Source organism: Microbacterium sp. bgisy207, assembly GCF_057706855.1.
Window position 1 is genome coordinate 1 of record NZ_JBYIPB010000005.1, and the last position, 224767, is coordinate 224767.

A 224767-nucleotide genomic window follows, 5' to 3' on the forward strand; every position below is an offset into this window, starting at 1 on the left:
AAGAGTCGTCGACCATAACGGTCCCCCCATCACCGCGGAATCACGCGCCAGAACCGCTATCGCATCCACTCTTTTCTGCCGCTAACCCCTTGGCCCAGGAGGCCTGGGCGAGGTCGTGCAGGCGGCCAGGCGGTGCTCCGATGGTGCTGGCGTGGTAGATCGTCTGGACGGTGAAGAGGTCTCCGAGCGGGTCTTCGAGGTCGTGATCGATGATCTCGTCATGGTCGATGAAGATGTGCTTGAAGATGGCCTGGTTGAGGCGGCGGCGGACTTCGTCGCTGGCGTTCATGTACAGCTCGTAGGGGTCTTCGAGCAGGCGCAGGTTGGTCTCGATGAACTCGACCGCGTCCTTGAGCGTGTCGACGGTGGCCTGGAGCTGGGCGGTGAGGCGTTCGCGTTCAGCGCCGATCTCGCGGAGCTTGGCGCGGATCTTCTCCTTCGGGATGGTGTCGTCGACGACCAGCTCCAGGAGGTTGCTTTCCTGGGCGTCCAGGCGCTCCAGCTGCCCTTCGAGCTGTTCCTTCAGGGCGCGTTGTGAGGCTTCTTGCTCGGCGAGGGCGTCGTCGAGGGTCTTGCGCATGGCCTGGAGGAAGTCGGGGCTGAACTGGACGGTGCGGTAGTGCTCCTCGACGGCGCGTTCGATGCGGTGGACGTTGGAGTACTTGGCGTCGCAGAACCCGTCCTGGGTGCCGCGGCAGAAGAAGTACAAGTACTCCTCGCCGCTGCGGGAGATGGTGCGGCGCACGATCATGCGGCGGATGGACCTGTCGCGTCGCCAGCAGGCGCCGCACCACAGGGTGCCCTTGAGGTAGTGGTGCACCACGCGGCGGCGTTCGCCTGCCCTGCCCCGCGAGGCGAGGAGGTCTTGCACCTGGTCGAACAGCTCCCGGTCGATGAGCGGCTCGTGCCGGCCGGGGTATTCCTCGCCTTTGTACGTGACGATGCCGACGTAGTACGGGTCTTGGAGCATCTGGTGGATCTTGGAGACGGAGATCGGGCCGGCGGGGCGGCGCTGGGTGGGGCGGGTGCGCAGTCCTCGGTCGGTGAGTTCGTTCTGGATGTCTTCGAGGGTCGCCTCGCCTGCGGCGTACATCTCGAATGCGAGCCGGACGAGTGGCGCACGCTCGTCGTCGATGGCGACAGCGCGGATCTCGCGGCCGTCGATGCGGTCGATGGTGTTGATGTACCCGATGGGTGCTTTGCCGAGCGTGCCGCCCTTCTTGGCCTTCTCGCCCATCTTGTAGGCGATGTCGGCTCCCTCTTCGGCGGAGCGGAACTCGCTGAACGCGGCGAGGATGCCGTGCATGAGCTGCCCGACCGGGGTCTCGTCGATGGACTCGGTGGCGGAGATGAGGGTGACTCCGCGCTTCTTGAGTTCGGCACCGACGATGGCATCGTCGAAGCGGTTCCTGGCCATGCGTGAGAGCTTGTAGATGATGACGTAGTCGACGTCCCGCTCGGTGCGGATGCGCTCCAGCATCTGCTGGAACGCCAGTCGCTTGGTCATCTCCCGGGCGGAGCGGCCAGGCTCGATGTACTCGTCGATGATGGTGATTCCGAGCTGGTCGGCCTTGCGGTAGCAGGCCTTGCGCTGCGCTGGAAGGGAGATACCTTCCGGGTCGTAGTCGGTGTTGACCTGGCTCGGAGTGGAGACGCGCAGATAGATCACTGCCCGTTTGCCAGTTGGGATGTCGTCCACGGGCTGCCCGGTGCCGACGTCGATCGTCTCGAAGCTGAGCTGGTCGGGATGCGGGATGGGTGGGGTCTCGTCGTAGAGCGTCATGGACGCGGCTCCTTCTTCTCGGGCATGAGCGGTGTGGCGGGCAGCAGAGACAGCGGGAACGATGCCTTGCGGAGCTTGTTCATGAGAGCAGCGTTGCAGGCTTGACGTATGACTCCCTGCCGATTCGCTGACGTGAAAATGCGCTCGCTTTGATGGATATTCGGCAGGACGGTTTGACGGCAGTAATTGACGGCAACGGAACCCAATGTGAGGCAACGTGAACGTGTGCGAAGTGCTGTGATAACAGGGGTAGGCATGTCCACCAAAGTGGTACAAATCTGGCTTTTAAGCAGGGTGTCGTGGGTTCGAGCCCCACTGGGCCCTCCAAGAAATTCCGCCGTATCGACCCCTGTGATCGGCGGTTTTTCTTTGCTTGCGCATCTTCGCTTTCAAGAGGATGAAGCTCCAGCGTCACCTGCTCCAGCACCGCAGCAACCTGGTGCCGCTGTCGTCGACGACGAGCATGTCGGAGCGACAGTGCGGGCGATGCGTCGTGTTCAGCGCACGGGGTCTGGGAGATCATCGAAGAAGCCACGCACCCGGCAGGTGCAGAAGCAGGAGACGTACATGAGATACAAGGTCGTGGTGACACGCGTGCAGGTCGCCGAGCGGTGGGTGCGTGCCACGGACGAAGAGGACGCGGCGAAGAAGGTGCAGGAAGAGTTCAACCGCCCGTACGGGTACTTCGGCTCCTGGAAAGACGTGGCATCGGAAGTCGAGGTGGTCGAAGCTGAGCAGACGACAGTGATCCGACCGAACCTGCTCTCGGAGTCCGGGCCGATGCTACTGTCTCTCAAGGACGCGGGCAAGGCGCTGGGGATTCCCTACTCGGCTGTCTACGAGCTGACGAACCGTGGGGATATTGAGCACACGAAGATCGGCAGTCGGAAGTACATCGCACGTGATTCTTTGATGGCGTTCATCAAGGAGAACACGCACCGGGGGTACTCCGGCTGAGGCCGCCGGATGGGGCTCCTACGGGCGCTTTGGGGTCGCTACTGCCGGACTGGGCTTGGCCCGGGGGAGGACGGTATGTTCCTCGTCCCTGCCCTCCCGGAAAGGAGCCTCCGCTATGCCGAAACGCCTCCACTACCTCCGCCTTGCCGACTATGGCAAGAACTCCATTGCGGCGAGTACCGCCATCTTCGATAACGACCCGAGTATCTCGACTCGGGTCGTTTCTGTTGGTGGGCACACCTCGTCATGCACCTTCATCTCGGACTTCTGCATCGACCTGGCGCACCCGATTCGGGTCATCGGCCCGATTCGGGTCATCGGGTCGACGTCGCATGCCCGGTCACTGCATGCCGAGTTCACCATCTTCGAGGGACAGACCCGGGTGGCTTGCTGGTACAAGCCCGTCGTGAAGCGACTGTTCTGGATGGGGTATCCGCTGGAGGTGCACTCGTGGCTGACGCCGGAACTGGAGGAGCGGATCGAGCTGAGCCGGCGCTTCGACCCGGGCACGCTGCCGAAGACGGTGGCGCTGGAACCGAACTACATCGCGACGTCTGCCTACTGATGAACGGCGAGCCCTATCCATCCTGGGACGAGAAGCTGAACCGGGCGCTGCAGTCGTGGCGTGACAGCGCAGCCCATCAGGCTCGTCGTCCGATGTTCGCGGAGACCGTCCGTGTGACGACTGCCGCCGTGATCCGTACGTCATCATCGCCCAACTGGAAGACGACTCCACGGCGCATCGCTGGCCACACTGGATGCAGCACACACTCCGGGAACACCTGATCGACGTGCGCGGTGAGCTCTCCGAAGCACTCGCCCTCCGGCCCTACGCCGGAGCGACGATCGCCGCGTACCTCGACGGTGCCGGGCTCCGGCCGCGTCATACGTGGGATCAGACGACGCGGCAGGCTGTGCAGATCGTGACTGACCAGGCAGCGCTCGTCGACCTGTGGCTGAGGTACCGGATGGCAACGCTGGCGCCGTGGCCTATGCGGGTGCGGCGAGCGGTGCTCGGGGTCTGAGGACCGAGAAGGCCTTCCCTGCGACACACCCTAACTTCATGTGTCTGTTCTTTTACTCAGTCTGCTACGGTGAGGTGTCGGCTCAGCCGCGAGAAGGGACTCCTGATGGCAATCCACACCCCGAAGACCCGCGAGGCATTGGCAGGCCTGCTCGCGCCCATGCGGCTCGAGGCGACTGTGTTCGAGCGTGCGGTGTCTGTCGCGGCGGCGGAGAGCCGCACCTTCAGCCCGGCTGCACCGAAGTCTGCTCCCGAGTTCACGCGCTGGGCGCGCACCATCGAAACGGTGCACGAGGGGCTGATGCTCCTGCAGCTTGGGTGGCGGCGGTTCGACCCCGAGAATCTTCCCTACTTCCTGCAACCTGAGCTCAACCTCGGGCTCATCGTCAGCAGCGGCAACGCCTTTACTGGCGTCACCTACGGTAGCCCGACCACCAAGAACCCCAAGGGATCCGCTTTCGCCCGCCGTGTGGACGAGAACGGCGCGGTCGCGATGTTTGGCCAGCCGACCGACGAGGGTGAAGTTGACGTCGACGACGTCCGTATCCTCCTTTACGACGAGCGCGACGGCCTCGTGCACCTGGAGCTGTCGCGGCCTGTTGGACGGCTCGGCAGTTTCGTGAACAGCTGGTCGGAACGGATCATCTTCCCTGCCTTCGACCTGGCGCTTGGTGCATTCAGCTTCGAAGAGGGCAACGACGAGGACGACTTCTCGTTCAAGATCGCCCGACGCTAAGACGAAGGGTTTGACCCGATGAGCAATACCTTCGTTCCCGCGCGCGTGGAGATGGCGCGCGCCATTCGACAGGTGACGGCCACCGCTCTCGCGGCTGAGGTCGGGGTCACCGCGCCGTGGATCTCTCAGACGGAGAACCTGAAACGAACTCCTAGCCCTGAGCTGATCCGCGAGTTCGCGCGGGCCCTGGACTTCCCAGTCGATTTCTTCTACCGCCCCGTCACTGCGCTGCCGCCCACGGACGCCTTCCACTTCCGGGCTACGTCTCGGCTGGCGAAGAAGGATGAGCAGACCGCGCGGTCGCTCTCTGCGCTAGCCATCGAACTCTCGGACTGGATCGAAGCGACCTACCAAGCCCCCGCTCCGGCGGTGCCGGAGCTCCAGGATCTGCTCGATGCTGACGAGGTGCTCCCAGCCGAGCAGGCCGCGGAGGCACTGCGCGGTGCATGGGGGCTTGGCGCGGCGCCGATCAAGAACCTGCTGCAGCTTCTCGAGTCCAAGGGTGCCAAGGTCTACTCAGCCGGCGGGCCGCTTCAGGCGGTCGATGCGTTCTCGTTCCGGCACAGGGCGACGCCGGTGATTTTCCTCAACGTGCATAAGTCTGCCGAGCGCCTGCGCTTCGACCTCGCCCACGAGTTGGGGCACCTGGTCATGCACGGTGGTTCACTACACGTTGAGCCTGGCAAGGAGAAGGAGCAGGCCGCAAACGACTTCGCTTCAGCCTTCCTGATGCCGCGCGCTGACGTCCTCGGCTCGATTAGGGGCAACCTCATGCTCGAAGACATCCTGGTACTCAAGCGGCGGTGGCGCGTCAGCGCGATGGCGCTCAACCTGCGTGCACACAGGCTGGGTGTGATCTCGGACTGGACCTACAGCACGTTGGCGAGACAGCTCTCTAGCGCGGGCTTCCGGCGCGGCGAGCCGGGCTCAGACCTGCTCGCGGAAAGCTCCAGCCTGCTCACACAAGTGATGACAGACATGCGCTCTCAGGGTAAGAGCTTCATTGATATCGCGCGCGCACTCGACGTGCGTGGTCAAGACGTTCGCGACCTCATGCTTGGTCTAGTCACCTTTGCTATCGAAGGCGAAGCGCAGCTGCGAACTCCGAGCCGAGCCAACCTTCGAGTGGTGTAAGTCGATCTTCACGAAAAGTCCTGATCGTGAGATAATCAGGACAGATCGCAACGTTCGGTCGAGCCGGTCAGGCTCCCCGTCGCGAGACCCCTCTCGGCACCGCCTCCGGCGCGGCACCCTAGCAGTGTCAGTGGTCGTCGGTAGCGTAGGACACGCCCCGAGAGCACAACTTAAGACGCGCCTCAGCGCGGAGGAGAACCAGCACAGCATGACAACGTTCAGCACCAGGTGGTCGCACGGCCCCAGCAGCACAACGTGTAACCGTGACGCCCATCGCCAGGAGGTCGCCCGATGACCCCGTCGGTGCCGGACGAGACCCGGGACGCTCACGAAGAGTTGCTCGCCCAGCTCCGCGACCTGGTGCCCAGTGCCTTCCTCGATGGGGAACTTGATCGTAATGCGTTGCTCGGGGCGCTTGGCCTTGACGGCGAGGTCAAGCCTGCCTTCTCCTTCAGCTGGCCTGGTATCGAGCGAGCACGCCAGGACGCGCGCGTCCCGACCACGGCAACGCTCGTTCCCGATGAGGATGCCTCCGTGCACTGGCCGGATGCTCGTGACGTCCTGATCGAGGGCGACAACCTGCAGGTGCTCAAGCTCCTGAAGAATGGCTACTCACGCGCCGTCAAGCTGATCTACATCGACCCGCCTTACAACACGGGAGACACGTTCACCTACAACGACGACTTCGCGGTGCCCGAGCGGCAGTACCTCGAGGAGACCGGCCAGGTCGACGACCAGGGCAACGCCACGACCAGCCGGATCGAGACCGGCGGCCGCAAGCATGCGCCGTGGCTGACCATGATGTTCCCGCGCCTCGCGCTGGCTCGTCACCTGTTGCGCCGTGACGGTGTGATCCTCGTTTCCATTGACGACAACGAGGTGCACCACCTGCGGCTTCTACTCGACGCGGTGTTCGGCGCAGAGAACTTCGTCGGCAGTTTCGTGTGGAACGGCGGTCGCAAGAACGACGCTCGGCAGATTTCGGTTGGTCACGACTACGTGGTGGCCTATGCACGCGACCACGCTTATCTGCGTGAACAGGACGCACGCTGGCGTGAACGGAAGGCCGGACTGGACGAGATCTACGCCAAGGTCGAAGAGCTTCGTGGTAGTCATGGAAAGGACTTCTCTGCAATCCATAGTGGATTGCTCGCCTGGTTCCGTGCACTCCCGGACGAGCATGCTTCCAAGGCGCACGAGCACTTCAACTACGTCGACGAGCGAGGGGTCTATTTCCCCGATAACTTGCGTAGTCCCAACCCGCGCCCCAATCTCGTCTACGACTTCAAGGGCTACAAGCCTCATCAGAACGGTTGGGCCTACAGCCGCGAACGCATGGAGCAGCTTGATGCTGACGGCCGCATCTACTACCCGGAGAGCGTCGACCAACGCCTGAAGATCAAGTCATATCTGCACGAGCACGAGGAGTGGGCGCCGGGGTCTGTTTTCTACAAGGATCGCCGGGCAGCCTCGAAGGCGCTCGACAGTCTCATGGGCGCCACCGTCTTCGATTACCCGAAAGACACAGAGATACTGGCCCGCCTCTTCCACGCCATCACTGACGACGGCGACCTGATCCTCGACTTCTTCGCAGGCTCTGGCTCGACCGGCCAGGCGGTGTGGGAGCAGAACCCGAGGGATGGCAAGACGCGGCACTGGATTCTGGTGCAGGTGCCGGAGAAGCCTGATGCGTCCGAGGAGTCGGGTAAGAACGCGCTCGCCGCCGGGTACGAGACGATCTTCGAGGTGACGGCCGAGCGACTGCGTCGTGCGGCGGCTTCCCTGCAACAGGAGACGCTCGATGCTCCCCAGCTCGGCTTCCGGATCTTCCGCACGCGTCCGACGAACCTCGTCATCGAGAAGCCGCTCTTCGCGCTGCCGGAGATGACCGGGCAGAGCTACCTGACGCAGGTGCTCGACCACACGGCGGGCGCTCCGGTGGTTGATGGTGCGAAGCCGCTCGACGTGGCATGGGAGGTGGCGCTCAAGGCCACGGGTACGAAGCTCGATGCGCGCGTGACGACGCACGAAGTTGACGGTGTGACGGTCTACGAGTTCACTCCCGCCGACGGCAAGAGCACGTCGGGTCGCCTCTTGATCTCGCTCGACGCGTTCTCGCTGGCGACGGCCGATGCGCTGGGCCTGAGTGATGACGACACCCTGATTCTTCGTGGCGACCAGGTCGAGGACTCGGTGACGCTGACATTGGCGCCGCGGTTGCAGTCAAAGCTGATTCTTCTGGAGCGGGTGCCTCGTGAAGTTTCGCTTTGACGATCAGCCGCACCAGTCGGCCGCCGTTTCTGCGGTGGTCGACCTGTTTGAGGGTGCCCTGGTGCCGCCGCGCTATGCGCTTGCTGGGCAGGCGCCTGGCGCGGAGGGTCACGCGGGCTTCACGCTGGAACACTCCGTTCTTACCGACAACCTGAGGACGATCACCTCCCGCGAGGCTGTCGAACCGCAGACGCAGCTGGAGCTGCTTGCGGAGACAGATCTCGAGGGCACCGACCGCGAGTTCCCGAACTTCTCCGTCGAGATGGAGACCGGCACGGGCAAGACGTATGTCTATATCTCGACTGCGCTGCGTCTGGCGGAGCTGTATGGGCTGCGGAAGTTCGTGATCCTGGTTCACTCGATCGCGATCCGTGCGGGTGTGGTCAAGACGTTCGAGCAGACCGAAGAGCACTTCCGGCTGAAGTACCCCGGCGTCCCGTACAAGTGGGGTGTGCTGGGCGAGAACTCGGCGCTGAACGACTTCACCGAGCCGTCGGGCACGGTGCAGTTCCTGGTCGCCAGCGTGCAGGCGCTCGACAAGCCGGACACGAACACGCTCTACGCCAGTGCGGAGCAGCCCCAGCTGTGGGGTGACTCGCTCAGCGGCGTGCAGCAGATCGCCAAGGCCCGCCCGGTCGTCCTGATCGATGAGCCGCAGAACATGGCGACGCCGCTGCGCCGACAGGCGATTGCCACCCTGAACCCGCTGGTTGCGCTGCGCTACAGCGCAACCCACAAGGAGCCGTTCAACCTCGTGCATCGGCTTGGCCCGAAGCAGGCCGCCGAGGCGGGCCTGGTCAAGCGGGTGTCAGTCAAGGGCATCGTCGCGGGCGAGGACGGCAAGCCCTACGTCCGTCTCGACAAGCTTCGGAGCGTCCGCAAGCGCCTGATGGCAGAGGCCGTAATCGACAAGGCCGGTGGTAAGCGGGTGCCGGTGGTGCTGCAGAACGGCACCGATCTGTTCGAGGAGTCCGGCAGTCTGCCGCAGTACCGCGGCCTGGTTGTCGACAGCATCGAGCGCAAGCCAGACCGGGTGATCTTCGAGAACGGCCTCGTCGTGCAGGCGGGAACCGAGACCGGCGTCGATGCCGAGGCTGTCTGGCGTGACCAGATCCGCCACACCATTCGAACGCACCTGGCCCGTCAGGGGCAGATCGACTCGATGAACCGTGGCGTCAAGGTGCTGTCACTGTTCTTCGTCGAACGTGTGGCCGACTATGCCGGTGACGAGGCGGTACTACCTGCGATGTTCGACGAGCTGTACCGCGAGGAGTGGCTGCGCGCCGGCTATCCCGAGAGCGACATGCCCGACCCGGCTGAACTGCGGGTCGCATACTTCCCGTCGACCAAGACGGGAATCCTGAAGGACACGTCTGGTCGAGCGTCGGATGCCGAGCTGGAGGCGCGGGCGTACCAGGAGATCATCGCCAACAAGGAACTCATTCTCGATCGCGCCAACCCGCGCGCGTTCATCTTCTCTCACTCTGCGCTCAAGGAGGGCTGGGACAACCCGAACGTCTTCCAGGTCGGCTTCCTGCGACACACCCGCTCGGAGTTGGAGCGTCGCCAGCAGATCGGCCGTGGTCTGCGTTTGCCGGTTGACCAGAACGGTCACCGTGTCATGGACCCGGCGATCAACCGGCTGACCCTCATCGTGGACGAGTCGTTCACGGAGTTCCGCGACGGTCTGAATGCCGAGTACATCGCTTCTGGCGGTGGCTCCGGCGAGGCTGGCCCCGAGGTCGACAATGCCGACAACGAGGTCATCGTCCGCCGACGCCCTGCCCTGTTCGAGAGCCCCGAGTTCGCCGAGCTGTGGAAGCGCATCCGCTACAAGGCGCGCTACCGCGTCACCGTTGAGCCGGAAGCGCTCTGCATCGTGGTTGCGGCGTCCGAGCACCTGGCCGACCTGGAGTTCATCGAGCGCCGCGCCAACGTCGTGCAGTCCGCCGATCTCGTCTACGACGACGAGGGGCACGTCATCACAGCAGATTCTGCGGTGGCCGAGTCGCGCGGCGAACGCATCGTCGTCGTGGGCCAGCGGCTGCCTGACATCGTGCAGCTCATCGAGGATCAGCTCCAGTACGGCAAGTTCCCCCTCCAGCTCACCCGACCGACCCTGGCCGGGATCGTGCGCGAGATCCTGAACTATCCCGACCGCGACTACGCCCGGCACGTCCTCGACGATCCTGACCGCTGGGCGCGGATCGTGGCAAACGCCATCCGCATCGAAACGATCGAGCAGATGGTTCGCGGTATCAGCTACGAACCCATCGACGAAACCGACTGGTGGGACGCGGAGGTCGTCTTCCTCGAAGTCGAATCCAAGAACCCGCCGCAGCCTCTGCCCGGCAACCCCGATCCGAAGAACGGCGTCATCGCTGCGCCCGAGGGCGGCGTGAACCTTTACGACCACGTCGACTACGACAGCCACGTCGAGCGCGCCTTCGCCGCCCAGCTCGAGAATAACCGCGAGCGCGTCAAGCTGTTTACGAAGCTGCCGCGCCGCTTCCGCGTGCGCACGCCGGTCGGTGAATACTCGCCGGACTGGGCCATCGTCTACGACGAGAACGGCACCCAGCGGCTCTACCTCATCCGCGAGACCAAGGACACCCGCAACCTCGACGACCTTGACTGGGACGAGGCCATGCGCATCCGCTTCGCGGAGCACCACTTCGAAGCCGCACCAATCGGGCCGGTCGACTACAACTACACGACCGACACGCACGGGCTGCTGATCGGCGAAGTTGTGAACGGCGCCGATGGAGGTGCAGTATGACCTCCTCCTACCCGCTCTGGTCAGATGAGCCCGCCACCCAGGATCTGCTGGCCTTTCGTGCTGTGGCGGAGACGGCCGCAGACGCCATCTTCGACGATGGGCTCGACCCGGTGGCAATCGGGCTGTCTGGTGCTTGGGGCAGCGGAAAGACCAGCGTCCTTGAACTGATCAAGTCCGAGATCACGGAGCGCTCCAAGAGCGGCGACCGCAAGGTGCTCGTCATCTCGACGCAGCCGTGGCTCTACGACCCGGCGGTTGGCCCGAAGGAGAGCCTCATCGCTGAGGTGCTCGGCGCACTCAGCAAGGAGTTCAAAGAGTCAGACCCGGTTGGCAAGGCTGGCCTCGAAGCCTTCAAGAAGCTCGTTCGCAAGGTGAACTGGTCGAAGGCGGTCAAGATGGCCGCGAAGACCGCCATCACCATGCAGCTGCCAAACATCGATGACGTCTTCGGGCTGGTGAGCGACGAGCCTGACAGCCTCGACGGCGAGAAAGGCATGACCGCCTTCCGCGAAGAGTTCGAGACGTTGTTGGCTGATCCCGCGCTGGCCCACCTGTCGCGTGTGGTGGTGCTCGTCGACGATCTCGACCGCTGCCTGCCGGACACTGTGGTCGAGACCCTTGAAGCGATCAGGCTGTTCCTTTCGGCCAAGCGCATGTCCTTCGTCATCGCGGCCGATGAGGATCGCGTCGCCGAGGCGATCCAGCAGAAGCTCAAGACTGCGGCTCCGAAAAACGAGGATGAGGATCCGGCCAAGCTCTATCTGCACAAGATCGTCCAGACGACCATCCCTCTTCCCGCGCTGAGCCGATTCGACACCGAGGCGTATCTTTTCCTCCTTCTCGCGAAGGCCGAGCTGAGCGAAGACGAGGCGGCATATGCGTCCTTCGTCACGAAGTGCGACGAGCTGCGCATAGGCGGCGGCAGCCTCGACGACCTGGAGGTCGAGGATGGCAGTGTGCTGGCGGAGCACCTTGTCACGGCCACACGCCTGACGCCAATCCTCTATGAGAAGTTCCACGGCAATCCGCGCCGCATCAAGAGGTTCCTCAACGACCTGAATGTACGCCAGGCCGTTGCCCGGCGTCGTGGATTCGAGCTGGAGCCGGATGAGGTTGCCAAGCTCATGGTGCTGGAGCGCATCCTCACCGATGACTTTGAAACCGTGCTCGGCTGGCTCGCGTCGAACCAGCTGCGCGACAAGCTTGACGCGCTCGACGTTGCTGCGAACGGTCGCGCAGAGACGATTGAGGAACCGGCGTCTGAAACCTCCGAGGAAGAGACGCCGAAGGAGCGCGGCGCCAGAAAGAAGCCTGCCGTTGCCGAGCCGGAGCCAGAGCCCGCTCGTGATGACGACTTCAGCGACACTCTCCGCCGCTGGGCGAAACTCCCGCCCGTACTTGATGCATCCGCCATCTCCGGGTACCTATACCTTGCTGCCTCATTCGCCAAGATCGAGGTCATCGACACCGGCCTACCCGAGCGTCTCCGCGACCTCGCGGTTGCCCTGACCTCAAGCCTCAAGCTCGACCGTGCAGGCGTCACCGACGAAACCTTGAAGCTGCTTCCAGAGGGCGACGCCCAGATCCTGGTCGGCCATCTCGGACGCCGAACTCGCGATCAGCCCGCTCTGCAGAAGTTCACCGTCGAGAGCCTGCTTCGCCTCGCGGCGCAGCAGCCCAGTACCCAGCCGAGTGTTGTGGAGGCGCTGAAGAGTCTTCCCGCCGCCCACGTCGAACCGGCAACGATCATCAAGCTTCGACCGCTGGATCAGGCGGTCTATCGGCCGGTGCTTGATACCTGGCGGGACGGGTCAGACGACCAGCAACTCCAGCAATCTGTGGGCATCGTCGAGACGGCGTGGAGCGGCAATGGGAACTAGCGGCTCATTCGGCGGCAGCGGTGGCAAGGACGCAGGCGACCTGCGCGACAACATTGCGGCGTGGCTTGATGCCGCAGGTGGGCCAGGCGCCGCCGATGGTGCTGACACGAGCGGCGCGGACGGAGCCGACCACGCTTCTGATCCGCCGCGTCCCGGAACGCCGGCGCAACCGCGTGTAGACCTCGGGCCGGCGCTTCGCGTCCTGCTCAACTCGCGCGGACGCGGTGGGCGCAGCGACGGCCCAGGTGGCGGCGGCGGGGGCGGTGCCCGAGGCGGAGGGGGTGGCCGTTCATCGGGTGGCGCCACCCGCTCTGTCGGTCGGGTATCTCGGGCAGCTGGGCGAGCTGGGCGGCTTGCGCTTGCCTACTCGTCTGGCAACCGGGAGGCCCTGCGTGAGGCTGGTCTCAACTACGACGAGCTGCAGTCGCTCGGTAACCCTGTCGCTATCGGGCTCAAGATCATCGAGGCGACCTTTGAGTCCCAGGCCGACAGCACAGTTGCGGATGCTGAGGAACGCGACATCGTCGCGACCGTTGTCGAGTGGATCTTGGAGCAGCCTGCGGATCATCCGCCGACGCCGGAGGATGTCGTCAGGAAGTCGATCGAGACAACGATCGCGGAGACCGCGTTGACCGAGGTGTCAGCGACGATCTACGCCAAGGACGCCAGCTTCGAGAAGCGCCGTAGCCTGGAGCGCCAAATCCGTGATGTGGCAGCGGAGTACGCGGCGCAGGCAACCCTGAACCCGGCAGGCGCGACCGAGCAGCAAATGGCGCAGGCTATCCAGAATGGCATCCGCGACATCGGGCAGATCTTCGGAGTCACGTCATGACCCGGCTGCTGCTCACACTCTCCGAGGCAGCTGCTGATGCCGGCCTTGAGGAAGGCGGCTTCGACGAGGTTTTCCTCTGGACGCGCAACGGCCGCACCACCTTCACTGGCGGTGTCGATCCCCACCTGGCCGGCCTCGGCGTGGTGAACCCACGAAACGTCGACCTCGTCCGGATTGCGCTCGGTGTTCTTGCCGCTGATCGATCAGTGCACCGTGAGGCCGGAGGCTCGAGCTGGAACGCACGGGACTTCGCCCTCACCGTTGAGGTGACCGATCCTGAAATCTGGGCGCCGTATGCTGAGCAGCTGTCCCGCACGGTCGGCTTCCTCTCGGGTGACAGCTGGGCATTCAGTTTCACTCAGGCTCCTTTGGCTGAGGCGACCGGGCTGCCGATCGAGGAGCAGCACCATGACCGGACGGTGCTTCTGAGCGGGGGCGCTGACTCGGCCGCTGGCGCACTGTTGTCCGCAGTTGAGCTGGGCGGGAACCATTCCCAGTCGCTGGTGTCTCAGTACAGCTCGACCGCGATCTCCCCGGTGCAACAGGGCATCGTCAGCGCGATTAGCGAGCTGGTACCCGGCATCCGGCAGGTGCATCATCAGTTCCACCTCCATCGTGGATCGAGGCGCCTTGACGGCTCATCGTTCCGCAGCGAGACATCGACGCGCTCGCGCTCACTGCTCTTCCTTGCGCTCGGGCTTGCCGTCGCTGAGCGCGCTGGCTCGACGCTCTGGATTGCCGAGAACGGCTTTGCCTCGCTCAACCCGCCGCTCGGCCCCGATCGCCGTGGCAGCCTGTCGACGCACACCACCCATCCGCGCTTCTTGCGCGAACTGTCTGCGCTGATGCGGAGCGTGGGCGGTCATGGCCTTATCGAGAACCCCTTCGAGACGCTCACGAAGGGCGAGATGTTCCGCCGTGTGGCAGATGCCGTTGGCATCGACGCCGCCTCGGCCTACCTCAGCAGCACAAACTCCTGTTCGCACACCGATGGGCGCTACAGCGGAGCGCCAGCTGGTTCCTCCTGCGGTGTCTGCTTCGGCTGCCTCGTCCGCCGAGCAGCTTTCACCGCCGCCGGCATTCCAGACGCCACGACCTATCTCTCCGAAGATGCGAGTGGCAGGTACGGCACGTTCGTCCGGCAGAAGTCGATCGTTGAGCCGCTCCGCGACTTCGTCGACCGAGGCATCCGGCCACGCGACGTGATGGCGATGTCACTGCCGGAGGGATACGCCGCGCAGGACGCGCTCGCGCTGTCCCGGCGGGGAGTTGAGGAACTGCGGGGGCTCTTCTGATGGCACCCCAGCTTCCCCCGCTCGACCTGCATGCGCATATCAACCCGAAGACTCGCCCCGCCGACCTCGAGCGGCTCGGCGCAGTCGTGTTCGCGGCGACTCGATCGTTGGACGAGTACGAGTCCGTCAGAGCTCGTCGCGATCATGTCACAATCTGGGGCGTCGGCTGTCATCCAGGCGTCGCGCAGGCGCAGCAGGACTTCGACGCAACGAGGTTTAGCTCATTGCTCGCGTCGACCGCCTTCGTGAGTGAGATCGGGTTGGACGGGCGCTCAAAGGTGCCAATTGCGGATCAGGAGCAGGTGTTCGCCTCGGTGCTTAGCGCGCTTCAGAGGACCCCCCGCGTCGCCTCTATCCACAGTTCAGGTACGTCGGGCCGCGTTCTGGGCGCGCTGGAGCGCACGCCGATCAAGGGTGCTGTGCTCCACTGGTGGCGCGGCAACGAGGCCGAGACGTTGCGGGCGATCGAACTCGACTGCTGGTTCTCGATCAACGCCGCAGGGATGAAGTACCCGGCTGACGTCTCGCTGATCCCGCTCGAGCGGATTCTTACCGAGACCGACCATCCGTCCGGTGATCGCACATCCACTTCGCCGCGACAGCCGGGTTCCGTCGACGACGTCGAACAGGCGCTGTCGCGGATCTACAGTCTCGATGTCCAAGCTGTCCGCGGGCAGGTCTGGGCGAACCTGATCCGCCTTGTGGGTGAGACGAACGTTGACGGCCTTCTCCCTGCCGCTGTTCGGCGGATGATCGCCTTCGCGCGTGCGCACGGAGCGCCGCGATGAAACCAGCCAAGGAGACCTCAGCAGTCAAGCTGCCGTTTGAGACCGGCGAGTACCTCATCACCTGGCAGGTGCCCGACCGTAGAGGTGGCCACCTGGCGATCCCGGGACTCCTGACCGTCGAGCAGGGGAAGTACCCAACCGGGATCCTTTACGGCGATCTGCCGATCGAGTGGGTGTCCGAAGGAGCTACAGGAGTCGCCTCGTTCCCACAGCGCCACGCCTTCGACCTCCTCACAGGCCGACTCTCAAGCGGGGCCTATGTGGCCCTGATGAACGGTGAACTCAGCTACAGCTTCCCCGGAAATGGGCGAGCCGTGGGAGCCTTCGCAGCACTGTCACTTGACGCATTCGACACGGCGGAACACCGGAAGTATGCCTCCATCGAGCTCCAGATCGAGGGGCTGGAATCGGTCGCGGGGGTCGCACCGATCTCGCGCGTCAAGATGCCGATGAAGGCTGGCGACGAGCCAGTCTGGGAAGCCACCGTCGACAAGGATGCCAAGTTCACCTGGAGCGTCGGCGGCCAGTCGATGACTTTCAGCTACGACTACAGCGTGCGGGCGCTCGACGGCTACGAATTCAGGATGGCCTTCGGCCCAGTCCTACGCCTCAACTCAGACGAGCCAATGACAGCTGTCGATTGGTGGCTTGAGTGGGTGCGCCCTCTCCGCCAGCTCATCTCGCTCCTGACGGGTGCTCCCCGTGAGCTTCGGTACCTTCTCGCGGTGGTCGATGAGGCCGCCCCGCGCTCGCACCGCGACCAGGTGTTCGGCTGGGACATCACCCACCTGCCCGTCAACTCAACCCGCGCTGCGGTCGAGGAGATTCGTTCGGCGGTCAACCTTGCGAACGACGACCTGAGCTTGCTCGACCTACTGCATGCCTGGCAACGACAGATCACGGCTAGGCATCCCCTCTTTGAGACCTACGGTGCAATGGCAACGGCTGCTGACCAACATCCCCGCTCGAGGTTCCTACTTCTGCTCCAAGCGTTGGAGGGGTCATACGGCTTCGAGAACCGCGCCAAGCATGATGCGGACAAAGAGAAGTACGGCCTCAAGCGGGAGAGCATACTTGCGCGTGCCCAGCAGCTTCTCGAGAAGGCCGACTTCACATTTATCAACAAGAACCTCCGTCGGGAGGCTCAGCAGGGCCTCGACTCGGCGCTCGCAGATCTGCTGAAGCGACTGCCGGACGAGGTCTCGGAGGAACTCACGAAGACCGAACTGATCAAGGCCGTTCGCAAGGCATACATCGGAAAAGGAACGCTCCCGCTTCAGACCGCTCTCACGAGAGCCCGAAACACCCTGTCGCACGGCTCAGGCTCATTCGAACCCCGGCACCTTGCGATCGTGGCCGACGTCCTCGAACGGGCGGTGCGTTCTGAGGCCATCCGATTGCTTGGTGCTCCGCTCGGCGCGCAGGAGCGTGCATCCAAGAAAGAGGGATCGTTGAGTTCATGATGGCGACTTCTTATCGCGTGATTCGACCCGCGGTTGGATTCGTGTCCGCCGGCGAAGGTAGGAACATACGCGCGGTGCTAAACAGTGTGACTGATCCGAACGTGGCGGATGCCCCCGATGACGAGGAGGCCGCGGCATGAGGGTCAGACAGCTTGAGATCGAGAACTTCCGCGGTATCACAGAGGGCCGGGTGGTCTTCCAACAGCACACTCTGCTGGTCGGCGGGAACAACATCGGCAAGTCCACGGTGTGCGAAGCGCTGGAGGTGGTCCTGGGGCCAGAGCGCCTCCATCGCAGACCGGTCATCGACGAGCACGACTTCTCCCACGGTGACTACCTCGGCGATGAGGGCGGCCCACGTGAGATTCGCGTGCGCGCAGTGCTCACTGACCTCTCGGACGAGCAGCTGCGCCGGTTCTTCCAGCACGTTCGACGCTGGGACGACGAGGCGCTCTCGTTCATCGATGAAGAACCCGACAGCCTCCAATCTGCCGACGGCGATGGAATCGTCTGGGCACTCCCCGTCATCTTCATCGGGCGCTATGACCGTGAAGAGGACGACTTCATCGGGGACACTTTCTTCGACCACCCGCTACCCGGGTTCGACGAGCTCGACGAAGATGAGCGCGCATCACTCGGAGCGGGCCGTGCACAGTTCAGCCGTGCGCACAAGCGGCTCTGCGGCTTCATCTTCTTGCGAGCGCTGCGCACGGGATCTCGTGCGCTCAGCCTGCAGCGCGGTTCGCTGCTCGACACCATTCTCCGACTCGGCGGTGAGAGCGCAGCGGAGATGTGGCGGGACGCGCTTGGCGCGCTGCAAGACCTCGATCCGGCTATCGGAGAGATCGAACAGCTCAAGGTCATCCGAGAGAACATCCGCACGCGCCTCGGTAAGTTCGTCAACCTGGCTCCAGGTGAGGACTCTGCCGCGTTCTTCGCCTCAGATCTGACGCGCGAGCATCTGCGCGAGGTCGTGCGGCTCTTCGTTGCGACGCAACCGAGCAACCACTCAGTACCGTTCGCCAAGCAGGGCACCGGCTCGATCAACCTGCTGGTCTTTGCGTTGCTGACGATTATCGCGGATCTCAAGGAAGACCAGTCGGTCATCTTCGTGATGGAGGAGCCGGAGATCGCGCTTCCTCCACACACCCAGCGGCGCGTGACGAAGTACGTGGTGCAACAGATGGGACAGTCGATCGTTACGTCTCACTCGCCCTACGTCATCGAGCAATTCGACCCGGAGAACGTGGTCATCCTCTCGCGTGACGGAGACACCGTCTCCGGCGAGCCAATCGATACCGCGAGCGTCAAGCCGAAGACCTACCGCACGCAGCGCCGCCAGTTTGCCGAAGCGATACTGAGCCGTGCCGTCTTTGTCCTCGAGGGACAGACGGAGATGGTCACCGTGCACGCCGTCTCCGCGGCGCTCGAACGCTTCCGAGACGACTACTCGCACGTCGACCTCACCGGAGTCACCCTCTTCAACGCAGGTAATGACCGCGAAGTCCCGCGCTACGCCCCGATCTTCAAGGCGCTCGGCAAGCGGGTTTACGGCATGCGCGACAAGCTGAACGCCCCGGATGCAGCGGACGCGACGGAGAACATCAAGTCGTTCGACGAGTTCTGGGAATCACCGGAGACCGGCATCGAGCAGATCCTCGTGAAGCAGGTTCCGACGCGAGTGCTGCGAAGCTTCCTTGACGAAGTCGTGCGGCGCGACGACTACCCGTCAAGCCACCCATACGTGGCTGACCAGGTTGCTGACGGCGACTTGGCCGAGTTGGCAGCGAAGGTGCTGAAGGCTCGCAAGGGCGATGCGTTCGGCTTCGGGTACACCGGAACGCTCATCGAGCAGTGCGAGACCGAGGCCGAACTGCCGGCCTTCATCCGTGATGCGCTCCTCATCATCAACGAGCAGCTCCAGGACCAGCCTGAGTTGATACTGGATGACGACACTTCTGCGCCGACGGCCGACGCCGCGGAGCCCGAGGAATAGGCACCGTGGAGGTGCAGCTCTCCAAGACCGCCCAGGAAGCGCTGGATCGCGACTGCCCTGTCCTGGTACTCGGCGGCCCCGGCTCCGGCAAGACCACGCTGTCGCTGCTGAAAGCCCAGGAGATGATTCCCGCCCTAGAACCTGGCCAAGAGATCCTGTTCCTCAGTTTCTCTCGCGCAGCCGTCCGCCAGGTCGAGATCCGCTGCCGTGACATCTTGCGCTCGGACGAGCGGCGGCAGATCGCCGTGCGCACCTACCATGCGTTCGCCATGGACATTCTTCGAGCGCACGGTCGCATGCTTACCGGGAGCGTTCCGCGCATTGTCTATCCCGGCGAGGAGAACCTCGCCAAGGCTGCCTTCGATGGTGACTGGGGCGCTGAGGCCGAACGTCTTGCGCGCGATGACGGCCGCTTCACATTCGGACAGTTCGCAGCCGCTGCCGCCCAACTCGTTGCTGGCAGCGCGTCGATTGCATCGCTGCTCGCCAACAAGTACCCCGTGATCATCCTGGACGAGTTCCAGGACACCGATGACGCGCAGTGGGCGCTGGTCAAGGCGCTGTCGACGCGGTCGAAGACCGTGTTTATGGCCGACCCTGATCAGCGGATCTTCGACTATGACGCTCGCGTGGATCCGGAGCGCCTCAATCACCTGCGCACCCACCTCAGCCCGGCCGAGTTCGATCTCAGCGGGGAGAACCATCGAAGCCCCGACGCCGGCATCCTGCAGTACGCCAACGCCGTCCTGACGAACCGGCCTCTGCCTGAGACCAAGGATGTGATCACGCGCGCCTACTGGCCGAACGCGTTCGATAGCACCGTCCACGCCGAGGTAGTCTGGATGCTCGGCTCGCTCCGCAAGGCGGGGGTCGCTCACCCGTCCGTAGTGGTACTCGCCAGAACGAACGCGCTCGTCGGAAAGCTGTCGACGGTCCTGGGGCAAGAGCACAACTTCAACGGCCAGACGATCAAACCCGTCGAGCACGATGTGCTGTGGGACGCCGACCTCACGGCAGCAGCTGCTTTGGTAGTAGCTTCGATTCTGGAATGGCCGGGCTGCCCCAAGGAAACGGCGCTCGGCCAGACCTTCGACCGCATCGCCGACTATTTCGATGCGAAGAACGCTGCCAGTGCGAGCAACGCCGCCCGGCAGACCAGCGAGCGATACCGTACCGCCGCAGACCGAGCGCGCAGAGGTGAGACGCAGCGGCTGGCCAGCGCCAAGGGTCTCACCGCCTCCTACGACAACGGTCTGGTGCTTCAGGGTGATCCTGCAAGGGACTGGCTACACGCGCGTGATCTGCTGGCGGCCGGGAACGACTTGTCGGATCTACTAGCCAACGCCAAGTTCGTCCGGCTCTTCCGAGCAACCGACGAGATCGGAAGCCGCCTCGCCTCAGCTTGGGATCTTCGCGGTAGCTACGGCCGCGCCATCGACCTGGTTCGCCGCGCGCTCGAGGCGGGCAGGCTTCAGTCCGATCAGCGCGACCCACGCGGCTGCGTCCTCATGACCATCCACAAGGCCAAGGGCAAAGAGTTCGACGGCGTCCTGCTCGTTGAAGGGCAATACCAGGGCAGCTTCTTCCGCGACACCGACACCGAGGCGCAGCGCGCCGCATCGCGACGCCTGCTGCGGGTCGGCATCACACGTGCGCGGCACCAAGTGGCGATCATTCGACCGCGGGGCGCTCCAGATCTCGTAACACCAGCGAGTTCGTCGTTCTCAAACTGAGGACGCACAATCGCCGCGCTTTCCAACCTAAGAATGTCGGTGGCCACCACTACCGTGAGTAGCCCAACACGAAGTGAGGCGCTGCTGATGACATCCCACGCGTATACGTTCCCCGTCGCGATCTCGCGGCTCAGCGAGGGGGAGACCTCTCGCGAGCCGCAGAACCTGCGTGCGATTCAGTGGCTCGCGGATCAACCCGTCATCCTGTCGTTGTCGTGACGCCGCAGAAGCAGGTGCACAGCGACATCCTGAAGCGGCTGGTGGTGGCATCGGGAGTCACTCATCTTTCATGGAGGGGCTTCTCGACGGGGTCGCTCGCGGGCCGCCGTGTGCTCTACGCCTGGCCGAATCGGAAGCACCTGAATGGCCTGTGGGGCGTTGACGCTGACGCGCTCGCGATCATCGAGTGGAATGAGGACGAGACGGCGGAGTGGATCGAAGACGCCAACCCTGTCCAACTGTTTCATGGGCGCACCGTCGAGCCTCAGCCTGTCGAGGAGCCAGCAGATCGGCAGGAACCGTTGCCGAACGGGGTGGATGGGATTCTCGAGTACATCGCGGCGATGGCGGCTGGCTACTCGTCGGGTTTGAAGTGGAATGAAGAAGACAAACTCAAAGCAGACATGATGAACAGGCCGGAGCGCTGGGTGCCGATCACCGTCGAACAGGTGCGCGCCAAGTGCCGGGCACTCGGCATGCGGCCGGACGACGTTGACACGGTCGCGGGGTTCCTGCAGCGACGGAAGGAAGGCCTCCGCTTCAACGTACAGAGCTCGTACCGCACGTTCCGTTTCAACTGATCTGAGCCGCCCGGCTACTCGTCAACGACGACGCCTTCGGTCTTGCTTTCAAAGTCAATGATCATCGGCCAGAACTGCTTGAAGAAGGCGACCCCGGACGGGCGCGGCGCGGTTGTCCCATCGGGCGGCAACGTCACCGCCGACCGATACCCCAGGGGACGGCCACCGATGACGTGCTCTGGCAGCCGTCCAACGACGAGCGTGGGGTACGGGGCGACGCCCTCCGGGAGGTTCTCGCCATAGTGTTCGCGGGCAGCAATGTGGAACATCGCGGCGTACACATTCGCCATCATCCAGGTCTCGGTCAGCACTACGGGAAGGTCGACCCGGAGGGAGACTGCTTCTAGGCCCTGTCGCAACTCTTTGGGCGGTCGGCTGAGATACGTGAGCATCGGGCGGTCGAAGAGCGGAATCGACTTGCCTTCTCCGAAGGCGCTGGTGGGGATCGTCCCGTCCTCGTTCGGTGGCGTCGTGATCAACTCGATTCGCACGTCTCCGCGTGCCGACGTCGCCAGGCCGTGCTTGAGCTTGTTGTGTGCTGCGTTGATGGAAAGCTCATCGCTTGTCAGCAACCACACGGCGTGATTCGCCCATGCCACCGCCGTCTCAGCAGCCCCCATAACCGGCCCCTCAACGACAGTGCCAGGCGGGAAGAGCAGCTGGAGGAATCGGTGTGGGTCTGCGTCAAGCGCCGTCTTGTTGGCTTCGATGACCTTGATCATGGGAGTTGGGCTGTCGGCGATGGCCAGCCAGGTGGACTTCGCATCGCCATCCCGCGGCGCCGCGGCGACTCGTGCATAGATGAAACGGGTCAGGGCTTCGGCAGCCTGATGGCGAAGAGACAACGCATCGATCGCGACCTGGACGCTGCGGTGCTGAGCATCGAACTTGAGCGCCGAATCTGCGCTGTCAAGACCAAGTGTCTTGAAGAACTCCGGTTCGTTCTCGGGGCTCGCCTCGTAGCTCGATCGAGCGGTTTCGAGCAGCATCGAGACCCGCGACGAGAAATGGCTGAGCGGATTGGAGAGGAAGAACTCGTCGTCGAGGATCTTCGCCTGCTCATCGGTCAGCGTGGTGCCCTGCGCCCGGATTGGAAGATGCATGCTCCTAGTCTGCCGAGGTAACCGGAAAGCGCCCAGCGATGTCGCCCGCTTGCGTCACCAGTTGCGCTGCGGATTCCGCTGTCTCCATTCCCGCCGCTCGTCGAAGCTCAGATCGGGGCAGTCGCCCTGGGGAAGACGGATGCGGCGGAGCGGGTCGGATTCCTCGAGGTGCGCCTCTGGCCAGCCGAGGGAGTCCGCGAGGACTATCGCGACAAGAGCGTTCCGCTCCTGGAGCGCATGCATTCGCAATGGCGCGCCGCATCATGGCGAAGGAGGGCTTCGCGCCCGCTGAGCCTTCCGGCGAGGAGTAGGTGCTGTTCATCACCGACAGCGCAGCACCCGCCTGATCGTCGACTCGCTCACGCCGTACATCTCCATGAGCTTGCGACGTGTCGTCCCGTTGGCGAACAGGCGCCGTGCCTCGGTCTTCTGCTCGTCGCTGAGGGCAGCGCGCTTCGACTTGGAGGTGAGGTCGAACCCTGCGCGACGGAGCGTGTCGCGGACTGTGTTGCGGCGCAGGTTGTACTGCTTGGCAAGCTCGTACGTGGACGCCCCGGCCTCGTAGTCCTCGATCAGGAGCTTGACGACCGACCTGTGGAGGGCGTTCTTCTGGGGGACCGTGCGGTCGTTGACCTCTCGTGTCGACTCGCGTGCCGTGGCCAGGAGCTCGGCCAGTTCCGCGGCTTTCCGGGCTTGTTGGCAGTAGTTTCGCAGGAGCCCGACAAAAAGCCCTGGTGGGAGGCAACTTTCACCAGGGCTTCGTCGTTTCTGAGGGTGGTCACTGCCTGGTCCACTCGTTCGAGCTGCTCGGTCCGTCCACCGCGCAAGTGGACCAATCTCGTTCGGCGTTGCTGCCCGCGAAGTGCACCAAAAGGTGCCCGTCGAGTGGGCCAGAATCCGCGCAGGGCGATGCTCCGACCCCATCTGGAGAGGTCGGAGCTGGGGTCTGAGTGTCGCGCGTCGGACTTTGTGGCAGGACGATTGATTGAGTTCTGAGCGGAGAGTTTGACCATGGGTAGACCACCAGTGATCCCGGTGGAGAAGAAGACGAGGATCGTGCTGAGCGTCCTCGCCGGCGAGATGACCATCGCCGAGGCGGCTCGGCGTGAGAAGGTCAGCGAGCAGTCGATCGGTCGGTGGGAGGCGGACTTCCTTGAGGCAGGAAAGACCGGCCTGGCGGCAGGCAAGTCCGGGCCGTCGACGCGGGAGCAGCAGCTCGAGGCGGAGGTCGCGGATCTGACCCAGGCGCTGGGTGAGGCGGCGGTCGAGATCCGCGTGTGGAAGAAGTCTGCGGAGGGCCGGTTGGGCCCTTCGAAGACCTCGAGGTGATCCGCATCGAGGCGGGCGTGTCGACGTCGAGGTTCTGCAGGCTGATCGACATGCCCGAACGGACCTGGCGGCGCTGGCAGGCCAAGGCACGCCAGGAGCAGCCACCGAAGGGTCCGTGGCCGCAACCGGCGCGGGACGCCGCCCGCCCTCTGGTGACCAAGCACGCTCTGGCGAAGCCGGCGTGGGGGCATCGGAAGATTTGGGCGCTGACCCGGCACGACGGCCATGTGGTGTCGCAGGCGACCGTGCTGCGGTTGCTGCGTGACGACGGGCTGATCCTGCCGTCGGAGTATCAGAAGCAGCGGCGCGAGCTGGCGAAGGATCGGAAGGCGGCGTTTGCGAAGAACCCGACGGGTCCGAACCAGGTCTGGCAGTTGGACTTCAGCGAGTTCGAGACCGCCCAGGGCGGGACCTGGCGGATCGCGGGGTGCCGGGACTGGTACTCGAAGGTCGAGCACCCGTTCCACGTGTCGCCGACCGCGAACCAGTACGACGCGATCGCGGCTATCGAGCTCGCTCTGGCCGACTATGAGGCGATGTTCGGGCACCCGCTCGTCGACGAATGCGAGGTCGACCCTCAGACGGGTGAGGTGCTGCCGGTGGTGACGATCGTCACCGATAACGGCGGCCCGTTCCGGTCGCTGAACTTCGAGCTGTTCATCATGCGACACCCCGAGCTGCGACACGTCCGCACCCGGGTCAAGAGCCCTGGGCAGAACGGGTCACGCGAACGCGGGTTCGGGACGCTGAAGTATGAGCGGCTGTTCCTCGACGAGATCCCCGACGCGTTGACCCTGATCGAGCGCGCCGAGGACTACCGGGTCGAGTACAACACCGAGCGGCCTCACGAGGCGATCGCCTGGAACCGGCCGATGGAGGTGCACCTGGGCCTGGCCGACCCCACCATCCCCACCTTCGAAAGAGAAGAAATCCTGCCAACTACTTGCCGCGGGACACTTTTGATGCTGCCGAGATAGATCTCGACAGTTAGGTGCGACAGCGATGCACGATGCATGGTTCTCGGCGCGGAGATTCTTCTGCGCGAGCGGGAATAAATCTGCGTGCTCGTGCGTCACCCAGAGTAAAATTGAGTCGAGGTGACTCAATACACGAGAGGAGAGTGATGATGCTGTTCGATACGTTCAAGGAACTGGACCGGATCAGCTCGGCGTTCTTCTCCGGGTTCCCGGAGTCTGCGCTGAGTTCCGCGCCGATCAACCTCTACCGGGAGGATGATCGTTATGTAGTGGAGGCCGATCTTCCGGGGTTCGACCCGTCGTCGATCGACGTCTCCGCTGAGGCGGGGCTGTTGACCATCCGCGCGGACCGCGATACCTCACGGGAGGACCGCGGCGAGCGCTGGCTGGTCCGCGAGCGCAGTTCCGCGCGCGTGGTTCGGCAGCTTGCACTGAGCGACGAGGTGGATCTGGATGCGATCGCGGCCGACTATCGAGATGGCGTTCTGAAGATCACGCTGCCGGTGAGAGCCGATGCGCTCCCGCGCAAGGTCGCTGTCGCCGTCGAAGGATCCTCGTCCTCTACCCCGCACGCGATCGGGGCGGGCGTGGCCGAGAAGGAGGTCGCGGACCCAAAAGCCCGACCCGCGCATTCGGTCGACTCCTGACCCGGTGGCTGCCCGGGGCCCGGAAGGGCCCCGGGCTCCGGATGCGCGGGAACGTTCCCGTTCACGTCGTCCGTTCTCGGAGAACGGGGGTTGCGTGATGGACGCCTTCGATCTGTTGGACTCGGCGACGAGCATCGAGACCGCCCCCGTCGTAGAGCCTGCGGACGATCTGGCTGCGGTTCGCGAACTCTATCGGAGCGCGCCTCCGATGGACGGATCCCGGGTGACGACGGGTCTGGAGCCGGGGACGCCGGCGCCGGATTTCGCGCTCCCGGCCGCGGACGGCACGATCGTGCGGCTCTCGGAGCTGCGCGGGTCTCCGGTGGCGCTGGTGTTTTATCCGTTGGACTGGAGTCCGGGATGCAGTGTGCAACTGGAGCTGTACCAACAGGAGTATGACGAGTTCGCATCCCGCGGCATCCGCCTGCTGGGCATCTCGGTCGACTCGATCTACAGTCATGGCGCGTGGGCTGCGGTGCGCGGCATCCGCTACCCGCTGCTGAGCGACTTCCAGCCACGGGGTGAGACGGCCCGCGCGTACAACGTGTGGCGGAACGCCGACGGGCACAGCGAACGCGCCGTCTACTTGGTCGACGCCGACGGGATCATCCGCTGGGCTCACGTGTCCGAGCGGCTGAAGGAGCTGCCGGACTTCGACGCGCTCGTTGACGCCCTCGACCTCGTCGCGGTCGAGGAGCACAACGACGACAACGAGCGCAACAACGACGACAAGGAGGTGCAGTGATGACGATCTGGGATGTCACGCCCACCCGCCCTCGGCGCGCGCCCCGCACGCGAACGGTGCCGGTGGCGATCTACGGCAACCGCTGGTGCGGGATCACGCAGCTGATCCGCCGGGCGCTGGATCGGGCAGGTGTCGGATACGATTACGTCGACCTCGACGACCATCCCTCCGTGCAAGCACGCCTGGAGGCGCTAACGGGCGGACGGCTGCGCACTCCGGTCGTGCACATCGACGGGGAGTGGCTCATGGAGCCCAGCCTCCGCCAGGTGCAGGCCGTCCTCGCGCGGCACGGGGTGTGGCTGTGAGCGTCGTGACGTGCCCGGGGTGCGCGGCGAAGAACCGCGTGCCCCAGGCGCGTCCGGGCAGGGTGCGCTGCGCCAAATGCCACACCGACCTGCCCTGGCTCGTGGACGCCGACGATGACTCGTTTGACACGGTGGTCGGGGAGGCGACACTCCCCGTGCTGGTGGACGTGTGGGCGCCCTGGTGCGGCCCGTGCCGGCAGATCTCGCCGGTCGTGGACCAGCTCTCCCGCGACCTCGCCGGACGCCTCAAGGTCGCCAAGGTCAACGCGGACACTTCGCCACGCATCTCCCAACGCCACGCCGTCTCCTCGATCCCCACCCTTCTGGTCTACCGCGACGGGAAAGAAGTAGACCGCATGGTCGGCGCCGTTCCCGCGCCGCAGCTGCGCGCCTGGGTCGAACGTTCCCTCAACACCTGACAGAACCCAATAGGCGATGGCACCCGCACGGCGGAACGCATGGCTCAGAGCCCAGTGCCGACGTCCAGCAGGAAGTTGAGCCAGGCCACGCCGGCCCCGGCCAGCATCGCAGCGCCGACCGCGGCGAACAGTCAGGTGCGGGCTTTGGTCACGGCTTGGTGACTGCCACAGGATGATGCGACCGCCCACGCGATGGCGCAGACGATGAGCATGAGCACAGCGGTGACGAGGACAGCCATGAGCAGCGCGCCGACGATCTCGTGGAGCCGGGCAGCACCCCCGACGCCACCGAGGTCGGGGAACACGTCCATCAGAGTGTGTCCGATTAATGGTGGATCTGGCCGAGCGCATGGTTAGTTGATTCGGCCTTCGAATGCGATCGCGAACGCGTTCAGTGCCGGCTTCCACCTCGTCGCCCAGCGTGCCCTGCCCCTGCCGGTGGGGTCAAGCGAGCGGGTCACGAGGTAGAGGCACTTCAGCGCCGCAGCGTCGTTGGGGAAGTGCCCGCGCGCCCTCACGGCGCGGCGGTAGCGCGCGTTGAGCGACTCGATCGCGTTTGTCGAGCAGATCACGCGGCGGATCTCGACGTCCCAGTCCAGGAACGGCACGAACTCGGACCACGCGTTCTGCCAGAGCTTCGTGATCGCTGGATACTGCCCGCCCCACTTCGCGTCGAACTCCTCGAACCGCTCGACCGCGGCCGATTCGGTCGGGGCGGTATAGACGGGTCGGAGGTCCTTGCCCATCTCTTCCCAGTAGTGCCGGACGCGAACCGGAACGTGTTACGGATCAGGTGGATGATGCAGGTCCGCACCGTCGCGAGCGGCCACGCCGTATCGATCGACTCTGGCAGGCCCTTGAGGCCGTCGCAGACGACGATGCACACGTCCTCGACGCCGCGGTTCTTGGCCACTCGGTCATCTCCTCGATGACCTTGTCGGTGATCCGGCTGATCGTGTCCTTGGACACCGAGGCTCCGTAGACTTCGTCGAAGTGCGCGGCGACCTCCCCGGTCGTCAGCCCACGCGCGGCGAGCGAGAGCACGATCTCGTCGACCCCGGTCAACCGCCGCTGCCGCTTCTTGACGATCTTCGGGTCGAACGACCCGTCCCGGTCCCGAGGAACCTCGATCTGCACGGGACCGACCTCGGTCAGCACGGTCTTCGACCTCGTCCCGTTGCGCGCATTCTCGCTGGTCGACACAGCGTGCTTCTCATAGCCGAGGTGCTCGGTCATCTCCGCCTCGAGCGCCGTCTCCGGCACCCGCTTCGTCAGTCCGTTCAGCAACCCGTCCGGGCCGCCGAGGTCGACGCCCCGTTCCTACGCTTGCTTCAGCAGCTGCTCCGCGAGCTGCTGCTCGTCGATGATCTCCCCCCGTCACAGGATCGATCATCTCGATGACATCGGTCATCACCCTTCCTTTCGGTCAGGCCCGACCAGATCCACCGCTAGTCAGACAGTCCCGTCATGTCCTGTCGCTCCGCCTCCTGGGTTCCGATGCGTCGGCGGTTCCGGTCATTGTTCGAATCTCCGCGGTTCCCTCGGCAAGCATGCGGTAGATGCGCTCGTATCCCGCGGCCATCACGGGGAGGTCGAAGCGTTGCTCGGCATCGTTCCGGCACATATGCGGGTCGATCTCCGAGGCGCGCTGGACCGCCTCGACGAGCTGGTCGGCAGCGTCGGCGATGAAACCGTTCTCCCCATGTCGCACGATCTCGGGGACGCTTCCCCGGCGCGTGGCGATCACGGGCGTGCCGCAGGCGAGCGCTTCAGCCATCACCATCCCGAAGGGCTCCTCCCACTGGATCGGGAACAGCAGGCACGCGGCGTTCGCGAACAGTTCGCGTTTGAGGTGCGTATCGGCCTCGCCGATGTATTCGGCGTCGTGGGAGAGCAGGGGGCGGACTTCTCGGTCGAAGTACGCCTTCTCCGAGGGTTCGGTGAGCTTTCCGGCGAGGATGATCTTCCGCCCTGCGCGACGGGCGGTCTCGATGGCGACGTGCGCTCCCTTGTCGGGGCTGAACCGACCCAGCCAGAGCACCGTGTCCGACTTCTGCTCTCGGAAGGGGAAGGCCGCGACATCGATGGCGTTGTGGACGGTGCCCACCCAGTTCAGCTCTGGTGCCTGTCGTCGCTGGGCGTCGGAGATCGCGATGATGCCCACCGTCGATCCGAGGCGACGGTGGTAATCACCGTTCTCACCGGCGACCGGACCATGCATGGTCACGACGGTGGGCTGTCGTCGGTGCCGCGCGAGCAGCGGGCCGGCCGCGGAATGATCGTGGACTATGTCCACGTCGAGTTCGTCCATGATCCGTCCTACTTCGGCGGCGAGCACGAGCTCGGGCATCACGCTCGATCCGAGCAGATGCGACGGAGGCGTGTCGTACACGGGTCTGAAGTCCTGTGCGCGCGTTCCGGACCTGCCGGACCCGACGAGGGTGACCTCGTGCCCGCGGTCGACCAATTGGTCGACCAGTCCGGCCACGACAGTCTCGGTGCCTCCGTATCCCGCGGGGGGAAGCTCGAACCATGGCGGCGCGATCATGCCGATCTTGAGCGGTTGCCCGCCCTCGTGCGGTGTCGCGGTGTCTTGCCGTTCGACGATGAGTGACATGAGTTACTCCCAAGAGTGTTTGTTCCCGGAATCACATCTCCCTTCCCCATCGAAGAGTTGCTCGCACTATAGGTCCATGTAACTTACCGTTACAAGTATAGGTATGGTGGTCTCGAGCGAGAGTTCGAGTGAGGAAGGAGCGCGAAGTGGCTTCCGAAGCAGACCTGGAAGCGCGAGGCCTGGTCGGTGATGATCAGCCCGGACCCCACGGGATCGGAGCGGTTCCGCAGCTCCAGGGCTCCGTGACGTTGGTGGAAGGCTCCTCGTTCTGCGTGTCGCAGCCCAACGGGGATATCGTCCCCCACCGCAGCGACGGGCTGTTCGTGATGGACACCAGAGTGCTCTCGCGGTGGCAGTTGCGTATCGACGGGCATGAGGTCGAGCCGCTCACCGTGCTGCCTGCTGAGCCTTTCGAGTGCCGTTTCGTGGGTCGTATCCCCACCCGACCGGGACAGGTCGAGCCCACGGTGATCGTCGAGCGCCATCGGATGGTCGGGCAGGGCATGCGGGAGGACATCGTGGTGTCCAACTTCGGGGCCGAGTCTGCAGGACTCGACATCGTTCTGCATCTCGATGCCGATTTCGCCGACCTCTTCGAGGTGAAGGAGGCGAGACCCGTGCGCGCTCTCGGAGTCTCGTCGACGGCGAGCTCTGATTCGGTCTCCTTCCTTGTGTCCGCGTCGTCAGGAGAGGAGCGCGGGGTGCGCGTGTACGCGCCGGGAGCGCAGGCCGTTCCAGGGGTCCTCACCTTCCGCACGGTGGTGCCTGCTCATGGACAGTGGCAGACCAGTGTCGAGGTTCTTCCGATCGTCGCAGGCGACGAACTGGCGGCGTCTTTCCCCCTTGATCGGCCGCTGGCCCATACCGAGCCTGCGCGGCGGATGCAGGGATGGCACGAGGCGGCACCGGTCATCGAGGTCGGCAACACCGTGCTCGCCCAGGCTCTTTCGACCAGCGAACGTGATCTCGGTGCCTTGCGGATCGTGGACCCCGAGCATCCCGAGGACCAGGTGGTCGCGGCGGGCGCGCCGTGGTTCATGGCCCTCTTCGGGCGTGACGCTCTGATCACCAGCTGGATGATGCTTCCCTACGCTCCCGGATTGGCGCTCGGGACCGCCCGAACGCTTGCGCGGCTACAGGGGACGAGGGAGCTGGCGATGGCTGAGGAGCAGCCGGGCAAGATTCTCCACGAAGTCCGGCGCGGCGCGGATCTCTCCCTCACCCTGGGGGGCGAAAGCGTGTACTACGGCTCGGTGGATTCGACGCCGCTGTTCGTGATGCTGGTGGGCCGGGCACTGAGGTGGGGGGTCCCGGTGGAAGAGCTGGCCGAGCTCAAGCCTGCCGTGGACGCTGCGGTGCACTGGATCCGCACCTACGGCGACAGCGATGGAGACGGGTTCGTGGAGTACAAGCGGAGCACCGACCGCGGGCTCCTGAACCAGGGATGGAAAGACAGCGGAGACTCGATCGCCCATGCCGATGGTTCCGTCGCGGAAGCGCCGATCGCGCTCGCGGAGGTGCAGGGGTACTGCTATGCAGCCTATCTCGCGGCTGCGGAGATCGAGGATGCTCTCGGTTCTGCGGCCGAGGCGCAACGTCTCCGCGAAGACGCGGAGAGGCTGCGACTTCGTTTCCACGACGCATTCTGGATGCCGGAGGAGGGTTTCTATGCCCTCGCGCTCGACGCGAAGAAGCGGCCCGTCACGGTGATCTCCTCCAACATCGGGCATTGCCTATGGACAGGCATCGTGAACGACGACGTCGCGGACGCCGTCATCGACCGGCTGGTCGCGCCGGACATGTTCACCGGCTTCGGCATTCGCACGCTCTCGGACCGTTCCGCCCGATACAACCCGGCGAGCTACCACAACGGCTCCGTGTGGCCGCACGACTCCGTCATCGCCGCTGCGGGGATGATCAGGTACAGGCGCGAAGATGCGGCGATCCGCGTGCTGTCCGGTCTTCTCGACGCTCTCGAGGCGTTCGGTGGCCGTCTTCCCGAGCTGTTCTGCGGGTTCGACCGTCGCGACAAGCCGGTGCCGGTTCCGTATCCCACATCTTGTTCACCGCAGGCATGGTCGGCGGCCACACCCTTCGAGTTGCTCAGGATCGCACTCGCGTTGGACGCCGACGAGCGTGGCGCGCTTGTGACGGTGGCGCCAGTTCCTGCGATGATCGGACAGGTGCAGATCCGCGGTTTGCCACTCGGTTCCGGGAGGGTCGACGTGGAGGCCGACCAGCATCACGCTCGTGTGATTCGAAACTGAGCGGCCGGACCCAGCCGCCGTCCGCGTGTTCAAAGATGCGTCCGTGAGATGCGCGATGGAGAAGAAGGAATGAGAGATGGCGGAGGTAAAGAGCAGCGAAGCGATGCCGCCCCTGTACCAGGACGACGCCCCCATTTACACGATCAGCCAGGTGGCTACCCTGCTCGGCATGCAGCAGGCTGCGCTTCGTCGACTGGACGACGAGGACATCGTGTCCCCAGAGCGCTCCGATGGTGGTCAACGGCGCTACTCGCGTAACGAGGTCGAGAGGCTTCGCGAGGTCCAGGACCTCACCGACGCCGGGGTCACGCTTCCTGGCGTCAGAGAGGTTCTCGCCCTCCGGCGAAGGGTCGAGGCCCTCGAGCACGAGATCAGCGAGTTGCGGTCGCGACCGACGGCCTGACGCCGACTCAGTCGGAAGATTGGGCCGGCCGACGATCTCTTGACTCGTCTCTAGAGCTCCCGCTGATCCTCATCGTCGAGGGGAGTCTCGATCCGTTGCTCCCATGCGTCAATCGGGTCGGCGTCTTCCGGCAGCGGCACCGAGGTCGCGACCCGGTCGTCCGCCGCGTCGGGGCCCGCATCTATGTCCTGCTCCAGTGCATCCTCGAGGGGAACCTCAGGATCCTCACCCGGTTGCTTCGTCATCCCCAGCTCCTCCTTATCCTCATCGCCTCATTCGCTGAACCTCAGATGCCTCGCCTGCTCGAAGTCGCCCACCGCGCTGCTGCGATGACTTCCGGAGCACGAGGTGGGACCTCGCGGCACCGGTGCGCAGCCGAGGGCAAGATCAACGCTTGCGTGCTGCACATACTGAGCCTGAAAACCTTCACCTAGAGTAGCAGGTTACTCGCAGATCGAGTTGAAGGATAGACAGAGTCAAGTTAAACTTGACACGTAGCGACGCAAGTTTAATGAGCCGGGGAGGTTGATGTCCAATGCGTCGTTGGAACGGACTCAAGACAGCTGTCCTGTTGGGTGCGCTGTCCGCGTTGATGCTCGTAGCAGGGTATGCGATCGCTGGCGGCTCGGGCCTCGCGGTCGCGGCGCTCTTGTCGCTGGCGATGAACGGTGCCGCCTACTTCTGGTCGGATCGTCTCGCGCTGCGCGCGATGGGAGCGCGTCGCGTGGGTGAGTGGGAGGCGCCCACTCTCATTGCGACGGTGCGGGAGCTGTCGGATGCTGCGGGCGTGCCGATGCCGAAGGTGTATATCAGCCCGTTGCCGCAGCCGAACGCGTTTGCCACGGGTCGTGACCCACGTCATGCGGCGGTATGCGTCACCGAGGGAATCCTGCGGCTGCTGACATGGCGTGAGCTTCGTGCCGTCCTCGCGCACGAGATGTCCCATGTGGTCAATCGAGACATCCTCGTCTCGAGCGTGGCCGCCGGTCTCGCGGGCGTGATCACGTCGCTGGCCAACTTTGCGTTCTTCCTGCCGGTGGGCGGCGACGATGAGGGTGCCCCGAACCCGCTGGCGACGCTCGTCATGCTCGTTCTCGCGCCGGTCGCGGCCGCACTTATTCAACTCGCGATCAGCCGTACTCGCGAGTTCGAGGCCGACGCTGACGGTGCCGAGCTCGCCGACGATCCGCTCGCGTTGGCGGCGGCGTTGCAGAAGATCGAGGCAGGCGTGCACAGCGCGCCGCTGGTGAGCACGCCTGCGACCACCGCGAACGCCCACTTGATGATCGCGAACCCGCTCGCCGACGACGGGCTCGGTGGATTGTTCCGGACGCATCCGCCGACGTCTCAACGTGTGCGGCGACTGCTCGAACTCGCCGACGAACGCCGAGATCACCGACGCCCGGCGTCGATTCGCTGAGTATGGCGCACCACCGATAACCGCACCTTCGAAAGGAGAAACTCTGATGACCGAGGACAACGCAACCACGCCCGCTCGTGCACTCCTCGCCCGTTACGAGGATTATCAGGCCGCGCAGGCCGCCGTGGACAAGCTCGCCGATGCCGACTTCCCCGTTGAGCACGTCTCGATCGTCGGCTGGAATGTCCGGATCGAAGAGCAGGTGACCGGGCGCATGACGTTCGCTCGCGCCGCCGGCTACGGCGCGGCGAGCGGGGCATGGTTCGGCTTGCTGATCGGACTCGTACTGTCCCTGTTCACGCCAGGGATTCTCTGGCTCTGGACGGCACTGTGGGCAGTCGGCCTCGGTGCGCTCTGGGGAGCGATCTTCGGTCTCGCAGGGCACGGCATCTGGAGGGGCGGCCGCGACTTCTCATCCGTACAGCAACTCGCCGCTGAACACTGGGACGTCATGACCAGCCCGAACCATCTCGAACAGGCCCGGACGTTGCTCGCCGAAGCCCAGCCGCAACAGTAACCAAGCCAACTCGTCAGCCACTCAACCCCGTACGCGCGCAACCCGCGCGTCCAAGCGAACGGCTCTCGCTCGTCGCCGTGCGCGTCAACTGCCGCAAGCTGCGGCTGGGCGCCGTCGACCTCTTGGCGTCGTCCGCTCATCCAGCCGAGCTGATGCTTCTGCGACGCAGCCAAGGGGGACACCCTCCTGCAGAAACCGGACGGCTGTTCACAGCGAATCCTGGTGGTTCGGATTGCGCCCTAGCGGGGACGTCGCGTGGCGAGGAGCACCGGCGGCGGTGTTCCTACAGAGAGGAAAGAGTCTTGTCGGAAGTACCCGGGACCCGATGGTGGCGCTCGAGAACCTCAATGATCTTGCGGTCTCCTGCCGCGACTCTGGTCGCTGTTGTGGTGGCCATCGTGATCGCAATCGCTGTCGCGCTAGGTCAAGCCCCAGGGAGTGGTGTAGTTCGGGTTCCTTCGATCTGTTGATGGTTCAGGCGGTGAGCTCGAGGGTGCTGTCGGTGTTCACCTCCTCCGTGCCGGTGTTGTCGACGAGGGCGAGTCGGGACTTCGCGAGGATCTCGAGCCCGAGGTAGCGGCGGCCTTCGGCCCATTCGTCGGTGATCTCGGTGAGGACGGCGCCGACGAGGCGGATGATCGCGTCGCGGTTGGGGAAGATGCCGACGGAGTCGGTGCGGCGACGGATCTCCCGGTTCAATCTCTCGTTGGGGTTGTTGGACCAGATCTGCTGCCAGAGCCCTTCGGGGAACCCGGTGAACGCGAGGATGTCAGCTCGTGCGGTGTCGAGGTGCTCGTGCGCGTCGGGGAGTTTCCCGTTGACGTAGTCCAGGAGCCGGTCGAACTGGGCGTTCACGGCGGCAGCGTCGGGTTGGTCGTAGACGGAGTGAAGCATCGCTTTCACCGCCGGCCACATAGTCTTCGGTGTCACGCTCATCAGGTTGGCCGCGTAATGGGTGCGGCAGCGTTGCCAGACCGCGCCGGGCAGATTCGCCGCGATCGCCTCCACCAGGCCTGCGTGGGCGTCGGAGGTGACCAGGCGAACGCCGCCCAGGCCGCGGGCGACGAGGTCGGCGAAGGACGAGTTCCAGGCCGCCCCGGTCTCGGACGTCGCGACGCGGAGCCCGAGGACTTCGCGGCGCCCGTCGGCGTTGACGCCGGTCGCGACGAGCACGACGGCGTTGATCACCCGACCGCCTTCACGGACTTTCATGGTGAGCGCGTCGGCGGCGACGAACGTGAACGGGCCCGAATCCCCCAGGGGTCGGTGCCGGAACTGGGCGACGTGCTCGTCGAGGTCCGCGGCCATCCGTGAGACCTGCGACTTCGACAGGTTGTGGATCCCAAGGGTCTTCACAAGCTTGTCCATCCGGCGGGTCGAGACGCCAGCGAGGTAGCAGTCCGCGACGACCGTGATCAGCGCCGACTCGGCGCGTTTGCGGCGTTCGAGGAGCCATTCGGGGAAGTACGTGCCGGAGCGCAGCTTGGGGATCGCGACGTCGATCGTCCCAACCCGGGTGTCGAGGTCGCGGTGCCGGTAGCCGTTGCGCTGCGCCGCCCGGTCGGTGGAGCGTTGGCCCCATTCCGCGCCGACGACGGCGTCCGCGTCGGCGGACAGCAGCGCGTTGATCGTTGTCTGCAGCAACCTGCGCATCAGATCGGGAGACGCGTCGCCCAGCGCTTCCTGAAGCAGGCCAGCGGGGTCGACAATATGAGGTGCGGTCATCGTGAAGATGCCTTTCGAGTGGGATGTGAGAGTTTTTCTCGAAGGGAACTACACGGTGACCGCACCCATCTCTACGACGAGACCGGCCACCGCGAACTACACCAACTTCGGCGCTTGTGGGGGTCTTCGTCAGCGCCGACGATGGATGCATGGCCACGACGCGCACGCTCACCCGACGAAACGCGGGATGGATCGCGCTTGCTGTCGCCGGTGTCCTCGTCGCGGCGGCGCTCGTCATCGCATCGATCGTCGCGTCGGGGCGGGGCGAACCGCTCGCGGCAGCGCCGACGCCCACGCCTACGCCCACAGTCGAACCCGAGCCGACGCCGACACCCACCCTGGTCGGACCCGCCGCGGACACGACCGACTACGACCTCGCCGGACTCCCTGAGGTCACCGTCTTCGCTATCGTTCCCGAGCTGCCCGTCGACGACGATCCGTTCGGAGAGCTGACCGGGGTCGCCGCTCGAGCGGCGGGCGCCGCGGTCCCCGTTTTCGCCGAGCCCGGTGGCGCTCCGGTGGCGTCGCTTCCGCGCGATTACTACTACGACGGCACCGTGGTGCCGGTGATCGAGCAGTACGACGCATGGGCGAAGGTCATGCTCGTGGGCCGCCAGGCCTATCCCTCCGGGGGGAACTCCGGGCAACTCACCGGATGGCTCCGAACGCAGGACGTCGAGTTCACGGCGCAAGAGGCGGTCGTCGAGGTCTCCCTCGGCGACCGAACCATCGACATCGTTCGTGGCGCGGACCGGCAGCGCGTCGCCAGCGACTTCGGGTCCGGCGTCGAGGCGACGCCGACGCCCCTCGGTCGTTCGTTCATCATGACGGTGCGCACCGAGCCGACCTTCGCGTACACGAGGGGCAATCCGATCACCTACCTCTCGGTGCATAGTCCGACTCTCGACGGGTTCGACGGCGGCGATGTCGCCGTCACCGCCTTCCACTATCACGACACCCGTTCCGGTCGAGTGTCGAACGGATGCCTGCGCGTCGATGAAGCGGCAGCCCACGCGCTCGCTGCGCTCCCACTGGGGACTCCGGTCATCATCCGCGAATGACGCTCGCGCGGATGCCGCGGAGGTGGTCAGCGGCGCGGTGGGCGGTCTTCGCGCTTAGCCGAGTTGCCGAATCGGTCGGGCTTCAACTCGATCAGCTTGCCGCTGATGCGGGTGTTCTCGAGTCGCCTCAACGTGTTACGCGAGAGATCCGCGGGCAGCTCGACGAGCGAGAAGTCGGGGCGGATCTGGATCGCGCCGAAATCCTCGCGGCGAAGGCCCCCCTCGTTGGCGAGGGCTCCGACGATCTGGCGCGGCTCAACCTTCTGGCGCCGGCCGACCGAGATCCGGTAGGTCGTTCGCGGTCCGCCTCCGCTGCGGGGGCCGCGATCGGAGCGTTCGTTGCGGTCGCGTCCACCACGCCCGGGTCGGTCCTGCGAGCCACGGGCGAACCGCGGCTCGCGTGCTGCATCCGGTTCGAGAAGCAGGGGAGTATCGCCCTGCGCGACGATCGCGAGCGCTGCAGCGACATCCGCCTCGGGCACGTCGTGGTGCTCGACATAGTGGGCGATGATGTCGCGGAAGATGCCGATCTGCGCCGGATCCGCGAGCGCTGCCGTGATCGCGTCGTCGAAGCGTGTGAGCCGGGTCGCGTTGACGTCCTCGACGCTCGGCAGCTTCATTTCGGTCAAGGGCTGGCGCGTGGCCCTCTCGATCGAGGTCAGCATGCGCCGCTCGCGCGGGGTGACGAAGCTGATCGCCGCTCCCGCGCGTCCGGCTCGTCCCGTGCGGCCCACGCGGTGGACGTAGGACTCGGTGTCGATCGGTAGGTCGTAATTGACGACGTGGCTGATGCGGTCAACGTCGAGGCCGCGGGCTGCGACATCCGTGGCGACCAGGATGTCGAGCTTGCCGCTCTTGAGCTGGTTGACCGTCCTCTCGCGCTGCGCCTGCGCGACGTCACCGCTGATCGCTGCAGCCGTGTATCCGCGGGCGCGCAGCTTTTCGGCGAGGGTCTCGGTCTCGTTCTTCGTGCGCGTGAAGACGATCATGCCCTCGAAGTTCTCGACCTCGAGTATGCGGGTGAGCGCATCGACCTTCTGCGGGTACGACACCAGCAGGTACCGCTGCGTGATGTTGGCCGACGTGGTGGTCTTGGTCTTGACCGTGATCTCTTCGGGGTCGCTCAGGTACTGCGCCGAGATGCGGCGGATCTGCGCCGGCATCGTCGCCGAGAACAGGGCGACCTGCTTGGTCGGGGGGGGGGGGGGTGTCGGCGAGAATCGTCTCGACATCCTCGGCGAAGCCCATCTTGAGCATTTCGTCGGCCTCGTCGAGCACGAGGTACTTCAGCTCCGATAGGTCGAGCGTGCCCTTATCGAGGTGGTCCATGATGCGGCCCGGCGTTCCCACGACGATGTGTACGCCTCGGCGCAGCGCCGAGAGCTGCTGCCCGTACCCCTGGCCGCCGTAGACGGGCAGGACGTGGACGCCGCGCAGGTGCGAGGCGTACTTCTCGAACGCCTCGCACACCTGCAGGGCGAGTTCGCGGGTGGGTGCGAGCACGAGGGCCTGCGGGGTCTTCTGCGACAGGTCCAGCCGCGAGAGGATCGGCAGCGCGAACGCGGCGGTCTTTCCGGTCCCCGTCTGGGCAAGTCCGACGACGTCGCGGCCCGCCAGCAGTGTGGGGATGGTCGCGGCTTGGATGGCGGACGGCGTCTCGTAGCCGACATCCTTGAGCGCCTTCATGACCGCGTCGTCGAGACCGAGGTCGGAGAAGGCGGGCTCAGCGCGGGGAGGCGCTGCCTCGTCGGTCACGTGCTCGGAGGAGGAGGCCATGGGTGTGACGCTAGTCGCTCGGCGGTGTCAGCGCGATTCGGCCTCAGCGGTGCAGGTGCGCCCGCTGGCCCTCACGGTCGAAGACCATCAGGAGCTCTGCAGGCGCGTCGATCGCGCTGATCGCGTGGGGGGTCATGGTCGAGAACTCGGCAGCCTCACCCTGCGCGACCTCGATGCGTCGCTCGCCGAGCTGCAGCAGCACGCGGCCCTCGAGGACGAGGAACCAGTCGAAGCCAGGATGCACGCGTGTCGCCGGCACCTCGGGCTCGGGCTCGAGCCGCATCTTCATCGCCATCGTGCGGCCATCGATGCGATTGAGGGCCCACGTCGTCCGTGCGCCGAAGCTGCGCTGGGTCGGTCGGATGACGACATCATCGTCGTCTTCGGCGTGGAACAGATCGTCGAGGCTGATCTGCAGCGCCTCCGCGAGTGGCACAAGGACATCGATGCTGAGCGCCCGTTTGCCGGTCTCGATGCGGCTGATCGTCGATGCGCTGAGATTGCTCCGCTCGGCGACCTCATCGAGCGAATACCCGAGAGTCGTCCGGACGCTGCGCAGCCGCATCCGTGCGAGCGCTTCCACATCGCTGATTGCCATGGATCCAGCATCCGTCGCTCTTGCAGATTGCGCAAGATGGCATCCGGTTATAGCAGGCGGTCGTACGCTCGTCGCATGGTCACCGACACCCCTCGCGCACACGCCGCCGTCCCTCACGCACACACCGCCGCCCCCGCCATGACGCGTCGCTGCGACGTCGCCGTCGTCGGCGGGTCTGCCGCAGGGCTGGCAGGTGCCTTACAGCTGGCGCGGCAGCGCCGCTCGGTGATCGTCGTCGATGACGGCACGCCACGGAACGCTCCTGCCGACCACATGCACGGCTACCTCGGCCGCGAGAGCGCTCCGCCCGCCGAGTTGCGCGCGATCGGCCGTGAGGAAGTGCGCTCCTACGGCGGGGAGGTTCTGTCGGGTCGCGTCGTCGATGTCTCCCGCGAAGGCGACCTGTTCCGTGTCGAGCTCTCGGGTGGGAGCGCGCTGCTCGCACGGCGGGTCCTCGTGGCATCCGGGCTCACCGACGAGCTACCCGAGATCGACGGCCTTCGCGAACGCTGGGGCCGTTCGGTCATCCACTGCCCGTTCTGCCACGGCTGGGAGGTGCGCGACCAGCGTGTCGTGCAGATCGTGACCGACCCCCTGAACCTGCACCCGACAGCCCTCATGAGGCACCTCACCGACCGTCTGTCGGTCGTGCTCCACGAGGGCGTCGATGCCCACGACACCGCTGTCCGGGCGCTCGAGGCGTCCGGTGTGCCCGTGCATGCGGCGGCGGTCGATCGCGTCACGGATGCCGACGGTGCTCTCCGCATCGAGCTGGAGGGCGGCGCGCACCTGGCTGCGGATGCCGTGCTCGTCGGCGCGCGATTCCGAGCGCGCGTCGAGGCGCTCGCCGGACTGGGCCTTGTCGCGACTCCTCACCCCAGCGGCTGGGGTGAGGTGCTCACGGCGGATGCCACGGGTCGCACCGTGGTCGAGGGCGTGTTCGCGGCGGGAAACGTCGTCGATCCGGCCCTTCAGGTGCTCCACGCCGCCGCGAACGGCAGCATGGTCGGCGCGCAGATCGCCTTCAGCCTCGCTCACGAGGATCTTGCGGCAGGTTCCCGTCCCTCGGGCGTGGAGGCCGAGTGGGATGACCGCTATGGCGAAGGGCAGATCTGGAGCGGCAACCCGAACGGCACTCTGGTCGCGGAGGTCTCGACGCTCGCTCCCGGCCGGGCGCTGGATGTCGGCGCGGGGGAGGGGGCAGATGCTCTCTGGCTCGCCGAAAACGGATGGCAGGTCACGGCATCCGATGTCTCGTCGCGCGCGCTCGATCGGATCCGGCAGGAGGCGCGGCGCCGCGGTCTGGACGTACGCACGCGGCACGTCGACGCCAATAGCGTCCACCCGTACGCAGGGGAGACCTTCGATCTCGTCTCGCTACAGTACGGCTCGTTCACGCGCACGCCGGATGGCCGCGGCGTGCGGAGCCTGCTCGAGGCGGTCGCTCCGGGCGGCACCCTCCTGGTCGTCTCGCACGACACGGCGTGGGCTCGCGATGCGGGTGATCCTGCCGAACACACCCGGATGTTCGACCCGGATGCTTACGTCGGCGTCACCGAGATCCTGGCGGCACTGGCCACGGACGAGAGCTGGCGCATCGAGGTGCACGAGAAGCGGCAGCGTCCGGCGGGGGCAGCCAGCAGTCACCATGTGGAGGATGTCGTGCTGCGGGCCGTCCGCCTCGAGGGGTGATCTGGACCTCGGGGGAACCGGTGGATATGGGGTGGGCTCGGTGGCGCGTGGCTACGGACGCGGCGTCCAGATCTCGGCCGGACCGATCGCTTCGGCGATGCGACGGCTAAGCGCGCCGAGGCTGTCGGCCTCCGCGGTCGTCAGCGGCGCGAAGACCAGTTCGCGGATGAGGGCGTGGTGGCCCGGCATCGCTGACTGCACGAGGTCGTGGCCGGCATCGCTCAGGATGCCGAGGGTGAACCGCCCGTCCGTGGCGTCCGTTTCGCGAGAGACGAGTCCGGCGCGCTCGAGCCGAGTGAAGGCGCGGGACAGGCGGGAGAGCGTGCAGTTCGCATAGCCCGCGAGGGTGCTCAGGCGCAGGGTGCGCTCGGGCGCCGTATCGAGGGCGAACAGCACGCCGTACTCGAAGTGGGTCAGTCCGCAACTTTCCTGGAGTTGCGCATCGAGCGCACGGGGCAGGCGTTCGAGGACTGTGGCAAGCGACGCCCACGTCGCGAGCTGCTCCTGACTCAATCGCATGGGACAAGCCTAGTGCGATTGACTTGCTCAGGAAAGTCATGGCGCCTAGCATTGACTTTCCTGAGCAAGTTATCGACTCGTGTCCGACCGGATCGCGCGTCAGAACGGAGCATCCATGGATCTGCAACTCGGCGGCATGACGGCGTTCGTCAGCGGCTCGACGGGAGGGATCGGATATGCGATCGCCGATGCCCTCGCCGCCGAGGGAGTCGACGTCGTCGTGAACGGCCGCAGCGCCTCGGGCGTGGACGAGGCGGTCGGCAGGCTTCGTCACCGGCATCCGGCCGTCGAGGCGTCGGGGATCGTCGCGGACGTCGCCGACGCGAGCGCTGTGAGTGACCTCATCGAACAGCTCGGCCAGGTCGACGTCCTGATCAACAACGTCGGACTCTTCGGGCTCGATGCCTTCGAGAGCATCGATGATGCACAGTGGCAGCGCTACTTCGACGTCAACGTCATGAGCGGCGTACGGCTCTCTCGCGCGCTTCTGCCCGGGATGCTCGAGCGCGGCTGGGGTCGCATCGTGTTCATCAGCAGCGAGTCGGGAGTGTCGGTGCCCGCCGACATGGTGCACTACGGCGTCACGAAGGCAGCGATGATCGCCCTGGGCAACGGCCTCGCCAAGCGCACCCGCGGCACCGGGGTCACCGTGAACACGGTGCTCGGTGGTCCGACCTACTCGGATGGCGTCGCTCGCGCGATCGACGAGATCGCCCGTTCTCAAGGTGCGCCGGTCGATGTCGTGAAGGATGCCGTCATCGGCCAGAACCGGACTACGCTGCTCGAGCGGTTCATCGACCCGTCCGAGGTCGCCGCGCTCGTGGCATACCTGGCAAGTCCGCGCGCGTCGGCGACCAACGGTGCGGCGCTCCGGGCAGACGGGGGAGTGCTCACGACGACGCTGTAGGTCACGCTCCGGCCTACGGTGGACGTATGGGAGATTCCGCCGGCGCCGGCCGCTGGATCCTGATCCGACGGAGTGCCTGCGCCGGGTCGCTGGCCGTGCTGGTGATCGCCGGCCTCGCGGTCCACACGATGCTGCCGGACACCGCGGCGACCGACATCGCGGGGGACGCGCTCTACGCGGCGGCGGTGTACGCGTTCGTTGCCGGGATCGCCGTGCGGCAGTCCCCGCTCGTTGTCGGAGCCATCGCCGTGACCTGGTGCGTGGGCATCGAACTGTTCCAGCTCACGGGCCTGCCGCTCGCCGCCGGCGCGGCGTTCCCGCCCGCCATGCTCGTCCTCGGGACCGTCTTCGACCCTCGAGACCTTGTCGTGTACGTGGTGACGATCGTCGCCGTGACCGCGACGGATGCGGGGATCGGACGCCTCCGGGACAAAGGGCACTGACGCTTCCCAGCCGCCGCCGCTAGCGTGGTGTGGATCTGGGTCTGGGGTGAGCGAGGTGTGGGAGCGATTGCGCGTACGGAGTTTCGTCGCGATCTGGTGGCGTGCTGTCACTGACGGCGCGTTCTTCAACCGGTGGAGCACGTTCCTCTCGTTCATCCTCGCCGTCATCGTGGGCGTTCCGACGATCCACGGCGCCTCGGTCGAAGGCTACCTGCAGGGCATGGTCGTCGGCGCCGTCGGATGGATTGCGCTGGTGATCCTCGCGATGCCGGCGGTCTTCGCGGAGCGGCGACTGAGGTCGCGACCCGCTCGCGGCGTCATCGTGCTCGCGACGCTGCTGACCCTCTGCACGCTCCGGACACCGCTCAACGACGCGATCAGTCGCTGGCTCTGGGATGTCAGCACGACCGGTGCTTTCGGGCCGCGCGCGGTCACCAACATCGTCTCCGGGCTCGCGATGTTCTCCCTCGTGGGCATTGCGCTGTCCGAGTATGGCCGTCGTCGCGCCATTGTGACGCGGCTCGAGAGTGCGCTCGCGCCGATGCGGGCCCGGCTCCAGCGTGCCCATGAGGAGGCGGCGGAGGTGGATGCCGTGCTGGCGGCGACGGCGCAGCGCCTTCGGGCTTCCCGCAACGTCATGCTCGCCCGCCCCATCGATTTCGAGATCGTGCGCGCCTACGCCGAACAAGTGCGCCGCGAAAGCCACCTCCTTGAGGCGCGCGCTGACGAGGCTGACGCGTCAGCGCCCGCATCCGAGCCGGTCGTCAGGCCCGCCGAACCGCGCCGAACCGTCTCGGAGCGCCTCATGCGGCCGCCGCCCCTGGTGATCGCCGCCGTGTACGGCATCGCGACCCTTCCGTTCTCCCTGTTCAACGGCGGGATCTGGGTCGCGGTCGTGGGCTTTGTCGGACTCGTGGTCATCGACCTTGCGGCGGGTTTCGTGACGGGCCGCGTGCTCCCCAAGCCGGGCGCCGGTTCGCGACCTGCGCTCTTTCTGCTCGTGTGGATGCTGGCAGGCGTCGCGGTCGCCGCAATGTCGCTGGCTCTGCTGCCGCACATCGGCATGATCGGACTCGTCGGGATCGTGGTGATCCCGGGGCTTGCGATCGTCGTCTCGGTCTGCGTGGATGCCCTGCGTTCCGCCCACCTGGCCGCCCTGCGCTCGCAGCAGATGCTCGCCACCGCGGCGCGGGATGTCGCTCTCGAGAGTGCACGCGCATCCGATCCGCTGCGCCACGCGGTCGGCATCCTGCACGGCGGAGTCCAGGGCCAGTGCGTCATCCTCGCCGCGCAGGCCGACGAACGTCAGCCCACCGTGAGGGAGGTGGCGCAGTTCCGGGAGAGAACCGACGACGCGTTCGATCGGATGCAGGGGCCGGTGAGTGAGATCGAGGTCGGGCGTGGATCCCGCCATGGTCCACTCGGTTCCCTCGGCCGGGTGATCTCGGCGTGGCGAGCCGTGCTCGACATCTTCTACATCGCGTCGGACGATGCGCGCGCGGCGCTGCGAGATCGAGACACCGACCAGCGGGCGGCCGAGGTGGTCACCGAGGCCTTCGTGAACGCCGTCAAGCATTCGGGGGCTGGCGAGGCGACAGTCACGCTCGCCATCGCGGACACCGGTCGAGTGTGCGTGCGGGTCTCGTCACCGGGCACCCTCCCGCCACTGGAGCACCGAGCATCCGGAATCGGCACCCGGAGCGCAGACACCCGCATCTTCCAGTCCGACGCAGACGTCGTGCTCGAATCCCTCCTGCCCCCGAGCGCGGATGAGTCGGCTGCTACTCCCGCGGCAGGCCGCGAAGCCACCTCCTGAGCATGTCCGTCGACGCCGTGCGCAGGCGCTCGCCGTAGCGAGCCGCGTCGCCTCGGATGGTGCGCGGATCGACGCCGTGTGATGCCAGTTCGACGGCGTGTCCGATGAGCCACTCCTCGATGCGCGCGGGGTCGGCCTCGGGGTGGAACTGCAGGGCGAGGACGTGGTCGCCGACCGTGAACGCCTGAGCGCCGCAGTGTTCGGTCTGCGCGAGGCTCACGCACTCGTCGGGGAGCTCGAAGACGTCGCTGTGCCAGTGCAGCACCGGAACCCCGTCGAGTGCCGACAGAACGCTGGACCGCCCGGCGGCAGTGAGGCTGAGCGGCGCGAAGCCGAACTCCGGTGCGGCACCGGGGTGGACGCGCGCACCGAGGACGGTCGCGATCATCTGCGCGCCCAGGCAGATGCCCAGTGTCGGTGCCCCGACGCTCATCCACGACGCGATCGAGCGCATCTGGTCGTCGAGAAACGGGTAGGCGTCACGATCGTGCACGCCGATCGGTCCGCCGAGGATCACGAGGAGGTCGGCCCCGGCGAAAGCGCCCGCGTCGAGCGCGTCGACTCCGGCACGCAGATAGCGAAGCTCGAACCCGTGACCCTCAAGGACCTCGCCCCAGGTCCCCGCGTCCTCGAACGCCACATGTCGCAGCACAACCGCGACGGCGCGGTCGGACGCGTTGGTGTCCGCCTGGCGGTCCTGAGTCTCGGTTCGGTTCACTTGCGCTCCTCCCTGACGCTGGAGACATCCAATCGAGCGGCGCGAACCCGGGAAAGATCCAATGCGGAGCCGCTGGCATCGACCGCGCCGAAGGGAACATTGTGTAACAATTTCAGGATGTCGGGAGTGATTGCGGTGCTGCTTGCAGCACTCTGCTTCGCGACGACCGGCACGGCTCAGGCGCTCGCAGACGTGGACGCGTCGCCGCTGTCGATCGGTGCCGCACGCATCCTGCTCGGCGGCGGGATCCTCGGCGCGGTCGCACTGGCGACACGATCCCGGATGCCGCGCGCACCACGTCTCGGTGCTGCGGCGACGTACCGCGCCCCCGCGTGGATCATCGTCGCTGTCGGCGTCATGGGCGTCCTCGCCTACCAACCGGCCTTCTTCGCCGGCACCCGCCTGAACGGCGTGGCCGTCGGCACCGTCATCGCGCTCGGATCCGCGCCGATTGTCACGGGCGTCCTCGACGCGCTCATCCGTCGGCGGATGCCGACCGTGCGCTGGGCGGTGGCGACCGCGATCGCGCTCGTCGGCGTCGTGCTCGTCTCAGGACTGGTCGGTGGAGGCGCCGCGACGGGAGTCGGCCTGTCGGCATCCTCGCGTCACTGGGCGCGGGTGCCTCCTACGCGCTCTACGCGCTCGCGAGCAAGCTCCTGCTCGACCGCGGATGGAGTTTCCAGGCGGCGATGGGAGTCCTGTTCGGCCTGGCTGCCGTGGCGAGTGCGCCGCTGCTGGTCGCGACCGGCCCCGGCTGGATCGTGACTCCGGAAGGCCTTGCCCTCGCGCTCTGGCTCGGTGTCGTCACCACCACGGTGGCCTACCTCCTGTTCGGATGGGGTCTGCGGCGGCTCGCCCCGACGACGGTCGCCACCCTCACGCTCGCCGAGCCGCTCGGCGCGACGCTGCTGGGCGTGTGGGTGCTGCATGAGCAGCTCACGGCGGTTTCGGCCGCCGGACTCGCGGTGCTGGCAGCGGGGCTGATCGTGCTCTCGCTCCCGGCCGTCCGGAAGGAGAAGACGGATGTCGCCCCGCCGCCGTGATCGGGACCCGGGTCCCACCCAGGCCGCCGCCCTCGCCGAGGCACTGCGTGTGCGCATCCTCTCCGGCGACATCGCCCTCGGTGCCCCGCTCCGCGAGGAGGGTCTGGCCACGCGCCACCACGCGTCCCGGCACACGGTTCGGACGGCGCTGCAGACTCTCGCTGCCGAGCGTCTGGTCACGATCGCCCCATACCGGGGTGCGCGCGTGGCCCATCTCGACGACGATGCCGTCGGCGCACTGCAGGAGCTACGCGGGGCGCTCGAGGCCGAGGCGGTGCGGCAGGTGACGGCGCGTCATGGAACCCCGTGGCCGGACGCGGTCACTCGTCCGGTTCGCGACGCGATCGCCCGTCTCGCGCTCGCCGAGGCATCCGGCGACTGGCTGGCCACGACACGGGCACACGCCGAGGTGCACCGCGTCATCGTCGAGGCGGCGGCGAGCCCTCGGATCTCGCAGGCGCACCGGCAGCTCGAGTCGGAGATCCTGTTGTTGCTCACGCACGTGAGGCCGGACTATCCGGCCGGCTCGCTGGCACACGAACACACGGCGTACCTCGACGAGGTGCAGCGTTCGGGGGGAGAGGCCGTGCGCGCTCACCTGGCCAACTCCGCCGATCTCATCCGCGCTGCTCGCGCAGCCTCGTCATGACGCGGCTGCGGTGGCGGCCCGTCACCAGGCCGGCTCCGCGGCCCCGTAGGGGAGAAGGGGAGCACTCTCGAGCGGCGCGCCATTCCACACCGGTGCCGGTGCGGCACACCGGACCGACCCGCCGCCGGCGAGGGGGATCTGGACGGTGCGATCGCGCCACGACTCGTCGGGCGTGACCGGCGGGGCCTCGGATGCCGGCGGTCGCGGCGCATCCAGGAGAGACTGCGCGACCCGCGCGAGCGACACGGCGACGTGAGATGCGGCGCCCGACAGATGCCGTGTCTCGAGCGCGTTCATGACCGCTGCCGCCAGCAGATACCCGGCAGTGTGGTCGAGGGCCTGGGCGGGGAGGGCGCCGGGCGCGGCATCCGTCCCGTGCAGTGCCGCGATCCCCGAGACCGCCTGCACGATGCTGTCGAAACCGCGTCGCTGCTCCCAGGGGCCGGGGCCCCAGGCGTCCACGGTCGCCGTGATCAGGTGCGGCCATCGCGCCCGGGCCGTCGTCGGGTCGAGCCCGAACCGCGCCACGGCGCCGGGGCGATACCCCGTGACGAGCACATCGGCGTGTGCAAGCAGGGTATCGAGCGCGGATCGGGATGCCGGGTTCGAGAGATCCAGAAGCACCGAGCGCTTGCCCTGACCGGTGTCGAGGAACTGCCAGTCGATCTCGGGCAAGCGAGGACTGTCGATCCGCAGCACATCGGCGCCGAACAGCGCGAGCGTGCGCGTGGCGACCGGCCCGGCGATCACCCGCGTGAGGTCGACGACGCGAACCCCGCTGAGCGGACGCGGTGGTGTCGAGTCCGGCAGCGGTGCAGCAGCGAGCGGCGAGGCAGCGGCCTCCCACACGTCGCGGCGCACGAGGGGCAACGTGCGCGCCGCGAGCGCGTGCGGGTGCGTTCGCCATTCGCTCTCGGTGCGGACCTTACCGACGATCGCGCCCTCCGCCGCGGCGCGGTCTTCCCCCTGCGCGGCGGTTGACGTCCGGAGGGCGGCGGCGATCTCGTCCCGGCCGGCGTCGTCGCCGAGGCCCAGCATCCGTCGCAGTGCTGCGCCGTGGTGCGGGTAGTTGCCGTGGGTCCTGACCCATCCGTCGGCGGTCTCGAAGAAGCCGGATGCGGGAGCCCACGCATCCGGCTTCGCCCCGCTCCAGGTGAAGACCTGCTCGCTGCGGTAGGCCGCCGTGATGCGCGGCCCGTCGAGCACGACGGGCGCGAGCTCGCCCGGTTCGGGCGCACGGCCCACGGAGCGGGCGTGTGCGAGGGACGCCGCGGCAAGCGACGCGGCCCCGATCGCGGCCGTGGCAAGCTCGGCCACCGGAAGCGCAGAGGGCAGCGTCACCGCACCGGAAGGGGGTGTCACCGCCGAAGCGAGCTCGGCGCGGCCAGTGGCTGCCGTGATCAGTTCGATCGTGAGGGCACCGGGAGGGGTCGACGTCATCGCTGTCCCGTGACCTCGTGCACAAAGGCGCGGAGCATCTCCCGACCCTCGGGCCACGGCCCATGCCCACTGAGGACGTTGATGTGCCCGGCATCGCCGATGTCGATCCGGCGTGCCCCCCAGCGCCGGCAGATCTCCGGGGCGCGGTGTGCGGCGCAGTAGGGGTCTGTCGTGCTCGTGACGGCGACGGTCGGCGTGGGCACGGGGCCCAGAGCGGCGGTCACGGTCGCGAAACGGAGCACCTCGGAGGGAAATGAGGGGGCATCCGGGTCGGGCGGAGCGACCAGGAACACTCCCCGCACCAGGTCGGGAGAGCGCGCGGCGAACGCCAGCGCCGTCAGGCACCCCAAGCTGTGCGCCACGAGGAACGCCGGCTCACCCGCCGTCGCCGCTGCCGCCCCGACGGCGCGGTCCCAGTCATCGAAGACGGGTTCATCCCAGGATGTCGGCGCGCTACGAACCCAGGACGGATGCTCCGCCTGCCAGATCGACTGCCAGTGGCCGGGCGAAGACCCGCCCAGGCCCGGGACCACGACGACCGCGGCATCCAGCATCGCTCTCCTCCTGTTCCCGCGGCCGTGCGCGCAGTCCGGTGTGCTGCCATCCAATCGGCGCCGTGACGTGTCGAGAAGAGCCAATGCGCGACGTGTGGCCTCGCGTCCCTGTGGCGGAGCGCCGGTCAGCGCGCGTAGCGTTCGACGAACGTGCGCAGCATCCGGCTGGGATGCAGCACCTGGCGCCGGCGGACGGCCGCGAGCGGAATGTGTACCTCGCTCGGCGCGAAGTACCCGAAGTCGGCGTAGGCATGGATCCGTGACGTGATGCCGTTGACATCGAGCTCGGGGTGGAACTGGGTCGCGTAGATGTTCTCTCGCACGCGGAACATCTGCACGGGGCACGTCGCCGACGACGCCAACAACGTCGCCGAGGAAGGAAGCGCGCGGACGGCCTCCTTGTGCCCGACGAAGGCATCGAACGTCGGCGGCATGTCTGCCAGGAGCGGATCGCCGATCCCGTCATCCGTCAGCGACACCTCGACGACACCGACCGCTTCCCCGTAGGTGCGGTCGATCACGGCGCCCTGGTGCGCACCGACCGTGCCCACCCCGTAACAGGCACCCAGGAAGGGGAAGTCGCGCGCGACCACCTGGTCGAGCAGTGCGTCGAACTCTGACTCCACGCGCCGCTGGACGGTCGACTTCTGCTCGGGCGGATCCGAGGCGTTGAACGGTCCGCCGCCGACGAAGATGCCCGAAAGATCATCGAGGTCGAGGTGCGGCATGGGTCCTGCTTCGAGCCGGACGCGCCGCAGCTCTGACTCCGCCAGACCGGTGTAGCGCAGGAAGAGCTCGTACTCCTCATCGGCTGGACCGTTCTCGGCCCGGGTCGCGAGCAGGACGAACGGCTTCATCCGCTCAGCATATGGCCGCACGAACGCGGCGGATCGGTTGCGTGGCTTGACGGCTGGGCCCCACCCCGCGTAGGCGCTTTTCGTGACGAGTGTGTAAACCTCGCATGGCGATCGGTGGATGAGGATGATTCATCCCGCCGGACTCGATATCTTCGTGTCGTGCCCGACACAGAGAAGTCCACCGCGCCGCTGCGCCCCACCCACCCCCTCGCGCTTGCTCCCGTCATGGCGCCACCGGCGTCGGTGGACGGGTTCGTCAAGCAGTTCCTCGCGAACCTCAACTTCGACCAGGGGGTCTCGCTGTCGGCATCCGACACGAACGACCAGTACCTCGCGCTCGCGGGGACTGTGCGCGACTACCTCATGGCGCGCTGGCTCGAGGACCAGACCCGGCAGCGCGAGCAGCAGGCGAAGACCGTCTGCTACCTGTCTGCGGAGTACCTGCTCGGCAAGCAGCTCGACAACAACCTGCTCGCCGCGCGCCTGACCGACATCGCGACCGAGGCGCTCGCCCAGTGCGGCATCTCGATGGACGATATGCGAGAGGTCGAGGTCGAGCCCGGACTCGGAAACGGCGGTCTCGGCCGGCTGGCTGCCTGCTTCATCGACTCGCTCGCCACGATGAGCGTCCCCAACATCGGATACGGCATCCGGTACGAGTACGGGATCTTCCGGCAGACCTTCGTCGACGGGCATCAGGTGGAGCAGCCGGATGCCTGGCTGCGCATGGGCTCGCCGTGGGAGTTCCCGCACCCGGAGGCGGCGCAGACGATCTCGTTCGGCGGACGGACCGAGACGTATGACGACAACGGCGTGACCCGGACCCGGTGGATCCCGGACTGGAACGTTCTTGCCGTGCCGTACGTGATGATGGTGCCCGGCTACCACAACGGACGCGTCAACACGCTGCGACTGTGGCGGGCCGTGGCGACCAACGCGTTCGACCTGCGCATCTTCAACTCGGGCGACTACGAAGAGTCGGTGCGGGCGCAGACGTACGCCGAGAACATCTCCAAGGTGCTCTATCCCGAGGACTCCACGCCCCAGGGCAAAGAGCTGCGCCTGCAGCAGCAGTACTTCTTCGTGGCCGCATCGATCAAGGATTTCCTCGACAACGTCCTGCCCGAAGGGTTCGAGTTGCGAGGCCTTCCCGATCGGGTGATCTTCCAGCTCAACGACACCCACCCGGTCATCGGCGTCCCCGAGCTCATGCGCGTGCTCGTCGACGAGCGGGGGATGGACTGGGACGAGGCCTGGTCGATCACGAAGCAGTGCTTCGCCTACACCTGCCACACCTTGCTGCCCGAAGCGCTCGAGGTCTGGCCGGTGGACCTGCTCGGCAGGCTCCTGCCGCGGCACCTGGAGATCATCTACCGCATCAACGACGAGTTCCTCGAGGAGGTTCGGGAGCGGTTCGGCGACGACATGATGCGCATCCGCAACATGTCGATCATCGGCGAGCACCCGTATCGCTCGGTGCGGATGGCCTACCTCGCCACCGTCGCCGGGGCCAAGGTCAACGGCGTCGCCGAACTGCACTCGCAGCTTCTGCGCGACAAGGTGCTGCACGAGTTCGCCGAGATGTACCCCGACAAGTTCACGAACGTCACGAACGGTGTCACGCCGCGACGCTTCATCCGTCTTGCCAACCCCGCCCTGGCAGAGCTCATCACCGAGGCGCTCGGCGCGGGATGGACCGTCGACCTCGAGCGACTGCGCGGACTGGAGGCGCTCGCCGAGGACCCCGAGTTCCGTGAGCGCTTCGCTGCGGTCAAGGCGGCCAACAAACGTCACCTCAGCGACGTGCTGGCACGGCGCGACGGCGTGGAGATCGATGACAGTCACCTGCTGGATGTCATGGTCAAGCGGCTCCACGAGTACAAGCGGCAGACCCTCAAGGTGCTGCACATCGTCACCGAGTACGAGAGCATCATCTCGGGTCGGGTAGCCGCCGCCGACATCCAGCCGCGGACCTTCATCTTCGGAGCCAAGGCCGCCCCCGGATACGCGATGGCCAAGCGCATCATCCACCTCATCAACTCGGTCGCGTCCGTCGTGAACAGCGACCCCCGCGTCGAGGGGCGCCTGAAGGTCGTGTTCCCGCCGAACTACAACGTGACCCTCGCCGAGAGCATCATCCCCGCCGCCGACCTGTCGGAGCAGATCTCGCTCGCCGGCAAGGAAGCCTCCGGTACCGGGAACATGAAGCTGGCCCTCAACGGCGCGCTGACGATCGGCACGGATGACGGCGCCAACGTCGAGATCCGCCAGCTCGTCGGCGACGACAACTTCTTCCTCTTCGGCATGACCGAGCCCGAGGTCGAGGCGCTCTGGGCCAAGGGATACAAGCCGGCGGACTTCTACCAGGCAGACCCGCAGCTGCGGGCGGCGATGGACCTCATCGCCTCGGGGGAGTTCTCGGGCGGCGACCGCTCGGTCTTCGAGCCGATCGTGTCGAATCTGCTCTACGACGACCGATTCATGGTGCTCGCCGACTACGCCTCGTACATCGAGGCGCAGGCGCGCGTGGACCTCGCGTACGCCGATCAGGATGCCTGGACGCGCTCGGCGATCCTCAATATCGCCCGCTGCGGCTTCTTCTCCTCCGACCGGTCGATGCGCGACTACCTCGATCGCATCTGGCACGCGCGTCCGTTGCTCTGACGCGAAGCATCCGTCGCGTGGTCAGTCGTGCGGCCACGCGGCGAGGGCGTCGTCGATGAGCGCTGCCGTCGCGTCCGAGACGGGTTCGATGAGTTCGAGCACGGGCGCTCGGCGTCTTGCTCCCCGGGGCGCGGAGAAGCGCCACGTGCCGACGACCAGCCCGTCGACGAGAACCGCGGGACGGAACACGCCGTTCCCGCCGGGAACGAGGGCGTCGAGCATCGCTCCCGAGGCGACGAGAGAGCGGTCCGCGTAGCCGAGGATCCATTCGTCGAAGGCGGGAACGAGGGTCACCCGCTCCGCGGAGCCGGTCGGGCTCGCGTCCGCGACGGCGTCCGCCGGCGAGCTCAGATACACGGATCTCTCACCGAGGTGCGCCTGCTCGATCGCATCGACGGATGCCGCGACGGCGCGCAGGGTCGTCTTGGGGAGTTTGGTCCACCACGCGAGGTCGTCGAGGGTGACCGGCGCCCTCGCGGCGACATAACCGGCGACGATGCGCCGGAGAGCGGCATCCGTGTCGGTCTCGCGCGGTGTCGCGGTGAGGGTGAGGAACTGCTCGGACCCGTCGGGAGCGAAGGCTCCCCAGTGCGCCACCCCGCTGACGCACAGATGGACGAGCAGGTGGTAGCCTCGACCACCCTTCGTCGAGATCCCGGCATCTTCCCACGTGGCCAGGATGTCGGCACGACGTTGCGGAGCGTGCTCGAGCGCCGCGACGGCGACCTCGTGCGCGCGCGCGACCGTGGCATCGTCCAGCTCGAGTTGCTCCCGGCGCCGCGCCATGGACTGCAGAGTTCTCGTGCCGGTGAGGGCGAGGAGCGACGCCAGGTGCTCGGGGGTCGTCGCGAACAGCGTGCCGCGCATGGGCCACGACCGCACGAGGACACCGCTGTCGAACGCTGCGCGCACCTCGCCGACCGTCGTTCCCGGAGCCGAGCGTAGGGCGATCGCACGCAGGACTGCCGGAAGATCCTGGCCTTGGAGGGCGACCGCGCGGTCCACCACCTCCCGTGGCGAGAGGGGCGAGCCTCCGAGCAGCTGGGCCCGGTGGCGCATCCCGCGCGCCTGGTCGGGGGAGAGGGACGCCGTCATGTCGATCACCGTAGTACCAGCCACCCCCAACTCCGGCGAGCCGCGTTTGCGGGCGTGCGACCTGGCGGACTGTCGCATCGGTCGCGCGCTGGATTCGGTGCGGATGGCAGGGATTCGAATGTCGGAACCCCCTCGTAGTGTCGCGGTATGGGATCAGTTGGCATGGGCGAGTCGGGGCAGTGGCCCGGGGTGCCGGATGCTGACGCCTTCCTCGACGACCATGATGTGCGGGAGTGGGATGGCGGGGTGGGGTGGGTTCCGCCGCGACCGGATGCTGTGGGTCTGGTGGTGGAGGTCGCTGATCTGGAGGCGGTGTTCGCTGCGCAGCGGTTCGCGCGCGTTGACGCGCTCCGGGTGGAAGCCCTTGATGACGTGACCCGGTATGGGGGTGGGTCGCGGGAGTTGGTGATGCGGTCGTTGCGGTTGGAGTTGGCGGCTGCGTTGCGGGTGACGGAGACCGCGGCGGGGATGATGCTTGCCCGCGCCGAGTCCCTGGTGCACTCGTATCCGACCGTGCTGGAGTCTCTCTCGCGCGCGAACGTGACGGTGCGGCACGTCGAGATCCTCGTCGATGATCTGGATGTGCTGGACCCGGGGGTCGCGGCGGGCCTGGTGGGGCGGGCGTTGGGGTTGGCGGAGACGCTGCCGGTGGGGTCGTTCCGGCGGGCGTTGCGCCGCCTTATCGACCGGGAGATGGCCCCGACGTTGGCTGAGCGGCATGGGTCGGCGGTGCGGGAGCGTCGGGTGGTGATCGAGCAGGTCGGGGACGGGATGTCGTGGTTGCACGCATTGATCCCGTCGGTGGAAGCTCACGCGATCCACGGCCGGATCACGCAGATCGCGACGGTGATTCGTGACCGGGACCGTGGCGCGACCCGCGGCGGGGAGCGGGGGGACGGTTCGGAGCGGAGTCTGGATGAGATCCGTGCTGACGTGTTCTGCGATCTGTTGATCGACGGGACCGTGGCCGAGCACCCCGAGCAGGCGCGGGGGATCCGCGCCACCGTTGTCGTGACCGTTCCTGCACTGGCCCTCCTCGGGGCGGACGGTGTGACAGACCCGGCGGAGGTGGAGGGGGTTGGTCCGATCCCGATCGAGCGCGCCCGGGAGCTGGCCGGTGACGCATCAGGGTGGATGCGGGTGCTCACACACCCCGACACCGGCGCCGTCATCAGCGTGGGGCGGACGAGGTATCGGCCGCCACCGGAGCTTGCGAAGCTCGTGAAGTGGCGGGCTGACCGGTGCATGGGACCGGGGTGCGGGATGCCGGCGTCGCGGTGTCAGATCGACCATACGGTCGCGTGGGAACACGGTGGTGAGACATCCGTGGCGAACACGGCCCCGCTCTGTCAGGGCCACCATACGGTGAAGCATCACGGCGGGTGGCAGATCACCCACCTCGGTGACGGGTCCCTGGAATGGGTATCCCCGCACGGGCGCCGGTATGTCGTCGCCCCCGAACGGCGCCTCCCCACCTTCCACCCCACTGCCGCCTAGCCGCGACGGCGCCGCCTGAACCCACCCCACGGCCGTCTGGCTTACTGCTGGCCCCCTGGGTGTGGCCGGTCCGTGTTTCTCATGGGTTCCTCACGGGTTCCCTGCCCATTCGGTCGCCAGGCGACTAGCGTGGACGGATGAGCGCGACCGAATCAGCCCGTGGCAGCGATGTGATCCGTCAGATCCTCGTGATCGCGGCCTTCGTCTTCATGATCATCGGCGATGCTGTCGGTCTCGGCGCCTTCGGTGGGACGCCGATCCAGGAGGCGCAGGGCGGGTCGTTCTCGCCGGACGCGTCCTACCTCACTCCCGCGACCGAAGCATTCGCGATCTGGACGCCGATCTACCTGGGACTCGCGATCTACGTCGTCTGGCAGGCGCTCCCGTCGCAGCGGACGCGCACGCGACAGCGCAGCCTCGGCTGGCTCATCGCCCTCACGATGGTGCTCAACGGTCTCTGGCTCGTCACCGTGCAGTTCCTCTCGGTGTGGGCGACCGTGGCGTGCATCGTTCTGCTGCTCGCAGCCCTCGTCGTCACCTACCTTCGCGCGGTCCGCACCCACCTGCCCTCCGATGGCGCAGTTGACGGCATCCTCATCGACGGAGTCACGGGGCTGCACCTCGGCTGGGTCGCTCTCGCCACCGTCGCCAACGTCGCCGCCGCGTTGACGGCGACGGTCCCCGCCGACTGGGAGGGTGCGGCATCCGTGCTCGGCGTGATCGTGCTGGTCGTCGTCGCCGTTGTCGCGCTCGGCGTGTCGGCAGCCGGAGGGTGGCGGATCGCGCCCGTGCTCTCGATCGCGTGGGGACTGGCGTGGCTGGCCGTCGCGCGCCTGACCGGTGACCTCGTGGACGTCCCTATCGGCATCGCGGCGATCGTCGTCGCCGCCGTCGTCCTGATCATCCCGGCCGTTGCCCGACTCCTGCGAGAGCGCACCCTCGCCGACTGACCTGCCGAAACCTGGTCGCCGCGTTCGGGTAACCGCGACCTGGCACACTGAACGACATGACTTCTGGCGGCGTCGGGCGCGTAACGGTTCTGAGTATCGGCGAGGTGCGGCTGCGGCCGCACAACATCGCAGGCAGCGGAACGCCCATGTTGTGGTGGACGTTCACCTCACGGCGGTGGACAGAGCCGCTGCCCGTCAACGTCGTCCTCATCGAGCACGACCAGGGGTGGGTGCTCTGGGACACCGGTCAGGCGCCCGAGTCCGCCGACGCACCGCGCACGTACTTCCCGCGCGGATTCGTCGGCGCGGTCTATGCACGACAGGTGGACTCCACGCTGACCCCGGGCCAGGGGCTCGGTGAACAGCTCGAACTCGCCGGCGTTCCCCTCGAGCGGCTTGCCCTCGCTGCCGTCTCCCACCTGCACTACGACCACGCCGGTAACGTCGGTGAGCTCGCGGCTGCCGGCATCCCGGTGCTCGTCAGCGAGGCCGAGCACGCGCTTCTCACCGGCCGCTCGCCCCATATGCACGGCGTCCTCGCTGAGCACCTTCTCGCTGCGGGCGTCCGGTGGCGGCCCGTCAGCTTCGCCCCCTCGGACGACCCTGCGCTGACGGATTTCGACGGCGCGTACGACATCTTCGGAGACGGTGCTCTCACGCTCCTGCCGACCCCGGGTCACACGACCGGTTCGATGAGTCTGCTCGTGCGCCGGGGAGGGGGCCGCGACCCGCTGCTACTTGTCGGGGACGCGACCTACGACCCGAGCCTCATCGACCGCGGGGTCGTTCCGGATGTCGGTGACAGAAAGCGGCAGCGCGAGACGCTGCGGCGCGTCGTGGCGCTGCGAGACAGGCTTCCGGGGCTTCGCGTGATCGCCGGACACGACCCCCGCGCGGCGGAATCCGCCGCCTGACGACGCGCCCGCGGCTCAGCGCAGCATCGCTCGTAGCTCCGATTCGACGGATGCCGGACGCGACGGGTCGATCGTCGTCCCATGTTCGTAGGCATCCACGACCCGCGGATCCACATAGCTGCTGCGGGCGATGGCAGGGGTGTTGCCGAGAACGAAAGCGGCATCCCGCATCGCTGCTGCGATGATGCGCGCCCGCCGCGATGCGCTCGTCACCGGACCCGCCTTCGCAAGGCTCAGGGCGGCAGCGGCCGTACCGTGCAGAGTACGGAAGTCCTTTGCCGTGAAGTCGCCGCCCGTTCGTCGTCGGATGTCGGCGTTGATGTCGTCCGGATGCAGGGGATGCACCTCGCCGTCACCGTCCCGCCAGGCCAGGAGCCGCGCCCGGCCGCCGCGGCGCTTGAGCGCCCGGACGACCGCGGCCAGGTCGGGGTCGGTCAGCTCGGACTCCCACGGCTGCCCACTCTTGCCGGGAAAGCGCAGCTCGACCCGCTCACCATCGTGCACGCTCGCGTGCGCGCACAGGAGTGTGCACAGTCCGAAGCTGCCGTGCACGTCCGCGTAGCGCTCCGACCCGACCCGCAGACTCCCGGTGTCGAGCATGCGGAACGCAGTAGCAAGCACGCGGGACTTGCCCAGACCCTCCGTTCGCAGATCGAGCGTGACGCCGCGCCGCGCCGCGGGGAGCGTCTGGGCGAGGTCCAGCATCCGTTCGAATTTGACGCGGTCCTGACGTTTTCGCCACGCCTCGTGATACAGGTATTGGCGTCGCCCGGCATCGTCGACTCCCGTGGCCTGGATGTGCCCGTGCGGATGGGGCGAGATCCAGACGTCGTTCCACGCGGGCGGGACCGCAAGCGCCGAGATCCGCTCGCGCGTCTGTTCGTCCGAGATCGCGGCGCCCGATTCATCGAGGTACGCGAATCCTCGTCCGCGGCGCACGCGGCGAAGTCCGGGCTCGAAGGTGCGACTGCGACGCAAGCGGGGCATGTCCTCACGCTACGCGGCCGCCAAGGGCACAGGGCGCACAGGTGTGCCCGAGTGGGGCGACGGATGCTGTCAACCCCCTCAGCGGCGCCGTGCGGCATCCGTATCGTCGGCCCCGACCGATCGCCGACCCGGCGACCGGCGCACGGTGACCACGAAGGAGACCGTCATGACAAGCACGATGACCGCTGACATCGAAGTGGACGCCCCGATCCGCGCCGTCTACGACCAGTGGACCCAGTTCGAGGACTTCCCGCAGTTCATGGGGTCGGTGAACTCCATCACCCAGACCACCGACGACCTCACGCACTGGACCGTGAGCATCGGCGGCGTCGAGCGCGAGTTCGACGCCGAGATCGTGGACCAGGTGCCCGATGACCACGTCGAGTGGGCCAGCACGGGGGAGCGGGTGCACACCGGGCGTGTGGCCTTCACGCCGGTGACCGACGACCGGACCCGGGTGGAGCTGCGGATGGAGTGGGAGCCCGAGACCTTCGTCGAGAAGGCGGGCGCGGGACTAAACCTCGACGAAGCCGCGGCCCGCATGGACCTCGAGCGCTTCAAGTCGTTCATCGAAGAGCGCGGTCGCGAGACGGGCGGCTGGCGCGGCGAGATCCACAACGGATGACGACCCCCTCGTTCCCGCGGGCGTGCAGACCGCCCGCGGGAACGAGCACGGGCTCAGCGCCCGCGACGAACCGCCGCGCGACGGGCGTTGACGATCCCGTACGCGAGCGTGCCGATGATCGCGAGGAGGAACACCGCCGAGGCGATCACGTTGGCCTGCGGGGGAATGCCCCGCTGGGCGGCGACGTAGATGTAGACCGGGAAGGTCTGCACCGAGCCCGACGTGAAATACGTGATGATGAAGTCGTCGAAGCTCAGGCTGAACGACAGCAGAGCCGCCGCGATGATCCCGGGCAACAGCAACGGGAACGTCACCCGCCAGAACACCTGCCGCGGTGAGCCGTACAGGTCGCGGCCTGCCTCTTCCATCGACGGATCCAGCGAGAGTGCGCGGGCGCGCACCGTGACCACGACGAAGCTCAGGCAGAACATCGTGTGCGCGAGGATGATCGTCACGATCCCCTTCGCGACACCCATCGTCAAGAACTGCGCGGCAAGACCCGCGCCGATGACGACCTCGGGTGTGGCCATCGGCAGGAACAGCAGCAGGCTGATCGGCCCCCGTGCGCGGAAGCGGTAGCGCACCAGAGCGAGCGCGATCATCGTGCCGAGGGTCGTGGCGATGATCGTCGCCACGACACCGACGAGGATGCTGTTGCCGAAGGCGACACAGACCTCGGGCTGTTCGCACACCGTGAGCCAGTTCTCGATCGTGAACCCGTTCCACGTGATGTTGGTGCGGGTCGTCTCGTTGAACGAGAACAGGAACGTGTAGGCGATCGGGATGAGCAGCACCACGAACGCGGCGATGACATAGAGGCCGAGGATGCGGGACCTGACCGTCCATTGTGTCTTCACAGGAGGTCATCCGTTCCCGTGCGCCGCACGTAGCTGCCGACGATGATGAGGATGACGGCCATGAGCAGGATGCTGAGGGCCGCCGCCTGCGGATAGTTCACCGTGATGAGGAACTTCGACTGGATGACGTTTCCGATCATCGTCGTCGACGGGCTTCCGAGGAAGGCCTGGCTGGCGTTGACGTAGTCACCGGATGCGGGAATGAACGTGAGGAGCGTGCCCGACACGACCCCGGGAAGTGACAGAGGGAAGGTCACCCGCCAGAACGTCTGCCCGGGCGTCGCGTAGAGGTCGGAGCTCGCTTCGAGAAGCCGAGTGTCGAGCCGGTCCAGGGAGGCGAACAACGGAAGCGTCATGAACGGGATGAAGTTGTAGGTGAGACCGAACACGACCGCGAAGCCGGTTCCCGTGATGTGATCCTGCGGGCCGAAGATCCCGATCGCTTGCAGGAACCCGACCACGGGCCCCTCGTCGGCGAAGAGCGCCTTCCACGCGAGAGTCCGCAGGAGGAACGAGATGAAGAACGGCGCGATGACGAGCACCAGCAGCAGGTTGCGGATGAGCGGCCGGTCGCGCAGCACAACCCCGATGAAGTATGCGATCGGGTAACTGATGAGCAGCGCGAACAGGGTGGCCAGCAGCGCGTACCAGAAGGAGCGCAGGAACTGCGGCCAGTACTCCGCGATGACGTCGACGTAGTTCTGCCAGTTGAAGGCGTAGTAGAACGCGCCGTACTGGGAGGTGTCGTTGACGCCGAACGAGGTCATCAGCAACGACACGAACGGGACGACGAAGAACAGCGTGAGGTAGGCCAGTCCCGGCAGCAGAAGCGCGAAGGCCACCCATCCGGCGCGCCGCTGCGGCGACGCCTTCTTAGTATCGGCGACAGCCAGCGCCGACATCGCCATGGCTAGGAGTCCTCGCTGTCGGCGATGGCTTCGGCGGCACCCGCCTGAGCATCGGCATCCAGCCCGAACGTGTGCTCGGGCCGCCAGCGAACCCAGACCTCGCTGCCCACCGAGAAGACCGAGCCGAACACCATGTTCTGCTCGAACACCCCGACCGGTCCGATCCCCGGAATCTCGACGGTGTACTGCGTGCTCACACCGGTGAAGGACAGGTCGGTGATGCGGCCGGGACCGAGGATGTTGTCGTCCGTGGTCGGCTGCTCGGCGACGAGCATCAGCTTCTCGGGACGGACCCCCACCGTAATCGCTCCCGACGTCGCGACGGCTCGATCGATCGGCATCCGTACGGTGCCGCCGGTTGCCAGGCGCGCGACGAGGTTTCCGCCGGCCGTGGAATCCACCGTCGCGGGAATGAGGTTGGACTGGCCGAGGAAGCTCGCGACGAAGCCGGTGCGCGGCAGTTCGTAGAGTTCCTGGGGTGCGCCCATCTGTTCGATGCGGCCGTGGTTCATGACGGCGACCGTGTCGGCCATCGTCATGGCTTCCTCCTGGTCGTGCGTCACGTGCAGGAAGGTGATTCCCACCTCGTCCTGGATCGTCTTGAGCTCACCCTGCATCTGCCGGCGAAGCTTCAGGTCCAGTGCGCCGAGGGGTTCGTCGAGCAGCAACAGAGCGGGACGGTTCACGACAGCTCGCGCGAGGGCGACACGCTGCTGCTGGCCTCCGGACAGCTGCGACGGCTTACGCCCGGCGACGTGGTCGAGTTCGACGAGCTTCAACGCGTCCAGCGCCCTGCTTGCCGCATCCGCCACCTTCCGCCGCCGCAGACCGAACTCGACGTTCTCCTGCACGGTCATGTGGGGGAACAGCGCGTAGCTCTGGAACACCGTGTTGACGGGCCGCTTGTGCGGCGGAACCGTCGTGACGTCCTTGCCACCGATCGAGATCGAACCCGCCGTGGGCCGCTCGAGGCCCGCGACGATCCGCAGGGTCGTCGTCTTGCCGCAGCCCGAAGGGCCCAGGAGCGCGAAGAACGATCCCGCGGGGATCACCAGATCCAGGTCGTGCAGAGCGGTGAAGCCCGGGAAGGTCTTGCGGATGCCGCGAAGCTCGAGGTCAGCGCCGGCCTCGGGTGTCGATGGTGCCATGCCGGATCAGGCGCCGAGTCCGACGGCTTCGAACTCGGCGTTGTACTTCTCCTGCTCCTGGTTGCTGAGCGCGCGGAAGATGTACGCGTTGGCGAGTGTCTCCTCGTCGGGGAAGATCAGCTGGTTCTCGACCATCTCGGGGTCGATCTCGGCCATTGCTTCCTGAGCGCCGACCACGGGGGTGATGTAGTTGACCCACGCGGCGACTTCGGCAGCCACCTCGGGCTGGTAGTAGTAGTCGATGAGCGACTCGACGTTGGCCTTCTGCTGCGAGCCGATCGGAATCATGAAGTTGTCGCTCCACAGCGTCCCGCCCGAGTCGGGGAGGGCGAAGCCGAACTTGTCGTAGCCGACCTCGGCGTTGATCGCGGTGATGTCGCCCGACCAGACGATCGCCGCCAGCGTGTCCTCGTTGATGAGGTCGTCGGCGTACGAGTTGCCCTTGATGTTGCGGATCTGACCGTCCGAGACCTGCTTGGCGAAGACGTCGATCGCATTCTGGAATTCGGTGTCGCCCCAGGAGTCGGACGAGATGTCCACGCCCTGGCTGAGCATGATGAGTCCGATCGTGTCGCGCATCTCGCTGAGGACGCCGACGCGGCCCTTCAGGTCGGGGTTCCACAGATCCTCGACGGAGGCCAGCCCCTGGGGGAGCTTCTCCGTGTTCCACGCGATACCCGCGAAGCCCGACTGCCAGGGCACGGAGTTCGCCCGGCCCGGGTCGAAGCTCGGGTTCATCAGGCTCGGGTTGAGGTTCGCGTAGACGTTGGGCATGTTCGCCTTATCGAACGCCTGCGTGTACCCGGATGCGATCCAGATGTTCGCCATCCAGTCCGTGAGGCAGACCGTGTCTGCCCCGATTCCCTGACCGAGGGCGAGCTGGTCGCGCACCTTCGCGAAGTAGGTGTTGTTGTCGTCGATCGCGACGTCGTAGTTGACCGTCAGGCCGGTCTGCTCCTCGAAGGCCTGCAGTGTGGGGTGGTTGCCCTCGTCGTCTTCGTCGAGGTAGAACGACCAGTTGGCCCACGTCAGGGTCTTCACGCTCGAGGACAGGTCTTCGGGAGCGGTCAGCGCTGATCCGCTCGTGGACCCGGAACCCCCCACGCGGCCGGTGCACGCGGCGAGGAACCCCATGAGGGAGAGGGCGCCGGCCCCCGCGAGCACGCCGCGCCGTGAGATCTGCGCTGCTCGTGCCTGCGAGATGAGCGCTCGGATCATGGGATCGGAGGGGAGTTGACGGTCGGGCATGGTCGGTCTCCTCAATCAGCTGAATGCGTGCTGTGCACGGATTGTCAGTGATCGTGCCATGACCGCACGGGAGGCGGCAAGCGTCATCCGCGGTCCGAAACAAACTTGATACAGGAATCTGTCGTTTGAGGAAACGCGGGCGACGGTTTCACGCACGACTGCTGCGGATTCCGGCGTCGCCGAAATCCGCAGCAGGTGAATCCGCTATAGCAGGGTCGCGGCGCGCGTGAGAACGTCGCGCAGGATCTGCTCGAGCTCGTCGAACTCGGACGGACCGATCGTCAGCGGCGGCGCGAGCTGGATGACGGGGTCGCCGCGGTCGTCGGCGCGGCAGTACAGCCCCGCGTCGTACAGGGCGCCCGAGAGGAACCCGCGCAGGAGTCGTTCGGACTCGTCGTCGTTGAAGGTCTCGCGGGTGGCCTTGTCTTTCACGAGCTCGATACCGAAGAAGTATCCGTCGCCGCGCACGTCTCCGACGATGGGCAGATCCAGCAGCTTCTCGAGGGCAGCGCGGAACAGCGGGGAGTTCTCGCGGACGCGTTCGTTGAGTCCTTCCTCGTCGAAGATCGCGAGGTTCTCGAGGGCCACCGCGGCAGAGACCGGATGCCCACCGAACGTATACCCGTGGAGGAATGAGGTGTGTCCGTGGCGGAACGGCTCGTAGATCCGGTCCGAGACGACCGTGGCGCCCAGCGGCGAGTAGCCGCTGGTCAGACCCTTCGCCGAGGTGATGATGTCGGGCACGTAGTCGTAGGCGTTGCACGCGAAGGTGTGACCGATGCGTCCGTACGCGCAGATCACCTCATCCGAGACCAGGAGCACATCGTGGCGGTCGCAGATCTCACGGACGCGCTGGAAGTATCCCGGGGGAGGGGGGAAGCATCCGCCCGAGTTCTGCACCGGCTCGAGGAAGACCGCCGCGACCGTCTCCGGGCCTTCGAACAGGATCATCTCTTCGATGCGGTCTGCTGCCCATCGGCCGAACGCCTCCAGACGGTCGCCGGTGCCGTCCCACACGAACCCGGCCTCTTCGGCGCGGTACGCGTTGGTGTTGGGCACCCGGAACGCGCCGGGCACGAGGGGCTCGAAGGGAGCCTTCATCACCGGGATGCCGGTGATCGCGAGGGCTCCCTGCGGGGTGCCGTGGTACGCGATGGAGCGCGAGATGACCTTGTGCTTCATGGGCTTGCCCTGAAGCTTCCAGAACTGCTTGGCGAGCTTGAAGGCCGTTTCGACAGCCTCGCCGCCGCCGGTCGTGAAGAAGACCCGGTTCAGGTCACCCGGTGCCTCGTCCGCAAGTCGATCCGCCAACTCGATGGCGGCGGGGTGCGCGTAGGACCACAGCGGGAAGAACGCGAGCTCTTCGGCCTGCTTCGCGGCAGCCTGCGCGAGGCGCGTGCGTCCGTGCCCCGCGTTGACGACGAACAGTCCGGACAGCCCGTCGAAGTAGCGCTTGCCGCGGTCGTCCCAGATGTGGTGTCCCTCGCCGCGCACGATGATGGGCACCCCGGACGAGTCCATTACGGACTGGCGGGAGAAGTGGAGCCACAGGTGATCCTGGGCCATCCGCTGAAGGTCTGCGGGGGAGTTCATTGCATGTCCTTTCGGGGCCCGGTCATTGGGTTCCCCAGTCGTAGAGCTGCTTCACGAGGCGGAGGTAGACGAAGGATTCCGTGGCGACGACACCCTCGATGGCGCGCACGCGACGATTGAGGAGGTCGATGAGTTCGTCATCCGACGCGCACACGACTTCGGCCAGCACGTCGAAGCTGCCCGCGGTGAGCACGACGTAGGTGACCTCGGGGAGCTTCGCGACCTCCGCCGCGATGCGTGTCGAATCCCCGGTCGTCCGGATGCCGACCATCGCCTGCCGGGCGAAGCCGAGTTGCAGCGGGTCGGTGACGGCCACGATCTGCATGACGCCGGCATCGACGAGTCGTTGCACCCGGTTGCGCACGGCAGTCTCGGAGAGCCCGACGGCCTTCCCGATGTCGGCGTAGGATCGTCGGCCATCAGCCTGCAGGTGCTCGACGATGGCGCGCGAGATGTCATCGAGTTGCGGTACCCGGGGAGCGCGATCTGCCACGTCTCGATCATTGCAGACGCTCGCACGGGAATCAACTGAAAGCGTCGAGATTGTCCAAGGAATCGATGGAATCCGCTGCAGATTGCGTCTTGGAAGCCGGAATACGACGGTTTCCCGCTTTCGATTCACTCACAGTGCTCTGGCTCGGCTCCCATGCGACCATGGGGGGATGAGCTTGCCGGAGCACGCACCCGCGTCGAAGCGGGCGATCTGGCATGCCGCGCAGCGGCTGTTCGCCGAGAACGGCTACGCGCGCACCTCGGTCCGTGAGATCGCGAGCGAGGCCGCCGTCGACCCCGCGCTGGTCATCCGTCATTACGGCACCAAAGAGCAGCTGTTCATGGAGACCATGGAGGTTCGGGTCGCGGCGGCGGCCTTCGATGGACCCATCGAGACGCTCGGCGAGAGGTTCATCTCGTTCCTCCTCGACGCGGATGCAGACGCTCGGGGTATCTACCTGGCGCTCCTGCGCGCCAGCGACTCCGGCGGGATCTGGACCCATCTCCGGGCGGCGCACGAGGACGGGTTCGTGCGACCGTTCCGCACGCGAATCGCCGCCCACGGTGCCGATGCGGCGGATGCGGATCTGCGGGCGCGGATGGCGGCGGCTGTCGTTGGCGGCTTGTTCTACAGCCTGTGGGTTGTGCGCGACGAGGGTCTCGCGCACGTGACGCGCGAGACCCTCGTGCGACGCTATGGCGCGTTGCTGCAGGCAGCGATCACCGGGTGATCAGATCGCCGACCAGCCGCCGTCGGAGGGCAGGATCGCCCCCGTCACGTTCGTCGCGTCGTCGCTGAGCAACCACGTGATGGATGCTGCGAGCTGCGCCGCCTCGGCGATGGGCGGAAGGATCGTCATCGCGAGCCCCACACGCTCCTGGCCGAGTTGGGAGGCAAAGGTCGCCTCGATCCCGGTCGCGACCGGGCCCGGTGCCACCGCGTTGACGCGGATGTTCTTGCCCGCGTACATGAAGGACGTGCTCTTGGTGAGTCCGACGATGGCGTGCTTAGACGTGGTGTAGGCAAGGCCGGCCGCTGAGCCACGCAGTCCGGCCTCGGAGGCCACGTTGACGATCGAGCCGCCGGCCGCCATCATGAGGGGGAGCACGGCGCGCGTGAGTCGGAAGGTCCCCTCGACGTTCACCGCCATGACCCGTGCCCACACGGCGTCGCTGACTTCGTGCAGCGGCGTCATGTCGTCCATGATCCCGGCGACGTTCGCAAGACCGTCGACACGACCGCCCGCCGCCGCAACGATTGCGGCCACGGAGTCTTCCGAGGTGATGTCGCCGGCGACAGCGATCGCTCCCGGCATCTCTACGACGGCTGCGGCCACGCGGTCTTCGGCGATGTCGACCGCGACGACCGTCCCGCCCTCGGCGGCGACCCGGGCGGCGACTGCTCGCCCGATGCCCGATCCGGCACCGGTCACGATCACCGTCTTGCCCGCGAACCTTCCGGGGGTGATGCGCTCCACCCACGGTGCGGCCATCGGGGGAGCGGCGATGTCGTCCTCATCCTCGTCATCGTCGCTGTCGGGCGCGGCAGCGAGGGCGCCGGGGTCATTGGCGCGGCGCACCATGTCGTCGATCATCTCCTGCGGCATCCGCCCCCCGCTCATGGCGGCGACGCGTTCGAGGGAGAAGAGTTTGACGGGGGCCAGTGCCGATTCGTTCTGGCCGCCCTGGGCGAGCAGATCCCGCAGAATCGGCCCGCCGACGGGATGCTTCAACCAGGCGCCGATCGACGACTTGGCGGTAAGCGCCTTGTCCTTTCCCATGTTCTCCTCCTTGAGTTATGCGGCGGTTCGGGACCGCTCGATCCCAGTCTAGAGAACGTGTCAACAAAGTTGACAGGGTTTTTCCCGGGACCTTCAGATTGAGCGAGGGCCGCTGCGGCGTGTAACTTAGGCAAGGCTTACCAAGCCTGGATGTCCTTCCCACAGCACCCCACGAAAGGAGCGCCCGTGCGCGCCTCCCGTCTCATCGCCGTCGGCATCGCCGCGGCCCTGACCGGTTCCCTTGCCGCCTGCTCGTCGTCGACGGATGCCGACACGATCCAAGCCGAGTCCGACGGTGGCTTCCCCGTCACGATCGAGCACGCCTACGGCGAGACCGTGATCGAGCAGCAGCCCGAGCGGGTGGCAACCGTCGCCTGGGCCAACCACGAGGTGCCGCTGGCGCTGGGTGTCGTGCCCGTGGGCATGAGCAAGGCCACGTGGGGTGACGACGACGGCGATGGCGTCCTGCCCTGGGTCGAGGACCGACTCGAGGAGCTCGGTGCCCAGACGCCCGTCCTGTTCGACGAGACCGATGGTCTGGACTTCGAGGCGATCGCTGACACGCAGCCCGATGTCATCCTCGCTTCCTACTCGGGTCTCACGCAGGAGGACTACGACACGCTGTCGAAGATTGCGCCGGTCGTCGCCTACCCCGAGGTCGCCTGGGGCACCTCCTACGAGGACATGATCCGCGTGAACTCCGCCGCGCTGGGTCTGTCGGCCGAGGGCGACGAGCTCATCGACGACCTGCACGCCAAGGTCGAGACCGCCGTCTCGAACAACCCCGAGCTCGATGGCGCACGCGTGCTGTTCAGCTACATCGATCCGGCCGACTTCAGCCAGATCGGCTTCTACACGAGCCACGACACCCGTCCCGGCTTCCTCGAGAGCATCGGATTCCCCGTCCCCGAGATCGTCGCCGAGGAGTCGGCCGCGACCGATGCGTTCTACACGACGGTGAGCGCGGAGGATGCCGACCGCTTCGCCGACGTCGATGTCTTCGTGACCTACGGCGAGGCCGACGGCGCGATCATCGACCAGCTGCAGTCCGATCCGCTGCTGTCGCAGATCCCCGCGATCGCGAACGGCTCGATCGTGGTTCTCGAGAACAGCACGCCGCTGGCGGCCTCGGCCAACCCGTCGCCGCTGTCGATCGGCTGGGGCATCGACGATTACTTCGAGCTGCTGGCCTCGGGAGTCGCTGGACAGCAGTGACCACCCTCCACGCGCCCGCACCGGTACCGGCCGTCGCCTCGCTGCGACGGTCGGTATCGGTGCGTGTCGTGTGGGTCATCACGGGGATCGGCGTGCTCGCCGCGCTCGCGGTCGCATCCGTTGCGTTCGGGGTGGCAGATGTCAGCGCCGGCGACGTGGTCGCGGGGCTCACGGGCGACGTGTCGACGATCGAATCGGCAGCGGTGGTCAAACGGATGCCGCGCACGGCGCTGGCGATCCTGGTCGGTGCCGCCCTCGCCCTGGCGGGTGCGAGCATGCAGGCCGTCACGCGTAATCCGCTCGCCGACCCCGGCATCCTGGGAGTCCTGAGCGGTGCCGCACTCGCGGTCGTCGCCGGCCTCGCCTTCTTCGGGATCATGGACCCGTACGGGCAGATGGGGCTGGCGATCGTCGGAGCAGCCGCCGCGGCGGTGTTCGTCTACGCGGTCGGGTCTCTCGGGCGCGGGGGAGCGACACCGCTCAAGCTCGCGCTCGCGGGGGCTGCGACCTCCGCTGCGCTCGCGTCGCTGGTGAGCGCGATCCTGCTCCCTCGCATCGACGTCATGTCGACGTTCCGCTTCTGGCAGATCGGTGGCGTCGGCGGCGCCGAGTGGGATCGCGTCGCGGTCGTCGCGCCCGTGCTGCTGGTCGGTGCGGTCATCGTGTTCGCGACCGCGCGGGGCATGGACTCCCTCGCCCTCGGCGACGACCTGGCGGCGGGGCTGGGCGAACACGTCACCCGCACGCGGCTCGTATCCTCGGCAGGGGCCGTCATCCTGTGCGGTGCGGCCACCGCGATCGCCGGTCCGATCGGGTTCGTCGGACTCGTCGTCCCGCACGGCGTGCGCATGCTCATCGGTTCCGACCACCGCTGGCTGCTCCCGCTGTCGGCGATCGGTGGGGCAGCTCTTCTGCTTGCCGCCGACATCATCGGTCGGCTGGTCGCCAAGCCCGAAGAGATCGAGGTCGGCATCATCACGGCGCTCATCGGCGCCCCCCTGTTCATCTGGATCGTCCGACGCCAGAAGGTGCGCGAGCTGTGACCGCCACCGCGACACCCACCCCGACCGTGTCGGCCATCGCCCTCGGTCGCCGCTCCCGCCGGCGGCGATGGAGCACGACCACCGGCATCCTCGCGCTGCTCGTGCTGACCGTGATCGCCGTGAGCACGATGGTCGGGCACACCTTCTACTCGCCGCAGGAAGTGCTGCGCGTCATCCTCGGCGACACGGTGCCCGGGGCATCCTTCACCGTCGGGGAACTGCGTCTGCCGCGGGCCATGCTTGCGCTCTTCGCCGGCTTCGCCTTCGGGATGGCGGGTGTCACGTTCCAGACGATGCTGCGCAACCCGCTTGCCTCGCCGGATGTCATCGGCATCAGCGCCGGCGCGAGCTTCGCGGCGGTCACGGGCATCATCGTCTTCTCGCTGAGCGATCTGGCCGTCTCGGTCGTCGCACTCGTGGGGGCCCTCGTCACGGCCACGGCGATCTACCTGCTCGCCGACCGCCGAGGGTTCGCGGGGGCACGGCTCATCCTGATCGGTATCGGCATCGCGGCGATGATCGACAGTCTCATCGCCTACCAGCTCTCGGGAGCGGCCGAGTGGGATCTGCAGGCGGCGATGCAGTGGCTCGCGGGAAGCCTCAACAACGCTTCCTGGGAACGTCTCGTGCCGCTGGCGATCGTGATGCTGCTCGTGGTCCCGGTCATGCTCGCTCGCAGCGCCGACCTCGATGTGCTCCGACTCGGCGACGACTCAGCCGCAGCCCTCGGGGTGCGGGTCGCGCCCACGCGCATGCTGCTCATCATCGGTGCGGTCATCCTCCTCGCGTTCGCCACTGCGGCGACCGGGCCGATCGCGTTCGTCGCCTTCATGGCAGGGCCCATCGCCGCGCGGCTGCTCGGACCCGGCTCGTCCCTCCTGCTTCCTGCGGGGCTCGTCGGTGCGCTGCTCGTGCTCGTGGCCGACCTCGTCGGTCAGTTCGCCTTCGCGTCGCGCTACCCGGTGGGCGTGATCACCGGCATCCTGGGCGCCCCCTACCTCGTCTATCTGTTGGTGCGCACGCACCGGTCGGGAGGATCTCTGTGAACCCGCTGCCCGTCACCGCTCCCGTCCGAGAACCGGACGTCTCTCGCGAGGTCCCGCCGATGAATGTCGCCGCCGAGCCCGCACCGGATGCCTCCCGCGACGCCGCTCCCGCGCCCGCCATCGAGGCCGCGGGCACGGCCGCCACGCATCGCCTGGCCGCCGAGGGTCTCTCGCTTGCGTACGGTGACCGCCTTGTCGTCTCAGAGCTGGATCTGCAGATCCGTGCGGGGGCGATCACGACGATCGTCGGAGCCAACGGATGCGGCAAGTCGACGCTGCTACGCGCGTGTGCCCGGCTGCTTCCGCCCCGGGCTGGCCGCGTCGTGCTCGACGGACGCGAGATCCATCGCACCCCCACGAAGCAGATCGCGCGCGAGATCGGTCTGCTCCCGCAGAACTCCGTCGCGCCGGAAGGTATCGCGGTCGCCGACCTCGTCGGCCGTGGGCGGCATCCTCACCAGCGGATGCTTGCCCGGTGGAGTCCGCGTGACTACCAGGTCGTCGCGGAGTCCCTGGAGGCGACCGACATCGCGGATCTTGCCGACCGCTGCGTCGACGAACTGTCGGGTGGGCAGCGTCAGCGCGTCTGGATCGCCATGGCGTTGGCGCAAGAGACCGACATCCTGCTGCTCGATGAGCCGACGACTTACCTGGACGTTGCGCACCAGATCGAGGTGCTGGACCTGCTGACCGACCTCAACCGCAGCCGCGGCACGACGATCGTCATGGTGCTCCACGACCTCAATCTGGCCGCGCGCTACGCCGACGAGCTCGTCGCCATGAAGGACGGCCAGGTCCATGCCTCGGGAGCGCCCGATGTCGTCGTCACCGAGGCCCTCGTCCGAGACGTGTTCGGGATGGACAGTCGTGTCATCCCCGATCCGGTCTCGGGTTCACCCGTCGTCATGCCCATCGGGAGGCATCATGTCCGTCGCTGAAACCATCGTCCTCGACGCCCCACCGTTCGTGGTGGCGCGTGCCGCCGTGAGCGCGATCGACCGGGTCTCGCCGAGCTTCGTGCGCGTCACCTTCACCGGGTCGGATCTCGACGAGTTCGGCGACCCGGATCGGATCCTCGACCAGCGCATCAAGCTCATCTTCCCGCCGAGCTCCGGGCGCCTGCCCGATCTGACCCATCCGGACGGCGACTGGTGGTCGGTGTTCCTCGCCGTGCCCGAAGAGGAGCGCGGGTCGATGCGCACCTACTCGATCCGGGAGCTGCGCGTCGAGGAGGGCGGCACCTCGGTCGTCATCGACTTCGTGCTTCACCTCGAACCGGGATTTACCGGTCCCGCGTCGTCGTGGGCCAGTCAGGCATCCGTCGGGGATGAGCTGCTGATCGTCGGTCCCCGCCGGGGCCGCCCGGCCGGGGGCGGGATCGAGTACGCGCCGGGGAGCGCGCGCGAGATCCTGCTCGCCGGAGACGAGACTGCAGCGCCGGCGATCGCCCGCATCCTCGAGGACATCGATCGGGATGCCGTCGGATGCGCGGTCATCGAGGTTCCGTACGCCGACGACGTGCTCGCGATCGATGCGCCGGCCGGTGTCGAGGTTCGGTGGGTCGCTCGGGAGGGCGCTCCGAACGGTTCGCGGCTGATTCCCGACGTTCTCGGATACCTGGGTGCGACGGCCACGGTGACCGTGATGGATGACGGGACCGAGGAGCTGCTCTGGGAGACGCCGGTCTACTCGGGGTCAGGTGAGGACCTGGACGCTCCCGTCGAGGCGATCGACCGCTATTTCTGGATCGCGGGGGAGAGCTCGGTCGTCACGACGCTGCGCCGCCATTTGGTGAAGGATCTCGGCATCCATCGCTCGCAGGTCGCGTTCATGGGCTACTGGCGCCGCGGCGTCGCCATGCGCGGCTGAGTCGCGGGGGCCTGAGTCGCGGGGGCCTGAGTCGCGGGGGAGTCAGGCGGGGAGTGCCGCTTCGATCGCCTCGATGACCTCGGGCGCATCGGGCAGGGTGCGCGGGCTGAAGCGCCACACGCGGCCGTCGGGGCTGATGACGAACTTCTCGAAGTTCCAGCTGATCTTGCCCGCCTTGCCGTCGGCGCCCGGGACGGTCGTCAGCTGCTGGTAGATCGGGTGCGCGTTCTTGCCGTTGAGCTTGACCTTCTCGGTCATCGGGAACGTCACGCCCCAGGTGGCGGAGCAGTACTCGGCGATCTTCTCTTCCGAGCCGAGCTCCTGCAGGAACTGGTTGCTCGGGAAGCCAATCACCGTGAACCCGCGCTCGCCGTAGGTGCGCTGCAGCTCCTCGAGCTGCTCGTACTGCGGGGCGAGGCCGCAGCGCGAGGCGACATTGACGACGAGCGCCGCCTTGCCGCCGGTGAGCGCGCCGAACGTGGTCTTTTCGCCGCGCAGGGTCGTGACGGGGATGTCGGAGAGGTCCATGGTGGGGTCCTTTCGGGGGAGCGGTCAGGCGGATCGAAGCTCGGGGCGGTCTGCGCTGGTGAGGTTGTCGCGTAGATCGTGAAGCGAACTGATGAGGCTGTGCGCAGCATCCGGTTCCATCTTCATCGCGTCGGCCACGCACCCCGCGACGCGGTGCAGGGACGCTTGCAGATCCGCGGATGCCTCGGTCGCCGTCACCATCACGGTGCGCCGGTCGCCGGCCGGGCGGAAGCGTTCGACGAGCCCTGCGGATTCGAGGCGGTTGACGAGTCCGGTGATCGTGCTGGCGTCGAGGTGGAGTTCGGCGGCGATGCGCCCCGGGCTGGTCGATTCGTCACGCCACAGGATGCCGAGCACCAGCAGCTGCTGATACGTCACGCCCCACGGCGCGAGCAGATCGCGGTAGAGCTGCACGGTGGCCTGCGCGGCGGAGTACACCGCGAAGCACACGGAATCCTCGAGGGTCACGGTGGGCTGGGTCACGCGAGAAGCTTTGCATGCAAGTTATTGGGATGCAAGGTAGTGAGCTTCCGATTCCGAGACTTTCCGGCCCCTCTGGGTGCCCCCGTGAATCAGTAGTGATCTCGCGCCTGCAGTATGACGATGTGGTCATCGGTCACGTAATAGACGAGCCGGTTCTTGTCGTCGATACGACGAGACCAGGCGCCTGAAAGAACGTGACGAAGCGGTTCGGGCTTTCCGATGCCCTCGAACGGATCACGAACGACATCCGCGATCAGCAGGTTGATCCGCTTCAGCGTCCTGCGGTCCTGTGTCTGCCAGTAGACGTAGTCCTCCCACCCGTTCGGGTCGAAGGCAAGCGATCGCGTCACGCCTCGAGGAGGTCGTGCTGCTCAAACTCTCCGCGACGTGCACGCTCCACGGCGTCCAGCAGTCGCTCCGCGTTCGCAGGGTTACGCAGGAGGTAGGCAGTCTCGGTCAGTGCGTCGAAGTCATCCTTGGACATGATCACGGCGTTGCCGCGGCGAGAGACGACCTCAACGGTCGTGTGGTCCTCGTTGACCTGCTGAATCAGCCCGAACAGGCTTTTTCGCGCTTCGCTCGCGGTGATGGCGGACATGGCTGCGACCCTTTCGGATGAGTAGTACGTAAAACGGTACCACTCTGGCGTTCAGTCGAGGGCCGTTCATCGCGCAGTCGGTCGCGACTTGCGCAAGGTGATCCCGCCGCTCATCCCTACTCGGCGGGCTTGCGTCTAGCGCCCCTCCCACCCTTCCGCAGTTCCCGTTCGAGGTCAGCGTCCGGGAAACCGCCTATCGGGCCCATAAGCCCCGGCGGCACCCGTCGTCGGGCCTACCCAGGGCCGAGAGGCCCACCCAACTCGCCAGGGCATACATTGGCCAGACGTGCCCGATTGCTGTCTTCAGGCATCCCGAATGGCATATCGGTGCATCGTCACGCCACCGGCGTAGGTCGCCTGCTCGAGCAGCTCCAGCCCCACCGGCGCGCTCACCTCATCGAACAGCGGGCGTCCCGAACCGAGGATGACCGGATGTGTGAACAGCAGCACCTCATCGAGCAATCCGGCCGCAAGAAGTTGCGTCGCGACATCGGCTCCGCCCACGCCGATGTCACCGCTCGAACTGGCGCGTAGCTCGCCCAGCCGCTCGATGGCGTCATCCCCGCCGAACACCGTCGTGTTGTACGGCGCCTCGGTGCGTGAGTGCGAGACCAAGATCTTCGGCTTGTCGGTCCAGATGTGGCCGTAGTCCCGGTACACCTGCGGGAACTTGGTGTTCTCGCGCGCCGCGGGCCAGAAGTTCTCCATCGTCTCGAAGACTTTGCGGCCCTGCACCATCATCGTGAGTGCCTCGGCGCGCACGTTGAACTCCTCGTGCAGCTCGTCGCCGATGCTCATCCAGTCGCCGCCGCCCTGCTCGTCGTGCGCGTGCTCGATGAACAGGTCGAGCGAGACGTTCATCCAATACACGAAGCGGGCGGGCATGCATCCTCCTCGTCGCGGCGGTCTGCACAGTCCACCACGCCGGGTGGTGTCGGTGCGAGGGGGTAGTTTTCGAGGATGGTCGCCCACAACGACAAGCCCGTGCTGCACGTCGACTCCGTCGAGGAATGGGAGCAGTGGCTGGATGCCGATCCCAGCCCCGACGGCGTGCGACTGCGCCTGCGCAAGACGGCCACGCGCAAGCCCGGCATCACCTACGCCGACGCGCTGGATGTCGCGCTGTGCTTCGGCTGGATCGACGGACAGAAGCAATCACTGGATGCCGACTACTTCCTGCAGGCGTTCACCCCGCGCCGGCCCCGCAGCCTCTGGTCAAAGATCAACATCGCGCACGTCACCCGCCTGATCGACGAAGGACGGATGCGGCCCGCGGGCCAGCGCGAGATCGACCGCGCGAAGGCCGACGGTCGGTGGGATGCCGCCTACCGTCAGAGCGATGGCGATATCCCTCCCGAGTTGCAGGCGGCGCTGGATGCCGACCCGAAGATCGCCGCCGCGTTCGCCGCCCAGTCCGCCCAGAACCGCTTCGCGATGTCGTTTCGCGTGGGCAACCTCAAGCGGCCAGAGTCACGTGCCGCCCGCGTCGCCGAGTACGTCCGGATGCTCGAACAAGGGGAGACGCTCCACTGAGTGCGACGAGTGGGCCCCTGCGCTCAGATCCATGCGCGCGCGTCGTGTGACCATGTTCTTCCGGTGACCTCACCTCGCAGCACCGGGTCAAGGAAGGAACCGATGAGGGCGACCGCGCGTTCCACGGTGCGGTAGTCGGCGCATGCCGGTATGGGTCCAGCATCCCGCGCGTACCGTCGTCCCCACGCTGCCGGCACGGTGAAGCGCTCAGGCAGTGTGAGCCCACGTGCTCGAGCCTCTGCGACGAGGGCTCGCCGGAGCTTGTCTGCGCTCACATCCTCGGTTGTCGTCAGTACGACAAGGTCGACGAGATCCCACTCGCGGCTTGACGGTCTGCCTCCGTAGTGCGCTAGCGTCGCGCAGACCTTATCGGCGATCTGATCGACGATCGGATACAGGCGGTAGTCGTGGCTCGGCAGCTTCGGGATGTCGAGTCCGTTGGCGGGCGACGTCACAGTCGGTTCGTCAGTGATGACGATGTTGATGACGAGATCAACGCTCAGGCTGCCGCGCTTGTTTGCGCCTACGTAGACGTCAAAGCTGACGTGATAGCCCTCGGCATACGGCTGCTGGCCACCGACCGCGTCGCCGTGTTCTCTGTACTCGAAGCGGAAGAAGTCGCCAAGGTCGATGGCTGCCAGCCGTCGGAGATCGGCGAGGGCGCCGTCGAGCGAGTGGTCGGCGCGAAACAGGTCAATGTCTTTCGTTGCGCGAGCGGACCCCACCCGCGCGAGGAGGCCGGTGCCGCCCTTGAGCACCCATCCTGACTCACCTGCCTCAGAGAAGATTCGGCTGAGGAAGCGGCGGAAGTACTCCTGCGCGATCAGATCGCCGATCGTCGTTGACGGGTCGCCCGCTGCGGTCCTTCGTGCGGCTTCGCGGATCGCCGACTCTACGCTTGCAGCGGAGGCGTACCGCTCCTCAGTCACCTTTGCTCCGTGTCGGCGGGAGAGGCCTCGATCTGCTTCGCTCGTTGGGCTAGCGCTGCCCAGTTCACTGAGCTGATCACTTCACTTAGCCGCGAGTCGACCGCGGCCGCAGCTGCCGCTATCGACTCAGCAGGAATGTCAAGCACGGGTAGCGACGGCATCACGATCTTGGTGAGCTTCTCGGCGAGTTCAGCGTGTTGCTGGTTCACGGTTTCGAGCATCGCTCGAAATTCAGGGCCTTCGAAGAGTGCTGACGTGTCGATCGTGGCCAGATAGTCGCGAGCGACGAGCGCCGCCAGATCCGGCATCCGCATAATCTGTTTCGAGAGGCTGCCGAGGTCGATGTGCGCGACTTCGAGCAGTTCCTCAAGCAGGGCAGCGCCGTCTCCCTTCGCGTGTCCATTTCGCTCAGCGAGGGGGGCGAGCATCTCGGTGAGTCGATCGGTGTCGAGTCGGGACGTGCGCGCGGCATCCCGGAGAGCATCCCCAATGTGGTCGAGCTGCGCGCGCTGCTCGACGAGATCAGCGATGGTGCGCTCTACGGTCATGACCGGCAGACCCTCCCGAACGGTGGACTCGTCGGGTGTCAGCATCCGAGTTCGGTAGCGAACATCGGGACGCTGGGTCTGCTTTCGAGATGGGGTTGTGAACTCGCTGCGTGTGGCCCGGAAGTTTCCGATGCCGTGCAGCGTGGCCGCCGATTCACCCGCGATCACGACCGCGGGCGGCTTGTCTTGAAGTCGATCCCAGGCAAGGCGCGCGGGTTCGGAAGCTAGCCACGCCGCGCGCAGTTCGTCGTGGTCGCCCCCGGGTGCACCGGCATCCTTGTAGACCCCGTGCGACAGCCGCACGAGGTCTCCGGACTCAGCGAGGCGCGTGAGGTTCATGTGGCTCACGCCGCGCGCATTGGCCTGAGCCGAGGTGATCATGCCCCACTGGGACTCTGACACCTCCGCCAGAACCCTGAGCGCTTCGCGTGATCGCATGCTTGGATTCTAACGTCCATATGGTTAGTTTCCAAGCTCTGATTCTGTGTCGTTCGAGACGACGATCAAACTCAGCGCTGGCTCTTCACCCGTTGCTCCGGATCAGTCCCCGCCGACGCGGGCGGCGTTGAAGGCATCCCTGATCGGATGGGTGTCATAGACGATGTGCAGTCTCTCGACGAGGCCGGCTTCGTTGAGTTCGGCGACGTCGACGACCGTGAAGGGCGCGGGTTTTCCCGTGGAGAGGATCCAGTCGAAATCGAACCAGAAGCTCACGATCGTGCGCCCCTCGGTCGATCCGGTCATGGTGGTCCGCAGCGTCAGCCGTGAGCTGGCGGTGTCGGCGAACAGGACGGGATAGAACTCCGCGGCGGGCATCGTGCCATAGAGGGGAGACTCGACGATCCCATCGGGCGTGAAAAGCGCGATCACGCGATCGGCATCCGCAGCCTCAAGGCTCGCGAGGTACTCATTCACCAGGTGGTCGACATCCGCCCGTATCCCGTCGTCGTGCACAGCCATGGCTCGACACTAGCGAGCGCCGAAGTCGACGGGACCACTCACGCCGCGGGGACCATGGTCCCTATATGTGGTCTGACCACAATGCCACGATGGTGTCAGGACGAAGGCGTGGACACCGGGTCCATGCCAGGTAGGAGGATCCGATGTCCACCACCATCGATGCACTCGTCGCACGAGCACAAGATGCTCTGGCCGAGTACGCGTCGTTCACGCAGGAGCAGATCGACCACATCGTGCGCAAGGCATCGGTGGCAGCTCTCCACCACCACGGCGAACTGGCCGTCATGGCCGTCGAAGAGACCGGTCGCGGCCTCTTCGAAGACAAGGCCGTCAAGAACATGTTCGCGTGCGAGCACGTGACGCACTCGATCATCAAGCAGCGCACCGTCGGCGTCATCAGCCACGACGAGATCACGGGCATCACCGAGATCGCCGACCCCGTCGGCGTCGTCGCGGGCATCACGCCGGTGACCAACCCGACCTCGACCGCGATCTTCAAGTCCCTCATTGCGCTGAAGACCCGCAACCCGATCGTCTTCGCGTTCCACCCGTCAGCGCAGAAGTGCTCGGTGGCCGCAGCGACGATCGTTCGGGATGCCGCGGTCGCGGCCGGCGCGCCCAAGAACTGCATCCAGTGGATCGCGGAGCCCTCGCTCGAGGCATCCGGCGAACTGATGAACCACCCCGGCGTCGCGCTTATCCTCGCCACCGGCGGCAACGCCATGGTGCGCGCCGCGTACTCCTGCGGCAAGCCCGCCCTGGGTGTGGGCGCCGGAAACGTGCCCGCCTTCATCGAGCGGTCCGCCAAGGTCGGCCGCGCCGTCAACGACGTCGTGCTGTCCAAGGCGTTCGACAACGGCATGGTGTGCGCGTCCGAGCAGGCCGTCATCCTCGACGAGCCGATCGCCGCCGAGGCGCTGGCCGAGTTCACCCGCCTGCACGCCTACATGGTCAACGCCGACGAAAAGCGCAAGCTCGAAGAGTTCATCTTCGGTGTCCACGCCAACGCCAAGAACTGCGGCGAGGCCAAGCTCAACGCCAAAGTCGTCGGCCAGTCCCCGGTGTGGATCGCCGAGCAGGCCGGCTTCACGGTCCCCGAAGACACCTCGGTGATCCTCGCCGAGTGCGCCGTCGTCGGACCCCAGGAGCCCCTCACGCGCGAGAAGCTGGCACCCGTGCTCGCGGTGCTGCGCGCCAAGAACGCCGAAGAGGGCATCTCGCTGTCCGAGCAGATGGTCAACTTCGACGGCCTCGGCCACTCCGGTGCGATCCACAGCAACGACCAGAGCGTCATCGACGAGTTCGCCAAGCGCGTCCGCGCGGTGCGCATCATCGAGAACGCGCCTTCTGCCCTCGGTGGCATCGGCGACATTTACAACGCGTTCATGCCGTCGCTGACCCTCGGCTGCGGTTCCTACGGACGCAACTCCGTCTCCAACAACGTCTCGGCGGTGAACCTCGTGAACGTCAAGCGCGTCGGCCGGCGCAACAACAACCTGCAGTGGTTCAAGGTTCCGGCCAAGACCTACTTCGAGCCCAACGCCATCCGCTACCTCATCGACATGAAGGGCGTCGAGCGGGTCACGATCGTCACGGATGCCACGATGACCAACCTCGGCTTCGTCGACAAGGTCATCGACGTCCTGAACCGTCGTCCCGGACGCGTGCACCTGCAGATCATCGACCAGGTGCTGCCCGAGCCGAAGCTCTCCACGGTGCAGGCCGGTGCCGCCGAGATGCGCGCGTTCAACCCTGACACGATCATCGCGCTCGGTGGGGGATCTCCGATGGATGCCGCCAAGGTCATGTGGCTGCTCTACGAGAACCCCGACGTGCAGTTCTCCGACATGCGCGAGAAGTTCTTCGATGTCCGCAAGCGCGCGTTCAAGTTCCCCGACCTCGGCAAGAAGGCCAAGCTCGTCTGCATCCCGACGACCTCGGGCACGGGTTCGGAGATGACGCCGTTCGCGGTGATCACCGATGACGAGACGGGCATGAAGTACCCGCTCGCCGACTACGCGCTCACCCCGTCGGTCGCGATCATCGACCCGGTGCTCACCGCAGCACTGCCGGCGAAGGTCGTGGCGGATGCCGGATTCGACGCCCTCACGCACGCCACCGAGGCGTACGTGTCGGTCTACGCGAACGACTACACCGACGGCCTGTCGCTGCACGCGATCAAGCTCATCTTCGAGAACATCGAACGCAGCGCCAAGGCCCGCCCCGGCAGCACGGACCCCGCCGACATCCAGGCCCGCGAAAAGATGCACAACGCGGCATCCATCGCCGGCATGGCCTTCGGCAACGCGTTCCTCGGGATCGTGCACGCGATGGCCCACGTCACCGGATCGAAGTTCCACCTGATCCACGGACGCACCAACGCCATCTACCTGCCGCACGTCATCCGCTACAACGGCCGGGTCCCGTCCAAGCTGACGAGCTGGCCGAAGTACGAGCGCTACGTCGCTCCCGAGCGGTTCCAGCAGATCGCGCAGCACCTCGGGCTCAAGGCATCGACGCCCGAGGAGGGCGTGGAGTCCTACGCTCGCGCGGTCGAGAAGCTGCGTGACGCGGTCGGTATCGAGCGCTCCTTCCAGGCGCAAGGCGTCTCGGAGGCGGCCTTCATCGGCCGGCTCGACGAGCTCGCGATGGCAGCCTACGAAGACCAGTGCGCACCGGCCAACCCCCGGATGCCGATGCTCGCCGACATGAAGACCCTCATGGAGGCGGCGTACTACGGGACCTCGTTCGACGAGGTCCGTGCCCACCGCGGCGAGGTCGCGGTTGCGGGAGAAACCACGGCAGAGGCCCCCGCAGCCCCGGTCGCCGGGCGCCGCGCGTAGTACGAGATCACCGAATCCCCGCCGGGTCGCGTTTCCCGGCGGGGATTCGGCGTGCGTGCCCCCCGCTATTCGGCCACGAGGGGAGCGTTATCCGCCCGGTGTCGGTTCGGGCGCCGCGATCCGTGCGCTGCCCCCGCCGATCACATCGCCATCGGCATCCATCGCTCGAACGCCCACGTACGCGCCCAGTGAGCCGGTGTCGGGGATCGGAATCTCGGTCTCGAATCCCTCGCGCGGCACGCGTGCGATCTCGACCGCGGACGCCTCGTCCGCTCCGCTGACCAGCTGCCATGACGACACGTCGGTCGCGCCGTTCCAGGACGCGAACACACTGGCCGTCGAGCCATTCTCGATCAGCTGCGCGTCGGGCGCAGTGGCGGGCGTCGCCGTCCACGGCGAGGCGTAGACCCGGTAGCTGGTTCCGGCCGTGAAGGTCGCGTCGTAGACGAGGTCGCCGTCGCGATCGAACTCGGAATAGAAGGGCTGCGAGCCCCATCCGATCACGATGTTTCCGTTCGGAAGCTCCTGAAGGTTGCCCTGGGTCGCCGAGAGCCGATCATCCGGCGGCAGATACTCCGCGACCGCCGACGCCGTCATCGCCTCCTCGTCGAGGGCGAGCCGCAGACCTCGTGACCTGTCGGCATCCGCTTCCGACTGATTGTCGAAGAGGGTGATCGTGCCATCGGCCCGGCGCTGAGCGTCATGCTGCCACGCGAACTGGGTGTCGGCATCCATCGTGAAGTCGCTGTCTCGCCCACCCAGCCGCCAGTCGACGGTCGCGGTCGCTCGATCGAGGCGATACACGGTGCCCGTGTTCCGGGCCGACACCAGCAGTCCGTCTCCGTCGAGCGAGACCCCGTTCAGGTGGATGTAGTCGTACGGCTCCGTGCGGGTGCCGCCCCCTTCGGGGAGCTCGTGCACCGACTCCGTCACCGGCACCTCGTCCAGCGACGCCCAGTCGAACACGACCTCACCTGTGGCGATGTCGACCTCCTGCACGTGACCCTCGAGGACGTAGCCGTCGCGCGGACCCCCGACCGCCGTGAGATCGGCGGGTGCGGTCACATAGGCCAGCAGCAGCATCGTGCCCTGCGGAGTGATCGTCGTCTCGTGCATGTCCGCATTCCCCGGCCCGAGGGGGTCCGCGGTCGTCACGCGCCCGATCTCCGAATAGGTGTCATCCAGGATGACGATCTCGCCGCGCCCGTGAAAGCCCGAGCGACCCACCCAGTACGTCAGGACCGGCTCGCCCTGGTGCTGCTGTACACGAAGGTCGAACGCCGAGTTCTCGCCGGTGTTGGCGATCCACACCGGGTTGCCCTCGGCATCCACGATCATCGCCCCCTGCATCGCCGACCCGCGGTCGAGGTCCTTCGGGCCGAGGAAGGCGTACATGTCGTCCCGCACGAGACTGGCCGCATCGTCGGCAGTGCTCACCGTCACGATCGGGGGAGTGAGGTCTGGCCGGCTCACGAACGACCATGCGTCAGCCGGCGTGACATCGGCGTCATCGTCGCCGCCAGAAGCCCTCTCCCCGGCGCATCCGGCGAGCGCGAGCGTCACCGCGACCGCGAGCCCGGCACCGGTGAGGGTTGTGTGACGCGTCATCCCGGGAGTGTCCCACGGGATCCCGCGCAGACGCCCGTCGCTGAGAGGACTCTCACGCAGCAGCCGCGCCCCGCACCTCAGAGCAGGTTGACGGTTCCGATCGTGACGAGTACTGCCCCGACGAGCGCGACCGACAGGTTGAGCACCAGGGAGGAGTTCGCGACCAGCCAGTCGCTCAAGCGCTCCAAGCGGGGCCGCACCGACCGGCTCCCGAACACATACGCGAGCACGAGCGCGGCGACCGTGGAGGCGGCGGCGGCCGTGAAGACCAGCACCGCGAGGCTGCTGCCGACGATGTCGAGGGAGGCCGACCCGATCGCCAGGCCCGCGGCCAGCGCGATCGTGAGGTTCTTGGGCCGAGCGTTCATCGCGAGTCCGAACACGAACGCCCGGCGCGGCCCGACGTGATCCATCGCCTTGGTCCACGACGGCGGATCCGTCGGAACCGGTCGCCGACGGTCGGCAATCGCCCGCCAGATCCCCGCGACCACCAGCCCCACGCCCAGGGCCAGCTCGACGACATGAGCCCACGGCGGCATCTGCTCCCGTGTCGACGGCGGGATCAGGCGAGCGGCGAACGAGAAGAGCGTGACCAGCACGAGGACGCCCGACGACCACCCGGCCAGGTATCCGACGCTGGCCGGGATCGGCCTCGGTGAGAGCAGCAGCAGCACGACTGCGAGGATCGGGAACAGGCTCAATGCGGCGGCCATGCCCAAGGGCACGACGTACCAGAGAACCGAGACCACGCTTCGACTCTAGAGCCGAGCGCGCGCTGTCAGGGAACGATCAGGACGGGCGCGTTGAGGTTCATGAGCACGTCGTGGACGACGCTCGAGATGTTCGGCGGCGCCTCGGTGTGACCGCGGCCGATGACGAGCATCGCTGCATCCACGGATGCCGTCAGCAGCGCCGGGGCGACGTTGTCGGCGACCACTCGCGAACTGAGATCCAGGTGGGGAATGTCGATGAGAGCGCGCGCGCTGGCGCGGGCGACGACATCCCTCGCGGCCGACGCGCGATACTCGCCGTTGCTCGACGATTCCTCGTGGGGAACCGGGGGACGTGCGTGGATGAGGACCAGCTGCTGGTCGGCACGCGCCGCCTCGCGTGCGCCCTGCATGAGCGCCGCATCCGACGACGGCGACCCGGTGACCCCGACGACGACGCCGTGCCGCCCTTCGAGCGGCAGGTTGGGCACCACGACCACGGCCGAACGCGCGGCAGCGACGACGTAGACGGATGCCGCGCCGAACGCGCGTCCGCGCAAGAACCCGGTCCGGTGGGAGCCGACGATGAGCAGATCGTGCGGGCGAGCGGCGCCCGACAGCACGCTCGGCGCCCGCCCGTGCACGAGCTCGGTCTGGACGTGGGGAGCTCCGGCCTGAACGGCCCGTCGACGAGAGGCATCCAAGACATGGATGCCGCGCCGCTGGGCGTCTGCCATGTAATCGTCCCCGGCAACACCCCAGGTGTCGTCGATGACGTGAACGAGCAGCAGCTCACTCCCGTGATCGACAGCGTAGGAGATCGCCCAGGAGAGCGCTCCAGCACTGGGACCTGAACCGTCGACACCGACGACGAGTCGGTCGTACGGAGACACCCGCCAGAGCACGTCGTGCGCCCGGTCGCTCCTCGCAGCGGCCTCCGACGAGTCCACCTGCGGGTCGTGGATTGAATTCCGCATCCGCCTGCACCTCCTGTCATCCCAGCTTCGGTGCCGCCCGGCGGTCGCCACAGGGCCGAAGGTCCCGCGCTAGAATCCAGGCGAGAGAGCCAACGGACAGGGACGGTGGGGCCGGTGGCCGATATCGAGGCGAGACTTCGCAGCCTGTTGGCAGCGAACGCCGCCGTGGTCAGTCAGCTGGAACTGTCTGCGGTGCTCCGACGGATCGTGGAGTCTGCGGTCGAACTGGTGGGGGCGCGCTACGGCGCGCTCGGAGTCATCGGGCCCGACGGCATGCTCGAAGAGTTCATCCACGTGGGGCTGAGCACCGAGGCGGCCGACGCGATCGGGCCGCCACCGCGTGGCCGGGGCGTCCTGGGCGCCCTCATCCACGATCCCCACCCCATTCGGCTGGAGCACATCGGTCGGGATCCGCGATCAGTCGGATTCCCCCGCAACCATCCCCGAATGGACAGCTTCGTCGGCGTCCCGATCCGCGTGCGAGGCGAAGTCTTCGGCAACCTGTACCTCACCGAGCACCCCGATGGGGCGTTCACCGAGGAAGACACCGAGCTCCTCGAGGCCCTCGCGGCAACCGCCGGTATCGCGATCGACAACGCGCGTCTGTACGAGGACTCCGTGCGGCGTGAGCGGTGGGCGGCTGCGGCGGCGGAAATGAGCGCCGCCATGTTCTCGGACGAGACCGGCCGGCCGCTGCAACTGCTCGCCGACAAGATCCTCCAGCTCACGGATGCCGCAACCGTCCTGGTGATCTCCTCGATCAGCGAGACGATGATGTGCGTCGACGTGGCCCGAGGACAGCATGCCGACGATCTCACCGGTGCCGTGCTTCCGATGGCGGGCAGCCTCGCGGGCCGCGTGTTCGACAGCTGGCAACCGCTGCAAGTCAGCGGCGACACTGTCGAACTCGGCGACGAGCTCATGGCGTGGGGGCCGACAGCCGTCGTGCCGATGCTCGGTGCCGCCGGCGCCCCGATGGTGCTCGCGGTGGGTCGCCCGGTCGGCGCGGCGCGTTTCACCGAGAAGGATGTCGATCTCGCTGCCGACCTCGCCGCCCAAGCCACGATCGCGCTCGAGCTGGCGCGCGGGCGCTCGGACCGTCAGGCGCTGGCGCTCATGGACGAGCGCGGCCGCATCGCCCGCGACCTTCACGATCACGTCATCCAGCGCCTGTTCGGTGCGGGGCTGTCGATCCAGGCGGTCGCGGGGCGAATCGCCGACCCGTCGGCCAAAGGCGAGTTGGCGGCACAGGTCGACGCGCTGGATGCCGCTATCGCAGAGATCCGCACCGTGATCTTCGCGCTGCGCGAGCGGCACGTCGCGGCGGGGTCCGTGCGGCACCGCATCGTGGATGCGATCAGCGAATTGTCGCCGTCGTTCGCTGAGGCGCCCCGCCTGGTGTTCCAGGGGCCGCTGGATCTGCGCACCCCCGCCGACGTCGCGGACGACGTCGTGGCCGTCGTCCGCGAGGGAGTCAGCAACGTCGCCCGTCACGCGCAGGCGCGAGAGGCATCTGTCAGCGTCGGCATCACCGACGAGATGCTGATCGTCGAGATCCTCGACGACGGCGTCGGCGTGCCGGAGGCGCCGACCAGACGCAGCGGTGTCGGTAACCTTGAGCATCGCGCCGCGCGGTGGAACGGCGAATTCGTGCTCACCGGCCGTGACGGCGGCGGCACCCGCTTACGGTGGGCGGTGCCCTTGGCGCAGGGAGAGACGACATGATCCGAGTTTTCGTGCTCGATGACCACGAGATCGTCCGCCGCGGTGTCGTCGATCTCATCGACGGCGAGCGCGACATGGAAGTCATCGGCGAAGCATCCACGGCCCGGCAGGCGCTCGGCCGGATCGCCGCGACGATGCCGGATGTCGCGGTTCTCGACATGCGGCTTCCCGATGGCAGCGGCATCGACGTGTGCCGCGACATCCGCTCGAAGCATCCGAGCGTCACCTGCCTCATCCTCACGGCATACGACGACGACGAAGCCGCCTACTCGGCGGTGCTGGCGGGAGCGTCCGGGTACGTCCTCAAGGACATCAAGGCCAACGGTCTGCTCGAGGGCATCCGCGCCGTCGCCTCGGGCAAGAACCTGCTGTCGTCGGCAGCGGCCACGCGCGTGCGCGAGCAGGCGCGCGAGACCCGCACGAGCACGCCCGGTGTGGACCTCACCGATCGCGAACGCCAGGTGCTCGAACTGATCGCCGAAGGATTGACCAACCGGCAGATCGGCGAACGCCTGGACCTCATGGAGAAGACGGTCAAGAACTATGTGACCGGGCTGCTGCGCAAGCTCGGCATGGAACGGCGCACCCAGGCTGCCGTCTACGCCACGTCACTTCGTACACAGTGACGCGGGCACAGTGAGGCCGTCGCGGCGCCCGGTGACGAGTCGGGCGCCGCGACGGCATGCGTGGGGGAGGCTCGCAGATCGACGGCGGGCCCTCTGCACCAGGTTCGGGTGATCCGCCGGATACCTCTCCCCACGTGCGTCGCCGAACATCGTCCAGCGACGAAACCAGTCATCCTCAGCGGGGCTTCGGACGAGCTTTCGTGGTCTGACATCAGAGTGCACCACGGCGACGAGAGCCCATAGGGCCTTTGGTCCCAACCGCTACCGGGTCCCGGCCGGAACCGCATCAGTGCCGGGCATGGTCAGGCACGCGCAGCGATGGATGCGGCATCCGTGCCGGCCGGGAGTACCCCGTAGAGGTGAGCGCCGCCGGCGATCCGCGAGCCGATGAACGCGTCGGCGACGGCCGGGGGAGCGTGGCGGACCAACAGCGAACCCTGCAGCGCGAGCGCGAGCGCCGTCACCAGCTCGCGCGCGCGACCCTCGCGAGCGTCGTCGTGCGCCAGCTCCGAGACGAGCTCCCGTGTGCGCCGGAGATGGGCGTCGAGCCGCCGGTCCACGCCGCTGGTGTGCGCCAGCTCGGCGTCGAAGGCTTCGAAGCTGTCCGGATCCCGCACCAGAGCGCGCAGCACGTCGAGCGCGATGACGTTTCCCGATCCCTCCCAGATCGCCATCACGGGCTGCTCGCGGTACCGCATCCCGAGCGGAAACGATTCGGTGTACCCGTTGCCCCCGAGACACTCCATCGCCTCGTACGCGTGGCCGGGCCCGCGCTTGCAGACCCAGTACTTCGCCACAGCGGTGCCGAGTCGCCGAAACGCGACCTCCTGCGCCGTCGCATCCTGGTCGTAGGCCCGCGCGAGCCGCATCGCCGTCGCGGTCGCCGCCTCGGTCTCGAGCTGCAGGTCGGCGATCACCTGCGTCATGAGCGGCTGGTCGATCAGCCGAGCACCGAACGCCGCGCGGTGGCGCACGTGCCACGCGGCCTCCGCGGTCGCCTGCCGCATCCCTGCGGTCGTTCCCAGAACGCTGTCGAGACGCGTGCGCGTGACCATCTCGATGATCGTGCGCACCCCTCGCCCCTCCTCACCGACCAGCCGCGCCCGCGCTCCCTCGTATTCGACTTCGCCGGACGCGTTCGCCCGGTTTCCGACCTTGTCCTTCAGGCGACGGATGCGGATCTCATTGCGCGCACCATCCGGAAGCAGCCGCGGCAGGAGGAAGCACGACAGGCCGCCGGGAGCCTGTGCGAGAACGAGGAACGCGTCCGACATCGGCGCCGAGCAGAACCACTTGTGCCCGGTCAGTTCGTACTCGCCCCCACCGACGGGCCGTGCGAGCGTCGTGCCCGCCCGCACGTCGGAGCCGCCCTGCTTCTCCGTCATGGCCATACCGAATACGGCACCCGCCTTGCCCGGCACCAGATCAGGCTCGTACTGCGTGCTCAGCAGTCGCGGCATCCACACCCCGGCGAGGTCGTCGTCAGCGGCGATGACCGGAACTGCCGCGTGTGTCATCGACACCGGACACGCGTGACCGGGCTCCACCTGCGCGTACAGCATGAACGCGGCAGCGCGTGCCACGGATGCCCCCGGCCCGGGTTCCCGAAACGCACCAGTGTGCGCGCCGTCGGCCAGTGCCGCCCCGATGATCCGGTGGTACGCGGGGTCGTACTCGACCTGGTCGATCACACGCCCGTACCGGTCGTGGGTGCGCAGCACAGGCTCGATCCGGTTCGCGCGGGCCGCATCGTTCTGAAAGGCAGCGGAGCCGACACGCCGCCCGATCCGGTGCAGTCGTTCCGACGCGCCACCGGCATCATGTCGCTCCACCGCCTCGCGCAGCGCGGTATTGGCCTCGTACTCGTCGAGACCGGTGCGTTCGGGGGCCTGGTTCGTGACCTCGTGCGTGTTCATCCGACTCCCTCGTCCGTTGCTCCACGGTAAGCCTGTGCCCCGCGCGAAGGCCATCGAATCCCGGATGCGGCGCTCCCGGCATCCGGGATGGCCGCCGGTAGGGTGAGGGGGTGACATCGGCGCTGCGCATTACTGTCGTGATCCCGTGTCGCAATGACGCCGAGTTCCTCCGGGAATGCCTGCGGGCGCTGCAGAAGCAGGAACGCCCTGCCGACCGGGTGATCGTCGTCGACAACGGCAGCACCGACGACACCGCCGCCGTCGCGCGAGAAGCCGGCGTCGAGCTGATCGACGAGCCGCTCGTGGGGATCTGGCCTGCTGCGGCCCGCGGGTACGACGCGGCGCTGCCCACGAGCGAGATCATCGCCCGCGTCGATGCCGACTCTCGGCCGCACCCCGACTGGCTCGCGCGCATCGAGGCCGCGTTCGAGGCCGACCAGACCCTCGGTGTGCTCACCGGCGGCGCGGAGTTCTACGGTGCGGGCAGAGTCGTCCGCTATCTCGGCGAGCACTGGTACATCGGCGGGGGCAGGTTCTGGGTCAACCTCTGGCTCGGCATCCCGCTCGTGTTCGGATCGAATTTCGCCATGCGCTCCGCCATCTGGGAGCGCGCACGCGAGGTCGTGGACCGTGACAACGCGCGCATCCACGATGACCTCGATCTGACCATCCACCTGCGCGAGAGCGACGGCGTGCGGTGGGACCGCACGCTGACGATGCCGGTCTCGGCCCGGCCCCTCACCTCGGTCCGTGGCCTCGCGCGCCGCGTGGGACGGGTCGTCCCGACCTTCGCCGCCAGTTGGCCGGAGGGTGCGCCCTGGCGGCGCCGAGAAACCGACTATCCACAGGAAGGCCCGGGCGGCGACGACGCAGGAGTCGCGGTCACCTAGGCTCAGGCTCCATGCCGACGATCTCGACCGCGCTCACCGTTGCGGCGTTCGCGGCCTTCGCGGTGATCGGAACGATCCTCGCGATCATCGACATCCGTAGCCACCGGCTTCCCAACCGCCTCGTCGCGCTCGCCGGGGCGACCGGACTGCTGGGGCTGTCGGCGGCCGCTGCCACGGGCGGGCACCTCGACGTCCTCGTGCGTGCCCTGCTGGCGGCCGTCGTGCTGCTGGGCGCGTACCTCGTGCTCCGGATGCTGTCGGCGGGCGGCGTCGGCGGTGGTGACGTCAAGCTCGCCGCGGTGATCGGTCTGCACCTGGGGTGGCTCGGCTGGGGGAGCGTGCTCGTGGGAACCCTCGCGGGGTTCGTGCTGGGAGGAGCGTTCGCGGCGGGGATGCTCGCGACGCGGCAGGCAGACCGCCGCACGGCCATTCCGTTCGGACCGTGGATGATTGGCGGCGCGTGGGTGGCGATCGCCCTCGCCGTGTCAAGGCCCTGACATTCCCCGGCCGTCTCGACGCCTGCCGGTTAGCCTGGACTCATGCCGGCCGCCCTGAAGACGTTCATCGCCGCCGCGATCAGATGGGCGTTGTCGCTGCGCATCGTTCGCACCCTGCTGCTGTACGCCGAGCGCCGCGGCCCGGTGCTGGCCGACAGCGTCACGTACCGCGCGCTGTTCTCGGTGTTCGCTGCTGCGGCGCTGGGGTTCTTCTTCGCGGGGCAGTGGCTGGCAGACAACCCCGAGGCGTGGGATGCGCTCGTGGAGGCCGTGGATTCGGTGATCCCGGGGCTCATCGGCGAGAACGGCGTCATCAGCACCGACACGCTGGAGTCCGGTCTCACGATCGCGGGAATCGTCGGTGGCATCGGGCTCGTCTTCGCTGCGATCGGCGCCGTCGCCACGCTGCGCTCGGCGTTGCACATCCTCGGGGGAACCGTCTTCGACGACGGCTTCTTCGTCTGGGTGATGCTGCGCAACCTCGCGATGGCTGCGGGCGTGGGAATCGCGGTGATCGCCTCCGCGGCCGTCACCTACTTCGGCACGGCAGGCGTCTCGCTCGTGGCCGGATGGCTGGGGCTGTCGTCGGGGGAGTTCCTCGTCGACGCGCTGACCAGAGCGATCGGCATCGCCACGGTGTTCGTCCTGGATGCCGCTCTCATCGCGGCGATCTTCCTGGTACTGGGCGGCATCCGGGCGCCGGCGCGGGCGCTGTGGGCCGGCTCGCTGGTCGGCGGCCTGGGACTCACGGTGTTGCAGCAGCTGTCGGGGCTGTTCGTGCAGGGCGCCTCCGCCAATCCCCTGCTCGGCGCATCCGTCACGCTCATCGCGCTCCTGCTGTGGCTGAACTTCTCGGCGCAGGTCATCCTGATCGCGTGCACCTACATCATCGTCGCCGCAGAGGAGTCCCAGGGCGTCGTCCCGGCATCGGCCCCTCTCACCTTCGCGCAGCGGCGGCTGCGCCGCGCGGTGGCGACCTCGCGACAGTCGACGCAGGAACTGCTCGCCGCGCGCGCCGCGGCGATCGAGGAGAGCGCGGACCTGCGGGACTATGCTCGGGGCATGGCCATTGCACGACTTCACGGAGGCCCGCTCGATGGGCAGGTCCTGCCCCTGGATGCCCCGGACGCGGACACCATGATCGTTCCTTATGGCGAGGGACAGGTCATCTACGAACGCCGCGGTGCGCTCGAGCACACGGGCGATCACGACGGCCCCACCGAGGGGGAGTTCTACTTCGTGGAGTCCACCGATGAGATCGGACCCGCCGACGACTGACGAGGCCGCGGGGTCGACAGATCCGTCGCGAACTCTGGAAGTCGAGGTCACCTTCGACGTCGATCCGTCCACGCCGGTGCCCGACTGGACGGCGGTCGCCGGCATCGACCGCGTCGGAGAGCCGGAACTGCGAGAACTCGACGCCGTCTACTACGACACCGCGGACTACGCGCTCGGTCGCGCCGGGTACGCACTGCGGCGCCGCGAAGGCGGGCCGGACGCCGGCTGGCACCTCAAGGGGCCCCGCGAGGGCGCGGGCCGGATGGAAACCGGCTGGCCGCTCGATACGGGCGGGGGATCGGCATCCGTCCCGGGTGTTCCGCCCGAGATCGTCGCACACGTCGGTCACCTCGTCTCGGATCCGCTCATCGTGATCGCTCGGATCCGGAACACGCGCACCGCCTACGCGCTGACGGATGCCGACGGCGGTGTGGTCGCGGAGATGGTCGATGATCGTGTCCGCGCCCGCGACGAGGTGCGCGGGACGGAACGGGCGTGGCGTGAGTGGGAGATCGAGGCGGGCCCCGCGGGTCCGGTCGGCACCGCAGAGCGGACGGCGTTCTTCGACGCGATCACGATCGCCGCGCACCAGGCTGGCGCGCGCGAGGCGTCGAGTGACTCGAAGCTCGCGCGCGCCCTGGGCCTGTGACGCCTGACCCGCGGGTCAGATGTTGATCATGTGGCCGGCGAGGCCGTGGAATGCTTCCTGAACCGCTTCGGACAGCGTCGGGTGCGTGTGCACGTTGCGCGCGGCTTCGAGGGCCGTGAGGTCCCACTTCTGGGCAAGGGTCAACTCGGGCAGCAGCTCCGAAACATCCGGCCCGATCATGTGCGCGCCGAGGAGTTCGAGGTGCTCGCCGTCAGCGATGACCTTGACGAAGCCGACCGCCTCGCCCAGCCCGTTCGCCTTTCCGTTCGCGCTGAACGGGAACTTGGCGACGCGGACGTCGTAGCCGGCATCGCGCGCCTGCGCCTCCGTCAGACCGAAGCTTGCGACCTGCGGCGAGCAGAACGTCGCGCGCGGCATCATCCGGTAGTCGCCGAGGGGCATCGTCTCGGCCTTGCCGATCGTCTCGGCGGCCACCACGCCCTGTGCCTCAGCGACGTGAGCGAGCTGCAGCTTGGCCGTGACGTCGCCGATCGCGTAGATGTGCGGAACGTTGGTGCGCATGTAGTCGTCGATGTCGATCGCGCCGCGGTCGGTGAGCTTCACGCCGGTCTTCTCCAGGCCGAATCCTTCGACGCGGGGGGCGAAGCCGATCGACATGAGCACCTTGTCGGCGTCGATGGACCCCTGGGATCCGTCGTTGTTGCCGGTGTAGGCGACAGTGACGTGGTCGCCGTGGTCGGTGACGCTCTCGACCTTGGTCGAGGTGAGAATCTCGATGCCGTACTTCTTGTACTGGCGTGCGATCTCCTTCGAGACCTCGGCATCCTCGTTGGGAAGCGCGCGGTCCAGGAACTCGATGATCGTCACCTTGACGCCGTAGTTCGACAGCACATAGGCGAACTCCATGCCGATCGCGCCCGCGCCGACGATCACGATCGACGTCGGCAGCTCGCGGGTGAGGATCTGCTCCTCGTACGTGACGACGTTCTCGCTGAGGGACACGCCCGGGAGCAGCCGCACCGTCGAACCGGTCGCGATGATCGCGTTGTCGAAGGTCACCGTCTCGGTGCCGCCGTCCGAGGTCTTGACCTCGATCGTGTGGTCGTCCATGAACGAGCCACGGCCGTCGTACTCCGTGACCTTGTTCTTCTTCATCAGGTAGTGGATGCCCTTGACGTGACCTGCCGCGACCTCACGGCTGCGGTCCCAGGCGACGCCGAAGTCGAAGTGCACATCGCCCGAGATGCCGAACAGATCGGCCTTCGCGTGGAACGTGTGCGCGAGGTCCGCGTTGCGCAGCAGCGCCTTCGACGGGATGCATCCGACGTTCAGGCACACCCCGCCCCAGTACTTCTCTTCGATGACGGCTGTGGACAGACCCAGCTGAGCGCTGCGGACGGCCGCGACATACCCGCCGGGGCCGGCACCAAGGATGACGACGTCGTAGTGAGGCATGCTGCCAGCCTATCGCTCGGCACCAATCCCACGGCGACAGTTCGGCGGATGAGCATACGGGTGATCGACTCGACATTCGGGGAGCGAATCGGACTATCCTGGGGAGCCTGAGGAGGCACCCCGTGGAACAGAATGCGCCCGCTGAACCCGACGAGATCCGTCGCGCCTCCGGCGACCCCGCCGCGTCGGCTCTCGGTGGCCGTGGGGCCGACACGACGGTGTCGTTCGGACACGATGCCGACCTGTCGTTCGTGCCGTTCGGCAGCGACCTGAGCGAGGTCGAACTCGAGGCGATCGATGCGCTGCCGTCGGGATCTGCGCTCATGATCGTCCGCTCCGGCCCGACTGCGGGTGCACGCTACCTGCTGGATGCCGACGTGACGACGGTGGGTCGCCATCCAGAAGCAGACATCTTCTTCGACGACGTGACGGTGTCGCGTCGGCACGCCGAGATCACCCGCACCGGCAAGACGTTCGAGTTGGTCGATCAGCGTTCGCTCAACGGCACCTACGTCAATGGAGAGCGGGTTGATCGCGCCGTGCTCACCAACGGATCAGAAGCCCGGGTCGGCAAGTTCCGACTGAACTTCTTCGTTTCGCCCGCCGACCTCGAGCCCGCGGCGGAGCAGTGATGGCGGGCGTTCCCGCCCGTGATCGCGCCTCCGCAGCGGGGCTTCTGAGCATCGGTCAAGTTCTCGCGCGGCTGTCTCCGGAGTTTCCGGGCTTGAGTTCGAGCAAGCTTCGCTTCCTCGAGATGCAGGGCATCGTGACGCCCACGCGCACCGAGTCCGGATACCGCAAGTTCGCTCCCGCCGACGTCGAGCGCCTCCGGCTCGCGCTCACACTGCAGCGCGACCACTACCTGCCGCTCGTCGTGATCCGCGAGTACCTCGATGACGTGGATGCGGGGCGTGACCCGGTCACGCCACTGCCGGCACCGCCGACCTCGATCGTCGCAGCCCCGCGCCGATACCGTCGTGAAGAGCTGTTGGCCGCCGCGGGTGCCGCTCCGCAACTGCTCAACGATGCCATCAGCACCGGAGTGATCACGGGATCCGAGACCTACTCCGAGCAGACCGTCGCGTTGTTGCGGTGCCTCGTGGCACTTGACCGCCACGGCATCGAGCCGCGCCACATCCGCACGCTTCGGCAGAGCGCGGAGCGCGATGCCGCTCTGGTAGAGTCAGCCGTCGCGCCGCTGGCTCGACGTACGGACGCTGCCTCGCGCGGGCGGGCGGAGGAACTCGCGCCCGAACTGGCGCGGCGCCTGGAGGAAGTGCGCTCGATCTTCCTGCGTTCCGCTCTCGAACGTTTTCTCTCGTAGCGCGACACGCCGAGGCGCAACGGCCGGATGTCGTTGCCCGAGACACGTGGCTGATCTAGCGTTGACATGTCCGATCGAACTGGGGAGGTTGCCATGACGGCACGCGAGGCGGAATCGACGCCCAGCCTGACGGCAGATCTCCTGTTCACCGATGGTCTTCCTGCGCTCGACGACGAGGTGGGCTACCGCGGCGCGGTCGCTGCCCGCGCAGCGGGGATCACCTACCGGCAGCTGGACTACTGGGCCCGCACCGAGTTGGTCGAACCGACAGTGCGCGGCGCATCCGGGTCGGGATCGCAGCGACTGTACGGCTTCCGCGACATCCTCGTGCTCAAGCTCGTGAAGCGGCTGCTCGACACCGGCATCTCCCTGCAACAGATCCGCACGGCCGTCGAGCAGCTTCGCGCTGCCGGCATCCGGGATCTGGCCGGCACGACGCTCATGAGCGATGGCGCATCCGTCTACCTCTGCACGTCCAACGACGAAGTGATCGACCTCGTCAGCCGCGGTCAGGGCGTGTTCGGTATCGCCGTCGGCAAGGTACTGCGTGAGGTCGAGTCCACCCTCGTCGAGTTCGACCCGCAGGCTCCGGATGCCGTCGACGAACTCGCGGCGCGCCGCGCCGCTCGCACAGCCTGACCGGCGCCGCAGCACCTGATCCGGCAGTACCCGCTCTGCAGCACCTGCTTCGCAGGGGATGCGGTTAGGACGCGGCGTCGGGGGAGGGGATTCGGCCCGTGCGCATGACCCGGTCGAGGATCGCGTCGAAGTCGGCCGCCAACTCCTGTGCCGAGTCGCCGGGCCAGATGTGGAGCGGCTTTGCCGCACCCTGCGCCTGCTGCAGTGACGTGCGCTCGGGAAGCTGCGGCGACAGGACGAGAGGACCGAACATCTCCCGCAGCTCCTTGATGCGGAACTGGTGCTCGATCGACTGAGGCCGCACGCGGTTGACGACGATGCCGAGCGGCTGAAGACGAGGGGACAGGCCGCGGCGGATCTCTTCGATCGCACGCAGCGCGCGGTCGGCAGCGGCGACCGAGAACAATCCGGGCTCGGTGACGACCACGACGCGGTCGCTTGCCGCCCAGGCGGTGCGCGTGAGTGCGTTCAGCGAGGGTGCGCAGTCGATCAGAACGAGGTCGTAGTCAGCCTCGATCGTCGCGAGTGCTTCCTCGAGCTTCCACACGTCGCGAACACTCGGATGCGGGCCGTCGAAGTTGATCGCGGACGGCGACCCGATCATGACATCGATCGTGCCGGGGTGGACCTTCGCCCATCCGCTGGAGGTGATCGCCTGTCGAACGACCTTCTCTTTCGGGTTGGCCAGCACGTCGGCGACGTTGAGCTTTCCCGCCACCTGGATATCCATGCCCGTCGAGACGTCCGACTGGGGGTCGAGATCGACCACAAGGGTGCGGACACCGCGGGCGAAGGCGGCGGAGGCAAGCCCCAGCGTGACAGTGGTCTTGCCGACACCACCCTTGAGCGAGCTCACCGACAGTACGTGCACGAGGCTCTACGTTACCGTCCCCTAGGCTGGGTGCACACTCAGGCAGGCCCCCTCACCCACAGCGAGGTGTGATGTTTCGCAAGATCCTGGTAGCAAACCGTGGCGAGATCGCGATCCGAGCCTTCCGGGCCGCCGTCGAACTCGGAGCCCGCACTGTCGCGGTCTACCCCTACGAGGATCGGTACTCCCTGCACCGGCTCAAGGCCGATGAGGCCTACCAGATCGGTGAGCGCGGTCATCCGGTGCGCGCGTACCTCGACGTCGACGAGATCATCCGCGTTGCCCGCGAGAGCGGTGCCGACGCGATCTACCCCGGCTACGGGTTCCTCTCGGAGAACCCCGAGCTGGCTGAGAAGGCCGCAGCCGCCGGAATCACCTTCATCGGACCGCCCGCCGCCGTCCTGGAGATGGCAGGCAACAAGGTCACGGCGAAGCAGCACGCCGTCAGCGCCGGGGTGCCGGTGCTGCGCTCGACCGATGCCTCCGACGACGTCGACGCTCTTGTCGCGCAGGCCGCCGAGATCGGCTTCCCGATCTTCGTGAAGGCCGTCGCCGGCGGGGGAGGCCGCGGCATGCGCCGAGTCGAGACCGCCGAGGAGCTGCCGCCGGCGCTGGCCGAGGCGATGCGCGAGGCAGGCAGCGCCTTCGGTGACCCGCGGGTCTTCCTCGAGCAGGCCGTGCAGCGTCCCCGACACGTCGAGGTGCAGGTGCTCGCCGACAAGACCGGACACACGGTTCACCTGTTCGAGCGCGACTGCTCGGTCCAGCGCCGTCACCAGAAGGTGATCGAGATCGCTCCGGCGCCCAATCTCGATCCCGTGGTGCGAGACGACCTGCACCGCTACGCGGTGGCCTTCGCCGAGTCCATCGGCTACGAGAACGCCGGCACAGTCGAGTTCCTGCTCGAGACCGCGGGACCGCGCACCGGCGAGGTCGTGTTCATCGAGATGAACCCCCGCATCCAGGTCGAGCACACCGTCACCGAAGAGGTCACGGATGTCGATCTCGTGCAGTCGCAGATGCTGATCGCGTCGGGGTCGAGCCTGGACGAGCTCGGCCTGACGCAGGACCGCATCCGTCTGCGTGGGGCGGCGCTGCAGTGCCGCATCACGACGGAGGACCCCACGCAGGGGTTCCGCCCCGATACCGGGAAGATCACGACGTATCGCTCGCCCGGCGGTGCCGGCATCCGTCTGGACGGCGGCACCACGGCCGCCGGCTCGCAGATCAGCCCGCACTTCGACTCCATGCTCGCCAAGCTCACCTGCCGCGGGCGGGACTTCGGGGCCGCGGTGCTTCGCGCTCGGCGCGCGCTGGCGGAGTTCCGCATCCGTGGCGTGTCCACCAACATCCCGTTCCTGCAGGCTGTGCTCGAAGACCCCGCCTTCCTCGCCGGCGACCTCTCGACCTCGTTCATCGACGAGCGCCCCGAGCTGCTGCGTGGACGGGAGTCCAAGGACCGCGGCTCGAAGATGCTCAACTGGCTCGTCGACGTGACGGTGAATCGCCCCCACGGCGAGAACCCGCTGACGGTCAGCCCCGCACTCAAGCTCCCGACGATCGACCTGACGGAGGACCCGCCGGCGGGCTCGCGTCAACGACTCCTCGATCTCGGTCCTGCCGGGTTCGCGCGAGCGCTGCGCGAGCAGACCCCGCTCGCGGTGACCGAGACGACGTTCCGGGACGCGCATCAGTCGCTGCTGGCCACACGGGTGCGCACCAAGGATCTGGTCGCCGTGGCGCCCTACGTCGCGCGCATGACTCCCGAACTGCTCTCGGTCGAAGCGTGGGGCGGAGCCACCTACGACGTGGCGCTCCGGTTCCTCGGCGAGGACCCCTGGGAACGTCTCGACCGACTCCGCGAGGCGCTGCCCAACGTCGCGATCCAGATGCTGCTTCGCGGACGCAACACGGTCGGCTACACGCCGTATCCGACCGAGGTGACGGATGCCTTCGTCGCTGAGGCCGCCGCAAGCGGCGTCGACATCTTCCGCATCTTCGACGCGCTCAACGACGTGTCGCAGATGCGTCCCGCGATCGATGCCGTGCTGTCGACGGGCACCGCGGTCGCCGAGGTCGCGATGTGCTACACGGGAGACCTCCTGAACCCCGCTGAGGATCTCTACACCCTCGACTACTACCTGCGACTTGCCGACCAGATCGTGCAGTCCGGCGCGCACATCCTGGCGATCAAGGACATGGCGGGTCTGCTGCGCCCGGCTGCAGCATCCGCTCTGGTGAGCGCGCTGCGCGAGCGGTTCGACCTTCCCGTGCACGTGCACACGCACGACACCGCCGGCGGGCAGCTCGCGACCCTGCTCGCCGCGTCCGCGGCCGGTGCGGATGCCGTCGACGCGGCGTCTGCTCCGATGGCGGGAACGACGAGCCAGCCGTCGCTGTCGGCGCTCGTCGCCGCGTTGGCGCACACCGAACGCGACACCGGCATCGACCTGGCGGCGGCATCCGATCTCGAACCGTACTGGGAGGCCGTTCGTCATCTGTACCGCCCGTTCGAGTCGGGGCTCCCCGGCCCGACAGGTCGCGTGTACCGGCACGAGATTCCCGGCGGTCAGCTCTCGAACCTGCGCCAGCAGGCGATCGCCCTGGGTCTTGCCGAGGACTTCGAGTTGATCGAGGACCTGTACGCCGCGGCCAACGACATCCTCGGTCGGGTACCGAAAGTGACCCCGTCCTCGAAGGTCGTCGGCGACCTCGCGCTGCACCTGGCCGCCGTCAAGGCCGACCCCGCCGACTTCGCCGCCCACCCCGAGCGCTACGACATCCCCGACTCCGTCGTGGGGTTCATGGCAGGTGAGCTCGGCGATCTGCCGGGTGGATGGCCTGAGCCGTTCCGCTCCAAGGTTCTGCAGGGGCGCGAACCGCGCGCCGCCACCGCTCCGCTGCGCGCCGAGGATGCCGAGCGACTCGCCGGAACCTCGAGCGAGCGTCGTTCCACCCTCAACCGGCTCCTCTTCCCGGCGCCGACGAAGGAGTTCGAGCGTGTACGAGACACGTTCGGCGATGTGAGCGTGCTGGACACCGTCGACTACCTCTACGGACTCGAGCACGGATCCGAGCACGTCGTGGAGATCGAGCGCGGCGTGCAGCTGTTCGTCGGGCTCGAAGCCATCGGTGAGGCCGACGAGAAGGGCATGCGCACCGTCATGACCACGCTCAACGGCCAGCTTCGCCCCGTGTTCGTGCGCGACCGCAGCATCTCGGTCGAGGTGCGCCAGGCGGAGAAGGCTGACACGTCGAAGCCGGGTCAGGTCGCCGCGCCGTTCGCCGGCGTCGTGACACTGAAGGTCGGCGAGGGGGAGGCGGTTGCAGCCGGTCAACCGGTCGCCTCGATCGAAGCGATGAAGATGGAGGCGGCGATCACGTCGCCGGTCGACGGCATCGTCGAGCGACTCGTGATCGCGTCCCCGCAGCAGGTCGATGCGGGGGATCTTTTGCTCGTCGTGCGACCCGCCGGATAGCCTGGAGGGCGGCGCAGCGCCGCCACATCGACGGCAGGGAGAGCACGTGGCAGATCGACCGGACTCGGAACAGCCGGAGAACGAAGAGCACGGCATCCTCGACGAGGAGCGGGTCGACACGTCGGGGATCTTCCTCGGCGGCTCGACGGCGCAGGTCGATGTCGCGTTTCCCGTTCCCGCCGACGACGATGACGCGATCGACGAGGACTTCGACGAGTCGTCCGCGCAGGAACGCATGACGCAGCCCGCGCCCGCGGAGCGAGCCGACACCGCTGAAGCCGAGATCATCGACGATGCCGTCGCGGATGCTCCGCAGGAGCGCCACGACATGGATATCGAGGATGCGGTCGAGGCGGACGAGCCCGAGCCCGCACCGGCATTCACCGACCGTGTCGCCGTTTCGGTGGCGCAGCCGGTCCGCGCGGTGGAGCCGACGGCCGCGGTGTTCGACGTCACCCTCGCCTCGAAACGCCTCGGTGAACTGGAGGTCAGCCGTGAGGGCGCGGACGTCCTGACCGCCGACCGACTGCTGGACCCGCATCATGTGGCGAAGGTGGAGCCGGAAGGATTCTGGCAGAGCACCCTCTACCGGGCCTCGGGCACACTCATCAACCTCGGCGACAGCAAGAAGGCGCGTGCCCGTAAGGAACTCAGCCGGAGGATCGCGGCTCCGCTGCCCGGCGGCGCGCGGTTCGTTCCGGTGCTCAGCCGCAAGGGTGGCGTGGGCAAGACCACTGTCACGACGCTGCTCGGGATGGCGCTCGCCGATGCCCGCGATGACCGTGTCGTCGCGGTCGACGCCAACCCCGACCGCGGGACGCTGGCGGAGCGGATCGGACGCACCAGCGGCAAGACGATCCGAGACCTCGTGCGCATCAAAGACGAGGTGGTCGGATACAACGACCTGTCGACGATCGTCGCGCGCGACGAAACGCGGCTCGACGTCCTCGCCTCCGACGCCGATCCTCGCGTCTCGGAGGCGTTCGGTGATGACGACTACCGTGCAGCTGCCGCCGTCGCCGCACACTACTACTCGGTCGTGCTGACCGACACGGGGACAGGCATCGTGCATTCCGTGATGTCGGCGACCCTGGAGCGTGCCGATGCGCTCGTCGTCGTGGCGGGCCTGAGCATCGACGAGGCGCGTCTCGCATCCGAGACTCTCACCTGGCTCGAGACGAACGGGTACGGCGATCGTGTGCGCGAGGCCGTCGTGGTGCTCAACACCACGCGACCCGGGTCACCGCTGGTTCGGGCGGACGAGGTCGAGGCTCACTTCCGGACTCGCGTACGCGCCGTCATCCGGATGCCGTACGACTCCCACATCGCGTCAGGAGCGGCGATCGGGTTCCACGAGATCCATCCTGCGACGCGCGAGGCCGCGCGCCAGCTCGCGGCAGCAGTCGTCGAATCCCTGCGCACCCCCGCGGTGGTGTGAGCGCTCATGGCTGTTCGACCCATCCGCGTGTTCGGTGACCCCGTGTTGCGCGCACCGAGCGTTCAGATCGACACGATCGACGAGGGGACACGGGCGCTGGTCGCCGACCTCCTCGACACCGTCGCGCTCCCCGGACGTGCCGGCGTCGCCGCGCCGCAGATCGGCGTCGGCGTTCGCGCGTTCAGCTACAACATCGACGGAGAGATCGGCTACGTGCTCAACCCGGTGCTCGTGGCGGTCTCGGGCGAGCCGGAACTCGTGGGGGAGGGGTGCCTGTCCGTGCCCGGACTCTGGCACGACACGCTGCGGCATCCTCACGCGGTCGTGCACGGCATCGACCTGGAGGGAAAGCCCGTCATCCTGGAGGGCGACGGCCTGATGGCGCAGGCCCTGCAACACGAGACCGACCACCTCGACGGGAAGCTCTACCTGGACCGGCTCGACCCGGAACGCCGCAAGCGCGCAATGCGCGAGGTCCGTGAGTCCGACTGGTTCTGACACGTCCGATCGCGAACGGCGGGGTGCCTGCTCCTGCAGGAACCCCGCCGTTGTGCGTCACGGTCTCAGGGTGAGGACTAGGACAACGACACGTTGGATGTCGTGACCGGCACCGCGTAGAGCTCCTCGATGTGGTCGCCGAAGTCCGCCATGATCACGTTGCGCTTGATGCTCATCTTGGGTGTGAGGTGGCCGCTTGCTTCGGTCCATTCCGTGGGGAGGATGACGAACTTGCGGATGGACTCGGCGCGGGAGACTGCTGCGTTGGCGCCGTCGATCGCCCGCTGCACTTCGGCGCGGACCGCCTCGTGGGACGCGGCATCGTCGAGAGACATCTCGCTGGGCAGCCCGTTGTTGGCAAGCCACGTCGGCAGCATCTCGGGATCGAGGGTGACGAGGGCCGAGATGAACGGCTTCTGGTCGCCGACGACGACGACCTGACCGACGATCGGGTTGGCGCGGATGGGATCCTCGAGAGCGGCGGGCGCGACGTTCTTGCCGCCCGCGGTGACGATGATCTCCTTCTTCCGGCCGGTGATCCGGAGGAATCCGTCCTTGTCGAAGGCGCCGATGTCGCCGGTCTTGAACCATTCGCCGTCGAAGGCGGCCGCGGTCGCCTCGGGGTTTCGCCAGTACTCCTTGAAGACGTCGATGCCGCGGACCTCGATCTCGCCATCCTCCGCGATCCGCACGCCGACGCCCGGCAGCACGGGCCCGACGGTTCCGATCCGGGACTTGCCGGGGAGGTTGACGGTTGCGGGAGCGGTGGTCTCGGTCAGACCGTAGCCCTCGAGGATGTCGACGCCGAGGCTGTGGAAGAAGTGGCCGAGACGCTCGCCCAGGGGAGCGGATCCCGACACGGCGTACTCGACGCGCCCGCCCATCGCTTCGCGGAGCTTCGAGTACACGAGCTTGTCGAACAGGCGGAACTTCAGCCCCATCATGAACGGGACCTTGCGTCCTTCCTGGATGTACTTCGAGTGCTCGATCGCGGTGTGCGCTGCCGCCCGGAAGATCTTGCCCTTCCCGCCGGCCTCCGCTTTCTGCTCTGCCGAGTTGTAGACCTTCTCGAACACGCGGGGCACCGCGAGCAGGTAGCTCGGCTTGAAGGATCCGAGCGCGGGAAGGAGCTGCTTCGTATCGGGCTGGTGCCCGGTCTTCACGCCCGCGTGCACGTTGAGGATCGAGATGAAGCGCGCGAAGACATGGGCCGTCGTGATGAACAGGAGTGTCGAGGCGCCCGGCTTGGCGACAACCTCCTTCAACGCCTCCGCGGAGTTCCGGGAGAGCTCGACGAAGTTGCTGTGGGTGAGGACGCAGCCCTTGGGGCGGCCTGTTGACCCGGAGGTGTAGATGAGCGTCGCGATGTCGGCACCCACGGCGAGCGAGCGCCGTCGCTCGATCTCGTCATCCGTGATCGCCGCGCCCTTCTCGACGAGCGCGTCGAGGTCTCCCTTGTGCATCGCCCACGTCGACCGGACGTGGGGGAGGTCGGCGAGGGCCTCCTTGACCCGAGCCTCATGGTCGGCCGACTCGCAGATGCAGGCCACGGCGCCCGAGTCCGACAGGTTCCACGCGATCTGCGTCGGGGAGCTGGTCTCGTAGATGGGGACCATGACCGCGCCGGCGAAGAAGATCGCAAAGTCGACGAGTGTCCACTCGTACGTCGTGCGGGCGATGAAGCCCACCTTGTCGCCTGGCTCGATCCCGCCGGCCACGAGTCCCTTTGCCAGCGCCACGACCTGGTTCAGGAAGTCGGATGCGGTGATGTCTCGCCAGCCGGTGCCGTCGGGAACCGCGAACAGCGCGAGTTGTGGTGTCTTCTTCACCCGCTCCACGAGCAGATCGGTGATGTTGGCCTGCGGATCGGGGGCCACGACCGCGGGTGTATCGAACTGGACCACGGCAACTCCTTCGGTACCGGTGAAAAGCGGATCGGTGTGACCGCCAATGCTACCCGATGAGACTCGATCTCACCCTGGATGACACCTCGTTCCAGATGGTTTTCGGGGGGTGTCTCGCCGGGATCGCCACGCTCAGACCGCCGGCCCGTCGTGACTAGACTTCAGAAGCGCCGGTGAGGGAAGGAGCGTGCGAGCGGTGTTCTACTGGCTCATGAAGTACGTGGTCATCGGCCCCATCGTGAAGGCGATCTTCCGCCCCTGGATCGTGGGTCGACGCAATGTGCCCAAGACCGGCGCGGCTATCCTCGCCAGCAACCACCTCTCGTTCGCGGACTCGATCTTCCTCCCGTTGATGATCGATCGCCCGGTCACGTTCTTGGCCAAGAGCGACTACTTCACCGGGAAGGGCATCAAGGGGTGGGCGACCCGGGTGTTCTTCAAGGCGACCGGTCAGCTGCCCATCGACCGCTCCGGGGGCAAGGCATCCGAAGCGTCGTTGAACACGGGCCTCCAGGTCCTCGGCCGGGGTGACCTTCTCGGTATCTATCCCGAGGGCACTCGCAGTCCCGATGGCCAGTTGTACCGCGGGCGCACGGGAATCGCCCGGATGGCGCTCGAGGCTCGCGTACCCGTCGTGCCGTGCGTCATGGTGGACACCGACACGATGATGCCCATCGGGCGAAAGATCCCGAACGTTGTCCGGGTGGGGGTGATCATCGGCGAGCCCCTCGACTTCTCGCGCTTCCACGGGATGGAAGGCGACCGATACATCCTGCGTTCCATCACCGACGAGATCATGGTCGCGCTGCAGCGGCTGGGGGAGCAGCGGTACGACGACGTGTACGCCTCGACCGTCAAGAACCGTGCGGTGCCGCCGCGCTCTGCGCCCGTGCCCGCCCCGATAGACTGAGGGGATGCTCTCGAAGACCGACCCGCTCGACCACTGGCGTACCCTCCCGATCAAGCAACAGCCGTCGTGGTATGCGCCTGAGGCTGCGGTCGAGGTGTCTGCGGAGCTTGCCACACTCCCGCCCCTGGTGTTCGCCGGAGAGGTCGACATCCTCCGCGAGAAGCTCGGCCGCGCCGCCGCGGGCGAGGCGTTCCTGCTTCAGGGGGGTGACTGCGCGGAGACCTTCGCGGGCGCGACAGCAGAACAGATCCGCAACCGCATCAAGACCGTCCTGCAGATGGCTGTCGTCCTGACGTACGGCGCATCGATGCCGGTCGTGAAGATGGGGAGGATGGCGGGTCAGTTCGCCAAGCCCCGCTCGTCCGACACCGAGACCCGCGGCGATGTCACCCTGCCCGCCTACCGCGGCGACATCGTGAACGGATACGACTTCACCGAAGCCTCGCGGCGTGCAGACCCGGCACGGATGCTGAAGGCGTACCACACGTCCGCGTCGACGCTGAACCTCATCCGTGCCTTCACGCAGGGTGGTTTCGCCGACCTGCGCGAGGTGCACAGCTGGAACAAGGGCTTCGCGCAGAACCCCGCCAACCAGCGCTACGAGCGCCTGGCGACCGAGATCGATCGGGCGATCAAGTTCATGGAGGCCGCCGGCGCTGACTTCGACGAGTTGCGCCGGGTCGAGTTCTACACCGGGCACGAGGGCCTGCTCATGGACTACGAGCGCCCCATGACCCGTATCGACTCGCGTACCGGGACGCCCTACAACACGTCCTCGCACTTCCTCTGGATCGGGGAGCGTACCCGCGACCTCGACGGCGCACACGTCGACTACTTCTCACGCATCCGCAACCCCATCGGCGTCAAGCTCGGTCCGACCACGACCGCCGAGACGGCGCTCGCGCTGATCGACAAGCTGGACCCCGAGCGTGAGCCCGGTCGGCTGACCTTCATCACCCGGATGGGTGCAGGGAAGATCCGCGACGCGCTGCCGCCGCTGCTGGAGGCTGTGAAGGCGTCCGGCGCGACTCCGCTGTGGGTGACCGACCCGATGCACGGTAACGGGATCACCTCGCAGACCGGCTACAAGACGCGCCGTTTCGATGACGTCGTCGACGAGGTGCGCGGCTTCTTCGAGGCCCACCGCGCGGTCGGAACGCATCCCGGCGGCATCCACGTCGAGCTCACGGGCGACGATGTCACCGAGTGCCTCGGTGGTTCCGAGATGATCGACGAGGCTGGTCTGGCGACACGGTACGAGTCGCTGTGCGACCCGCGACTGAATCACATGCAGTCTCTGGAGCTGGCGTTCCTCGTCGCGGAAGAGCTCGAGAAGCGCTAGCGGCGGTCAGTCGTCGCCGCCCCCGCCGATCCCGATGTCGGTGATGGTGATGACGGTGCCGGGAACGTGGAAGGTTCCCGCCCGAGGCTCGATCGCGTTGACCCGGAAGACGTCCCAGAGGCTCCCCTCGGGCAGTGCCGTCTCGGCCTCGAAGCCCGCGTCCTTGAGGACCGTCACCGCGTCGCGCACCGATAGTCCGACCACGGCGGGAACTTCGACGGGCTGGACTCCCTTGGAGACGATGAGGGTCACCGCGTCGCCGGGGCGCCACGAGCCGCCCTCCGACCGCTCGGCGATGCCGATGACCTCTCCGGCGGGGACGTCGTCGTCGTACTGCTCGATCTTCTCGCCGGAGACGCTCAGGCCTGCGGCCTCGAGCGTCTCGGTGGCGGCAGCCACGGAGAGGCCGCGGACATCGGGCACCGGACCCAGCGACACGGTCATCGTGACGGTGTCGCCTTCGAAGGCGGTGCACCCGTTCGTGCAGTCGACGACGTCGCCTCCCTCACGGGGCGTGAGCGACACGGCGACCACTGTCCCCGCGGCGGCATCCGAGAACACCTCTGCGTCGGGCTCGGTGATGATCAACTGATACCCCGCCAGCGTCACGCGTGCGTCGGTGGCGGGCTGGCCCGACACCGACGGGATGTCGTGCTGCGCGGGCCCCAGGGAAACGATGACGCGGACCGTTGACTCCTTGTCGACACGCTCGCCGGCCGGAGGGTCGGTGCGGATAACGAGCCCCTCCTCGACCTCGAGGCTGTTCTCGCCAGCCTGCTCGGGAAGGAGATTCTGTGCCGCGAGCTGGGCTGCCGCACCCTCGTAATCCAGGCCCGCGACCGACGGCACGACGACCTGCGACCCCGGCCCGGATCCGAACCACCAGCCGATGCCGGCCGCCAGCACCGCGAGAAGGATGACGATCGTCACGATCCAGGCGGTACGCGTGCCCTGGCGCTGCGCCGAGCGGCGCAGCAGGGCGGCATTGTCGACCTCGCTGGCGGGCACGGTGAGGTTTCCGGTCGTCGCCGGGAGGACCTTGGTGAGCTGGCTGGGATCGTCGTCGCGATCGATCATCCCCGACGTCGCTGCCGTGACGACCTGCGGTGAGATCCCCAGGTGCCGCTCGATCTCCCGCAGCCGCTGCAGCATCTCCATGGCATCCGCGGGGCGATCGTCGGGCTTCTTCTCGGTCGACCACAGCACGAGCTCATCGAGCTGCTCGGGAACCCCCGGGTTCTTGACGCTCGGTCGCGGCACCGAGTCAGTGGCGTGCTGGAACGCGATCTGCATCGGCTGCTCGCCGCGGTACGGCTGCTCACCCGTGAGCATCTCGTAGAGCATGATGCCGAGACTGTAGATGTCGCTGCGGGCATCCGCGGTGCCGCGCGTGACCAGCTCGGGGGCGAGGTACGCGATGGTGCCCATCAGCTGGGCGCCGGTCGCCGTGTTGGCACTCGTTGCCCGGGCGAGGCCGAAGTCGCCGATCTTGATGCGCCCGTCCTCGGCAAGCAGGACGTTCTCGGGCTTGACGTCGCGGTGGATGATGCCGGCCCGGTGTGCCGCGGCAAGGCCGGAGAGCACGGCATCCATGATCGAGATCGTCTGCGGCACGGTGAGGCGCTTCTGTTCGCGCAGCAGCTCGCGCAGCGTGATGCCGGGCAGGTACTCCATCACGAGGTAGGCGATCTCGCCATCGCTGCCCTGATCGAAGACGTTGACGACATGCGGGTCGGCCAGGCGTGCCGCCGCACGCGCCTCCTGGATGAACCGGCTTTGGAAAACCGTGTCATCGCTCAGGTGCCCGTGCATGACCTTGAGCGCGACGCGGCGTTCCAGGCGCAGGTCGGTGGCGACGTACACCGTCGCCATGCCACCGCGGGCGATGCGAGCGCGCACCCGATACCGGCCATCGACGAGACGGCCGATCAGGGGATCGGTCTGCGCGCTGGTGCTCACGAACCGAGTCTACGGAGCGTGAGCGGCCCCGCCTGGGAGCGGCTCACAGAGTGAGCGCGACCGCCGGCCGGCTGCAGAGCGTGGAGATGGCGGTGAGGATGGTGCGACGTGGTGAGATCATGTCTTTCGTGACCACCCCTACCTCCGCAGCAGACACCGCTTGGCTCACGATGCCCGAACTCGTCGAGGTGCTCGGCGAACCGCTCGGTCGGGTGCGTCGGCTCCTGGACGAGTCACACCTGATCGGCTCGAAGCGTCACGGTGCCTTCGCCGTTCCGGCCGTGTTCATCGACGGCGGTCGACCTCTCGCCTCACTCCGGGGCACGATCATCGTCCTGCACGACGCGGGATTCACCGACGACGAGGCGATCGACTGGATGCTCGCGCACGACGACACGATCGGAACCGCGCCCATCGAGGCGCTCCGGGCGGGGCGCAAGAGCGAGGTGCGCCGAGTCGCCCAGACGCTCGCCTGACCGGCCCTCAGGTGATCCGGACCGTCGCCGCCCGCGCGAGGTCTCGCAGCTCTCCGACCGCTCGGTTCCCCAGCGGCGCGCCCGAGAGGGCACGCTCCGCCGTGCGGGTGTACTCGAGGATGAGCGCTTCTGTCCGCTCCAGCGCGCCGGTCTCGCGGATGGTCTGCTGCATCGCCGCGATCTGATCCGGCTCCAGCTGCGGATCTCCGAGCATCTCGTCGAACAGGCGCCGAGACCCGGGTGAAAGCGCCTCCCGCGTGTAGGCGACGAGGACGGTCCGTTTGCCCTCTCGCAGGTCGTCTCCGGACGGCTTGCCGGTCGACTCGGCGTCGCCGAAGACCCCGAGGACGTCATCTCGTAGCTGGAAGGCCATGCCAATGGGGTGCCCGAAGGCGACCAGCGCCGCGCGCTGTGCCGTGCTCGCTCCCGCGATCGCCGCGCCGATGGCGAGCGGCTGCTGGATGCTGTAACGCGCAGACTTGAGTGAGGCTACGCGCAGCGCCCGCTCGGCGTGGCGATCATCGGCATCCGTGACGTATGCCGATTCTTCGGCGACATCGAGGAATTGTCCGACCGTGACCTCGCGGCGCATGACGGCGAACTCCTCGCGGCCGGCGGACGCAGCCTCTCGATCCGCGTGCGCCAGACCCTCTTCGAGGAGATCATCGCTCCACGCGACGAGGAGGTCGCCGAGCAGAAGCGCTCCGGAGCGCCCGAACCGAGCCGCGTCGCCGACCCACCCTCGTGCCCGATGGGCGGCCTCGAGGGCGCGATGGGCGGCGGGACGGCCACGGCGAGTGTCGGAGTTGTCGACGATGTCGTCGTGCACGAGCGCAGCGGCGTGGAAGACCTCGAGAGCGGCTGCCGCAGCGAGCACGTCATCCGTGGGGGTGAGGGAGGTGCCGGCATACTCGCGGACGGCTCGCCACCCCGCGAAGCAGAACCGCGCGCGAAGTCGCTTGCCGCCGCGCACGGCGTCGGCGGCTGCCTCGTGCAGCAGGATCGCTTCGTCCCCGAACAGTGCCGCCTCGGCTTCCCTGACCGCGAGGAAGTCCTCGACTCGCTGGGAAACTGCCGCAACCGCATCACTACCTACTGACACGGGCCTAGCCTAGTAATCGACGGCGCGCGTAGAATCGTGCCACCGATCCAGCCCGAGGGGGATCTCATGCCACTCTCCGAACAGGAGCAGCGTCTGCTCGACGAGATGGAGCGCCATCTCATGCGCAACGACGCGGATGTCGTTTCGGCATCCGGCGGCGGTGGGAGTCTCTCGTATCGCAACGTCGTCTACGGCACGATCCTCGTGCTCGCCGGCATCGGCGCCCTCATCGTGGGCGTCGCCATTCAGTTGATCGTCGTGGGAGTCCTCGGCTTCCTGGCCATGATCGCCGGCGTGATCGTCGCGGTCACGCCTGCCAAGCGCACCGAGGCAGAGCGGGTCCGCGATGAGCAGCGCCCGGCCGCCAGCCGCACCGGGGCGAGCTTCATGGACCGCATGAACGAGCGGTGGGACCGCCGCCAGGAAGGCCGCTGACCCGAGGGGTCATCGGCCCTCCACTCCGCTCCACGCGGATCTCCACCTCCCCCCACGGCCCCCCAGCGGGAGCCACCGAACGCCGACCTTCGGGTCGGCGTTTCGTCGTTAACGCCCAGCGTCACGCCTTCACTCCAGCGCCCCGCGGGTGCTTTCACCACCGCGCCCTGCCCGGCGAAACAGGCGTTCCGGCCTGCCGGGGGAGCGGCGTGCCATCGAAGTGGTGACAAAGTGGAGGGAAGTGGAGTAAAGTGGCGCTCAACCTGGAGGGGCCGGACGAAGGGGGGGTGACGCGGATGCTGCTGGGGACTCACACTCCGAAGCTCGACGACAAAGGACGCGTCATCCTGCCCTCGAAGTTTCGCGACGACCTCGGCGCGGGAATCGTCGTCACCCGCGGTCAAGAACGCTGCCTCTACGTCTTCTCGGCCGAAGAGTTCGAGCGCGTCCACGACCGCATCCGCGAAGCCCCACTCACCAACAAGCAAGCCCGCGACTTTCTGCGCATGTTCCTGTCCGGCGCAAGCGCCGAGACCCCCGACAGCCAGAACCGCATCACGATCCCCCCGCCGCTGCGGGCATACGCCGGCCTCGAGCGGGAGCTCGTGGTGACGGGTGTGGGCGCCCACGCCGAGATCTGGGATGCCAAGGCGTGGAACGACTACCTCGAAGGAAACGAGGAGACCTACTCGGAGATGGAGCAGGAGGTGATCCCCGGCCTGTTCTGACCCTCGGTTGTGATGCCCATCTGCGGGGCCCTGACGCACTTCCCCGGCGCCAGGTCTTCAGCGGATGGGGATCAGAGCCCAGCGGTCCGGCCCGACATCATGAACCTGCGCGACATCCACACCCCCGTCCTTCTCGAGCGCTGCATCGAGCTCCTGGCTCCTGCACTCGAGGGGGATGCGCCCGTTCTCGTCGATGCGACACTCGGGATGGGCGGGCACACCGAGGCCCTCCTCGAGCGGTTCCCGTCGTTGACCGTGATCGGGCTTGATCGCGACACGGATGCTCTCCGCATCGCTTCTGAGCGGCTCGCCCGCTTCGGCGACCGTCTCCGCCCCGTTCACACCGTCTATGACGGAATCACCGACGCGACCCGCGGCGAGGGGTTCGCGCGGGTCGACGGGATCCTGTTCGACCTCGGCGTCTCCTCCCTGCAGCTGGATGTCGCCGATCGGGGATTCGCGTACGCGCAGGATGCGCCGCTGGACATGCGCATGGACCAGTCCGCGGGGATCACCGCGGCCGATGTGCTCGCCACCTACGGGGAGGGCGATCTGCGTCGGATCTTCGAGCGCTACGGCGAGGAGAAGCTGGCTGCCAGATACGCCCGCGCCATCATCCGGGCGCGCGAGCAGCGGCCGATCGAGCGGTCCGGAGAGCTCGTCGAGATCCTGCAGGCTGCGACACCGGCCGCGCTCAAGAACGCCGGTCACCCCGCGAAGCGCGTCTTCCAGGCCCTGCGGATCGAAGTGAACGGCGAGCTCTCGGCGCTCGAGGTCGCGCTGCCTGCCGCGCTGGACGCTCTCGTGGTCGGCGGGCGACTCGTCGTCATGTCCTACCAGTCCCTCGAGGATCGGCTCGTCAAGCGCGTCCTGGCCCAGGCGATCCGATCCACCGCACCGGCAGGCCTGCCGGTCGAGCTTCCCGAGCACGCGGCGCAATTCCGCCTGCTGGTCAAGGGCGCCGAGCTCGCATCGGATGCCGAGAAGGCGCGCAACCCGCGCGCCGCCCCCGTTCGCCTGCGGGCGGCCGAGCGAGTGAAGGACGCCGCATGAGCGCGGACCTGTTGGCAGCGATCGATGAGTTCGCGCCGAGCGTACGCCCGGACACTCCGGCCACCCCGCACTTGCGTCCCGTGGAGCGCCCCGCGGCCCGTCGTCGTCCGCGCGTGCTCTATGGAATCGTGGCGGTCTTGGGAGCGGCCGCGATCGTCGCGGCCCAGATGGTCGTCTCGATCCTGACCACGCAGGACACCTATGCGCTCTCGACACTCACGGCGCAGCAGCGGCAGCTCACCTGGGACCGCCAGATTCTGTATGACGAGGTCGCGGGTCTCAGCTCGCCGCAGTACCTCGCAGCGAACGCGTCGGCGCTGGGTATGGTCATCAGTGAAGCGCCCACCTTCCTCAGACTCTCGGATGGGGCACTGGTGGGAGCGTCGCAGGCGGCGAGCTGGCAGTCATCCATCGATGCCGTCGGAAGGGGAGCCGTGGCCAACGCGCTCATCACCGATACCCCGCTGATCACCGATCCCGCCGCGACGATCGAAGGGGTGCCTGTCGACGTAACCGATGCCGCCGGCCAGTCCGTCGTTCCCCCCGCGCTCACCGACGGCCTGCCGACCCCCACGACGCGATGACCGGACGCAGCACGCGAAGCCCCCGGCGCCGCACCGTCGTCGCGATGGCCGTTGTACTCGCGGTGCTCGCCGCTTTCGTCATCCGTCTCGTCGACATCCAGGTCGTCAATGCCAAGGAGCATGTCGCGCAGTCGCTCGAGCTCGGCCTCTCGGGCTCGCAGAAGACCTATGGGACGCGCGGGGCCATCATCGACGAGAACGGGGCGGTCCTTGCGGGCAGCATCGTGCTCTATGACGCGCAGCTGGACCCCATGCTCGTCGGCCCGGTCGAACGCGAGATCGACGGCGAGGAGGTCGATGTCCCGTGGGAGACGATCTCCGCCGAGATCGGTGCGATCACGGGCCAGCCCGCCGAGGAGATTCAGGCGATCGTGACGGCCGCTCTCGACGAGAACCCGGAGAGCCGGTACGCGATGCTCAAGCGGGGCCTCACGACAGCGCAGTACCGTGAGCTCGCCGCGTTGGGGCTTCCCTATCTTGCCTTCGTGCCGCACCCCGCGCGCACGTACCCGGATGGCGCCGTCGGCGGGAACGTCGTCGGGTTCGTCGGCTCCGACGCGACACCGCTCGCGGGCTTGGAGGCGGCGCAGAACTCTTGCCTCGCCTCAACGGACGGCGAGATCCGCTATCAGCGCGGCGGCGACGGAGTCATCATCCCCGGCACATCGACCGAGATTCCCGCGGTCGACGGGGGCACCCTGCAGCTGACGATCAACCGAGACCTGCAGTGGTATCTGCAGCAGCTGATCGCCGAGCAGACCCAGAACACGGGAGCCAGGTCCGGGACGATCTTCGTCGTCGAGGTCAAGACCGGGGCGATCCGTGCGGCAGCCGAGTACCCGACCGTTGACCCCAACGCACCGGGGGCGGTCGACCCCGCCGATCGGGAGAGCCGGATCTTCCATGCCACCTTCGAGCCCGGCTCGACGTTCAAGGCGCTGTCGGCGGCGATGCTCGTCGATTCCGGAACTGCCAGTCCCGGCTCTGTGGTGCACGTGCCCTTCCGTCAGACGTTCGACAATGGCGCCAGCGTCCGAGATGACCTGCCCCACCCCGACTACCAGTACACCCTCAACGGCGTTCTCGTGAACTCCTCGAACGTCGGTATCTCCACGTTCGCGGGGATGATGAGCGACCAGGCGCGCTATGACTACTTCACGCGCTTCGGGATCGGGCAGGGGACGGATGTCGACTTCTGGGGCGAAGCGCAAGGTCTCGTGCGGGACCCGCGGGAGTGGGACAACCAGACGAAGTACAACACGTCCTACGGGCAGGGTCTGACGACGACGGTCCCCGAACTGGCCAGCGCCTACCAGGCGATCGCGAACGGCGGTCTGAAGCTGCCGCTTCGGCTGGTCGAGTCCTGCACGGCCGCCGACGGGACGATCACCACGCCCGAGACCGGGGAGCCCACCCAGGTGATCGGCTCGGCTGCCGCCCGGCAGGTCGCCGACATGCTCGAGAACGTTGCCAGCAAGGGATCGGTGTCCGACCAGGTCGGGATCGCGGGATACCGCCTGGCGCTCAAGACCGGTACGGCCGAGAAGGTCGACCCGGGTGCGGGCACCTACAAGGTCGGTTCGTACTTCACGACCATCGCCGGATTCGCTCCGGCTGATGACCCGCAGTACGTCGTCGTGGTGACACTCGATGAGCCGACCACGGTAAAGTCGTCTAGTGCCAACGCGCCGGCGTTCCGTGAGGCGATGACCCAGGTGCTCAAGACCTACCGGGTGATGCCTTCGAACTCCGCCTCGCCAGATCTTCCGACCTTCGGCTGATCGCGACGGCACGTCACTTCGCGCATGATCAGCCTGCCCCTCTCCCGCATCGCCGATGTCCTCGGCGGTACCCTCATGCTGCACGGCGGCGACACTCCCGAGACCGTCGTCGCGGGGATCGTCGATACCGACTCCCGCCTGATCGAGCCCGGCGGGATCTTCGTCGCCAAGCCCGGTGAGCATGCCGACGGGCACGACTTCGCCGCCGCCGCGGTCGAACGCGGCGCGACGCTCGCGATCGTCGAGCGGCCCGTCGACGTCGCCGTCACGCAGATCGTGGTGCCGGGTGCGGTCCACGCCCTGGCCGATCTCGCCCGGTACGTCGTGGCCGAGGTTCGCGCGCGGGGGAGCCTCCGGATCGTCGGGATCACCGGATCCAACGGCAAGACGACGACGAAGAACATGCTGGCGCGGATCCTCGAGGCCGAGGACGAGACCGTCGCACCGCAGGCGTCGTTCAACAACGAGGTCGGCGCGCCGCTGACGATGCTGCGCATCACCGAACGCACCCGCTACCTCGTCAGCGAGTTCGGGGCGAGCGCGCCGGGCGAAATCGCGCGTCTGGCAGGGCTGGTCCTGCCTGACGTCGGCGTGGTGCTGATGGTGGGCATGGCTCATGCCGGCGGATTCGGCGGTATCGAGTCCACGTTCGTCGAGAAGTCCCAGCTGATCCACGCCGTCCGCGAGGGGGGCGTCGCGGTCCTCAACGCGGATGACCCGCGCGTTGCTGCGATGGCAGGCATCGCTGCCGAACGAGGCGCGTCCGTGCGATGGTTCGGACGAGGCGCGCGCGCAGATGTTCGCGCGGACGATGTGGAGGTCACGCCCGAGGGGACACGGTTCCGCGTCGTCATCGATGGCGAGCCCTATCCCGTGGTGCTGCGTGTGCTCGGCGAGCACCACGTGATGAACGCGTTGGCGGCCATCGCTGCGGCGACAAGTCTCGACGTCAGCCCCGCCGCGTGCATCGAGCGGCTCGAGACGATGGAGCTCGCGGAGCGGTGGCGGATGCAGCCCATGGGCTCGGATCGCGTGCGCATCATCAACGACGCCTACAACGCGAGTCCCGATTCGATGGCGGCGGCGCTTCGCACGCTCGCCCAGATCACCGCGCCGCACCAGCGAACCGTGGCGGTACTCGGGGCGATGAGCGAGTTGGGCGAGTACGCGGGGGAGGAACACGACCGCGTGGGTCTGCTCGCCGTGAGGCTGCGCATCCAGCGCATCGTGGTGATCGGTGCCGACGCGCGCCGCCTCTACCTCGCCGCGATCAGCGAAGGGTCGTGGGATGGCGAGGCGGTGTTCTTCGAGACGGCGGACGAGGCCTACGCCTACCTGCTGACCGAGCTTCGTGACGGTGACCGTGTCCTGGTCAAGTCCTCCAATTCCGCGGGGCTGCGGCACCTCGGCGACCGTCTGGGAGAATCCTTCTCGTGAGATCCCTTCTGATGGCGTCGGCGATCGCCCTGTCGTTCTCGCTGTTTCTCACACCGGTCTTCCTGCGGCTGTTCCGACGCTGGGGCTGGGGGCAGGTCATCCGCACTCCCGAAGCCGGCAACAATCCGCAGCACGCGCTCAAGCGCGGCACACCGACCATGGGCGGCGTCATCTTCGTCCTCGGCACGGCCCTGGGATACCTGATCGGGACGTACGCGGGCGGCACACCACCCACGCTCTCGGGTTTCCTCGTGATCTGGATGATGGTCGGCTTCGCCCTCGTCGGATTCATCGACGACTACATGAAGCTGCGCAGTCAGCGCAGCCTCGGGCTGTCCGGATGGCGCAAGATCGTCGGTCAGGTCATCGTCATCGTTCCGTGGGCCCTCGTCGCACTCCAGTTCCCGGATGCTCAGGGTCAAACGCCCGCGACAGCATATGTGTCGGTGTTCCGCGATATCTCTGTGCTGAACTTCCTCGCCTTGCCGGTGGCGCTCGGCATCCTGCTGTACGTCGCCTGGATCTCGTTCATCGGCGTCGCCTGGTCCAACAGCACCAACGTCACCGACGGCCTCGACGGGTTGGCCGCCGGCGTCGGCGTGTTCACGATCGGCGCGATGAGCCTCACGACGTTCTGGCAGTTCCAGCAGCGATGCGACGGCGCAGACCTCGTCGCCGCCTACCAGCAGGCCTGTTATCAGACGAGAGATCCTCTCGATCTGACCATCATCTCCGCCACGTTCGTCGCCTCCCTGGTCGGATTCCTCTGGTGGAACGCGCCGAAGGCGCAGGTGTTCATGGGTGATGTGGGGTCCATGGCGATCGGAGGTGTCATCGCCGCCGTCTCGATCCTCTCCCACACCGAGATCCTCACGGTCCTCACCGCCGGCGCCTTCATCATCGGCCCCGGCTCGGTCATCCTGCAGCGCGTGTACTTCAAGCTCACGAGGGGGAAGCGCCTGTTCCTCATGAGTCCGTTCCACCACCACCTCGAGATGCGAGGGTGGTCGGAGACCAACATCGTGATCCGGATGTGGATCATCGCGGCGGGACTGGCCGTCACCGGGGTCGGTCTGTTCTACGTCGAGTGGCTCGCACGTACATGAGCGAGAGGTCATCGACGTCCTCACGGCTGGACGCCCTCACGAGCTGGCACGCCGACTGGCGTGGACTGCGCGTCGCGGTGCTGGGACTATCCGTCACCGGATTCTCCGTTGCGGACACCATGGCGGAGCTCGGAGCGGACGTGCTGGTCGTCGCCGAACGGGCCGATCCCGCCTACGAACGGCTCCTGCCGGTGATCGGAGTCCGGTCGGCGATCGGGCCGCTCAGCGCTCCGCCCGCGGACCTGGTCGAGTTCGCCCCCGAGGTCGTGATCGCCTCGCCGGGGTTCAGTCCGACCCATCCCGTCGTCCGCTGGACGCAGGAGAGCGGCATTCCGCTGTGGGGCGACATCGAACTGGCGTGGCGGGTCCGGGACAAGGTTGTCCGTCCCGGCGGCGATCCCGCCGACTGGGTCTTGGTGACGGGGACCAACGGGAAGACGACCACCACGCGTCTTGCCGCCACGATGATGGTCGCGGGCGGCCTGCGCGCGGTGCCGTGCGGGAACATCGGGACTCCGATTCTGGATGCCGTCCGCGACCCCTCGGGATTCGACGTGCTCGTCGTCGAGCTCTCCAGCCATCAGCTCTGGTATCTCGGTCTGCAGTCATCGCCCGAGCCGGTCTCACCGCATGCCGCAGTGTGTCTGAACCTCGCCGACGACCACCTGGAGTGGCACGGCTCGTTCCAGGCCTATCGTGACGCGAAAGCACACGTGTACGACAACACCCGCGTCGCGTGCGTCTACAACAAGTCGGATACCGCGACCCGCGAGATGGTCGAGCAGGCTGACGTGATCGACGGGGCCCGCGCGATCGGGTTCGATCTGGGGGTACCCGGCCCCAGCGATCTCGGTGTCGTCGACGGCATCGTCGTCGACCGGGCCTTCCTCGCTGAGCGCCACCGCAGCGCGCTCGAGCTCACGACCGTGGCGGAGTTGCAGGAACTCGGGCTCGCGGCTCCCCACGTCGTCGCCAACATCCTCGCCGCGAGCGCGCTGGCCCGCTCCCTCGATGTGCCGCCCGCAGCCATCGCCGCCGCGCTGCGCGAGTTCCGCCTCGATCCGCACCGGATGGAGGTCGTCGCGACGGTCGCCGGGGTCACATGGGTGGATGACTCGAAGGCGACCAACCCCCACGCGGCGGCGTCGTCGCTGGCGGCGTACCCGGGATCGGTCTGGATCGTCGGCGGACTGCTCAAGGGAGTGGACATCACGAGCCTCGTGTCAGCGCGCGGCCCCCTCGTGAAAGCCGCCATCGTCATCGGCGAGCAACGGGACGCGGTGCGAGCGGCGTTCGAGCGACACGCGCCCGACGTGCCGCTGCACGAGGTCGTTGCCGATGAGACTGGGGATGTCATGGCGCAGGTCGTGGACCTGGCGATCGGAATCGTGGCGGACGGGGACGTCGTACTCCTTGCCCCCGCTGCCGCATCCTTCGACCAGTTCGCCTCCTACGCCGACCGGGGCGAGAAGTTCGCCGCCGCGGTTCGAGACCGAGTGGGAAGGGGCGCCGATGGCGACACCGACGCCGATCCGTCCCCTCCCGCAGGAGCCTGACGAGCCCACGCCCCGACGCGGGCTCGCTGCCCGCGTCTCCCTGGGTTCGCTGTTCCGTCCCGTCGCGGGGGAGTTCCTGCTCATCTCCTCGACCGCGGTGCTGCTGACCGTCTTCGGTCTCGTGATGGTCCTCTCGGCCACGAGTGCGACAGCCACGGCGGCGGGGCAGGCGCCGTACGACGCCGTGATCAAGCAGGCGGTGTTCGCCGCGATCGGTCTGCCGCTGATGTTCATCGCAAGCCGGCTGCCGGTCAGCTTCTGGAAACGGATCGCGTGGCCGGCGCTCATCGCCACGACAGCGTTCCAGCTGCTGGTGTTCACGCCCCTCGGTGTGGAGGACGGCGGGAACCGCAACTGGATCAGCATTGGGGGGATGCAGGCTCAGCCGTCCGAGTTCCTCAAGCTCTCGCTGGCGCTCTGGCTCGGGTTCATCCTCTTCCGCAAGCGCACGCTGCTGGGGGACTGGCGGCACGTGTTCATCCCCGTCGTTCCCGTCACCGCGGCGGTGATCGCCACGGTCCTGGCCGGCCACGACCTCGGCACCGCCATGGTGCTGTTCCTGCTGTCGCTCGGTGCTTTGTTCTTCTCGGGCGTCAAGCTACGGGTCTTCATCATCCCGGTGCTGGGTGCGATCGTTGCGGTGGCGGCGTTGGCGGTAACCAGCCCGAACCGGATGGAACGCATCCTGAGCGTCTTCAACACCGATTGCGCCGCCGACTACCTCGACACGTGCTACCAGCCCCTGCACGCGATCTGGGGACTGGCCGGCGGTGGCATCTTCGGCCTCGGCCTCGGGAACTCGAAGGAGAAGTACGAGTGGCTTCCCGCAGCCGCGAGCGACTACATCTTCGCCATCGTCGGTGAAGAGCTCGGCCTCATCGGCGCGATCGTCGTGCTCGGGCTGTTCGCGATCTACGCGATCGGCGCTTTTCACATCGTCCGCAAGACTGACGACACGTTCGTGCGGATCGTTGCCGGCGCGATCACCGTGTGGATCGTCGGCCAGGCGCTGATCAACATCGGTGTGGTCCTCCGCCTGTTCCCGCCGCTGGGTGTCCCGTTGCCGTTCATGTCCCAGGGGGGCACATCCCTCGTCTCCGTGCTCGTTGCCACAGGTGTTCTCTTGGCGTTCGCGCGTACGATCCCGATGAAGAGCGTCGCTTCTGCGCGACCTGCCGCGGCCCGGCGCTGACCGCGAACTGCGGCCTTCGGCGCGCGACACTCTGGCCGAGATAGGGTCGGACGGTGACGACCTACCTGCTGGCCGGTGGCGGGACCGCCGGGCACGTGAACCCGCTGCTTGCGGTGGCTGACGGACTTCGCGCACGGCAGACGGATGCCGACGTCCGCGTCCTCGGGACGGCGGAGGGTCTGGAGTCCCGACTCGTGCCGCAGCGAGGATACGACCTGCTCGTCGTCGACAAAGTGCCGTTCCCGCGGCGTCCGGATCGCGCCGCCGTCGCGTTCCCCGGACGATTCCGGCGCGCGGTCGCCCAGGTGCGGGCACACATCGCGACCCACGGGGTGGAGGTCGTGGTCGGCTTCGGCGGTTATGCGTCGGCGCCCGCCTACGTCGCGGCCCGGCGTGCCGGCATCCCGTTCGTGGTCCACGAGGCCAACGCGCGTCCAGGGCTCGCGAACCGGCTCGGCGCTCGGCGCGCCGCGGGTGTCGGCGTCGCGTTCGAGGGCACTCCGCTCCCGCGCGCGCGGGTCGTGGGAATGCCGCTTCGCCGCGAGATCGAGGATCTCGACCGTGCGGCCCACCGTGCCGAAGGAGCCGCTCACTTCGGGCTCGACCCCGACCGTCCGACTCTTCTCGTGTTCGGTGGCTCCCTCGGGGCGTTGCGGCTCAACACGGCGTTCGCGGGATCGTGGCGCGATGTTCTGGATGTCGGCTGGCAGCTGCTCCATGTCACCGGCGATCGTTCTGACCTCGAGGATCCGGGGGAGCAGGGCTACGCGCTCCGCCGCTACGTCGACCGGATGGATCTCGCCTTCGCCGCGTGCGATTTCATCGTCTCGCGTTCGGGCGCGGCGACCGTGAGCGAGATCAGCGCTCTGGGCATCCCCGCGGTCTATGTTCCCTACGCCGTGGGCAACGGTGAGCAGGCGCTGAACGCGGCATCGGCGGTGGAGCACGGTGCTGCGCGGCTCATCCCGGACGCCGAGTTCACCGCCGACGCTGTGCGCGAGCGGATCCTGCCCCTCCTGACCGACACCCGGGAACGGCAGCGCATGGCCGAGCGGGCCGCCGCGATCGGCATCCGTACCGGCACGGAGAACGTGATCGCCATGATCGACGAGGCTCTCGGCTAGTCCCCGCGGCGCCGAGGGTCACGTCGCCGAATGCGGCGGACCCGGCATTCGTGGGACGCCGCTCGATGCGACTGAGAGTGCCCCGGCCGGGCCGACGCTCACGTGTGGGTCTGGTCCGCTCCTGTGCTCCTGAGTGCCGCACTCACAGCGGCGAGAGCTTGGTCCGTGTCCACGCGCAGACCGCGGACCTGTTCGGCAAACGCGGCCGCGGCGCGTTGGATCTGGCCGAGAGCAGCGTTCTCGTCAACGGAAACGAACGTCCCATGACGGCCACGCGTCTCGATGAGGCCGGATGCCTCGAGTTCCCGATAGGCCCGGGCGACGGTGCCCGGTGCAACGCCCAGGTCGCCGGCGAGCCGACGCACCGTCGGGAGCCTCGACCCCGGCGGGAGCTCACCGCTCGCAATCGCGGCGACGTACTGTGCGCGGAGCTGTTCAAACGGCGGTGTGTGCGAGGTCGGGTCGATGACGATCATGCGCCGTCTCCCTGGGGGAGGGTGCCCGACATGGCGGGCGAGCGCCGGCCCTGCGGGCGGAACGCGGCCGGGTAGCGCGACGCCGCCATCCTGCCGAGCCCCAGGGAGTAGGTCACCTGTGTCGCGCCGATCAGCACCGGGGTCCATGAGCTCATGATCGTGGTGAGCTCGGGCGGCGCGACGGCTATCGGTGTCAGGGTGAGCGTTCCCGCAGCCATTCCCAGAGGCAGCGCCGCGGCCATCGTCGCGGCACTGCGCAGGGACCATAGCGCGTCCGCGCGGAACAGGTCGTCCCACGCCAGCTGGAGGTCATCGCTGGCGACCTGGGGCTGGGAAAGGACGACGCGCTCCATCACGCGCATCACGACGAAAACGATGATCGCGAAGGCGAGAAACCCGACGCACCACAGCACGGTGTCGGTCGCGATGCGGCCGGGCTGGGCAATCCACCACGCGAGGACTGCCGTCACGCCCGCGGACGCAGCACCGAGGGCCACGGGGGCGAGGGCGCAGCGCCAGGGCTGAAGGTAGTCCTGTGTGGTGAGTCGCCGCGAGTGTGCGACGCGCGGGGTATCCGCGCTCGGTGCCCGCAGCTGATCGTGAACGGTTTCAGCCACCGAAGAGACGGTCAGCACGCCGATGACGATCGAGAGTGTGATCAGCCAGAGGAACAGCGATGAGCCCCACGACGCACCCCAGAGGACGAAGGGGCTCCAGACGACGAGCGCGGCGAGCACGCCCCACATGGCGGTGCGACCGCGTCGAGTCAGCCGCTCACGCACCCGCACGTAGTTCTCGCCCGTTCCGAACGGCAGCTTCGCTACTCGCTCGTAGCGCGCGGCTTGTTGTGCGCTCAGGTCGAGCCGCCGGCTCCTGACGAGGTAGACGATCGGCACGAGGGCGAGTGCGCACAGGAGCGCTGCGCTGAACCAGACCAAGCCGAACTCCACAGACATGTCTCCTTTGTATCAACATTGTCATAATGTGTCGATACAGATGCAAGACAGGTTCAGGCGGCGTCGACCTGCACTCGCTGCGGCCCGGGTGCCGTCACGCGCAGGCATGCCACCACGATTGCGACGATCGGCGTCAGGATGCCGAGAACCGCCGCAAGGAGCTGCCCGACTAGAGGTAACGACACCCCGACGACGAGGCTGATGGCCAGGGCGAGGGAGCGGTTTCGCCACGAAGCGGCCCACACGACCCAGACGATCGCGGCCGCCGGAAGAAGCCAGACCACGGCGCCGATCAGGCGGGGGTTGCCCGACGGCAGGAGCGTTCCCCACGCTGTCATCACGAGGACGAGGGTGAGTGCGCCCAGCGTCGCGGCTCCCCAGACCGCCCACCGCTGGGTCGAGCTGCCGCGGGGGGCGCGCAGGGCCAGCGCGAGGACCACGAGGATGCCGCATCCGGCCGCGGCTCGCATTCCGACGATCATCGCCTCGGTGCCATCGAGGGTCGTGTACAGAGGCCCCGAGACCGCGAAAGCGATCCCCAGGAGTGACATCACGCTGGCGGCAACAGCGAGCGCCCGCGCTGCGCGCCGCCGACCGCCCACGTCCGCGTCGGAGTCGCCAGCTGAGGCTGTCGCACTGGTGCGCTCGCGGTGGTCGGGCCAGGCGAGAGCGACGATCACAACCGCGGATCCGGAGACGAGGAGTGTCGTGATCGGTGACATGAGCATGACGGCTACGAGGGGAAGCGACAACGCAGCGCCCATCATGCTCGTGGCGACGATCAGCATCCGCATCCCACGGTGACGCGGGAGGCGGTCGCTGACCGCGATGAGCACCGCACATGCGGCTGCCGTCGATCCGAGCGCAAGGAAGGCAGGAAACAGCGCCGAGAAGAGGGAGCGCGGGCCGCCAGCGTCTGCCTCATCAAACCCGACGCTCCAGGACGCGAAGGCGAGTGCGGCGCCGGTTGCCGCGATCATCGCGATGCCCAGCGCGAGCAGCGTGCGTGTCGGATCGAGATGGAGACGGTGCCGCGCGCAGGCGAGAGCGACTGTCCACCACAGAGCCGGAACCAGGCCGACCTGGATTGCGAGACTCGCCGTGAACAGCCACGGGGCCGTGAATGGCCACCCGAACTGACCTGCCGCTGCGACGAACGCCGACAAGACCAGAGCTGCAACGCTGGCGACGCGCGCGGTGGTTGCGTCGAGTCGGGTGCCCAGGCCCGCCAGCGCTGCCGCCACTCGCTCACCGCGCGATGGCGTGCGCAGACCGGCTGCTTCGGCAGCATCCATGGCGGTTCCCACGAACGCCGCCGCGTTCGCGTCGCGCCACCAGCGCGGGTACCAGCGGACGAGGCGATCGAAACTGTCTCGGTCGCGGCTCATGCCAGAGCGCTCCGCGGATGAGCGGGGCGCGGTGTCGCGCCGCCGCTCGCTGCGGGGCCCAGCGCCCTGCGTGCGGCGGCGACCCGCTGCTCAAGCTCGGCGGTTTCGCTCTCGAGCTGAGTCCGTCCCTGGGGTGTGAGGCGAAAGTAGCGGCGAGCGCGCCCATCCACGATCTCTTCGCCCGAGACCTCGACAGCGCCGCTCGCGGTCAGGCGATCGAGCGTCGCGTAGAGGGTCGCGGTCTTGAGGGACGCTGTGCCGCTGGATGCCTCGGATACGCCCCGAAGGATGCCGTAGCCGTGCTGCGGTCCGCTCGCGAGCGCCGTCAGAATCCAGAAGGCAGTGTCAGGTCGGGAAGTAGCCATGGATCAAGAATATTCCTGAAAATGGAATATCCATAGCTCAAGCCCTGCGAGAGGCCGCGCGCCGAAGGAGATCCTCAGCGGCGCCGACCTAGGATTGACGGGTCATGATCAGACCCGACCTGAGTCTCCCGATTCCCGAATCCATCGAGGCCGCGCACTTCATCGGTATCGGCGGATCGGGCATGTCCGGCCTTGCCGGCATGTTCCTCGATCGCGGCATCCGCGTTTCGGGATCCGACCGCGCCGACAGTGCTGCTCTACGGGCGCTCGCCGCGCGCGGCGCGCGGGTGCACGTCGGCCACGATGCCGCGTACCTCGGTGACGCCGACACCGTCATCCACACCGGCGCGATCTGGCCCGAGAACCCCGAGTTCGTCACCGCGAAGCAGCGGGGACTCCCGGTCATCCACCGGTCGCAGGCGCTGTACTGGCTGATCGGCCGTCGTCCGCTGGTCTCCGTCGCAGGCGCGCACGGCAAGACGACCTCGACGGGCATGATCGTGACGGCGCTTCGGGCGCTCGGAGCCGACCCGAGCTTCGTCAACGGGGGCGTGATCGCTGACCTCGGCGTCTCGAGCGGAACCGGTGTCGACGACCTGTTCGTCATCGAAGCTGACGAGTCGGATGGCACGTTCCTGCTCTACGACACGGCGGTTGCGCTCATCACCAACATCGACCCCGACCACCTGGATCACTGGGGCACCCGAGAGGCCTTCGACGCCGCATTCGCGAGCTTCGGCAACAAGGCCCGGGAGGCGATCGTGCTGTCCTCGGACGACGAGGGCACCCGCCGCATCCTCCCGCACCTGACCCACCCGCGCGTCGTGACCTTCGGGAAGTCCCCCGACGCCGACGTCCGTGTGCACGGGATCCGAACGGACGGGCCGGTGTCGTTCGAGCTCACCCACGCCGATCAGACGGTCTCGGCGACCCTGGCGATCCCCGGCGAGCACAACGCCGTCAACGCCGCCGGGGCTGTGGCTGTTCTACTCACGCTCGGTCATGCCTTCCCGGATGCGGTGCGGTCGGTGGCGACCTTCGCCGGCACCGTGCGGCGTTTCGAACTGCACGGAATCGAGCGCGGTGTGAGCGTGTACGACGACTACGCCCACCATCCGACCGAGGTCGCTGCGGCTCTCGCCGCCGCCCGCACCGTCGTCGGCGACGGGCGCATCATCGCGCTGCATCAGCCGCACACCTACTCGCGAACGCAGCAGATGGCCGCAGAGTTCGCCCAGGTGCTGGAGACGCACGCGGACCACACCGTCGTCCTCGATGTCTACGGAGCACGGGAAGACCCGATCCCCGGCGTCACGGGCGAGCTCGTCTCGCGCCGGTTCACGGATGCCGACCGCGTCCACTTCGAAGCGGATTGGAGCGCCGCCGCCGCCTACACCGCCTCGATCGCGCGGGACGGCGACTTCGTGATCACCCTGGGGTGTGGGAACGTCAACCTCATCGTCCCCGACGTGCTCGCGGCGCTTCGCCGCTCAGACGCACCGGGGGAGTAGCCGTGCGCCGGCCGACCCCGCTTCCTCCCTCCGGTCGACCGCCGGCGTCCGAGAGTGACCCCCGTGATCAGCTCGGTCGCGAGAGCGCGGATGCGGAGATGACCGCGCCGATTCTGCCGTTGACGCCCGACGCGCGGAGGACGGATACCCCCGTGACCGACACGGGGGCGACGGATGACTCGCCCGCGCAGGCGGTCCCGGGAATCGGATCCCCACCGGCGTCGGGAAACGATCCGGGCGGCGGTTCAGAGGCCGTGGGAGCACGCGAGGTGTGGCGCGCTGCGCGAGCGCGCCGGCGGGCGTTGAAATCGGAGGTGCGTCGGTTCACGGCTCGGGCACGACGTCGCCGGGCGGTCTGGCTCGGTTCCCTCGCCGCCGTCGTGCTCGTGGCGCTCGGCAGCGTCGGTGCGGCCTACAGCCCGCTCTTCGCCGTCGAGACCATCACCGTCGCGGGCGCGGAGCAGTTGGACGCACAGGCCGTGTCTGACGCGTTGTCGTCGCAGCTGGGCACTCCGCTGCCTCTTGTCGATGAGAGCGCCATCAAGGCTGCGCTGGTCGCTTTCCCCCTGGTCGAGTCGTACACCGTCGAGGCGCGGCCGCCGCACGATCTGATCGTGAGGGTCGTGGAGCGCACCCCGATCGGGGTCATCGCCTCGCCCGCCGGGTTCACGCTCGTGGATGCAGCCGGTGTCGCGCTGTCCACGACGCAGACGCCGGCCGCCGGTCGCCCCGTGCTCGAGGTCACCGGGGGGACGGCATCCGATGCCTTCGCCGCGCTCGGCCATGTGCTTCGATCGCTGCCCGCAGAGATCATGCTCCAGGTCACCGAGGCCTCGGCGACGACACCGAACGATGTCACCCTGACTCTGGGCGGAACCGGTACGCAGATCGTCTGGGGCAATGCCGATGAGTCGGCGGACAAGGCGATCGCGTTGTCGGCAGCGATGCGATCTCGGCCCCCCGAGACGGTCTCCCGATACGACGTTTCGTCGCCATCGGCCGTGGTGATCCAGTGAGGCGCTAGCCGCCCGACGTCGTAGGCGCGTGCGCTGACGCGTGATGTGACGACACGCCACCGACGCGCGCCGAATCGGCGACATCGACGCTTAGCTTCGTGTCTAGGAAATGCATACCCAGCAATACTTTACACCTCCAGTTGAGGTTGAAGGTTGCAGGACACGAGCACAGGAGTCGGCATGAGCCAGAACCAGAACTACCTTGCAGTCATCAAGGTGGTCGGCGTCGGCGGCGGAGGCGTCAACGCCGTCAACCGCATGATCGAGCTCGGCCTGCGTGGGGTCGAGTTCATCGCTGTCAACACGGACGCCCAGGCCCTGCTGATGAGCGACGCCGACGTCAAGCTGGATGTAGGGCGCGAGCTCACGCGAGGCCTGGGTGCGGGTGCCGACCCCGAAGTGGGCCGGCGCGCGGCAGAGGACCACACCGAAGAGATCGAAGAGGCCCTCCGAGGCGCCGACATGGTCTTCGTGACGGCGGGCGAGGGCGGTGGGACGGGAACCGGTGGGGCTCCGGTCGTCGCCAAGATCGCCAAGTCGATCGGCGCGTTGACGATCGGTGTCGTCACCAAGCCCTTCTCGTTCGAGGGTCGTCGTCGTCAGAGCCAGGCGGAGTCCGGGGTGGCGCGCCTGAAGGAAGAGGTCGACACTCTCATCGTCGTCCCCAATGACCGGCTCCTCGAGATCAGCGATCGCGGAATCTCCATGATCGAGGCGTTCGCCACCGCCGACCAGGTGCTGCTGGCCGGTGTACAGGGCATCACCGACCTCATCACGACGCCGGGCCTGATCAATCTCGACTTCGCCGACGTGAAGTCGGTCATGCAGGGCGCGGGCTCCGCGCTCATGGGGATCGGGTCGGCGCGAGGCGCGGACCGGGCGATCAAGGCAGCAGAGCTGGCCGTCGAGTCGCCGCTGCTGGAGGCATCCATCGAAGGGGCCCATGGGGTGCTGCTGTCGATCCAGGGCGGGTCGAATCTCGGCATCTTCGAGATCAACGATGCGGCGCAGCTGGTCAAGGAGGCTGCGCACCCCGAGGCGAACATCATCTTCGGAACGGTCATCGACGACACGCTCGGCGACGAGGTCCGCGTGACCGTCATCGCCGCCGGCTTCGACGGTGGCGAACCTCAGACGCGACCTGACGCTGCGCCCGTGCTCCGCCGGGAACCCGCCGAGCCGGCCCCCGCACAATCGGACGAGGAGCCGAAGCGTCCCGAGAAGCTCGCCCCTGTGCCCTCGATTTCGGATGCCGCGTTCGACTCGGCGTTCGGAGACGACGATCTCGACATCCCCGACTTCCTGAAGTGACGTCTTCGAGAGCCGACCGCGTGTGCGTGGCGGGACGACTGCGATGACCACGCCGTCCGCGTCCCTGGCGGAGCGCGTGGCCGCGATCGACCAACGCATTGCCGCAGCGGCGCGCGAGGCCGGTCGATCGCCGGACGAGATCACGCGGATCGTCGTCACGAAGTTCCATCCGGCGTCGCTGATCAACGAGCTCTACGCGCTCGGTGTGCGGGATGTGGGGGAGAACCGCGCGCAGGAGGTGCTGGAGAAGGTCACCGAGGTCGGCCAGACGCCGGACCTGCGGTGGCACTTCGTCGGGCAGCTGCAGACGAACAAGGCTCGCGCGGTTCGCCGTGTGGCCTCCGTCATCCACTCGCTCGATCGGGAGAAGCTCGCCGTTGCGCTGGATGCGGCCGACGAGGAGCCGCGGGATGTCCTGATTCAGGTGAACCTCACCGATGACCCCGGACGGGGAGGTGTCGCCCCGGAGCGGCTCCTGGCCCTCGCGGAACACGCAGCCGGATGCCGTGGGCTGCGCGTGCGGGGAGTGATGGCGGTCGCGCCGCTGGGCGAAGAACCGGCCGCGGCGTTCGAGCGCCTCGCAGGCCATGCCGAAACCGTGCGGCGGGTCGTTCCCGACGCCACGTGGATCTCGGCGGGCATGACCGGAGACTTCGAAGCCGCCATCCGGGCCGGCGCGACACACCTGCGCATCGGTACGGCAATCACGGGTCCGCGCCCTGTCCGCGGTTAACCTCGGACCAGACGAGCAAACGGAGGATGCGATGTCGAACCCCTTGAAGAAGACCATGGTCTACCTGGGCCTCGCCGACGAGGAGGAGGTCTACGACGAGACGCCTGCGCCGGCGCCGACGCGCAAGTCCGCCTCGACGTCCGTCGAGAAGGCCGCTCCGGTGACCCCGATCCACCGCCCGGCAGTTGTGCGTCAGCCTGCCGTCGGCGCGCTGAACGAGATCGTCACGGTGCACCCGAAGCAGTACCGCGACGCTCAGGTGATCGCCGAGAGCTTCCGCGAGGGAGTGCCGGTCATCATCAACCTCTCACAGATGAGCGACGCCGACGCGCGCCGTCTGATCGACTTCGCGAGCGGGCTGTCGCTGGGGCTCTACGGTCGCATCGAGCGTGTGACGAGCAAGGTGTTTCTCCTGTCGCCGGAGAACGTCGCGGTCTCCGGCGAGGGCGCCGTGGCGCAGGCGGATCCAGAGGCGGTTCCTTTCCCTCAGACTTGATACGTGAACGTCATTCAGATCGTCGCCGGAATCCTCAACGCGGCACTTCTCATCTACATCCTCGTGCTGCTGGCTCGACTCATCTTCGAGTGGATCCCCATCTTCGATCGTGAGTGGCGTCCGCGCGGTGCGATGCTCGTCGTCGCGGAAGGTGTGTACACCGCAACGGATCCTCCGATCCGTTTCCTCCGTCGGTTCATTCCGCCGCTGCGTATCGGCAACATCGCCATCGACTTCGCCTTCGCGCTCACGATGCTCTCGTGCTTCATTCTGCTGTCGGTGACACGCGCCTTCGCGGCGTGAATGCCACCACGACTATGCTTTGCTGTTATCAACCGCCCACAAACGCGGGTCGCAACGCACGCTCGACCAGTGCCCGGGCGAACGAAAGAGGGAAGAAATGCCACTGACTCCGGATGACGTCGTCACCAAGCAGTTCCAGCACGTCCGGTTCAAGGAAGGGTTCGATCCCGACGAGGTCGACGACTTCCTCGACGAGATCGTGGTCGAGTGGCGCAAGACTCTCGCTGAGAACGAGGAGCTGAAGGCGCGGATCGCTGAGCTCGAGGCGGGCGCCCCGGCGGCGCCGGCTGCTCCCGAGGCTCCCGCGGAGGAGTCCGCGCCCGCACCGGCCCCGGCTGCGCCCGCAGGTACGCCTCTTCCGACGGTGGCTAGCGCCGGCCTGCTCGAGCTGGCTCAGCGCCTGCACGACGAGCACGTCGCAGAAGGTCAGGCGCGTCACGACCAGCTCATCGCCGAGGCACAGGCCCAGGCCGCCTCGATCATCTCCGACGCAGAGACGCGCGGCCGCGACGAGATCGCCCGCATGGAGGCCAAGAAGGCCGAACTGGATGCTCGCATCAGTGAGCTGCGCGAGTTCGAGCGTGACTACCGCTCGCAGCTTCGCAACTTCATCGAGGGCCACCTCAAGGACCTCGACTCCTCTTCGACCGACAGCGCGTCGGTCGCGAACATCACGAACTGAGGACGCTCTTGGCGTCCCGGCCTCCCTTGCGCCACTCGGCGGCCGGCATCACGATCGCGGTCCTCGCGATTGTGGTGCTGGCCGCCGATCAGTTCACGAAGCACCTTGCGCTGACGAACCTGCCGCTGGAGCAACCGGTTCCGGTGTGGGGCGAGTTCCTGCAGTTCTACCTGGTCAAGAACCCGGGCGCGGCATTCTCGCTCGGCGAAGGCTTCACCTGGATCTTCACGATCGCCCTCGCCGTCGTCGCCGGGGTCATCGTCTGGTTTGCCATCACGAGGGTGCAATCGCGCTTGTGGGCTGTGGTCCTCGGGCTGCTGCTGGGCGGCGTGCTGGGCAATCTCACTGACCGGCTGTTCCGCGAGCCCGGTTTCCCTGTGGGGCACGTCGTAGACTTCATCAACACGCCCTGGATGTGGTTCTGGATGAGCCCGGCCATCTACAACGTGGCCGACATCTTCATCGTCACGATGATGATCGGCGTGGCACTGCTCGTGATCGTAGGAGTACAGATGGACGGCAAGCGGCACCATCACGGTGAGACCGAGGCATCCGCCGACGAGACCATCCTCGGCGCCGCCGGGGACGAGTTTCCGCCTGGCGGCGGTGTCGCAGGCGGATTCGATTCCGAGTTCCCCGTCGCCGACCCGAACGCCGGTGTTCCGCGTGACGAGATCGGCCTGCCCCCGCTGAGCGAGGCCGAGCAGGAGGCCGTCGCCCGGGAGGCGGACCGGATCGCGGACGAAGAAGCGCGCCGCCACAACTCGTGAGTCGCCCCCGGTCGAGACCAACCCGTTCCGTAGCGGTACAGGCGCCTCGTCGGCGAGAGAAGAGCTGACATGCCGGCCCGGATGCTTCCCGTGCCCGATGGGCTCGACGGCGCCCGCGTGGATGCCGGTGTCGCCAAGATGCTCGGGTTCTCGCGCACCTTCGCCGCCGAAGTGGCCGAAGCCGGCGGGGTCAGCGAGGCCGGTCGCCCGCTCAGCAAGTCCGATCGGCTGACAGCGGGCAGCATCCTCGAGATCGTGTGGACAGACAGGCGCGAACCCGAGATCGTCCCGGTCGCGGTGCCAGACCTCGGGATCGTGCATGACGACGATGACATCGTGGTCGTCGACAAACCCGCCGGCGTCGCCGCTCACCCCTCCGTGGGGTGGGAGGGGCCGACCGTGCTCGGTGCCCTTGCGGCGGCGGGGTTTCGCATCGCGACCAGCGGTGCTCCCGAACGGCAGGGTGTCGTCCACCGCCTGGATGTCGGAACGACCGGCCTCATGGTCGTCGCCAAGTCCGAGCGCGCCTACGGGGTCCTCAAGGCGGCATTCAAAGACCGCACCGTCGAGAAGATCTACCACGCGCTCGTCCAGGGGCACCCGGATCCCCTCGCCGGAACGATCGACGCGCCTATCGGACGGCATCCGTCGCACTCCTGGAAATTCGCCGTGACCCCGGACGGGAAGCCGTCGATCACCCACTACGAGACGATCGAGGCGTTCCGGGGTGCCTCGCTCCTGGAGATCCATCTGGAGACGGGTCGCACCCACCAGATCCGGGTGCACATGGCCGCACACCGGCATCCGTGCGTGGGCGACCCCCTCTACGGCGCCGATCCGACGGTGTCGGAACGCCTCGGCCTGACACGCCAGTGGCTTCACGCGCGCACGCTCGCCTTCACGCATCCCGGTTCAGGCGAGTGGGTGTCGTTCGAGTCCTCGTACGCGCCCGATCTTGCTCGGGCGCTGGAGATCGTGCGGGGTGGGGAATCCGCGTGAGGCCGCCATCGCCACCGCACCGCGGCGATGCGGCTCAGAAGCTTGCCAGCAGATCCAACCTCAGCTGCGCCGTCACCGCGATGAGGGCGTAGTCCAGAACGGTCACCAGCGGCGCCCAGGTGGAGAGGGCTCGGCCCGCGCGTCGGACGGGTACCGCTTCGGTCCAGACGCCTTCGCGAAGCATCCAGCCGGTCGTGTACCAGAACAGCGGGATCGTGACGAGCCAGATGATCATGCACCACGGGCACAGCGACCGGTAGACGAAGATGCTCTGGATCGCGAAGTAGTGCACGAGGACGAAGGCTCCGGCGACGAAGATCCCGAAGGTCCGCCAGTACCAGCGACGGAGACCTGCGGGTGAGGCCAGAGCGCTGACGCCGGCGTAGACGGGACCCGCGAACAGCACCATCCCGGCGATCGAGTTGCTGAAGCCGAGGATGTTCCCCCCGGGCGAGAGCAGATTCGGTCCGCAGGTGACCAGAACGCCCCACTGGCACGAGACGATCGGGTCGCTGCCGGTCAGCTGCCCGATGTACTCGAGGTACAGCAGGAACGCGACGGTGCCGCCGAGCACGCCGCTGACGATCCAGAGCACGGCGAGGGCAGCGGTGGGTCGATGCAGGGCCACGCAGCAATTGTCCGGAGTCTTCTCGCGCCCAGGGTTCCCGAGGACCGGAACAAATCGTGCGGACGGCTGCCGTCAGGCCGTCCCGCCGGTCAGGAACCGGGCCTCTCCGTGCGGGGGAAGGGCAGCGGCGATACGTGCGCGCATCTGGTCGCCGACCTCGTCGAGGCGGTCGTGGGGATACCAGCCGACCTCGGTCATCTCACCGTCGACGGGGAACGGCTCGCCCGAGATCCAGCTGCACCGGAAGGTGAGATCAAGGTAGTCGCTCTGGTCGCCGTTGGCGTACGTGATCCGGGGGATCTGATGCACCCAGGCCAGTCGGTCGGCCCGGATGACGACACCGGCCTCTTCGGCGGCCTCACGGACCGCGGCATCGGCCGGTTCCTCGCCCGGATCGACGATGCCGGTGATCGGCGTGAGGGCACCGTTGTCGCTGCGTCGCCCCAGCAGCACGTCGCCCCCTCGGATGATGACGGCGGTCACGCCGACGAGCGGAAGCGGTCGGGTGCCGACGAATCGGCGCAGCTCGAGAATGAAGTCCGGGGTGGGCACGCACCCACCGTATCCGCCCACGTCGACTCGGCATCCCGACCCGCGGCGGGCCGGGATGAGCGTGTCGGATGCCGAACGTAGACTCTCGGCATGGCGTCCGACTCCTTCGTCCACCTGCACGTGCACAGCGAGTATTCGATGCTCGATGGGGCGGCGCGCATCGGGGCCATGGTGCAGGAAGCGGCAGCGCAAGGATCTCCGGCGATCGCCGTCACCGACCACGGCAACACCTTCGCGGCGTTCGAGTTCTACAAGGCGGCGAAGGATGCCGGCATCAAGCCGATCATCGGGATCGAAGCGTACGTGACCCCAGGTACCCACCGTTCGGAGAAGTCGCGTGTTCGATGGGGATCGCCCGAGCAGAGCGACGACGACGTCTCGGGATCGGGTGCCTATACGCACATGACGCTGCTGTCCGAGACGACCGAGGGCATGCACAACCTCTTCCGGCTGTCCTCGTTGGCCTCGATGGAGGGCTACTACTTCAAGCCGCGCATGGACCGCGAACTCCTGGAGACCTACTCGAAGGGTCTGATCGCGACGACCGGATGCCCGTCCGGCGAGGTCCAAACCCGCTTGCGTCTTGGTCAGTACGACGCCGCGCGCGCCGCGGCGGCGGAGTTCCAAGACATCTTCGGCAAGGAGAACTACTTCGCCGAGATCATGGACCACGGCCTCGACATCGAGCGCCGTGTCATGACCGACCTGCTGCGCATCGCGAAAGACCTCGACATCCCGCTGCTGGCAACCAACGACTCGCACTACACGCACCAGCACGACGCGAACAGCCATGCCGCCCTGCTGTGCGTTCAGTCCGGCTCCACCCTCGACGACCCCAAGCGCTTCAAGTTCGACGGCGATGGCTACTACATCCGCACGCCCGCCGAGATGCGCCAGATCTTCCGGCAGCACCCCGAGGCGTGCGACAACACGCTGCTGATCGCGGAGCGCTGCGAGGTCGAGTTCAACACCAGCGCGAACTACATGCCGCGGTTCCCGGTTCCCGACGGTGAAACAGAGGAGAGCTGGTTCGTCAAAGAAGTCGAGGCCGGTCTGCACGAGCGCTACCCAGCCGGCATCCCCGATGAGGTCCGGAAGCAGGCCGAGTACGAAGTCGGCGTCATCGTCCAGATGGGCTTCCCGGGCTACTTCCTCGTGGTCGCCGACTTCATCAACTGGGCCAAGCGCAACGGCATCCGTGTCGGACCCGGCCGCGGGTCCGGTGCCGGGTCGATGGCTGCCTACGCCATGCGGATCACCGACCTCGACCCGCTCCAGCACGGGCTCATCTTCGAGCGGTTCCTCAACCCCGACCGCGTGTCGATGCCCGACTTCGATGTCGACTTCGACGATCGACGTCGCGGCGAGGTCATCCAGTACGTCACCGAGAAGTACGGCGACGACCGTGTCGCGCAGATCGTCACCTACGGCACGATCAAGGCCAAGCAGGCGCTCAAGGATGCCGGTCGTGTTCTGGGATTCCCCTTCAGCATGGGGGAGCGCCTCACCAAGGCGATGCCGCCCGCCGTCATGGGCAAGGACGTTCCGCTGACGGACATGTTCAACAAAGACCACCCCCGCTACAAAGAGGCAGGGGAGTTCCGCACGCTCATCGAGACCGACAGCGAAGCCAAGACGGTGTTCGACACCGCTGTCGGTCTCGAGAACCTCAAGCGTCAGTGGGGCGTGCACGCCGCGGGCGTGATCATGTCGAGTGAGCCGCTGATCGACATCATCCCGATCATGCGTCGCGAACAGGACGGCCAGATCGTCACGCAGTTCGACTACCCGTCGTGCGAGTCCCTCGGCCTCATCAAGATGGACTTCCTGGGGCTTCGCAACCTCACGATCATCAACGATGCGCTCGACAACATCGAAGCCAACCGAGGCGAGCCGCTCATCCTCGAGGATCTCGCGCTCGACGATCGCGCCTCCTACGAGCTGCTCGCTCGAGGGGACACGCTGGGCGTGTTCCAGCTCGACGGCGGGCCCATGCGGTCCCTCCTCCGGTTGATGAAGCCCGACAACTTCGAGGACATCTCCGCGGTGCTCGCCCTGTACCGTCCCGGGCCGATGGGGGTGAACTCCCACATCAACTACGCCCTGCGAAAGAACGGGCAGCAGGAGATCGAGCCGATCCACCCGGAGCTCGAGGAACCTCTCGCTGACATCCTCGACACCACCTACGGCCTCATCGTCTATCAGGAGCAGGTGATGGCGGTCGCACAGCGCGTGGCCGGCTACACGCTCGGTCAAGCCGACCTGCTGCGGCGTGCGATGGGCAAGAAGAAGAAGTCGGAGCTCGACAAACAACAAGAGATCTTCTTCGGCGGAATGGCGGAGCGTGGATTCTCGGATGCCGCGCAGCAGACCCTGTGGAAGGTGCTCGAGTCGTTCGCCGACTACGCCTTCAACAAAGCCCACACGGCCGCCTACGGGCTCGTGTCGTACTGGACGGCGTACCTGAAGGCCCACTATCCGGCTGAGTACATGGCTGCCCTCCTCACGAGCGTCGGCGACTCGAAAGACAAGATGGCCGTCTATCTCAATGAGTGCCGCCGCATGGGCATCCGGGTGCTGCCGCCGGATGTCAACGAGTCGATCCGCTACTTCGCCGCCGTCGGGGATGACATCCGCTTCGGCCTGGGAGCCGTCCGCAACGTCGGGGCGAACGTGGTGGAGGCGATCGTCCAGGCCCGGACGGACGCCCCGTTCGCCTCGTTCCACGACTTCCTGGCCCGGGTCCCCGTCTCGGTCGCGAACAAGCGGACGGTGGAATCGCTCATCAAGGCCGGCGCGTTCGATTCGCTCGGAGCCACTCGCCGAGCCCTCATGGAAATCCACGAGGATGCCACCGAGCAGGCCGTGCTCGACAAGCGTCGCGAGGCCAACGGCGAGGTCGGGTTCGATTTCGACTCGCTGTGGGGCGAGGACGAGCCCCAGCAGGTCAGCAAGGTGCCCGAGCGGCCCGAGTGGACCAAGAAGGACAAGCTCGCGTTCGAACGCGAGATGCTCGGTCTTTATGTGTCGGACCATCCGCTCGCGGGACTCGAGGTCCCGCTGGCAAAGCATGCGTCGATCACCATCCACGATCTGCTCGGCTCGGAGGATCTGGCCGACGGGGATCAGGTGACGATCGCGGGACTGGTGACGAGCGTCCAGCACCGCGTCGCCAAGTCCAGCGGCAATCCGTACGGCATGATCACGGTCGAGGACTTCGACGGTGAGATCACGGTCATGTTCATGGGGAAGACCTACACCGAGTTCCAGTCGATGCTGCAGGCGGACTCGATCCTCGTCGTGAGAGGTCGCGTTTCCCGCAGAGACGACGGCATGAACCTGCACGCGCAGGCGGCGTTCGCGCCCGATCTCGGTTCGGTCGACGCATCCGGCCCGCTGGTTCTCGTCATCCCCGAGCAGCGCGCCACCGAGTCCGTGATCGGAGACCTCGCCGATTGCCTGCTCCGTCATCGCGGCGACACCGAGGTGACGCTGCGGCTGCACAAGGGCGGCGTGGCGAAGGTGTTCGAGGTGCCGCATCCGGTGACGGTCACGGCCGATCTGTACGGGGAACTGAAGGGTCTGCTCGGGCCGCAATGCCTCGGATGATCACTGGCTCGCTCGAGCGTGAGCATGTCGTGGGCGCGATACCGTAGATGGATGCTTCGCACCCTTGACCTGCGTGGGCGCGCCCTCTCGCCCGCCGACCTGCTCGCCGCCGTTCCTCGTGCGACGGCGGCCCGTTCCGAGGCGCTCGAGACCGCCGCGCGCCTCGTCGAGGACGTCGCGACGAACGGCGAGACCGCGTTGCGCGCCCAGGCTGAGCAATTCGACGGGGTGACCGGCCACGACATCCGGGTGCCGCTCGAGCACCTCGACGAAGCCCTCGAGCGGCTCGATTCCTCCGTCCGGGAGGCTCTCGAGCGCGCCATCGACCGCGTGCGGGTGGCGTCCGCGGTTCAGGTCCCCCCGCCGGCGACGACGAAGGTGGGACCCGGCGCCCTCATCCACCAACGGTGGCAGCCGGTCCGGCGCGTCGGGGTCTACGTCCCGGGCGGCAAGGCCGTCTACCCCTCGAGCGTCGTCATGAACGTCGTGCCCGCCCAAGCGGCCGGCGTCCAGCAGATCGCCCTCGCCTCTCCGCCGCAGCGATCCGAGGGCGGCAGGGTGCACCCGGTGATCCTCGCGGCCGCGCGGCTGCTGGGCGTGACCGAGGTCTACGCGATGGGCGGAGCAGGTGCGATCGGCGCTTTCGCATTCGGGGTACCGAGTCTGGGACTCGATGCGGTGGACGTCGTGACCGGACCCGGCAACAATTTCGTGGCGGCGGCCAAGCGCGTTGTCGCCGGACGCGTCGGCACGGATTCCGAGGCCGGGGCCACGGAGATCCTCATCGTCGCCGATGACACCGCCGATGCGCGGCTCGTCGCCGCCGATCTCATCAGCCAGGCCGAGCACGACGAGCAGGCATCGGCGGTTCTGGTCACGACATCGCCGTCGCTGGCGGATGCGGTGCAGATCGAGGTCGCCGCGCGGGCCGCAACGACACTCCACGCCGAGCGCATCGCGGTGGCGCTCGCCGGCCCGCAGTCGGCAATCGTGCTGGTCGATGACCTCGACGACGCGGTCGAGTTCTCCAACGCCTACGCTCCGGAACACCTGGAGCTTCACCTCGCGGACCCGATGACGGATCGATTCGTCCACGCTGGGGCTGTCTTCGTCGGCGCGCACTCGCCCGTCAGCCTCGGCGACTACCTGGCGGGAAGCAATCACGTGCTCCCCACCGGCGGACAGGCGCGCTACGCCGCGGGGCTGTCGGCCTCGACGTTCCTCCGCCCGCAGCAGATCATCGAGTACGACCAGGCGGCGTTGGCCGAGGTCGCCGATGCGATCGTCGCTCTCGCCGACGCGGAGGTCCTCCCCGCGCACGGGGAGGCGGTCCGCGCGCGGTTCACCGCGTAGTCTGGGGCTGCCATGCACTGCCCCTTCTGCCGCCACCCCGATTCGCGCGTCATCGATTCTCGGACCAGTGACGACGGGCTGAGCATCCGTCGTCGTCGGCAATGCCCCGAGTGCGGTGGCCGATTCTCCACGATCGAGACCGCGAGCCTGAACGTCATCAAGCGATCCGGCGTCATCGAGCCGTTCAGCCGCGAAAAGGTCATGTCCGGCGTGCGCAAGGCATGCCAGGGTCGCCCCGTGACGGAGGGCGACTTGGCGGTTCTGGCCCAGACGGTCGAGGAGGCCGTTCGCCAGACGGGGTCATCGCAGGTCGACACCAATGAGATCGGTCTGGCGATTCTCGGTCCGTTGCGAGAACTGGACGAGATCGCTTATCTCCGGTTCGCCAGCGTGTACCAGGCGTTCGAAACCCTCGAGGATTTTGAATCGGCGATCGCACAGTTGCGCGCGGATCACCATCGCCCGGCATCCGATCTCGAGGAGTAAGCATGTACCCGTGGCTGTTTCGCACGTTCCTCTCGAAGATGGACCCGGAGACAGCGCACCATGCGGCGATGCTCGTCATCCGAGTCCTCGGTGTTCCCCCGCTGTCGTGGCTTGCGCGGGCCTTCACCCGTCCTGACCCTTCCCTGCGGGTCCAGGCACTGGGTCTGACCTTCGACAGTCCGTTCGGGGTCGCCGCAGGCTTCGACAAGGATGCGGTGGGGGTGAACGGCCTCCACGCGCTGGGCTTCGGTCATGTGGAGGTCGGGACGCTCACCGCCATCCCGCAGACGGGCAACCCCACGCCGCGCCTGTTCCGCCTGATCCCGGATCGGGCAGTCATCAACCGCATGGGCTTCAACAACCACGGCTCGTACGCGGCCGCGGGGCGGCTGGAGAAAGCTCGCCGCCGGCGGCACCGCACAGTCCTGGGCGTCAACATCGGCAAGAGCCGCATCGTGGATGTCGAGAACGCCGTCGTCGACTACGTCACGAGTGCGCGGCTGCTCGCGCCGGTCGCGGATTACCTCGTCGTCAACGTCTCTTCACCGAACACCCCGGGGTTGCGGAGCCTCCAGGCCACGGAATCGCTCCGACCGCTGCTGGGTGCGGTTCAGGAGGCGGCGGAGGATACCCCGCTGCTGGTGAAGATCGCCCCCGACCTCTCGGACGACGACATCCGCGATGTCACCGCGCTGGCGCTCGAACTCGGCCTGCAGGGCATCGTCGCCACGAACACGACGATCGCCCGTGACGGACTCGGGCTCGTGACCGACCCCGCCGTCATCGCCGCGGCCGGTGCCGGCGGGCTGTCGGGAAAGCCACTCGCGCCGCGCGCGCTGGAGGTTCTCCGACTCGTGCGATCGCTCGTTCCCGACGACTTCTGCGTCATCTCGGCGGGCGGCGTCGAGAGCGCCGATGATGTGCGCGAGAGGCTGCATGCCGGCGCGACGCTCGTGCAGGGATACACCGGATTCCTCTACCGCGGACCGCTGTGGGCCCGGCAGATCTCTCGCGGTCTCGCGCGCGAGTGAGCACGACGGATGCACCCGTGCGCGCGGACTTAGGAAACCCTAACTTCTCCCCCATGAGGGCGATGCTCCTCCGATATACTCCCGACAGCACAACACCGGCACTCGTGTCTTCGAGCGCTTCAGTGCGGTTACCCCACCGTGGGAAGGAACCCCTGTGATCGAACGTCACATCACGCCCGACGTCGCTGCGATCTTCGTGGAGGTCGCCCGCGGCAGACGCGGCATCTACTCCGACGATGCGGCCTTCGAAGAGCTCCTCGCCGATGCGAAGGCGGCGTTCGAGGCCGCCGACCCCGAGACTGTCGAGATCATCCGCCAGTTCGCTCGCGCCGACGTTCCGGACGGGGGAGTGCTCTTCCACGGCCTCACGGTCGACCAGGCCGACATGGGGGAGAGCCCGCGTGACCCCGTCGCTTTCGAGAACAAGGACCGCGATCCCGTGACGGAGGCGGCGCTTGTGGCCTTTGCCTCGGTGGCCGGTGAGATCTTCTCCTTCGCGCGCCAGCACCGCGGCGCACTCATCCAGAACGTCACGCCGATCCCGGGGCACGAGTACGACGCCGTCGGAACCGGCAGCCGAAGCCTGCTCGACTGGCACTCGGAGGACGCCTTCGACGACGCCCACCCGCAGTTCGTCGGCCTGTTCTGCGTGAGGGGCGACGAGCGCGTGCAGACCGCACTCGCTCCGGTCGATCGCATCGAACTCTCGGCCGAGGACGAAGCGGTGCTGCGTCAGCCGCGCTTCATGCACGGCATCGACAAGGCATCCGGGGGAACCGGTCGGCCCGAGGACGGTGTCCAGGGCGCGGCGCTGTACGGCGAGGACGGCAAGCGATTCGTCCGTATCGACATGGACTGCGCTGCGGCTGTGGCCGGCGATGACGAGGCGGCTGCCGCGCTGAAGGCGTTCCACGACGGTGCCGACAAGGAAGGCATCTACGTCACGCTGGGTGCGGGCGACATCCTCCTGTTCGACAACCGCCGCGTGATGCACGCACGCACGCCGTTCGAGCCTCGCTACGACGGCACCGACCGCTGGCTGCAGCGCGTGATCATCACCGATGACCTCGGGCGTTCCGCTGATCGTCGCACGCGCCACTACCGCGTGGTCGAGAACGAACTGGTCGACGCCTGACATCCGCCGATCGCACGCCGGCCGGTGCCTTCGGGTACCGGCCGGCGTGCGAGAAGCGCCGCAGAAAGGAGACAGCCGTGGCATCACGGGAACGGGGACTGGGGTCCCGTTTCGGATACATGGTCGCCCGGTTGAAGGTCATCGACCTGCCTTCGGTCATCGAGCGCGCCCGCGAGGTGTCCGCCCAGTTCCATAAGTGGACGCCGCTGATCGTCCTGGACATGTTCTGGCAGGCGACGTTCCATCAGGTGGGATTCCAGGACTACGTCGACTACGACTTCGCGATCCTGAACCGCCGAGAGCGGCGGACGATGATGACCCACCCGCACTCGAACAAGTACTCGTACACCTTCGATGACCCGGAGTACCGCGGGATCTTCTACGACAAGTGGGAGTTCGACCGGGTCTTCTCGGAGTATCTGGGACGGGACTGGATGATGGTCGACGATGACAACGTCGACCAGTTGCGCGCCTTCGGCCAGGCGCATCCGGTGCTGATCACGAAGAAGCAGGCCGGGCGCTCGGGCGCCGCGATCAACCGGTACTACTCTGCGCAGATCGAGGACTGGGATGACTTCCACGCGCAACTGCGCGCGCGGGGTGAGCTGCTGATCGAAGAGAACATCACTCAGCATCCGGATGTCGCCGCGGTCTGCGCCGGCACCGTCAACTCGACACGCGTCGCGGCCTTCTTCGACGGCGAGAAGACCCACATTCTGGCGATTGCGCAGAAGTTCGGTCGCGGTCAGGTCGCCGATCAGATGGACTTCGGCGGGTTCTACACGATGCTCGATCCGGAGACCGGAGCCGCCCTGGGTGACGGGTACGACTCGCACGGGCACGTCCACAAGTACCACCCGGACTCGGGATATCCGATCGCGGAGTTCCAACTTCCGATGTTCGACGAGGTCATCGCGTTCGTCGACAAGGTCGCTCGCCACGTCCCGCAGGTGCAGTATGTCGGGTGGGACGTCGCGGTGACTCCCACCGGCCCCGTGCTGATCGAAGGCAACTGGGCGACGGGGGTCTACGAGAACAAGCCCAGCGTGCTCGGCGTACGCACCGGCCACCGTCCGCGGTACCAGAAGGCGATGGGCTTTTGATCAGTCCCACCGGGCCGCGCGTGCGGCTGAGCCGTTCGGCGCTCGTCGACGGCGCGACGCACGCGCTCGAGACGGGGGGAACGGATGCTGTCGCCGATCTCCGACGCGACGCGTACGGCCACGGTGTGGGGTTCGTCGTCGAGGTGCTCGCGCCCCTCGGCATCCGTGCCGCGCAGCTGGATCCGGCATCCGTACCGACGGCTGCCGCCGCGGGGATCACGGCTGTCGGCGGCGAGGTCACCCTCGAGCCGGCACGTGTCTTCGGGCTCCCGGGGGTGGAGCTCTCGCCCCTCGGCGCCGGAGACAGCGTGTCGCGACCGGTCATGAGTCTGGTCGGATCCGTGCTCTCGATCAAAGCGCTGCGCGCCGGCGAGGGCGTCTCGTACAACTACACGCACATCGCGCCCGAGGACACCCGGATCGCTCTGGTCTCGGGCGGTTTCGGCCAGGGCGTCGCGCGGTCCCTCGGCAACCGCGCGACCGTCGAGATCCGCGGCGCGCTCCACCCGATCGTCGGGCGCGTCGCGATGGACGTGTGCGTTGTCGACATCGGTGACGCTCAGAGCGCCCGCGGTGATGAGGTGGTCTACTTCGGCGGTGCGGGTCCGGCCGGACCCGCATTGGCGACATGGGTGGCGGCAAGCGGGCTCACCGCGGCCGAACTCGTCTGTGCCCTGGGCCTGCGGCTGCCGCGGGAGGTGGTCGAGTGAGCGCGCGGATGGTCGTCGATCTGGCGCGGCTGCTGGCAGACATCGATGTGCTGCGCGAGCGGATCGCGCCGGCGGAGTACATGCTCGTGGTCAAGAACGACGCGTATGGTCACGGTGTCGATCGCGTCGTGGCGGCCGCCGCCGCACACGGGGTGCGCTGGTTCGGCGCCTTCGACGTGCCGATGGGCGTTCGTGCGAGGGCGGCGGCGGGCGCCGATGCGCGGATCTTCTCCTGGGTGACCATCACCCAGCCCGAGATCGCCATTGCGCTGGATGCGGGCATCGAGCTCGGCGTGGGCGACGCTGCCTACCTGGAGGATGTCGCGGTCGTCTCGGCCGGGCGGGCCGCCGCGGTGCACCTGAAGGTCGACACGGGCCTCCACCGCAACGGCGTCCGCCCGGAGGACTGGCCGGCGTTCGTGGCGCGCGCCGCAGCGCTCGAGGAGCGGGGCGACATCCGGGTCGCCGGGTTGTGGAGCCATATCGCCGAGACCAGCGACGAGGACGACGACCAGTCCCGGGCGCTGTTTCTCGACGCGGTCCGCATCGCCGAACAGGCCGGCCTGCGGCCCGAGGTGCGGCACCTGGCCGCCAGCGCTGCCGCATTCGCACGTCCTGAGTTCCGGTTCGATCTCGTGCGATTCGGCGCGTTCAGCTACGGCATCCGTTCGACCGGCGGACCCGATCTTCTCGGCATCGTGCCGGCGGCGACGCTGATCGCCACCGTCTCTGGCGTGGGCGAGGCCGGGGTGGAAGTCGCCTACGGGGCGCTCGACGGGCTGCCCTCGACGCTCGCTGGTCGGATGTCCGTCGGAACCGCGGCTGGTCCGCGCGCCGTGCGCGAGATCGGCCCGGCATGCATGGTGGTCGAGCCGTGGCCAGGCGCCGCGCCGGGCGAGGACGTCTTCGTGTTCGGCCCGGGGACCCACGGCGAGTCGAGCGTGACGACTCTGGCCGAGGCGATCGGCACTGTCGGTGAAGAGATCATCGTGCGGGTATCGCCGCTCGTTCCGCGCCTCTACGTGTGATCACCCCGCGCCTGCGGCCGCGGTGGGCGCAGCGGCGGGCGTCGTGGCGTGGCATCCGGTGAGCTGAGCGGACTACACCCAACGCCCCCGCGCAGCGAACCCACAGATCAGGAGGGGTACTGACCCCGTCGCACCTGGGCCTTGGGGAGCCGCATGAAGCGCATCTGAACACTGCGCATCGCCGCGTACCAACCGAGACCCTTCTCGACCTTGGATGCGCCGAACTTGTCGCGCACCGCGCGCTTGACGCGGATCGAGGTGATGATCATGTCGCCGATGACGAAGAAGATGAACAGCCACAGGGCGACGAACGACCAGTACTGGATGAAGTTCAGCGGGATGAAGGTCGCAATGATGACCACGACCATCGCCGGCATGACGGCCTCGCCCAGGTGCCAGCCGGCGTCGACGAAGTCGCGGACGAACTTGCGTTGCGGACCCTGATCGCGCGCCGGTAGGTACTTCTGCTCGCCATTGGCCATGCCGATGCGCGCGCGTTCGCGAGCGGCGGCGAGTTCTGCCTTGCGCTGCGCCTTCGCTTCCTTCGTATCCGGAACGAGCGGGCGCTTGCGGGCGGCTTCCCGCTCGGCGCGGGTCGGCGTTGCCCGACCTTTCCCGGCGGTCGACGTCGACGCGCCGTTCGGTGCCTCGGGGGCGGGGGTCTTGGCCACGATGATCCTCGGTGTCGCGTTGCGGGTAGTCCTTAAGATTACCCGCATGACTGATAACGCCGCCCGCTCCGATGCTGTCCGTGACGCCGCCGAGGCCGGCATCCCCCGCGCGCTGGCCGATCTGGGCGATTTGGTGCGGATCCCGTCGATCGCGTGGCCGTCGATGGACCAGCAGCAGCTGGTGCGCAGCGCCGAAGCCGTCGCGGCCCTGGCAGAGGGCACGGGCGTCTTCGATTCCGTCACGGTGAAGCGGGCGGCGATTCCCGGCACTGACGAGCTCGGGCAGCCCGCCGTGCTGGCCACCCGTGCCGCTCGGAACGGACGTCCCACAGTCCTGCTGTACGCGCACCACGACGTACAGCCTGTGGGCGACGAGGCGCTCTGGGAGACACCGCCGTTCCAGCCGACCGTGCGCGACGGTCGCTTGTACGGCCGGGGCGCCGCCGACGACAAGGCGGGGATCATGGTGCACATCGGTGCGATCCGCGCGCTCACCGACGCGCTCGGGCCCGACCTCGATGTGGGGCTGGCGCTGTTCATCGAGGGGGAGGAGGAGTACGGCTCGCGCTCGTTCGCTCAGTTCCTCCGAGACAACGCCGACGCGCTCAGATCCGACGTCATCGTGGTCGCCGACTCCGGCAACTGGGACGACCGGACGCCGGGCCTGACCGTCTCCCTGCGTGGCAATGCGCGATTCTCGATGCGCGTGCGCACCCTCGAGCACGCATCGCACTCGGGAATGTTCGGGGGAGCGGTCCCCGATGCCATGCTCGCGACCATCACGCTCCTTGCCACGCTGTGGGATGCCGAGGGCGCCGTTGCGGTGGAGGGCTTGGCCTCTCGCGAGGCGGAGACTCCCGAGTACAGCGAGAGCACGTTGCGGTCGGAGACCGGGCTGATCGACGGCGTCGCCCCGATCGGCCGCGGATCGATCATCGGTCGGATCTGGAACGAGCCGTCGATCACCGTGATCGGGATCGACGCCACCGACGTGGCATCGGCGTCGAACACACTCGCCCCGGAGGTGACTGTCGTCATCAGCGCGCGTGTGGCGCCCGGTCAGTCGGCCGCCGATGCCTACGCGGCGTTGGAGGCGCACCTTCGCGCTCACGCGCCGTTCGGCGCGCAGGTGGAGTTCTTCGATGTCGACCTGGGCGACCCGTTCCTCGTCGACACCTCCGGGTGGGCGGTGCAGGACGTGCGTGAGGCGCTCACCGAGGGGTACGGGGTCGAACCGGTCGATATCGGCGTCGGTGGGTCGATCCCGTTCATCGCCGACCTCGTGCGGGAGTTCCCGGGAGCGCAGATCCTCGTCACGGGAGTCGAGGATCCGCACTCTCGCGCTCACAGCCCCAACGAGTCCCTGCACCTCGACACCTTCCGTAACGCGCTGATCTCGGAAGCCCTTCTGCTGGCGAAGCTGGACGCGCGCACCCTCTGATTCGGAGGCGTGCCCGCCGTGTGCCGTGGGAGCGGGCGTAGAATTTCAGCATCCACCCCGACGGCACCAGCCGATAAGGAGAGTCATGACCGACACCGCACTGACCACGGACCAGACCGCGCGCGAGCACGGCGTCGCGCTCACGGACGCCGCGGCCGCCAAGGTGAAGAGCCTGCTCGATCAGGAAGGCCGCGACGACCTGCGTCTTCGCGTGGCCGTGCAGCCCGGCGGATGCAGCGGTCTCATCTACCAGCTGTACTTCGACGAGCGCTATCTCGACGGCGACAAGACCGTCGACTTCGATGGCGTGGAAGTCATCGTCGACGACATGAGCGTGCCCTACCTCGACGGTGCCACGATCGACTTCAAGGACACGATCTCCGAGCAGGGTTTCACGATCGACAACCCCAACGCGCAGGGTAGCTGCGCGTGTGGTGACAGCTTCCACTGACCCTCCCAAGCTTCAGCCTCCCGGAAGGCTGACCTTCAGTACCCCGAAAGTGACCGGATGCTGAGTGGTTGGCCTCAAGGAGGTGTGAGGTTGCCCTAGACTGACCACAGTCACACTTCGCAACGTGGAAAGGTGCGCCTGTGCCCTCCAATCGCCGACTCCGCTGGGTTCTTCTACCGGTTGGTGCCGCCGCGGCCGTGGTGCTCGCAGGATGCACGCCGACGGAGCTCAACGGGTATCTCCCGGGCTTCGTCGAGGACGGAACTCCCGCGACCAATCACACCGAAATGGTCTCCGGACTCTGGGTGAACTCGTGGATCGTCCTGCTCGCCGTCGGTGTCGTCACCTGGGCGCTCATGGGATGGGCAGCCATCGCCTACCGTCGCCGCAAGGGGCAGACGGGCCTGCCGGTGCAGCTGCGCTACAACATGCCGATCGAGATCTTCTACACGGTCGTGCCGTTCATCCTGGTGCTGGGCTTCTTCGCCTTCACCGCGCGGGACCAGGCGATCATCGAGACGCAGTACGAAGACCCCGACGTGTCGATCACCGCCATCGGCAAGCAGTGGGCGTGGGACTTCCAGTACAACGGCGACGAGGAGGACAACTCCGACGCCGTTTGGACGATGGGCATCCAGGCTCAGCCCGATAAGAACGGCGACATCGACCAGGAGCAGCTGCCGACGCTGTACCTGCCCGTCGACCAGACGGTGCAGATCAAGCTGCAGTCGCGCGATGTCATCCACTCCTTCTGGATCATCGACTTCCTCTACAAGAAGGACATGTACATCGGGAAGGACAACTTCTGGTCCTTCACCCCGACCCGAGAGGGCACCTACGCCGGCAAGTGCGCCGAGCTCTGTGGTGAGTACCACTCGATGATGCTCTTCAACGTCAAGGTCGTGAGCGCCGAGGAGTACGAGGACTACCTCGCAAGTCTCGAGGCAAAGGGTCAGACCGGCGACATCAACGACGCATACGACCGCCTGCAGAACACGCCGAACGATCCCACGGATCCCTCGGTCCAGCAGTCAGATGAGGGGAACGAGTGATGGCCACCACGCTGCCGCTTCAGGACGCGGACTCGTCGCGCCCGCGCACTCTGCCCGCACGCCAGGCGGCGCTGATGTCGTCCTCGCGCGTCGAGCAAAAGGGCAACATCATCGTCAAGTGGATCACCTCCACTGACCACAAGACGATCGGGTACATGTACCTGATCGCGTCGTTCCTGTTCTTCCTGCTCGGCGGCGTGATGGCGCTCATCATCCGTGCCGAGCTGTTCGAGCCGGGCATGCAGGTCTTGCCGACCAAAGAGCAGTACAACCAGCTGTTCACGATGCATGGCACGATCATGCTGCTCATGTTCGCGACGCCTCTGTTCGCGGGCTTTGCCAACGCGATCCTGCCGCTGCAGATCGGTGCACCTGACGTCGCGTTCCCGCGCCTGAACGCTTTCGCGTTCTGGTTGTTCCTGTTCGGGTCGATCATTGCGATCTCCGGCTTCCTGACCCCGCAGGGCGCGGCTTCCTTCGGCTGGTTCGCGTATCAACCACTCGCGAACGCATCCTTCTCACCAGGCGTCGGCGGTAATCTCTGGATGCTCGGGCTCGGCATGAGCGGCTTCGGAACGATTCTCGGTGCCGTGAACTTCATCACCACCGTCATCACGATGCGCGCACCCGGCATGACGATGTGGCGCATGCCGATCTTCACCTGGAACACGCTCATCACGAGCATCCTGATCCTCATGGCCTTCCCGGTGCTGGCCGCCGCGATCTTCGCCGCCGCCGCCGACCGCGTGCTCGGTGCGCACATCTACGACCCACAGAACGGGGGCGTGCTGCTGTGGCAGCACCTGTTCTGGTTCTTCGGTCACCCCGAGGTGTACATCATCGCGCTGCCGTTCTTCGGCATCGTGTCCGAGATCTTCCCGGTCTTCAGCCGCAAGCCGATCTTCGGTTACAAGACGCTCGTGTACGCGACGATCGCGATCGCCGCTCTCTCGGTCGCTGTGTGGGCGCACCACATGTACGTCACCGGCTCGGTGCTGCTGCCGTTCTTCGCCCTGATGACCATGCTCATCGCCGTCCCGACAGGCGTGAAGATCTTCAACTGGATCGGAACGATGTGGCGAGGGTCGGTGACCTTCGAGACACCGATGACCTTCGCGCTCGGCTTCCTCGTCTCGTTCGTCTTCGGTGGGCTGACCGGTGTCATCCTCGCGTCGCCGCCGCTGGACTTCGCACTGTCGGACTCGTACTTCGTCGTCGCGCACTTCCACTACGTCATCTTCGGAACCGTCGTGTTCGCGATGTTCGCCGGCTTCTACTTCTGGTGGCCGAAGTGGACAGGCCGGATGCTCAACGAGCGCCTCGGGTACGTGCACTTCTGGCTGCTGTTCATCGGCTTCCACATGACCTTCCTCGTCCAGCACTGGCTGGGTGTCGAAGGTATGGTCCGCCGCTACGCTGACTACGCGGAAGCTGACGGATTCACGTGGCAGAACCAGTTGTCGACAGTTGGTGCCATGCTCCTCGCGGTCTCGATGATTCCGTTCCTGCTGAATGTGTGGATCACCGCTCGGAAGGCGCCCAAGGTCACGGTCAACGACCCGTGGGGTTACGGTGGATCGCTCGAGTGGGCCACTTCGTGCCCGCCGCCGCGCCACAACTTCACGTCGATCCCGCGCATCCGCAGCGAACGCCCGGCGTTCGACCTCAACCACCCGGAAGCTGCGCCGATGACGGTTGGTGTCGGCCCGGCGAAGGATGCTCCGCACACACCGGTTGTGGATCTTGCCGATGGGAAGGTGAAGTAGTCCGATGCGTACCAACGTCGCGCTCTGGTGGATTCTGGCGGGCTTCTTCGCTCTCGTCGGTGTCGTCTACACGATCTGGAGCCTTTTCTGGTACGGCAACGTCGAGTGGGTCGGCACGATCGCGCTAATCTTCACTGCCCTCATGGGCGCACTGATCGCCTTCTACACCGGTGCGGTTCGACGCGCTCAGGGCGGCGAGCTGCCCGAGGACACCCTCACGGCAGACATCGACGACGGCGACCCCGAGATCGGTGAGTTCAGCCCGTGGTCGTGGTGGCCGATTGTGCTCGCTTTCTCGGCAGCGATCGCCATCATCGGTCTCTCGGTGGGCGCGTGGATGGTGCCGATCGGGTTCGGTATCTTCCTGGTCGCGATCGTCGGTTGGGTCTACGAGTACTACCGCGGCTACTTCGCTCGCTGAGTACCGCGCGGAGCGCGCTCTTCCGCGCTGCGCGCTCGACGTCTGGGCCCGGCGGGGCTAGACGCTGATCAGCGGGCGCGTTGAACGAGGAGTACGCCGCCGATCACGATGACGGCGCCGATGAGCTCGTTCAGTGTGAACCGTTCTCCGAGCACGATGATCCCGAGTGCCACGCCGACCACGGGGATCACGTAGGTGACGGTTGACGCGCCGACCGCGCCCCATTCGCTGACGACTCGTGTGTTCCAGACATAGACGATTCCGGTCCCGAGGCACCCGAGGGCCAGGAGCGCCAGAATCGGCGCGGGAGCCCATGCGACGGGCGCGAGGCCGATGGCGGGCACGAGCACCAGGGCGAGTACGCCTGCGACAGCCATCTGCGTCGACGCGATCGTGACGCTGTCATGGTTGTGGGTTCCCGTGATGAAGCGCCGCATCCACCCCAGGGCGATGCCGTAGGACGCGGTGGCCCCCAGGCAGGCGAGCTGCGCGGGAAGCGATGCCGTGAACTCGGGGGAGGTGACAACGTCCCAGATGCCCATGACAATCGCGACACCGACAGCGCCGATGATCACCCCGATCAGTCGCCGTGCCGTCATCCGCTCGCTCGGAAGAACGACGACGGCAACGAGCATCGTCCACAACGGTGTGGTCGCGTTCAGGATGGCCGACAATCCCGACGGCAGGCTCTGAGCGGCCCACGCGAACAGCAGGAAGGGCACGATGCAGAAGAAGACTGCGACGACGATCATGTGCAGCCACAGGCGTCTCTCTCGCGGCCACCGTCGACGCGTGAGCGTCATGATCGCGGCGAGCGTCACGGAGCCCAGGATGATGCGTCCCAGAGCCACCTGAGCAGGGTCGAAGGAGTCAACCGCAACCTTCATGAAGAGGAAACTCGCTCCCCACACCAGCGACAGCGCCGCGAACATGAGGACCACGGTGCTGGAGCGCGCTGGCGCGAGAGTCGGCGACGAGGACACGACGGTCACGCTACTCGCCGGGGCGGCCAGGGCACTGGCGGGAATCGGACCCCTCGTTCACCGGCGCACGATCATCACGAGCGGGTCGAACTCGCGGGGGAGCGGACCGTCATCGTTCTCGGTCGGCTGGCCTTCCCGTGCCCAGTATTCGAACCCCCCGATCATCTCCTTGACCGCGTAGCCGAGCTTTGCGAACTCGAGCGCCCCCTTGACGCCGGCGTTGCAGCCCGGGCTCCAGCAGTACACGACGACAGTGGCGTCCGGGGCAATCTCGCGCGGGGCGCGCTCCGCGATCTCGCGGTAGGGCATATGGATCGCGCCGGTGATGCGTCCCTGGCGCCAGGCGTCGACGCCGCGCACATCGACGAGCACGATGTCTTCTCCGGCCTTCTGAGCGGCGTACACGTCCGACGGATCGGTCTCGTGGGCGAGGCGGGTGGCGAAGAAGTCTGCGCTGCTCATGATGCCGACACTAGAGGCAAGTCATGACATTGAGAGCGCCGCAGGCACCCTCCTGCGGCCACGTTTCGGCCGGATCCTGCCATTGCCCGCTGCAGTGAGATGCGGGCAACGGCGCGGGCCCGACATCCGTGGATGCCGGGCCCGCGCACTGGTTGATTCGGGACTACTTCGTGTCGCCGCTGGGGTGAACGTCGTCGTCAGGATCGACATCCGTGTTCGACGTGCCCTTATCGGCAGCCGTGTTCTCCACGACCTGGTCAGTGACGATCACGTTCGTCGGGCGAACAGCCGTCTCGGACTGCTTGCCGTCGGTGATCGGGTGGTGCGGAGCATCCGGAACCCCGGCGCGCTCGTGCATCGCCTGGATCTCCGCATCCTCCTGCTCGGCAATGTGGTCGAGTTCGTGATGCTGGTGCGAGAGCGCCTCGTCGATCTCGGCCTGCGTCACCGGTGCGAGGCGGTCCTCGAAGAACCACCGCGACAGCGCCGCGCGGAAGTTCTGGTGCCACGGGATCGTCCCGCGAGAGTTCGGGCGCACCACCAGCGGTTCGTAGGTCTCGAAGTCCACGAGCTTCCAGCGCTCGTACTCGTCGACGGGCTGGTGAACCTCGATGTACTCGCCGCCGGGGAGGCGGACGATGCGGCCGGACTCGTAGCCGTGCAGTGCGATCTCACGATCCTTCTTCTGCAGGGCGATCGCGATCCGCTTGGTCACGAAGTACGCGATGACGGGTCCGACGAACAGCAGGACCTGCAGCGTGTGGATGACGCCTTCCATCGTGACCCAGAAGTGGGTGGCGATGATGTCGGACGACGCCGCCGCCCACAGCACGGCGTAGAACGTCACGCCCGCGGCGCCGATCGCGGTGCGGGTCGGGGCGTTGCGCGGACGCTGCGCGATGTGGTGCTCGCGCTTGTCGCCGGTGATCCACGCCTCGATGAACGGGTAGAACGCAACCAGGGCGATGAACAGCACCAGGACGGTGATCGGGAGGATGATGTTCCACGACCAGGTGTGATCCCAGAACACCGTCTCCAGGTGCGGGGGCACGAGACGCAGCGCACCGTCGGCGAAGCCGATGTACCAGTCAGGCTGCGTGCCCGCCGACACCGGCGACGGGTCGTACGGCCCGTAGTTCCAGATGGGGTTGATCGTGAACAAAGACGCGATCAGCACGATGACGCCGAAGACGATGAAGAAGAACCCGCCCATCTTCGAGGCGTAGACCGGCAGCATCGGGTAGCCCACGACGTTGTCGTTCGTGCGGCCGGGGCCGGCGAACTGCGTGTGCTTGTTCACGATCATGAGGATCAGGTGCGCCGCGAGGAGCGCGACCAGGATCGCCGGCAGCAGCAGGATGTGCAGCGTGTAGAGGCGACCCACGATCTGCATCCCGGGGAACTCGCCGCCGAACAGCAGGAACGAGGTCCAGGTACCGATCAGCGGGATGCCCTTGATCATGCCGTCGATGATGCGAAGACCGTTGCCCGAGAGCAGGTCGTCGGGGAGGGAGTAGCCGGTGAAGCCCTCACCCATCGCGAGGACGAACAGCACGAAGCCGATGAGCCAGTTGAGCTCGCGGGGCTTGCGGAAGGCGCCGGTGAAGAACACGCGCAGCATGTGCACGCCGATGCCGGCGATGAACACGAGCGCGGCCCAGTGGTGGATCTGGCGGACGAGCAGGCCGCCACGGATGTCGAACGAGATCCGCAGAGTCGAGTCCAGCGCCGCGGACATCTCGACGCCGCGCATCGGGATGTAGGCGCCGGTGTAGTGCGTCGGCACCATCGAGGCCTGGAAGAAGAACGTCAGGAACGTCCCCGACAGCAGGACGACCACGAAGCTCCACAGCGCGATCTCACCGAGCATGAACGACCAGTGGTCGGGGAAGATCTTGCGTCCGAGCTCCTTGACCAGGCCGGAGAGGCTGGTGCGCTCGTCGATGTAGTTGGCGGTGGCGCCGACGAAGCGGCCGCCGAGCGGCTTTTCCCTGGTGGTACCGACGGCCGTCTCGTCAGTAGCGGTGGCGGTGCTCAATGGCGCTCCCAGAAGCTCGGGCCGACGGGTTCGGTGAAGTCGCTCTGCGCGACGAGGTAACCCTCGTCATCCACTTCGATGGGCAGCTGCGGCAGCGGACGGGCAGCCGGGCCGAAGATGACCTTGGCGCCGTCCGAGACGTCGAACTGCGACTGGTGGCACGGGCACAGCAGGTGGTGGGTCTGCTGCTCGTAGAGGGCCACGGGGCAGCCGACGTGCGTGCAGACCTTCGAGTACGCGACGATGCCGTCGTACGACCAGCTCGCCCGCTCGGGGGTCTCGGTGATCTGCTCGGGAAGCATCCTGACCAGCAGGACGATCGCCTTGGCCTTCTCCTCCAGGTATCCGTCCTCGTGGCTGAGGTCGGCGAGCGGCTCGGGGATGACGTGCACGGCGGAGCCGAGGGTCACTTCGGATGCCTTGATCGGCGTTCCCTCGGGGTCCTTGGCGAGCCGCATCCCGGGCTTCCACATCGTGTGGCTGAGCAGGAAGACGGGGTCGCCCGCGTGCGGACGTTCCGGCGTGGACTCGGGGGCGAGGCCACGGAACAGCGTGATCGCGGGGAGGATCGACGCGATGAGCGCCGCGAAGAGGCCACCGCGGATGACGGTGCGGCGACCGAACCCGGACTCCTCGTTCGCTGCTTCGAAGACGGCGACCGCTCCGGCACGAGTCGCATCGGTGCCGCGCGTGGGGTGGCGGGCCTCCGTGTGCTCCTTGTCGGACATCACAGCCTTGGACCAGTGGATGGCCGCGACGCCGATCGCCAGCAGCGCGAGGGCGATGCCGAGACCGACGAAGAGATTGTTGTCACGGATCGCGGGGATCTCGCCGCTCTCGATCGGGAAGATCATGTAGGCGGCGACCGCCCACAGCGATCCTGCGACCGAGATGTAGAAGAGCGTGTAGATCGTGCGCACGGCGCGCTTCATCGCGGCCGGGTCCTTGTCGGTCATCCGCACGCGATGAGGCGGAAGCTCAGGGTTACGCACGGGGTCGGTGACGGCGACGGCCGTCCCCGACGAGGGCTGGTACGACGCCCTGTCGAGGTCGTGCGGGTCGTCCTCGTGTGCCATGGTGCTCCTCTAGCGTCTTGCTGCGTATTCGGCGTGCGGGATCAGTTGGATTTCGCCGTGATCCACACGGTGATGGCGATCAGGGTGCTGATGCCGAAGATCCAGATGAACAGGCCTTCGGCGACCGGTCCGAGAGACCCGAGCTTGAACCCGCCGGGGGACTCGGTCTGCTGGGTGTACAGCAAAGACGAGATGATGTCGCGCTTGTCTTCGTCGGTCAGGTACATGTTGTTGAACACCGGCATGTTCTGGGGTCCGGTGACCATCGCGGCGTAGATGTGCAGCGCGCTGACATCGGTCAGAGCCGGTGCGTACTTGCCTTCGGTGAGGGCGCCACCGGCGCCCGCGACGTTGTGGCACATCGCGCAGTTGATGCGGAACAGCTCCGCACCGCGGGCGATGTCACCTTCGCCGTCGAGGATCTCGGGGTCGGGGAAGTCCGGACCCGGAGCCACGGACTGCACGTAGTTGGCCATCGCGAGGATCTGCTCATCCGTGAACTGCACCGGCTTCTGGGGAGCCTGCGGGCCCTGCATCTGGAGGGGCATACGACCCGTGCCGACCTGGAAGTCGACCGCGATCGCACCGACGCCGTACAGCGACGGGCCGTTCTCGGTGCCCTGAAGATCCAGTCCGTGGCAGGTGGCGCAGTTGGCCTGGAAGAGGAGCTTTCCGTCCTCGATCGTGAGAGTGGATGCGGAGGTGCTCTCGGGCTCGGTCGCGGCCATCGCGGCGGAGGCGCCCGCGTAGACGCCGCCGGTGATGAGCAGTCCGATGCCGATGAGAGCGGTCGCGGCCCAGGGGCTGCGGCGTCCGTTCGAGCGGCGGTTGGTCTGTCGTGCCATGAGGGTGATTCAGCTCCGCTCGGGTTACTTGAGGAAGTAGATGACGAAGAAGAGGGCGATCCAGACGACGTCCACGAAGTGCCAGTAGTACGACACGACGATCGAGGACGTCATCTCCTTGCGACCGAAGTTCTTGACGGCGTAGGCGCGTCCGATCACGAGGAGGAAGGCGATGAGGCCGCCGGTCACATGGAGGGCGTGGAACCCGGTGGTGAGGTAGAACGCGGAGGCGTAGGCGTTCGCCTGGATGGGCATCCCCTCGGCGACGAGCTGGGCGTACTCCCACACCTGGCCCGACACGAAGATGGCGCCGAGGGCGAAGGTGAGCCAGAACCACTCGACCATTCCCCAGCTGAGGCGTCCGTTGGCCTTGCGGATCGTGTACGGCTGGAAGCGCTCCGCCGCGAACACACCCATCTGGCACGTCACCGACGAGAGCACCAGGATCGTGGTGTTCACGGCCGCGAACGGCACGTTCAGCAGCTGGGTCTCTTCGGCCCAGAGTTCGGGAGAGGTGCTGCGCAGTGTGAAGTAGATCGCGAAGAGGCCGGCGAAGAACATGACTTCGCTGCCGAGCCACACGATTGTTCCGACTGCGACCGGATCGGGTCGCTTGACCGACCGCATGGCCTGGGAGTACGTCGCTGAGCTGGTGGTCACGCTCTTCATTATGGCTGAAGATTTGCCTGGGGTTTCGCATGAGCCACCACTGATATCGGGTGGTGTGCGACTTAGGCGCGCCTCAGTTGCCCTCCCCGCTACGCTCGGAGCCATGACCCAGCTGCCGTCATGGCCGTCGATAATCAGCGCACTCCTGGAGGGGCACGACCTCAGCGTGTCGGAGTCCACCTGGGCGATGCGCCAGATCATGGCGGGGGAGACGACCCCGTCTCAGCTCGCCGGATTCCTGGTCGCGCTGCGCGCCAAGGGGGAGACGGTCGACGAGATCGTCGGGTTCCGAGACGCGATCCTGGAGGCCGCGTTGCCGCTTCCGGTCGATCCCCATGTGCTCGACATCGTCGGAACGGGCGGCGATCGCCACCGCACGGTCAACGTCTCCACGACGGCGTCGATCGTCGCCGCTGCCACCGGGATTCCGGTCGTCAAGCACGGAAACAAGGCGGCAAGTTCGGCGTCCGGGTCCTCGGATGTGCTCTCGGCGCTGGGCATCGATCTGGGGCTGAGTCCGGATGCAGTGGCCGGCGTGCTCGATCGTGCGGGCATCACGTTCGCCTTCGCGGCGGCGTTCCATCCGGGGTTCCGGCATGCTGCGGCCACCCGCGCCGAGCTCGGCGTGCCCACCGTCTTCAATTTTCTGGGACCCCTGTGCAACCCCGCGCGTGCGGAGGCGAATGCGGTCGGTGTGGCGCACCTGGACCGAGTGCCCCTCATCACGGGCGTGTTCCGCACCCGGGGCGCGACGGCGCTGGTGTTCCGCGGCGACGACGGTCTCGACGAGCTCACCACCACCGGGCACAGCCGGATCTGGGAGGTCTCGCGCGGTGACATCCACGAACACGATCTCGATCCGCGGGATCTCGGCATCCGTCTGGCAACGCTCGATGACCTGCGTGGCGGGACTCCCGAGCACAACGCCGAGGTGGTGCGCCGCGTCCTTGCCGGCGACGGCGGTCCGATCCGCGACATCGTCCTGCTGAACGCCGCGGCCGGGATCGTCGCGTACCGACTGTCGCAGGATGCCGCTCAGGCCCAGCGACCGATCGTCGAGCGCCTCGGTGAGGCCCGCGACGACGCCGCCGCGGCGATCGATTCGGGCGCCGCATCCGCGAAGCTCGCGGCCTGGTCGGCGGCGACGACGGCGCTCGCATCCTGAGACGCGTCGCCAGGGAGTGAACGGCGCCGGTGCCGGCCGCGCCGGCTCCCGGGGGACCTACGTCACTTTCCGTATGCGGCGCGGCTCCGTAGCGTGGAGGACGACGGTGAGACACGCCGTCGCATCCCCCTGACGAACCACGCCCCAGAAGGAGCCTCCGCCATGTCCGAAGCTGCCACCGACACCGTCCAGGCACCAGCCCGCAACCTCGGCCTCGTGAAGGTGGTGGGGATCCTCGGCATCGTCGGCGGCGCCCTGCTCATCATCGTCGGCATCATCGTGTGGGTGACCGTGTCGAGCCAGCTGCGCGCCGAGAACATCACGATTCCCGAGGATGCGATGGCCTTCCAGGGTCAGACCGTCGCCGGTCCCTTCACCGCGTACGTCCAGGCCGACATCATCCAGCACCACGCGCTGGAGGCATCCGGCGGCGCCACGTACGCGGAACTCGACCGTGAGGACCCCGTGCGCGCGACCATGATGAACGCGTCGTTCTTGCGGGCGTCGCTGTTCACCTCGGTCGTGAGCTTCGGTGTCTCGGCCTTCGCGATCGGCATCGGCGTGCTGTCGATCCTGTTCGGCTGGGCGTTGCACCGCCTCGCAAGCGCCCCCGTCGTGGTCAAGCGCGCCGCCGTCACGGCGTGACGCGATCTGTCCGCGAGGCGCTCACCGCCTCTCGGACGTAGCGAACACCCCGGGCGTGGGTCGATGGCAACAGCTCTCGGCCCACGCCCGTCGGCGTGTCTGCGCTGGCGATGCGCTGCGCAGGCGCTGCCGGTCATGTCAGGCTGGGCGCATGAGCGAGCAGGGCATGCATCCGCGCGACGCGCTGATCGAGATCGCCCTGCTTCTCGAGCGAGAGCGGGCGATCCGGTACAAGGCGAAGGCGTTTCGTGCGGCGGCAGCCGCGATCGAAGGGCTCGACGATTCGCAGCTCGCGGACACCGCGGGTCTGCGCCGTCGGAAGGGGATCGGCGACTCGACCCTCGCGGTCATCGTCCAGGCGCGGGAGGGCCGCGTGCCCGACTATCTCGTGGACCTGCGCGAGAGAGCAGGCATCCGTCCCTCGACGCTGCGTGAGCGTCTTCGCGGAGACCTGCACAGCCATTCCGACTGGTCGGACGGCACGACGCCGATCGCGACCATGGTCGATGCCGCCCGTGCGCTCGGGCGGGAGTACCTGGCGCTGACGGACCATTCGCCGCGGCTTCGTGTGGCGAACGGACTGACGGCGCAGCGGCTCCGCGAGCAGGTATCGATCGTCGAGGGTTTTCGGGACGAACGGTTCACGCTGCTCACGGGTATCGAGGTCGACATCCTCGAGGATGGGGCGCTGGATCAGCAGGATGACCTGCTGCGCTCGCTCGATGTCGTGGTCGCCTCGGTGCACTCGAAGCTGCGCATGGACCGAGGCCCGATGACCACCCGGATGCTGAGCGCGGTGCGAAGCGGCAGGATCGACGTGCTCGGGCACGCGACCGGGCGTCTGGTGCGCGGCGAGCGGGGCACCAGGCCGCCGTCCGACTTCGACGCGGCTCGCGTCTTCCAGGCGTGCGCGGAGAACGCGGTTGCGGTGGAGATCAATTCCCGCCCGGAACGCGAGGACCCGCCGGACGACCTCATCGTCCTTGCCCTCGAGATGGGGTGTCTGTTCTCGATCGACTCCGATGCTCACGCGCCGGGCCAGCTGTCGCTCCTGGATCATGGTGCAGAACGTGCCGAGCGGCTCGGTGTGCCGCCGGAGCGGATCGTCACGACGTGGTCGCTGGATCGGCTTCGAGAGTGGACTGGTACACGGCGGTGAGGGCATCGCGGCCGCCGATGAGGTAGGCGCGCCACTGGGCGCTGGTCTGCGCCTGCGCCGCAACGGGTCCGGCTCCCCAGTCCTGCGGCGCCGGGGGAGGGACTCCGCGGCGCAGCGCCCGCCGCGCATCGCTCAGCGCAACGACGGCTCCCTCGTGGTATTTCGCGGCGTTGAGGCGCTCCCGGCCCAGCGTGCAGAGGGACTGGCCGGCCGCCGCGTGGGTGAGCGCATCGAGAGCTGCGTCGTGGGCAGCCTCGATGCGCTCGGCAAGAACGGTCATGGGACCGGCCTCAGTGCGTGACCCCGGTTGTCAGTTGCAGGTGCAGAGCTGGTCCTTCGGCACGCCGGCAAGGGCCTGCTCGACGTGCATGCCGCAGCCGGTCCAGGTGATCTTTCCGCACGACGAACAACGGATCTGTGAGCACATGAGGGGTCCTTCCTACGTTCTGGGCTCGGTGGTGTCTCAAGGATACCCCTGGGGGTATCACTCCTGCAACTTCGGCGGCGGAGGACGCCCGCTTCTGCGACCTAGACTCGACGGGTGGCTGCCGATCGACGTGTCCCCTCTGGCGCCGCGGGAGGCGCTGCGGGGCTCGTGGTCGCCGGCATCCTGGTCGCCGCGCTCAGTCTTCGCGGTCCCATCGTCTCACCGACTCCGGTCCTCCGGCAGATCGAGACCGATCTGGGCATCGGGGCGGCCACCGCGGGGTTGCTGACCACAGCGCCGGTGCTGATGTTCGCACTGCTCACCCCGGTCGCGGCCCTCGTCATCCGTCGTGCCGGTGCGGAGCTGGCGCTCATGATCACCCTCACGGGAGTGCTGATCGGGACGCTGCTGCGCGCGGTCCCCGGCTTCGGGTGGATGCTGGCGGGAATGATCGTGATCGGCGCGTCGATCACCGTCGGCAACGTCGTGATCCCTGTCATCATCCGCCGCGACGTCGCCCCCGAGCGGGTCGCGCTGGTCACGGCGGGTTACGTCGCGACATTGAACGCCGGCTCGCTGCTGACATCGCTGTTGACCGTGCCGATCGCCGCCGTGATCGGTTGGAACTGTGCGCTGCTCGCCTGGTCGGTGATCACGGTCGCCGGGATGCTCCTGTGGGGTGTGCACCTTCGCCGGTCAGCCGCCCAGGGCGACCTGTGGGGCGAACGGTTCTCGGGTGCGGCGCGGGAGAGTGCAGCATCCGTCGGGGAGCGGGAAGCGGACGCCCTCACCGGGCCCGTCCCGGTGCCGCTTGCTCGCGGCGCGGCTCGGGGTGGCTCGATGTTCCGGCATCCGGTGCCGTGGATGCTTCTTCTCGCGTTCGCGGGGCAGGCAGCCGTGTACTACGGCTTCGCGACGTGGTTGCCGACGCTCATCGCCGACGACCTCGGAGTCACCGCCGCCGCTGCGGGAGGGCTGACGGCGTTCTTCCACGGTGTCGCCGTCGTCGGCGCGTTCGTCGTGCCGCTGCTTGCCCGCTTCACACCGCGGATCGTTCCCGCGGTGGCGATCTGCGTGTCGTGGCTCCTGCTCACCGTCGGGATGCTCGTGGCACCGGAGTGGGCGGCGGTGTGGTTGAGCTTCGGCGCCATCGGCCATGCGGGCGGGTTCGTCGTGATCTTCAGCACGCTGGTCGCGATCGCCCGGTCGGATGCGGAAGCCGCGGGGATGTCGGCCCTCGTGCAGGGCGGTGGGTACGGGGTTGCAGCGCTTGCCGCACCCGCGATGGGCGCGTTGCACGAAGCGACCGGGGGGTGGGATGCCGTCCTGGTGGCATCCCTTGCGGTCGTCGTCGCCTACTGCGTGCTGCTGTTGGTTGCCGTCACCGCGTCGTGGCGAGCGCCTCGATGACGCGGGCCACCGAACTGCCGAGCGACCACGTCTCGGCGAGTTCGACGGCCGCAGTGCGCTGGGTGTCATCCAGCGGACGCAGGCGATCATCCGGTTGGGGCAGACCCAGGGTTCGGACGACGCCGACGACGGCCGGCGCGACGGCGAGGTAGTCCGCTCCGGCGAGGATCTTCGCGCGGACCCCCGCGGACATCCCCTCGCCCCGTTCGGCGGCGGCGATGATCCCGGCGAGGTCGCCGTGCGCCGCCAGGAGCGCGGCGGCGGTCTTCTCGCCGACTCCCGCGACGCCGGGCAGTCCGTCCGAACTGTCGCCTCGCAGGGTCGCGAAGTCCGCGTATTGGTGGGGCAGCACGCCGTACTTCGCCACGACGGTGGCGTCGGTGACCAGCTCGAGGTTGCTCATGCCGCGTGCCGTGTAGATGACCCGGATGCCGCGCTCGTCGTCGACCAGTTGGAACAGGTCCCGGTCGCCGGTGACGATGTCGACGGGCATGGTGGCGGTGGTCGCGAGCGTGCCGATCACATCATCGGCTTCGTGCTCGGCGGCGCCGACGATCGGGATGCCGAGGGTCGCGAGCGCCTCCCGGATGAGGGGCACCTGCACCTCGAGCGGATCGGGCACCTCTTCGACGTCAGGGGCGCCGGCGACGACCTCGACGACACGGTGCGTCTTGTACGACGGGATGAGATCGACGCGCCACTGCGGGCGCCAGTCGTCGTCCCAACAGGCCACGAGGTGGGTGGGTTCGTAGGCCGTCACGAGCTTCGCGATCATGTCGAGGAATCCGCGGACGGCGTTCACGGGCATCCCGTTCGGCGCCTTGACCGTGTCCGGCACGCCGTAGAACGCGCGAAAGTACAGCGACGCGGAGTCGAGCAGCATCAGTCGTTCGGTCACCGGCCCATCCTGACACGGCGCGGGCGAGGGCTGCGGTGCGAAGCCGGTCAGCAGCCGGGGCCGCCGGGGTTCTCGGTGCAGGTGCGCTCCACGAGCGCAGTTCGCACGTCCAGCACCTCGAGCGTGTAGGGCGGCGCCGGCGCGTTCACGTAGCCGGATACGGGCCGCCAGCCGCTGCCGAAGTCCACGTCCGCCGCGTACTGCAGCGTCAGGCGCACCGTGTAGGTGCCGCGTTCCCGGTAGACGTGGCTCGTGGCGGTCGGGCTGAACTGGGGGAGCCCGAGGGCGGCCCACGTCGTGCCGCCCGTCGTGGTGCGGACTGTCGCGCCGTCGCCGTAATCGAAGACGAATCCGACCGGGCGGAACCGCACGCTGACGTCCCACCCGAGGAGCGGGCCCGTGAGGCTGTGGGTGGATGCCGTTGCGACGAGGTTCGTCGGCATCCCCACGACGCCGAAACCGGCGGGCTCGCCACCGAGGGTCGGCCGCGCAGGAACGAAGCTCGCGAGGTCGTCGATCGTCACGTCGGGATAGAGGACGACGGAGTAGCCTCCGCGGCAGCCGATGTCGGGGCATTCCTCATCGGCGGATGCCTCACCGCCGGTGCCGGATCCGGGGGCACCTCCCGAGCCGCTGCCGCGGGAGCCCCCGCCACCGGAGCCGCTGCCACCGGAAACGTTGCCGCCGCCCGTGCCGGGATGGTGGGCAGTGCCGCCGACGTCGACCTGGCTCCCGCTATTTGACACGGAGCACTGGCTGATCCACTCGCTGCCACATTGACTCGTGGCCGCGGCTGCTTGCGCGATGCCTCCCGTCGCCACGAGGACAGCCGCGAGTATGGTCGCGCCAGCTACGGTCCGCATGCTGGCTCACCTTCGCGCCCCTCGATCCGCGCGACGGTGAACTCCGTCGGTAGTGCTTCGGAGCGCTCCACGGTTACTGTCATCGTCTGCACTTGCCCGCGCGATGGCGAGACCATGGATTCGCCGATCGGATCGGTAACTTGCACGTCTGACACGTCAAGACAGACGGCGAGGGCGACTTCGTCGGAACCATCTCGGACGGCGATCGGTTCGACAAGCGTGACGATGCTGTCACCGGATACGGACCAGTTGTCCGCGTGCATCTGCGAGAAAGACTCCCGCACAGCTGCATTGGCATCGCCTGTCGTCCAGCGGTAGACCTCCTCGAAGGTGGTCGGGTCGCTCAGATCGACCTGGTTGAGGGCATCGACGTACGCCCGATACGTGGCCTCGGCGGCGGCGAACGCTTCCTCCTCGCTCGCGAACCCCGTCGGCGTCGGGGTCGGGGTGGGGGCTGCGGGCCCGCACCCGGTGAGCGTCGCCGTCATGAGCGCTGTCGCGACCAGCGCTGCGATCACGACCGATGCGGATCGCGGCGGGTGAGGGCGACGGGTCATGTCGACCACGGTAGCCCGCGGCATCCGGGTGCGATCTGTTATCCACACCCCGCGTCATCACGCCCCGGCTGGGGAGGGACGCGACGGCGCGATTCCTAGACTTCAAGAATGAGTTTCGGATCGGCCGCGCAGTCCGGCATCCGTCGGCCCACCGAGGAGAGTCCCTGCCCGTGCGGGAGCGGGTCGACCTACGGGCGGTGCTGCGGGCCGCTGCACCGCGGTGCGCCCGCCCCCACGCCGGAGCGGCTGATGCGCTCGCGGTACAGCGCGTTCGCGACAGGTGACACGCGTTATCTCGCCGACACGTGGCACCCCCGCACGCGACCCGAACGCGTCGACATCGACCCTGACGTGCGCTGGGTGGGCTTGCGCATCGTCGACACTCCCGCCGCACGCGGAACTCAGGGGATCGTCGAGTTCCGCGCGAGCTGGCGTCACGGCGCGCAGTCGGGGGAGCAGCATGAGCGCAGCCGCTTCCAGTTCGCCGGCGGTCGCTGGTGGTACCTCGACGCAGAAACGGACGGCTCCGACATCCTGTGACGGATGCCGGAGCCGGCAGCATGTGTACGGCTCAGGCGGCGGCGCCTGCCGCGGTCGCCGCGGGCACCTCGACCAGACGCCCGGTGCGTACGTCGTAGACGTAGCCGTACACGGGGATCCTCGCCGGGACGAGCGGGTGCGCCTTGATCCGGGCGACATCGTCGACGACCGCCTGCGCCTGGTCGCTGATGGTGAGCCAATCGATGTAGGCAGCCTCGGCAGAGCCCGGACCCTCGCCGACGTCGCGGAAGCCGTCGGCTCCGAGCTCGGCGGTCTCGAGGGAGTTGGCCAGCAGACCCCGGATGACCTCGTCGGTGAAGAACTCCATGCCGCAGTCGGTGTGGTGGATGACGAACCACTCCTTCGTGCCCAGCAGCTTGTACGAGATCACGAGCGAGCGGATCGCATCGTCGGAGGCGCGACCGCCGGCGTTACGGATGACGTGGGCATCGCCCTCACTCAGACCCGCGTACTTCGCGGGGTCCAAGCGTGCATCCATGCACGTGAGGATCGCGAACTGACGCGCGGGAGGCAGGGCGAGATCACCTTTGTCGAAGGCGGAAGCATAGGACTCGTTGGCGTCGAGCACCTCGGAAAGAACGGACATGGCACTCCTCGGGTGGATGGGCAACGACCCCACGTTAGGTGCCGCGCGCGTGCTGCGGCGCTCTGTGACTGCTCGTGACGATCTGTGACGTCACAGTTGCGGCCGGACTCGTGACGAGTCCGGGCTGGTGTCGAGTGGGGGCTGGTGCTCGGCGGTGCCCGTGACTGGCGCCTCGGACCTGCGGCGGTGGGGGAGCAGCCGCACCTCCCAGCCGGTTGCTGCAGCGATGCTCTGGCGCAACGCGTCGGCCTGCGCTCGAGCCTCAGTGAGCGACTCGTCCGAGAACACGTCGACCGTCAGCGGCGGCGGTTCCCCGAACTTGGGGATCTCGATCACCGCGCGGGCGCCCGACGGCAGGGCGATCGCGACACGCGGGGTTCCGGCATCCGTGATCGTGCCTCCCGCGGCGCGGGCGATGATCGCCAGGGCATCGAGCTTGGTGGTCGCGGTGTCTGCGACGAGGGTGGCCGCAAACTCGGTCGGCGCAGCATCCATGGACACAGTGTGCCCCATCCGGGGGCTGCGCTCGACCGACTTTCGGCGGCGCTCCTGCCCGGTCGGCGCAGAGCTCGACCGGCGCTCAGCCCTCGTGCGACCAGGCTCGTAGGCGTCGCAGCAGGGGGCGCTTCTTCTCGAGATGGCCGTGCATCCGCCGCAGGATGTCGTCGAGCGCCTCGATGGCCTCCTCGATGTGCGGTCCCTTGTTGAGCATGACGCATTCTGCACGCTCGCCGGCAGCGGCATCCGTCACCTCGGCGCGGGTCGGGACACCGCTGCCGGCGAGCGAATCAAGCACTTGCGTCGCCCAGATGACCGGAAGGTGCGCGGCCTCGCACAGCCACAGGATCTCTTCCTGCACTTCGGCGAGCCGCTCCCAGCCGGCTTCGACGCCGAGGTCGCCCCGCGCGATCATGACTCCCACGCGCGGGCGCCGCATGAGCTCGAGGAGGATGTCGGGCAGGGCGCGGAACGCACGCACCGTCTCGACCTTGACGACCACGCCCAGGTGCCCCGCGTCGCGGGCGTCGAGTTCCGTGAAGAGCCGCCGGATGTCGGCGGGGGAGCGTGCGAACGAGAGCTGCACGATGTCGGCAAAGCCCGCGACGGCATCCAGGTCGCGCAGGTCGTCATCGGTGAGCGCCGAGATCGGAAGGTCGGTGTCGGGCAGGTTGATGCCCTTCTCGGCGCGCAGCTTCGTGCCCTTCGGCGAGGCGAGCGTCACCTGCACGTCGGCGACGCGTTGTCCCGCGATCGTCCCGACGGCGCGCGTGAACCCCTCGATCTTGCCGTCGTCGAACAGGACGCGATCGCCGACGCGGATCGCATCGAGTGCTTCGGGCAGCGTGCACCCCACGCGGTGTCGGCCGTCGCGTGTGGAGCCCGGCTCGGTGCCGCGATGCAGCTCGATGATGTCTCCGGGATGGATGCGCAGTGCCTGGTCGACCGGCGGCAGCACACCCACCTGGGTCTCGCGACCGTCCACGTCGATCAGCGTTCCCGTGCCGATGTAGGCGGTGCGGTCGCCCTCGATGCGGGCGCCTCCCTCCCGACGCTCCACGACGGTCATGTAGCGCGAGCGGCCCCGGGTGTCGGTGAACTCGACGGTGTCATCGATCCGCAGCCGTGCGATCCACTCGGCATCCGTGACCGGGACCTCGCCGGCAGCGGGGTCGTCGCCGCCTGCGGGCTGCGCGACGAGCCATACGGAGGCCGCCTCGACCACCCGCCCCAGGGCGTCGCGTGTCGGCGCCACCTTCACCACGCGCGGCCCCGGTGCGAGCGGTCCGGTTCGCAGCTTCGGGCCGGCCAGGTCGGCGGCGATACGGATGCCGGGCCCGGCGTTCCTGATGTGCTGCGCCATCCGTGACCACGCCTGCGCGTCGTCGTGCGCGCAGTTGATGCGCGCGACATCCATTCCGGCGGCCACGAACCTCGCGACCAGCGCGGGGTCGTTCGCCGCCTCGGTCGGCATCGTGACCATGATTCGGGTCTGACGATCCTCGGCGGTGCCGCCGAGAAGCGCCGCGGTGTGGACACGCAGCGGGGCCGGGGTCTGCCGTGACGCATCCGACCCCTGGTGGGTCCGGTCGTGCGTGTCTGCCTGCCCGAGAGCGGCGTCGATCGTGCCGAGCACGGCGTCGAGGTTGCGGAGCACGTCCGACTCCATGCGACCCAGCGAGGAGAGCCCTTCGGCGGTGAGGCGGTCCTGCAGATCGCGCAGGTCTTGGGATCGCAATGCGACATAGCGCACCAGATTGGCGGCGCCGGCGGCGTTGACCGCGTGCACGCGGGAGAGGAGCGTGGATGCCGCGCGTTCTGCGTCCTCCGCCGCCGACCGCAGGCGCAGCAATTCGGTGCGAAGCGAGATGAGCCGTTGTGATCGAGCATCGTCGAGCATCGTCGGACCTCCACCTGTGACGTTAGCTCCGCGCGCCCCGGCGCGGCAGGGGTCGAGTCGTGAAAATGCCCTGTGCCGGCGCTCAGCCGGGGGTGACGTCGGTGACGGTCACCGTGCGTCGGCCGGCGATCATGACGCGCGCGCAGGCGACGTCGAGACGGGCGATCGCGAGGCCCGGATGACCGAGAGTGTCGCTGTCGGTCGGTGGCTGGAGCGCAGCCTCGATCGCGGCGTGATCGATGACGACGCCGTACTGCTCGGACAGGTGGGTGGCGACCGGGACGACCAGACCTCGAACGAGGTTCTCGTCCCACGGCTGCAGTTCGAGGATGACGAGGCGGTCCGCCAGGGCGCCGTAGAACTGGGCGATCCGCTTCTCGTAGGGCGCAGTCACCGTCACCACGAGGCGCGCGAGGGGGAACCGCTCGGACTGCCAAATCTCCCGAAGGATCGACACGTCCGGTTCCGTCGTGCCTAGGCGCGCCAGCTCGTCGATGTCTTCGACGACCACGACGGTGCGCCGCGTCAGCGCGGACAGAGTGTCGCGCAGCAGCATGGCCGGCTCGCCGTCCACGGTGGTTCCCGGGTCGAAGAACAGCGTCGGGAGAGGATCGTCGAGGTCGAGCAGGAGACGGGCGATCTCGGCGGCGAGGCTCGTCTTCCCGCATCCGCGTCGACCGACGAGAGCGGGAATCAGCGGCTGATCGCTCAACAGGTACGCGGCGGCGTTCAGGGCCTCGGGTCCGCGCAGGAGGCCGGCCAACGGGTCGGTTCGCTTCTGCGGCGAAGACCCGCCCGCAGCATCCAGTCCCGGGGTCTGTTCGGTGCGGACCCGGGTGGGTGCGCCCTGCTCAGGCAGCAGGTCGGCGACGGCGAGGTCGCCGCGCAGCGCGGCGTGGAGTCTCATCGCCAGGGCGGCGGCATCCGGGGAGGCCGTGATCATGTTGCGCACCTCGGCCTCATTGCCGACGGTCTGTTCCGCGGCCAGAAGGCGGTGAACGAGCTGTTCGCCGTCGCTGCCGAACGCATCGCCGAACTCGCCGGGCCAGTTCTGTGCGAATGCAGACGCGGCGTGCGTGACGGTCGCGTGGTCAGAGCCCCAGCGCTTGGCCTCAGCCTTCGCCAGACCCACGAGCCCGCGGATGGACAACGAGTCCGTCGCGCGCATCATCCCTCCCTGCGCCGTCGGCGCGGGTCGTCGCCGCGACGCTTGATAACAGTTCTAGCGCGGTTCTGGCGTTTCTCACCACAGGGAACTCTCGCACCTGCCACACTCACAGCTATGAGAACCAGAGCATTGACTGCAGTTGTGGTGGGGATCTTCGCGGCATCGATCGCGCTGAGCGGCTGCACGCAGAGCGAGTCCGTCATTGCGCCCGTGACCATGGACGCCGGCGATCTTCAGGGCGAGACGGTCGACCTGGTCGTCGGGCAGGTGCTGAACATCAACACGGGCGATCTGGCCGTCGACAGCTACAGCGGCGAGGTCGCCGACCCCGCTGTCGCGGAGTTCGTGGCCGGCTACACCGACGGATCGGCGACGTTCAACCCCGGTGTCACGGCGCTGAGCGTCGGCACGACCGAGGTTGTGCTCTCGAACAGCAACGGCGGCATCCAGGACGTCACCTTCACGGTCGAGGTCTCCGAGAAGGAATGACGGTATGCCCGCGAGGCCACTCGCGGGCATAGTCTCGACGTATGCGTGCGACCGTCATTCATGGTGCCCGAGACATCCGACTCGAAACCGTCGCGGACCCGATCCTGTCAACCGGTGGTGACGCGATAGTTCGTGTGGTCGCCGCGTGCGTGTGCGGTTCGGACCTCTGGTCCTATCGCGGCATTGCGCCCACTGAGCAGCCTCACCGCATCGGACACGAGTTCATCGGCGTCGTCGAAGATGTCGGCGCGGACGTCGAGCGGATCCGCCCCGGCGATTTCGTGATCGCCCCGTTCTATGTGTGCGACAACACCTGCATCAACTGCCGCAACGGCGTGAGCACGTCGTGTCTGAACGGCGGATGGTGGGGCCAGGACGACCGGTTCGGCGGCTTTGCCGACGGCGGCCAGGGCGAACGCGTTCGCGTGCCGCTGGCCGACGGAACGCTCGTCGCCGTGCCCGGCCCGGTGACGGATGACGAGATCCCCGGTCTGCTCTCGCTGGCCGACGTCATGGGCACCGGGCATCACGCCGCCGTCAGCGCGGGCGTGCGGGCAGGTGACACTGTCGTGGTCGTCGGGGACGGCGCGGTGGGCTTGTGCGCGGTGATCGCCGCGAAGCGGCTCGGCGCTTCGGAGATCATCGCCATGTCGCGCAACCCGCAGCGTCAAGAGCTCGCGTGGGAGTTCGGTGCGACACACGTCGTCGCCGAACGCGGCGACGAGGGGGTCATGGCGGTTCGTCAACTCACTCAGGGTGTCGGCGCAGACCGAGTACTGGAGTGCGTGGGTACGAAGGAGTCGATGGACCAGGCCCTCGCCTCCGCCCGCCCGGGTGGGCGCGTGGGATTCGTGGGCGTGCCCGCGGGCGGTCCGGAGCTGTCGGTTCGTGACATGTTCAACCGCAACGTGGGTGTCGTCGGTGGTGTGGCTCCGGTGCGGGGATACATCGAGGAATTGCTCCCGGATGTCCGATCGGGCTCGATCCAACCGGGGAAGGTCTTCGACCTGGAGCTCCCGCTCAGCGAGGTCGCCGACGCGTACGCCGCGATGGACGAGCGACGCGCGACGAAGGTGTTGCTGCGCCCGGAGTCTTGAGGTCACCTCGGAGTCGACCGGCGGGACCTTCGTCGCGTGGGGCGCAGAGGTTGTCTGTAACAATGTTCGGATGCAACTCGAGGCGGAGGATTACGCGGCGATCCTCGCCGTCCTCGAATCGGTCGCGTCCTCACAGGACACGCGCGACTACGCCACCCGGGTAAGTGCCGGCCTGTACCAGCTGTTGCCGTGCCGGGGTGCCTCGTGCACCGAAGTGGACGCGGCGGGTCGCCGCGTCGTCTCCGAGCCCGCGCCGCCGTTCCCTCCCGGGTGGATCGCCCAGTACGGACCCGCCTTCGAGAAGTACGCCTGGCAGCATCCGCTGTTCGAGCGCCTCGTCGCGGGCGAGCGCGTCGGTCCGCTGTCGTGGAGCATCGACGGAGCCGACTCCGCGTTCGCCGACACGGAGTTGTACCGGGCGTTCTACGAGCCGAATGGAGTGCGTCGGCAGGTCGTCCTCATCTTCCCGACCGTCGAGGGGACATCGATCGTCATTTCGATCGATTGCGCCGCCGAGCATCCCTGCGGTGAGCGAGAGTCCGCCGTGCTCGCGACGATCGCCCCTCTTCTCGAGAACAGCTATCGGCTCGTCCGCAGAGCGGCCGGGCGCAGCCCGTGGCCGGTCGCGGAGGCCAGGCCGGCCGGCGCACCCGCCGGGCTCCCGGCTCCGATCGACGTCGACCCGCGCGACGGTCTCACGATCGACGACGCCCAGTTGCGCGCCCACAAGCTGTTGCGGGCCGCGGGTCTGACGACGCGCCAATCCGAGATCGCACTCATGGTGGCAAGCGGTGCGGCCACCTCCCAGATCGCCCTGTCGCTGGGGATCTCGCCAGGAACGGTGCGCAAGCACCTGGAAGCGGTGCACGCGACGCTCGGCGTGTCCAGCCGCGCTGCCGTCGCTGCCACGGTGATGCGAGTGGTCCACCCCGAAGCGGCCGGCATCCTCGCCCACCCGGTGCTCGCGCGCTGAGACACGACGCCCCGGCGCGGTCGTCACGCGGGGTGCGTCGCACGCACCTGCTGTGCCCCTCGGATACTGCACCGGCGGTCGTGTCGGTCGGCTCGGGCGTCGACGTCTGTGACAATCCCGCCGGTGCAGTCCGCGAGCGTCAGGATCAGGGACCCACGACGATCCCGATACTGTGACGCTCCCCTCCGCCTCCGAGGCTAGGAGAACGTCGCTGAAATGGCCATACGACGTTTCGCGTAGCTGAAGCTTTCGTGTTCCGGTGACCGTACGCTGGAACCATGCGCAGGCCCGAACGCGAACCCGTCGGCCCCGGTGAGGAGTCGGTCTGGGACTATCCTCGGCCACCGCGTCTCGAGCACGTCGACCGCCGCGTCGTCGTCGAGTTCGGTGGCGCAGTGATCGTCGACACCCGTGACGTCGTGCGCGTCCTCGAGACCAGTCATCCTCCCGTCTACTACCTGCCGATCGCCGACGTCGCCGACGGGGTCCTCACTGCCGCCGAGGGAACGACATTCTGCGAGTTCAAGGGGCGAGCCAGCTACTTCGACGTCACGGTCGGGGATCGCGTCGCCCCCCGCGTGGCATGGACGTACGCAGACCCCTCCCATGGCTTCGAGGACCTCGTGGGCCGTATTGCGCTGTACCCCGCGCCGATGGACCGCTGCACCGTGGACGGGGATGTGGTGCAGCCGCAGCCCGGAACTTTCTACGGCGGGTGGGTCACGAGCGAGATCCGGGGCCCCTTCAAGGGAGTTCCCGGGTCAGGGGGCTGGTGACGGCGACGAAGGGGCGAGGAGCGGTCAGCGACCGCCGAGCTGGATGTCGCCGACGTCGTCGATGTCGGGGCCCGCGGTAAGCAGCACCTCCGCCTCGAGGGTCAGGTCGATGAGATCCCGCAGCAGTCCGCCCAGAGTGCTCGCGCGCAGCAGGCGCAGCTGGTCCATCTGACCGAGGGGAGCGATGGCGGCCAACTGCCAGGCCGATTCCACGGGATCATCCGAGATCTCGACGTCGGGGTCCCAGCGGATGTCGTTGAACTCAGCCGCTCGCGCGAGCACCCGCCGCACGATCTGTTCGGCCTGGGAGTGCAGCGGCGCGAGCTCGTCATGCCAGACGAGCTCGGGGAGCGGGGTGACGGATGCGGCGGGATAGGGGTCGTCGTCGAGCCACTCGTCCACGGCCACGCGCGCGCCGCCCACGGCGATCACATGAAGATCGTCCGCGCGTGGATCCACCTGCAGGATCCGCGCCATCGTCCCCACCGAGAACCGCTGGTCCCCGCCGCCTGCTTCGCTGCCCCGCTCGATGAGCACGACGCCGAACGACGGTTCCTCGTCGTCCAGCACGCGGCCGAGCATCACGAGGTACCGCTGCTCGAAGATGCGCAGCGCAAGCGGCGTGTGGGGAAACAACACTGTCCCGAGCGGGAACATCGCGACATCCGCCATGCTTTCAGTCAACCAGCGATTCGCTGCGCCGGGCCCGGATCCTGGTGATCAGAGCGACCACGACGCGCCAGCCGACGAGAAAGAGCGCCAGCACGATCGAGGCAACGATCACGAACGCGGTCTGCACGCCCTGGCCGCTGATCGCCCGCAGCAGCATCCCCCCAATCACGGTGTAGAGCCACACGGCGACGCCCGCGCCGAGAATGGCGAGGGGGAACCGCCACAACCGCATCGCCAGCCATCCGGCCAGCAGCGACACCAGGAACGGCCAACTGGTCTGCGCGAGCCCCAGGCCATCGACTCCGATCACATCTTCCCCATGGCTTGCGCGACCGATGGCGGCGAAGACGACGACGAGGGCGACATCGATGGCGAGGGCGGCAGCGACGATACGCGGCGAGGGCGTGACCGCCGCTTCTCGGAGCGGTCCTGGGGTTGAACTCATGCATCCAGTCTGCCCGGCGATCCGATGTGCCCGCCGCTCTCTCGGATCGCCCGGCTAACCTTGTGCGGTGGCACTGTCGAAGATCCTCCTCTACTACCGGTTCACGCCGATCACCGACCCGACCGCGGTGCGGCTGTGGCAGCGGGACCTGTGCGAGATGCTCGGGCTTCGCGGGCGCATCCTGATCTCGAAAGACGGCATCAACGCGACAGTCGGGGGCGAGTTGGGCGCCATGAAGACGTACTGGCGCAAGACGCGCGAGTACCCGGGTTTCGGCGACATCGACTTCAAGTGGTCGGAGGGTTCCGGGCTCGACGCAGAGGGCCGCAGCCTCGACTTTCCTCGCCTGTCAGTGAAGGTCCGCGACGAGATCGTGAGTTTCGGGGCACCGGGGGAGCTGCGCGTCGACCGCTCTGGTGTGGTCGGCGGCGGCACGCACCTGACGCCGGGTGCGGTGCACAAGCTCGTGGAGGAACGCGGCGATGAGGTCGTCTTCTTCGATGGACGCAACGCTTTCGAAGCCGAGATCGGCAGGTTCAAGAACGCAGTGGTTCCGGATGTCGCGACCACACGTGACTTCGTCGCCGAACTGGAGTCGGGCCGGTACGACCATCTGAAGAACTCTCCGGTCGTCACCTACTGCACCGGCGGCATCCGTTGCGAAGTGCTCTCGAGCCTCATGGTTTCGCGCGGCTTCACCGAGGTGTATCAGATGGACGGCGGCATCGTCCGCTACGGGGAGAGCTTCGGCAATGCCGGCCTGTGGGAGGGTGCGCTGTACGTCTTCGACGGACGGGAGTCGATCACATTCGGGACGGATGCCGCGACGATCGGAAGCTGCCGAGGGTGCGGTGCACCTTCGTCGCGGATGGTCAATTGCGCCGACGATGAGTGCCGCGTGCGCGTCGTGCAGTGCGATTCGTGCACGGATGCGGAGTCGGCCCGCTGCGTGCGCCACGAGGCCGCGGGAGCGGCGACCGCCGTGCTCGCATCACGTGGCTGACCGCGACCCATTTCGTCACGAGATCACAACATCCTTACGAGGTCGGCCCCGCGTGCCGTAGTGTGAGTCCCGCGCCGGCTTCCGGCGTGCGGGTCACGCACTGTGACCCGGAGGTACACGAAGGAAAAGACGATATGGCCACCGGCACCGTCAAATGGTTCAACTCCGAGAAGGGATTCGGTTTCATCGCTCCCGATGACGGTTCCGCCGACGTGTTCGCGCACTTCAGCGCGATCTCCGGCAGCGGCTACCGTAGCCTTGAGGAAGCGCAGAAGGTCGAGTTCGACACCGAGCAGGGCCCCAAGGGTCTGCAGGCAGCGAACATTCGCGCACTCTGACACGATCCCCTCGAACGCGCCGCTCCGCACCGGAGTCGGCGCGTTCGTCGTTTCCGCATCCAGGATCCGGACCCACCGCCTGACCGCTTCCCGTGAATCCGGATGCATACGGGAAGCGACATGCCGACGTCCGTAGGGTGGGACATAGCGAACGGCAACCGCCCTTGGCATCCATCCCGCGGCGCGCACGACGTGCGGCGCACGAGAGAAATCAGGTGCCGTTGTGCCGTCATCCTCCCTTTCTTCTGCTTCCCCCGTCGTGACGGAAGCCGCGCGGCTCGGCCCCGTGCGCCAGACGTACGCGCGCTCCGAGGACTTCCCCCCGATCGCCCGGGCGTACACGCAGGTTTCGCAGGTGGTCCGTGAGCTCGGCCTGCTGCGGCGGACGCCGTGGTTCTACGCCGCTGTCGGTGGCGCGATCGCCCTCGGCTTCGGCGGCGCGATCACCGGGTTCGTCCTGCTCGGCGACAGCTGGTTCCAGCTGCTCATCGCGGCGGCGCTGGGCATCCTGTTCACGCAGGTGGCGTTTCTCGCTCACGAAGCGGCGCACCGCCAGATCCTCGCGAGCGGCCCGGCCAACGACCGGCTCGCGCGGGTTCTCGGCGGCATCGTCGGCATGAGCTACTCGTGGTGGGACTCCAAGCACTCGCGCCACCACGCCAACCCCAACCGGGTCGGTAAGGACCCGGACATCGAGGTCGACACCATCTCGTTCCTCGAGACGGATGCCGCGGCCTCCCGTGGCGTCGTGCGGATGATCACCCGCAAGCAGGGATGGTTCTTCTTCCCGCTGCTGACGCTCGAGGGTCTGAACCTCTACGCGTTGAGCTTCCGCCACCTGCTCTCGCGAGGACCGATCAAGGGGCGGTGGACCGAACTGGGCATCCTGAGCCTGCGCTTCGGGGTCGTGCTCGTCCCGATCTTCCTCTTCCTGCCCCTGGGGATGGCGTTCGCCTTCTTCGGCGTCATGCTCGCCGTCTTCGGTGTCTACATGGGCGCCTCGTTCGCCCCCAACCACAAGGGCATGCCGATCATCGCGCCTGACGCGAAGCTCGACTTCTTCTCGAAGCAGGTGCGCACCTCCCGCAACGTCGCCGGCGGTTGGTGGGCGACCTGGCTCATGGGCGGCTTGAACTACCAGGTCGAGCACCACCTCTTCCCGAGCATGTCTCGGCTGCACCTCGCTCAGGCGCGCGAGATCGTCCGCGACTACTGCGCCACTCACGACGTCCCCTACACAGAGACATCGCTCTGGCAGTCGTACGCGATCGTCATCGACTACCTCAACCGTGTGGGACTGGCCGCGCGCGACCCGTTCGACTGCCCGATGGCCGCCGAATACCGTCGCGTCTGAGCGCTCGGGGATCACTGATAGGCTGAACACGGCGGACGGTCGTTCCCGATCTCTGCCAGCGTCGTCGATACGCATCCCGGCCTGACGGTCCGGCTCTCTTCTCGAACGGCGAACCGATGCGCGAACCCGCGCCGTCGCCACCCGCTGATGCATGTCCTCGCATCCGTTCCTCTGCCCTCGCGGGCGCCGGATGCCGTGCTGCAGCACATCTCAGAAAGCGTCACCATGACAACCTTCCTCGACCTCGGCGTGCCTTCGCGGCTGGCCGATGTTCTTCTCGCCTCGGGCAAATCCGAAGCCTTCCCCATTCAGCGCGACACGCTGCCCGACTCGCTCGCCGGCCGCGATGTGCTGGGCCGTGGCCGTACCGGCAGCGGAAAGACGATCGCATTCGCCTTGCCGCTGGTCGCCCGCATCGCCGCATCCTCGACACCGCTGACCTCAGGCCGCCCGCGCGGCCTCGTGCTCGCTCCGACCCGAGAGCTCGCGACGCAGATCGCCGCGACCATCGAGCCGCTTGCCCACGCCGTCGGCCTACGGGTCACGACGATCTTCGGCGGGGTGAGCCAGCGCCCGCAGGAGCAGGCGCTGCGTGCCGGGGTCGACATCGTCGTGGCGTGCCCCGGCCGCCTCGAAGACCTCATGAAGCAGCAGATCGTGCGCCTGGACCGGGTCGAGGTGAGCGTGCTCGATGAGGCCGACCACATGGCCGACCTCGGCTTCCTTCCGGGCGTGACCCGCATTCTCGCGGCGACCCCCGCAGATGGTCAGCGGCTTCTGTTCAGCGCAACCCTCGACGGGGGGATCGATGTTCTCGCCCGCCGTTTCCTGTCGTCGCCGGTCAGCCACGAGGTGGATGAGTCCAGTGTTCCCGCGGGCGAGATGACCCACCGGGTGCTGCTCGTTTCCGGCACCGAGGAGAAGACCGCGCTCGTTCGCGAACTCGCCTCGGGGCAGGGTCGCCGCATCCTCTTCACCCGCACGAAGCACCAGGCCAAGAAGCTTGCCAAGCAGCTCAGCGCAGCGGGGATCCCCGCGGTCGACCTGCACGGGAACCTGTCGCAGAACGCCCGCGACCGCAACCTCGCCGCCTTCTCGGCGGAGCCCGGGGCCGGCGGCATCCGGGTTCTCGTCGCGACGGATGTCGCCGCCCGCGGTGTGCACGTCGATCAGGTCGAGCTCGTCGTCCACGTCGACCCTCCCGTCGAGCACAAGGCGTACCTGCACCGCTCTGGCCGCACCGCGCGCGCCGGCGCGGAGGGCACTGTCGTCACGGTGGGGCTCGACGCCCAACGTCGTGAGATCGCGCAGTTGCTGAAGAAGGCAGGCATCCAGGTGGAGCTCGAATCCGTGCGGGCGTCATCGCCCGTCGTGGATGAGCTTGTGGGCGAGCGAGCCGCGCACCGCATGATGCCGCAGGCTCCGGCAGCGTCGTCCTCGCGGCCTGCGCGGTCGGGAGCGACCGCCGCCAGCGGACAGCGCTCCGGCAATGGTCAGCGCAGCGGCAGCGGGCGCGGACCTCAGCCGGCCCGCGCCACCAAGGCAGGTCACACGGCAAAGCCCACGCATGCCCACAATCCGCGCCATGCGGCCGATCAGGGACCGGCAACCGCAGATCGTCATCCGCAGCGAGCCACCGACGGCGCCCCCGCGCGCCGTCGCCGCGGTTCGCGCGGTCGCGGGTCGGGCCAGCGCCCGGCCGCCCAGTAGCACCCCGCGGTTCTTCCGAACCCGCCCGACGTCAAAGGTCGGGCGGGTTCGGGAGGCTGCCAGAGTGCGGCAGGCCTCGCTGTCAGATGTCGGTGGGCGTCCAGTCCGAGACGACGCTCAGTTCGTCGAGTTCGTCGGCGGTGAGATCCAGCGTCGCACCGGCCAGCAGATCGGCGACCTGTTCCGCACGCGAAGCGCTCGCGATGGGGGCGACGACAAACGGCTGGACACGCAGCCAGGCGAGCGAGACGGCGGCCATCGTGCTCTCGTGCGCGGCGGCGATCCGCTCGAGGACCTCGAGCACCTGGAGGCCCTGCGGGGTGGCGTACTTCGACGCCGCCTTCGCGCGCGGCGAGGAGCCGTCGGCCTCCGGTGACCGGTACTTGCCGGTGAGGAAGCCGCTTGCGAGCGCGTAGTACGGCAGGATGCCGAGGCCGAACTCTTCGGCGATCGGCGCGATCTCGCTTTCGACCTCGTAGCGATGCACGAGGTTGTAGTGCGGCTGCAGGGCGACCGGGCGGGCGAGGCCGAGCGCGTCGGCGGTCTGCATCCATTCGCGCATCCGGTCGGGTGTGAAATTGGACAGTCCGATGGTGCGCACCAGACCGTCGGAGACGAGCTGACCGAACGCCGACACGACGTCGGTCAACGGGACGTCGGGGTCGTCGTAGTGCGCGTAGTAGAGGTCGATCGTGTCGACCCCGAGCCGCTGCAGGGATGCCTCCGCCGCGCCGCGGATGTTCTTCAGCCCCGGGAACTCCGGGTGACGACTGACCTTCGTCGCGATTATGAGATCGGCGGACGGTCTGGCCGCGAGCCATTCGCCGATGATCCGCTCGCTGTCGCCGCCCGTGTTGCCGGGAACCCAGGCGCTGTATCCGTCTGCGGTGTCGACGAGGTTTCCGCCGGCCTCCGTGAATGCATCCAGGATCGCGAAGCTCTCGTCGCGGTCGGCGGTCCACCCGAAGACGTTGCCGCCCAGGCACAGGGGGAAGATGTCGAGGTCGCTGTTTCCGATGCGGGTCATGGCTCCATCCTGGCATCCGATCCGTTCGGATCGCCCGTGGTCTGACGCGGCCGATCCCCCCTGACGCGAGTGCCGCCGTTCGGTAGCGTGAGTGTCGTGAACGCACCCGTCGATCCGACATCCACGCCCGCCTGGTCCGCCCTCACCAATGCCGCATCCGGATTCGCTCCGGACCTGCGTGCGTGGTTCGACACCGACCCCGGTCGGGTCGAGCGGATGAGCCATCCGCTCGCCGACCTGCACGTCGACCTCTCGAAGAATCTCATCACCGACGAGGTGCTCGCGTCTCTCGTGGGGCTCGCCGAGCAGACCGGTGTCGCCGAGCGGTTCGCGCAGATGCTCGCCGGCGTGCACCTGAACACCTCCGAGGACCGGGCCGTGCTCCATACGGCGCTGCGGCGGCCGGCGGGGGAGAGCCCCGCGCTCGTCGTGGACGGGCAGGATGTCGACACCGACGTGCACGCCGTGCTGGATGCGATGGATGCCTTCGCGAACCGCGTGCGGTCGGGCCAGTGGCTCGGGGTGACCGGCAAGAAGGTCACCCACGTCGTCAACATCGGCATCGGCGGCTCCGACCTCGGACCGGTCATGGTCTACGAGGCCCTGCGTCCGTACGCGAACGCCGGTATCGAGGCGCGGTTCGTCTCGAACATCGACCCCACCGACATGGCGCAGAAGACCGCGGACCTCGACCCCGAGACGACCCTGTTCATCGTCGCCTCCAAGACCTTCACGACCCTCGAGACCCTCACCAACGCGCGGCTGGCTCGCGACTGGCTGTGGGCGGGACTGTCGGCATCCGGCGCGATCGACGGATCGGATGCGGCCAAGACGGATGCCGTCGCCCACCACTTCGCCGCCGTCTCGACGGCCCTCGACAAGGTCGCCGCGTTCGGCATCGACACCGACAACGCGTTCGGCTTCTGGGACTGGGTCGGCGGCCGCTATTCCGTGGACTCGGCCATCGGGCTCTCGCTCACGATTGCGCTCGGTCCGGATGCCTTCCGTGACCTGCTCGCCGGCTTCCACGCCGTCGACGTGCATGTTGCGACGACGCCGCTCGAGCGGAATGTGCCGGTGCTCATGGGCCTGCTCAACGTCTGGTACACGAACTTCCTCGGCGCCCAGACCCATGCGGTGCTCCCGTACGCGCAGCAGCTGCACCGCTTCCCGGCGTACCTGCAGCAGTTGACGATGGAATCCAACGGCAAGCGCGTGCGCTGGGACGGGTCGCCGGTCGTGACCGACACCGGTGAGGTGTTCTGGGGCGAGCCCGGCACGAACGGGCAGCACGCGTTCTACCAGCTCATCCATCAGGGCACCCGGCTCATCCCGGCCGATTTCATCGCGTTCGTCAACCCCGCCTATCCGCTCGAGGACGGCGGGCGCGACGTGCACGGCCTGTTCCTCGCGAACTTCCTCGCGCAGACGAAGGCCCTCGCGTTCGGCAAGACCGCTGAAGAGGTCGAGGCAGAGGGCACGACGGGTGCGCTCGTCGCGGCGCGGACGTTCCCCGGCAACCGCCCGACGACCTCGATCTTCGCGCCCGCGCTCACACCGTCGGTGCTCGGTCAGCTCATCGCCCTCTATGAGCACATCGTGTTCACGCAGGGCACGATCTGGGGCATCAACTCCTTCGATCAGTGGGGGGTCGAGCTCGGCAAGCAGCTGGCCCTGCAAATCGCTCCGGCGATCGAGGGGGATGCCGATGCCGTCGCGGCCCAGGATGCCTCGACCCGCGCGCTGCTCGAGTATTACCGCGCGCACCGCGGCTGACGCGGTCCTCCTCGGTTGAGCCGCGGTCTGGGACGCCGGTGCAGCAACGGTGAGGGGATTCTGCCGACACGGGGGTGCGGATGCGGCATCCGGCCCTCGCCTCGGCGGGATCCCCTTGTTCCGGCGTCCGCTCCCGGGTGCCCGATGCCCGCTCCCGCGTGCTCAGCCGCGGATCTGATGGTGCTCGAGGCGGCGGAGGAACTGGAGGCCCATGCGCCGCCCCGTCCTGACCCCGGGGGACGATCGCCTGCCCTCGCCGCGACCTGAGTCACGCGGTAGCCTGTGCTGAACAACTGTTCAATTCAGGGGGTTGCTCATGAAACTCGTGTTGCTGACGGCGGGTTCGCGCGGTGACGTGGAGCCGTTCGCCGCGCTCGCGCGAGCGGCTCAGGATGCCGGACACGACGCAGTCCTGATCGTTCCCCGCGCCTCCGGCGCCGACCTCTCCGGGCTCACGGTCTGGGAGCTGGATGCGGATTACAGCGCCGTCATCCGGTCGCAGGGGCTCTCAGCGTGGGCCGCGATGCGATCGATGAACACGGTTGTGCGTCCCATCATGCGCTCGGTCATCGTCGAGTCGGCGCGGCGGGCGCGTGACGAGAGTCCGGATGCGGTGATCTTCCACCCCAAGGTCCTCTCCGGCCCGCTCGTGGCGGCGGCCCTCGACATCCCCGGGTTCCTCGCCGAACTCGTCCCCGCCGTGACGCCGACGCGTGCCTTTCCCGCCGCGGGTACTGTCGCGGGCTCCCTCGGCCCCCTCAACCGCCTCACCTACCGCGCCGCCGCCGGCGCGTCCGCGCTGTTTCGTCGCGAGATCGCGGAAGCGGCGGACACCCTCGGTGTCACGGCGACGCGCGGGCTCGCCTCGCGGGCATCGCTGGTTCCCATCAGTCCCCGCATCCTGCGTCGGCCGGCGGACTGGCCCGATTCCACGGTCCTGACCGGAGCGTGGAACACACCATCGCGGGACCGGCAGAACGTTTCCCCGCAGATGGAGCAGTTTCTCGCCAGCGGGAACGTGCTCTACGCGGGGTTCGGCTCGATGGTGTCTCCTGATCCGCACCGGCTGGGGGCGGCAGTCGTGACCGCAGCCCGACAACGAGGCCTGCGGGTCCTCATCGCCACGGGTCTGGGAGCTATCGCGGTACCCGATGGCCTCCGTGGCGACGACGTCTTCGTGACCGGTTCGGTGCCTCACGACGCCGTCCTGCCCCGGGTCGTCGCGGCGGGATCGGCACGATTCACGCGGCTGCTCGGGCGGGAGCCACATCGATCGTCGTGCCGTTCTTCGCCGACCAGCCGTACTGGGGCGCCCGACTCTATCGAGAAGGCCTTTCGCCGCGTCCGCTCCGGGCCTCACGTCTGACGGCCCGCCGCCTCGGCGACGCGCTGGATGCCGTCCACCGGTATGCGGCGGTGAACGCTGAGCGCGCGCCATCCATCGCGGCGGAGCAGGGGACGCGGCGGGCGCTCGAGGTGCTGGAGAGTGCGGTCGGCTGATTTCGCGCATGCGCCGTGGCTGTGGCGGCACCGGCGCCCTGAGGCTGAGAGACTGGAGCGCGTGCCCGCACCGATCTCCCCGCATCCGACTGATCGCTACATCGTTGCCACCGATGGCGCCTGCAAGGGAAACCCGGGCCCCGCGGGGTGGGCGTGGGTGGGAGAAGACGGTCACTGGGCCGCGGGTTCGATCCCCGAGGGAACGAACAACATCGGTGAGCTCCTCGGGCTGCTCTATGCCATCGCTGACCATGCCGACGTCCGGGAGCTGGTGATCCAGGCCGACTCGAAATACGCGATCGACACGTACTCGTCATGGATGGACGGCCATCGCCGTCGCGGCTGGGTCACGAGCGCGAAGAAGCCGGTCGCCAATCGGGAGATTCTCGAGCGTCTCATCGCCGCCCGGGACGCGCGCCGCGCGGCGGGGATGCCGGATGTCGTGCTCGAGCATGTGCGGGGGCACAGCGGTCATCGGCTCAACAGTTGGGCAGACGAGCGCGCCGTCCGCGCCTCGGAGCACGCTGCGAGGGGCGAAGCGTTGACCTGGACCTCTCTGCGCGGGTTGGAGCGGCTCGACGTCACGGTGGATCCGCCGCGGGGGAGCGCCGATCGCACCGGACGCTGAGGAGCGTCGCGCGGCACGGTCATCCGCGGCCTCACCCGGCGAGGGCTCGGGCCAGCACTCTTCTCATGGCGCCGGCCGTATCCACTCGTCTGCCACGGGGACGATCAGTGCCGCGATCACGCCTTCGCGGTTCGGTGAGCTCACCTCGACGATGCCGCCATTGGCGTGCGCAAGCTCCTGCGCCACCGCGAGACCGAGACCGGTTCCCGGGGCGTGCGCCTCCTCCGCTTCTTTCGTCCGGTAGAAGCGGTCGAAGACGTGGGGAAGGTCTGCCGCGGCGATCCCGGGGCCGGTGTCGCGGACGGTGATGCGGACGGCCGATAGGGCAGACCCGTCGGCGGCAACGAGCGTGGAGTCGTCGTGCGACGCTTCCACGCGCACGCGACCGCCGCGCGGCGTGAACTTCACCGCGTTCGCGACGAGACTCGCCAGGGCGTGGCTGAGTTCGGAGGGGACGCCCTGGACGAGGCCATCGCAGTCGCCGACGCTCAGCTCGAGGCCTCGTTGCCGGGCCGACGGTGAGTAGCGGGTGAGGACCTCATCGACGAGGTCGGCGACGGCGACCTCCGCGATCAGAAAGTGGCGATCCGCGCGCTCCTGCACACGCGCAAGGATCAGCAGGTCGTCGATCAGGTAGCTCAGACGTGCCGTGTTGCGCTGGACGACCTCGACCCACTCCCGCGACTGCGCCGGCAGTTCGTCGGATTCCTCGATCAGTTCGAGATACCCGGCGATGCTCGCGATCGGGGTGCGCAGCTCGTGGCTCGCCGTGGCCACGAAGTCGCTCTGACGACGCTCGAGATCGAGCTTGGCCGCGAGGGCCGTCGCCCGTGCGCGTTCGGCGTCGAGGAGGGTCTGGGTGGCGCGCACGCTGTCGGTGATGTCGAAAACCTGCACGGCAACTCGTGTGTCGTCGCCGGTGACTGTCGACGCGTCGATGGTCATGACCCCGCCGTCGGAGGTCTCAAAAGTCGCACGATGGCCGGTGCGCAGACTGTTCTCGACGTGTTCGCGGATGGGGCCGTGCACCCAGACATCGTCCTGACGCAGTTCCGACCGGAGGACGCCGCGGGCCGCCGAGTTCGCGAGCAGCGCCCGCCACGTGGCGCCACGTCGTTCGGCGATGACCAGGCCGACTCGGGAATCGATGAAGCCGCCGGTGAACAGCTTGGCGAAGTCCCGGCTCGTGCGGTTCGCAGCGCGCAGCTCGTAGCTCGCTGTCGAGAGGAACAGGTTGTACAGCCCGGCCATGAAGATGAACAGCGCGACAATCAGCACCTGAGTGCGGGGATCGAGTCCCGGCTCGCTGAACGGTCCGATGCCCGCGACCGTCATGGCGAGAACCGCGACACCTGTCAACAGGGTCTCGACATAGGAGCCCCAGTTCGGAAATCGGAATGATCCCCAGGCCAGAATGCCCACGGGCAAGAAGGTCAACGGAAGACCGGCCCCACCGACGGCAAGGAACACGAGGATCCCGGTCAGCGCGGCGACTTGGGCGATGACCTCGATGCGCGGGATTCGGAGATAGATCGGGGGTGGCAGAACGGCGAAGGGCGCGATGATGAGGATCGCTGCAGCATGCGATGCCGCTGCCTGAGTCGCAGCGGGGAGGAACTCGCGGCCATCGGCGAGAACAACCAGACCCACGAGGATACCGAGCAGGCTCGACGCCGCAAGCACCGCGAGAGCGAAGCGCCACGCGTGGCGAACGGAGCGAAGCCGAAAACGCCTCGTCGCCCGGTGATCGAGCAGAGCTGCGAACACTCCGGCCTCGATGGCATTGGCGAGACCGAACCCGACGGAGGTGACGAGGTCACGCTCTCCCGTGGCGTTTGCAAGCCCGGTGGCGACGAACACGAGGACTAACGCCGCCCACCGGCGTTGGCGCGGGTTGACCAGCACGAACCACGCTGCGACGCCGGCGGCCGGCCACCACGCGGCGACACTGCCTCCGAGCGGCGTGAACGCGACGCCCAGGCGAGACAGAGCGAACAGGGCGAGAGCAACGAGAACCCACGCCCACCACCGCGGGGTGCGCTGGATGCTCGCCACCGCGAGTTCGAGCCGCCCCGACGCCGCCGACCCCATGGATTGACGCTATCGGGCCAGCGCTTCGGCTTCTATGGCGCCACGCCCCGTTCGCGCGATCCCGCCCTGCGGCGGTCTCGGTGTCCGCCCGTCCGGTGGCGTGCGGCGCCCCGGACGGCGCGGACGCGACCGGAGGCGACTCCTGCTCGAGGTCAGGCCGTGACGGTGTCCCGCGTGGGCTGCCAGCCCAGCGCGGGCGCGACGTGCTTCGCGAAGGCCTCGACGATACGCAGGTTGAACGCGACCCCGAGTTGACTCGGAATCGTGAGCATGAGCGTATCGGCTGACTGCACGGCGGCATCCGCCAGCAGCTGCTCGACGAGCACGTCCGGCGCGCCCGCGTACGTCTTGCCGAACGTCGAGCGCATACCGTCGATGTAGCCGACGCCGTCGCCGTCCTGTCGACCTCCGAAGTACATCTCGTCCTCGGCAGTCGTGATCGGGAAGATGCTGCGGCTCACCGACACGCGCGGCTCACCTGGGTGGCCGGCCTCGCGCCACGATGTGCGGAACGCGTCGATCTGCTGGGCCTGCAGCTCGTCGAACGGCAGACCGCGGTCCTCGGTGAGCAGTGTGGACGACATCAGGTTCACGCCCATGCGTCCTGCCCACTGCGCGGAATCGCGGTTGCCGGCGCCCCACCAGATGCGCGAGCGCAGTCCGGGGGAGTGTGGCTCGATGCGCTGCATCCCGGATCCGCCGCCGAACGGACTCATCGCGTCGCGCTCGGCCAGTCCCTCACCCTCGACCGCGCGGAGGAACAGGTCGAAGTGCTCTCGGGCGATGTCGGCACCGCGCGGATCGCTCGACCCGGTGTACCCGAAGGCCTCATATCCTCGCACAACCGTCTCGGGTGAGCCACGGCTGACTCCGAGTGCGAGCCGCCCGCCGCTGATGAGGTCGACGGATGCCGCCTCCTCGGCCAGATACAGGGGGTTCTCGTACCGCATGTCGATGACGCCGGTTCCCACCTCGATCCGCTCGGTACGGGCTGCGATGGCAGCCAGCAGCGGCATCGGCGACGACTGCTGTCGCGCGAAGTGGTGAACGCGGAAGTAGACGCCGTTGACGCCCAGGTCATCCATGCCCTGCGCGAGATCGATCGCCTGGAGCATGGAATCCTGCGCGGTGAGAATGTGCCCACCGCCAAGAGGTCCGTAATGACCGAACGAGAGTGTTCCGAATCGCTGCATGAGTGATGCAACCTCCAGGTGGGTGCTTTTATTCCTGTGAATGGATGCCGGGGACGTCGCGCACCAGCACATAGTCGCTCTCGAGACGACGGCCGACCCGGAAACGCTTCTCTCCCACCACGGAGAACCCGTGTTTGGCGTAGAAGCGCTGTGCGCGCGCGTTCTGCTGGTTCACCCCGAGCCAGACGCGCCCGGCTCCGCGGCGGCGCGCCTCGGCGACCGTCTCCTCCAGGAGCCCCGCGGCCACACCGGTGCCGTGCGTGGCGGGGAGCGCGTAGCACTTGGAGAGCTCGGCCGCGGGGCGAGCAGCGTCGTCGTCGAGAGCGGCGCGGACATCGGCATCCGTCGGTTCGCCCAGCACCAGCATCGTGTAGCCGACCAGCTGCTGATCGCGCTCATCGACCAGCAGCACGCGGTGCGGGTCGGTGAGATACGTCTGGAAGGACGCTTCACTCAGATGAGCCTCGATGAACGCGCGCTGATCGGCGGGGGTCGACTCCGGGGGGCACGCGAGGGGGAAGGTCGCGGCAGCGAGAACGTGGAGTGCCGCGGCGTCTGCGGGGGCGGCGCGGCGGATCACGGCATCCATTCTGCCGCTCGCACCGCTAGCGTGAGCACGAAAGCCGCCTGATCATCCGGAGTGTGCACGTGTACGCATTCATCATCCTCTTGCAAACGTTGATCCTCCCGCTCGTTTCCGGAGCGATCCACCTGCTGGTCGCGGGGGGAAACCCGCTCCTCGTGTTCGGAATCTGGTGGGGGTTCTGGGGTGTCGGCATCCGGCTGGGATTGGCCGGCGTGAGCCAGATCATGAAGCCCGACCGTACCCGCAGGATCCTCGGTGTCGAGGCGACGGATGCGAACCAGATCGTGCAGGAGCTCGGCTACGCCAACCTCGGCATGGGCGTGACGGCCCTCGCGATCCCGTTCCTGCCGACGTGGAGCGTTCTGCTTGCCGTGCCCGGGGCGATCTTCCTGCTGCTGGCCGGCGTGCGCCACATCGCCAAGCCCGGCAAGGGAGCCGCCGAACAGGTGGCGACGTGGACGGACCTGCTGGTGTTCCTCGGTGTGCTCGCCGGTGTCGTGGGACTGGCGATCGTCGGATGGTGAGCCGCCGCTACAGGGACGCGTAGGCCTCGAACACGGTGCCCTCGGGGAGCGGCTCCACGAACACGGCCTCGAACTGCACCGCCGTGCCGATGGAGGGCAGCTGGTCGATGACGGTCCACGCGCCGCCGATGATCTGGCCGGACGGGTCGCGCGCGACGACGCTCACCTGCACGAGCTCCATATCCTCGGCGAAGTCACCGCTGACCGTTCCGGTGACCGTCGTCGACACCTCGTCGGATGTCGCGGTCAGCGCGCCCATCGTGAACTCTCCGGTCTCGGCGAACGGGGAGTAGACGGCATCCGCGGCCCCGGGGAGGACGATGTTGAGATCCACGATCTCGGCCTCGCCGACCTCCGTGAAATCGCCGACGAGGGCTGCCTGACCGGAGAGGATCACGCGGTATTCGGTGGCGATGTCGAGGATCGTGCCGTCCGCGCCGATCGCTTCGACGTCGATGCTCGAGTAATCGAAGATGTAGTCCTCGTTGGGGTTGTCGATGACCGCCACGTACCACCAGGTGTCGGGGGCGACGCTGTATCGGCCGAACGCGCCGTCGAGCACCGCGATGTCCTCGGCGGCGCCGGCATCCTCGGCTGGCGCGTCATCTTCGGGCATCACCGGCGTCGCCTCGACGATCTGCTCCTGGATGGCCTCGGTGAGGGCGACCCCGCCGATCCAGAAGACGGATACCAGGATCATGACGAATGCCGCGATCCAGCCGACGACCGACAGGATCAGCGCCGTGATGCTGAGGCCCTTGCCGCCGTGCCGCGACCCGATGAGCGCGATGAGGCTGATGATGAACCCTGCGAGCAGGACGAAGCCGGCGATCCAGTTGACGAACGGGATGAACGCCATGACGAATCCGACTCCGGCGAGCACGAGCGCGACGATCGCGAGGGTCTTGGGTCGCGTGTCGACTGCAGCCGGAGGGGTAGCGCTCCCCGTGGGCGGCGCGTCCGCGGGCGGCGGGGGAGGCGCGGCGTTCTCGCCTGATGGTCGCGGGTCACCCGTTCCGGTGGGCGTGTCGTTCGACATGATTGCTCCCCCTTTTCGTTCCTGAGCGTAGCGGGCCGACCGCCGGAGGACCTCAGACGTTCCGTATCCGATCTCGGACGGAACGCCCACCCGTGATCGCTCGTACGTAGGCTGGGAGGATGAACAAAGGCACACTCTGGACCATCCTCGGGGTCATCGCGGCGATCGTCATCGCCTGGGTCCTGGTGGAACTGCTCTGGGGCGTGGCGATGCTCATCGTGAAACTTGCGATCGTGGCTGTCGTCGCCCTCTTCGTGTTCTTCCTGCTGCGCGCTGTCTTCTCCCGGTCCTCCTCCGAATGACCTCACCCCCGGCAGCCCGCGCCACGCTCGGGAGCGTGCTGCTCACCGCCGCCCTCACGCTGACCGCGTGCGTCGAGTCGGCATCCGATACCGAGAGCGCCTCGCCCAGCGGGGTGTCGGCGCCCGTGAGTTCGTCACCGAACCCCAGCCCGTCGTCGTCACCGTCCGCAGCGCTTCCGGTCATGTGGCGCACGGCGGGTGCCCCGGCCGTGGTCGCGGCTGATCTGCGCGTGCCCTGGTCGGTTGTGCCTTTCGCCGACGGCACCCGCATCGTGAGCCTGCGCGGCGGCGAGATCGTCGAGGTCGACGCGGGTGGATCAGCTCGCATCCTGGGCGCAGCCTCGGGTGTCAGCGCGGTGGGTGAGGGCGGCCTCCTGGGCCTCGCGGTGCTCGAGACGGATGCTCAGACGTGGCTCTACGCGTATCTCACGAGCTGGAACGGCAACCGGGTCATCCGGATGCCGCTCGTGGGGGCGGCAGGCGAACGCCGGCTCGGTGCCGAGGAGGTGATCCTCGAGGGTATTCCGAAGGCGAGCACCCACAACGGTGGCCGTCTCGCGTTCGGACCCGACGGGTACCTGTACGTCGCCACGGGGGATGCCGGGTCGCCGGATGCCGCGCAGGATCCGTCGTCGCTGGCGGGCAAGATTCTGCGGGTCGGGCCCGACGGTGCACCCGCCGCGGGAAACCCCTTCGGTACCGCCGTCTACTCGCTCGGCCACCGCAACGTGCAAGGTCTGGCGTGGACCGACGACGGCAGCATGTGGGCAACCGAGTTCGGTCAGAACCGGGTCGATGAGATCAACCGCATCGTTGCCGGTGCGAACTACGGGTGGCCGGTGCACGAGGGGCCGGCGGGCGATACCGCCTACGTGGATCCGGTCGTGACCTGGTCTCCGGATCAGGCCAGTCCCAGCGGGCTGGCGGCCGCCGGCAACACTCTCTTCGTCGCGGCGCTGCGCGGGGAGCGGGTCTGGATGCTCGATGTCGGTCCGGAGGGGCTGATCGGTGACCCCCAGCCGCTCTGGATCAGCGAATTCGGCCGCATCCGTGACGCCGTCATCGACGGCGATGAGCTTCTGCTGCTCACCAACAACACCGACGGGCGAGGGTCGCCCTCCGGAGACGACGACCGGCTGCTGTCGGTGCCGCTCGTCGAAGCCGCACCGTAGCGCTCACCCCCGTCAGCGCCGCATGCCGGCGAGCGTTCGGACGATCCCGACCGCGTCCAGGGGGCTGTCGCCGCCGGCCATGCCCGCGGCGAACAGCTCCGCGCACGCGTCGATCACCGGTGAGGCGATCCCCGCCGCCGCGGCGGCCTTGCGGATCAGGTCGGCGTTCGCATGGACATCCGCGATGGACGCCTGCGGAGCTGTATCGCCGCGAACCAGCATCTCGGTCTTGACCCGCGACAGGGGAGAGGACATCTGGCCCGAGTCGAGGATCTCTCGCCACGCGGCAGTGTCCACACCGTGCGCCGTGGCGAAATGGAATGACTCCGCGAGGCCGGCCAGCAACGACACGAGGAACACGTTGACGCTGAGCTTCATCGTCAGGGCCGCGGGGATGTCGCCGCAGGCCTCCACGCGGGCGCACAGGTGCTCGAGGAGCGGGCGAACGCGGTGGACAGCCTCCGGTGGGCCGGCGAGCATCCCGACGAGCTGACCGTTCACGGCCGGAACGCGAGATCCCGACACCGGCGCCTCGACGTAGGTCCCACCCGCCGCGGCGGTGTCGTCGGCGAGCCGTCGCGACAGGTGAGGGGCCATCGTTCCCGTGTTGACGATGGTGCGTCCGGCGACGAACGGCTGAATCACACCGTGTGCGTCGCGCAGAACCGCATCGACGGCATCCGCGTCGCGGAGCATGACGACAACCGTGTCCGACGCCGCGAACACCGCCTCGGGGGATTCCGCGGGAGCAGCACCCGCGTTCACGATCGGATCGAGCGCTGCGGCTGATCGCGTCCACACGGTCAGCGGGATCCCCGCGGCCAGGAGCCGCCCGGCCATCGGCGTTCCCATGAGTCCCAGTCCGATGAACCCGACGCGCCCGTAGGGTGCCGTGCGCTCGCGGTCGGCGCGGTCGTCGGCGAGCCGCTTCTGGAACCAGTGGTGCGCGTACGGCTCGTCGTTGAACGCGGGGATCTCGACGTAGCCCGAGGAGCGGTACAGCTGAATGGCCTCCGTGAGTGCGCGGTTCGTGTCCAGGCGGGCGACCCGCGCCCCCGCGTCGCGGGCGGCATCCTCGATCGCGGTGAGGAGCCGTCGGCCCAGACCCATGCCTCGCGTGGCGGGCGCGACCCAGAGCCGCTTGATCTCGCCCACGCCGTCGGCATGGAGCTTCAGACCGACGCACCCGACGACCGCGCCCCGGAGCGTGGCCACGAGGAACCGACCCGCGGGGGGCCGCAGCGCGTCGGCGGGCGCGGGGCGGGTCGTGCCGGCGTCGAACCCTGACTCGAACCGCTGCGCCAAGACCGAGTAGTACTGCGCGATCGCGTACTGCGCCGCCGCGTCGTCGGGGTCAGCGGATGCGATCTCGATTGCCGACGCCGTCAGAAGCCGACGCGCCGTTGCGGTGGCGTCCACGAGCTCGGCGCGCTGGCGGGGCGTGAGCGGCGCGAGGATCGCGTCCACCAGGTCGTCGGAGAGACGGTCGAGGATGCCGATCTCGGCGCGGCCGGCGTCGGTGAGCTGGACGCGCCGCACTCGACTGTCCTCGCCTGAGGTTCTGGTGACGACGAGGCCCTCGTGCTCGAGGGAGCGGAGCATGCGGCTCAGATACCCCGAATCGAGCCCGAGTCGCGCCCGGAGCTCGCGGACTTCGGCGCCGGCCTCGCCGACCTCCCACAGCAGCCGGTCGAGGGCCAACGACCGGCCCCTGTCGAGATAGTGGTCCTCGAGAGCGCCGATGCGCTCCGTCACGACGCGGTTGAAGGCTCGCAGCTCGGCACGTGCGAGAGCGGGATCCTGCTCGGGAGGGATCGTGACCATGTCTCTGACTATAGTCAGAGAATTTCGGACTGCGACAGCGGGGTCGCCACCTCACATTCCGCGTCTCCGCGTCGTCCTGGATGATGAGAGTGTTCGTCCGGATCGTGGCGACGCGAGGCAGGAGACATCATGAGAGTCGCCGTTGCAGGCGGAACCGGAACCGTCGGTCGCCACGTGGTCTCGCACGCCCGTGCTGCCGGTCACGACGTGGTCGTGCTGTCGCGTTCGGGCGGCGTCGACCTGATCACGGGCGCCGGTCTCGCTGCGGCCGTCGCGGGGGCGGATGCCGTCATCGACGTCACCTCGATCCAGACGCTTTCGGCATCGGCCTCACGGAGGTTCTTCGGCACGGTCACCGCGAACCTGCTCGCCGCAACGCGCGAGAACCCCGTGCACCACGTCGCTCTGTCTATCGTCGGGGCCCGCCAGGCGCCGCACGGGTACTACGCGGGAAAGGCGCTTCACGAGGAGCTGGTCGCGGCATCCGGGAGGCACTGGTCGATTCTGCGCGCGACGCAGTTCCATGAGTTTTCGGCGCAGGTGCTCGCCCAGGCGAAGGTGCTCGGCGTCCACGTCGTGCCGCAGATGCGCTCTCAGCCGGTGGCAGCATCGGAAGTGGCCTCGGCCCTCCTGCACCTGGTCGAAAGCGGCGCGAGCGGAGATGCCCCTGATCTTGCCGGTCCACGGGAGGAGCGGATGGCGGATCTCGCACGGCGGTACCTGCAGCGGACCGGGTCCAGCGCTCGCGTCGTGGAGATTCGACTCCCCGGGGCGCTCGGGGCGGCCATGGCCGGCGGAGGCCTGCTTCCGGGGCCGGGAGCCCGGCTCGGGTCGCAGACCTTCGCCGAGTGGCTGGATCAGGACGGGGGTCGCGGATGACCGATGGCACAGCTGCGACCAGTGACCTCTCGCTCCACGATCCGGCGATCGCCGAACGTCGGCACCTCGTGTCGCTCGCGTTCCGGATGCTGGGAACGGTCGCTCACGCCGAGGGCGCCGTGCAAGAGACGTATGCGCCGTGGTATCGCCTCACCGAGGATGAGCGCTCCGCCGTGGTCTCGCCTCGCGCGTGGCTGACGGGAGCGTCCGCGAGGTCAGGCTGATACTCAACCCCGAGAAGCTCTCACTGTGGAACTGATGCCCGCGATCCCGACGGCGAAGAACACGGCGAACCAGAGAGCGGCGGCGCCGACGGCGCCGTAGACGGCCGCGCCGCCGATGGCGCCCATCGCGATCCCGAGCCACAACGCGAAGTAGCGGAGCCACCCCGTGCGGTCTCCGCCCCGGAAGGCACCGACGATCCCTTCCCCGATCTTCACGAGCGCGCCGGTCATGTAGGTGATCCCGAAGGACGGCCCGCCCCGACTGTTGAACACGGTGTTGACGGCGCCCATCGCCAGCGACAGGCACACGGCCGTCGGGGCCACTGCCAGCAGCGCAGCCCCGGTCACGGCGCCGGGATCGACCGGAGCCGCAGACGCGAGTGCCGCGCCGAGGGCGACGACGCCGGCGACGCCGACCAGGATGAGCGCTCCGCGATCACGCCCGGGGGTGCTGATGGCCGATCCGAGCATGACTCCGAGCACGAACGCGACGATGACGGCGAACCCGAACCCGGCGGCAGCGATGTCCCCGCCCGCCAGCTCGACGCCGGACTGGGTTGTATTGCCGCTCATGAACGAGACGAAGTAGCCCCCGAGATAGACGAATGCGATGCCGTCGATGTAGCCGGCGAGTACCGCCAGGAGCACAGCGATGGCGAGGCGGGAACGGGGGAGTGACCTGACCACGGGTGGGCGGTGTCCTTTCCCGCGGGGCTCTTCCCGCGTCGCGTCAGCGCTCAGGTTATCGGCCCGCCGACCGGGTCCGAGTCACCGCGCGACTCTGCTGCGCAGGTAACGCGCCGTCAAGCGCACGCGGTGATCCGGGTCGGCTGCCAATCGGTCGAGGATGCCGGTCGCGGCGTCGTCGTTGAGCTCGCCCAGCGCCTGCGTGAGTCGGAGCCTGGCGTCGGGGTCCGAGAGGGTGGACAACTCCTTGTCCAGTCGCGTCGTGATGTCGTTGCCCGGCGTGCGGGCGAGGACACCGAGGGCCTCCGCAGCCTCCACATCGTCGGTGCCGCGCACGATCATGGCGAGGAGTTCCGCCGTCGCGGCCGGGGCTCCGGCACGACCGAGCGCGAGGGCTGCCCGGCCGCGTACGATCGGGTCCGCGTGCCGCACTGCACGCTCCAGCAGTGGCGCGACCCCCGGCAGCGTGGGCGAGGCGATCTTCACGAGCGCGGTGATCGCCCGCCGACGGGTGTCTGGATCACCTGACTCGAGCGCGTCGCCCAGCGCCGCGAGTGTCGCATCGTCCGCCGATCGCGCCAACGCCCACTGCAGAGCACCCGCGACGTTCGGGTCGTCTTCGGTGAGCGCCGCCTCGGCGAGCGCGGACGGAATCGGCGGACGCGGATCTGTCAGCGCCGCCCGCTGCCGCTCGGATGCGCTGGAGGAACCGAGACGTTGCAGCAGCGAGACGGTGCTCAGCACGTCCGCCCAGGCTTCCGGCTGCTGATCACGCAGCCGGAGGAGTCGGGCAAGCAGCTCCTGCTCGCGTGTGATGGCCTCGGCAGTGCGGGCGATCACGCGGTCGAGGATCTCCGTCGGGGTGGCTGCCGCGTCGTCCAGGACATGAGCGACCTGGCGCAGCGGGAGACCTAGCGAGCGCAGCGCCTCCACGTGCAGGAGGCGGCGTAGGTCGGAGTCGTCGTAGTCCCGATAGCCGCCGCGGGTGCGGCCGCTCGGTTGCACGAGACCGATGCGGTCGTAGTACCGCAGCATCCGCGCGCTCACGCCCGACCGGCGGGCGACATCGCCGATCTTCATGTGGCCGAGCGCCCGTGGTCGGTGTCGCGGATCGTCGGCGCGTTGCGCAGCGCGACGATCCGCCGAGCCTCGAATGTCGCCGCATCGAATCCTTCCTCGGGATCCTCGACCATGCGCAGCGTCGCCAGGGCGTGTGTGCGGGCCTCATCGCTCAGATCGCCCGCGAGCGCCGTGTCGACAGCAGCCGCGCCGGCCTCACCGAGACTCACCAGCGCGCGGCTCAGACTGCGACGCACATCCCGGTCGCCGCGGCCGAGTTGTGCGGCGAGCGTCTGAGCGAGATCGGGCTCGACGCCGCGGGGGACGAGGACCACGGCGGCGCGCCACGCCGCGCGCGCGACCTCGTCGTCCGGATCGGTGAGCGTCTGCGGAGTGATCGCCTCCCAGCCGCCGGGTGCGCCGACCTTCGACAGCGTGTGGAGCGCCTGGCTGCGCGCCTGCGGTGGGGTGCTCCGGGCGGCCTCGAGCAGCAACGGCATCGTCTGGGTCGGGTCGTGGCGCGTGATCGCCCAGGTGAGCGTGTCGCGCACCGTGAAGTCCGGCTCGATCGCGCACCGGTCGATGAGGATGCCGACGAACGTCGGATCCGGCCGGGAGCCGGCGGTGAGCGCCGCCTGCATCCGTGTCGACGCCGACGCGTCCTGAAGCAGCGCCTGCAGTCGCCCGACGCTCCGCGAGTCCATGGTCATGGGGATACCTCCTGGATCCATGCAAGACCTTGACACTGTGACAATGTCAAGCAGAGCGTGTGAGAGATCGTCATCCGGCGCTCTGCGGGACCCGACCCGCGAGTGGCCGCGGGCGCTCTCAGGGAGCTCGCCGCCTCACGTGTTAGCGTCGCGCCATGTCCTCGACGACACGCCCAGGGCCTGCCGACTTCGACTCCGCCCCCGCGGGTGCCGGACCGCTCGAAAGCGAGATCCGCGCCGAGATCGCCGACGCCGAGCGCGAGGACCGACCCATCCGACGGATGCTGCGCCGGGCGCGCGCGTGGGTCGCGCGGCATCCTCGTGTCGAGATCGCCTACCGTGTGGGAGTTGCGTCCGTCGGCACGGTGCTCACGCTCGGCGGACTCGTCCTCGTGCCCTTGCCGGGCCCGGGGTGGCTCATCGTCTTCCTGGGGCTGGCCGTGCTGGGTACCGAGTTCCGCTGGGCACGTCGGCTCTCGGCGTGGGCAAAGCGGATGCTGGACCGGTTCTGGGTGTGGTGGCGCCGTCGTCGCGCGGCACGCGACGAGCGCCGGCGCACTCGCGCAGCCTGACGGCGGACAGGCCGGGGGGAGAACCCGACGCTCGGTCGATCGACCCGTCAACCGGCGGCGCGGCGCACCAGGTCGCGGAGAGTCGCTTCGACCTCGTCCGTGACCTCGACGACGGCGAAGCCCGTCGCCCACATGGCCCCGTCATCGAGGAGTGCTTCCTCGTTGAACCCGACGCTGCCGTAGCGGGTGTCGAACTTCGAGGCCGGCTGGTAGAAGACGATGACCTTTCCGTCTCGCGCGTACGACGGGAATCCGTACCAGGTCTTCGGATCCAGGTGCGGCGCCTCGTCCTGGACGATCCGGTGCAGCAGCTCGGCTACGTCCTTGTCCGTGCCGCTGAGCGCGGCGATCGCGTCCAGACACGCCTTCGCCTCCTTCTTCTTCTTCGCCGTGCCCGTTCCGCCCGCGGCCTGCGCGCGCAGTTCGGCGGCGCGCTGCTTCATCGCCTCGCGTTCGGCCTCGCTGAACCCTGCCGAAGCGTCGTCGTTCGTGCTCTCACGTGTGTCGGCCATCGCCTGTTCCTTCCCGCTGAGTCGGCTGACACCGACGATACGACCGCGGCACGCGGGGAGACTTCTCGATTCCTGCTCGATCTGGTCATAACCGGCCCTGCTAGGGTTGCCGCGCACACGGATCCGAGGACCCGAATTCCCGACCACCCGACGGAGTGAATGTGATGCGACCGAGACTGGCTTCGCGCGCCCTGGCCGCCGCCGCAGCGCTGACCGTGACCGCTCTGGCGCTGAGCGGGTGCTGGGCGAGCGAGGATTCCACCTTCGGCGCAGCATCCTTCGCCGGCACCGTCGACCCCGTCGTCACGGGGGCCTCGGCATCCGGATGGAGCGTGTCTGCCTGGCAAGCGGGGACGGCTGACGGCCCGGCTGAGCGGATCGCGGCGACCACCACCGACAGTGACGGGAGCTTCACTGTCGATCTCCGTGCGATCGAGCGCGCCACGTCGCTGGTCTACCTCGTCGCGACAGCACCGGGCGCGAGTTCCTCGACGGACACCGCCACATTCGCGGCGATCGTGCCGACGGATGCCGAAACCGTCGTGCTCAACGAGCGTTCCACCGTGGCTACCGCGTATGCGCTCGCGCAATTCACCGACGCTGCGGGAGTCGCGGGATCCGCTCCCGGGCTTCCCAACGCGGCACTCATGGCCGCCAACCTGGTGGATGCGCAGACGGGCGACTACGGAGCGGTGCTGACCTCCGCGCCCAACGGTACGGAGACCACGGCTCTTGCGGCCTTCACGTCGCTCGCGAACATGCTGAGCGCGTGCGTGCTCGACACAGACGACTGCGCCACCCTCATCGACGCGGCAGGTGCCCGGGCAGACGAGCGACCCGTCGACACGTTCCGGGCATTCTCTGCGATCGCCCGCGACCCGGGAGCGGCTGTCTCGACCCTGTACGAGCTGTCACTGACCGTGGCCGGCGATCGTCCCGGTCTCACGGAAGAGCCCTCGGCGTGGACCCTCGCGTTGCGGTTCGACGGCGACGGGCAGACCCTGGACGGGCCCGGCACCTTCGCTGTCGACCCGGACGGCAATGTCTGGGTGAACAACAACTACGAGTACAACGCGGATCCCCAGCAGCCCACCTGCGCCAGCGACCTGGTTCTCAAGTTCTCGCCCGATGGGCAGATGGTCGGCACCTACGCCGGCGGCGGGCTCAGCGGGTCGGGGTTCGGGATCGCCTTCGACCCGTCGGGTCGGCTGTGGCTGAGCAACTTCGGTTTCGCCGGTGAAGGATGCACTGAACAGCCCCCGCACAACAGCCTGTCGTTGTTCACGATCGAGGGGGAGCCGCTGTCGCCGGCGACGACCGGCTTCACGGCGGGGAATCTCGCATGGCCGCAGGGAATGGACGTGACGGCATCCGGCGATGTGTGGACCGCGAACTGCCAGACGGGCACCGTGACCGTGTACCCCGGTGGCGACCCGGAACAGGCCAAGACCCTCGACGCGGGTCTCGAGCAGGCGTTCGGTGTCGTCGACACCGGGCGGCATGTCGTCGTCAGCGGCATCGCGAGCAGCTCGGTCGCGGTCTTCGACTACGACGGGACACTCGTGGGCGATGCCCCGCTGACCGGTGACGCTTTCGTGCTCCCGATGGGTGTCGCTGCGGATGCCGAGGGCAACGTGTGGGTCGCCAACTCCGGATCGACGACCCTCCCGTGCCCGGAGCGTCCGATCTCCTCCGGCCCGACGGGTTCGGTGGCGCTCATCTCGGCGGACGGGCAAACGGTCACGGGTCCGTTCAGCGGTGGCGGAGTGACGCGTCCGTGGGGAATCGCGACGGACGGCAACGGCAACGTGTGGGTCGCGAACTTCGCGGACCAGCGCGTGTCAGCGTTCTGCGGAACCTCTCCCGAGACGTGCCCGGGATCACTGTCCACCGGGGACGCAATCTCGCCGGATGACACCGGCTACGGCTTCGACGGGCTGGTGCGCAACACGGGCCTCGTCGTCGACCCGTCCGGCAACCTCTGGGTCGCGAACAACTGGGAAGAGGTGCCGCTGCAGACCAACCCCGGCGGGCACCAGATCGTGGCATTCATCGGTATCGCTGCACCCGTTGAGGTCCCGCCCTTCACCAACTGACCGCCGGAGGTGCGCAGCGGTCTCTCGCGGACCTCGCTTGCCTTCCGTGCTCGTTGAGTGATACGTTTCTCGACCCACAACGACGTGCCCTGGGGTAACCGCGAGGTCCCCCGATCCATGGCACGCCCCGAAACCGCTGTATCTCGGTAGGTCGGGGAACGTTGCCCCGCGATCGCCGGGCGCGCGTTGTCGGGCTGTTCCCGTTGTGCCAGGCTCGATGCGTGAGCACCACCACTGACCTTCGCGTGACTCCGCCGACCCGCCGCGAATGGCTGGCCTTGGCGGTCCTGTCGACAGGCCTCGGCATGATCGTGCTCGACGGCACGATCGTCGGCGTTGCGCTGCCCGTGATCATCGCGGACATCGGCCTCGATCTGACCGACGCGCAGTGGGTCAACAGTCTCTACGCGGTGCTGCTGGCAGCCCTCCTGCTCTCCACCGGCAAACTTGCCGACCGGTGGGGACGCAAACTGCTGTTCCAGGTGGGCATCGTCGTGTTCGTCGGCGGTAGCATCCTCGCCGCGATGGCTGACGCTGCGGGCCCGCTCATCGCCGCGCGCGCCGTGCAGGCGATCGGCGCGGCGCTCATCATGCCCTCGACCCTGTCGACGGTCAATGCGGTGTTCCGCGGCAGGTACCGCGGTGCCGCCTTCGGCGTGTGGGGCGCGGTGATCTCGGGAGCGGCGGCGATCGGTCCGCTCGCCGGCGGAGCGCTGACGCAGTGGGCGTCGTGGCACTGGATCTTCCTCGTGAACATCCCGCTCGGTGCGGCCGTCTTCGTGGCAGCGCTGCTGACCGTGCCCGAGACGAAGGGCGCGAAGGGGCGGCCGGGCGCGGACGTCGACGGTGCGCTCCTGAGCGCCATCGGCTTCGGCGCACTGGTGTTCGCGGTCATCGAAGGGCCGCAGCTGGGGTGGTGGGCGCCCACCGGGGAGTTCTCGGTGTTCGGCTGGCAGTGGCCCGCGGATGCTCCGGTCTCTGTCGTCCCGATCGCTTTCGCCGTCGCGATCGTCGCCCTGGTGCTGTTCGTGCTGTGGGAACGTCACCGCGAGCGCGTGCGCCGATCCGCCATCCTCGATCTGAATCTGTTCCGACTGCCGACCTTCACCTGGGGGAACTTGACGGCCGCGATGGTGGCGGTGGGGGAGTTCGCGATCATCTTCGTGCTGCCGCTGTACCTTGTGAATGCCCTCGGTCTGGATGTCATGGGGGCAGGTCTCGTCCTGGCAGCGATGGCGCTCGGCGCCTTCTTCTCGGGGGCCTCCGCGCGCCACCTTGCCGCGCGTTTCGGGTCGCCGGGGACCGTACTCATCGGGCTCGGTCTCGAAGTGGTCGGGGTCGGCATCCTCGCCCTTCTCATCACCGGGGACAGCTCCGGATGGATCATCGCGATTCCGCTGGTGGTGTATGGACTGGGTCTGGGCCTGGCATCCGCGCAACTTACCGGCACTGTTCTGCAGGACGTGCCCGTCGACGTGTCGGGACAGGGATCGGCGACCCAGAGCACCGTTCGGCAGGTGGGTTCGGCCCTCGGCACGGCGTTTGCGGGGGCTGCCCTCGCGGTCGCGCTGGCCCTGACGCTGCCGGCGGCGCTCACGGATGCCGGCATCACCGGGTCGACGGCGACACAGCTCGCGGACACGACGCGCCAGTCCGCGGGAACGACGATCAGCCAGCTGCGCGCGGAGGGGTCCAGCAGTGCGCTGGGTGACCAGACGGCGGCGGCGGTGACGGCGCTGTCGACCGGTTTCGCGGACGCCACCCGGTGGTCGCTCCTGGTCGCTACCGTCTTCCTCCTGCTCGGCTTCGTCGGCGCGCTCGTCGTGCGCCGGGCGGCAGAGCGGTCGGGGTCGATGCGCGGCGAGGTCGACTGACGTCGGCGTGCGACGGAGGGACGGCGAGGATTGACGTACGACCTGAAGAAGGACCGCAAGGACCTCTACGCGCCGAGCGCTCACGACTTCACCCGCGTGACCGTGCCGCCTCTCACATACCTCACCGTCGAAGGCCGCGGCGACCCGAACACGTCGCCTGAGTACACGAATGCCGTGAGCGCGCTCTACGCGTCGGGCTACGCCGTGAGGGGCGCGTTCGCGGCCCGCACGGGAGAGGGCTTCGTCGTCGGACCGCTCGAGGGGCTGTGGTCCAGCGAAGACCCCGCGAGTTTCCGGGATCGACGCAAGGACGCCTGGGCCTGGACGATGATGATCCCGCTGCCCGCGCAGGTGACGGATGCCGACATCCGCGCCGGACTGGAAACGGCGGCGCGCGCGAAACCGGAGCTTCCCATCGCGCGCGTCGTTCCCGCTGTCATCGACGAGGGGCTCGCGCTGCAGATTCTGCACATCGGGTCCTACGACGCCGAGACGCCCACGCTGGAGCGGTTGCACACCGACCTCATGCCGGCGCAGGGACTGACTTTCAACGGGCCGCATCACGAGATCTACCTCAGCGACCCGCGGCGCGTGGCTCCGGACAAGCTCAGGACGATTCTGCGTCAGCCGGTGCGGCCGATCATCTGAGCGCATCTGCGTCCGCCGGACACCCGCGCACGGCGCGGCGCGTGCGGTGCGCGAGAGCGGGGATCCCGTCGGTCGCTGATGTCGCGGACGTGCTTGACATCGCTGAACACTTCCTTCTAGCCTTTATTCACGACTTAAGAAAGTGATGACCTAAGTGGTCGTGCGGCGAGTCAGTGACCGAGTTCTCGCGACGAGTGAGGTCACGCAACGAGTGAGAACACGGAACGAGGGAGTGAAGTGGCAAAGGGAAACCGGCTTCTCGCGGATGTGAACCGGACGGCGATCCTGGCTCACCTCGGCGGTCAGGGACCTGCATCGCGGGCCGAACTCGCTCGCGCTCTGGATGTCTCGCCGGCCCTCGTCACGCAGCTCACGCGGGACTTGCTCGTCGACGGGCTCATCGAAGAGCTCGAAGCCGCACGCAGCGGGGGGCGTCCCGCTCGTCGCCTCGGCCTCGTCTCGCGAGGTTTGACGGCGCTCGGGGTGAAGGTGGCGCCCGACCATGTCGTGATCGTGCAGGTCGGGATCGACGGGGTGGTCGTCCGTTCCGAGACAGCGGAGTTCGATGCCGTCTCGCCGGTGGCGACATCCGCCCTCATCGACCTGATTCGGGCGTTCATCGCCGGCGGCAGGGACACGCAGATCCTGGGCATCGGCGTGGGGCTGCCGGGAACCGTCGCCGAACAGGGAGTCGGGGTCGTCGACTCGACGCAGCTCGGCTGGCACCAGGTACCGCTGGGCGACCTGCTGCGACGTGGCCTCCAGCTGCCGGTCGTCGTGGAGAACAACGTCAACGCGTTGTGCGTGGCCGAGCATCTGTTCGGCCAGGGGCGCGGCTCGGACAACGTGCTCGTGGTCACGGTCGGAAACGGCGTGGGAGCCGGAATCATCGCGGACGGCGCCATCGTCCGCGGCCGGGCCGGTGGCGCAGGAGATCTGGGTCACGTCCCCGTCCGTGAGGACGGCCCACTGTGCCAGTGCGGGAACCGCGGCTGCCTCGAGGCGATCGTCGGCCAGGGCGCACTCATCAACGATGCGCGCTCGATCCGCCTCCTCGGTACGCACGAGGGCATCGACGAGTTGCGTGCTCTCGCAGACGCGGGCAACACGGATGCTCGCGAGATCTTCGCGCACGCCGGACACACGTTCGGTCGCGCGCTGGCCGGTGCGGTGAACCTCTTCGACCCCGACATCGTCGTGCTCTCGGGCGAAGGCGTGGAGGCCTGGCACCACTGGTCGGACTCGTTCGAGAAGGCGCTGCGCGGCGCCCTCGTGCCCGGCAAGCGCGGCACGCCCGTCGCCGTCGAGCGCTGGCTCGATGATCGGTGGGCTCAGGGTGCTGCAGCCCTCGTGCTCGCGACACCCTTCGATGCGGACGGCGTCTCCGGGGAACAGGGCCGGCTCGTCCGCGAACGTTTCGTCGCGTCGCTCGAGGTGGGTTCGTGACCACAGTCCCGCTGCGCTCGGCATCCCCGGATGCCGGTGACGCCCTGGCCGCGCGCGGGGGCGTTCCCGGGGCAGGACGCCGGACCCGGCCGCGGGGGAAACGCGCGAAGTACACCCTCACGGTGCTGGTCTTCCTGCTCCCCAGTCTCGTCCCGCTGCTGGCGTTCGTCTTCGGGCCGATGATCTCGGCCGGATGGACGAGCCTTCACTCGTGGAACCTCATCGGTCCCATGGAGTGGGTCGGACTCGACAACTACGCCGACCTGCTCACCGACCCCGCGACCGGTGCGGCGTTCCTGCACACGCTGTACTACATCGTCGGCTACCTGCCGCTGGTCTATGTCGGCGGGCTCGCGCTGGCTCTCGCCCTGAACGCGAAACTGAAGGGTCGCTCGCTGCTGCGCGGCGTGTACTTCCTCCCGGTCATCACCAGCTGGGTCGTGGTGGCTCTCGTGTGGCGGTGGCTGCTGAACCCGAGCACGGGCGTCGTCAACACCGTCCTGGCGTGGTTCGGCATCGACGGGCCCGGGTGGTGGGCAGATCCCGCGTGGGCGATGCCCTCGATCATCCTGGCGTCCGCGTGGAAGGATCTCGGGTTCGTCATGGTGATCCTGCTGGCCGGTCTGCAATCGATCAATGCGGATCTCTACGAGGCCGCCGAGCTGGACGGCGCCGGCTGGTGGCAGCGACTCGTGCACGTCACGATGCCGATGCTCTCACCGTCGACGTTCTTCGTCATCGTGCTCTCGTTGATCAATGGCTTCCAAGTCTTCGACCAGGTCTACGTCATGACCGCCGGCGGTCCGAACGATGCGACGCAGGTCGTGGTGCTCGAGGTCTACGACCTGACGTTCCGATACGGCCAGGCAGGCATGGCTTCGGCGCTCTCGTGGCTGCTGTTCGCGGTCATCCTCGTGGTCACCCTCGTCCAGTTCTACGGCCAGCGGAAGTGGGTGAACTATGACTAAGACGCTGCGCACCGCATCCCTGTATGTGCTGCTCATCGCGGGCGGGCTGATCATGCTCTTCCCGTTCCTGTGGACTGTCGTGACTTCGATCACCCCGGGCGCGAGCCTCACGGTGACGCCTCAGCTCATCCCCGAGAACCCGTCGCTCGAGCCCTACGTCCAGTTGTTCAGCACGGTCCCGTTCGCCCGCGTGATCGTGAACTCGATCATCATCGCGGTCGTGAGCACCCTCCTGCAGCTGGTGACGAGCTCGATGGCGGCGTACGTGTTCGCGCGGATGCCGTTCCCCGGACGCAACCTGGTCTTCCTGCTGTATCTGGCGACCATGATGATCCCGTTCCAGGTGCTCATCGTGCCGCTGTTCGCGGAGATGCGGACCCTCGGGCTGATCAACACGTACCTCGGTGCGATCCTCCCAACGATCGCGTCGGCCTTCGGGGTGTTTCTGCTGCGCCAAGCGATGAGCACGGTGCCGTACGACCTCGACCAGGCGGCAACGCTCGACGGCGCGGGCCACTTCCGGATCTTCTTCCAGATCATGCTGCCGCTCGTTCGACCGGCCCTCGCGACGCTCGCCGTGTTCGCCTTCCTGAACACCTGGAACAGCTTCCTGTGGCCCCTCATCATCCTGCGCGACCCCATGCTGCAGACCCTGCCGGTCGCCCTGTCCAGCCTCCAGGGTCAGTACTCCACCCAATGGGACGTGCTGATGGCCGGCTCGGTCATCAGCATCATCCCGATGTTCGCCCTCTACGTCTTCGCCCAGAAATACATCGTTCAGGGCGTTGCCGGGACCGGCCTGAAATAGGCCACCCGAACCCCTCACCACCCATCCGAATCGAAGGAGATCCCGATCACATGAAGAAGACACTCGTTGCGGCGACGGCGATTGCCGCAGTCGGCGCACTCGCGCTGGCAGGATGCTCGGCATCCGAGGACGGCGGAACCGACAGTGGTCCCGTCACCATCACGTACTCGAACTTCATCTCCAACGGAGGGAACGAAGAGAACCTTCAGACGATCGTCGACGCGTTCGAGGCGGAGAACCCCGACATCACCGTCGAGGTCACGACCGCGCCGTACTCGGACTACTTCACGCAGCTGCAGACTGATCTGGCTGCCGGCACCGAAGCTGATGTCTTCGACGTCGACGCCGGGAGCTTCCCGAACATTCAGGCCAGTGGAGCGTTGGCCGAGCTGACCGATGTGGATGCCTCGGCGTACCGCACCTCCGTGCTCGAGACGTACGCCGTCGACGGCGCTCAGTACGGTCTTCCGACGTCGTTCTCAGACGTCGTCCTGTTCTACAACAAGGACCTCTTCGACGCCGCCGGCGTCGAGTACCCGACATCCGACTGGACCTGGGACGACGAGCTGGCCGCCGCCGAAGCGCTCACCGACACTGCCGCGGGGGTGTGGGGCGACTATCAGCCCATCAGCTACTACGAGTACTACAAGACGGTTCAGCAGGCCGGTGGTGAGTTCCTCAACGCCGACAACACCGAGGCTGCGTTCGATTCCGAGGCCGGCCTGCGTGCCGCGAACTGGCTCGCCGGCAAGTCCGGCACGGTCATGCCGACCGCGGAGGACGGCGCGGGCACGCCGGACTTCGATTCGAACCTGTTCAAGGACGGAAAGCTCGCGATGTGGCACACCGGGATCTGGATGATCAGTCTCGTCGGTGACCTTCCGTTCGAGTGGGACATCGCGGTCGAGCCCGGTGATGTCCAGAAGGCCAGCGCGGTGTTCTCCAACGCCGCTGTCGTGTCCGCGAACTCGGAGCACAAGGAGGCTGCTCAGAAGTGGGCGGAGTTCCTCACCTCGTCGCAGACGATGGTCGATGTGCGACTGAGCAGCGGGTGGGAGCTTCCCGCGATCAGCGATGACGCCCTTCTCACGCCGTACCTCGAGCTGACGCCGCCGGAGAACCGCGCCGCAGTGTTCGAGGCGCTCGAGAACATCGCCGTCGCTCCGCAGCTGGGCCCCAACGCGACCGAGATCCAGGACGACGTCACCAATGCGCTCGGTGAGATCGCCGCCGGGCGAGCGACTGCCGACACGGCAATCCCGGCACTCGCCGAGCAGGTGACCGGCCTGCTCGAGTAGCCGCACCCAACCGTGGTGCCGCGCCTCCTCGCACACGAAGGCGCGGCACCACGGTCAGCGCGCACGCCCCCACACCGACACAGACAGAAGGACCCCGTGGCCCACACGCCCCGCCGCCTCGACTCGTACTCCGCTCTTGCTGAACACAGCATCCGCCTCATCACGGGACTGCAGACACCGGAGGGCGCCTACCCCGCCAGCCCCACGTTCTCGGCCTACGTGGGATACAGCTGGTTGCGCGACGGCGCGTTCATCGCAGACGCAGCGTCGATCGCCGGTGCTCCGGACTCGGCAACCGCCTTCTTCCAGTGGTGCGCGAACACCATCGCCCGCCGGCGCGACACGATCATGCGGATCGTCGCCGAGGCCGCGGCGGGTCGTCCCGTCGCGGCGTCCGACATGCTTCCGGCGCGGTTCACATTCGCCGGGGAGGACGGCGTCGACGAATGGTGGGACTTCCAACTCGACGGCTACGGCACCTGGATCTGGGCGCTCGCCGCCCACCTCGAGCGACACGGGCTCCCCGCTGATCGGTTCGTCGATGCGGTCGGTATCACCGTCGACTATCTCGTCGCGTCGTGGCAGCGGCCCTGCTACGACTGGTGGGAAGAACACTCGCAACACGTGCACATCTCCACGCTTGCGTGCGTGGAAGCCGGCCTTCGGGCAGCATCCGTCGCGGGCCTGATCTCGGGAGAGCGCCGCGCCGCCGCTGACGATGCCGCCCGCGCCATCGCGGAGTTCATCACGGAGCGGGGCGTGGCGGACGGGCACCTGGTGAAATGGGTGGGCTCGACCGCCGTCGACGGCAGCCTTGCGGCAGCGCTCGCGCCGCTGGGGGTGATCGATGCCCGGTCGGCCGTGGGGCGCCGCACGATCGAGGTCCTCGAGTCCCATCTCGCCGTGACCGGGGGAGTGCATCGCTACCTCGGTGACACCTTCTTCGGTGGCGGGCAATGGCCGCTGCTGAGTTGTTTCCTCGGCCTCGCGCATCTCGCCGCGGGTGACCGCGACCGCGCAGAGGAACTGTTCGCGTGGTCTGCCGCGACCGCGACAGACACCGGAGACATGCCCGAGCAGGTCGGAGAGCATCTGATCGCGCCCGGCATGCGCCAAGAGTGGATCGACAAGTGGGGTCCGGTGGCCACTCCGCTGCTGTGGAGCCACGCGATGTTTCTTCGCCTGGGCGTCGAGCTCGGCGCCATCGACCCGGCCGCGCTGACGGTAGCGGCATACGCCGCGACCGCGCCGGGACAGGGAGGTGCGCGATGATCCGTCACCGTCCACACGGGTCGGGGCACCCCTACGCTGTCGACACCGAGCAGCGGTCGCCTGTCGTCCCGCTCGTGGGTGCCACCGCCGCGCTCGGTGTGAGAACGGATGCCGCCGCTGTCGCGGTGCGCTGCTCGCTCGAATGGCGCGGTGACGACGGCACTGTCGAGACCGTCGAGCTGCCGCTGGAGCGCGCCTTGCGCGCCTCGCGCGGCCGCGTGGAAGACGGTGGCCACCTTGCGTCCGCGGCCGCGCGGCTGTCGCGCTCCGCCGGCGGGTGGCAGGTGGAGACGCCGGTGCTGCGCGGCAGCGGAACGTACCGGTATCGGTTCATCGCATCGCGCCAGGACGGCCGCTCCGAGCGGACCCGCTGGTTCTCCTTCCGCGCTGCGCAGTGGCAACCGCAACCGGCTGCGGTCGACGTGTCCGGACGCTCGACTGTGATCGAGGGAAGCGTCGAGGTGCTGCACGACGGACGCCGGGCGTGGCGGGTCCGCTTCGCGCTGCCGTTGTCGGAGCAGGAGCACGTCGTCGGCTTCGGTGAGCGGTATGACGCGCTCGAGCAGACCCGCATCCGCCTGGACTCGATGGTCTTCGAGCAGTACAAGTCGCAAGGCGCCGAGCGCAAGACCTATATGCCGATGCCGTTCGCGCACGTTGTGGGTGGGGCAGGCTGGGGATTCCACGTCGATACATCCCGCCGCGTGTGGTTCGACACGGGGGAGAGTGTTCGGGATCGCGTTCTTGTGGAAGCCGAGACGGGACCGGAGGGCATCGTGCCCCTGCGCCTGTTCACCGGATCTCCCGTGGACGTCCTCGGGGGATTCCTCGACGGTGTCGGTCGCGCCGCCGAGCTGCCCTCCTGGGTGTTCCGGCTCTGGGCGAGCGGAAACGAGTGGAACACGCAGGCCGAGGTGATGCGACAGATGGACCTGCACCGCGAACACGACATTCCCGTCGGATCGGTCGTCATCGAAGCGTGGAGCGATGAATCCACCTTCACCGCGTTCCGCGACGCGCAGTACGAGGTCAACGACGACGGGTCGCCTCATCGGCTCTCCGACTTCTCCTTCCCGGCGGAGGGCGCCTGGCCGGACCCGAAGGCGATGACCGATGAGTTGCATCGCCGGGGAATCACCGTGCACCTCTGGCAGATCCCGCTCATCAAGATGCGTCCCCACCCGGTGGGGCAGGCAGCCGCGGACGCCCGCGCCGCCATCACCGAGGGAGTGCTCATCCGAGAGCCCGACTCACGCGGCGGTCTGCGGCCCTACCGCAATCGGGGGTGGTGGTTCCCGCTCGGTCTCATGCCGGATCTGACCGACGATCGCGCTGCGCGGTGGTGGACGGACAAGCGCCGGTATCTGGTCGAGGATGTCGGCATCGACGGATTCAAGACCGACGGTGGCGAGCACGCATGGGGGAGCGAACTGGTCTACCTCGACGGTCGTCGCGGCGACGAGAAGAACAACACGTACCCGGCGGCGTACGCCGCCGCATACGGCGACCTGTTGCTCTCGGCGGGCAAGGCGCCGGTGACGTTCAGCCGCGCAGGTTTCGCAGGATCGCAGCCCCACGGTGCCTTCTGGGCCGGCGACGAGAACAGCACGTGGCAGGCATTCCGCTGGTCGATGAACGCGGGGCTGTCAGCCGCGGCGTGCGGCATCGTGTACTGGGGCTGGGACATCGCCGGTTTCTCCGGGGACGTGCCCGACGCGGAACTCTACGTCCGTGCGATGAGCGCCTCCGCGTTCGTGCCCATCATGCAGTACCACTCGGAGTTCAACCATCACCGTCGTCCCTCTCGGGACCGGACCCCCTGGAACATCGCCGAGCGCACCGGCGACGCGCGGGTGATTCCGATCACGCGGCGCTTCGTGAAGCTGCGGGAGGCGCTGGTTCCCTATCTGGCGGCATCCGCGCGCGAGACGATCGCGACGGACCGCCCGCTCATGCGTCCGCTGTTCTTCGACTGGCCGGACGACGAGCGGGTGTGGTCAGCGGGTGTGCAGTGGATGCTGGGTCCTGACCTCCTGGTGGCGCCGGTTCTCGCGCCGGACGCGTCGACCTGGCCGGTGTACCTGCCCGAGGGCGAGTGGGTCGATGTCTGGACGGGCGAGCGGCATGCCGGAGGAGGCCAGGTGTCGGTGGCGACGCCGATCGACCGTATCCCGGTCTTCGCCCGCTCCGAGGCCGCTTCCGCGCTGCGTGAGCTGTTCCGTGGCGTTCAGTGACCGGCGCCGGAAGGATCGGACGAGGGCGCGCGTCCACCCCGGACGGTTGAACGGATGGCGGCGCCGAGCAGAGCCGTGACCACGACAGATGCGGCGACCCATGCACCCAGGAAGGACGTGTATGCGGCATCCGCACCGGCGCGTGCTGCCTCGTACGGGCCCCTCGCGCCGGTGACCCGCTCGAAGGCGACGTCCATCTCGCTTTCGAGGCCGGCCAGCGATGCCTCGGCGGTCGCGAGCGCGGACTGCGCGTTCCAGTTGTTGCACAGCGGCGACCAGGGGTTCACCCGAAGACAGTTCGCCTGACCGACGGCGAACTCCCGCAGCCGCTCGGTGTCTTCCTGAGCGGAGATGACGGCATCCGCTCGTCCACGCGCGTCGGCGAGGGCGTCGTCCAGGACGACCCGCGTCTGCGCCGCCGTCGACTCGGCAGCCTGGTAGGTCGACCACAGCGAGCCGGCGGTCACGACTCCGGCGAGCGCGGCAATGATCGCCATCGCGGCCAGGATCATCGAGGCGGCCGGTGCCGCTCGCCGTCCGGGCATCAGCACCTCCCCGTACCGTCCCGTGGCCGGAAACTTACCATCCGTCGGCGGGGTCGGGGCGCGTCGGCCGTACCCTGGGGGGATGACTGGCGACGTCGGGCCCCGCGATGCTGCGGTGCGAACGAGCGGTCCCCACGCGGCGCGGGGGAGCGAGAACGCGGACCCGCGCATGCACCGCGCGCGCCGACAACTGCTGGAGCTCGTCGAGAGCGGTTCACCCGTCGGCCCCGATGACAGCCTCTCCGCGATCCTGGGCTTCCCCACGGATCCGGAGGCGAGGCCGGCGGCCGTGTTGATCCTGTTCGGGATGCTGGATGCCGCACCGAGCGTCCATCGGCCGAGCGCGGCTGAGGTCTCGCGAGACTTGGACGTCCTGCTTCTGGCCCGCGCGGCGACGCTGCGCTCGCATGCGGGACAAGTGGCATTCCCGGGTGGTCGACTCGAGCCCGGGGATACCGGTCCGGTCACCGCCGCGCTGCGTGAGGCGCAGGAGGAGACGGGCCTGGATCCGGCGGGGGTGGACGTGCTGGGCACACTCAGCGAAGTGCCCCTTCCGTACTCGTCTCATCGCGTGACGCCGGTTCTGAGCTGGTGGCGGAGGCCGTCGCCGGTGCGCGCGGTCGATGTCGGGGAATCGGCCGCCGTCTTTCGGGCGCCCGTCGCGGACCTGCTGGATCCCTCGAATCGGGGAAGCACCGTCATCGACCGGGGCGAGCGGGCCCACCGTGCTCCCGCATTCCTGGTGCGCCACGAGACAGGCGAGCACCTCGTGTGGGGGTTCACCGCGATGCTGCTTGATGGCCTCTTCGATCGCTTGGGGTGGACGGAGCCGTGGGACCGGATGCGGGAGTTTCCGATCCCGAACCTCCTGCCGTGACCGCGCGGATGCGGGTGGCGCTCGCGTCGCGCTCGGGCGAACGGTGAGCCCTGCCGTGCGCCGTCCGCAGGTCAGCGTGCCAGGGGGATGACGGCGGTGAGCGCGATCAGGGGTGCGCCCACCAGCCCCATGAGAACAAACCGGGTCCATCCCACGTCGACGCCCTCGACTCGCAACCGGCGATGCCACAAGAGGGTCGCGAGCGAGGCCCACGGCGTGATGAGAGAGCCCGCATTGACGCCGATCAGCAGCGCACCGAGCCGCTCGGGTGACCCGGCGACCGGTTCGATGAGCAGATACGCGGGCAGATTGTTGATGAGGTTCGCCGAGATCAACCCTGTCCCGGTCAGGCGCCACAGCGACAGCAGATCCGTCCCGGTGCCCGCGATGGCCCCGATGAGAGCGCCCGAACCGAGTGTCTCGAGGATTCCGACGGCGAAGAACAGCCCTGCCGCGAAGACGACGAGCGAGAACGGCACAAGACGCCACCGCAGTGCGCGCGGATGCCGCCATCCGAACACGCCGAGGAGCACGAGGGCGGCTGCGGATGCGGGGATCCATGGCGCGAGTCCCGACACGAGCAGCGGAAGCAGAACGATGACGACGATCGCTGCGATGCGCAGCAGCTGAGGGTCGGCCGCGGCAGGGGGAGTCACATCGGGGTAGGTGCCGTGCAGACTGCGCTGGAAGAACACGACGAGCACGCCGACGGTCGCCGCGATCGCGATCACCGCGGACGGCCCGAGGAGCGCGAGGAACTCCCACGGGTCCAGGTGCAGCAGGTCGGCGGCGAGCAGGTTCGTGAGGTTCGAGACCGGCAGCACGAGCGAGGCGGTGTTGGCCAACCAGACGGTCGCGAACACGAAAGGCAGCGGGTCGAGGCGTCGCGCCCTGACCACCGCGACGATGACCGGGGTGAGCAGCACAGCGGTGGTGTCCAGCGAGAGGAAAGCGGTTGCCGCGACGGCGAGGATCACCACGGCGGCCCAGAGCGCTGCGGTGCGCCCGCGTCCCACACGTGAGAGTCGGTGCGCTGCGGCGTCGAACACGCCGGCGGCTGCAGCAAGTTCGGCGACGATCGTCACCGACACGACGAAGAGGAGGATCGGCCACACCCGCTCGGCCACGATGATCGCATCGTCGGGGCGCGCCACTCCGGTGGCGATGGCGCTGGCTGCGGCCAGCAGCAGCGCGAGGCCGATGATCGCCAGTTTCACGGCATCCATCCTCTCGCGGGCGCCATCGGGAGCAGTGATGAGAGACTCAGTCGTGCTCTCTCGCTCCCGTGTCGTCCTGGTGCTGGCGACAGTCCTCGCCCTGTTGACCGTGTTCGACGTCGTGCTGCACGTCGCGATCGATCAGGTCGAGCCGTTGCGCATTTCGGGCAACGTCGTCGTTCTGGTCGCCGCGCTCGCTGTGCTGGTGGTTCCTCTCGCCAGACGTCCCTGGGTGCCGGCCGCGGCGGGCACGATCAGTCTTGTCCTGAACCTCGTGTTCATCGTGCTCGACGGCATCGGGCCGCTCGGGGCGGTCCTCGTCGCCGTGAGCACGGCCCTGTGCGCGGCCATCGCGATCCTGCTCGCCCGACAGGTCCGCTGACGGCAGGCTGAGGCGTGGCGGTGCCGCGATGCGGTGCCGCACCGGGTTCCGGTGACGCGCTGGCGTCAGCGCTTCACACGGGCGACGCGGCCGTGCCGCAGCGCGAGCGTTGCCCCACCCGCGACCAGCGCCGTGCCCAGCAGCGCCCCGAGACCGACAAGGCTCAGGGTGGTCGAGTCCATGCCGCCTTCGGCCAGGACGGATGCTCCGCCTTCGCTCGCGGGGCTGGCCGCGGTGACGGTGACGGGGGTGGAGAACGTCCGCTTGGAGCTGAGGCCCCGTGCGACCAGCGAGTGCGGGCCGGGCGCGGCATCCGTCGGGATCGTCAGGGTCGTCGAGAACGTCCCTGACGCGCTGGCCGGCACCGACGAGAGCAGGACGGGCGTCGAGTGCAGCTCGATCTGCACCGTCTCGTTCGGTCCGAAACCGCCGCCCGAGAGTGTCACCTGCCCGCCCTGCACGACCTCGCCGACACTCGCGGTGACCCCTCGGGTCTGCGCCCACTCGGCGATGGCCTGCTGCACGATGTTCGCGACCTCGAGCACGCCGCCCTCGTTCGGGTGCAGCGCACCGAGCTTGACGCAGATCCACTTCTCGGAGTCGGCGGGAAGGTAGCCCGGGTCGCAGTCCTGCTGCGTGTTGATGTAGAGCGTGATGCCGTTGATCCAGGGGTCGGGCGTGCACAGGGTGTTGCCGGCTGTCTGGTCCCACGTGGGGATGAACGTGAAGTTCGCCGCGAGCGCGGCGGACTGGATGGTGTCGTCGAGCTGCTGCTCGATGTCGTGCAGGAACTGCAGATCGATGCCGTTGTAGGGCACCGCGTTCGGCGTCGTCGGCGCGGTGAAGCAGGCATCCGTTGCGTTGTTGGGCGCAACCTGCGGGTATCCCACGACGAAGACCTGCGCGTTCGGAGCGGCGGCCCGGATCTCGGCGAACGTCTGCGCGAGGCGCGGCGCCACGGAGTCGGTGATACGCCCCTTCAGGTACGCCGACGGATAGGTGGCTTCGTCGTCGAAGTAGTCCTTGCAGTTGTCGAACGACCCGACCTTGTACTCGAGGTAGGCGGGATCGCTGTCGACGGTGAGGCGCATGCAGGCCGTGGCGATCGACGAGAAGCCGAGGTCGTTGCCGCCGATGCCGACCGTGACGATGTCGGTGTCTGCGCTCAGGCCCGCCGACTGCAGCTGCGGTGCCGTCATGCCCGAGAGCGTGACCTGCAGTGTCGAGACATCCGGAAGCGTCGGCAGGATGACGTTCGGGTCGGTCGCGGGGACCGTCGCCGATCCGTAGCCGATGTTGGCGGTGATCGCGCCCGAACAGGTCTGGTCATTGATCGTGAGACCGAACGACGCCGCAAGCAGGTGCGGATAGTTGCCATCGGCCTGGTAGCAGCCGTTGGGGTCGCCCGCGAACGGGCTCGTATTGCTGAACGGAGTGAGTCCATACCCGGCCTGGTAGGAGTCGCCGAGCGACACGTAGTCCAGTCCGTCGAGCGCATCGGTGTCTCCGCTGGCTCCGAGGGCCGGCGCCCCTGTGAGCAGAAGGACGAGCAGTCCGGTCGTCGCAGCAACAGCCGCCATCAGCTTTCGCACGGCATCACACTAGTGGTCCGGGTGCCGCGCCCGCATCGCCGGAGCGGTGCCACTATAGATTCTCGTGAAAGCTGCGCCGACGCGGGAGAGCGTATGGCCCCTCGTCGGGCGAGAGCCGGAGATCGACATGCTCGTCGGACGGCTCAGTGAGCTCCCCGTTCGGGCCCAGATCCTCATCGGGCCACCGGGCATCGGGAAGACGGCCCTTGCGACGCTCGTGGCCGAACGGATGCCGGACCGCCGCGTCGTGTCGGTCATCGCGCTGGCCGAACTGGGCGCGGTGCCCTTGGCCGCGTTTTCGCCGGTGCTGACGGCGCTGGAGCTCCCGGTCGACCCCGCACAGGCCGTTCCCGCTGTCGTCTCCCGCATCGGACGCCATCCCGGTGACCATCTGCTTGTCGTGGACGACGCGCCGCGTCTGGACGAGGTGTCGGCTGCGGTCGTGTATCAGCTCGTGCGCGGATTCGGTGTGCCGATGATCGCAACAGCTCGCCTCGGCGAGGCGCTTCCGGGCCCGCTTGCCAAGCTCCTGCTCGAAGGGTTCGCCCAGGAGCGTCAGGTCGGCGGACTTGCGGTCGACGACATCCAGGAGTTGCTGCGCCACCGCTTCGGAGCCGCCGGGCGCCGCGCGGATGCAATGCGGCTCGCCGGTCGGACCGAAGGCAACCCCCTGTACCTGCGGATGCTTGTCGAGACCGCCGACCGCGACGGTGCCGTGCGGATCACGGACGGCGTGGTCGAGATCGACGATGGGCAGACACCTCCCGATCTGCTGCAGACCATCGGTGCCGCTGTCGCTTCCCTGGACGCTGATGAGCGTGGGGCGCTGCGGTTCGTGTCGGTGACCCAACCGCTCGATCTTGACGGCCTCGATTCGCACGACCGGAGTGTGCCCTGGCCCAGGCGGGTGTTCGATGCGCTCATCGCTCGCGGTGTGCTCGTGCGGGAGGCCGGATCACGAGCGGTGCGTGTTGCCCACCCGCTGCTCTCGGAAGCGCTGGAGACGATCGGCGACGACACAGCCGGGGCCCGTGAGCATGCCATCCGGCATCTGGCGGCTCTTGGCGATCCCACCAGCCGGTTCAAGGCGATCGTGCTGCACTCGGCGGGGGAGGACGACCCGGATGCCGCCGACCTTGTGTGGGCGGCCGATCACGCCTTCCGCTCGGCCGACTTCGAGCATGCCGCCGCGCTCGCGCTGCACGCGGCGCGCGTGGCGTCGGGGAATGCCCAGCTGTTCCGCGCTCATCTGGTGCTCGCCTGCGCGAAGTCGAGTGTGGGTGAACTCGAGGCGGCCGACGCCGCGTTCGACGCCGCCCTCGCGGCCGCCGAATCAGCACCCAACGCCGACGAGCCGGCGGCGGGTGCGAGCGCGAGCTCGACCGACGTCTCGGCTGAGGCTGTGAGCTGGAGCGATCGTGCGCTGCTGGCCAGTCGCCGCGGCGAGCATCTCGCGTTCCGCCGGTTCGATGTCGCGGCAGCGATCCGAGCTGCCGAGGAACTCCAGGCTGTCGCACCCCCGAGCGTCGGGGCCGCGCTGGATCCGGAGTTGCGCCTGTGGCGCGGGCTGGTCGGGCAGATGGGGGAGCGGAGCCACGATCACACGAGCGATGGCGAGGGCGGCGAGGAGTCGCCGGAGATGCTCGTGCGCGGCGCGGTGGCGTCGATCATGACCGAGTCGATGAACGGCCGCACGGCATCCGCCGTCGAGGCGGCGTCGCTGCTTGCCGAGGCGCAGGCGAAATACGGCGTCCTCGACCCGTTCGCGGCGGCGATGATCGGGTTCGAAACCTACTTCGATCTCCTCTCCCGTGGCGAGCATGAGCGGGCCGTCGAGTTCGCGGAGGCCCGCCGGGCGACGGCAGGCGAGGGCGCGGGCATCTGGACGAGCACCGTCGCCGAGCACCGCAGCTACAACGGCCGGCTCACCGAGGCCCGGCGGCTGTGCGCTCTCGCCGTCGACCAGCTGCGGTGGCGTGACCCGTTCGCGATCATGCCGCTGGCTCTTGCCATCCGTGCCGACCTCACGGCGAAGTCGGGTGACCTCGCCGGTGCACGAGCGCTCCTGGATGCGATGGACCCGGCGCAGCGCGCAGAGCCCAAGGCCCTCATGATGGTCGCGGAATGCGAGGCGTGGCTCTCGTACGCGAACGGTGACGCGGTACGCGCGGCGGCGCTGATCGAGGATGCTGCCGAGCAGGCGGTCGCCGTGGGATTCCATCTGGTCGCGGCGATCTCGTTGGGAGTCTGCATCCGGATCGACCGGGTCGACCGGGCCGCGTCGATACTCGAGGCGATCTGCGAACAGGTCCCCGCCTCGCTGCGTCTCTACACGGCCCTGCGCGATGTCGCCGTGGCGCTGCGGGACCGGATGCCGGCCCGTGTGCCGGCTGCTGCTGCGGCCCTCGTGGCGGGCGGCATGGCGCCGACCGCGCTGGATGCGGTGGCGATCGCCCGGCGGATGCGGTCGGATGCCGAAACCCGCCATCGGCTGGACCGCGTCGCCATGATGGCCGCAGACGGCGTGGACGCCCCACTCCTGCAGGTGCGGGAGGTCCCGCTGGTTTCGCCGCGAGAGCGCGAGGTCGCGATCGCGGCTGCGGGGCGCGCGCGAAGCCGGGAGATCGCGGAGCGGTTCGGGGTGTCATCGCGCACGATCGACAACCACCTGCAGTCGGTCTACCGAAAGCTCGGCGTCTCGTCGCGAGACGAGCTTCGCGCCGCGCTCATCGAGACCGGACTGCTTCCGGCTACGCTCGATCCGGCTCTGAAGGACTCCGCTACGGCTTCGCGAGGGTGACGGTGTACGTCACCTCCAGGTCGTCCGCGGAACCGAATGCCCTGAGATCGACGTCTCCCGCGACGCCACCGATATCGGCGATGTAGTGCACGTTCTCGGTGAGGAAGTCTTCGTTCCCGCTGCGCTGGTCGACCGTGTTCGTCCATCCGGCGCTGGCGGCGATCCCGTCGACCGTGCGCCAGAACGGGTCGGGCGTGCGGCACACGAACTCCCACACCCACTGCGTGTCGAACTCGGTCTCGCTCACCGAGGCGTCGACTTCTTCTTCGCAGCCGTAGAGGGGGACATCGGGCATGCCGTCGGGAACCGGGATGAGCTCGCCCTCAGTGGAGGCCGCTTCCGCCGCGGGAGCCGTCGAGGCCTCGGCATCCGTCGAATCATCCGCCGCCACATCGAGCGCGACGTCGGTCGGGGTGGAGAGGGGGTCGGCATCCGAAGCCGCGCACCCGACCAGTAGCAGGGCCGGGACGAGGGCGAGCGCGGCGAATACGGAACGCGGGCGACGGTGCAGCATCATCGCGTCGTCACCCCGTAGATCAGAGCCTTGCTCCCGCCCTCGGCGCCATCCCAGATCACGGTGACGACCCACTGGTCGTTCTGGTAGGAGGCCATGCGCCCGTCGGCGGTTGTGCCGTCGGTGACCAGCTCATACCCCGAACCGGCGATGGTGGCGATCATCTGATCGACAGCGTCCGCCTCCACCCCTTCGTACGTGAGATTCCAGGATCCGGGAGTCGTGATGACACCCACGAGCTGGCCGTCGGGCTGGGGCAGCTCGGCCGGGAAGTCCGCCGGGACCTCCGCGTTGGTCGAGACCTCGACGGTGCCCTCGTCTGTCTCGATGGTGGCCCCGGTCTCATCGACGGAGACACCGGTGGCGTCCTCGACGATGTCGCTGACCGATGGCATGCAGCCGCTCAAGAGCAGAACGGATGCAAGTCCGAGAGTGGGAACGAGAAGGGCAGCGCGGGTGCGGGGCATGGGGGTCTCCAGGGGAGGGGACAGAGGACGTTGACATGTTCGCGCGGTGGCTGAGCCGCGGCAATGAGTAACGACTACCTACCGGCTCCCGGCCCCGCGACCGGATGTGGCCCGCTCACCCTCGCCTTCACCCTCGCCGTTCACCCTGGATCCTTAGGATGAACCCAGGTATGTGAGTCGAGTGTCCTTCGCGAAGCCTCGGGCGGGAGAGCATGGCCTGGATCTGGAGTCTCCTGGTGATCTGCCTCGCTGCCGCGGGCGCGGTCATCGCCTTCACGCTGACCCGGGTCGGTTCCGGCGGACGGGCGCAGGTGTTCGCTCGGTTGAGCATCGGGGCCGGGATCTCGGCGGTGGGGTCGACCCTCATGTACGCGATCTACGAGACAACCACTACCGTGCTGGCCCTGGTCGTCGGCGACGTCTTCATGGTGCTCGCGCCCGGCGGGATTCTCTTGGCGTTGCGGGCGTTGTCGGGGAGGCTGCGCACTGGGATCGTCGTGGTCGCCTCCGCTGTCGTCGTCGTCGCGTTGACCACGGCGCTCGTGGGGAATCCGGATGCTGTGCTCGTCAAGGTGTCGGCGCTGCTGCTGCTGTGCGTGCTCACGGCGCGCGAGACGCGCGTGGCGCCCGTGGCAGGCATGGTCGGTGCGACGATTCTCCTGGTCGTGTATGTGGGATACGCCGCCTTCTCGCTCGGACGCATCGTCGTCGGGCTCGCGTTCGGGATGGACTCGCCCCTGTATCGGGCAGTCTTCTCGATCTATCCGACCACCGCGGTCGGTATCGCGGCCGTCGCGGCGACCGGGGTGGCAGTCATCCGGATGGCGGCCGCGCTCGGCCCCCACGGTGGACCGTCGACGCCCCACCCGGAGTCCGGGTATCGCGTGAACGGCTGGCTCGTGAGCCTGCCCGGAGGTGCGGACCTGCGTGCCGCGTTCGGAGGCGCAACGGCGTCACGGCTGGACGCGGATCTCAGGGACGCCTGCGAGGCGATCGGTGCCGACGCAGCATCCGGGCATGAGGTCACCACCGGGGTGAGCTCGAGGCAGGCGTTCAGTCGCGTGCTGCGTGCGGAACTCCAGTCGCGCGGGTGGTCGGAGAGCGAGATCGCGCTGGTCGCCATCGTCCCCGACGGGAACGGGAACGGGAACGGGAACAGGAACAGCGACGAGTGGGCTCCGTAGCTACGCGGTTCACCCCGGCGGCTATGCGTCCAGGGCGCGATCGATGTCGTCGAGCAGATCGTCGATCGCTTCGATGCCGACCGAGAGTCGCACGATCGTCTCGGGCACAGCCAGTTCGGTGCCGCGCACTGATGCATGCGTCATGGCGTCGGGGTAGTTCACGAGCGATTCGACACCGCCGAGCGATTCCGCGAGCGTGAACAGGCGGGTCGACTCGGCGAAGCGCCGGGCTCGCTCACCCGATTCCAGTTCGAGCGAGACGATCCCGCCGAATCCCGACATCTGCTCCGCCGCGATCTCGTGACCGGGGTGCGAGGTCAGGCCCGGGTAGAAGACGCGGGCGACCCGCGCGTCGTGTGCAAAGGTGTCAGCGATGCGCTGTGCGTTCTGGCTGTGTCGCTGCATCCGGATGCCGAGCGTCTTGATCCCGCGGGTGGTCAGCCAGGCATCCAGCGGCCCCGAGACGGCACCCGCGGCGAACTGCAGGAACCGTGTCTGCTCGTGGATCTCGGCATCCGAGGTGATGACGGCGCCGCCGACGACGTCGGAGTGACCGCCGAGGTACTTGGTCGTCGAGTGGACGACCACGTCGGCCCCCAGCGCGAGAGGTCGCTGGAGGGCGGGAGTCGCGAACGTGTTGTCGACGACGACGATCGCCCCCGCCGCGTGCGCGGATTGCGCGAGCGAGGCGATGTCCGTGACGCGCAGCAGCGGGTTGCTGGGCGTTTCGACCCACACGACGCGCGGGGCTCTTTCGGCCAGAGCGACCTCGACGGCGGCGGGATCGCTGAGGTCGGCGACTCGCACGCTGACGCCCCACGGGCCCAGCAGTCGGGAGATGAGTCGGTACGTGCCGCCGTAGGCGTCGTTTCCGATGAGGACCTCATCGCCGGGGGACAGGACGGCGCGCAGCAGGGCGTCTTCGGCTGCCAGGCCCGAGGCGAACGAGAGTCCGAACGCGCCGCCCTCGATCGCGGCGAGCTGGCGTTCGAGCGCCGTGCGGGTCGGGTTGCCGGCACGCCCGTACTCGTACCCGTCGCGCAGGGTGCCGATGCCGTCCTGCGCGTAGGTCGACGAGAAGTGCACGGGCGGGATGACGGCGCCGGTCGTGGCATCCGGATCCTGACCGGCGTGGACGGCGAGGGAGTCGAACTGGCGGGCGGCGGACGTGGTCATAGGAACTCCAGAGGGACGGGGGAGGGATGGCTGGTATGCGTCGTCACACGGTGCGCGCAGGCTCGTGGTCGAGGACCTCGGGAACGCGAGCGGCGATCCACTCGTCGTCGAAGATCTTGTCGAGGTAGCTGCGCCCACTGTCGGGCAGCAGCACGACGACGACCGCGTCGGCGGGTAGATCGCTGGCGGCGCGGAGGGCGGCGACGACGGCCATCCCGCTGGAGCCGCCCACGAGGAGGCCTTCTTCACGGGCCAGACGGCGGGTCATGGCGAAGGACTCGGCATCCGACACCCGGTGGAACTCGTCGACGACGGTCGGGTCGTAGTTCGGTGGGAAGAAGTCCTCACCCACCCCTTCGACGAGGTACCCGTGGACCGGACCGCCGGAGTAGATCGACCCCTCGGGGTCCGCTCCGATGACGCGCACCCGGCCCGCGGAGGCTTCCTTCAGGTAGCCGCCGGCCCCGGAGATCGTCCCGCCGGTGCCGACTCCGGCGACGAAGTGCGTGACCTGGCCGTCGGTGTCGCGCCAGATCTCGGGACCGGTGGTCTCGTAGTGGCTACGGGGAGCGGCGGGGTTGGCGAACTGATCGGGCTTGACGGCGCCGGGAATCTCGCGGGCGAGGCGGTCCGAGACCGAGTAGTACGAGTCGGGATGCTCGGGGGGGACGGATGCCGGGACCTCGACGACCTCGGCGCCGTAGGCGCGCAGGGTCGCGACCTTGTCGCCGGCGAACTTGTCGGGCACCACGAAGATCATGCGGTAGCCGCGTTGCTGGGCGACCAGGGCCAGGCCGACACCGGTGTTGCCGCTGGTCGGTTCGATGATCGTGCCGCCGGGCCGCAGGAGGCCAGCGGCTTCGGCGGCGTCGATCATGCGGGCGGCGATGCGGTCCTTCGCGGAGCCGCCGGGGTTGAGGTACTCGACCTTCGCGAGCACGGTGGCCCGGATGCCGTCGGTGACGGAGGTGAGGCGAACGAGGGGAGTGTTGCCGATGAGGTCAGCAACCGAAGCGGCGTAGCGCACGGGGTGTCCTGAAGTGTGGGAGCGCGCGGAGGCGCGATGGTCGGGGGTCGTCAAGCAGGCGCAGAAGCGCTAGCGACAACACCGACACGTCAGGGACATGCCGTCGATTATGCCCGGCTATGGCACGGTCGTCGTGTTCATGTCGTCATATGACGACATGAACGCCTCTCACACCGCCGCTGCCGCTCCGACGAGGTCCGGGTAGTGGATCGCCGCGACGTCGGGGTGCGCGCGCAGGCGCGACTTGAGCAGGTTCTCGCCGTACGTGCCGCGGATGACATTGTCGGGGTCCTGTTCGATCCCTCGCGCTGCAGCGCGGAACTGCTCGGCGATCGGCAGGCGGGGCAGTTCGGCATCCAGTCGCGGATTGAAGAAGAACGGAACCGAGATACGTTCGGCACCTTCTGCCGGCGCGATGACGCGATGCACGGTGGCGCGCAGGTATCCGTCGGTGGCCCATTCGAGCAATTCACCGATGTTGACGATGAGGGCGCCATCGACGGGCGGAACGTCGACCCACTCGCCGCGGTACTCGACCTGCAGACCGGGGCTGCCCGGTTCGATCCAGAGCAGGGTGAGCACGCCCGGGTCTTTGTGGCTGCCGACACCCTGGCGCGACGGCGCAGAGTCGGGGACGCCGGGATACCGCACGATCTTCAGCAGGGTCGCGGGGGCGTCATCGAACAGGGGGAGCAGCGCGCGCGGATCCGCGCCGAGCGATTCGGCCCAGGCGGTGAGGAGTCGACGCCCTACCGTGGTGAGGTGGGCGGTCCACTCATCGATGACCTCCCGCAACTCGGGTAGAGCCTCAGGCCACTGGTTGGGGCCGTCGAGCGCGATGTAGGCGGGGTCATCCGGCCCCCGCGTGACGGCCTCGCGGCCCGGTCCGATGTCGATCTGTTCCCGCCAGTCGACCCGTCCTTGCGTGAGTTCGCCGCCCAGGCGCGTGTAGCCGTGGAACTGCGGGGACTTCAGGTTCTCGATGGCGAGTTTGTCGGCATCCGGAAGGGCGAAGAACGCGCGGGATGTCGCGAGGAGCCGATCCTGGAGCGCGGGAGAGGCCCCGTGGCCGACGAGGGCGAAGAACCCGACCTCATGGGTTGCCTGGCGAAGATCCGCGCGGAACTGCGCGGCCGCCGCCGGTCCGGCATCCAGGTTCGAGAGGTCGAGGACGGGAACGGGGGAGTCGGTCATGACGACGACGGTAAGCGAGCAGCGCGGATGCCGGGTTCTGTGTGTCGCTTAGATGACGAAGTGCGTCGACACAGGGGCGTGTCGGCGTCCCTGCGCGACGCGGCGAGGGGCGGTTGTTTCATCCCGGTCAGGGTGCGGGCGGGCGGGCCACCAGCTCGTCACGTGAGGATGACGAGCCGCTGCGTCGCGCGCGTCATCGCGACATACCGATCGACGGCGCCCTCGATGCCATCGCCGAACCGGTCGGGGTCGACGAGCACGACGAGGTCGAACTCGAGTCCCTTGACCCGTTCCGGGTCGAGGGAGGACACCCGCTCGCGCGGCGCGAATGACGGATCACCGATCACGACCGCCGTCCCTTCGGCGTTGTCGTGCTCCCACCTGTCGATGATCGCCCCGAGCTCGCCGCGCGCGCCGAACCGGACGGGCACGCCGGTGCGGCGGATCGATTCCGGTACGTTCGCGTCGGGGAGAACGGCGCGGATCACGGGAGCGGCGGCATCCATCACCTCACCGGGCGTGCGGTAGTTCACGCTCAGCGACGCGACGCGCGTCCGCGCGATCCCCACCCTCGCCAGCCGCTCGGTCCATGACTCGGCGAAGCCCCGGCGGGCCTGGGCGCGGTCGCCGACGATCGTGAGGCTCCCCGACGGACAGCGCCGTAGCAGCATGCGCCACTGCGCATCGGTGAGTTCCTGCGCCTCGTCCACGACGATATGCGCGAACGGCCCGGCGAACGGGTCGAGGTCGGATGCCGCGGGCAGCTCGAGCGTGCGACGCAGGTCTTGCCCGCGCAGCATCGACATGATCCGCATGTCTCCGTCGTCGGCCGCGATGAGGTCGGCCACGACATCAGACATCATGCGCTGCGCTTCAGCCGCTTCCCGGCGCGCCCGCCGCTCGAGCACGTCGCGCTGCGGGTCGCCGACGCCCTGACGTGCGCTGTCGAGCAGTGGAAGGTCATCGACGGTCCAGGCTGCGGGCGTCCCGCGAGCCACGAGCGCGGCGATCTCGTCGGGCGAGAGCCAGGGAGCGCAGCGTCGCAACAGCTCGGGTGTCGTGAGTAGGCCTCGCAGCAGAGCGTCGGGGTCGAGCAGGGGCCAGGCCGCGTCGAAGAGGGCGCGTAGCTCGTCGTCGTTCTCGAGCACCTCGCGGGTGGACTCGTCCTCCTCCCATCCGGAGCCGTACGCATCGAAGTCGTCCTGAGGATCTGATGCGTCCCCCCACCCCTCGCCCCACGTGTCGGACGAGCCGCGGGGCCGGCGCAGCTCCTCGTCGATGCGCTCCTCGAGCAGGTCGAGCAGTCGCTCCCACGCGAGGGTGCGGAGGGCATTGTGCGCGAGGACGTCAGCTCCGTCGAAGATCTCGGCCCACTCGTCGGCGCCGACCACGATCGTTCCCCACGCGGTTTCGATCGGTGTGCGGCGCGTGGGTGCTCGTTGCCACAGGCGCACCGCGGCATCCACGGCGTCGATCATGCGACCGTCGCCGAGCAGCCGACGGATGACGGGATCGAGCCGATCGGTCGCGGCATACCGGCCGGCCTGATGGGTCACCGCACCCCCGCCGACCAGGTCGTTTACGGCACAGACGAGCGCGCCGTCTTCGCCGAGGCTCGGCAGCACGTCGTCGACGTACTCGACGTAGGGGCGGTGCGGCCCGACGAACAGCAGCCCGCCGCCTCCGGCCTGCATCCGCGCGTCGGCGTAGAGCAGGTAGGCGGCGCGGTGCAGCGCGACGACGGTCTTGCCCGTCCCCGGCCCGCCGTCGACGACGAGAGCGCCACGGGAGTCGGCCCGGATGATCGCATCCTGGTCTGTCTGGATCGTCGCGAGCACATCACGCATCTTCGCCGACCGACTCGCGCCGAGACTCGCGATGAATGCCGACTGATCGTCGAGCGCGGCACTGTGGTCGAGCCCGTCGTCGGCGAACACCTCGTCCCAGTAGTCGATGATGCGCCCCGCGCGCCACCGGTAGCGCCTGCGGCTGGTCAGCCCCTGGGGCCTGGCGGCAGTCGCCGCGAAGAAGGGGGCGGATGCCGGAGCTCGCCAATCCATGAGCAGACGCTCCTCCGCGGCATCCGCGAGGCCGAAGCGCCCGATGTAGGTGACGGTTCCCGTCTGGTCGACCGTGCGGCCGATGCACGCGTCGAGGCCGAACCGCCGAAGCACGCGCAGTCGCCCCGCGAGGTTCTGCACCTCGAGGTCGCGTTCGAGGGCGCGCTGACCGTCGCCTGCCGTTTCGCGCTGCAGCGCCGCGAGCCTGCTCTCGGTGCGTTCGACCTCGGCGGTGAGGGCGGCGCCGAGCGCGGCGAAGTGCTCGGCGTCCCGTCCGATGAGCGCAGGGTCGGCCTTCCGGTGCAGCCGTCCCGGCAGATCGAACACGCTCACGGGTGCGTTCCGTGTCGGCATCTCAGTTCCCTTCACCAGCCGCGAGCCCTACGCCGAGAATTCCCGCGCGACCTGCGATTCTGCCGCACCGAGGGGGCCTTGCGGCAAGCCCCCCTGTGCGCGGGATAATGAGAAGGGCAGCGGGAACGGCGCCGCGGTCGTGTGGCGATCCCCGCCCCGCCCGACCCGCGCCGTGATGGTCCGACGGACCCGGCCGTTCGCGCGCCCAGGATCCTGGTGCTTTCGGTTGTGCAGGTGCCTGCGCAGAACCGGCACGGCAGTACGCCTCGATCGATATCGGTGTCGTGTCTCTCGTTTCGCGCCGCCGTCAGAGCACGTTGCGCATACCTGCCCATATGGGCATATGATGAAGCTATGGCACGAGCTGCGACAACATCCGACGCGTTCAACGCGATCGCTGAACCACGGCGTCGCGACATCCTGACCCTGCTGCGCGACGGCGAGCGGCCCGTCGCCGACCTCGCGGAGCACCTCCGCATGACCCAGCCGCAGACCTCCAAGCACCTGCGCGTGCTGCGGGAGGTGGGACTGGTCCAGGTGCGCGAGGTAGGAAAGCAACGCCTCTATGGTCTCGACGCTCGCGGCCTGCGCCCCGTCCACGAGTGGACCGGCGGATTCGAGCGGTTCTGGAACGGCAGCTTCGATCGGCTGGATGCCTACGTCCAGCGACTCACGCAACACCATGCATCCACAGACGAGGGAGACACCGATGACTGAGCTGCCAGCGACGCACCCGGAGCGGCCGACCGAGCCCGAGGCAGAGCGGACGGTGACGATAGAGCGGATGATCCACGCACCGCGGGAGGTCGTCTTCGAGGCCTTCACGACCGTCGATCACCTGTCGGCGTGGTGGGGTCCAGACGGCTTCACCACCTCGACGCGAGCGTTCGAGTTCCGTGAGGGCGGTGAGTGGGTGTTCACGATGCACGGTCCGGATGGCGCCGACTATGCCGAGTGGATCCAGTGGCGCGAGATCGTCGCGCCCGAGCGCATCGTGCTGCTGCACGGCGAACACGCCGGCGACCCGAACGCGTTCGATTCGGTGGTCACGTTCGATGAGGTAGACGGACAGACGCGAGTGACCCTGTCGACTGTCTTCCCGACGAAGCAGCTGCGCGACACCGCCGTCGAGGAGTACCACGCCGTCGAGGGCGGTGCCCAGACCCTGGCTCACCTGGCCGCGCACGTCGAGGGGTAGCGGTGCGGATGCCCCGCCAGTCGGGCACTGCGTATGAAACGGGCAACGGTCAACCCCATGCCCCTGCCGAACACACGTCGCTAACGTGCACCGACGTGGCGTTTCCCGAGGCGGGGACGTGTCCGTTTCCTGAGGCGGGGGAGGAGGGGCCGTGGCAGTGGCCGGCGAGCACGTGCACGGCGGCGCGGACGGCATCGCGGTCAGCTGGATCCTGGCTGCGCCGTTCCTCATGGCCGCTGTGGTCTACGTCGCTGCGGCGGTCAGAGCGAGTCGGCGCGGCCGGGCCTGGCCGTGGTACCGCAGCATCCTGTGGATCGGAGGCCTGTCGGCTGCGGCATCCGGTTTCATCGGCCCGCTCGCGTCCGCTGCGCACGACAGCTTCACCGCTCATATGGGCGCGCACCTGCTGGTGGGCATGGTGGCGCCGCTGCTTCTGGTGCTTGCCGCTCCGGTGACGCTGGCTCTACGGAGCATGAGCGTCGTGCCGGCGCGGCGGGTGAGCCGGATGCTGCGCAGCCCGCTCATGCGCGTCTTGACCGATCCGCCTGTGGCGGCACTGCTGAACGTCGGCGGGATGTGGGTGCTGTATCTCACACCGCTGTACGGGCTCATGCAGCAGGTCATGCTGGTGCATGGGGCGGTGATGCTGCACTTCCTGCTCGCCGGGTATCTGTACACCGCGTCGTTGGTGGCGGTCGATCCTTCCCCGCACCGCGCCGGGTTCGCCCTGCGGTCGATCGTGCTCGTGCTGTCCCTGGCAGCCCACGGCGTGCTCGCGAAGCTGCTCTATGCCTATCCGCCGCCGGGTGTCGCTGTCGCCGATGCCCGCGCGGGCGCCCAACTGATGTTCTACGGCGGTGACCTCGTCGACGTCCTGTTGATCGTGCTGCTGTGCGCGGACTGGTATCGCGTCACCGGCCGAAGGCTTCACAGGACACCGGCAGCGGCATCGCCGCATCCTGGGTCGCTCTCCGCGCAATCCAGGGAGACAACCGCGAAGGGAACGTGATCGTGATCAACACTGCAGGCCGTGCGACGAGTTCGCCGTTACGCAACCGGTCGTATTGGGCGGCGTTTCTGCTCGGAATCGCGACGATGGCGGCGATCGATGAGATCGTCTTCCACCAGATCCTTGCTTGGCATCACTTCTACGACAACGCCACCTCAGACATCGCGCTGCTTTCCGACGGGTTGTTGCATGCTGCCGAGCTGTTCATCTTCGTGTTCGGGTTCTTCCTCATGCTCGACGCGCGCCGTCGCGGCACGTTCTGGCCCGCAGCCGGTTGGGCCGGTTTCCTAGTCGGCCTCGGGCTGTTCCAGCTCTGGGATGGCGTCATCGACCACAAGGTTCTGCGCCTGCATCAGATCCGATACGGGGTCGAGCTGCTGCCGTACGACATCGCCTGGAATGTCGCCGGCGGTCTGCTGCTGGTCGCCGGCCTCATCTGGACCGTCGTGCTCGTACGCCGCGCAACCGGACGATGGTCACGACCACGTATGCGGCCGCCGGAAGGGTCCCGATGAAGCCGATGGTCTGGTCGCCGTTGGGAGACAGCGCCCAGACCGCTCCCGGGATGCCGACGGCGATCGCGATCACGAAGCCGATCCACCAGCGGGCGGTGATGACACCCGCGGTACGAGGTTCGGTCATGATCGACAGTTCACTCCGTGAATGAGGTGACGCAAGCCCTCGGACCACTCCCGCGGGGGAGGATGGCGGGATGAGCTCCTACGTGCGCCCGAGGATCGATGCTCCGGTGTTCCGCGACGCCGACGGCGAGGTCATCGACTACGGCCGGCGGTGGCAGGGGCTGCCCCCGTCCGAGACGTACTCGGTGGACACGCATCCGGAGCGCTTCGCGCCACTCCACACCGTCGCCGACGCGCTCATCACTCATCTGGTCGCTACCTACGACGTCCGCGTCTTCGACAGCGTGGACGCGGCGGCCGATCTGCTGCGTCCGAACGGAGAGATCGTGCGAGCGGTGCGACTGCAGCCGAGCGATGCGGGATGCGCCGCGATCACGTTCGTGTACACGTCGTACCCCGGCATCCTCATGCATGCAGGCCTCCTGCACGACTTCTTCTATCCGTCGTGCGGCTGCGACGCTTGCGATTCGAGCTGGGAGAGCGAAGCCGACGAGCTCGAGCGCCAGATCTTCGCCGTCGTCGGCGGACGCTACCGCGAGAGCATCGACGGCGGACTGCGCCCCCAGGTCGAGTTCGCACTCACCTATCCGGACGGCAGCACCTCGGGGCGAGTCCGCGCCGCCGAACTGCCCGCCGATCGTGTCAAAGCCGCGAAGCCGATCCTGCGCATCCGGCCCGACGGCTGGGCCCCGTGGCCGCGCGTCGCAGACATTTCGTAAGGCGGATGCCGACGGCGCACCATCTCCGTCGCACGGGGGATGCGCGCCGC

At 67.7% G+C, this 224767-nt stretch carries 216 protein-coding genes and 4 pseudogenes; 135 read left to right on the forward strand and 85 right to left on the reverse strand.

Annotated elements, in window-relative coordinates:
- Positions 1 to 40: 40 nt before the first annotated feature.
- Positions 41 to 1783, reverse strand: coding sequence for a recombinase family protein (locus AC3ENO_RS05665; RefSeq protein ID WP_434969639.1), 1743 nt, complete (start codon positions 1781 to 1783; stop codon positions 41 to 43).
- A 567-nt stretch (positions 1784 to 2350) separates the two neighbouring features.
- Between AC3ENO_RS05665 and AC3ENO_RS05670 the strand changes: the two genes are divergently transcribed.
- The 16 genes from AC3ENO_RS05670 to AC3ENO_RS05745 all read left to right on the forward strand — a co-directional run bounded on the left by AC3ENO_RS05670 (position 2351) and on the right by AC3ENO_RS05745 (position 21471).
- Complete coding sequence (locus tag AC3ENO_RS05670; protein WP_434969640.1) at positions 2351 to 2740, forward strand: helix-turn-helix domain-containing protein; 390 nt, start codon at positions 2351 to 2353, stop codon at positions 2738 to 2740.
- 115 nt (positions 2741 to 2855) lie between these two features.
- Positions 2856 to 3305: a hypothetical protein gene (locus tag AC3ENO_RS05675; RefSeq protein ID WP_434969641.1), complete on the forward strand. Its 450-nt coding sequence runs from the start codon at positions 2856 to 2858 to the stop codon at positions 3303 to 3305.
- Between the two features lie 193 nt (positions 3306 to 3498).
- Positions 3499 to 3765 (forward strand): hypothetical protein, encoded by a 267-nt coding sequence (locus AC3ENO_RS05680; RefSeq protein ID WP_434969642.1) that lies wholly within the window; start codon positions 3499 to 3501, stop codon positions 3763 to 3765.
- 105 nt (positions 3766 to 3870) lie between these two features.
- Complete coding sequence (locus AC3ENO_RS05685) at positions 3871 to 4500, forward strand: hypothetical protein (protein ID WP_434969643.1); 630 nt, start codon at positions 3871 to 3873, stop codon at positions 4498 to 4500.
- An 18-nt stretch (positions 4501 to 4518) separates the two neighbouring features.
- On the forward strand, positions 4519 to 5634 hold the full coding sequence (locus tag AC3ENO_RS05690; RefSeq protein ID WP_434969644.1) for an ImmA/IrrE family metallo-endopeptidase: 1116 nt from the start codon (positions 4519 to 4521) through the stop codon (positions 5632 to 5634).
- 291 nt (positions 5635 to 5925) lie between these two features.
- Complete coding sequence (locus tag AC3ENO_RS05695; protein ID WP_434969645.1) at positions 5926 to 7905, forward strand: site-specific DNA-methyltransferase; 1980 nt, start codon at positions 5926 to 5928, stop codon at positions 7903 to 7905.
- Positions 7889 to 10684 carry a restriction endonuclease gene (locus tag AC3ENO_RS05700; RefSeq protein WP_434969646.1) on the forward strand — a complete coding sequence of 932 codons (2796 nt, stop codon included), beginning with the start codon at positions 7889 to 7891 and terminating at the stop codon, positions 10682 to 10684. Before AC3ENO_RS05695 ends, AC3ENO_RS05700 begins: the two co-directional genes overlap by 17 nt.
- Positions 10681 to 12564 carry a KAP family P-loop NTPase fold protein gene (locus AC3ENO_RS05705; protein ID WP_434969647.1) on the forward strand — a complete coding sequence of 628 codons (1884 nt, stop codon included), beginning with the start codon at positions 10681 to 10683 and terminating at the stop codon, positions 12562 to 12564. Before AC3ENO_RS05700 ends, AC3ENO_RS05705 begins: the two co-directional genes overlap by 4 nt.
- Positions 12554 to 13396, forward strand: coding sequence for a hypothetical protein (locus AC3ENO_RS05710; protein ID WP_434969649.1), 843 nt, complete (start codon positions 12554 to 12556; stop codon positions 13394 to 13396). The genes AC3ENO_RS05705 and AC3ENO_RS05710 overlap by 11 nt, the downstream gene beginning before the upstream one ends.
- The gene (locus tag AC3ENO_RS05715; protein WP_434969651.1) at positions 13393 to 14691 is read left to right on the forward strand and encodes a hypothetical protein; all 1299 of its coding nucleotides are present in this window, start codon (positions 13393 to 13395) and stop codon (positions 14689 to 14691) included. The genes AC3ENO_RS05710 and AC3ENO_RS05715 overlap by 4 nt, the downstream gene beginning before the upstream one ends.
- Positions 14691 to 15479 carry a TatD family hydrolase gene (locus tag AC3ENO_RS05720; protein ID WP_434969652.1) on the forward strand — a complete coding sequence of 263 codons (789 nt, stop codon included), beginning with the start codon at positions 14691 to 14693 and terminating at the stop codon, positions 15477 to 15479. The genes AC3ENO_RS05715 and AC3ENO_RS05720 overlap by 1 nt, the downstream gene beginning before the upstream one ends.
- Complete coding sequence (locus tag AC3ENO_RS05725; RefSeq protein ID WP_434969653.1) at positions 15476 to 16942, forward strand: ApeA N-terminal domain 1-containing protein; 1467 nt, start codon at positions 15476 to 15478, stop codon at positions 16940 to 16942. The genes AC3ENO_RS05720 and AC3ENO_RS05725 overlap by 4 nt, the downstream gene beginning before the upstream one ends.
- 136 nt (positions 16943 to 17078) lie before the next feature.
- On the forward strand, positions 17079 to 18938 hold the full coding sequence (locus AC3ENO_RS05730; RefSeq protein WP_434969654.1) for an ATP-dependent nuclease: 1860 nt from the start codon (positions 17079 to 17081) through the stop codon (positions 18936 to 18938).
- Positions 18939 to 18943: 5 nt separating this feature from the next.
- On the forward strand, positions 18944 to 20671 hold the full coding sequence (locus AC3ENO_RS05735; protein WP_434969655.1) for a UvrD-helicase domain-containing protein: 1728 nt from the start codon (positions 18944 to 18946) through the stop codon (positions 20669 to 20671).
- Between the two features lie 87 nt (positions 20672 to 20758).
- Positions 20759 to 20890: a hypothetical protein gene (locus AC3ENO_RS05740; protein WP_434969656.1), complete on the forward strand. Its 132-nt coding sequence runs from the start codon at positions 20759 to 20761 to the stop codon at positions 20888 to 20890.
- Positions 20887 to 21471 (forward strand): hypothetical protein, encoded by a 585-nt coding sequence (locus AC3ENO_RS05745; RefSeq protein ID WP_434969657.1) that lies wholly within the window; start codon positions 20887 to 20889, stop codon positions 21469 to 21471. The genes AC3ENO_RS05740 and AC3ENO_RS05745 overlap by 4 nt, the downstream gene beginning before the upstream one ends.
- A 14-nt stretch (positions 21472 to 21485) precedes the next feature.
- On the opposite strand, the gene AC3ENO_RS05750 is transcribed toward AC3ENO_RS05745, so the two are convergent.
- From AC3ENO_RS05750 to AC3ENO_RS05760, 3 genes are all read right to left on the reverse strand, one after another.
- On the reverse strand, positions 21486 to 22574 hold the full coding sequence (locus AC3ENO_RS05750) for a hypothetical protein (protein WP_434969658.1): 1089 nt from the start codon (positions 22572 to 22574) through the stop codon (positions 21486 to 21488).
- A 54-nt stretch (positions 22575 to 22628) separates the two neighbouring features.
- The gene (locus tag AC3ENO_RS05755; RefSeq protein ID WP_434969659.1) at positions 22629 to 22817 is read right to left on the reverse strand and encodes a hypothetical protein; all 189 of its coding nucleotides are present in this window, start codon (positions 22815 to 22817) and stop codon (positions 22629 to 22631) included.
- Positions 22818 to 22895: 78 nt separating this feature from the next.
- On the reverse strand, positions 22896 to 23498 hold the full coding sequence (locus tag AC3ENO_RS05760) for a helix-turn-helix domain-containing protein (RefSeq protein WP_434969660.1): 603 nt from the start codon (positions 23496 to 23498) through the stop codon (positions 22896 to 22898).
- A gap of 87 nt (positions 23499 to 23585) precedes the next feature.
- Here AC3ENO_RS05760 and AC3ENO_RS05765 point away from each other — a divergent pair, with 87 nt between their 5' ends.
- From AC3ENO_RS05765 to trxA, 6 genes are all read left to right on the forward strand, one after another.
- Positions 23586 to 23903: a transposase gene (locus AC3ENO_RS05765; RefSeq protein ID WP_434969661.1), complete on the forward strand. Its 318-nt coding sequence runs from the start codon at positions 23586 to 23588 to the stop codon at positions 23901 to 23903.
- A 50-nt stretch (positions 23904 to 23953) separates the two neighbouring features.
- A complete protein-coding gene (locus AC3ENO_RS05770) occupies positions 23954 to 24880 on the forward strand; it encodes an integrase core domain-containing protein (RefSeq protein WP_434969663.1) in 927 nt (308 codons plus the stop codon).
- 146 nt (positions 24881 to 25026) lie between these two features.
- Entirely contained in the window at positions 25027 to 25527 is a 501-nt protein-coding gene (locus AC3ENO_RS05775) for an Hsp20/alpha crystallin family protein (RefSeq protein WP_434969664.1), read from the forward strand.
- Between the two features lie 97 nt (positions 25528 to 25624).
- Positions 25625 to 26272, forward strand: a complete 648-nt coding sequence (locus AC3ENO_RS05780; protein ID WP_434969893.1) for a redoxin domain-containing protein — start codon at positions 25625 to 25627, stop codon at positions 26270 to 26272.
- Positions 26272 to 26577 (forward strand): glutaredoxin family protein, encoded by a 306-nt coding sequence (locus AC3ENO_RS05785; protein WP_434969665.1) that lies wholly within the window; start codon positions 26272 to 26274, stop codon positions 26575 to 26577. Before AC3ENO_RS05780 ends, AC3ENO_RS05785 begins: the two co-directional genes overlap by 1 nt.
- Positions 26574 to 26996, forward strand: coding sequence for a thioredoxin (trxA, locus tag AC3ENO_RS05790; RefSeq protein ID WP_464497509.1), 423 nt, complete (start codon positions 26574 to 26576; stop codon positions 26994 to 26996). The genes AC3ENO_RS05785 and trxA overlap by 4 nt, the downstream gene beginning before the upstream one ends.
- Positions 26997 to 27040: 44 nt before the next feature.
- Here the strand turns inward: trxA and AC3ENO_RS05795 are convergent.
- The 3 genes and pseudogenes from AC3ENO_RS05795 to AC3ENO_RS05805 form a co-directional block, all read right to left on the reverse strand.
- Positions 27041 to 27307 (reverse strand): annotated as a pseudogene (locus AC3ENO_RS05795) (DUF6112 family protein).
- A 42-nt stretch (positions 27308 to 27349) separates the two neighbouring features.
- Positions 27350 to 28389: pseudogene (locus tag AC3ENO_RS05800) on the reverse strand (IS256 family transposase).
- Positions 28390 to 28461: 72 nt separating this feature from the next.
- The gene (locus tag AC3ENO_RS05805) at positions 28462 to 29613 is read right to left on the reverse strand and encodes a glycosyltransferase family 4 protein (protein ID WP_434969667.1); all 1152 of its coding nucleotides are present in this window, start codon (positions 29611 to 29613) and stop codon (positions 28462 to 28464) included.
- Positions 29614 to 29759: 146 nt separating this feature from the next.
- Here AC3ENO_RS05805 and AC3ENO_RS05810 point away from each other — a divergent pair, with 146 nt between their 5' ends.
- Together AC3ENO_RS05810 and AC3ENO_RS05815 are read left to right on the forward strand one after the other, a co-directional pair.
- The gene (locus tag AC3ENO_RS05810) at positions 29760 to 31880 is read left to right on the forward strand and encodes an amylo-alpha-1,6-glucosidase (RefSeq protein WP_434969668.1); all 2121 of its coding nucleotides are present in this window, start codon (positions 29760 to 29762) and stop codon (positions 31878 to 31880) included.
- A gap of 76 nt (positions 31881 to 31956) precedes the next feature.
- Positions 31957 to 32283 carry a MerR family transcriptional regulator gene (locus tag AC3ENO_RS05815; RefSeq protein WP_434969669.1) on the forward strand — a complete coding sequence of 109 codons (327 nt, stop codon included), beginning with the start codon at positions 31957 to 31959 and terminating at the stop codon, positions 32281 to 32283.
- 50 nt (positions 32284 to 32333) lie between these two features.
- Here AC3ENO_RS05815 and AC3ENO_RS05820 read toward each other — a convergent pair whose 3' ends face one another.
- A complete protein-coding gene (locus AC3ENO_RS05820) occupies positions 32334 to 32528 on the reverse strand; it encodes a hypothetical protein (protein WP_434969671.1) in 195 nt (64 codons plus the stop codon).
- A gap of 290 nt (positions 32529 to 32818) precedes the next feature.
- Between AC3ENO_RS05820 and AC3ENO_RS05825 the strand changes: the two genes are divergently transcribed.
- Entirely contained in the window at positions 32819 to 33703 is an 885-nt protein-coding gene (locus AC3ENO_RS05825; RefSeq protein WP_434969673.1) for a M48 family metalloprotease, read from the forward strand.
- Between the two features lie 46 nt (positions 33704 to 33749).
- The gene (locus AC3ENO_RS05830) at positions 33750 to 34220 is read left to right on the forward strand and encodes a YflT domain-containing protein (protein ID WP_434969674.1); all 471 of its coding nucleotides are present in this window, start codon (positions 33750 to 33752) and stop codon (positions 34218 to 34220) included.
- Positions 34221 to 34694: 474 nt separating this feature from the next.
- Here the strand turns inward: AC3ENO_RS05830 and AC3ENO_RS05835 are convergent, their stop codons facing one another.
- Positions 34695 to 35945 (reverse strand): IS256 family transposase, encoded by a 1251-nt coding sequence (locus AC3ENO_RS05835; protein ID WP_434969675.1) that lies wholly within the window; start codon positions 35943 to 35945, stop codon positions 34695 to 34697.
- A 149-nt stretch (positions 35946 to 36094) separates the two neighbouring features.
- On the opposite strand from AC3ENO_RS05835, the gene AC3ENO_RS05840 reads away from it, so the two are divergent.
- Entirely contained in the window at positions 36095 to 37006 is a 912-nt protein-coding gene (locus AC3ENO_RS05840) for a L,D-transpeptidase (protein WP_434969676.1), read from the forward strand.
- Between the two features lie 26 nt (positions 37007 to 37032).
- Here the strand turns inward: AC3ENO_RS05840 and AC3ENO_RS05845 are convergent.
- Positions 37033 to 38782 (reverse strand): annotated as a pseudogene (locus AC3ENO_RS05845) (DEAD/DEAH box helicase).
- Between the two features lie 43 nt (positions 38783 to 38825).
- Positions 38826 to 39380 carry a helix-turn-helix domain-containing protein gene (locus AC3ENO_RS05850; protein ID WP_434969677.1) on the reverse strand — a complete coding sequence of 185 codons (555 nt, stop codon included), beginning with the start codon at positions 39378 to 39380 and terminating at the stop codon, positions 38826 to 38828.
- A gap of 75 nt (positions 39381 to 39455) precedes the next feature.
- Here AC3ENO_RS05850 and AC3ENO_RS05855 point away from each other — a divergent pair, with 75 nt between their 5' ends.
- Entirely contained in the window at positions 39456 to 41072 is a 1617-nt protein-coding gene (locus AC3ENO_RS05855) for an FAD-dependent oxidoreductase (RefSeq protein ID WP_434969678.1), read from the forward strand.
- A gap of 51 nt (positions 41073 to 41123) precedes the next feature.
- Here AC3ENO_RS05855 and AC3ENO_RS05860 read toward each other — a convergent pair whose 3' ends face one another.
- Entirely contained in the window at positions 41124 to 41591 is a 468-nt protein-coding gene (locus AC3ENO_RS05860) for a MarR family winged helix-turn-helix transcriptional regulator (protein WP_434969679.1), read from the reverse strand.
- Positions 41592 to 41706: 115 nt separating this feature from the next.
- On the opposite strand from AC3ENO_RS05860, the gene AC3ENO_RS05865 reads away from it, so the two are divergent.
- From AC3ENO_RS05865 to AC3ENO_RS05875, 3 genes are read left to right on the forward strand one after another with little or no spacing between them, the layout of a single operon-like run.
- Positions 41707 to 42498 carry an SDR family NAD(P)-dependent oxidoreductase gene (locus AC3ENO_RS05865; RefSeq protein ID WP_434969680.1) on the forward strand — a complete coding sequence of 264 codons (792 nt, stop codon included), beginning with the start codon at positions 41707 to 41709 and terminating at the stop codon, positions 42496 to 42498.
- A gap of 26 nt (positions 42499 to 42524) precedes the next feature.
- A complete protein-coding gene (locus AC3ENO_RS05870) occupies positions 42525 to 42941 on the forward strand; it encodes a DUF2809 domain-containing protein (protein ID WP_434969681.1) in 417 nt (138 codons plus the stop codon).
- Positions 42942 to 42987: 46 nt separating this feature from the next.
- Positions 42988 to 44757 (forward strand): hypothetical protein, encoded by a 1770-nt coding sequence (locus AC3ENO_RS05875; RefSeq protein WP_434969682.1) that lies wholly within the window; start codon positions 42988 to 42990, stop codon positions 44755 to 44757.
- Here AC3ENO_RS05875 and AC3ENO_RS05880 read toward each other — a convergent pair.
- Complete coding sequence (locus AC3ENO_RS05880; RefSeq protein ID WP_434969683.1) at positions 44723 to 45475, reverse strand: glutamine amidotransferase; 753 nt, start codon at positions 45473 to 45475, stop codon at positions 44723 to 44725. The two genes, AC3ENO_RS05875 and AC3ENO_RS05880, sit on opposite strands and share 35 nt — an antisense overlap.
- 117 nt (positions 45476 to 45592) lie before the next feature.
- Between AC3ENO_RS05880 and AC3ENO_RS05885 the strand changes: the two are divergent.
- From AC3ENO_RS05885 to AC3ENO_RS05895, 3 genes and pseudogenes are all read left to right on the forward strand, one after another.
- A pseudogene (locus tag AC3ENO_RS05885) lies at positions 45593 to 45967 on the forward strand (EamA family transporter); the annotation flags it as partial.
- A gap of 116 nt (positions 45968 to 46083) precedes the next feature.
- Entirely contained in the window at positions 46084 to 46518 is a 435-nt protein-coding gene (locus tag AC3ENO_RS05890) for an EamA family transporter (protein ID WP_434969894.1), read from the forward strand.
- On the forward strand, positions 46499 to 47167 hold the full coding sequence (locus AC3ENO_RS05895; protein WP_434969684.1) for a GntR family transcriptional regulator: 669 nt from the start codon (positions 46499 to 46501) through the stop codon (positions 47165 to 47167). The genes AC3ENO_RS05890 and AC3ENO_RS05895 overlap by 20 nt, the downstream gene beginning before the upstream one ends.
- Positions 47168 to 47188: 21 nt before the next feature.
- Here AC3ENO_RS05895 and AC3ENO_RS05900 read toward each other — a convergent pair whose 3' ends face one another.
- The 3 genes from AC3ENO_RS05900 to AC3ENO_RS05910 all read right to left on the reverse strand — a co-directional run bounded on the left by AC3ENO_RS05900 (position 47189) and on the right by AC3ENO_RS05910 (position 50018).
- The gene (locus AC3ENO_RS05900; RefSeq protein WP_434969685.1) at positions 47189 to 48607 is read right to left on the reverse strand and encodes a CoA transferase; all 1419 of its coding nucleotides are present in this window, start codon (positions 48605 to 48607) and stop codon (positions 47189 to 47191) included.
- Entirely contained in the window at positions 48604 to 49161 is a 558-nt protein-coding gene (locus AC3ENO_RS05905) for an RBBP9/YdeN family alpha/beta hydrolase (RefSeq protein ID WP_434969686.1), read from the reverse strand. The genes AC3ENO_RS05900 and AC3ENO_RS05905 overlap by 4 nt, the downstream gene beginning before the upstream one ends.
- Positions 49162 to 49286: 125 nt before the next feature.
- Positions 49287 to 50018, reverse strand: a complete 732-nt coding sequence (locus tag AC3ENO_RS05910) for a glutamine amidotransferase (RefSeq protein WP_434969687.1) — start codon at positions 50016 to 50018, stop codon at positions 49287 to 49289.
- A gap of 225 nt (positions 50019 to 50243) precedes the next feature.
- Between AC3ENO_RS05910 and AC3ENO_RS05915 the strand changes: the two genes are divergently transcribed.
- On the forward strand, positions 50244 to 52682 hold the full coding sequence (locus AC3ENO_RS05915) for a glycogen/starch/alpha-glucan phosphorylase (RefSeq protein WP_434969895.1): 2439 nt from the start codon (positions 50244 to 50246) through the stop codon (positions 52680 to 52682).
- 21 nt (positions 52683 to 52703) lie between these two features.
- Here AC3ENO_RS05915 and AC3ENO_RS05920 read toward each other — a convergent pair whose 3' ends face one another.
- Complete coding sequence (locus AC3ENO_RS05920; RefSeq protein WP_434969688.1) at positions 52704 to 53777, reverse strand: DNA glycosylase AlkZ-like family protein; 1074 nt, start codon at positions 53775 to 53777, stop codon at positions 52704 to 52706.
- A 147-nt stretch (positions 53778 to 53924) separates the two neighbouring features.
- Here AC3ENO_RS05920 and AC3ENO_RS05925 point away from each other — a divergent pair, with 147 nt between their 5' ends.
- The 3 genes from AC3ENO_RS05925 (at position 53925) to AC3ENO_RS05935 (ending at position 57138) form a co-directional block, all read left to right on the forward strand.
- Positions 53925 to 55274: an HNH endonuclease signature motif containing protein gene (locus tag AC3ENO_RS05925; protein WP_434969689.1), complete on the forward strand. Its 1350-nt coding sequence runs from the start codon at positions 53925 to 53927 to the stop codon at positions 55272 to 55274.
- 137 nt (positions 55275 to 55411) lie between these two features.
- The gene (locus AC3ENO_RS05930; protein ID WP_434969690.1) at positions 55412 to 56224 is read left to right on the forward strand and encodes a tryptophan-rich sensory protein; all 813 of its coding nucleotides are present in this window, start codon (positions 55412 to 55414) and stop codon (positions 56222 to 56224) included.
- Between the two features lie 56 nt (positions 56225 to 56280).
- The gene (locus AC3ENO_RS05935) at positions 56281 to 57138 is read left to right on the forward strand and encodes an N-acyl homoserine lactonase family protein (protein ID WP_434969691.1); all 858 of its coding nucleotides are present in this window, start codon (positions 56281 to 56283) and stop codon (positions 57136 to 57138) included.
- Between the two features lie 15 nt (positions 57139 to 57153).
- Here the strand turns inward: AC3ENO_RS05935 and AC3ENO_RS05940 are convergent, their stop codons facing one another.
- Entirely contained in the window at positions 57154 to 58125 is a 972-nt protein-coding gene (locus AC3ENO_RS05940) for a DNA topoisomerase IB (RefSeq protein ID WP_434969692.1), read from the reverse strand.
- 166 nt (positions 58126 to 58291) lie between these two features.
- Between AC3ENO_RS05940 and AC3ENO_RS05945 the strand changes: the two genes are divergently transcribed.
- Positions 58292 to 58750, forward strand: coding sequence for an SRPBCC family protein (locus AC3ENO_RS05945; protein WP_434969693.1), 459 nt, complete (start codon positions 58292 to 58294; stop codon positions 58748 to 58750).
- A gap of 53 nt (positions 58751 to 58803) precedes the next feature.
- On the opposite strand, the gene AC3ENO_RS05950 is transcribed toward AC3ENO_RS05945, so the two are convergent.
- The 6 genes from AC3ENO_RS05950 to AC3ENO_RS05975 all read right to left on the reverse strand — a co-directional run bounded on the left by AC3ENO_RS05950 (position 58804) and on the right by AC3ENO_RS05975 (position 64997).
- Positions 58804 to 59607 (reverse strand): ABC transporter permease, encoded by an 804-nt coding sequence (locus AC3ENO_RS05950; protein ID WP_434969694.1) that lies wholly within the window; start codon positions 59605 to 59607, stop codon positions 58804 to 58806.
- A complete protein-coding gene (locus tag AC3ENO_RS05955) occupies positions 59604 to 60515 on the reverse strand; it encodes an ABC transporter permease (protein WP_434969695.1) in 912 nt (303 codons plus the stop codon). Before AC3ENO_RS05955 ends, AC3ENO_RS05950 begins: the two co-directional genes overlap by 4 nt.
- Positions 60516 to 60517: 2 nt before the next feature.
- Entirely contained in the window at positions 60518 to 61663 is a 1146-nt protein-coding gene (locus AC3ENO_RS05960) for an ABC transporter ATP-binding protein (RefSeq protein WP_434969696.1), read from the reverse strand.
- Positions 61664 to 61669: 6 nt separating this feature from the next.
- Positions 61670 to 62911 carry an ABC transporter substrate-binding protein gene (locus tag AC3ENO_RS05965; RefSeq protein WP_434969697.1) on the reverse strand — a complete coding sequence of 414 codons (1242 nt, stop codon included), beginning with the start codon at positions 62909 to 62911 and terminating at the stop codon, positions 61670 to 61672.
- Positions 62912 to 63115: 204 nt separating this feature from the next.
- Positions 63116 to 64504 (reverse strand): aspartate aminotransferase family protein, encoded by a 1389-nt coding sequence (locus AC3ENO_RS05970; RefSeq protein ID WP_434969698.1) that lies wholly within the window; start codon positions 64502 to 64504, stop codon positions 63116 to 63118.
- Between the two features lie 22 nt (positions 64505 to 64526).
- Positions 64527 to 64997, reverse strand: a complete 471-nt coding sequence (locus AC3ENO_RS05975) for an Lrp/AsnC family transcriptional regulator (RefSeq protein WP_434969699.1) — start codon at positions 64995 to 64997, stop codon at positions 64527 to 64529.
- Positions 64998 to 65166: 169 nt separating this feature from the next.
- Here AC3ENO_RS05975 and AC3ENO_RS05980 point away from each other — a divergent pair, with 169 nt between their 5' ends.
- Positions 65167 to 65727, forward strand: coding sequence for a TetR/AcrR family transcriptional regulator (locus AC3ENO_RS05980; protein ID WP_434969700.1), 561 nt, complete (start codon positions 65167 to 65169; stop codon positions 65725 to 65727).
- Here AC3ENO_RS05980 and AC3ENO_RS05985 read toward each other — a convergent pair whose 3' ends face one another.
- Positions 65728 to 66777: an SDR family NAD(P)-dependent oxidoreductase gene (locus tag AC3ENO_RS05985; protein ID WP_434969701.1), complete on the reverse strand. Its 1050-nt coding sequence runs from the start codon at positions 66775 to 66777 to the stop codon at positions 65728 to 65730.
- Positions 66778 to 66963: 186 nt separating this feature from the next.
- Between AC3ENO_RS05985 and AC3ENO_RS05990 the strand changes: the two genes are divergently transcribed.
- The 5 genes from AC3ENO_RS05990 to AC3ENO_RS06010 are packed head-to-tail and all read left to right on the forward strand — an operon-like array spanning position 66964 to position 71950.
- The gene (locus AC3ENO_RS05990) at positions 66964 to 67992 is read left to right on the forward strand and encodes an iron-siderophore ABC transporter substrate-binding protein (protein WP_434969702.1); all 1029 of its coding nucleotides are present in this window, start codon (positions 66964 to 66966) and stop codon (positions 67990 to 67992) included.
- Positions 67989 to 69035, forward strand: coding sequence for a FecCD family ABC transporter permease (locus AC3ENO_RS05995; protein WP_434969703.1), 1047 nt, complete (start codon positions 67989 to 67991; stop codon positions 69033 to 69035). The genes AC3ENO_RS05990 and AC3ENO_RS05995 overlap by 4 nt, the downstream gene beginning before the upstream one ends.
- On the forward strand, positions 69032 to 70081 hold the full coding sequence (locus tag AC3ENO_RS06000; RefSeq protein WP_434969705.1) for a FecCD family ABC transporter permease: 1050 nt from the start codon (positions 69032 to 69034) through the stop codon (positions 70079 to 70081). The genes AC3ENO_RS05995 and AC3ENO_RS06000 overlap by 4 nt, the downstream gene beginning before the upstream one ends.
- Complete coding sequence (locus tag AC3ENO_RS06005) at positions 70078 to 71019, forward strand: ABC transporter ATP-binding protein (protein WP_434969706.1); 942 nt, start codon at positions 70078 to 70080, stop codon at positions 71017 to 71019. Before AC3ENO_RS06000 ends, AC3ENO_RS06005 begins: the two co-directional genes overlap by 4 nt.
- Positions 71006 to 71950, forward strand: coding sequence for a siderophore-interacting protein (locus AC3ENO_RS06010; RefSeq protein ID WP_434969707.1), 945 nt, complete (start codon positions 71006 to 71008; stop codon positions 71948 to 71950). Before AC3ENO_RS06005 ends, AC3ENO_RS06010 begins: the two co-directional genes overlap by 14 nt.
- Before the next feature lie 42 nt (positions 71951 to 71992).
- Here AC3ENO_RS06010 and AC3ENO_RS06015 read toward each other — a convergent pair whose 3' ends face one another.
- The 5 genes from AC3ENO_RS06015 to AC3ENO_RS06035 all read right to left on the reverse strand — a co-directional run bounded on the left by AC3ENO_RS06015 (position 71993) and on the right by AC3ENO_RS06035 (position 74444).
- Positions 71993 to 72478: a glutathione peroxidase gene (locus AC3ENO_RS06015; protein WP_434969708.1), complete on the reverse strand. Its 486-nt coding sequence runs from the start codon at positions 72476 to 72478 to the stop codon at positions 71993 to 71995.
- Between the two features lie 24 nt (positions 72479 to 72502).
- On the reverse strand, positions 72503 to 72961 hold the full coding sequence (locus tag AC3ENO_RS06020; RefSeq protein WP_434969709.1) for a MarR family winged helix-turn-helix transcriptional regulator: 459 nt from the start codon (positions 72959 to 72961) through the stop codon (positions 72503 to 72505).
- Positions 72962 to 73050: 89 nt separating this feature from the next.
- Entirely contained in the window at positions 73051 to 73311 is a 261-nt protein-coding gene (locus AC3ENO_RS06025; RefSeq protein ID WP_434969710.1) for a Txe/YoeB family addiction module toxin, read from the reverse strand.
- Positions 73308 to 73559 carry a type II toxin-antitoxin system Phd/YefM family antitoxin gene (locus tag AC3ENO_RS06030; RefSeq protein WP_434969711.1) on the reverse strand — a complete coding sequence of 84 codons (252 nt, stop codon included), beginning with the start codon at positions 73557 to 73559 and terminating at the stop codon, positions 73308 to 73310. The genes AC3ENO_RS06025 and AC3ENO_RS06030 overlap by 4 nt, the downstream gene beginning before the upstream one ends.
- Positions 73560 to 73862: 303 nt before the next feature.
- Positions 73863 to 74444, reverse strand: coding sequence for a dihydrofolate reductase family protein (locus AC3ENO_RS06035; RefSeq protein WP_434969712.1), 582 nt, complete (start codon positions 74442 to 74444; stop codon positions 73863 to 73865).
- 75 nt (positions 74445 to 74519) lie between these two features.
- Here AC3ENO_RS06035 and AC3ENO_RS06040 point away from each other — a divergent pair, with 75 nt between their 5' ends.
- Entirely contained in the window at positions 74520 to 75092 is a 573-nt protein-coding gene (locus tag AC3ENO_RS06040) for a YdeI/OmpD-associated family protein (protein ID WP_434969713.1), read from the forward strand.
- Positions 75093 to 75115: 23 nt separating this feature from the next.
- Here the strand turns inward: AC3ENO_RS06040 and AC3ENO_RS06045 are convergent, their stop codons facing one another.
- The 3 genes from AC3ENO_RS06045 to AC3ENO_RS06055 all read right to left on the reverse strand — a co-directional run bounded on the left by AC3ENO_RS06045 (position 75116) and on the right by AC3ENO_RS06055 (position 77529).
- Positions 75116 to 76021 carry a nucleotidyl transferase AbiEii/AbiGii toxin family protein gene (locus AC3ENO_RS06045; protein ID WP_434969714.1) on the reverse strand — a complete coding sequence of 302 codons (906 nt, stop codon included), beginning with the start codon at positions 76019 to 76021 and terminating at the stop codon, positions 75116 to 75118.
- Positions 76018 to 77007, reverse strand: coding sequence for a type IV toxin-antitoxin system AbiEi family antitoxin domain-containing protein (locus AC3ENO_RS06050; protein WP_434969715.1), 990 nt, complete (start codon positions 77005 to 77007; stop codon positions 76018 to 76020). Before AC3ENO_RS06050 ends, AC3ENO_RS06045 begins: the two co-directional genes overlap by 4 nt.
- A 102-nt stretch (positions 77008 to 77109) precedes the next feature.
- On the reverse strand, positions 77110 to 77529 hold the full coding sequence (locus AC3ENO_RS06055; protein WP_434969716.1) for a nuclear transport factor 2 family protein: 420 nt from the start codon (positions 77527 to 77529) through the stop codon (positions 77110 to 77112).
- 143 nt (positions 77530 to 77672) lie between these two features.
- Between AC3ENO_RS06055 and adhE the strand changes: the two genes are divergently transcribed.
- Positions 77673 to 80372, forward strand: coding sequence for a bifunctional acetaldehyde-CoA/alcohol dehydrogenase (adhE, locus tag AC3ENO_RS06060; protein ID WP_434969717.1), 2700 nt, complete (start codon positions 77673 to 77675; stop codon positions 80370 to 80372).
- A gap of 87 nt (positions 80373 to 80459) precedes the next feature.
- On the opposite strand, the gene AC3ENO_RS06065 is transcribed toward adhE, so the two are convergent.
- From AC3ENO_RS06065 to AC3ENO_RS06075, 3 genes are all read right to left on the reverse strand, one after another.
- Complete coding sequence (locus AC3ENO_RS06065) at positions 80460 to 81980, reverse strand: arylsulfotransferase family protein (RefSeq protein ID WP_434969719.1); 1521 nt, start codon at positions 81978 to 81980, stop codon at positions 80460 to 80462.
- 77 nt (positions 81981 to 82057) lie between these two features.
- The gene (locus AC3ENO_RS06070) at positions 82058 to 82729 is read right to left on the reverse strand and encodes a GAP family protein (RefSeq protein WP_434969720.1); all 672 of its coding nucleotides are present in this window, start codon (positions 82727 to 82729) and stop codon (positions 82058 to 82060) included.
- Between the two features lie 29 nt (positions 82730 to 82758).
- Positions 82759 to 83667: a universal stress protein gene (locus tag AC3ENO_RS06075; protein WP_434969721.1), complete on the reverse strand. Its 909-nt coding sequence runs from the start codon at positions 83665 to 83667 to the stop codon at positions 82759 to 82761.
- Positions 83668 to 83781: 114 nt separating this feature from the next.
- On the opposite strand from AC3ENO_RS06075, the gene AC3ENO_RS06080 reads away from it, so the two are divergent.
- Together AC3ENO_RS06080 and AC3ENO_RS06085 are read left to right on the forward strand one after the other, a co-directional pair.
- The gene (locus tag AC3ENO_RS06080; RefSeq protein WP_434969722.1) at positions 83782 to 85392 is read left to right on the forward strand and encodes a GAF domain-containing sensor histidine kinase; all 1611 of its coding nucleotides are present in this window, start codon (positions 83782 to 83784) and stop codon (positions 85390 to 85392) included.
- Entirely contained in the window at positions 85389 to 86018 is a 630-nt protein-coding gene (locus AC3ENO_RS06085; RefSeq protein ID WP_434969723.1) for a response regulator, read from the forward strand. The genes AC3ENO_RS06080 and AC3ENO_RS06085 overlap by 4 nt, the downstream gene beginning before the upstream one ends.
- A 302-nt stretch (positions 86019 to 86320) precedes the next feature.
- Here AC3ENO_RS06085 and AC3ENO_RS06090 read toward each other — a convergent pair whose 3' ends face one another.
- Entirely contained in the window at positions 86321 to 87934 is a 1614-nt protein-coding gene (locus AC3ENO_RS06090; RefSeq protein ID WP_434969724.1) for an acyl-CoA dehydrogenase family protein, read from the reverse strand.
- A gap of 110 nt (positions 87935 to 88044) precedes the next feature.
- Between AC3ENO_RS06090 and AC3ENO_RS06095 the strand changes: the two genes are divergently transcribed.
- Genes AC3ENO_RS06095 through AC3ENO_RS06110 form a run of 4 tightly spaced genes read left to right on the forward strand, consistent with a single transcriptional unit; the run spans position 88045 to position 91248 of the window.
- Positions 88045 to 88824, forward strand: a complete 780-nt coding sequence (locus AC3ENO_RS06095; protein WP_434969725.1) for a glycosyltransferase family A protein — start codon at positions 88045 to 88047, stop codon at positions 88822 to 88824.
- Positions 88825 to 88835: 11 nt separating this feature from the next.
- Entirely contained in the window at positions 88836 to 89321 is a 486-nt protein-coding gene (locus AC3ENO_RS06100) for a prepilin peptidase (RefSeq protein ID WP_434969726.1), read from the forward strand.
- A gap of 42 nt (positions 89322 to 89363) precedes the next feature.
- Positions 89364 to 90599, forward strand: coding sequence for a YihY/virulence factor BrkB family protein (locus tag AC3ENO_RS06105; protein ID WP_434969727.1), 1236 nt, complete (start codon positions 89364 to 89366; stop codon positions 90597 to 90599).
- Positions 90574 to 91248, forward strand: a complete 675-nt coding sequence (locus AC3ENO_RS06110; protein WP_434969728.1) for a CYTH domain-containing protein — start codon at positions 90574 to 90576, stop codon at positions 91246 to 91248. The genes AC3ENO_RS06105 and AC3ENO_RS06110 overlap by 26 nt, the downstream gene beginning before the upstream one ends.
- 15 nt (positions 91249 to 91263) lie before the next feature.
- On the opposite strand, the gene lpdA is transcribed toward AC3ENO_RS06110, so the two are convergent.
- On the reverse strand, positions 91264 to 92664 hold the full coding sequence (gene lpdA / locus AC3ENO_RS06115; RefSeq protein ID WP_434969729.1) for a dihydrolipoyl dehydrogenase: 1401 nt from the start codon (positions 92662 to 92664) through the stop codon (positions 91264 to 91266).
- Between the two features lie 122 nt (positions 92665 to 92786).
- Between lpdA and AC3ENO_RS06120 the strand changes: the two genes are divergently transcribed.
- From AC3ENO_RS06120 to AC3ENO_RS06130, 3 genes are all read left to right on the forward strand, one after another.
- The gene (locus tag AC3ENO_RS06120) at positions 92787 to 93296 is read left to right on the forward strand and encodes an FHA domain-containing protein (RefSeq protein WP_434969730.1); all 510 of its coding nucleotides are present in this window, start codon (positions 92787 to 92789) and stop codon (positions 93294 to 93296) included.
- Positions 93296 to 93988: a transcriptional regulator FtsR gene (gene ftsR, locus AC3ENO_RS06125; protein WP_434969731.1), complete on the forward strand. Its 693-nt coding sequence runs from the start codon at positions 93296 to 93298 to the stop codon at positions 93986 to 93988. Before AC3ENO_RS06120 ends, ftsR begins: the two co-directional genes overlap by 1 nt.
- 93 nt (positions 93989 to 94081) lie before the next feature.
- Positions 94082 to 94627, forward strand: a complete 546-nt coding sequence (locus AC3ENO_RS06130) for a MerR family transcriptional regulator (RefSeq protein WP_434969732.1) — start codon at positions 94082 to 94084, stop codon at positions 94625 to 94627.
- 64 nt (positions 94628 to 94691) lie between these two features.
- Here AC3ENO_RS06130 and AC3ENO_RS06135 read toward each other — a convergent pair whose 3' ends face one another.
- The gene (locus tag AC3ENO_RS06135; protein WP_434969733.1) at positions 94692 to 95498 is read right to left on the reverse strand and encodes a ParA family protein; all 807 of its coding nucleotides are present in this window, start codon (positions 95496 to 95498) and stop codon (positions 94692 to 94694) included.
- A 71-nt stretch (positions 95499 to 95569) separates the two neighbouring features.
- Here AC3ENO_RS06135 and AC3ENO_RS06140 point away from each other — a divergent pair, with 71 nt between their 5' ends.
- The 3 genes from AC3ENO_RS06140 to AC3ENO_RS06150 are packed head-to-tail and all read left to right on the forward strand — an operon-like array spanning position 95570 to position 100913.
- Complete coding sequence (locus tag AC3ENO_RS06140; protein ID WP_434969734.1) at positions 95570 to 98977, forward strand: pyruvate carboxylase; 3408 nt, start codon at positions 95570 to 95572, stop codon at positions 98975 to 98977.
- A gap of 46 nt (positions 98978 to 99023) precedes the next feature.
- Positions 99024 to 100415 (forward strand): MinD/ParA family ATP-binding protein, encoded by a 1392-nt coding sequence (locus tag AC3ENO_RS06145; protein WP_434969735.1) that lies wholly within the window; start codon positions 99024 to 99026, stop codon positions 100413 to 100415.
- 6 nt (positions 100416 to 100421) lie between these two features.
- A complete protein-coding gene (locus AC3ENO_RS06150) occupies positions 100422 to 100913 on the forward strand; it encodes a peptide deformylase (protein ID WP_434969736.1) in 492 nt (163 codons plus the stop codon).
- A 77-nt stretch (positions 100914 to 100990) separates the two neighbouring features.
- Here the strand turns inward: AC3ENO_RS06150 and AC3ENO_RS06155 are convergent, their stop codons facing one another.
- The gene (locus AC3ENO_RS06155) at positions 100991 to 102817 is read right to left on the reverse strand and encodes an AMP-dependent synthetase/ligase (protein ID WP_434969737.1); all 1827 of its coding nucleotides are present in this window, start codon (positions 102815 to 102817) and stop codon (positions 100991 to 100993) included.
- Between the two features lie 196 nt (positions 102818 to 103013).
- Between AC3ENO_RS06155 and AC3ENO_RS06160 the strand changes: the two genes are divergently transcribed.
- Together AC3ENO_RS06160 and AC3ENO_RS06165 are read left to right on the forward strand one after the other, a co-directional pair.
- A complete protein-coding gene (locus tag AC3ENO_RS06160) occupies positions 103014 to 103727 on the forward strand; it encodes a lysophospholipid acyltransferase family protein (protein ID WP_434969896.1) in 714 nt (237 codons plus the stop codon).
- 4 nt (positions 103728 to 103731) lie between these two features.
- Positions 103732 to 105069, forward strand: coding sequence for a class II 3-deoxy-7-phosphoheptulonate synthase (locus AC3ENO_RS06165; protein ID WP_434969738.1), 1338 nt, complete (start codon positions 103732 to 103734; stop codon positions 105067 to 105069).
- Positions 105070 to 105075: 6 nt separating this feature from the next.
- On the opposite strand, the gene pknB is transcribed toward AC3ENO_RS06165, so the two are convergent.
- Positions 105076 to 107028 carry a Stk1 family PASTA domain-containing Ser/Thr kinase gene (gene pknB / locus AC3ENO_RS06170; protein WP_434969739.1) on the reverse strand — a complete coding sequence of 651 codons (1953 nt, stop codon included), beginning with the start codon at positions 107026 to 107028 and terminating at the stop codon, positions 105076 to 105078.
- 119 nt (positions 107029 to 107147) lie between these two features.
- On the opposite strand from pknB, the gene AC3ENO_RS06175 reads away from it, so the two are divergent.
- Positions 107148 to 107504, forward strand: a complete 357-nt coding sequence (locus AC3ENO_RS06175) for an Rv2175c family DNA-binding protein (RefSeq protein WP_434969897.1) — start codon at positions 107148 to 107150, stop codon at positions 107502 to 107504.
- 7 nt (positions 107505 to 107511) lie between these two features.
- Here AC3ENO_RS06175 and AC3ENO_RS06180 read toward each other — a convergent pair whose 3' ends face one another.
- Entirely contained in the window at positions 107512 to 108606 is a 1095-nt protein-coding gene (locus AC3ENO_RS06180; protein WP_434969740.1) for a polyprenyl synthetase family protein, read from the reverse strand.
- 66 nt (positions 108607 to 108672) lie between these two features.
- On the opposite strand from AC3ENO_RS06180, the gene AC3ENO_RS06185 reads away from it, so the two are divergent.
- The 10 genes from AC3ENO_RS06185 to AC3ENO_RS06230 all read left to right on the forward strand — a co-directional run bounded on the left by AC3ENO_RS06185 (position 108673) and on the right by AC3ENO_RS06230 (position 119602).
- On the forward strand, positions 108673 to 109041 hold the full coding sequence (locus tag AC3ENO_RS06185; RefSeq protein WP_434969741.1) for a DUF3040 domain-containing protein: 369 nt from the start codon (positions 108673 to 108675) through the stop codon (positions 109039 to 109041).
- Between the two features lie 296 nt (positions 109042 to 109337).
- Positions 109338 to 109769, forward strand: a complete 432-nt coding sequence (gene mraZ, locus AC3ENO_RS06190; RefSeq protein ID WP_434969898.1) for a division/cell wall cluster transcriptional repressor MraZ — start codon at positions 109338 to 109340, stop codon at positions 109767 to 109769.
- Positions 109770 to 109868: 99 nt separating this feature from the next.
- The gene (rsmH, locus tag AC3ENO_RS06195) at positions 109869 to 110822 is read left to right on the forward strand and encodes a 16S rRNA (cytosine(1402)-N(4))-methyltransferase RsmH (RefSeq protein ID WP_434969742.1); all 954 of its coding nucleotides are present in this window, start codon (positions 109869 to 109871) and stop codon (positions 110820 to 110822) included.
- Positions 110819 to 111406, forward strand: a complete 588-nt coding sequence (gene ftsL, locus AC3ENO_RS06200; protein WP_434969743.1) for a cell division protein FtsL — start codon at positions 110819 to 110821, stop codon at positions 111404 to 111406. The genes rsmH and ftsL overlap by 4 nt, the downstream gene beginning before the upstream one ends.
- Before the next feature lie 44 nt (positions 111407 to 111450).
- Positions 111451 to 113187, forward strand: a complete 1737-nt coding sequence (locus AC3ENO_RS06205) for a peptidoglycan D,D-transpeptidase FtsI family protein (RefSeq protein ID WP_434969744.1) — start codon at positions 111451 to 111453, stop codon at positions 113185 to 113187.
- A gap of 24 nt (positions 113188 to 113211) precedes the next feature.
- Complete coding sequence (locus AC3ENO_RS06210) at positions 113212 to 114624, forward strand: UDP-N-acetylmuramoyl-tripeptide--D-alanyl-D-alanine ligase (protein WP_434969745.1); 1413 nt, start codon at positions 113212 to 113214, stop codon at positions 114622 to 114624.
- Positions 114621 to 115730, forward strand: coding sequence for a phospho-N-acetylmuramoyl-pentapeptide-transferase (mraY, locus tag AC3ENO_RS06215; protein WP_434969746.1), 1110 nt, complete (start codon positions 114621 to 114623; stop codon positions 115728 to 115730). Before AC3ENO_RS06210 ends, mraY begins: the two co-directional genes overlap by 4 nt.
- The gene (murD, locus tag AC3ENO_RS06220) at positions 115727 to 117286 is read left to right on the forward strand and encodes a UDP-N-acetylmuramoyl-L-alanine--D-glutamate ligase (RefSeq protein WP_434969747.1); all 1560 of its coding nucleotides are present in this window, start codon (positions 115727 to 115729) and stop codon (positions 117284 to 117286) included. Before mraY ends, murD begins: the two co-directional genes overlap by 4 nt.
- The gene (gene ftsW, locus AC3ENO_RS06225) at positions 117243 to 118478 is read left to right on the forward strand and encodes a putative lipid II flippase FtsW (RefSeq protein ID WP_434969748.1); all 1236 of its coding nucleotides are present in this window, start codon (positions 117243 to 117245) and stop codon (positions 118476 to 118478) included. The genes murD and ftsW overlap by 44 nt, the downstream gene beginning before the upstream one ends.
- Before the next feature lie 53 nt (positions 118479 to 118531).
- Positions 118532 to 119602: a UDP-N-acetylglucosamine--N-acetylmuramyl-(pentapeptide) pyrophosphoryl-undecaprenol N-acetylglucosamine transferase gene (locus AC3ENO_RS06230; RefSeq protein WP_434969749.1), complete on the forward strand. Its 1071-nt coding sequence runs from the start codon at positions 118532 to 118534 to the stop codon at positions 119600 to 119602.
- Positions 119603 to 119700: 98 nt separating this feature from the next.
- Here AC3ENO_RS06230 and AC3ENO_RS06235 read toward each other — a convergent pair whose 3' ends face one another.
- From AC3ENO_RS06235 to AC3ENO_RS06250, 4 genes are read right to left on the reverse strand one after another with little or no spacing between them, the layout of a single operon-like run.
- Positions 119701 to 120078, reverse strand: coding sequence for a GntR family transcriptional regulator (locus AC3ENO_RS06235; protein WP_434969750.1), 378 nt, complete (start codon positions 120076 to 120078; stop codon positions 119701 to 119703).
- Positions 120075 to 121034, reverse strand: a complete 960-nt coding sequence (locus AC3ENO_RS06240; RefSeq protein WP_434969751.1) for a hypothetical protein — start codon at positions 121032 to 121034, stop codon at positions 120075 to 120077. The genes AC3ENO_RS06235 and AC3ENO_RS06240 overlap by 4 nt, the downstream gene beginning before the upstream one ends.
- A gap of 53 nt (positions 121035 to 121087) precedes the next feature.
- Positions 121088 to 122422: a hypothetical protein gene (locus tag AC3ENO_RS06245; protein WP_434969752.1), complete on the reverse strand. Its 1335-nt coding sequence runs from the start codon at positions 122420 to 122422 to the stop codon at positions 121088 to 121090.
- Positions 122419 to 122787 carry a PadR family transcriptional regulator gene (locus tag AC3ENO_RS06250; RefSeq protein ID WP_434969753.1) on the reverse strand — a complete coding sequence of 123 codons (369 nt, stop codon included), beginning with the start codon at positions 122785 to 122787 and terminating at the stop codon, positions 122419 to 122421. The genes AC3ENO_RS06245 and AC3ENO_RS06250 overlap by 4 nt, the downstream gene beginning before the upstream one ends.
- Positions 122788 to 122891: 104 nt before the next feature.
- Between AC3ENO_RS06250 and murC the strand changes: the two genes are divergently transcribed.
- The 9 genes from murC (at position 122892) to AC3ENO_RS06295 (ending at position 130608) form a co-directional block, all read left to right on the forward strand.
- A complete protein-coding gene (gene murC / locus AC3ENO_RS06255) occupies positions 122892 to 124298 on the forward strand; it encodes a UDP-N-acetylmuramate--L-alanine ligase (protein WP_434969754.1) in 1407 nt (468 codons plus the stop codon).
- Between the two features lie 98 nt (positions 124299 to 124396).
- Positions 124397 to 125314 (forward strand): FtsQ-type POTRA domain-containing protein, encoded by a 918-nt coding sequence (locus tag AC3ENO_RS06260; RefSeq protein ID WP_434969755.1) that lies wholly within the window; start codon positions 124397 to 124399, stop codon positions 125312 to 125314.
- A 180-nt stretch (positions 125315 to 125494) separates the two neighbouring features.
- Positions 125495 to 126625, forward strand: a complete 1131-nt coding sequence (ftsZ, locus tag AC3ENO_RS06265; RefSeq protein ID WP_434969756.1) for a cell division protein FtsZ — start codon at positions 125495 to 125497, stop codon at positions 126623 to 126625.
- A 43-nt stretch (positions 126626 to 126668) separates the two neighbouring features.
- Positions 126669 to 127358, forward strand: a complete 690-nt coding sequence (locus AC3ENO_RS06270) for a YggS family pyridoxal phosphate-dependent enzyme (RefSeq protein ID WP_434969757.1) — start codon at positions 126669 to 126671, stop codon at positions 127356 to 127358.
- Between the two features lie 31 nt (positions 127359 to 127389).
- Positions 127390 to 127854, forward strand: a complete 465-nt coding sequence (locus AC3ENO_RS06275) for a cell division protein SepF (RefSeq protein ID WP_434969758.1) — start codon at positions 127390 to 127392, stop codon at positions 127852 to 127854.
- A 3-nt stretch (positions 127855 to 127857) separates the two neighbouring features.
- Complete coding sequence (locus tag AC3ENO_RS06280) at positions 127858 to 128157, forward strand: YggT family protein (protein ID WP_434969759.1); 300 nt, start codon at positions 127858 to 127860, stop codon at positions 128155 to 128157.
- A gap of 97 nt (positions 128158 to 128254) precedes the next feature.
- The gene (locus tag AC3ENO_RS06285) at positions 128255 to 128839 is read left to right on the forward strand and encodes a DivIVA domain-containing protein (protein WP_434969760.1); all 585 of its coding nucleotides are present in this window, start codon (positions 128255 to 128257) and stop codon (positions 128837 to 128839) included.
- Between the two features lie 8 nt (positions 128840 to 128847).
- Positions 128848 to 129609, forward strand: a complete 762-nt coding sequence (gene lspA, locus AC3ENO_RS06290) for a signal peptidase II (RefSeq protein ID WP_434969761.1) — start codon at positions 128848 to 128850, stop codon at positions 129607 to 129609.
- Positions 129610 to 129678: 69 nt separating this feature from the next.
- Positions 129679 to 130608, forward strand: coding sequence for an RluA family pseudouridine synthase (locus AC3ENO_RS06295; protein ID WP_434969762.1), 930 nt, complete (start codon positions 129679 to 129681; stop codon positions 130606 to 130608).
- Between the two features lie 34 nt (positions 130609 to 130642).
- Here the strand turns inward: AC3ENO_RS06295 and AC3ENO_RS06300 are convergent, their stop codons facing one another.
- The gene (locus AC3ENO_RS06300; RefSeq protein WP_434969763.1) at positions 130643 to 131236 is read right to left on the reverse strand and encodes a vitamin K epoxide reductase family protein; all 594 of its coding nucleotides are present in this window, start codon (positions 131234 to 131236) and stop codon (positions 130643 to 130645) included.
- Between the two features lie 72 nt (positions 131237 to 131308).
- Complete coding sequence (locus AC3ENO_RS06305; protein WP_434969764.1) at positions 131309 to 131788, reverse strand: NUDIX hydrolase; 480 nt, start codon at positions 131786 to 131788, stop codon at positions 131309 to 131311.
- 90 nt (positions 131789 to 131878) lie between these two features.
- Here AC3ENO_RS06305 and dnaE point away from each other — a divergent pair, with 90 nt between their 5' ends.
- From dnaE to AC3ENO_RS06345, 8 genes are all read left to right on the forward strand, one after another.
- A complete protein-coding gene (gene dnaE / locus AC3ENO_RS06310; protein ID WP_434969766.1) occupies positions 131879 to 135397 on the forward strand; it encodes a DNA polymerase III subunit alpha in 3519 nt (1172 codons plus the stop codon).
- A gap of 51 nt (positions 135398 to 135448) precedes the next feature.
- Positions 135449 to 136750, forward strand: a complete 1302-nt coding sequence (hisD, locus tag AC3ENO_RS06315) for a histidinol dehydrogenase (protein WP_434969768.1) — start codon at positions 135449 to 135451, stop codon at positions 136748 to 136750.
- Between the two features lie 12 nt (positions 136751 to 136762).
- Positions 136763 to 137236 carry a transcriptional regulator NrdR gene (nrdR, locus tag AC3ENO_RS06320; protein ID WP_434969770.1) on the forward strand — a complete coding sequence of 158 codons (474 nt, stop codon included), beginning with the start codon at positions 136763 to 136765 and terminating at the stop codon, positions 137234 to 137236.
- A gap of 2 nt (positions 137237 to 137238) precedes the next feature.
- Positions 137239 to 138267, forward strand: coding sequence for a quinone-dependent dihydroorotate dehydrogenase (locus AC3ENO_RS06325; protein WP_434969772.1), 1029 nt, complete (start codon positions 137239 to 137241; stop codon positions 138265 to 138267).
- A gap of 154 nt (positions 138268 to 138421) precedes the next feature.
- Positions 138422 to 139402 (forward strand): TauD/TfdA family dioxygenase, encoded by a 981-nt coding sequence (locus tag AC3ENO_RS06330; RefSeq protein ID WP_434969773.1) that lies wholly within the window; start codon positions 138422 to 138424, stop codon positions 139400 to 139402.
- A gap of 77 nt (positions 139403 to 139479) precedes the next feature.
- Positions 139480 to 140505, forward strand: coding sequence for a sugar-transfer associated ATP-grasp domain-containing protein (locus tag AC3ENO_RS06335; RefSeq protein ID WP_434969775.1), 1026 nt, complete (start codon positions 139480 to 139482; stop codon positions 140503 to 140505).
- Complete coding sequence (locus AC3ENO_RS06340) at positions 140502 to 141215, forward strand: alanine racemase (RefSeq protein WP_434969777.1); 714 nt, start codon at positions 140502 to 140504, stop codon at positions 141213 to 141215. Before AC3ENO_RS06335 ends, AC3ENO_RS06340 begins: the two co-directional genes overlap by 4 nt.
- Positions 141212 to 142243, forward strand: a complete 1032-nt coding sequence (locus AC3ENO_RS06345) for an alanine racemase (RefSeq protein ID WP_434969778.1) — start codon at positions 141212 to 141214, stop codon at positions 142241 to 142243. The genes AC3ENO_RS06340 and AC3ENO_RS06345 overlap by 4 nt, the downstream gene beginning before the upstream one ends.
- 107 nt (positions 142244 to 142350) lie before the next feature.
- Here the strand turns inward: AC3ENO_RS06345 and AC3ENO_RS06350 are convergent, their stop codons facing one another.
- Entirely contained in the window at positions 142351 to 142914 is a 564-nt protein-coding gene (locus tag AC3ENO_RS06350; protein ID WP_434969779.1) for a DUF3043 domain-containing protein, read from the reverse strand.
- A 46-nt stretch (positions 142915 to 142960) separates the two neighbouring features.
- On the opposite strand from AC3ENO_RS06350, the gene AC3ENO_RS06355 reads away from it, so the two are divergent.
- The 5 genes from AC3ENO_RS06355 to AC3ENO_RS06375 all read left to right on the forward strand — a co-directional run bounded on the left by AC3ENO_RS06355 (position 142961) and on the right by AC3ENO_RS06375 (position 148045).
- A complete protein-coding gene (locus AC3ENO_RS06355; RefSeq protein ID WP_434969781.1) occupies positions 142961 to 144355 on the forward strand; it encodes a dipeptidase in 1395 nt (464 codons plus the stop codon).
- A gap of 85 nt (positions 144356 to 144440) precedes the next feature.
- Entirely contained in the window at positions 144441 to 144806 is a 366-nt protein-coding gene (gene erpA / locus AC3ENO_RS06360; RefSeq protein ID WP_434969782.1) for an iron-sulfur cluster insertion protein ErpA, read from the forward strand.
- Positions 144807 to 144946: 140 nt separating this feature from the next.
- Entirely contained in the window at positions 144947 to 145858 is a 912-nt protein-coding gene (gene ctaC, locus AC3ENO_RS06365; RefSeq protein ID WP_434969784.1) for an aa3-type cytochrome oxidase subunit II, read from the forward strand.
- Positions 145858 to 147624 carry an aa3-type cytochrome oxidase subunit I gene (gene ctaD / locus AC3ENO_RS06370; protein WP_434969785.1) on the forward strand — a complete coding sequence of 589 codons (1767 nt, stop codon included), beginning with the start codon at positions 145858 to 145860 and terminating at the stop codon, positions 147622 to 147624. The genes ctaC and ctaD overlap by 1 nt, the downstream gene beginning before the upstream one ends.
- Before the next feature lie 4 nt (positions 147625 to 147628).
- On the forward strand, positions 147629 to 148045 hold the full coding sequence (locus tag AC3ENO_RS06375; RefSeq protein WP_434969786.1) for a cytochrome c oxidase subunit 4: 417 nt from the start codon (positions 147629 to 147631) through the stop codon (positions 148043 to 148045).
- A gap of 68 nt (positions 148046 to 148113) precedes the next feature.
- On the opposite strand, the gene AC3ENO_RS06380 is transcribed toward AC3ENO_RS06375, so the two are convergent.
- The 6 genes from AC3ENO_RS06380 to ctaE all read right to left on the reverse strand — a co-directional run bounded on the left by AC3ENO_RS06380 (position 148114) and on the right by ctaE (position 154118).
- A complete protein-coding gene (locus AC3ENO_RS06380; protein ID WP_434969787.1) occupies positions 148114 to 149028 on the reverse strand; it encodes a DMT family transporter in 915 nt (304 codons plus the stop codon).
- A 57-nt stretch (positions 149029 to 149085) separates the two neighbouring features.
- Entirely contained in the window at positions 149086 to 149490 is a 405-nt protein-coding gene (locus tag AC3ENO_RS06385; protein WP_434969789.1) for a rhodanese-like domain-containing protein, read from the reverse strand.
- 163 nt (positions 149491 to 149653) lie between these two features.
- On the reverse strand, positions 149654 to 151528 hold the full coding sequence (gene qcrB, locus AC3ENO_RS06390; protein ID WP_434969790.1) for a cytochrome bc1 complex cytochrome b subunit: 1875 nt from the start codon (positions 151526 to 151528) through the stop codon (positions 149654 to 149656).
- Positions 151525 to 152604, reverse strand: coding sequence for a cytochrome bc1 complex Rieske iron-sulfur subunit (gene qcrA, locus AC3ENO_RS06395; protein ID WP_434969791.1), 1080 nt, complete (start codon positions 152602 to 152604; stop codon positions 151525 to 151527). The genes qcrB and qcrA overlap by 4 nt, the downstream gene beginning before the upstream one ends.
- Positions 152605 to 152645: 41 nt before the next feature.
- Positions 152646 to 153449, reverse strand: coding sequence for a cytochrome bc1 complex diheme cytochrome c subunit (gene qcrC, locus AC3ENO_RS06400; RefSeq protein ID WP_434969793.1), 804 nt, complete (start codon positions 153447 to 153449; stop codon positions 152646 to 152648).
- Between the two features lie 24 nt (positions 153450 to 153473).
- Positions 153474 to 154118: an aa3-type cytochrome oxidase subunit III gene (ctaE, locus tag AC3ENO_RS06405; protein ID WP_434969795.1), complete on the reverse strand. Its 645-nt coding sequence runs from the start codon at positions 154116 to 154118 to the stop codon at positions 153474 to 153476.
- A 103-nt stretch (positions 154119 to 154221) separates the two neighbouring features.
- On the opposite strand from ctaE, the gene trpD reads away from it, so the two are divergent.
- The 3 genes from trpD (at position 154222) to AC3ENO_RS06420 (ending at position 157087) form a co-directional block, all read left to right on the forward strand.
- The gene (gene trpD, locus AC3ENO_RS06410; RefSeq protein WP_434969796.1) at positions 154222 to 155283 is read left to right on the forward strand and encodes an anthranilate phosphoribosyltransferase; all 1062 of its coding nucleotides are present in this window, start codon (positions 154222 to 154224) and stop codon (positions 155281 to 155283) included.
- Positions 155284 to 155445: 162 nt separating this feature from the next.
- Complete coding sequence (locus tag AC3ENO_RS06415; protein WP_434969798.1) at positions 155446 to 155928, forward strand: aromatic ring-opening dioxygenase LigA; 483 nt, start codon at positions 155446 to 155448, stop codon at positions 155926 to 155928.
- A gap of 166 nt (positions 155929 to 156094) precedes the next feature.
- Positions 156095 to 157087: a PHP domain-containing protein gene (locus AC3ENO_RS06420; protein ID WP_434969899.1), complete on the forward strand. Its 993-nt coding sequence runs from the start codon at positions 156095 to 156097 to the stop codon at positions 157085 to 157087.
- Here AC3ENO_RS06420 and AC3ENO_RS06425 read toward each other — a convergent pair.
- Both AC3ENO_RS06425 and AC3ENO_RS06430 read right to left on the reverse strand, forming a co-directional pair.
- Positions 157035 to 157367 carry a hypothetical protein gene (locus AC3ENO_RS06425; RefSeq protein WP_434969799.1) on the reverse strand — a complete coding sequence of 111 codons (333 nt, stop codon included), beginning with the start codon at positions 157365 to 157367 and terminating at the stop codon, positions 157035 to 157037. The genes AC3ENO_RS06420 and AC3ENO_RS06425 overlap by 53 nt on opposite strands.
- Positions 157368 to 157397: 30 nt before the next feature.
- Positions 157398 to 157514, reverse strand: a complete 117-nt coding sequence (locus AC3ENO_RS06430; protein ID WP_488185765.1) for a hypothetical protein — start codon at positions 157512 to 157514, stop codon at positions 157398 to 157400.
- A 114-nt stretch (positions 157515 to 157628) separates the two neighbouring features.
- Here AC3ENO_RS06430 and AC3ENO_RS06435 point away from each other — a divergent pair, with 114 nt between their 5' ends.
- Positions 157629 to 158924 (forward strand): MFS transporter, encoded by a 1296-nt coding sequence (locus AC3ENO_RS06435; protein ID WP_434969800.1) that lies wholly within the window; start codon positions 157629 to 157631, stop codon positions 158922 to 158924.
- On the opposite strand, the gene AC3ENO_RS06440 is transcribed toward AC3ENO_RS06435, so the two are convergent.
- The 3 genes from AC3ENO_RS06440 to AC3ENO_RS06450 form a co-directional block, all read right to left on the reverse strand.
- Positions 158896 to 159822, reverse strand: coding sequence for a 5'-3' exonuclease (locus AC3ENO_RS06440; protein ID WP_434969801.1), 927 nt, complete (start codon positions 159820 to 159822; stop codon positions 158896 to 158898). The genes AC3ENO_RS06435 and AC3ENO_RS06440 overlap by 29 nt on opposite strands.
- A gap of 47 nt (positions 159823 to 159869) precedes the next feature.
- A complete protein-coding gene (locus AC3ENO_RS06445) occupies positions 159870 to 160568 on the reverse strand; it encodes a hypothetical protein (protein ID WP_434969802.1) in 699 nt (232 codons plus the stop codon).
- Positions 160569 to 160672: 104 nt separating this feature from the next.
- On the reverse strand, positions 160673 to 161242 hold the full coding sequence (locus AC3ENO_RS06450; RefSeq protein WP_434969803.1) for a hypothetical protein: 570 nt from the start codon (positions 161240 to 161242) through the stop codon (positions 160673 to 160675).
- A gap of 108 nt (positions 161243 to 161350) precedes the next feature.
- Between AC3ENO_RS06450 and AC3ENO_RS06455 the strand changes: the two genes are divergently transcribed.
- Positions 161351 to 161782 carry a YchJ family protein gene (locus AC3ENO_RS06455; RefSeq protein ID WP_434969804.1) on the forward strand — a complete coding sequence of 144 codons (432 nt, stop codon included), beginning with the start codon at positions 161351 to 161353 and terminating at the stop codon, positions 161780 to 161782.
- A gap of 31 nt (positions 161783 to 161813) precedes the next feature.
- On the opposite strand, the gene AC3ENO_RS06460 is transcribed toward AC3ENO_RS06455, so the two are convergent.
- The 4 genes from AC3ENO_RS06460 to AC3ENO_RS06475 form a co-directional block, all read right to left on the reverse strand.
- Positions 161814 to 162389: a beta-class carbonic anhydrase gene (locus tag AC3ENO_RS06460; RefSeq protein WP_434969805.1), complete on the reverse strand. Its 576-nt coding sequence runs from the start codon at positions 162387 to 162389 to the stop codon at positions 161814 to 161816.
- 90 nt (positions 162390 to 162479) lie between these two features.
- Positions 162480 to 162884, reverse strand: a complete 405-nt coding sequence (locus tag AC3ENO_RS06465) for a hypothetical protein (RefSeq protein ID WP_434969806.1) — start codon at positions 162882 to 162884, stop codon at positions 162480 to 162482.
- An 85-nt stretch (positions 162885 to 162969) separates the two neighbouring features.
- Positions 162970 to 164787: a pyruvate kinase gene (locus AC3ENO_RS06470; RefSeq protein ID WP_434969808.1), complete on the reverse strand. Its 1818-nt coding sequence runs from the start codon at positions 164785 to 164787 to the stop codon at positions 162970 to 162972.
- A gap of 82 nt (positions 164788 to 164869) precedes the next feature.
- Entirely contained in the window at positions 164870 to 165955 is a 1086-nt protein-coding gene (locus tag AC3ENO_RS06475; protein WP_488185766.1) for an AAA family ATPase, read from the reverse strand.
- Positions 165956 to 166069: 114 nt separating this feature from the next.
- On the opposite strand from AC3ENO_RS06475, the gene AC3ENO_RS06480 reads away from it, so the two are divergent.
- The 4 genes from AC3ENO_RS06480 to AC3ENO_RS06495 all read left to right on the forward strand — a co-directional run bounded on the left by AC3ENO_RS06480 (position 166070) and on the right by AC3ENO_RS06495 (position 169290).
- Positions 166070 to 166444 carry a hypothetical protein gene (locus AC3ENO_RS06480; RefSeq protein ID WP_434969811.1) on the forward strand — a complete coding sequence of 125 codons (375 nt, stop codon included), beginning with the start codon at positions 166070 to 166072 and terminating at the stop codon, positions 166442 to 166444.
- A gap of 41 nt (positions 166445 to 166485) precedes the next feature.
- Positions 166486 to 167541 (forward strand): zinc-dependent alcohol dehydrogenase family protein, encoded by a 1056-nt coding sequence (locus AC3ENO_RS06485; protein ID WP_434969813.1) that lies wholly within the window; start codon positions 166486 to 166488, stop codon positions 167539 to 167541.
- Positions 167542 to 167611: 70 nt separating this feature from the next.
- Entirely contained in the window at positions 167612 to 168514 is a 903-nt protein-coding gene (locus AC3ENO_RS06490) for a helix-turn-helix transcriptional regulator (RefSeq protein WP_434969814.1), read from the forward strand.
- A gap of 278 nt (positions 168515 to 168792) precedes the next feature.
- Positions 168793 to 169290: a DUF427 domain-containing protein gene (locus AC3ENO_RS06495; RefSeq protein WP_434969816.1), complete on the forward strand. Its 498-nt coding sequence runs from the start codon at positions 168793 to 168795 to the stop codon at positions 169288 to 169290.
- Positions 169291 to 169314: 24 nt separating this feature from the next.
- On the opposite strand, the gene AC3ENO_RS06500 is transcribed toward AC3ENO_RS06495, so the two are convergent.
- Positions 169315 to 169962: an LON peptidase substrate-binding domain-containing protein gene (locus tag AC3ENO_RS06500; protein ID WP_434969818.1), complete on the reverse strand. Its 648-nt coding sequence runs from the start codon at positions 169960 to 169962 to the stop codon at positions 169315 to 169317.
- Between the two features lie 4 nt (positions 169963 to 169966).
- Positions 169967 to 170407: a DUF3054 domain-containing protein gene (locus AC3ENO_RS06505; protein ID WP_434969819.1), complete on the reverse strand. Its 441-nt coding sequence runs from the start codon at positions 170405 to 170407 to the stop codon at positions 169967 to 169969.
- Positions 170408 to 170474: 67 nt separating this feature from the next.
- Here AC3ENO_RS06505 and trhO point away from each other — a divergent pair, with 67 nt between their 5' ends.
- The 4 genes from trhO (at position 170475) to AC3ENO_RS06525 (ending at position 174812) form a co-directional block, all read left to right on the forward strand.
- The gene (gene trhO / locus AC3ENO_RS06510; protein ID WP_434969820.1) at positions 170475 to 171410 is read left to right on the forward strand and encodes an oxygen-dependent tRNA uridine(34) hydroxylase TrhO; all 936 of its coding nucleotides are present in this window, start codon (positions 170475 to 170477) and stop codon (positions 171408 to 171410) included.
- A 134-nt stretch (positions 171411 to 171544) separates the two neighbouring features.
- Positions 171545 to 171748 carry a cold-shock protein gene (locus AC3ENO_RS06515; protein ID WP_195693661.1) on the forward strand — a complete coding sequence of 68 codons (204 nt, stop codon included), beginning with the start codon at positions 171545 to 171547 and terminating at the stop codon, positions 171746 to 171748.
- Positions 171749 to 171971: 223 nt separating this feature from the next.
- On the forward strand, positions 171972 to 173102 hold the full coding sequence (locus AC3ENO_RS06520; RefSeq protein WP_488185767.1) for a fatty acid desaturase family protein: 1131 nt from the start codon (positions 171972 to 171974) through the stop codon (positions 173100 to 173102).
- Positions 173103 to 173327: 225 nt separating this feature from the next.
- Entirely contained in the window at positions 173328 to 174812 is a 1485-nt protein-coding gene (locus tag AC3ENO_RS06525; RefSeq protein ID WP_488185768.1) for a DEAD/DEAH box helicase, read from the forward strand.
- An 82-nt stretch (positions 174813 to 174894) separates the two neighbouring features.
- Here AC3ENO_RS06525 and AC3ENO_RS06530 read toward each other — a convergent pair whose 3' ends face one another.
- Positions 174895 to 175839 carry an aldo/keto reductase gene (locus AC3ENO_RS06530; RefSeq protein WP_434969825.1) on the reverse strand — a complete coding sequence of 315 codons (945 nt, stop codon included), beginning with the start codon at positions 175837 to 175839 and terminating at the stop codon, positions 174895 to 174897.
- A gap of 96 nt (positions 175840 to 175935) precedes the next feature.
- Between AC3ENO_RS06530 and pgi the strand changes: the two genes are divergently transcribed.
- From pgi to AC3ENO_RS06545, 3 genes are all read left to right on the forward strand, one after another.
- A complete protein-coding gene (gene pgi / locus AC3ENO_RS06535) occupies positions 175936 to 177615 on the forward strand; it encodes a glucose-6-phosphate isomerase (RefSeq protein WP_434969826.1) in 1680 nt (559 codons plus the stop codon).
- Positions 177616 to 177931: 316 nt separating this feature from the next.
- The gene (locus AC3ENO_RS06540; protein WP_434969827.1) at positions 177932 to 178981 is read left to right on the forward strand and encodes a glycosyltransferase family protein; all 1050 of its coding nucleotides are present in this window, start codon (positions 177932 to 177934) and stop codon (positions 178979 to 178981) included.
- 195 nt (positions 178982 to 179176) lie between these two features.
- Positions 179177 to 179743 (forward strand): ribonuclease H family protein, encoded by a 567-nt coding sequence (locus AC3ENO_RS06545; protein WP_434969829.1) that lies wholly within the window; start codon positions 179177 to 179179, stop codon positions 179741 to 179743.
- Positions 179744 to 179806: 63 nt separating this feature from the next.
- On the opposite strand, the gene AC3ENO_RS06550 is transcribed toward AC3ENO_RS06545, so the two are convergent.
- The 3 genes from AC3ENO_RS06550 to AC3ENO_RS06560 form a co-directional block, all read right to left on the reverse strand.
- Positions 179807 to 181834 (reverse strand): ATP-binding protein, encoded by a 2028-nt coding sequence (locus AC3ENO_RS06550; protein WP_434969830.1) that lies wholly within the window; start codon positions 181832 to 181834, stop codon positions 179807 to 179809.
- Positions 181835 to 181986: 152 nt separating this feature from the next.
- The gene (locus tag AC3ENO_RS06555; protein WP_434969831.1) at positions 181987 to 183027 is read right to left on the reverse strand and encodes an LLM class flavin-dependent oxidoreductase; all 1041 of its coding nucleotides are present in this window, start codon (positions 183025 to 183027) and stop codon (positions 181987 to 181989) included.
- A gap of 28 nt (positions 183028 to 183055) precedes the next feature.
- Complete coding sequence (locus AC3ENO_RS06560; protein WP_434969832.1) at positions 183056 to 183616, reverse strand: GNAT family N-acetyltransferase; 561 nt, start codon at positions 183614 to 183616, stop codon at positions 183056 to 183058.
- Between the two features lie 59 nt (positions 183617 to 183675).
- Between AC3ENO_RS06560 and AC3ENO_RS06565 the strand changes: the two genes are divergently transcribed.
- Complete coding sequence (locus AC3ENO_RS06565; protein WP_434969834.1) at positions 183676 to 184137, forward strand: hypothetical protein; 462 nt, start codon at positions 183676 to 183678, stop codon at positions 184135 to 184137.
- Positions 184138 to 184144: 7 nt separating this feature from the next.
- On the opposite strand, the gene AC3ENO_RS06570 is transcribed toward AC3ENO_RS06565, so the two are convergent.
- The gene (locus AC3ENO_RS06570) at positions 184145 to 185176 is read right to left on the reverse strand and encodes a CD20-like domain-containing protein (protein ID WP_434969835.1); all 1032 of its coding nucleotides are present in this window, start codon (positions 185174 to 185176) and stop codon (positions 184145 to 184147) included.
- A gap of 119 nt (positions 185177 to 185295) precedes the next feature.
- On the opposite strand from AC3ENO_RS06570, the gene AC3ENO_RS06575 reads away from it, so the two are divergent.
- Positions 185296 to 185478 (forward strand): hypothetical protein, encoded by a 183-nt coding sequence (locus AC3ENO_RS06575; protein ID WP_434969836.1) that lies wholly within the window; start codon positions 185296 to 185298, stop codon positions 185476 to 185478.
- Positions 185475 to 186650 carry a PQQ-dependent sugar dehydrogenase gene (locus tag AC3ENO_RS06580; RefSeq protein ID WP_434969837.1) on the forward strand — a complete coding sequence of 392 codons (1176 nt, stop codon included), beginning with the start codon at positions 185475 to 185477 and terminating at the stop codon, positions 186648 to 186650. The genes AC3ENO_RS06575 and AC3ENO_RS06580 overlap by 4 nt, the downstream gene beginning before the upstream one ends.
- Positions 186651 to 186662: 12 nt before the next feature.
- On the opposite strand, the gene AC3ENO_RS06585 is transcribed toward AC3ENO_RS06580, so the two are convergent.
- Positions 186663 to 188474: a GNAT family N-acetyltransferase gene (locus tag AC3ENO_RS06585; protein WP_434969839.1), complete on the reverse strand. Its 1812-nt coding sequence runs from the start codon at positions 188472 to 188474 to the stop codon at positions 186663 to 186665.
- 129 nt (positions 188475 to 188603) lie between these two features.
- On the opposite strand from AC3ENO_RS06585, the gene AC3ENO_RS06590 reads away from it, so the two are divergent.
- Positions 188604 to 189353 (forward strand): SDR family oxidoreductase, encoded by a 750-nt coding sequence (locus AC3ENO_RS06590; RefSeq protein ID WP_434969841.1) that lies wholly within the window; start codon positions 188604 to 188606, stop codon positions 189351 to 189353.
- Positions 189350 to 189577, forward strand: coding sequence for a sigma factor (locus tag AC3ENO_RS06595; RefSeq protein ID WP_434969843.1), 228 nt, complete (start codon positions 189350 to 189352; stop codon positions 189575 to 189577). The genes AC3ENO_RS06590 and AC3ENO_RS06595 overlap by 4 nt, the downstream gene beginning before the upstream one ends.
- A 3-nt stretch (positions 189578 to 189580) precedes the next feature.
- Here AC3ENO_RS06595 and AC3ENO_RS06600 read toward each other — a convergent pair whose 3' ends face one another.
- The 3 genes from AC3ENO_RS06600 to AC3ENO_RS06610 form a co-directional block, all read right to left on the reverse strand.
- The gene (locus AC3ENO_RS06600; protein WP_434969845.1) at positions 189581 to 190264 is read right to left on the reverse strand and encodes a YoaK family protein; all 684 of its coding nucleotides are present in this window, start codon (positions 190262 to 190264) and stop codon (positions 189581 to 189583) included.
- Positions 190265 to 190345: 81 nt separating this feature from the next.
- Positions 190346 to 191344, reverse strand: a complete 999-nt coding sequence (locus tag AC3ENO_RS06605; RefSeq protein WP_434969846.1) for a MerR family transcriptional regulator — start codon at positions 191342 to 191344, stop codon at positions 190346 to 190348.
- Positions 191341 to 192033 (reverse strand): HEAT repeat domain-containing protein, encoded by a 693-nt coding sequence (locus AC3ENO_RS06610; protein ID WP_434969847.1) that lies wholly within the window; start codon positions 192031 to 192033, stop codon positions 191341 to 191343. The genes AC3ENO_RS06605 and AC3ENO_RS06610 overlap by 4 nt, the downstream gene beginning before the upstream one ends.
- A gap of 155 nt (positions 192034 to 192188) precedes the next feature.
- On the opposite strand from AC3ENO_RS06610, the gene AC3ENO_RS06615 reads away from it, so the two are divergent.
- Positions 192189 to 192605 (forward strand): TIGR02611 family protein, encoded by a 417-nt coding sequence (locus AC3ENO_RS06615; RefSeq protein WP_434969848.1) that lies wholly within the window; start codon positions 192189 to 192191, stop codon positions 192603 to 192605.
- Positions 192606 to 192652: 47 nt separating this feature from the next.
- Here AC3ENO_RS06615 and AC3ENO_RS06620 read toward each other — a convergent pair whose 3' ends face one another.
- On the reverse strand, positions 192653 to 193117 hold the full coding sequence (locus AC3ENO_RS06620) for a hypothetical protein (protein WP_434969849.1): 465 nt from the start codon (positions 193115 to 193117) through the stop codon (positions 192653 to 192655).
- A gap of 164 nt (positions 193118 to 193281) precedes the next feature.
- On the opposite strand from AC3ENO_RS06620, the gene AC3ENO_RS06625 reads away from it, so the two are divergent.
- From AC3ENO_RS06625 to AC3ENO_RS06665, 9 genes are all read left to right on the forward strand, one after another.
- A complete protein-coding gene (locus AC3ENO_RS06625; RefSeq protein WP_434969850.1) occupies positions 193282 to 195213 on the forward strand; it encodes an NHL repeat-containing protein in 1932 nt (643 codons plus the stop codon).
- Positions 195214 to 195518: 305 nt separating this feature from the next.
- Positions 195519 to 197087, forward strand: a complete 1569-nt coding sequence (locus AC3ENO_RS06630; RefSeq protein ID WP_434969900.1) for an MFS transporter — start codon at positions 195519 to 195521, stop codon at positions 197085 to 197087.
- Positions 197088 to 197117: 30 nt separating this feature from the next.
- Positions 197118 to 197735, forward strand: a complete 618-nt coding sequence (locus AC3ENO_RS06635) for a GyrI-like domain-containing protein (protein ID WP_434969851.1) — start codon at positions 197118 to 197120, stop codon at positions 197733 to 197735.
- A 237-nt stretch (positions 197736 to 197972) separates the two neighbouring features.
- Positions 197973 to 199181: an ROK family protein gene (locus AC3ENO_RS06640; RefSeq protein WP_434969853.1), complete on the forward strand. Its 1209-nt coding sequence runs from the start codon at positions 197973 to 197975 to the stop codon at positions 199179 to 199181.
- Positions 199178 to 200149 (forward strand): carbohydrate ABC transporter permease, encoded by a 972-nt coding sequence (locus AC3ENO_RS06645; RefSeq protein WP_434969854.1) that lies wholly within the window; start codon positions 199178 to 199180, stop codon positions 200147 to 200149. Before AC3ENO_RS06640 ends, AC3ENO_RS06645 begins: the two co-directional genes overlap by 4 nt.
- Positions 200142 to 200957 (forward strand): carbohydrate ABC transporter permease, encoded by an 816-nt coding sequence (locus AC3ENO_RS06650; protein ID WP_434969855.1) that lies wholly within the window; start codon positions 200142 to 200144, stop codon positions 200955 to 200957. The genes AC3ENO_RS06645 and AC3ENO_RS06650 overlap by 8 nt, the downstream gene beginning before the upstream one ends.
- A gap of 50 nt (positions 200958 to 201007) precedes the next feature.
- On the forward strand, positions 201008 to 202255 hold the full coding sequence (locus AC3ENO_RS06655) for an ABC transporter substrate-binding protein (protein ID WP_434969856.1): 1248 nt from the start codon (positions 201008 to 201010) through the stop codon (positions 202253 to 202255).
- A gap of 96 nt (positions 202256 to 202351) precedes the next feature.
- Entirely contained in the window at positions 202352 to 203527 is a 1176-nt protein-coding gene (locus tag AC3ENO_RS06660) for a glycoside hydrolase family 15 protein (RefSeq protein ID WP_434969857.1), read from the forward strand.
- Positions 203524 to 205761, forward strand: a complete 2238-nt coding sequence (locus AC3ENO_RS06665; RefSeq protein ID WP_434969858.1) for a glycoside hydrolase family 31 protein — start codon at positions 203524 to 203526, stop codon at positions 205759 to 205761. Before AC3ENO_RS06660 ends, AC3ENO_RS06665 begins: the two co-directional genes overlap by 4 nt.
- Here the strand turns inward: AC3ENO_RS06665 and AC3ENO_RS06670 are convergent.
- Positions 205755 to 206306 (reverse strand): hypothetical protein, encoded by a 552-nt coding sequence (locus tag AC3ENO_RS06670; protein ID WP_434969859.1) that lies wholly within the window; start codon positions 206304 to 206306, stop codon positions 205755 to 205757. The two genes, AC3ENO_RS06665 and AC3ENO_RS06670, sit on opposite strands and share 7 nt — an antisense overlap.
- Positions 206307 to 206475: 169 nt before the next feature.
- On the opposite strand from AC3ENO_RS06670, the gene AC3ENO_RS06675 reads away from it, so the two are divergent.
- The gene (locus AC3ENO_RS06675) at positions 206476 to 207183 is read left to right on the forward strand and encodes an NUDIX hydrolase (protein ID WP_434969901.1); all 708 of its coding nucleotides are present in this window, start codon (positions 206476 to 206478) and stop codon (positions 207181 to 207183) included.
- Positions 207184 to 207254: 71 nt separating this feature from the next.
- Here the strand turns inward: AC3ENO_RS06675 and AC3ENO_RS06680 are convergent, their stop codons facing one another.
- Positions 207255 to 208409, reverse strand: a complete 1155-nt coding sequence (locus AC3ENO_RS06680) for an SLC13 family permease (RefSeq protein ID WP_434969860.1) — start codon at positions 208407 to 208409, stop codon at positions 207255 to 207257.
- Between the two features lie 28 nt (positions 208410 to 208437).
- Here AC3ENO_RS06680 and AC3ENO_RS06685 point away from each other — a divergent pair, with 28 nt between their 5' ends.
- The gene (locus tag AC3ENO_RS06685) at positions 208438 to 208782 is read left to right on the forward strand and encodes a hypothetical protein (protein ID WP_434969861.1); all 345 of its coding nucleotides are present in this window, start codon (positions 208438 to 208440) and stop codon (positions 208780 to 208782) included.
- 65 nt (positions 208783 to 208847) lie between these two features.
- Here AC3ENO_RS06685 and AC3ENO_RS06690 read toward each other — a convergent pair whose 3' ends face one another.
- Positions 208848 to 210374, reverse strand: coding sequence for an SGNH/GDSL hydrolase family protein (locus tag AC3ENO_RS06690; protein WP_434969862.1), 1527 nt, complete (start codon positions 210372 to 210374; stop codon positions 208848 to 208850).
- A 64-nt stretch (positions 210375 to 210438) separates the two neighbouring features.
- On the opposite strand from AC3ENO_RS06690, the gene AC3ENO_RS06695 reads away from it, so the two are divergent.
- A complete protein-coding gene (locus tag AC3ENO_RS06695; RefSeq protein ID WP_434969863.1) occupies positions 210439 to 213174 on the forward strand; it encodes a helix-turn-helix transcriptional regulator in 2736 nt (911 codons plus the stop codon).
- Here AC3ENO_RS06695 and AC3ENO_RS06700 read toward each other — a convergent pair.
- Positions 213155 to 213691 (reverse strand): hypothetical protein, encoded by a 537-nt coding sequence (locus AC3ENO_RS06700; RefSeq protein ID WP_434969864.1) that lies wholly within the window; start codon positions 213689 to 213691, stop codon positions 213155 to 213157. The two genes, AC3ENO_RS06695 and AC3ENO_RS06700, sit on opposite strands and share 20 nt — an antisense overlap.
- Positions 213688 to 214155: a hypothetical protein gene (locus AC3ENO_RS06705; protein WP_434969865.1), complete on the reverse strand. Its 468-nt coding sequence runs from the start codon at positions 214153 to 214155 to the stop codon at positions 213688 to 213690. The genes AC3ENO_RS06700 and AC3ENO_RS06705 overlap by 4 nt, the downstream gene beginning before the upstream one ends.
- Before the next feature lie 212 nt (positions 214156 to 214367).
- Here AC3ENO_RS06705 and AC3ENO_RS06710 point away from each other — a divergent pair, with 212 nt between their 5' ends.
- Positions 214368 to 215339 carry a hypothetical protein gene (locus AC3ENO_RS06710; RefSeq protein WP_434969866.1) on the forward strand — a complete coding sequence of 324 codons (972 nt, stop codon included), beginning with the start codon at positions 214368 to 214370 and terminating at the stop codon, positions 215337 to 215339.
- Positions 215340 to 215360: 21 nt separating this feature from the next.
- On the opposite strand, the gene AC3ENO_RS06715 is transcribed toward AC3ENO_RS06710, so the two are convergent.
- From AC3ENO_RS06715 to helR, 4 genes are all read right to left on the reverse strand, one after another.
- Positions 215361 to 216515 (reverse strand): cystathionine gamma-synthase, encoded by a 1155-nt coding sequence (locus AC3ENO_RS06715; RefSeq protein ID WP_434969867.1) that lies wholly within the window; start codon positions 216513 to 216515, stop codon positions 215361 to 215363.
- A gap of 43 nt (positions 216516 to 216558) precedes the next feature.
- On the reverse strand, positions 216559 to 217542 hold the full coding sequence (locus AC3ENO_RS06720) for a PLP-dependent cysteine synthase family protein (protein WP_434969868.1): 984 nt from the start codon (positions 217540 to 217542) through the stop codon (positions 216559 to 216561).
- A gap of 168 nt (positions 217543 to 217710) precedes the next feature.
- The gene (locus tag AC3ENO_RS06725) at positions 217711 to 218736 is read right to left on the reverse strand and encodes an isopenicillin N synthase family dioxygenase (RefSeq protein WP_434969869.1); all 1026 of its coding nucleotides are present in this window, start codon (positions 218734 to 218736) and stop codon (positions 217711 to 217713) included.
- A gap of 158 nt (positions 218737 to 218894) precedes the next feature.
- Complete coding sequence (helR, locus tag AC3ENO_RS06730; RefSeq protein ID WP_434969870.1) at positions 218895 to 221150, reverse strand: RNA polymerase recycling motor ATPase HelR; 2256 nt, start codon at positions 221148 to 221150, stop codon at positions 218895 to 218897.
- A gap of 354 nt (positions 221151 to 221504) precedes the next feature.
- On the opposite strand from helR, the gene AC3ENO_RS06735 reads away from it, so the two are divergent.
- The 6 genes from AC3ENO_RS06735 to AC3ENO_RS06760 all read left to right on the forward strand — a co-directional run bounded on the left by AC3ENO_RS06735 (position 221505) and on the right by AC3ENO_RS06760 (position 224717).
- Positions 221505 to 221867: an ArsR/SmtB family transcription factor gene (locus tag AC3ENO_RS06735; RefSeq protein ID WP_434969871.1), complete on the forward strand. Its 363-nt coding sequence runs from the start codon at positions 221505 to 221507 to the stop codon at positions 221865 to 221867.
- Entirely contained in the window at positions 221860 to 222348 is a 489-nt protein-coding gene (locus AC3ENO_RS06740; RefSeq protein ID WP_434969872.1) for an SRPBCC family protein, read from the forward strand. The genes AC3ENO_RS06735 and AC3ENO_RS06740 overlap by 8 nt, the downstream gene beginning before the upstream one ends.
- Before the next feature lie 151 nt (positions 222349 to 222499).
- Positions 222500 to 223357 (forward strand): cytochrome c oxidase assembly protein, encoded by an 858-nt coding sequence (locus AC3ENO_RS06745; protein ID WP_434969873.1) that lies wholly within the window; start codon positions 222500 to 222502, stop codon positions 223355 to 223357.
- Positions 223358 to 223359: 2 nt separating this feature from the next.
- A complete protein-coding gene (locus AC3ENO_RS06750; protein ID WP_434969874.1) occupies positions 223360 to 223872 on the forward strand; it encodes a DUF2243 domain-containing protein in 513 nt (170 codons plus the stop codon).
- Positions 223869 to 224024, forward strand: coding sequence for a hypothetical protein (locus AC3ENO_RS06755; protein ID WP_434969875.1), 156 nt, complete (start codon positions 223869 to 223871; stop codon positions 224022 to 224024). Before AC3ENO_RS06750 ends, AC3ENO_RS06755 begins: the two co-directional genes overlap by 4 nt.
- Before the next feature lie 45 nt (positions 224025 to 224069).
- Positions 224070 to 224717, forward strand: a complete 648-nt coding sequence (locus AC3ENO_RS06760) for a DUF6226 family protein (protein WP_434969876.1) — start codon at positions 224070 to 224072, stop codon at positions 224715 to 224717.
- The last annotated feature ends 50 nt before the right edge of the window (positions 224718 to 224767 follow it).

Excerpts from the sequence above, each read along its gene's own strand:
- AC3ENO_RS05910 (WP_434969687.1), bottom strand. The coding sequence starts at position 50,018 with ATGAAGCCGTTCGTCCTGCTCGCGACCCGGGCCGAGAACGGTCCAGCC.
- trpD (WP_434969796.1), top strand. The coding sequence starts at position 154,222 with ATGACCCAGCTGCCGTCATGGCCGTCGATAATCAGCGCACTCCTGGAG.
- AC3ENO_RS06050 (WP_434969715.1), bottom strand. The coding sequence starts at position 77,007 with ATGCGATCACGCGAAGCGCTCAGGGTTCTGGCGGAGGTGTCAGAGTCC.
- AC3ENO_RS06610 (WP_434969847.1), bottom strand. The coding sequence starts at position 192,033 with ATGACCATGGACTCGCGGAGCGTCGGGCGACTGCAGGCGCTGCTTCAG.
- AC3ENO_RS05980 (WP_434969700.1), top strand. The coding sequence starts at position 65,167 with ATGAGCTTGCCGGAGCACGCACCCGCGTCGAAGCGGGCGATCTGGCAT.
- AC3ENO_RS05740 (WP_434969656.1), top strand. The coding sequence starts at position 20,759 with ATGACATCCCACGCGTATACGTTCCCCGTCGCGATCTCGCGGCTCAGC.
- AC3ENO_RS05685 (WP_434969643.1), top strand. The coding sequence starts at position 3,871 with ATGGCAATCCACACCCCGAAGACCCGCGAGGCATTGGCAGGCCTGCTC.
- AC3ENO_RS06630 (WP_434969900.1), top strand. The coding sequence starts at position 195,519 with ATGATCGTGCTCGACGGCACGATCGTCGGCGTTGCGCTGCCCGTGATC.
- AC3ENO_RS06470 (WP_434969808.1), bottom strand. The coding sequence starts at position 164,787 with ATGCTCGACGATGCTCGATCACAACGGCTCATCTCGCTTCGCACCGAA.
- AC3ENO_RS05690 (WP_434969644.1), top strand. The coding sequence starts at position 4,519 with ATGAGCAATACCTTCGTTCCCGCGCGCGTGGAGATGGCGCGCGCCATT.
- AC3ENO_RS06755 (WP_434969875.1), top strand. The coding sequence starts at position 223,869 with ATGAAGCCGATGGTCTGGTCGCCGTTGGGAGACAGCGCCCAGACCGCT.
- ftsW (WP_434969748.1), top strand. The coding sequence starts at position 117,243 with ATGGCGACACCGACGCCGATCCGTCCCCTCCCGCAGGAGCCTGACGAG.
- AC3ENO_RS06725 (WP_434969869.1), bottom strand. The coding sequence starts at position 218,736 with ATGACCGACTCCCCCGTTCCCGTCCTCGACCTCTCGAACCTGGATGCC.
- AC3ENO_RS05940 (WP_434969692.1), bottom strand. The coding sequence starts at position 58,125 with ATGCCCCGCTTGCGTCGCAGTCGCACCTTCGAGCCCGGACTTCGCCGC.
- AC3ENO_RS05670 (WP_434969640.1), top strand. The coding sequence starts at position 2,351 with ATGAGATACAAGGTCGTGGTGACACGCGTGCAGGTCGCCGAGCGGTGG.
- AC3ENO_RS06150 (WP_434969736.1), top strand. The coding sequence starts at position 100,422 with ATGGCTGTTCGACCCATCCGCGTGTTCGGTGACCCCGTGTTGCGCGCA.
- AC3ENO_RS06475 (WP_488185766.1), bottom strand. The coding sequence starts at position 165,955 with ATGCGCGCGACGGACTCGTTGTCCATCCGCGGGCTCGTGGGTCTGGCG.
- AC3ENO_RS06555 (WP_434969831.1), bottom strand. The coding sequence starts at position 183,027 with ATGCAGCGATTCGGAACACTCTCGTTCGGTCATTACGGACCTCTTGGC.
- AC3ENO_RS06505 (WP_434969819.1), bottom strand. The coding sequence starts at position 170,407 with ATGAGTTCAACCCCAGGACCGCTCCGAGAAGCGGCGGTCACGCCCTCG.
- AC3ENO_RS06705 (WP_434969865.1), bottom strand. The coding sequence starts at position 214,155 with ATGCCCCGCACCCGCGCTGCCCTTCTCGTTCCCACTCTCGGACTTGCA.
- AC3ENO_RS06110 (WP_434969728.1), top strand. The coding sequence starts at position 90,574 with ATGAGATCGGACCCGCCGACGACTGACGAGGCCGCGGGGTCGACAGAT.
- AC3ENO_RS05835 (WP_434969675.1), bottom strand. The coding sequence starts at position 35,945 with ATGACCGCACCTCATATTGTCGACCCCGCTGGCCTGCTTCAGGAAGCG.
- AC3ENO_RS06455 (WP_434969804.1), top strand. The coding sequence starts at position 161,351 with ATGAGTTTCGGATCGGCCGCGCAGTCCGGCATCCGTCGGCCCACCGAG.
- AC3ENO_RS06570 (WP_434969835.1), bottom strand. The coding sequence starts at position 185,176 with ATGTCGAACGACACGCCCACCGGAACGGGTGACCCGCGACCATCAGGC.
- AC3ENO_RS05750 (WP_434969658.1), bottom strand. The coding sequence starts at position 22,574 with ATGCATCTTCCAATCCGGGCGCAGGGCACCACGCTGACCGATGAGCAG.
- AC3ENO_RS06415 (WP_434969798.1), top strand. The coding sequence starts at position 155,446 with ATGTCCGAAGCTGCCACCGACACCGTCCAGGCACCAGCCCGCAACCTC.
- AC3ENO_RS05955 (WP_434969695.1), bottom strand. The coding sequence starts at position 60,515 with ATGGCGATGTCGGCGCTGGCTGTCGCCGATACTAAGAAGGCGTCGCCG.
- AC3ENO_RS06035 (WP_434969712.1), bottom strand. The coding sequence starts at position 74,444 with ATGCCCGCCCGCTTCGTGTATTGGATGAACGTCTCGCTCGACCTGTTC.
- ftsZ (WP_434969756.1), top strand. The coding sequence starts at position 125,495 with ATGAGCCAGAACCAGAACTACCTTGCAGTCATCAAGGTGGTCGGCGTC.
- AC3ENO_RS05675 (WP_434969641.1), top strand. The coding sequence starts at position 2,856 with ATGCCGAAACGCCTCCACTACCTCCGCCTTGCCGACTATGGCAAGAAC.
- AC3ENO_RS05665 (WP_434969639.1), bottom strand. The coding sequence starts at position 1,783 with ATGACGCTCTACGACGAGACCCCACCCATCCCGCATCCCGACCAGCTC.
- rsmH (WP_434969742.1), top strand. The coding sequence starts at position 109,869 with ATGAACCTGCGCGACATCCACACCCCCGTCCTTCTCGAGCGCTGCATC.
- AC3ENO_RS06430 (WP_488185765.1), bottom strand. The coding sequence starts at position 157,514 with ATGTGCTCACAGATCCGTTGTTCGTCGTGCGGAAAGATCACCTGGACC.
- AC3ENO_RS06210 (WP_434969745.1), top strand. The coding sequence starts at position 113,212 with ATGATCAGCCTGCCCCTCTCCCGCATCGCCGATGTCCTCGGCGGTACC.
- AC3ENO_RS06525 (WP_488185768.1), top strand. The coding sequence starts at position 173,328 with ATGACAACCTTCCTCGACCTCGGCGTGCCTTCGCGGCTGGCCGATGTT.
- ctaD (WP_434969785.1), top strand. The coding sequence starts at position 145,858 with ATGGCCACCACGCTGCCGCTTCAGGACGCGGACTCGTCGCGCCCGCGC.
- AC3ENO_RS06605 (WP_434969846.1), bottom strand. The coding sequence starts at position 191,344 with ATGAAGATCGGCGATGTCGCCCGCCGGTCGGGCGTGAGCGCGCGGATG.
- AC3ENO_RS05805 (WP_434969667.1), bottom strand. The coding sequence starts at position 29,613 with ATGTCACTCATCGTCGAACGGCAAGACACCGCGACACCGCACGAGGGC.
- AC3ENO_RS05710 (WP_434969649.1), top strand. The coding sequence starts at position 12,554 with ATGGGAACTAGCGGCTCATTCGGCGGCAGCGGTGGCAAGGACGCAGGC.
- AC3ENO_RS06425 (WP_434969799.1), bottom strand. The coding sequence starts at position 157,367 with ATGACCGTTCTTGCCGAGCGCATCGAGGCTGCCCACGACGCAGCTCTC.
- AC3ENO_RS06700 (WP_434969864.1), bottom strand. The coding sequence starts at position 213,691 with ATGATGCTGCACCGTCGCCCGCGTTCCGTATTCGCCGCGCTCGCCCTC.
- AC3ENO_RS05960 (WP_434969696.1), bottom strand. The coding sequence starts at position 61,663 with ATGGCACCATCGACACCCGAGGCCGGCGCTGACCTCGAGCTTCGCGGC.
- AC3ENO_RS06275 (WP_434969758.1), top strand. The coding sequence starts at position 127,390 with ATGTCGAACCCCTTGAAGAAGACCATGGTCTACCTGGGCCTCGCCGAC.
- hisD (WP_434969768.1), top strand. The coding sequence starts at position 135,449 with ATGCTTCGCACCCTTGACCTGCGTGGGCGCGCCCTCTCGCCCGCCGAC.
- AC3ENO_RS06185 (WP_434969741.1), top strand. The coding sequence starts at position 108,673 with ATGCCACTCTCCGAACAGGAGCAGCGTCTGCTCGACGAGATGGAGCGC.
- AC3ENO_RS05705 (WP_434969647.1), top strand. The coding sequence starts at position 10,681 with ATGACCTCCTCCTACCCGCTCTGGTCAGATGAGCCCGCCACCCAGGAT.
- AC3ENO_RS06740 (WP_434969872.1), top strand. The coding sequence starts at position 221,860 with ATGACTGAGCTGCCAGCGACGCACCCGGAGCGGCCGACCGAGCCCGAG.
- AC3ENO_RS05900 (WP_434969685.1), bottom strand. The coding sequence starts at position 48,607 with ATGACGTCGACCCCTCCCGGTGCCCTCACGATCGAACTGATCACGGCA.
- AC3ENO_RS05865 (WP_434969680.1), top strand. The coding sequence starts at position 41,707 with ATGGATCTGCAACTCGGCGGCATGACGGCGTTCGTCAGCGGCTCGACG.
- AC3ENO_RS06355 (WP_434969781.1), top strand. The coding sequence starts at position 142,961 with ATGACTGATAACGCCGCCCGCTCCGATGCTGTCCGTGACGCCGCCGAG.
- AC3ENO_RS05920 (WP_434969688.1), bottom strand. The coding sequence starts at position 53,777 with ATGACGGCGTCCCTCTCCCCCGACCAGGCGCGCGGGATGCGCCACCGG.
- ctaE (WP_434969795.1), bottom strand. The coding sequence starts at position 154,118 with ATGAAGAGCGTGACCACCAGCTCAGCGACGTACTCCCAGGCCATGCGG.
- AC3ENO_RS06090 (WP_434969724.1), bottom strand. The coding sequence starts at position 87,934 with ATGAACACGCACGAGGTCACGAACCAGGCCCCCGAACGCACCGGTCTC.
- AC3ENO_RS05680 (WP_434969642.1), top strand. The coding sequence starts at position 3,499 with ATGCAGCACACACTCCGGGAACACCTGATCGACGTGCGCGGTGAGCTC.
- AC3ENO_RS06480 (WP_434969811.1), top strand. The coding sequence starts at position 166,070 with ATGAGAACCAGAGCATTGACTGCAGTTGTGGTGGGGATCTTCGCGGCA.
- AC3ENO_RS06500 (WP_434969818.1), bottom strand. The coding sequence starts at position 169,962 with ATGGCGGATGTCGCGATGTTCCCGCTCGGGACAGTGTTGTTTCCCCAC.
- adhE (WP_434969717.1), top strand. The coding sequence starts at position 77,673 with ATGTCCACCACCATCGATGCACTCGTCGCACGAGCACAAGATGCTCTG.
- AC3ENO_RS06245 (WP_434969752.1), bottom strand. The coding sequence starts at position 122,422 with ATGAGCCGCGACCGAGACAGTTTCGATCGCCTCGTCCGCTGGTACCCG.
- AC3ENO_RS06130 (WP_434969732.1), top strand. The coding sequence starts at position 94,082 with ATGACGGCACGCGAGGCGGAATCGACGCCCAGCCTGACGGCAGATCTC.
- AC3ENO_RS06285 (WP_434969760.1), top strand. The coding sequence starts at position 128,255 with ATGCCACTGACTCCGGATGACGTCGTCACCAAGCAGTTCCAGCACGTC.
- AC3ENO_RS06615 (WP_434969848.1), top strand. The coding sequence starts at position 192,189 with ATGTCCTCGACGACACGCCCAGGGCCTGCCGACTTCGACTCCGCCCCC.
- AC3ENO_RS06540 (WP_434969827.1), top strand. The coding sequence starts at position 177,932 with ATGAAACTCGTGTTGCTGACGGCGGGTTCGCGCGGTGACGTGGAGCCG.
- AC3ENO_RS05965 (WP_434969697.1), bottom strand. The coding sequence starts at position 62,911 with ATGCCCGACCGTCAACTCCCCTCCGATCCCATGATCCGAGCGCTCATC.
- AC3ENO_RS06710 (WP_434969866.1), top strand. The coding sequence starts at position 214,368 with ATGGCCTGGATCTGGAGTCTCCTGGTGATCTGCCTCGCTGCCGCGGGC.
- AC3ENO_RS05860 (WP_434969679.1), bottom strand. The coding sequence starts at position 41,591 with ATGCGATTGAGTCAGGAGCAGCTCGCGACGTGGGCGTCGCTTGCCACA.
- AC3ENO_RS05970 (WP_434969698.1), bottom strand. The coding sequence starts at position 64,504 with ATGAACTCCCCCGCAGACCTTCAGCGGATGGCCCAGGATCACCTGTGG.
- AC3ENO_RS05855 (WP_434969678.1), top strand. The coding sequence starts at position 39,456 with ATGGTCACCGACACCCCTCGCGCACACGCCGCCGTCCCTCACGCACAC.
- AC3ENO_RS06375 (WP_434969786.1), top strand. The coding sequence starts at position 147,629 with ATGCGTACCAACGTCGCGCTCTGGTGGATTCTGGCGGGCTTCTTCGCT.
- AC3ENO_RS06030 (WP_434969711.1), bottom strand. The coding sequence starts at position 73,559 with ATGTCCGCCATCACCGCGAGCGAAGCGCGAAAAAGCCTGTTCGGGCTG.
- AC3ENO_RS06680 (WP_434969860.1), bottom strand. The coding sequence starts at position 208,409 with ATGGATGCCGTGAAACTGGCGATCATCGGCCTCGCGCTGCTGCTGGCC.
- AC3ENO_RS06040 (WP_434969713.1), top strand. The coding sequence starts at position 74,520 with ATGGTCGCCCACAACGACAAGCCCGTGCTGCACGTCGACTCCGTCGAG.
- AC3ENO_RS05985 (WP_434969701.1), bottom strand. The coding sequence starts at position 66,777 with ATGGGAAAGGACAAGGCGCTTACCGCCAAGTCGTCGATCGGCGCCTGG.
- AC3ENO_RS06460 (WP_434969805.1), bottom strand. The coding sequence starts at position 162,389 with ATGTCCGTTCTTTCCGAGGTGCTCGACGCCAACGAGTCCTATGCTTCC.
- AC3ENO_RS05720 (WP_434969652.1), top strand. The coding sequence starts at position 14,691 with ATGGCACCCCAGCTTCCCCCGCTCGACCTGCATGCGCATATCAACCCG.
- AC3ENO_RS06270 (WP_434969757.1), top strand. The coding sequence starts at position 126,669 with ATGACCACGCCGTCCGCGTCCCTGGCGGAGCGCGTGGCCGCGATCGAC.
- AC3ENO_RS05785 (WP_434969665.1), top strand. The coding sequence starts at position 26,272 with ATGACGATCTGGGATGTCACGCCCACCCGCCCTCGGCGCGCGCCCCGC.
- AC3ENO_RS05725 (WP_434969653.1), top strand. The coding sequence starts at position 15,476 with ATGAAACCAGCCAAGGAGACCTCAGCAGTCAAGCTGCCGTTTGAGACC.
- qcrA (WP_434969791.1), bottom strand. The coding sequence starts at position 152,604 with ATGGCACACGAGGACGACCCGCACGACCTCGACAGGGCGTCGTACCAG.
- AC3ENO_RS05825 (WP_434969673.1), top strand. The coding sequence starts at position 32,819 with ATGCGTCGTTGGAACGGACTCAAGACAGCTGTCCTGTTGGGTGCGCTG.
- murC (WP_434969754.1), top strand. The coding sequence starts at position 122,892 with ATGATCAGACCCGACCTGAGTCTCCCGATTCCCGAATCCATCGAGGCC.
- mraZ (WP_434969898.1), top strand. The coding sequence starts at position 109,338 with ATGCTGCTGGGGACTCACACTCCGAAGCTCGACGACAAAGGACGCGTC.
- AC3ENO_RS05755 (WP_434969659.1), bottom strand. The coding sequence starts at position 22,817 with ATGCATGCGCTCCAGGAGCGGAACGCTCTTGTCGCGATAGTCCTCGCG.
- AC3ENO_RS05850 (WP_434969677.1), bottom strand. The coding sequence starts at position 39,380 with ATGGCAATCAGCGATGTGGAAGCGCTCGCACGGATGCGGCTGCGCAGC.
- AC3ENO_RS06205 (WP_434969744.1), top strand. The coding sequence starts at position 111,451 with ATGGCCGTTGTACTCGCGGTGCTCGCCGCTTTCGTCATCCGTCTCGTC.
- AC3ENO_RS06140 (WP_434969734.1), top strand. The coding sequence starts at position 95,570 with ATGTTTCGCAAGATCCTGGTAGCAAACCGTGGCGAGATCGCGATCCGA.
- AC3ENO_RS06760 (WP_434969876.1), top strand. The coding sequence starts at position 224,070 with ATGAGCTCCTACGTGCGCCCGAGGATCGATGCTCCGGTGTTCCGCGAC.
- AC3ENO_RS06450 (WP_434969803.1), bottom strand. The coding sequence starts at position 161,242 with ATGACCCGTCGCCCTCACCCGCCGCGATCCGCATCGGTCGTGATCGCA.
- AC3ENO_RS06015 (WP_434969708.1), bottom strand. The coding sequence starts at position 72,478 with ATGGACCTCTCCGACATCCCCGTCACGACCCTGCGCGGCGAAAAGACC.
- AC3ENO_RS05765 (WP_434969661.1), top strand. The coding sequence starts at position 23,586 with ATGGGTAGACCACCAGTGATCCCGGTGGAGAAGAAGACGAGGATCGTG.
- AC3ENO_RS06620 (WP_434969849.1), bottom strand. The coding sequence starts at position 193,117 with ATGGCCGACACACGTGAGAGCACGAACGACGACGCTTCGGCAGGGTTC.
- AC3ENO_RS06010 (WP_434969707.1), top strand. The coding sequence starts at position 71,006 with ATGTCCGTCGCTGAAACCATCGTCCTCGACGCCCCACCGTTCGTGGTG.
- AC3ENO_RS05715 (WP_434969651.1), top strand. The coding sequence starts at position 13,393 with ATGACCCGGCTGCTGCTCACACTCTCCGAGGCAGCTGCTGATGCCGGC.
- AC3ENO_RS05945 (WP_434969693.1), top strand. The coding sequence starts at position 58,292 with ATGACAAGCACGATGACCGCTGACATCGAAGTGGACGCCCCGATCCGC.
- AC3ENO_RS06560 (WP_434969832.1), bottom strand. The coding sequence starts at position 183,616 with ATGGATGCCGTGATCCGCCGCGCCGCCCCCGCAGACGCCGCGGCACTC.
- AC3ENO_RS06075 (WP_434969721.1), bottom strand. The coding sequence starts at position 83,667 with ATGCGGAATTCAATCCACGACCCGCAGGTGGACTCGTCGGAGGCCGCT.
- AC3ENO_RS06325 (WP_434969772.1), top strand. The coding sequence starts at position 137,239 with ATGTACCCGTGGCTGTTTCGCACGTTCCTCTCGAAGATGGACCCGGAG.
- AC3ENO_RS06105 (WP_434969727.1), top strand. The coding sequence starts at position 89,364 with ATGCCGGCCGCCCTGAAGACGTTCATCGCCGCCGCGATCAGATGGGCG.
- AC3ENO_RS06100 (WP_434969726.1), top strand. The coding sequence starts at position 88,836 with ATGCCGACGATCTCGACCGCGCTCACCGTTGCGGCGTTCGCGGCCTTC.
- ftsR (WP_434969731.1), top strand. The coding sequence starts at position 93,296 with ATGGCGGGCGTTCCCGCCCGTGATCGCGCCTCCGCAGCGGGGCTTCTG.
- AC3ENO_RS06685 (WP_434969861.1), top strand. The coding sequence starts at position 208,438 with ATGAGAGACTCAGTCGTGCTCTCTCGCTCCCGTGTCGTCCTGGTGCTG.
- AC3ENO_RS06490 (WP_434969814.1), top strand. The coding sequence starts at position 167,612 with ATGCAACTCGAGGCGGAGGATTACGCGGCGATCCTCGCCGTCCTCGAA.
- AC3ENO_RS06495 (WP_434969816.1), top strand. The coding sequence starts at position 168,793 with ATGCGCAGGCCCGAACGCGAACCCGTCGGCCCCGGTGAGGAGTCGGTC.
- AC3ENO_RS06165 (WP_434969738.1), top strand. The coding sequence starts at position 103,732 with ATGCTCTCGAAGACCGACCCGCTCGACCACTGGCGTACCCTCCCGATC.
- AC3ENO_RS05870 (WP_434969681.1), top strand. The coding sequence starts at position 42,525 with ATGGGAGATTCCGCCGGCGCCGGCCGCTGGATCCTGATCCGACGGAGT.
- AC3ENO_RS06665 (WP_434969858.1), top strand. The coding sequence starts at position 203,524 with ATGATCCGTCACCGTCCACACGGGTCGGGGCACCCCTACGCTGTCGAC.
- AC3ENO_RS05830 (WP_434969674.1), top strand. The coding sequence starts at position 33,750 with ATGACCGAGGACAACGCAACCACGCCCGCTCGTGCACTCCTCGCCCGT.
- AC3ENO_RS06580 (WP_434969837.1), top strand. The coding sequence starts at position 185,475 with ATGACCTCACCCCCGGCAGCCCGCGCCACGCTCGGGAGCGTGCTGCTC.
- murD (WP_434969747.1), top strand. The coding sequence starts at position 115,727 with ATGAGCGAGAGGTCATCGACGTCCTCACGGCTGGACGCCCTCACGAGC.
- qcrC (WP_434969793.1), bottom strand. The coding sequence starts at position 153,449 with ATGGCACGACAGACCAACCGCCGCTCGAACGGACGCCGCAGCCCCTGG.
- AC3ENO_RS06595 (WP_434969843.1), top strand. The coding sequence starts at position 189,350 with ATGACCGATGGCACAGCTGCGACCAGTGACCTCTCGCTCCACGATCCG.
- AC3ENO_RS06485 (WP_434969813.1), top strand. The coding sequence starts at position 166,486 with ATGCGTGCGACCGTCATTCATGGTGCCCGAGACATCCGACTCGAAACC.
- AC3ENO_RS05760 (WP_434969660.1), bottom strand. The coding sequence starts at position 23,498 with ATGGGGTCGGAGCATCGCCCTGCGCGGATTCTGGCCCACTCGACGGGC.
- AC3ENO_RS06550 (WP_434969830.1), bottom strand. The coding sequence starts at position 181,834 with ATGGGGTCGGCGGCGTCGGGGCGGCTCGAACTCGCGGTGGCGAGCATC.
- AC3ENO_RS05695 (WP_434969645.1), top strand. The coding sequence starts at position 5,926 with ATGACCCCGTCGGTGCCGGACGAGACCCGGGACGCTCACGAAGAGTTG.
- AC3ENO_RS05840 (WP_434969676.1), top strand. The coding sequence starts at position 36,095 with ATGGCCACGACGCGCACGCTCACCCGACGAAACGCGGGATGGATCGCG.
- AC3ENO_RS06575 (WP_434969836.1), top strand. The coding sequence starts at position 185,296 with ATGAACAAAGGCACACTCTGGACCATCCTCGGGGTCATCGCGGCGATC.
- AC3ENO_RS05925 (WP_434969689.1), top strand. The coding sequence starts at position 53,925 with ATGGGATCAGTTGGCATGGGCGAGTCGGGGCAGTGGCCCGGGGTGCCG.
- AC3ENO_RS06260 (WP_434969755.1), top strand. The coding sequence starts at position 124,397 with ATGACCGCGCCGATTCTGCCGTTGACGCCCGACGCGCGGAGGACGGAT.
- AC3ENO_RS05770 (WP_434969663.1), top strand. The coding sequence starts at position 23,954 with ATGCCCGAACGGACCTGGCGGCGCTGGCAGGCCAAGGCACGCCAGGAG.
- AC3ENO_RS05815 (WP_434969669.1), top strand. The coding sequence starts at position 31,957 with ATGGCGGAGGTAAAGAGCAGCGAAGCGATGCCGCCCCTGTACCAGGAC.
- AC3ENO_RS06085 (WP_434969723.1), top strand. The coding sequence starts at position 85,389 with ATGATCCGAGTTTTCGTGCTCGATGACCACGAGATCGTCCGCCGCGGT.
- AC3ENO_RS06625 (WP_434969850.1), top strand. The coding sequence starts at position 193,282 with ATGCGACCGAGACTGGCTTCGCGCGCCCTGGCCGCCGCCGCAGCGCTG.
- AC3ENO_RS06420 (WP_434969899.1), top strand. The coding sequence starts at position 156,095 with ATGCATCCGCGCGACGCGCTGATCGAGATCGCCCTGCTTCTCGAGCGA.
- AC3ENO_RS06065 (WP_434969719.1), bottom strand. The coding sequence starts at position 81,980 with ATGACGCGTCACACAACCCTCACCGGTGCCGGGCTCGCGGTCGCGGTG.
- helR (WP_434969870.1), bottom strand. The coding sequence starts at position 221,150 with ATGCCGACACGGAACGCACCCGTGAGCGTGTTCGATCTGCCGGGACGG.
- lpdA (WP_434969729.1), bottom strand. The coding sequence starts at position 92,664 with ATGCCTCACTACGACGTCGTCATCCTTGGTGCCGGCCCCGGCGGGTAT.
- AC3ENO_RS06295 (WP_434969762.1), top strand. The coding sequence starts at position 129,679 with ATGCCGGCCCGGATGCTTCCCGTGCCCGATGGGCTCGACGGCGCCCGC.
- AC3ENO_RS05775 (WP_434969664.1), top strand. The coding sequence starts at position 25,027 with ATGATGCTGTTCGATACGTTCAAGGAACTGGACCGGATCAGCTCGGCG.
- AC3ENO_RS06655 (WP_434969856.1), top strand. The coding sequence starts at position 201,008 with ATGAAGAAGACACTCGTTGCGGCGACGGCGATTGCCGCAGTCGGCGCA.
- AC3ENO_RS06675 (WP_434969901.1), top strand. The coding sequence starts at position 206,476 with ATGCACCGCGCGCGCCGACAACTGCTGGAGCTCGTCGAGAGCGGTTCA.
- AC3ENO_RS06515 (WP_195693661.1), top strand. The coding sequence starts at position 171,545 with ATGGCCACCGGCACCGTCAAATGGTTCAACTCCGAGAAGGGATTCGGT.
- AC3ENO_RS06250 (WP_434969753.1), bottom strand. The coding sequence starts at position 122,787 with ATGGCTACTTCCCGACCTGACACTGCCTTCTGGATTCTGACGGCGCTC.
- AC3ENO_RS06385 (WP_434969789.1), bottom strand. The coding sequence starts at position 149,490 with ATGAGCAGCGCAGACTTCTTCGCCACCCGCCTCGCCCACGAGACCGAT.
- AC3ENO_RS06055 (WP_434969716.1), bottom strand. The coding sequence starts at position 77,529 with ATGGCTGTGCACGACGACGGGATACGGGCGGATGTCGACCACCTGGTG.
- dnaE (WP_434969766.1), top strand. The coding sequence starts at position 131,879 with ATGGCGTCCGACTCCTTCGTCCACCTGCACGTGCACAGCGAGTATTCG.
- ftsL (WP_434969743.1), top strand. The coding sequence starts at position 110,819 with ATGAGCGCGGACCTGTTGGCAGCGATCGATGAGTTCGCGCCGAGCGTA.
- AC3ENO_RS05730 (WP_434969654.1), top strand. The coding sequence starts at position 17,079 with ATGAGGGTCAGACAGCTTGAGATCGAGAACTTCCGCGGTATCACAGAG.
- AC3ENO_RS06465 (WP_434969806.1), bottom strand. The coding sequence starts at position 162,884 with ATGGATGCTGCGCCGACCGAGTTTGCGGCCACCCTCGTCGCAGACACC.
- AC3ENO_RS06175 (WP_434969897.1), top strand. The coding sequence starts at position 107,148 with ATGTCTTTCGTGACCACCCCTACCTCCGCAGCAGACACCGCTTGGCTC.
- AC3ENO_RS05915 (WP_434969895.1), top strand. The coding sequence starts at position 50,244 with ATGGCGCCACCGGCGTCGGTGGACGGGTTCGTCAAGCAGTTCCTCGCG.
- AC3ENO_RS05895 (WP_434969684.1), top strand. The coding sequence starts at position 46,499 with ATGTCGCCCCGCCGCCGTGATCGGGACCCGGGTCCCACCCAGGCCGCC.
- nrdR (WP_434969770.1), top strand. The coding sequence starts at position 136,763 with ATGCACTGCCCCTTCTGCCGCCACCCCGATTCGCGCGTCATCGATTCT.
- AC3ENO_RS06235 (WP_434969750.1), bottom strand. The coding sequence starts at position 120,078 with ATGATCGTCATCGACCCGACCTCGCACACACCGCCGTTTGAACAGCTC.
- AC3ENO_RS06590 (WP_434969841.1), top strand. The coding sequence starts at position 188,604 with ATGAGAGTCGCCGTTGCAGGCGGAACCGGAACCGTCGGTCGCCACGTG.
- AC3ENO_RS06530 (WP_434969825.1), bottom strand. The coding sequence starts at position 175,839 with ATGACCCGCATCGGAAACAGCGACCTCGACATCTTCCCCCTGTGCCTG.
- erpA (WP_434969782.1), top strand. The coding sequence starts at position 144,441 with ATGACCGACACCGCACTGACCACGGACCAGACCGCGCGCGAGCACGGC.
- AC3ENO_RS06715 (WP_434969867.1), bottom strand. The coding sequence starts at position 216,515 with ATGACCACGTCCGCCGCCCGCCAGTTCGACTCCCTCGCCGTCCACGCC.
- AC3ENO_RS06670 (WP_434969859.1), bottom strand. The coding sequence starts at position 206,306 with ATGCCCGGACGGCGAGCGGCACCGGCCGCCTCGATGATCCTGGCCGCG.
- AC3ENO_RS05820 (WP_434969671.1), bottom strand. The coding sequence starts at position 32,528 with ATGACGAAGCAACCGGGTGAGGATCCTGAGGTTCCCCTCGAGGATGCA.
- AC3ENO_RS05935 (WP_434969691.1), top strand. The coding sequence starts at position 56,281 with ATGACTTCTGGCGGCGTCGGGCGCGTAACGGTTCTGAGTATCGGCGAG.
- AC3ENO_RS06585 (WP_434969839.1), bottom strand. The coding sequence starts at position 188,474 with ATGGTCACGATCCCTCCCGAGCAGGATCCCGCTCTCGCACGTGCCGAG.
- AC3ENO_RS06240 (WP_434969751.1), bottom strand. The coding sequence starts at position 121,034 with ATGTCTGTGGAGTTCGGCTTGGTCTGGTTCAGCGCAGCGCTCCTGTGC.
- AC3ENO_RS06650 (WP_434969855.1), top strand. The coding sequence starts at position 200,142 with ATGACTAAGACGCTGCGCACCGCATCCCTGTATGTGCTGCTCATCGCG.
- AC3ENO_RS05905 (WP_434969686.1), bottom strand. The coding sequence starts at position 49,161 with ATGCTGGATGCCGCGGTCGTCGTGGTCCCGGGCCTGGGCGGGTCTTCG.
- AC3ENO_RS05780 (WP_434969893.1), top strand. The coding sequence starts at position 25,625 with ATGGACGCCTTCGATCTGTTGGACTCGGCGACGAGCATCGAGACCGCC.
- AC3ENO_RS06735 (WP_434969871.1), top strand. The coding sequence starts at position 221,505 with ATGGCACGAGCTGCGACAACATCCGACGCGTTCAACGCGATCGCTGAA.
- AC3ENO_RS05930 (WP_434969690.1), top strand. The coding sequence starts at position 55,412 with ATGAGCGCGACCGAATCAGCCCGTGGCAGCGATGTGATCCGTCAGATC.